This window comes from Vibrio litoralis DSM 17657, from assembly GCF_000426765.1.
GTDB classification, from domain to species: Bacteria; Pseudomonadota; Gammaproteobacteria; order Enterobacterales; family Vibrionaceae; genus Vibrio; species Vibrio litoralis.
The window spans coordinates 115,344-346,029 of record NZ_AUFZ01000017.1 but is presented as its reverse complement, the minus strand read 5'-3'; the positions used below and the strand labels follow the sequence as shown (position 1 = coordinate 346,029).

201 protein-coding genes, 4 tRNA genes and 1 pseudogene (1 of these 206 running past the window's edge) are annotated in these 230,686 nt (G+C 41.8%); 116 read left to right on the top strand and 90 right to left on the bottom strand.

What is annotated here, in order from left to right; all coding sequences use genetic code 11:
• Positions 1-309 precede the first annotated feature (309 nt).
• The 3 genes from K358_RS0107060 to K358_RS0107050 all read left to right on the top strand — a co-directional run bounded on the left by K358_RS0107060 (position 310) and on the right by K358_RS0107050 (position 3,506).
• A complete protein-coding gene (locus K358_RS0107060; protein WP_027696165.1) occupies positions 310-1,197 on the top strand; it encodes a phosphotransferase in 888 nt (295 codons plus the stop codon).
• Between the two features lie 130 nt (positions 1,198-1,327).
• Entirely contained in the window at positions 1,328-1,867 is a 540-nt protein-coding gene (gene ycfP, locus K358_RS0107055; RefSeq protein ID WP_027696164.1) for an alpha/beta hydrolase YcfP, read from the top strand.
• Between the two features lie 349 nt (positions 1,868-2,216).
• Positions 2,217-3,506: an NAD(P)/FAD-dependent oxidoreductase gene (locus tag K358_RS0107050; RefSeq protein ID WP_027696163.1), complete on the top strand. Its 1,290-nt coding sequence runs from the start codon at positions 2,217-2,219 to the stop codon at positions 3,504-3,506.
• 90 nt (positions 3,507-3,596) lie between these two features.
• On the opposite strand, the gene K358_RS0107045 is transcribed toward K358_RS0107050, so the two are convergent.
• The 3 genes from K358_RS0107045 to mfd all read right to left on the bottom strand — a co-directional run bounded on the left by K358_RS0107045 (position 3,597) and on the right by mfd (position 8,576).
• Positions 3,597-4,136, bottom strand: a complete 540-nt coding sequence (locus tag K358_RS0107045; protein ID WP_027696162.1) for a GNAT family N-acetyltransferase — start codon at positions 4,134-4,136, stop codon at positions 3,597-3,599.
• Between the two features lie 114 nt (positions 4,137-4,250).
• Positions 4,251-4,994, bottom strand: coding sequence for a peptidoglycan binding protein CsiV (locus tag K358_RS0107040; RefSeq protein ID WP_027696161.1), 744 nt, complete (start codon positions 4,992-4,994; stop codon positions 4,251-4,253).
• A gap of 102 nt (positions 4,995-5,096) precedes the next feature.
• Positions 5,097-8,576, bottom strand: coding sequence for a transcription-repair coupling factor (gene mfd, locus K358_RS0107035; protein WP_027696160.1), 3,480 nt, complete (start codon positions 8,574-8,576; stop codon positions 5,097-5,099).
• Between the two features lie 247 nt (positions 8,577-8,823).
• On the opposite strand from mfd, the gene lolC reads away from it, so the two are divergent.
• Genes lolC through lolE form a run of 3 tightly spaced genes read left to right on the top strand, consistent with a single transcriptional unit; the run spans position 8,824 to position 12,074 of the window.
• Positions 8,824-10,047: a lipoprotein-releasing ABC transporter permease subunit LolC gene (gene lolC / locus K358_RS0107030; RefSeq protein WP_027696159.1), complete on the top strand. Its 1,224-nt coding sequence runs from the start codon at positions 8,824-8,826 to the stop codon at positions 10,045-10,047.
• 57 nt (positions 10,048-10,104) lie between these two features.
• Positions 10,105-10,827, top strand: a complete 723-nt coding sequence (gene lolD / locus K358_RS0107025; RefSeq protein WP_027696158.1) for a lipoprotein-releasing ABC transporter ATP-binding protein LolD — start codon at positions 10,105-10,107, stop codon at positions 10,825-10,827.
• 2 nt (positions 10,828-10,829) lie between these two features.
• Positions 10,830-12,074, top strand: coding sequence for a lipoprotein-releasing ABC transporter permease subunit LolE (gene lolE, locus K358_RS0107020; RefSeq protein ID WP_027696157.1), 1,245 nt, complete (start codon positions 10,830-10,832; stop codon positions 12,072-12,074).
• Positions 12,075-12,314: 240 nt separating this feature from the next.
• On the opposite strand, the gene K358_RS0107015 is transcribed toward lolE, so the two are convergent.
• Positions 12,315-12,824, bottom strand: coding sequence for a DUF2062 domain-containing protein (locus K358_RS0107015; RefSeq protein ID WP_027696156.1), 510 nt, complete (start codon positions 12,822-12,824; stop codon positions 12,315-12,317).
• A gap of 5 nt (positions 12,825-12,829) precedes the next feature.
• Between K358_RS0107015 and K358_RS0107010 the strand changes: the two genes are divergently transcribed.
• From K358_RS0107010 to K358_RS0106965, 9 genes are all read left to right on the top strand, one after another.
• Positions 12,830-15,256 (top strand): DNA internalization-related competence protein ComEC/Rec2, encoded by a 2,427-nt coding sequence (locus tag K358_RS0107010; RefSeq protein WP_169716288.1) that lies wholly within the window; start codon positions 12,830-12,832, stop codon positions 15,254-15,256.
• A gap of 67 nt (positions 15,257-15,323) precedes the next feature.
• Positions 15,324-17,072, top strand: coding sequence for a lipid A ABC transporter ATP-binding protein/permease MsbA (msbA, locus tag K358_RS0107005; RefSeq protein ID WP_027696154.1), 1,749 nt, complete (start codon positions 15,324-15,326; stop codon positions 17,070-17,072).
• A gap of 48 nt (positions 17,073-17,120) precedes the next feature.
• A complete protein-coding gene (lpxK, locus tag K358_RS0107000) occupies positions 17,121-18,128 on the top strand; it encodes a tetraacyldisaccharide 4'-kinase (protein ID WP_027696153.1) in 1,008 nt (335 codons plus the stop codon).
• Positions 18,109-18,288, top strand: coding sequence for a Trm112 family protein (locus K358_RS0106995; protein WP_027696152.1), 180 nt, complete (start codon positions 18,109-18,111; stop codon positions 18,286-18,288). The genes lpxK and K358_RS0106995 overlap by 20 nt, the downstream gene beginning before the upstream one ends.
• Positions 18,288-19,037: a 3-deoxy-manno-octulosonate cytidylyltransferase gene (kdsB, locus tag K358_RS0106990; protein ID WP_027696151.1), complete on the top strand. Its 750-nt coding sequence runs from the start codon at positions 18,288-18,290 to the stop codon at positions 19,035-19,037. The genes K358_RS0106995 and kdsB overlap by 1 nt, the downstream gene beginning before the upstream one ends.
• Before the next feature lie 948 nt (positions 19,038-19,985).
• On the top strand, positions 19,986-20,318 hold the full coding sequence (locus K358_RS0106980; protein WP_027696150.1) for a YnfA family protein: 333 nt from the start codon (positions 19,986-19,988) through the stop codon (positions 20,316-20,318).
• Positions 20,319-20,473: 155 nt separating this feature from the next.
• Positions 20,474-20,878 (top strand): GFA family protein, encoded by a 405-nt coding sequence (locus K358_RS0106975; protein WP_027696149.1) that lies wholly within the window; start codon positions 20,474-20,476, stop codon positions 20,876-20,878.
• A 27-nt stretch (positions 20,879-20,905) separates the two neighbouring features.
• Entirely contained in the window at positions 20,906-21,322 is a 417-nt protein-coding gene (locus tag K358_RS0106970; RefSeq protein WP_027696148.1) for a GFA family protein, read from the top strand.
• A 110-nt stretch (positions 21,323-21,432) separates the two neighbouring features.
• Positions 21,433-22,242 carry a PhzF family phenazine biosynthesis protein gene (locus K358_RS0106965; RefSeq protein ID WP_027696147.1) on the top strand — a complete coding sequence of 270 codons (810 nt, stop codon included), beginning with the start codon at positions 21,433-21,435 and terminating at the stop codon, positions 22,240-22,242.
• 72 nt (positions 22,243-22,314) lie between these two features.
• Here the strand turns inward: K358_RS0106965 and cueO are convergent, their stop codons facing one another.
• The 7 genes from cueO to pflB all read right to left on the bottom strand — a co-directional run bounded on the left by cueO (position 22,315) and on the right by pflB (position 33,196).
• Positions 22,315-23,946, bottom strand: coding sequence for a multicopper oxidase CueO (gene cueO / locus K358_RS0106960; protein WP_027696146.1), 1,632 nt, complete (start codon positions 23,944-23,946; stop codon positions 22,315-22,317).
• Between the two features lie 91 nt (positions 23,947-24,037).
• Positions 24,038-25,603 carry a SpoVR family protein gene (locus tag K358_RS0106955; RefSeq protein WP_027696145.1) on the bottom strand — a complete coding sequence of 522 codons (1,566 nt, stop codon included), beginning with the start codon at positions 25,601-25,603 and terminating at the stop codon, positions 24,038-24,040.
• Between the two features lie 11 nt (positions 25,604-25,614).
• Positions 25,615-26,886 carry a YeaH/YhbH family protein gene (locus K358_RS0106950; protein WP_027696144.1) on the bottom strand — a complete coding sequence of 424 codons (1,272 nt, stop codon included), beginning with the start codon at positions 26,884-26,886 and terminating at the stop codon, positions 25,615-25,617.
• Between the two features lie 100 nt (positions 26,887-26,986).
• Positions 26,987-28,921 (bottom strand): PrkA family serine protein kinase, encoded by a 1,935-nt coding sequence (locus K358_RS0106945; protein ID WP_027696143.1) that lies wholly within the window; start codon positions 28,919-28,921, stop codon positions 26,987-26,989.
• 505 nt (positions 28,922-29,426) lie between these two features.
• Positions 29,427-29,927, bottom strand: a complete 501-nt coding sequence (locus K358_RS0106940; RefSeq protein WP_027696142.1) for a YfbU family protein — start codon at positions 29,925-29,927, stop codon at positions 29,427-29,429.
• Positions 29,928-30,008: 81 nt separating this feature from the next.
• Complete coding sequence (gene pflA, locus K358_RS0106935) at positions 30,009-30,749, bottom strand: pyruvate formate lyase 1-activating protein (RefSeq protein WP_027696141.1); 741 nt, start codon at positions 30,747-30,749, stop codon at positions 30,009-30,011.
• 170 nt (positions 30,750-30,919) lie between these two features.
• Positions 30,920-33,196, bottom strand: a complete 2,277-nt coding sequence (gene pflB, locus K358_RS0106930; protein ID WP_027696140.1) for a formate C-acetyltransferase — start codon at positions 33,194-33,196, stop codon at positions 30,920-30,922.
• A 684-nt stretch (positions 33,197-33,880) separates the two neighbouring features.
• On the opposite strand from pflB, the gene K358_RS0106925 reads away from it, so the two are divergent.
• The 4 genes from K358_RS0106925 (at position 33,881) to K358_RS0106910 (ending at position 37,116) form a co-directional block, all read left to right on the top strand.
• Positions 33,881-34,651 (top strand): ABC transporter ATP-binding protein, encoded by a 771-nt coding sequence (locus K358_RS0106925; RefSeq protein ID WP_027696139.1) that lies wholly within the window; start codon positions 33,881-33,883, stop codon positions 34,649-34,651.
• A 199-nt stretch (positions 34,652-34,850) separates the two neighbouring features.
• Positions 34,851-35,621, top strand: coding sequence for an ABC transporter substrate-binding protein (locus tag K358_RS0106920; protein WP_027696138.1), 771 nt, complete (start codon positions 34,851-34,853; stop codon positions 35,619-35,621).
• 71 nt (positions 35,622-35,692) lie between these two features.
• Complete coding sequence (locus K358_RS0106915; protein ID WP_027696137.1) at positions 35,693-36,436, top strand: ABC transporter permease; 744 nt, start codon at positions 35,693-35,695, stop codon at positions 36,434-36,436.
• 2 nt (positions 36,437-36,438) lie between these two features.
• Positions 36,439-37,116, top strand: coding sequence for an ABC transporter permease (locus K358_RS0106910; RefSeq protein WP_027696136.1), 678 nt, complete (start codon positions 36,439-36,441; stop codon positions 37,114-37,116).
• Positions 37,117-37,185: 69 nt separating this feature from the next.
• Here the strand turns inward: K358_RS0106910 and xthA are convergent, their stop codons facing one another.
• The 6 genes from xthA to K358_RS0106880 all read right to left on the bottom strand — a co-directional run bounded on the left by xthA (position 37,186) and on the right by K358_RS0106880 (position 43,690).
• Positions 37,186-37,992 (bottom strand): exodeoxyribonuclease III, encoded by an 807-nt coding sequence (gene xthA / locus K358_RS0106905; protein ID WP_027696135.1) that lies wholly within the window; start codon positions 37,990-37,992, stop codon positions 37,186-37,188.
• Between the two features lie 155 nt (positions 37,993-38,147).
• Positions 38,148-39,308 (bottom strand): ribosomal protein uL16 3-hydroxylase, encoded by a 1,161-nt coding sequence (locus K358_RS0106900; protein WP_027696134.1) that lies wholly within the window; start codon positions 39,306-39,308, stop codon positions 38,148-38,150.
• A gap of 273 nt (positions 39,309-39,581) precedes the next feature.
• The gene (purB, locus tag K358_RS0106895) at positions 39,582-40,955 is read right to left on the bottom strand and encodes an adenylosuccinate lyase (RefSeq protein ID WP_027696133.1); all 1,374 of its coding nucleotides are present in this window, start codon (positions 40,953-40,955) and stop codon (positions 39,582-39,584) included.
• 81 nt (positions 40,956-41,036) lie between these two features.
• A complete protein-coding gene (gene hflD / locus K358_RS0106890; protein WP_027696132.1) occupies positions 41,037-41,654 on the bottom strand; it encodes a high frequency lysogenization protein HflD in 618 nt (205 codons plus the stop codon).
• Between the two features lie 92 nt (positions 41,655-41,746).
• Positions 41,747-42,889: a tRNA 2-thiouridine(34) synthase MnmA gene (gene mnmA, locus K358_RS0106885; protein WP_027696131.1), complete on the bottom strand. Its 1,143-nt coding sequence runs from the start codon at positions 42,887-42,889 to the stop codon at positions 41,747-41,749.
• A gap of 102 nt (positions 42,890-42,991) precedes the next feature.
• Positions 42,992-43,690 carry an rRNA large subunit pseudouridine synthase E gene (locus tag K358_RS0106880; protein ID WP_027696130.1) on the bottom strand — a complete coding sequence of 233 codons (699 nt, stop codon included), beginning with the start codon at positions 43,688-43,690 and terminating at the stop codon, positions 42,992-42,994.
• A 397-nt stretch (positions 43,691-44,087) separates the two neighbouring features.
• On the opposite strand from K358_RS0106880, the gene K358_RS0106875 reads away from it, so the two are divergent.
• On the top strand, positions 44,088-46,319 hold the full coding sequence (locus K358_RS0106875) for an NADP-dependent isocitrate dehydrogenase (RefSeq protein WP_027696129.1): 2,232 nt from the start codon (positions 44,088-44,090) through the stop codon (positions 46,317-46,319).
• A gap of 229 nt (positions 46,320-46,548) precedes the next feature.
• Here K358_RS0106875 and cspD read toward each other — a convergent pair whose 3' ends face one another.
• Positions 46,549-46,770, bottom strand: coding sequence for a cold shock domain-containing protein CspD (gene cspD / locus K358_RS0106870; RefSeq protein WP_027696128.1), 222 nt, complete (start codon positions 46,768-46,770; stop codon positions 46,549-46,551).
• Positions 46,771-47,122: 352 nt separating this feature from the next.
• Here cspD and clpS point away from each other — a divergent pair, with 352 nt between their 5' ends.
• Both clpS and clpA read left to right on the top strand, forming a co-directional pair.
• On the top strand, positions 47,123-47,443 hold the full coding sequence (gene clpS, locus K358_RS0106865) for an ATP-dependent Clp protease adapter ClpS (RefSeq protein ID WP_027696127.1): 321 nt from the start codon (positions 47,123-47,125) through the stop codon (positions 47,441-47,443).
• 85 nt (positions 47,444-47,528) lie between these two features.
• On the top strand, positions 47,529-49,796 hold the full coding sequence (clpA, locus tag K358_RS0106860) for an ATP-dependent Clp protease ATP-binding subunit ClpA (protein WP_027696126.1): 2,268 nt from the start codon (positions 47,529-47,531) through the stop codon (positions 49,794-49,796).
• Positions 49,797-49,979: 183 nt separating this feature from the next.
• Here clpA and infA read toward each other — a convergent pair whose 3' ends face one another.
• From infA to aat, 3 genes are all read right to left on the bottom strand, one after another.
• Positions 49,980-50,198: a translation initiation factor IF-1 gene (gene infA, locus K358_RS0106855; RefSeq protein ID WP_001040192.1), complete on the bottom strand. Its 219-nt coding sequence runs from the start codon at positions 50,196-50,198 to the stop codon at positions 49,980-49,982.
• A 118-nt stretch (positions 50,199-50,316) separates the two neighbouring features.
• The gene (locus K358_RS0106850; protein WP_027696125.1) at positions 50,317-51,009 is read right to left on the bottom strand and encodes an arginyltransferase; all 693 of its coding nucleotides are present in this window, start codon (positions 51,007-51,009) and stop codon (positions 50,317-50,319) included.
• A 4-nt stretch (positions 51,010-51,013) separates the two neighbouring features.
• Positions 51,014-51,724 carry a leucyl/phenylalanyl-tRNA--protein transferase gene (gene aat, locus K358_RS0106845; protein WP_027696124.1) on the bottom strand — a complete coding sequence of 237 codons (711 nt, stop codon included), beginning with the start codon at positions 51,722-51,724 and terminating at the stop codon, positions 51,014-51,016.
• Positions 51,725-51,845: 121 nt separating this feature from the next.
• On the opposite strand from aat, the gene aroA reads away from it, so the two are divergent.
• The 7 genes from aroA (at position 51,846) to pyrF (ending at position 58,642) form a co-directional block, all read left to right on the top strand.
• Entirely contained in the window at positions 51,846-53,147 is a 1,302-nt protein-coding gene (gene aroA / locus K358_RS0106840) for a 3-phosphoshikimate 1-carboxyvinyltransferase (RefSeq protein WP_027696123.1), read from the top strand.
• Between the two features lie 193 nt (positions 53,148-53,340).
• Positions 53,341-54,021 carry a (d)CMP kinase gene (cmk, locus tag K358_RS0106835; RefSeq protein ID WP_027696122.1) on the top strand — a complete coding sequence of 227 codons (681 nt, stop codon included), beginning with the start codon at positions 53,341-53,343 and terminating at the stop codon, positions 54,019-54,021.
• Positions 54,022-54,167: 146 nt separating this feature from the next.
• Positions 54,168-55,838: a 30S ribosomal protein S1 gene (gene rpsA, locus K358_RS0106830; RefSeq protein WP_027696121.1), complete on the top strand. Its 1,671-nt coding sequence runs from the start codon at positions 54,168-54,170 to the stop codon at positions 55,836-55,838.
• Positions 55,839-55,896: 58 nt separating this feature from the next.
• Positions 55,897-56,199, top strand: coding sequence for an integration host factor subunit beta (gene ihfB / locus K358_RS0106825; protein WP_280456399.1), 303 nt, complete (start codon positions 55,897-55,899; stop codon positions 56,197-56,199).
• A gap of 198 nt (positions 56,200-56,397) precedes the next feature.
• The gene (locus K358_RS0106820) at positions 56,398-56,688 is read left to right on the top strand and encodes a LapA family protein (protein ID WP_027696119.1); all 291 of its coding nucleotides are present in this window, start codon (positions 56,398-56,400) and stop codon (positions 56,686-56,688) included.
• Between the two features lie 12 nt (positions 56,689-56,700).
• Positions 56,701-57,870, top strand: a complete 1,170-nt coding sequence (gene lapB / locus K358_RS0106815; protein WP_027696118.1) for a lipopolysaccharide assembly protein LapB — start codon at positions 56,701-56,703, stop codon at positions 57,868-57,870.
• Positions 57,871-57,943: 73 nt separating this feature from the next.
• Positions 57,944-58,642 carry an orotidine-5'-phosphate decarboxylase gene (gene pyrF / locus K358_RS0106810; protein WP_027696117.1) on the top strand — a complete coding sequence of 233 codons (699 nt, stop codon included), beginning with the start codon at positions 57,944-57,946 and terminating at the stop codon, positions 58,640-58,642.
• Between the two features lie 120 nt (positions 58,643-58,762).
• On the opposite strand, the gene K358_RS0106805 is transcribed toward pyrF, so the two are convergent.
• Positions 58,763-59,179, bottom strand: a complete 417-nt coding sequence (locus K358_RS0106805; RefSeq protein WP_027696116.1) for a VOC family protein — start codon at positions 59,177-59,179, stop codon at positions 58,763-58,765.
• 188 nt (positions 59,180-59,367) lie between these two features.
• On the opposite strand from K358_RS0106805, the gene K358_RS0106800 reads away from it, so the two are divergent.
• Complete coding sequence (locus K358_RS0106800) at positions 59,368-60,168, top strand: alpha/beta fold hydrolase (protein WP_027696115.1); 801 nt, start codon at positions 59,368-59,370, stop codon at positions 60,166-60,168.
• 27 nt (positions 60,169-60,195) lie between these two features.
• On the opposite strand, the gene K358_RS0106795 is transcribed toward K358_RS0106800, so the two are convergent.
• The 7 genes from K358_RS0106795 to elyC form a co-directional block, all read right to left on the bottom strand.
• Positions 60,196-60,519, bottom strand: coding sequence for a putative signal transducing protein (locus K358_RS0106795; RefSeq protein WP_027696114.1), 324 nt, complete (start codon positions 60,517-60,519; stop codon positions 60,196-60,198).
• Positions 60,516-61,157, bottom strand: a complete 642-nt coding sequence (locus K358_RS0106790; protein ID WP_027696113.1) for a CDP-alcohol phosphatidyltransferase family protein — start codon at positions 61,155-61,157, stop codon at positions 60,516-60,518. Before K358_RS0106790 ends, K358_RS0106795 begins: the two co-directional genes overlap by 4 nt.
• Positions 61,150-61,827: an ATP-binding cassette domain-containing protein gene (locus K358_RS0106785; RefSeq protein ID WP_027696112.1), complete on the bottom strand. Its 678-nt coding sequence runs from the start codon at positions 61,825-61,827 to the stop codon at positions 61,150-61,152. The genes K358_RS0106790 and K358_RS0106785 overlap by 8 nt, the downstream gene beginning before the upstream one ends.
• The gene (locus K358_RS0106780) at positions 61,824-63,509 is read right to left on the bottom strand and encodes an ABC transporter permease (protein WP_027696111.1); all 1,686 of its coding nucleotides are present in this window, start codon (positions 63,507-63,509) and stop codon (positions 61,824-61,826) included. The genes K358_RS0106785 and K358_RS0106780 overlap by 4 nt, the downstream gene beginning before the upstream one ends.
• Before the next feature lie 40 nt (positions 63,510-63,549).
• Complete coding sequence (locus K358_RS0106775; RefSeq protein ID WP_027696110.1) at positions 63,550-64,710, bottom strand: ABC transporter substrate-binding protein; 1,161 nt, start codon at positions 64,708-64,710, stop codon at positions 63,550-63,552.
• Between the two features lie 146 nt (positions 64,711-64,856).
• Positions 64,857-65,861, bottom strand: coding sequence for a substrate-binding domain-containing protein (locus K358_RS0106770; RefSeq protein ID WP_027696109.1), 1,005 nt, complete (start codon positions 65,859-65,861; stop codon positions 64,857-64,859).
• 237 nt (positions 65,862-66,098) lie between these two features.
• Positions 66,099-66,896 carry an envelope biogenesis factor ElyC gene (gene elyC / locus K358_RS0106765; RefSeq protein WP_027696108.1) on the bottom strand — a complete coding sequence of 266 codons (798 nt, stop codon included), beginning with the start codon at positions 66,894-66,896 and terminating at the stop codon, positions 66,099-66,101.
• A 112-nt stretch (positions 66,897-67,008) separates the two neighbouring features.
• On the opposite strand from elyC, the gene cmoM reads away from it, so the two are divergent.
• The 6 genes from cmoM to K358_RS0106735 all read left to right on the top strand — a co-directional run bounded on the left by cmoM (position 67,009) and on the right by K358_RS0106735 (position 76,195).
• Positions 67,009-67,800: a tRNA uridine 5-oxyacetic acid(34) methyltransferase CmoM gene (gene cmoM, locus K358_RS0106760; protein ID WP_027696107.1), complete on the top strand. Its 792-nt coding sequence runs from the start codon at positions 67,009-67,011 to the stop codon at positions 67,798-67,800.
• 32 nt (positions 67,801-67,832) lie between these two features.
• Positions 67,833-69,215, top strand: a complete 1,383-nt coding sequence (mukF, locus tag K358_RS0106755) for a chromosome partition protein MukF (RefSeq protein ID WP_051241223.1) — start codon at positions 67,833-67,835, stop codon at positions 69,213-69,215.
• 76 nt (positions 69,216-69,291) lie between these two features.
• The gene (gene mukE, locus K358_RS0106750) at positions 69,292-70,020 is read left to right on the top strand and encodes a chromosome partition protein MukE (protein ID WP_027696105.1); all 729 of its coding nucleotides are present in this window, start codon (positions 69,292-69,294) and stop codon (positions 70,018-70,020) included.
• 14 nt (positions 70,021-70,034) lie between these two features.
• Positions 70,035-74,495: a chromosome partition protein MukB gene (gene mukB / locus K358_RS0106745; RefSeq protein WP_027696104.1), complete on the top strand. Its 4,461-nt coding sequence runs from the start codon at positions 70,035-70,037 to the stop codon at positions 74,493-74,495.
• Between the two features lie 402 nt (positions 74,496-74,897).
• Entirely contained in the window at positions 74,898-75,179 is a 282-nt protein-coding gene (locus tag K358_RS0106740) for a type II toxin-antitoxin system Phd/YefM family antitoxin (protein WP_027696103.1), read from the top strand.
• A gap of 332 nt (positions 75,180-75,511) precedes the next feature.
• Positions 75,512-76,195, top strand: a complete 684-nt coding sequence (locus K358_RS0106735; protein ID WP_211232235.1) for a hypothetical protein — start codon at positions 75,512-75,514, stop codon at positions 76,193-76,195.
• A 590-nt stretch (positions 76,196-76,785) separates the two neighbouring features.
• Here K358_RS0106735 and K358_RS0106730 read toward each other — a convergent pair.
• Positions 76,786-77,025, bottom strand: coding sequence for a TIGR02647 family protein (locus K358_RS0106730; protein WP_027696101.1), 240 nt, complete (start codon positions 77,023-77,025; stop codon positions 76,786-76,788).
• A 286-nt stretch (positions 77,026-77,311) separates the two neighbouring features.
• Here K358_RS0106730 and K358_RS0106725 point away from each other — a divergent pair, with 286 nt between their 5' ends.
• The 4 genes from K358_RS0106725 to K358_RS0106710 all read left to right on the top strand — a co-directional run bounded on the left by K358_RS0106725 (position 77,312) and on the right by K358_RS0106710 (position 80,762).
• A complete protein-coding gene (locus K358_RS0106725; RefSeq protein ID WP_027696100.1) occupies positions 77,312-78,220 on the top strand; it encodes a manganese-dependent inorganic pyrophosphatase in 909 nt (302 codons plus the stop codon).
• A 78-nt stretch (positions 78,221-78,298) separates the two neighbouring features.
• Positions 78,299-78,688, top strand: coding sequence for a DUF2750 domain-containing protein (locus K358_RS0106720; RefSeq protein WP_027696099.1), 390 nt, complete (start codon positions 78,299-78,301; stop codon positions 78,686-78,688).
• 168 nt (positions 78,689-78,856) lie between these two features.
• A complete protein-coding gene (locus K358_RS0106715; protein ID WP_027696098.1) occupies positions 78,857-80,266 on the top strand; it encodes an SLC13 family permease in 1,410 nt (469 codons plus the stop codon).
• A gap of 10 nt (positions 80,267-80,276) precedes the next feature.
• Complete coding sequence (locus K358_RS0106710) at positions 80,277-80,762, top strand: response regulator (protein WP_027696097.1); 486 nt, start codon at positions 80,277-80,279, stop codon at positions 80,760-80,762.
• Between the two features lie 69 nt (positions 80,763-80,831).
• Here the strand turns inward: K358_RS0106710 and K358_RS0106705 are convergent, their stop codons facing one another.
• From K358_RS0106705 to pspF, 6 genes are read right to left on the bottom strand one after another with little or no spacing between them, the layout of a single operon-like run.
• Complete coding sequence (locus K358_RS0106705) at positions 80,832-81,620, bottom strand: peptide ABC transporter ATP-binding protein (RefSeq protein WP_027696096.1); 789 nt, start codon at positions 81,618-81,620, stop codon at positions 80,832-80,834.
• Entirely contained in the window at positions 81,617-82,648 is a 1,032-nt protein-coding gene (locus K358_RS0106700) for a peptide ABC transporter ATP-binding protein (protein WP_027696095.1), read from the bottom strand. Before K358_RS0106700 ends, K358_RS0106705 begins: the two co-directional genes overlap by 4 nt.
• Complete coding sequence (locus K358_RS0106695) at positions 82,648-83,535, bottom strand: ABC transporter permease subunit (protein ID WP_027696094.1); 888 nt, start codon at positions 83,533-83,535, stop codon at positions 82,648-82,650. Before K358_RS0106695 ends, K358_RS0106700 begins: the two co-directional genes overlap by 1 nt.
• Positions 83,522-84,484 (bottom strand): ABC transporter permease, encoded by a 963-nt coding sequence (locus K358_RS0106690; RefSeq protein ID WP_027696093.1) that lies wholly within the window; start codon positions 84,482-84,484, stop codon positions 83,522-83,524. The genes K358_RS0106695 and K358_RS0106690 overlap by 14 nt, the downstream gene beginning before the upstream one ends.
• A complete protein-coding gene (locus K358_RS0106685; RefSeq protein WP_038149913.1) occupies positions 84,484-86,106 on the bottom strand; it encodes an ABC transporter substrate-binding protein in 1,623 nt (540 codons plus the stop codon). Before K358_RS0106685 ends, K358_RS0106690 begins: the two co-directional genes overlap by 1 nt.
• Positions 86,107-86,131: 25 nt before the next feature.
• Positions 86,132-87,208, bottom strand: coding sequence for a phage shock protein operon transcriptional activator (pspF, locus tag K358_RS0106680; protein WP_027696091.1), 1,077 nt, complete (start codon positions 87,206-87,208; stop codon positions 86,132-86,134).
• Between the two features lie 187 nt (positions 87,209-87,395).
• On the opposite strand from pspF, the gene pspA reads away from it, so the two are divergent.
• The 8 genes from pspA to K358_RS0106640 all read left to right on the top strand — a co-directional run bounded on the left by pspA (position 87,396) and on the right by K358_RS0106640 (position 93,934).
• Positions 87,396-88,061 carry a phage shock protein PspA gene (pspA, locus tag K358_RS0106675; RefSeq protein ID WP_027696090.1) on the top strand — a complete coding sequence of 222 codons (666 nt, stop codon included), beginning with the start codon at positions 87,396-87,398 and terminating at the stop codon, positions 88,059-88,061.
• A gap of 37 nt (positions 88,062-88,098) precedes the next feature.
• A complete protein-coding gene (pspB, locus tag K358_RS0106670; RefSeq protein WP_027696089.1) occupies positions 88,099-88,329 on the top strand; it encodes an envelope stress response membrane protein PspB in 231 nt (76 codons plus the stop codon).
• A 4-nt stretch (positions 88,330-88,333) separates the two neighbouring features.
• A complete protein-coding gene (gene pspC, locus K358_RS0106665) occupies positions 88,334-88,723 on the top strand; it encodes an envelope stress response membrane protein PspC (protein WP_027696088.1) in 390 nt (129 codons plus the stop codon).
• Between the two features lie 237 nt (positions 88,724-88,960).
• Positions 88,961-89,548, top strand: a complete 588-nt coding sequence (locus K358_RS0106660; protein WP_027696087.1) for a DNA-3-methyladenine glycosylase I — start codon at positions 88,961-88,963, stop codon at positions 89,546-89,548.
• A 277-nt stretch (positions 89,549-89,825) separates the two neighbouring features.
• Complete coding sequence (locus tag K358_RS0106655) at positions 89,826-91,886, top strand: BCCT family transporter (protein ID WP_027696086.1); 2,061 nt, start codon at positions 89,826-89,828, stop codon at positions 91,884-91,886.
• Positions 91,887-92,077: 191 nt separating this feature from the next.
• On the top strand, positions 92,078-92,680 hold the full coding sequence (locus tag K358_RS18185; RefSeq protein WP_051241222.1) for a recombinase family protein: 603 nt from the start codon (positions 92,078-92,080) through the stop codon (positions 92,678-92,680).
• Between the two features lie 25 nt (positions 92,681-92,705).
• Positions 92,706-93,506, top strand: coding sequence for a siderophore-interacting protein (locus K358_RS0106645; protein ID WP_027696085.1), 801 nt, complete (start codon positions 92,706-92,708; stop codon positions 93,504-93,506).
• 17 nt (positions 93,507-93,523) lie between these two features.
• Complete coding sequence (locus tag K358_RS0106640; RefSeq protein ID WP_027696084.1) at positions 93,524-93,934, top strand: cytidine deaminase; 411 nt, start codon at positions 93,524-93,526, stop codon at positions 93,932-93,934.
• A gap of 97 nt (positions 93,935-94,031) precedes the next feature.
• Here K358_RS0106640 and K358_RS0106635 read toward each other — a convergent pair whose 3' ends face one another.
• Complete coding sequence (locus K358_RS0106635; RefSeq protein WP_027696083.1) at positions 94,032-95,222, bottom strand: cystathionine beta-lyase; 1,191 nt, start codon at positions 95,220-95,222, stop codon at positions 94,032-94,034.
• 52 nt (positions 95,223-95,274) lie between these two features.
• Positions 95,275-96,729 (bottom strand): cardiolipin synthase, encoded by a 1,455-nt coding sequence (cls, locus tag K358_RS0106630; protein WP_027696082.1) that lies wholly within the window; start codon positions 96,727-96,729, stop codon positions 95,275-95,277.
• Positions 96,730-97,217: 488 nt separating this feature from the next.
• On the opposite strand from cls, the gene K358_RS0106625 reads away from it, so the two are divergent.
• The 4 genes from K358_RS0106625 (at position 97,218) to K358_RS0106610 (ending at position 100,676) form a co-directional block, all read left to right on the top strand.
• On the top strand, positions 97,218-98,558 hold the full coding sequence (locus K358_RS0106625; protein WP_027696081.1) for a sodium-dependent transporter: 1,341 nt from the start codon (positions 97,218-97,220) through the stop codon (positions 98,556-98,558).
• A 145-nt stretch (positions 98,559-98,703) separates the two neighbouring features.
• The gene (locus tag K358_RS0106620) at positions 98,704-99,411 is read left to right on the top strand and encodes a TIGR01621 family pseudouridine synthase (RefSeq protein ID WP_027696080.1); all 708 of its coding nucleotides are present in this window, start codon (positions 98,704-98,706) and stop codon (positions 99,409-99,411) included.
• 18 nt (positions 99,412-99,429) lie between these two features.
• A complete protein-coding gene (locus K358_RS0106615; protein WP_027696079.1) occupies positions 99,430-100,377 on the top strand; it encodes a class I SAM-dependent methyltransferase in 948 nt (315 codons plus the stop codon).
• 89 nt (positions 100,378-100,466) lie between these two features.
• Positions 100,467-100,676 (top strand): zinc ribbon domain-containing protein, encoded by a 210-nt coding sequence (locus K358_RS0106610; protein ID WP_027696078.1) that lies wholly within the window; start codon positions 100,467-100,469, stop codon positions 100,674-100,676.
• Positions 100,677-100,743: 67 nt separating this feature from the next.
• Here K358_RS0106610 and gspS2 read toward each other — a convergent pair whose 3' ends face one another.
• The 10 genes from gspS2 to K358_RS0106560 form a co-directional block, all read right to left on the bottom strand.
• A complete protein-coding gene (gene gspS2 / locus K358_RS0106605) occupies positions 100,744-101,142 on the bottom strand; it encodes a type II secretion system pilot lipoprotein GspS-beta (RefSeq protein ID WP_051241221.1) in 399 nt (132 codons plus the stop codon).
• Positions 101,142-101,441, bottom strand: a complete 300-nt coding sequence (locus tag K358_RS0106600) for a YciI family protein (protein WP_027696076.1) — start codon at positions 101,439-101,441, stop codon at positions 101,142-101,144. Before K358_RS0106600 ends, gspS2 begins: the two co-directional genes overlap by 1 nt.
• Positions 101,442-101,589: 148 nt before the next feature.
• Positions 101,590-101,988 (bottom strand): acyl-CoA thioester hydrolase YciA, encoded by a 399-nt coding sequence (yciA, locus tag K358_RS0106595; RefSeq protein WP_027696075.1) that lies wholly within the window; start codon positions 101,986-101,988, stop codon positions 101,590-101,592.
• A 96-nt stretch (positions 101,989-102,084) separates the two neighbouring features.
• A complete protein-coding gene (locus tag K358_RS0106590; RefSeq protein ID WP_027696074.1) occupies positions 102,085-102,627 on the bottom strand; it encodes a septation protein A in 543 nt (180 codons plus the stop codon).
• A gap of 192 nt (positions 102,628-102,819) precedes the next feature.
• Positions 102,820-103,626, bottom strand: a complete 807-nt coding sequence (gene trpA, locus K358_RS0106585) for a tryptophan synthase subunit alpha (RefSeq protein ID WP_027696073.1) — start codon at positions 103,624-103,626, stop codon at positions 102,820-102,822.
• Positions 103,626-104,816 carry a tryptophan synthase subunit beta gene (gene trpB, locus K358_RS0106580; protein ID WP_027696072.1) on the bottom strand — a complete coding sequence of 397 codons (1,191 nt, stop codon included), beginning with the start codon at positions 104,814-104,816 and terminating at the stop codon, positions 103,626-103,628. The genes trpA and trpB overlap by 1 nt, the downstream gene beginning before the upstream one ends.
• A 57-nt stretch (positions 104,817-104,873) precedes the next feature.
• Complete coding sequence (gene trpCF / locus K358_RS0106575) at positions 104,874-106,259, bottom strand: bifunctional indole-3-glycerol-phosphate synthase TrpC/phosphoribosylanthranilate isomerase TrpF (protein WP_027696071.1); 1,386 nt, start codon at positions 106,257-106,259, stop codon at positions 104,874-104,876.
• Positions 106,260-106,274: 15 nt separating this feature from the next.
• Positions 106,275-107,273, bottom strand: a complete 999-nt coding sequence (gene trpD, locus K358_RS0106570) for an anthranilate phosphoribosyltransferase (protein ID WP_027696070.1) — start codon at positions 107,271-107,273, stop codon at positions 106,275-106,277.
• A gap of 80 nt (positions 107,274-107,353) precedes the next feature.
• Entirely contained in the window at positions 107,354-107,935 is a 582-nt protein-coding gene (locus tag K358_RS0106565; RefSeq protein WP_038149910.1) for an aminodeoxychorismate/anthranilate synthase component II, read from the bottom strand.
• Between the two features lie 10 nt (positions 107,936-107,945).
• Complete coding sequence (locus K358_RS0106560) at positions 107,946-109,586, bottom strand: anthranilate synthase component 1 (RefSeq protein ID WP_027696068.1); 1,641 nt, start codon at positions 109,584-109,586, stop codon at positions 107,946-107,948.
• Between the two features lie 524 nt (positions 109,587-110,110).
• Between K358_RS0106560 and rnm the strand changes: the two genes are divergently transcribed.
• From rnm to rluB, 3 genes are all read left to right on the top strand, one after another.
• The gene (gene rnm / locus K358_RS0106550) at positions 110,111-110,977 is read left to right on the top strand and encodes an RNase RNM (protein ID WP_027696066.1); all 867 of its coding nucleotides are present in this window, start codon (positions 110,111-110,113) and stop codon (positions 110,975-110,977) included.
• 86 nt (positions 110,978-111,063) lie between these two features.
• Entirely contained in the window at positions 111,064-111,684 is a 621-nt protein-coding gene (locus K358_RS0106545) for an L-threonylcarbamoyladenylate synthase (RefSeq protein WP_027696065.1), read from the top strand.
• Positions 111,685-111,910: 226 nt separating this feature from the next.
• Positions 111,911-112,921 carry a 23S rRNA pseudouridine(2605) synthase RluB gene (gene rluB / locus K358_RS0106540; protein WP_027696064.1) on the top strand — a complete coding sequence of 337 codons (1,011 nt, stop codon included), beginning with the start codon at positions 111,911-111,913 and terminating at the stop codon, positions 112,919-112,921.
• A gap of 251 nt (positions 112,922-113,172) precedes the next feature.
• Here the strand turns inward: rluB and K358_RS0106535 are convergent, their stop codons facing one another.
• From K358_RS0106535 to K358_RS0106525, 3 genes are all read right to left on the bottom strand, one after another.
• A complete protein-coding gene (locus K358_RS0106535) occupies positions 113,173-113,493 on the bottom strand; it encodes an HI1450 family dsDNA-mimic protein (RefSeq protein ID WP_027696063.1) in 321 nt (106 codons plus the stop codon).
• 80 nt (positions 113,494-113,573) lie between these two features.
• Positions 113,574-114,143: an elongation factor P-like protein EfpL gene (gene efpL / locus K358_RS0106530; protein WP_027696062.1), complete on the bottom strand. Its 570-nt coding sequence runs from the start codon at positions 114,141-114,143 to the stop codon at positions 113,574-113,576.
• A gap of 244 nt (positions 114,144-114,387) precedes the next feature.
• A complete protein-coding gene (locus K358_RS0106525; protein ID WP_226981023.1) occupies positions 114,388-116,793 on the bottom strand; it encodes a DNA polymerase II in 2,406 nt (801 codons plus the stop codon).
• 374 nt (positions 116,794-117,167) lie between these two features.
• Here K358_RS0106525 and uvrY point away from each other — a divergent pair, with 374 nt between their 5' ends.
• From uvrY to K358_RS0106460, 12 genes are all read left to right on the top strand, one after another.
• Positions 117,168-117,812 (top strand): UvrY/SirA/GacA family response regulator transcription factor, encoded by a 645-nt coding sequence (uvrY, locus tag K358_RS0106520; protein ID WP_027696060.1) that lies wholly within the window; start codon positions 117,168-117,170, stop codon positions 117,810-117,812.
• Positions 117,812-119,659, top strand: coding sequence for an excinuclease ABC subunit UvrC (gene uvrC / locus K358_RS0106515; RefSeq protein ID WP_027696059.1), 1,848 nt, complete (start codon positions 117,812-117,814; stop codon positions 119,657-119,659). Before uvrY ends, uvrC begins: the two co-directional genes overlap by 1 nt.
• Positions 119,660-119,704: 45 nt before the next feature.
• Complete coding sequence (gene pgsA / locus K358_RS0106510) at positions 119,705-120,262, top strand: CDP-diacylglycerol--glycerol-3-phosphate 3-phosphatidyltransferase (RefSeq protein WP_027696058.1); 558 nt, start codon at positions 119,705-119,707, stop codon at positions 120,260-120,262.
• A 301-nt stretch (positions 120,263-120,563) separates the two neighbouring features.
• Positions 120,564-120,637 (top strand) — tRNA-Cys (locus K358_RS0106505).
• Positions 120,638-120,661: 24 nt separating this feature from the next.
• Positions 120,662-120,737: transfer RNA gene (locus K358_RS0106500), tRNA-Gly, on the top strand.
• An 81-nt stretch (positions 120,738-120,818) separates the two neighbouring features.
• Positions 120,819-120,905, top strand: a tRNA-Leu gene (locus K358_RS0106495).
• A gap of 30 nt (positions 120,906-120,935) precedes the next feature.
• Positions 120,936-121,011: transfer RNA gene (locus K358_RS0106490), tRNA-Gly, on the top strand.
• 544 nt (positions 121,012-121,555) lie between these two features.
• Positions 121,556-123,367 carry an AMP-dependent synthetase/ligase gene (locus K358_RS0106480; RefSeq protein WP_027696057.1) on the top strand — a complete coding sequence of 604 codons (1,812 nt, stop codon included), beginning with the start codon at positions 121,556-121,558 and terminating at the stop codon, positions 123,365-123,367.
• 709 nt (positions 123,368-124,076) lie between these two features.
• Positions 124,077-126,995, top strand: a complete 2,919-nt coding sequence (locus K358_RS0106475; protein WP_027696056.1) for a pyridoxal phosphate-dependent class III aminotransferase — start codon at positions 124,077-124,079, stop codon at positions 126,993-126,995.
• 218 nt (positions 126,996-127,213) lie between these two features.
• Positions 127,214-128,458, top strand: coding sequence for a carboxynorspermidine synthase (locus K358_RS0106470; protein WP_027696055.1), 1,245 nt, complete (start codon positions 127,214-127,216; stop codon positions 128,456-128,458).
• Positions 128,459-128,623: 165 nt separating this feature from the next.
• A complete protein-coding gene (nspC, locus tag K358_RS0106465; protein ID WP_027696054.1) occupies positions 128,624-129,769 on the top strand; it encodes a carboxynorspermidine decarboxylase in 1,146 nt (381 codons plus the stop codon).
• Positions 129,770-129,908: 139 nt separating this feature from the next.
• Positions 129,909-130,244, top strand: coding sequence for a hypothetical protein (locus K358_RS0106460; protein WP_027696053.1), 336 nt, complete (start codon positions 129,909-129,911; stop codon positions 130,242-130,244).
• A 74-nt stretch (positions 130,245-130,318) separates the two neighbouring features.
• Here K358_RS0106460 and K358_RS0106455 read toward each other — a convergent pair whose 3' ends face one another.
• Positions 130,319-131,272, bottom strand: a complete 954-nt coding sequence (locus K358_RS0106455) for a bile acid:sodium symporter family protein (RefSeq protein ID WP_027696052.1) — start codon at positions 131,270-131,272, stop codon at positions 130,319-130,321.
• Positions 131,273-131,334: 62 nt separating this feature from the next.
• Positions 131,335-131,874 carry a glycine cleavage system transcriptional repressor gene (locus K358_RS0106450; protein ID WP_027696051.1) on the bottom strand — a complete coding sequence of 180 codons (540 nt, stop codon included), beginning with the start codon at positions 131,872-131,874 and terminating at the stop codon, positions 131,335-131,337.
• 136 nt (positions 131,875-132,010) lie between these two features.
• Here K358_RS0106450 and K358_RS0106445 point away from each other — a divergent pair, with 136 nt between their 5' ends.
• Both K358_RS0106445 and K358_RS0106440 read left to right on the top strand, forming a co-directional pair.
• Positions 132,011-133,213 carry a CinA family nicotinamide mononucleotide deamidase-related protein gene (locus tag K358_RS0106445; RefSeq protein ID WP_027696050.1) on the top strand — a complete coding sequence of 401 codons (1,203 nt, stop codon included), beginning with the start codon at positions 132,011-132,013 and terminating at the stop codon, positions 133,211-133,213.
• Between the two features lie 115 nt (positions 133,214-133,328).
• Positions 133,329-134,081 carry a DUF481 domain-containing protein gene (locus tag K358_RS0106440; RefSeq protein WP_027696049.1) on the top strand — a complete coding sequence of 251 codons (753 nt, stop codon included), beginning with the start codon at positions 133,329-133,331 and terminating at the stop codon, positions 134,079-134,081.
• 101 nt (positions 134,082-134,182) lie between these two features.
• On the opposite strand, the gene K358_RS0106435 is transcribed toward K358_RS0106440, so the two are convergent.
• The 4 genes from K358_RS0106435 to ubiG form a co-directional block, all read right to left on the bottom strand.
• A complete protein-coding gene (locus tag K358_RS0106435) occupies positions 134,183-134,461 on the bottom strand; it encodes a 2Fe-2S iron-sulfur cluster-binding protein (protein ID WP_027696048.1) in 279 nt (92 codons plus the stop codon).
• Positions 134,461-135,594, bottom strand: coding sequence for a class Ia ribonucleoside-diphosphate reductase subunit beta (gene nrdB / locus K358_RS0106430; protein WP_027696047.1), 1,134 nt, complete (start codon positions 135,592-135,594; stop codon positions 134,461-134,463). Before nrdB ends, K358_RS0106435 begins: the two co-directional genes overlap by 1 nt.
• A gap of 138 nt (positions 135,595-135,732) precedes the next feature.
• Complete coding sequence (gene nrdA / locus K358_RS0106425; RefSeq protein WP_027696046.1) at positions 135,733-138,018, bottom strand: class 1a ribonucleoside-diphosphate reductase subunit alpha; 2,286 nt, start codon at positions 138,016-138,018, stop codon at positions 135,733-135,735.
• Between the two features lie 453 nt (positions 138,019-138,471).
• A complete protein-coding gene (gene ubiG / locus K358_RS0106420) occupies positions 138,472-139,182 on the bottom strand; it encodes a bifunctional 2-polyprenyl-6-hydroxyphenol methylase/3-demethylubiquinol 3-O-methyltransferase UbiG (RefSeq protein WP_027696045.1) in 711 nt (236 codons plus the stop codon).
• 286 nt (positions 139,183-139,468) lie between these two features.
• Between ubiG and gyrA the strand changes: the two genes are divergently transcribed.
• From gyrA to K358_RS0106380, 8 genes are all read left to right on the top strand, one after another.
• A complete protein-coding gene (gene gyrA, locus K358_RS0106415; protein WP_027696044.1) occupies positions 139,469-142,102 on the top strand; it encodes a DNA topoisomerase (ATP-hydrolyzing) subunit A in 2,634 nt (877 codons plus the stop codon).
• 213 nt (positions 142,103-142,315) lie between these two features.
• On the top strand, positions 142,316-142,915 hold the full coding sequence (locus K358_RS0106410; protein WP_027696043.1) for a GTP cyclohydrolase II: 600 nt from the start codon (positions 142,316-142,318) through the stop codon (positions 142,913-142,915).
• 149 nt (positions 142,916-143,064) lie between these two features.
• On the top strand, positions 143,065-144,321 hold the full coding sequence (locus K358_RS0106405) for an imelysin family protein (RefSeq protein ID WP_038149905.1): 1,257 nt from the start codon (positions 143,065-143,067) through the stop codon (positions 144,319-144,321).
• A 51-nt stretch (positions 144,322-144,372) separates the two neighbouring features.
• Complete coding sequence (locus tag K358_RS0106400) at positions 144,373-145,773, top strand: di-heme oxidoreductase family protein (RefSeq protein ID WP_027696041.1); 1,401 nt, start codon at positions 144,373-144,375, stop codon at positions 145,771-145,773.
• A 15-nt stretch (positions 145,774-145,788) separates the two neighbouring features.
• Positions 145,789-146,835, top strand: a complete 1,047-nt coding sequence (locus tag K358_RS0106395) for an imelysin family protein (protein ID WP_027696040.1) — start codon at positions 145,789-145,791, stop codon at positions 146,833-146,835.
• A gap of 6 nt (positions 146,836-146,841) precedes the next feature.
• On the top strand, positions 146,842-147,966 hold the full coding sequence (locus tag K358_RS0106390; protein ID WP_027696039.1) for a DUF1513 domain-containing protein: 1,125 nt from the start codon (positions 146,842-146,844) through the stop codon (positions 147,964-147,966).
• 13 nt (positions 147,967-147,979) lie between these two features.
• Positions 147,980-148,402, top strand: a complete 423-nt coding sequence (locus K358_RS0106385) for a hypothetical protein (RefSeq protein ID WP_027696038.1) — start codon at positions 147,980-147,982, stop codon at positions 148,400-148,402.
• Positions 148,403-148,505: 103 nt separating this feature from the next.
• A complete protein-coding gene (locus tag K358_RS0106380; protein ID WP_027696037.1) occupies positions 148,506-149,159 on the top strand; it encodes an MBL fold metallo-hydrolase in 654 nt (217 codons plus the stop codon).
• Between the two features lie 29 nt (positions 149,160-149,188).
• On the opposite strand, the gene K358_RS0106375 is transcribed toward K358_RS0106380, so the two are convergent.
• Positions 149,189-149,860, bottom strand: coding sequence for a DUF2982 domain-containing protein (locus K358_RS0106375; protein ID WP_027696036.1), 672 nt, complete (start codon positions 149,858-149,860; stop codon positions 149,189-149,191).
• Positions 149,861-150,133: 273 nt separating this feature from the next.
• Between K358_RS0106375 and K358_RS0106370 the strand changes: the two genes are divergently transcribed.
• The 7 genes from K358_RS0106370 to K358_RS0106340 all read left to right on the top strand — a co-directional run bounded on the left by K358_RS0106370 (position 150,134) and on the right by K358_RS0106340 (position 158,266).
• Positions 150,134-150,541: a MarR family transcriptional regulator gene (locus tag K358_RS0106370; protein ID WP_027696035.1), complete on the top strand. Its 408-nt coding sequence runs from the start codon at positions 150,134-150,136 to the stop codon at positions 150,539-150,541.
• A 637-nt stretch (positions 150,542-151,178) separates the two neighbouring features.
• A complete protein-coding gene (locus tag K358_RS0106365) occupies positions 151,179-152,255 on the top strand; it encodes a TRAP transporter substrate-binding protein (protein WP_425315034.1) in 1,077 nt (358 codons plus the stop codon).
• A 69-nt stretch (positions 152,256-152,324) separates the two neighbouring features.
• Positions 152,325-152,888, top strand: a complete 564-nt coding sequence (locus K358_RS0106360) for a TRAP transporter small permease subunit (RefSeq protein WP_027696033.1) — start codon at positions 152,325-152,327, stop codon at positions 152,886-152,888.
• Positions 152,885-154,186 carry a TRAP transporter large permease gene (locus K358_RS0106355; RefSeq protein ID WP_027696032.1) on the top strand — a complete coding sequence of 434 codons (1,302 nt, stop codon included), beginning with the start codon at positions 152,885-152,887 and terminating at the stop codon, positions 154,184-154,186. The genes K358_RS0106360 and K358_RS0106355 overlap by 4 nt, the downstream gene beginning before the upstream one ends.
• A 195-nt stretch (positions 154,187-154,381) precedes the next feature.
• Positions 154,382-155,740 (top strand): cache domain-containing protein, encoded by a 1,359-nt coding sequence (locus K358_RS0106350; RefSeq protein ID WP_027696031.1) that lies wholly within the window; start codon positions 154,382-154,384, stop codon positions 155,738-155,740.
• 44 nt (positions 155,741-155,784) lie between these two features.
• Positions 155,785-156,417: a response regulator transcription factor gene (locus K358_RS0106345; protein WP_038149902.1), complete on the top strand. Its 633-nt coding sequence runs from the start codon at positions 155,785-155,787 to the stop codon at positions 156,415-156,417.
• Between the two features lie 265 nt (positions 156,418-156,682).
• Positions 156,683-158,266, top strand: coding sequence for a BCCT family transporter (locus tag K358_RS0106340; RefSeq protein WP_027696029.1), 1,584 nt, complete (start codon positions 156,683-156,685; stop codon positions 158,264-158,266).
• A gap of 83 nt (positions 158,267-158,349) precedes the next feature.
• Here the strand turns inward: K358_RS0106340 and K358_RS0106335 are convergent, their stop codons facing one another.
• The 4 genes from K358_RS0106335 to K358_RS0106320 all read right to left on the bottom strand — a co-directional run bounded on the left by K358_RS0106335 (position 158,350) and on the right by K358_RS0106320 (position 164,753).
• Positions 158,350-159,084 carry a 3'-5' exonuclease gene (locus K358_RS0106335; RefSeq protein ID WP_038149899.1) on the bottom strand — a complete coding sequence of 245 codons (735 nt, stop codon included), beginning with the start codon at positions 159,082-159,084 and terminating at the stop codon, positions 158,350-158,352.
• Between the two features lie 12 nt (positions 159,085-159,096).
• On the bottom strand, positions 159,097-161,028 hold the full coding sequence (locus K358_RS0106330) for a DUF294 nucleotidyltransferase-like domain-containing protein (RefSeq protein WP_027696027.1): 1,932 nt from the start codon (positions 161,026-161,028) through the stop codon (positions 159,097-159,099).
• A 163-nt stretch (positions 161,029-161,191) separates the two neighbouring features.
• The gene (locus K358_RS0106325) at positions 161,192-163,345 is read right to left on the bottom strand and encodes an FAD-dependent oxidoreductase (protein ID WP_027696026.1); all 2,154 of its coding nucleotides are present in this window, start codon (positions 163,343-163,345) and stop codon (positions 161,192-161,194) included.
• A gap of 217 nt (positions 163,346-163,562) precedes the next feature.
• A complete protein-coding gene (locus tag K358_RS0106320) occupies positions 163,563-164,753 on the bottom strand; it encodes an amino acid aminotransferase (RefSeq protein WP_027696025.1) in 1,191 nt (396 codons plus the stop codon).
• Positions 164,754-164,911: 158 nt separating this feature from the next.
• On the opposite strand from K358_RS0106320, the gene K358_RS0106315 reads away from it, so the two are divergent.
• The 3 genes from K358_RS0106315 (at position 164,912) to K358_RS0106305 (ending at position 167,591) form a co-directional block, all read left to right on the top strand.
• On the top strand, positions 164,912-165,571 hold the full coding sequence (locus K358_RS0106315; protein ID WP_027696024.1) for a YoaK family protein: 660 nt from the start codon (positions 164,912-164,914) through the stop codon (positions 165,569-165,571).
• Between the two features lie 115 nt (positions 165,572-165,686).
• On the top strand, positions 165,687-166,172 hold the full coding sequence (locus tag K358_RS0106310) for an ASCH domain-containing protein (RefSeq protein ID WP_027696023.1): 486 nt from the start codon (positions 165,687-165,689) through the stop codon (positions 166,170-166,172).
• A gap of 216 nt (positions 166,173-166,388) precedes the next feature.
• Positions 166,389-167,591: an MFS transporter gene (locus K358_RS0106305; protein WP_051241220.1), complete on the top strand. Its 1,203-nt coding sequence runs from the start codon at positions 166,389-166,391 to the stop codon at positions 167,589-167,591.
• Positions 167,592-167,647: 56 nt separating this feature from the next.
• Here K358_RS0106305 and K358_RS0106300 read toward each other — a convergent pair whose 3' ends face one another.
• On the bottom strand, positions 167,648-168,415 hold the full coding sequence (locus K358_RS0106300; protein ID WP_027696021.1) for a TerC family protein: 768 nt from the start codon (positions 168,413-168,415) through the stop codon (positions 167,648-167,650).
• Between the two features lie 343 nt (positions 168,416-168,758).
• Positions 168,759-170,159 carry an asparagine--tRNA ligase gene (asnS, locus tag K358_RS0106295; RefSeq protein WP_027696020.1) on the bottom strand — a complete coding sequence of 467 codons (1,401 nt, stop codon included), beginning with the start codon at positions 170,157-170,159 and terminating at the stop codon, positions 168,759-168,761.
• Positions 170,160-170,461: 302 nt separating this feature from the next.
• Between asnS and K358_RS0106290 the strand changes: the two genes are divergently transcribed.
• Positions 170,462-171,025 (top strand): hypothetical protein, encoded by a 564-nt coding sequence (locus K358_RS0106290; protein WP_027696019.1) that lies wholly within the window; start codon positions 170,462-170,464, stop codon positions 171,023-171,025.
• A 163-nt stretch (positions 171,026-171,188) separates the two neighbouring features.
• Here the strand turns inward: K358_RS0106290 and K358_RS0106285 are convergent, their stop codons facing one another.
• The 4 genes and pseudogenes from K358_RS0106285 to pabB form a co-directional block, all read right to left on the bottom strand.
• Entirely contained in the window at positions 171,189-172,550 is a 1,362-nt protein-coding gene (locus K358_RS0106285; protein ID WP_027696018.1) for an L-serine ammonia-lyase, read from the bottom strand.
• 161 nt (positions 172,551-172,711) lie between these two features.
• The gene (locus K358_RS0106280) at positions 172,712-173,971 is read right to left on the bottom strand and encodes an aromatic amino acid transport family protein (RefSeq protein WP_027696017.1); all 1,260 of its coding nucleotides are present in this window, start codon (positions 173,969-173,971) and stop codon (positions 172,712-172,714) included.
• Between the two features lie 399 nt (positions 173,972-174,370).
• Positions 174,371-174,955 (bottom strand): annotated as a pseudogene (locus K358_RS18180) (CoA pyrophosphatase); the annotation flags it as partial.
• 31 nt (positions 174,956-174,986) lie between these two features.
• Positions 174,987-176,408 carry an aminodeoxychorismate synthase component 1 gene (gene pabB, locus K358_RS0106270; RefSeq protein WP_038149897.1) on the bottom strand — a complete coding sequence of 474 codons (1,422 nt, stop codon included), beginning with the start codon at positions 176,406-176,408 and terminating at the stop codon, positions 174,987-174,989.
• Positions 176,409-176,635: 227 nt separating this feature from the next.
• On the opposite strand from pabB, the gene K358_RS0106265 reads away from it, so the two are divergent.
• The 11 genes from K358_RS0106265 to K358_RS0106215 all read left to right on the top strand — a co-directional run bounded on the left by K358_RS0106265 (position 176,636) and on the right by K358_RS0106215 (position 189,431).
• Positions 176,636-178,153: a fumarate hydratase gene (locus K358_RS0106265; protein ID WP_027696015.1), complete on the top strand. Its 1,518-nt coding sequence runs from the start codon at positions 176,636-176,638 to the stop codon at positions 178,151-178,153.
• A gap of 152 nt (positions 178,154-178,305) precedes the next feature.
• Positions 178,306-178,500 (top strand): hypothetical protein, encoded by a 195-nt coding sequence (locus tag K358_RS0106260; protein WP_027696014.1) that lies wholly within the window; start codon positions 178,306-178,308, stop codon positions 178,498-178,500.
• Positions 178,501-178,703: 203 nt separating this feature from the next.
• Entirely contained in the window at positions 178,704-180,113 is a 1,410-nt protein-coding gene (locus K358_RS0106255) for a YcjX family GTP-binding protein (RefSeq protein WP_027696013.1), read from the top strand.
• A 104-nt stretch (positions 180,114-180,217) separates the two neighbouring features.
• Complete coding sequence (locus K358_RS0106250) at positions 180,218-181,258, top strand: YcjF family protein (protein WP_027696012.1); 1,041 nt, start codon at positions 180,218-180,220, stop codon at positions 181,256-181,258.
• A gap of 180 nt (positions 181,259-181,438) precedes the next feature.
• On the top strand, positions 181,439-183,061 hold the full coding sequence (gene tyrR, locus K358_RS0106245) for a transcriptional regulator TyrR (protein ID WP_027696011.1): 1,623 nt from the start codon (positions 181,439-181,441) through the stop codon (positions 183,059-183,061).
• A gap of 9 nt (positions 183,062-183,070) precedes the next feature.
• Positions 183,071-183,661: an HD domain-containing protein gene (locus K358_RS0106240; RefSeq protein WP_027696010.1), complete on the top strand. Its 591-nt coding sequence runs from the start codon at positions 183,071-183,073 to the stop codon at positions 183,659-183,661.
• Between the two features lie 23 nt (positions 183,662-183,684).
• A complete protein-coding gene (locus K358_RS0106235; protein ID WP_027696009.1) occupies positions 183,685-184,161 on the top strand; it encodes a DUF2947 domain-containing protein in 477 nt (158 codons plus the stop codon).
• Positions 184,162-184,365: 204 nt separating this feature from the next.
• Entirely contained in the window at positions 184,366-184,491 is a 126-nt protein-coding gene (locus tag K358_RS19215) for an FMN-binding negative transcriptional regulator (protein WP_156888693.1), read from the top strand.
• A gap of 345 nt (positions 184,492-184,836) precedes the next feature.
• Positions 184,837-187,911, top strand: a complete 3,075-nt coding sequence (locus K358_RS18775; RefSeq protein ID WP_083962769.1) for a glycoside hydrolase family 2 TIM barrel-domain containing protein — start codon at positions 184,837-184,839, stop codon at positions 187,909-187,911.
• A 190-nt stretch (positions 187,912-188,101) separates the two neighbouring features.
• Positions 188,102-188,866, top strand: a complete 765-nt coding sequence (locus K358_RS0106220; protein ID WP_038149894.1) for an FCD domain-containing protein — start codon at positions 188,102-188,104, stop codon at positions 188,864-188,866.
• A 355-nt stretch (positions 188,867-189,221) separates the two neighbouring features.
• Positions 189,222-189,431 carry a DUF3955 domain-containing protein gene (locus K358_RS0106215; RefSeq protein WP_027696007.1) on the top strand — a complete coding sequence of 70 codons (210 nt, stop codon included), beginning with the start codon at positions 189,222-189,224 and terminating at the stop codon, positions 189,429-189,431.
• A gap of 83 nt (positions 189,432-189,514) precedes the next feature.
• Here K358_RS0106215 and K358_RS0106210 read toward each other — a convergent pair whose 3' ends face one another.
• Both K358_RS0106210 and K358_RS0106205 read right to left on the bottom strand, forming a co-directional pair.
• On the bottom strand, positions 189,515-190,084 hold the full coding sequence (locus tag K358_RS0106210; protein WP_027696006.1) for a PhnA domain-containing protein: 570 nt from the start codon (positions 190,082-190,084) through the stop codon (positions 189,515-189,517).
• Between the two features lie 111 nt (positions 190,085-190,195).
• On the bottom strand, positions 190,196-190,408 hold the full coding sequence (locus K358_RS0106205; protein ID WP_027696005.1) for a hypothetical protein: 213 nt from the start codon (positions 190,406-190,408) through the stop codon (positions 190,196-190,198).
• 141 nt (positions 190,409-190,549) lie between these two features.
• Between K358_RS0106205 and K358_RS18170 the strand changes: the two genes are divergently transcribed.
• A complete protein-coding gene (locus tag K358_RS18170) occupies positions 190,550-190,744 on the top strand; it encodes a hypothetical protein (RefSeq protein ID WP_038149890.1) in 195 nt (64 codons plus the stop codon).
• An 83-nt stretch (positions 190,745-190,827) separates the two neighbouring features.
• Here K358_RS18170 and K358_RS0106195 read toward each other — a convergent pair whose 3' ends face one another.
• The gene (locus tag K358_RS0106195; protein WP_027696004.1) at positions 190,828-191,643 is read right to left on the bottom strand and encodes a phosphate ABC transporter substrate-binding protein; all 816 of its coding nucleotides are present in this window, start codon (positions 191,641-191,643) and stop codon (positions 190,828-190,830) included.
• A 168-nt stretch (positions 191,644-191,811) separates the two neighbouring features.
• Here K358_RS0106195 and K358_RS0106190 point away from each other — a divergent pair, with 168 nt between their 5' ends.
• The gene (locus tag K358_RS0106190; protein WP_027696003.1) at positions 191,812-192,177 is read left to right on the top strand and encodes a DUF3024 domain-containing protein; all 366 of its coding nucleotides are present in this window, start codon (positions 191,812-191,814) and stop codon (positions 192,175-192,177) included.
• Between the two features lie 80 nt (positions 192,178-192,257).
• Here the strand turns inward: K358_RS0106190 and rnb are convergent, their stop codons facing one another.
• A complete protein-coding gene (rnb, locus tag K358_RS0106185; protein ID WP_027696002.1) occupies positions 192,258-194,288 on the bottom strand; it encodes an exoribonuclease II in 2,031 nt (676 codons plus the stop codon).
• Positions 194,289-194,706: 418 nt separating this feature from the next.
• Here rnb and K358_RS0106180 point away from each other — a divergent pair, with 418 nt between their 5' ends.
• Both K358_RS0106180 and K358_RS0106175 read left to right on the top strand, forming a co-directional pair.
• On the top strand, positions 194,707-196,581 hold the full coding sequence (locus tag K358_RS0106180) for a DEAD/DEAH box helicase (RefSeq protein ID WP_027696001.1): 1,875 nt from the start codon (positions 194,707-194,709) through the stop codon (positions 196,579-196,581).
• Positions 196,582-196,910: 329 nt separating this feature from the next.
• A complete protein-coding gene (locus K358_RS0106175) occupies positions 196,911-198,101 on the top strand; it encodes an acetate/propionate family kinase (protein WP_027696000.1) in 1,191 nt (396 codons plus the stop codon).
• 114 nt (positions 198,102-198,215) lie between these two features.
• On the opposite strand, the gene K358_RS0106170 is transcribed toward K358_RS0106175, so the two are convergent.
• The 4 genes from K358_RS0106170 to K358_RS0106155 all read right to left on the bottom strand — a co-directional run bounded on the left by K358_RS0106170 (position 198,216) and on the right by K358_RS0106155 (position 204,965).
• Positions 198,216-199,808: an ABC-F family ATPase gene (locus K358_RS0106170; protein ID WP_027695999.1), complete on the bottom strand. Its 1,593-nt coding sequence runs from the start codon at positions 199,806-199,808 to the stop codon at positions 198,216-198,218.
• Between the two features lie 248 nt (positions 199,809-200,056).
• Positions 200,057-201,574 carry a hypothetical protein gene (locus K358_RS0106165; RefSeq protein WP_027695998.1) on the bottom strand — a complete coding sequence of 506 codons (1,518 nt, stop codon included), beginning with the start codon at positions 201,572-201,574 and terminating at the stop codon, positions 200,057-200,059.
• Between the two features lie 170 nt (positions 201,575-201,744).
• Positions 201,745-202,932: a mannose-6-phosphate isomerase, class I gene (gene manA / locus K358_RS0106160; protein ID WP_027695997.1), complete on the bottom strand. Its 1,188-nt coding sequence runs from the start codon at positions 202,930-202,932 to the stop codon at positions 201,745-201,747.
• Between the two features lie 140 nt (positions 202,933-203,072).
• On the bottom strand, positions 203,073-204,965 hold the full coding sequence (locus K358_RS0106155; RefSeq protein WP_027695996.1) for a PTS fructose transporter subunit IIABC: 1,893 nt from the start codon (positions 204,963-204,965) through the stop codon (positions 203,073-203,075).
• Positions 204,966-205,161: 196 nt separating this feature from the next.
• Here K358_RS0106155 and K358_RS0106150 point away from each other — a divergent pair, with 196 nt between their 5' ends.
• Together K358_RS0106150 and rnk are read left to right on the top strand one after the other, a co-directional pair.
• A complete protein-coding gene (locus K358_RS0106150; RefSeq protein WP_027695995.1) occupies positions 205,162-206,013 on the top strand; it encodes a helix-turn-helix transcriptional regulator in 852 nt (283 codons plus the stop codon).
• A gap of 275 nt (positions 206,014-206,288) precedes the next feature.
• Positions 206,289-206,702 (top strand): nucleoside diphosphate kinase regulator, encoded by a 414-nt coding sequence (rnk, locus tag K358_RS0106145; RefSeq protein WP_027695994.1) that lies wholly within the window; start codon positions 206,289-206,291, stop codon positions 206,700-206,702.
• A gap of 122 nt (positions 206,703-206,824) precedes the next feature.
• Here rnk and K358_RS0106140 read toward each other — a convergent pair whose 3' ends face one another.
• The 5 genes from K358_RS0106140 to K358_RS0106120 all read right to left on the bottom strand — a co-directional run bounded on the left by K358_RS0106140 (position 206,825) and on the right by K358_RS0106120 (position 213,212).
• Positions 206,825-207,646 (bottom strand): PTS sugar transporter subunit IIA, encoded by an 822-nt coding sequence (locus K358_RS0106140; protein ID WP_027695993.1) that lies wholly within the window; start codon positions 207,644-207,646, stop codon positions 206,825-206,827.
• On the bottom strand, positions 207,636-207,944 hold the full coding sequence (locus K358_RS0106135) for a PTS fructose transporter subunit IIB (protein WP_027695992.1): 309 nt from the start codon (positions 207,942-207,944) through the stop codon (positions 207,636-207,638). Before K358_RS0106135 ends, K358_RS0106140 begins: the two co-directional genes overlap by 11 nt.
• 84 nt (positions 207,945-208,028) lie before the next feature.
• Positions 208,029-210,485 (bottom strand): zinc/cadmium/mercury/lead-transporting ATPase, encoded by a 2,457-nt coding sequence (locus K358_RS18165; protein ID WP_244875230.1) that lies wholly within the window; start codon positions 210,483-210,485, stop codon positions 208,029-208,031.
• Positions 210,486-210,658: 173 nt separating this feature from the next.
• Complete coding sequence (gene yidA / locus K358_RS0106125) at positions 210,659-211,465, bottom strand: sugar-phosphatase (RefSeq protein ID WP_027695991.1); 807 nt, start codon at positions 211,463-211,465, stop codon at positions 210,659-210,661.
• A gap of 82 nt (positions 211,466-211,547) precedes the next feature.
• On the bottom strand, positions 211,548-213,212 hold the full coding sequence (locus K358_RS0106120; RefSeq protein WP_027695990.1) for a DUF2813 domain-containing protein: 1,665 nt from the start codon (positions 213,210-213,212) through the stop codon (positions 211,548-211,550).
• 266 nt (positions 213,213-213,478) lie between these two features.
• Between K358_RS0106120 and K358_RS0106115 the strand changes: the two genes are divergently transcribed.
• Positions 213,479-215,212: a bifunctional metallophosphatase/5'-nucleotidase gene (locus K358_RS0106115; RefSeq protein WP_027695989.1), complete on the top strand. Its 1,734-nt coding sequence runs from the start codon at positions 213,479-213,481 to the stop codon at positions 215,210-215,212.
• Between the two features lie 279 nt (positions 215,213-215,491).
• Entirely contained in the window at positions 215,492-216,445 is a 954-nt protein-coding gene (locus tag K358_RS0106110) for a TerC/Alx family metal homeostasis membrane protein (protein ID WP_027695988.1), read from the top strand.
• A gap of 127 nt (positions 216,446-216,572) precedes the next feature.
• Here K358_RS0106110 and moeA read toward each other — a convergent pair whose 3' ends face one another.
• Entirely contained in the window at positions 216,573-217,832 is a 1,260-nt protein-coding gene (moeA, locus tag K358_RS0106105; RefSeq protein WP_027695987.1) for a molybdopterin molybdotransferase MoeA, read from the bottom strand.
• A gap of 217 nt (positions 217,833-218,049) precedes the next feature.
• Between moeA and folE the strand changes: the two genes are divergently transcribed.
• A complete protein-coding gene (gene folE, locus K358_RS0106100; RefSeq protein ID WP_038149884.1) occupies positions 218,050-218,733 on the top strand; it encodes a GTP cyclohydrolase I FolE in 684 nt (227 codons plus the stop codon).
• 103 nt (positions 218,734-218,836) lie between these two features.
• Here the strand turns inward: folE and arfB are convergent, their stop codons facing one another.
• A complete protein-coding gene (gene arfB / locus K358_RS0106095) occupies positions 218,837-219,250 on the bottom strand; it encodes an alternative ribosome rescue aminoacyl-tRNA hydrolase ArfB (protein WP_027695985.1) in 414 nt (137 codons plus the stop codon).
• Positions 219,251-219,386: 136 nt separating this feature from the next.
• Between arfB and K358_RS0106090 the strand changes: the two genes are divergently transcribed.
• Positions 219,387-219,974 carry a beta-phosphoglucomutase family hydrolase gene (locus K358_RS0106090; protein WP_027695984.1) on the top strand — a complete coding sequence of 196 codons (588 nt, stop codon included), beginning with the start codon at positions 219,387-219,389 and terminating at the stop codon, positions 219,972-219,974.
• 64 nt (positions 219,975-220,038) lie between these two features.
• Positions 220,039-220,287 (top strand): DUF3297 family protein, encoded by a 249-nt coding sequence (locus K358_RS0106085; protein ID WP_027695983.1) that lies wholly within the window; start codon positions 220,039-220,041, stop codon positions 220,285-220,287.
• Between the two features lie 67 nt (positions 220,288-220,354).
• On the opposite strand, the gene bamJ is transcribed toward K358_RS0106085, so the two are convergent.
• Together bamJ and K358_RS0106075 are read right to left on the bottom strand one after the other, a co-directional pair.
• On the bottom strand, positions 220,355-220,828 hold the full coding sequence (gene bamJ / locus K358_RS0106080; RefSeq protein WP_027695982.1) for a BamJ family beta-barrel-assembly machinery protein: 474 nt from the start codon (positions 220,826-220,828) through the stop codon (positions 220,355-220,357).
• A gap of 9 nt (positions 220,829-220,837) precedes the next feature.
• Positions 220,838-221,464 carry a thiol:disulfide interchange protein DsbA/DsbL gene (locus tag K358_RS0106075; protein WP_027695981.1) on the bottom strand — a complete coding sequence of 209 codons (627 nt, stop codon included), beginning with the start codon at positions 221,462-221,464 and terminating at the stop codon, positions 220,838-220,840.
• A gap of 194 nt (positions 221,465-221,658) precedes the next feature.
• On the opposite strand from K358_RS0106075, the gene K358_RS0106070 reads away from it, so the two are divergent.
• Positions 221,659-222,684: a S1 family peptidase gene (locus K358_RS0106070; protein ID WP_027695980.1), complete on the top strand. Its 1,026-nt coding sequence runs from the start codon at positions 221,659-221,661 to the stop codon at positions 222,682-222,684.
• Between the two features lie 67 nt (positions 222,685-222,751).
• On the opposite strand, the gene K358_RS18160 is transcribed toward K358_RS0106070, so the two are convergent.
• Complete coding sequence (locus K358_RS18160) at positions 222,752-223,249, bottom strand: CreA family protein (protein ID WP_038149881.1); 498 nt, start codon at positions 223,247-223,249, stop codon at positions 222,752-222,754.
• Positions 223,250-223,464: 215 nt separating this feature from the next.
• Here K358_RS18160 and K358_RS18155 point away from each other — a divergent pair, with 215 nt between their 5' ends.
• The gene (locus tag K358_RS18155) at positions 223,465-224,010 is read left to right on the top strand and encodes a hypothetical protein (protein WP_051241218.1); all 546 of its coding nucleotides are present in this window, start codon (positions 223,465-223,467) and stop codon (positions 224,008-224,010) included.
• A gap of 125 nt (positions 224,011-224,135) precedes the next feature.
• Positions 224,136-224,786: a 6-phosphogluconate phosphatase gene (gene yieH, locus K358_RS0106055; RefSeq protein ID WP_027695979.1), complete on the top strand. Its 651-nt coding sequence runs from the start codon at positions 224,136-224,138 to the stop codon at positions 224,784-224,786.
• A gap of 93 nt (positions 224,787-224,879) precedes the next feature.
• Here the strand turns inward: yieH and K358_RS18150 are convergent, their stop codons facing one another.
• The gene (locus tag K358_RS18150) at positions 224,880-225,095 is read right to left on the bottom strand and encodes a hypothetical protein (protein ID WP_156888692.1); all 216 of its coding nucleotides are present in this window, start codon (positions 225,093-225,095) and stop codon (positions 224,880-224,882) included.
• 254 nt (positions 225,096-225,349) lie between these two features.
• Here K358_RS18150 and K358_RS0106045 point away from each other — a divergent pair, with 254 nt between their 5' ends.
• Positions 225,350-225,943 carry an acyl carrier protein phosphodiesterase gene (locus K358_RS0106045; protein WP_027695978.1) on the top strand — a complete coding sequence of 198 codons (594 nt, stop codon included), beginning with the start codon at positions 225,350-225,352 and terminating at the stop codon, positions 225,941-225,943.
• Positions 225,944-226,009: 66 nt separating this feature from the next.
• On the top strand, positions 226,010-227,290 hold the full coding sequence (locus tag K358_RS0106040; protein WP_027695977.1) for a DEAD/DEAH box helicase: 1,281 nt from the start codon (positions 226,010-226,012) through the stop codon (positions 227,288-227,290).
• A 33-nt stretch (positions 227,291-227,323) separates the two neighbouring features.
• Here the strand turns inward: K358_RS0106040 and K358_RS0106035 are convergent, their stop codons facing one another.
• The 3 genes from K358_RS0106035 to K358_RS0106025 all read right to left on the bottom strand — a co-directional run bounded on the left by K358_RS0106035 (position 227,324) and on the right by K358_RS0106025 (position 229,763).
• Entirely contained in the window at positions 227,324-228,040 is a 717-nt protein-coding gene (locus K358_RS0106035; protein ID WP_027695976.1) for a TetR/AcrR family transcriptional regulator, read from the bottom strand.
• A 164-nt stretch (positions 228,041-228,204) separates the two neighbouring features.
• The gene (gene ltaE, locus K358_RS0106030; protein ID WP_027695975.1) at positions 228,205-229,218 is read right to left on the bottom strand and encodes a low-specificity L-threonine aldolase; all 1,014 of its coding nucleotides are present in this window, start codon (positions 229,216-229,218) and stop codon (positions 228,205-228,207) included.
• Between the two features lie 23 nt (positions 229,219-229,241).
• Positions 229,242-229,763 carry an NUDIX hydrolase gene (locus K358_RS0106025; protein WP_038149951.1) on the bottom strand — a complete coding sequence of 174 codons (522 nt, stop codon included), beginning with the start codon at positions 229,761-229,763 and terminating at the stop codon, positions 229,242-229,244.
• 177 nt (positions 229,764-229,940) lie between these two features.
• Between K358_RS0106025 and K358_RS0106020 the strand changes: the two genes are divergently transcribed.
• On the top strand, positions 229,941-230,686 hold the 5' portion of the coding sequence (locus tag K358_RS0106020) for an ATPase RavA domain-containing protein (protein WP_027695973.1). The gene runs 928 nt beyond the window's last position; 746 of the gene's 1,674 nt are visible here — the first part of the coding sequence; the start codon lies at positions 229,941-229,943; its stop codon lies off the right edge, out of view.

Genomic DNA, 230,686 nt, shown 5'->3' with positions numbered 1-230,686 from the left:
TTATATACCCAAGTAACTTCAAGATGCGAGTTTCAGCAAGAATAAAACAAGCTTTAGGCAAGACAAATTGGACATGATCATAGTTATTCTATCTCTGTTCAATTTAACGCAGCATAAAGCTTGTTTTAACTTGCCCTTCGGGAGCTTCATCCAAACCTCTTCTTTTTTATAAGAGATAGGCAGCGTCAGATTAGTTTGAAAGGTGCTTACATTCCTTCACCAATCTTTCTTGTCTAAAGGGTTGGATGGTAGCTCTGAATTCTGCATCTTGAAGTCACTTGGGTATACAATAACTTCAAGGTCACGAGTTTGAAAGAACACTACATTAAGCAAGATCCCAGCTTAATCGATCTGCAAGCTCAGTGGCCTGAAAGTATTTCTGATATTCAGCCATTGCAAGGTGGGTTAACCAACCAGTGTTGGAAAATCACTACCTTATGTGGTCGCCATTATGTGTGGCGGCCACATTCTATTTCTACCCAGTCCTTTTCTATTAACCGCTCCAATGAATTTGAAGTCCTCAATGTGCTTGAAGGCTTTGCTTTATCACCGAACGCTCAAGCATTATTACCCCAAGGCTTATTGGTTGAGTGGGTGGACGGTGTGACCTTGATGGGGCAGCATAATCAAACGCTATCGTTACTAGTGATGAAGTGCCTAGTCGCTCTTCACCAATATCCGCTTCCTCAAAGCCATTCGTTGCCTATTTTCGATTATCAATTTTGTATTGAAAACTATTGGCAAGCATTATCGAGCCAGCAGCAAACACCGCGTTATCAGCAGTGGTTTGAGCATTTTTATCAGCAATATAATGAGTTAAAAAATCGCACTGAATCAATTTTACCGCCTTGTCTCTGCCACTTTGATTTAGGCAGCTATAATATTATTCAAAAGCCTGATTTAGCGTTGGTGGTCATTGATTGGGAATATGCTGCAATGGCTAGTCCTGTAGTGGATTTGGCGACAACGATATTAGCCGAGCAGTTTAGCGTTGAAGAAAGTGTTGAGTGTTACCTAGAGCTTAGCCGCTTAGATATCGATAAGTCACAATTCATTGCTATTGTAGATGAGTGGCTACCATACTTACGTTTTATGGCGTTGCTGTGGCATCAAGTTAACTTTTCTTTGCATCAGCGCGCATCAGATAAGCATGCGATTGAAGTGTTAACGCAGCAGTTAGAGTTGTCTGAATCGTGATGATTCTAGTCTGAAGAGGGAACATAGGTCACTTTTCTTAATTTCTTCATTAATAATCGTAGAAACAACGCTTTAAAACCATAGTATTCATGGTAGATTAAATTATCGAACGAGAACTGAGGATGGTTCAATGATCATTTATTTACACGGCTTTGATAGCACAAGCCCAGGGAATCACGAAAAAGTATTACAACTTCAATTCATCGATGAAGATGTTCGCTTTATTAACTACAGCACACTTCACCCGAAACATGATATGCAGCACTTGCTGAAAGAAGTGACTAAAGTGATTGAACAAAGTGGTGATCCATCGCCGCTAATCTGTGGTGTTGGTCTAGGTGGTTACTGGTCTGAGCGTATTGGTTTTTTATGTGGCATTAAACAAGCTATTTTCAACCCGAACCTGAACCCTGAAGACAATATGCAAGGCCGTATTGATCGCCCTGAAGAGTACGCTGACATTGCGACCAAGTGTATTAAAGATTATCGCGAGCAAAATAAAGACAACTGCCTAGTGTTCTTATCTCGTAATGATGAAATCAGAGATAATCAAGGTAGCTACGAAGCATTATCGCCATACTATAAGGTGGTATGGGATGAATCTGAAACGCATAAATTTAAGAAAATCTCTCAACACCTGCAAACGATTAAAGCCTTCAAGCAGCCTTAATTTATTTATCCACTGACTGGGAACATAGGTCAAATCACAAATTGTTACTATAAAAAAGAGCCAATCATCGGCTCTTTTTTATTAATCGTCACTTTCTATTGATCCTACTTTAGGTCTGGATATAATGAGCTAGATCAAATTTTTCCAATAAATAGAATGAAAAATAACCGTTACGTCACAATTTGATCTCACCGATACACACAACTTTTTTCATCTCTCAAAGGTGACCCTTTTAGGTTTAGTCCACACGCTAAACCTCATCGTATCGAAAAACATGAAGAATATATCAGTTGGGTTTGATATAGGCCGGGCTGAATCAATTTTATCTTTATCTATTTAGGAGTGTCAGATGACGCGAATCGTTGTAGTAGGCGGTGGTGCCGGTGGCTTAGAGCTTGCCACAAAATTAGGCCGAACATTAGGTCGTAAGAGACGCGCGAGTGTTACCTTAGTAGACCGTAACGGAAGTCACTTATGGAAGCCATTGCTACATGAAGTGGCAACGGGTTCTCTAGATGAAGGTGTGGATGCATTAAGCTACCGCGCTCATGCCAAAAACCATCATTTTGATTTTCAAATGGGTAGTCTAGATGGCATTGACCGTGAACGTAAGGTTATCTCACTAAGTGAAATTAAAGATGAGAGTAATGATCTGCTGATCCCAAGCCGTGAAATTGAATACGATATTTTGGTATTGGCAATTGGCTCTAAATCGAATGACTTTAATACTCCTGGCGTAAAAGAAAACTGCATCTTTTTAGATAGCCCAGAGCAAGCACACCGTTTCCGTAAAGAAATGAATAACTTGTTCTTAAAGCTTCATGCGAAACACGGTGAAGGTAAAGTGGATATCGCGATTGTTGGTGGTGGTGCAACTGGCGTAGAGCTGTCTGCCGAGCTGCATAATGCAATTAAAGAGCTGCATACTTACGGCTTTGAAGATTTAGATTCAAGCAAACTGAACGTGAACTTAGTTGAAGCGGGTGAGCGTATTTTACCTGCGTTGCCGCCACGAATTTCATCAGCAGCACACAGTGAGTTAACAAAATTGGGCGTAAATGTTCGCACTGCGACTATGGTCACTCAAGCGGATGAACAAGGCTTAATCACTAAAGATGGTGAGCGTATTCCGGCTCAGCTAATGGTGTGGGCAGCTGGCATTAAAGCGCCTGACTTCATGAAAGATATTGCAGGTTTAGAAACCAACCGCATCAATCAGTTGGTAGTGAAAGATACCCTACAATCAACTCGTGATGATGAGATTTATGTGATTGGTGATTTAGCGTCTTGTCAGCAAAAGGATGGATCTTTTGTTCCACCTCGTGCTCAGGCGGCGCACCAAATGGCAAGTCTGGCTTATCGTAATATTGTGGCGCAAATCAATGGCCACACATTAAAGCCATATACTTATAAAGATCATGGTTCACTTGTGTCATTAAGTCGCTTTTCTACCGTGGGTAGCCTGATGGGTAACTTGACCAAGGGTTCAATGATGATCGAAGGGCGCATTGCACGAATAGTGTATATTTCACTTTACCGTATGCACCTAGTGGCATTACACGGTTGCTTTAAAACTGGCTTGATGATGCTAGTAGGGCGAATTAACCGAGTGCTACGTCCAAACCTAAAGCTACACTAAGCTATCCCAATCGCATTAATAATCTAAAAATGAAAGCCCATCGTCGTGATGGGCTTTTTTGTGTCTGTTCAGTTGCTTTTACTGTGAACATTAATCTGGAATAAAAGAAAATACGATGCCATCTTTGGGCTTACCATCGAATAAATAGCGATTACGAGCCAGTCCTTCCTTTTCCGCGCCGCAACTGAGTGCAATATGGTGGCTAGGTGCATTGTCAGGGTCACAGATGCATTCAAGCCGAGTAAGACGTAATTCGGTGAAGCAAAAGTTAATTAGGGCTAACAGGGCTTCTTTGGCATAGCCGTTTGATTGGTGCTGGTCGCATATCCAATAACCAATCGTTCCCATATTGAAGCTAGGTGATAGGTCGGTTAACGCCACCATACCAATAAAATCATCGGTTTGTTGATGGTAGATACCAAATCCGTAGGCATTATTTTTCAGCCAATTTAAGCGGGTGTGCATGAGAAAGTCTATTGCTTCTTCAACGGTAAATGCTGAATGACACCAGTCAAGCCATGGGTAGAGAGAAGGGGAGGATTGAATCGCATCAACAAAGCGTTCACTTTCATCGGCATGGATCATGTGCAATCTTAGCCTAGAGGTCAGTAAAGTATGATCTGGGGTCATCGTCTACCTGCAATTAAAAAGAGGCCATGGAGGCCTCTTGATTCGAAGTTACTTCATTACCCTTCGTACTTGTCGCCTCACTGCAGCTCCAATTATTTTGGGTGTAACGTAGTATTACATTTTACGGATATTGATAATCACACCAAGGAATGGATTATCTAAGTAGTGTGTCTCACCACTTCTAATTTTTCGTTTTTGCTGCATACGGTAACTATTTAAAAAGTCTTGAACTTCAACTTTGGGCTTAACCGGTTCTAGGTTACCGACTTGAACATCTTCATCACTATCTTTAGTCGATGGGTCAATAACTGAGTCTTGTAATACGACTTCATTTTGCCCTGGTATGCGTAAGTCTAGGTTAGTTTTCAAGTATAGGTAGTGTTGTACATAAACTTGAACTGTACCATCTAGTTCATATAGTGGCTCTTTTTCAATGGATGTTGGAGTACCATCTTTGGCGATTTCTTTAAGAGAGCGTCCATCAGGAGCGAATTTATCCGAAAAATCCTCACCCGCTTGGATGTGTAAAACAGGTGATGTACTTTCACCCCGATCATTTTGGTACCAAGCCACGTGAACTAATGGCTTAAATCCTGCGTGACGCTCTAATGCTTGGTATTGTCTGTTCAGGTTGTAATAACCACTTGGAAGTAGACCAGCTTTATGCTGCGACATTAGGTTGCTATCACGGTATGAAAATGCGCGTTCAAAATTAATCGGCTCAAGGTCTTGTGGCCAAGATTCGTTAACTTGTGATGGCTCCACATTACGCTTAAAGATGATCATTTCGATAGAAAAAGATCGTGCAAATGTTGGTAATGAAACAAAAACCAATAGGAATATAATCAGTTTTTTCATTGTTACTCCGTAATCAAAGGTACTTCTATTTTAGACTTCTAATGTAGATAGTACCTTAGCTAATATAATAAATTGTGTGGTTATTGCTAAGTTGTATAATGCTTAGCCAACTTTTGGTAAACGATTTTTCTGAAAGTCGGCCAGCAAATCGTTAATGAAACTGACTCGTTCCCGTCTATCTGTTAATGGTACAGTAAACTTGAACTTAGTGGGGCCTTCCATTGCAAATTTTTTCGGTGATGATTGAAGTAATTGTACCAAGAATGCCGGGTTAATGTCTGCATTTGGTGAGAACTCAATAAAACCACCTTTGTCATGTGCTTCAATTTTTTTCGCTTGTATTCTAGCAGCTTGAAGTTTCATTTCACTGATTACCAATAAGTTTTTTGCAGCATCCGGTAAGCTGCCAAAGCGATCAATCAGTTCCACTTTCATCTCTGCTAGTTCCGACTCACTATTCACACTTGCAATACGCTTATACATGGATAAACGGGTATTGATGTCGGGAATGTAGTCATCTGGCAATAATGCTGGTAAGCGTAATTCTACTTCAGTTTGCTCGCGTAAAAGTTCGTCTAATGACAATTCTTTGCCTTCTTTTAACGCATTGACCGCTTGTTCTAGCATTTCCATATATAACGAGAAGCCGACAGACTGAATTTGTCCGCTTTGATCATCACCGAGTAACTCACCCGCGCCACGTATTTCTAAATCGTGAGTGGCCAGCGTAAAGCCTGCACCTAGGTCTTCTAGTGAGGCAATTGCATCTAAACGTTTCACCGCATCTTTGCTTAACGATTTTGGATGTGGCGTCAATAAATAAGCATAGGCTTGATGGTGCGAACGACCAACACGACCACGTAACTGGTGAAGCTGCGCCAAACCGAGTTTATCCGCACGATCCATAATGATGGTATTGGCAGTTGGTACATCGATACCTGTTTCGATAATGGTGGTACAAACCAGTAAGTTAAAACGCTGGTGGTAGAAGTCATTCATGATGCCTTCAAGTTCACGTTCGCGCATTTGTCCGTGGGCGGTGGTCACGCGAGCCTCTGGAACTAATTTCGCTAAATCTTCGGCAACTTTTTCGATGGTTTCGACATTGTTATGTAAGAAATAGACTTGGCCACCGCGCATGATTTCACGCAGTATCGCTTCGCGAATCACACTGTCTTCACTTTGACGGACAAAGGTTTTGATAGCCAAGCGTCGTGCTGGTGGTGTGGCGATAATCGATAGATCACGCATGCCACTCATTGCCATGTTTAAAGTACGAGGGATCGGTGTCGCGGTCAGGGTAAGAATATCCACATCCGCACGCATCGCTTTGACTTTTTCTTTCTGGCGCACACCAAAGCGGTGTTCTTCATCGACAATCAATAAACCGAGGTCGCGGAATTTAATATCATCTTGCAGCAGTTTATGGGTACCGATAATGATATCGACTTTACCTTCGGTGATATCACTTAAAATCTGCTTTTGTTCTTTAGCGGATTTAAATCGTGATAACACTTCAACTCGTACCGGTAGGTTGGCGAAGCGATCACGGAAGTTTTCAAAATGCTGTTGAGCAAGTAGGGTAGTTGGCACTAGAACGGCAACTTGCTTGCTGTTATCAACCGCAAGGAATGTCGCGCGCATAGCCACTTCGGTTTTACCAAAACCAACATCACCACAGACGAGTCTATCCATGGCTTTTTCTTGGCACATATCAGAGAGAACCGCATTAATAGCCATAGACTGATCATCGGTTTCTTCAAACGGGAAAGTCGCTTTAAAGTGCGCATATTGCTCTTTATCGTGAATGAACTTAAAGCCTTTTTTGATTTCACGTTTGGCGTAAACATCCAGTAACTCGGCAGCCACATCTCGGACTTTTTCAGCCGCGCGTTGACGGGCTTTATTCCATGCATCGCTACCCAATTTATGTAATGGCGCGGTTTCTTCTGCACCACCAGAGTAGCGACTGATTAAATTGAGCGAGGATACCGGAACATACAGTTTGGCATTATTTAAGTATTCAAGGGTGACGTATTCTGTGACAAGTCCACCAGCTTCCAAGGTTTGTAAACCAATATAGCGCCCAATACCGTGATCGAGATGCACTACAGGTTGACCGGGTTTTAATTCCGCAAGATGGCGAATCACCGTATCGCTATTGACCGCTTTTCGATCTTTTTTGCGACGCTGGATCACCCGGTCGCCAAGCACATCACTTTCACAAATAAAGGCAAAATCAGGCGAGTGATGAACAAAGCCGTGTTCGGTTGAGCCGAGTACTAGAGAGTACTTTTGTTTAGAGGCTAACGCTTGAGCGAGATTATCGCACTCTTTCGGTTTTACTTTTATTGGGCTTAATAGCTCATTTAATGCTTCACGGCGACCTTCTGATTCTACCGAGAAGATAACCTTACCTTGCGGGTTGTCTGTTAAGTATTGCTCGAGGTATTGACGCAGTGCGGCAAGTGGCTCTTTAAGCTGATGTTGGGCATGTAAATTAGGCAAAAGGCTCACAGAGGCGTTTTTACGTCCAGCTTTCTCTTCGACAGCTTCAATCGATAAGGCCGCTTGAGGCATGTCTTTGAAGTAGCCAAATAGCTCATCTTTCTTTAACCACAACTCATGGGGCTCAAGTAATGGGCGAAGAGGATCGACTTTGCGTTGCTCAAAACGATGTTCAGCATCGGCCAAGAAGGTATCAATACTTTTTTCTAGCTCACCAAGCGTCAGTAGCAAGGTGTTTTCTGGTAGGTAGTCGAATAAGGTATCAGTATGTTCAAAGAACAAGGGTTGCCAATATTCAATACCCGCAGGCCAAGTACCTTTTGATACTTGCATATACACTGACTCAGGCTCACGTCGCGCTTCAAAACGTTGACGCCAGCGAATGCGGAAATCTTCTATCGCCGCTTCAGTGGTTGGGAATTCATGAGCAGGCAGTAGGCGAATTTCTTTTATATCTTCGATCGTACGTTGAGTCTCGGCATCAAAGGTGCGGATGCTATCAATTTCATCATCAAAAAAGTCGATACGATATGGGTTATCACAGCCCATTGGGAAAAGGTCGATAATCGAACCACGGCTGGCGTATTCACCTGGGCCAAATACTTGATCAACGTGGCGATAACCAGAACTTTCCAATTGCATACGCAGTTTATCGAGTGAATAAAGGTCACCACTTTTGACCATCAATGTGGTTTTGAGTAGGTAGTCTTTCGGCGATTGACGCTGTAATAGCGTGCTGATTGGAATAATGATTAATCCGTTTTGCTGCGTTGGCAATTGATACAGCTGCGCGATACGGTCTGAAATAATATCTTGATGTGGCGAAAAGTTATCATACGGCAGCGTTTCCCAATCAGGGAATAAAGACACTGAGTGGCTGGTGAACTGGCTTACTTCGTGTTGCAGTTTTATCGCTATTTGCGGATCAGGTACGGCAAGTAATGTGACCCCTGAATGTTGCTCGCTAAGCTCTGCAATGGATAGTGCTAGTGAGCCACCGACTAATTGGCCTATGTGCTTTTTGTCACCGGCTTTAGTTGGCAGTGGCAGTTGCAAGAGAGAAGACGCTGACATGGATGAAATTTCAGACATAATTCGATTAGGCTTTTATAAATTGAATGTTGCGCTAGTTGTAGCACTTTGAGTGGTTTGATTATCGTCATGTAGGCAAACTAATCAAGGGAATGTGCACAATTGTTGTTTTTTAATCAATTTCTCACCGTCAATCGCCAGAAGTATGTGAATTATTGTGTTTGCTATTGGTAAAATGGTCAGAGATCGTTATGCTCTGTTTTCATTATTTTATTCAGGGATTATTGGAATGTTTCACCCAGTTTCGGCCTATATTGGTTTGCGGTATTTGAAAGGTCGATCAGGCGATAAGTTCAGTCGATTTGTCTCGTATATGTCGACCGCCGGTATTTCTATCGGTGTTCTTTCTCTCGTTACTGTATTGTCCGTGATGAATGGTTTTGAAGGGCAATTAAAGCAAAAAATTCTTGGCGTGCTTCCTCAAGCTGTGATCTCTCAAGCTGACGACAAAACCCTAATCTCAGATACGCCACCTGCTTTCTTAAATACTATCCCTCATGTTGAAGATATTTCTCCCATCGTGCGTAGCGAAGCGATTATCCAAAGTCCAACTAAGTTAAGCGCAGGTTTAATGGTCGGCATTGAGCCAAGAGAGCAAGATCCTATCGCGAAACGTATGATGATGGGGCAAGTCTCCCAATTAACACCCGGAAGTTATCACGTCTTTTTAGGTCACACCTTAGCCAGAACATTAAATGTGAATGTCGGCTCTAAAGTGCGATTAATGGTGACTAATGCTAGTCAGTTTACTCCGTTAGGGCGCATTCCTAGCCAACGTAATTTTACTGTGGCGGGGATTTTTAATACTGGCTCTGATGTTGATGGCATGTTGATGGTCACCAATATTGAAGATGCTGGGCGTTTATTGCGTTACTCAAACAAACATATTTCAGGTTGGCGATTATTTTTCGATGACCCATTTGTGGTGGCTGATTTAGCACAACAAGTGAAAAACAATGATTTATTACCTGAAAAATGGTTTTGGTCGGATTGGCGTGAGCAACGTGGTGAGCTATTCCAAGCCGTACGAATGGAAAAGAATATGATGGGCTTGATGCTAGGGTTGATTATTGCAGTAGCGGCGTTCAACATTATTTCAGCGTTAATTATGGTGGTGATGGAGAAACAATCTGAAGTCGCCATTTTGAAAACCCAGGGTATGTCGAATCATCAAATATTAGCGATATTTATGGTGCAGGGTGCGAGTAGTGGGGTGATTGGTGCACTAGTCGGTGGACTCCTTGGCACATTACTGGCAGCGAATCTAAACAATGTGATGAGCGCTTTAGGCTTGTCATTGTTTGCTCCGGGCACGGAACTGCCCGTGGTGATTGAACCGCTTCAGGTTGTGGTCGTGATCATTCTTGCTATTGGCTTGAGCTTATTGGCGACCTTATTTCCCTCTTATCGCGCCGCTTCGGTTAAACCGGCCGAAGCGCTTCGTTATGAATAACACTTTCTCAAAGGCGGCGACTATTTACGCGGCTTTTGGGCTACAAGGCAATAGATTATGAACCCTTTATTAAGCTGTCAAAATATAAGTAAGACTTACCAAGAAGGAAACCTTGAAACTGAGGTACTAAAAGGGGTGAGTTTATCCATCAATAAAGGTGACTTCTTAGCCATTGTTGGTTCTTCTGGCTCAGGTAAAAGTACCTTGCTGCATATTCTTGGCGCATTAGATGACGCCAGTGATGGTGATGTGACGGTACTCGGCCAATCTTTATTGCGTTTATCTGGCAACAAGCAAGCCAAGTTACGTAATCAACATATCGGTTTTGTGTATCAATTCCACCACCTACTTGCTGATTTTACCGCATTAGAAAACGTTGCTATGCCATTATTGATTGGTAAGCAGAAAGCCGATGTCGCAAAACAAAAAGCACAATCGGTATTAGAGAAAGTGGGATTAGGTCATCGTTTAGATCACCGTCCATCTGAGCTGTCGGGTGGTGAAAGGCAGCGTGTGGCGATTGCTCGCGCATTAGTCAATGATCCGGATCTTGTGTTAGCCGATGAGCCAACCGGTAATCTTGATCAAAAAACTGCCTTAGAGATCTACGATTTGATGCGTCAACTTAATCGTGATTTTGGTACCGCGTTTTTAGTGGTCACTCATGATAATCAACTGGCCTTAAAAATGGATAAACAATACACCATGCAAGACGGCGTATTGGATTGGAATGAAAATACCGTAATCACTGATCATGCAGTACAAGAGTCGGGCGAGTAATTATGTTTTTATCGTTATTCATTGGTTCTAAATTTAGTCGCGCCAAAGAACGTAATAAGCTGGTTTCGTTTATCTCGCTCTCTTCTACCATAGGTATTGCCGTGGGTGTGGCGGTGATCATTATTGGTCTATCGGCAATGAATGGTTTTGAACGTGAGTTAGAAAATCGCGTGCTGTCGGTGATCCCTCAAGCTGAAATTGAAGGGGTGAGAGAACCGATTCAAGATTGGCAACAAATCGCGTCGATTGCCAACAAAAATGAACAAGTGAAAGCGGTCGCACCTTATGTTCGTTTTACTGCGCTGTTAGAACGTGGCAGTAAACTTAAAGCCGTTGAAGTACGCGCAGTAGACCCAGATTATGAACGTGCGGTATCTAGCCTTTCTACATTTGTTGATAAACAAGCATGGCAAAACTTTAGAGCCGGCCAAAATCAAATCGTGTTAGGTAAAGGGGTGGCCGACAAACTGAATGTGAAAGTCGGCGATTCAATTACCATTTTAATCCCACCAGCTTCTTCAAATGGTCAGATACAACTGAGCGCGCCGAAACGTGTACGTGTTCATGTGGCGGGCTTTTTAACACTAGGTGGGCAAATCGATCATGGTTTGGTGATGATCCCACTAGAAGATGGGCAGAACTACATGAAGATGGGCAAAGGCGTCAGTGGCGTATCTTTAAAAGTGGAACCTGTCTTTGAAGCCGACCGGATTATTCGTGAAGTTGGCGCAAGCATTCCTGTTTATGCCTACCTCAAAAGCTGGAAAGAGAAGTACGGCTTTTTATACCACGATATTCAAATGGTGCGAACCATTATGTACTTAGTGATGGTGCTGGTGATCGGTGTGGCGAGTTTCAATATTGTGTCGACCTTAATGATGGCGGTGAAAGACCGAGCTCCTGATATTGCGATTCTACGTACAATGGGCGCAAGTGATGGGCTGATCAAACGTATTTTTATTTGGTATGGCGTGATGTCTGGTGTACTAGGTAGTGTACTAGGTAGCGTGATTGGTGTGCTGGTGTCGTATAACCTTACTCCGATGATTAAGGGGTTAGAAGCCATCATGGGCCATCAATTCTTATCAGGCGATATTTACTTTATCGACTTTTTACCATCTTTGGTTTCATGGCCGGATGTGTTGTTAGTTTCAGGTACAGCAATTACCTTGAGTTTATTAGCCACCTGGTATCCAGCGTCAAGAGCGAGTGGGTTGAATCCAGCAACCGTTTTGAGTGCGAAATAAATATCGTAGCTCGAACGCTGCGCTTTTCGTTTCTCGTTGCTCGATGTTGTCGCTTTAATAGGGGTGGAACAGTTAGGCCTCGAGACACGAGAAGTGAAACGCCCGAGAACCGAGCGTCGTAAGTTGTCTCAAAAAAAAGAGTGCTATCAAGTTTGTTCATTTAGAACGCTAACTTGATAGCACTTTTTTATTTGTCTGGAATTTGAGTGACGATAATAGCTGAATTATCTATTTGATAAGTTATCGTAAACGGCGTTTCTGCCAGCTACGAACCACAGAGTAGCGCCATAAACCCTGGATGCCGAAATAGCCGAGTATGGAAAGCACCACACCGCAGACTAAACAACCTAGTAATAACGGTGGCCCAATAGTGTTGATTTGTTCAACAAAGAAGCTCCAGGTTAACTCAAAATGAAATGATTGTTCAGGGGTATGCATCAGCCATGCGCCGATACGATAAGCAAAATAGAACAAAAATGGCATGGTAATCGGGTTACTGACCCAAACCAAAGCAACCGAAAGTGGCAAGTTGACGCCACATACAATAGCGGCACCGGAGGCAAGAATCATTTGGCTTGGTAGTGGAATAAAAGCAATAAATAAACCAACGGCAAATGCACCAGCGGCTGAACGACGATTCAAACACCATAAATTGGGATTATATAAAACGCTACCAAAAATTTTTAAAGCTTTTTGGTTTTTGATTTTGTCATGGTCTGGCATGAAGCGTTTAATCAATTTCTTTGGCATAAATGGTGGCTCATATTAATCGCAATAATATTCTGGTCGGTTTGATACTTGGGGCTGCAAGTGGTGCATCGTGGCCATCCATGCCGACACTCAATTGGTTGATGCCGATTGTAGTACTATTTCTTGCTCTTTTCTTCATAAAAAATGCTTTCTTCACAAAAGATAGACATTGTACAGAAGATATTTCCGTTACGAAAAATAGCTATTTTATAAAAGAACGCTACTTCAAAACATTTAGTTATTTAGCACAAGGCTTACTGCTGGGTTGCTTTGTAGTGATTATTCATGGAAATCATTATCGCCATGTGACAGAAATACTCTTTTCTCAAGGTGCCTCTGTAACAATCCAAGCTAAAGTGATCAGTTTTGTCCAGCCAGCGGTGCATGGTCAACAAATGCTCTTGTCAATACAACGCATTAATAATGTTGATTTACCGATCTACGCACGTCCAACTGTGAAAACATTTTTTGATCTACCAAAAGAGAATCAACCGCAACTTGGGGAGGTTTGGCAGTTTCAAATTCAAGTTAAACCCATTGTCGGTCAATTAAACGATGCAGGTTTTGATAGCGAACAATATTATGTCTCTACTCAGTGGCACGGTAAAGCGGTTATTGAGTCGGAGAGTGGTTTTAATTTTCGAATAAAAACAAGCTATTCTTGGCGCTTATGGATGCACGAGAAAGCAACTTCCTACCTGAATGAATTTGACTCAAAAGCCTTTATTGTCGCGTTGGCTTTTGGTGATAGAGGTTTAATATCCGATCAACAATGGCAGCAGTTACGAGATTCTGGTTTGTCACATTTAATGGCGATTTCAGGATTACATATTGGGCTCGCCATGGCTATAGGGTGGAGTGCCGGTCGTATTATTAAATCATTGGTATGTAGCGTAATGGGTTCTTCCTCATCATCTGTATTTCGATTTATTCCCTTGATCATCAGTTTTTCTGTTGCCTTGTTTTATGCGTATTTAGCGGGTTTTGCACTACCAACCCAACGAGCTTTGATTATGGGAGGGTTAGTATTATTTATGCTGGCAAGCGGTATTCATTGGTCAGTGTGGCAAATCCTGTTGTATAGCTTGTGTTTAATACTTGTCAGTCAGCCTATGTCGATTTTGCAAGCAAGTTTTTGGTTATCTTTTGGTGCTATCGTCATCATATACCTGTCACTTTGGTTTTATTTATCTCAGCATAAACGCGCTAAGTTTAATTGGCGGCAAATCGTGATAGTCCAGCTCGGGCTATTTGTAGGCTTAGCCTTTCTAAGTATTGCCTTTTTTGGAGGCGTTAGTTGGGTTTCACCGCTTGTCAATTTAATTGCGATTCCTTGGGTAAGCCTCGTGGTAGTGCCAGTGATTTTCTTTTGCTTGGTGATGACCGCTATTTTTCATGGCAGTTGGTTCTTTAGTGATAGTTGGTTGTTTAATGACGGCTGGCTTGCGCAAATATGGCGATTAGCAGATTTTACACTGCAGCCGATTTTATGGTTACTACAATTCGTCGAAGGCGCATGGCTAACGTTGTCGAGTTATTGGGGAGTAGTCAGTGTACTGGTTGCTTTGGCGCTGATTGCTTGGCGGTTTCGTTTTTATTCAACCTTATATATTGCCGTGTTGATTGTTTTACTGTGGCAACTATTTCCAGCTGGGCCTAGACCAGAATGGCAAGTGCAGGTGTTGGATGTCGGGCAAGGCTTGGCAGTACTTATCCGCAAAGATCAACAAAGCGTTTTATATGATACCGGAATGAGTTGGCAGGGCGGCAGTATTGCCAATTCGATGATTGTTCCATTACTGCATAAAAGTGGTGAGCAGCAGTTATCCGGCTTAGTGATAAGTCATACCGATTTAGATCATGCAGGTGGTCGAACTGATATTGAATCAGCGTTATCACCTCAATGGAAACGTAGTAGTGAATATATAGATGGTTATCAAGCTTGTATTAAAGGGCAAACGTGGCAATGGCAACAACTCAATTTCGAAGTCGTTTGGCCGCCAAAGCAGGTCAAGCGAGCCTATAACCCTCATTCGTGTGTGATTCGAGTTTCTGATGGTCAATTTAACCTCCTTCTTACTGGTGACATAGATGCGATATCTGAAATTATATTAATTCGAGATAACCCGTTATCGGATATTGATGTCATGACGGTGCCGCATCATGGTAGTGCAACCTCTTCCTTTCCTTCTTTTGTTGAATCTGTAAAACCGAAAGTGGCGATTGCTTCACTCGCTCTAAATAACCAGTGGGGATTACCCAACCAAGATGTCAAAAAGCGTTATCAGGACAATGCTATTCAGTGGATGGATACGGCGCATGGTGGACAAATAACTATTTCAATTTATACCAATGGTTGGTTAATTGAACAAAAGAGGCTAAACCAATATCAGCCATGGTATAGGCAGATTGTGCGTAAAGGGTTAGAATGAATGGAATTGTCTAAATCAAAATGAAGTGTATATGACTCAACCAAAAGACATCGTGTCAGAAAATCAGATGGCGTCCGAAAAAGACGAAACCACATTTCAGACTTTTAAAAAATTATGGCCAATGATCAGCGTTTATAAAGCGGGTTTATTTGTGGCCACTATTGCGTTAATCATTAATGCTGCCAGTGATACTTATATGGTGTCGCTATTAAAACCATTGTTGGATGAAGGTTTTGGCAGTAGCGATTCAAATTTTTTAAAAGTCCTACCTTTTATTGTTTTAGGCATGATGGTGGTGCGAGGTTTAAGTGGTTTTGTTTCCACTTATTGCTTGAGTTGGGTATCGGGCAATGTGGTGATGGAAATGCGCCGCAAGCTCTTTAATCATTTTATGCAAATGCCAGTAAGCTACTTTGATAAAGAATCGACCGGTTCACTGTTATCGCGTATTACCTATGATTCAGAACAAGTTGCCGCCGCCACCAGTAAAGCATTGGTCAGCATTGTGCGTGAAGGTGCTAGCATCATCGGTTTATTATTCTTAATGTTTTATAACAGCTGGCAGCTTTCTTTGGTGCTTATTGCCGTTGCACCTGTGGTGGCGATTGCGATTCGAGTTGTATCAAAGCGTTTCCGTCGTATTAGTAAAAACATGCAAGACATGATGGGGAATGTAACGTCATCCGCAGAACAAATGCTAAAAGGGCATAAAGTCGTATTGAGTTATGGTGGTCAGCACGTTGAGAAAAAACGTTTTGATTCAGTAAGCAACAAAATGCGTCAACAATCGATGAAGATGGTGTCTGCTCAAGCTGCTGCCAACCCAATCGTTCAGTTGATCGCTTCGAGTGCTTTAGTGGTGGTGTTGTATTTAGCGAGCATTGATTCAATTAAAGAACAACTGACTCCAGGTACATTCACGGTGATCTTCTCAGCGATGTTCGCCATGATGAAACCGTTGAAATCACTGACGAACGTAACCTCTGATTTCCAAAAAGGTATGGCAGCTTGTCAGACACTATTTGGTATTATTGAGCTGCCATCAGAAATTGATACTGGCGATAAAGAAGTTGAAAAAGTGAAAGGCAACCTTGCGGTTAAAAATGTCACCTTTACCTACCCAACGAAAGATACACCAGCGTTACGCAATGTGTCTTTTGATGTGCCTGCGGGTAAAACCGTAGCTCTAGTCGGGCGTTCAGGGTCAGGTAAAAGTACCATTGCTAACTTATTCACGCGTTTTTACGACATCGACTCAGGTGAGATCCACCTAGATAACAATGATATTCGTGAATATACCTTATCGAACCTGCGTACTCACTTTGCCATCGTGTCGCAAAACGTTCATCTGTTTAACGATACTATTGCCAACAATATTGCCTATGCCGCGCAAGAGCGTTATAGCTTCGAGCAAATTAAACGTGCTGCTGATCTAGCCTACGCGACCGATTTCATTGAAAACATGGATAACGGTTTTGACACTATGATCGGTGAGAATGGTGTCAACCTATCTGGTGGTCAACGTCAGCGTTTAGCGATTGCTCGTGCCTTGTTACGTGATGCACCAGTGTTGATTTTGGATGAGGCAACCTCTGCATTAGATACTGAATCAGAACGTGCCATTCAAGCTGCGTTAGATGAGCTACAAAAGAACAAAACCGTGATCGTGATTGCGCACCGTTTATCGACCATTGAAAATGCCGATGAAATTTTGGTTATCGATGAAGGTGAAATTGTCGAGCGCGGCAACCATGCATCGTTAATTGAAAAAGATGGTGCTTATGCTCAGCTTCACCGCATTCAATTTGGTGAATAATGCATTCTTGTATTGATAGTCAAAACGTTAATTCAGTAGGGTAGAGTGATGGTTGAAAAGATTTGGTTTCACCGTCACCCACTCGGTTGGCTATTGGCTCCGGTTTTATGGCCGCTAAGCCAACTGTTTAAGCTGATTAGCGGTAAACGTCGCAAGGCTTATGCTTTAGGTAACAAGCCAAGTTATCGCGCGCCAGTACCAATTATTGTGGTAGGTAATATTACCGCTGGTGGTAATGGTAAAACGCCAGTGGTGATTTGGTTGGTGGAAACATTGCAATCTCTTGGTATGAAACCGGGAGTCGTCTCCCGTGGCTACGGCGGCAAAGCTGAAAACTACCCACTACTGGTAGAATTGGATACTCCGAGCGAACAATCAGGTGATGAGCCAGCTTTAATTAAACGTCGTACAGGCGCACCAGTTGCCGTCGACCCAGTAAGAAGCCAAGCGGTAAAAGTATTACTAGAACAAGATGTCGATATTATTATCACAGATGATGGTTTGCAGCATTATGCGCTTGAGCGAGATATCGAGTTTGTGGTGATTGACGGTCAACGTCGTTTTGGGAATCAGCACTACATTCCATTTGGCCCATTGCGTGAAGGGCTAGAGCGTTTAAATGAAGTGGATTTCTTGATCACGAACGGTGGCGCGGCGCAAAGCAATGAAATCGCCATGACGTTAGAGCCTAGTGAAGCGGTGAATTTAAAAACCGGTGAGAAAATATCGGTGCAGCAACTCCCTCAATTGGTGGCATTTGCTGGCATCGGTCATCCACCTCGTTTTTTCAATACGCTAGAATCATTAGGTGCAGAAGTTGTAAAAACTCAGGCATTCGCTGATCACCAAGCATTTGAACAAGCAGAATTACAACAACTTGCGACTCAAGGTCAGCATTTAATCATGACAGAAAAAGATGCGGTTAAATGCTACCAATTTGCAGAAGAGAACTGGTGGTACTTACCGGTTTCCGCGCAAATCTCATCGCAAGATAAACAGAATATTATTAAAAAAATCACAGAGGTTAAGAGTCAATATGGATCATCGTCTACTTGAAATCGTGGCTTGCCCAGTCTGCAAAGGTAAAGTGGTACTGGATAACGACAAGCAAGAACTTATTTGTAAGTTTGACCGTTTAGCCTACCCAATTAAAGAAGGCATTCCGGTTATGCTTGCGGTAGAAGCTCGTCAAATGTCGATGGATGAGGGGCGATAATGTCTTTTACCGTTGTTATTCCATCTCGTTACCAGTCATCACGTTTGCCGGGTAAACCGCTAGCGGATATCGCCGGTAAGCCTATGGTGCAATGGGTTCATCAACAAGCCTTGCAAGCCGGTGCTGAGCGAGTGATTGTGGCCACCGATGATCCGCGTATTGAAGCGGCAGTTAAAGGCTTTGGTGGCGAAGTTTGCATGACATCCCCCGATCACCAATCTGGTACGGAACGCTTGGCCGAAGTCGTCGAGAAGATGGGTATTGCCGATGATCACATCATTGTGAACGTGCAAGGTGATGAGCCGTTAATCCCACCATCAATCATCAAACAAGTCGCAGAAAACCTAGCCAATAGCACCGCACCAATGGCAACGCTTGGTGTGAGTATTGATGAGCCAGAAGAAGTGTTTAACCCCAATGCAGTAAAAGTGGTAACCGATGAACAAGGTTATGCCCTTTACTTTAGCCGCGCCTCGATTCCATGGGATCGTGACGCTTGGGCCAAAGAAGACAAAACCATTCGCCAGCCACTTATGCGCCACATCGGCATTTATGCTTATCGTGCAGGCTTTATCAATACGTATATCAATTGGCAGCCAAGCGCCCTAGAGCAAATCGAATCTTTAGAGCAACTGCGCGTGCTTTGGTATGGCGAAAAAATTCACGTTGCCCTAGCCAAAGAAGCGCCAGCAGCAGGTGTTGATACACCAGAAGATTTGGAAGTAGTGCGTAAGATTTTAGCCAAGTAAGCGCTCTTTAATCAGCATGAAAATGAAGCTCAATTCACGATGGATTGGGCTTTTTTGTTTTTATGCAGTTTACGTTAGTGTCATTTTTAACAAGTGAGATACGAACGCGATTCAGAATCCCCTAGTACGCATTAATACCTAGTTAAATCTCAACGAGCTTTTAGGAGATTCCGTATCTTCACTCGCTTCGCTCGTTGTACGGAATGACGCCCTAGAGAACTCAATATTTCCCGTCATTCTGAAAAGTGAGGAACGAGCGTAGTTCAGAATCTCCTACCACCAGTTACTAGCTACGGAATACTTAGAACTTGGGGAACAGTCCGATGATATAAGTTTAATTTTATGAATTAATTTAGATGTTTAGCTTGCTAGGTAGAAAAATGGATGGAATGATAGACGGAAGAGCTATACGGATTTTTTCTGTCTATTAAATTGTTATACGCAGTTCAAGTAATGGAGAGGAAATGGAAAAGTTTTATATTTTAATGAGATCTCAAGCATGGGCTGAAATTCTTGTACTCGTAAAAAATGAGCAACCTCAGCTGAGGAATAATGATCTAGAATGGAAGAGAATATCTGCTTTACTTTAGGCGAGTTTAACCCTGATAAAATTAAAAACTAATATTATCCAATTGGTTAATTATAAATTTGGTTTCTTTCTTGGATTAGCCCTCCATTTTATAGTGGTCGCCATTATCCTTATATTTTTGCCTTTCGGCTAACTCGTTCGACTGATTCCAACTCATGACATTTCATGCAGGAATAAGTATGGTGTTCTGCCGCTCAGCGGCTTCGTTCAACAAGGCCATCAAGTCGGATTCCCACCGCTTGGCATTTTCGGTTTGATTCAACTTTGGTGTTTACGGCACAATGGTTTAGGTAAAGGTGGTATCGTTGCTCACCACTTAATGCGGTGTTATGTGGTTGCAGCATAAATAGGAGTTTAAGTTGCTAGAAATCAAAACGATAGGTCTTTTCTTTGTAACAGCTGTTGCAGAAATTTTAGGCTGTTATTTGCCGTATCTTTGGCTGAAAGAGGATAAATCTGTTTGGCTATTGGTACCAGCAGCTTTCTGTCTTGCTCTATTTGCATGGTTATTGTCTTTACACCCTACAGCAGCAGGCAGGGTTTATGCAGCATATGGTGGTGTTTACATTTTCGTAGCTATCTTATGGTTGTGGGTCGTAGACGGTATTCGTCCTGGCCTATGGGACGTAGTCGGTGTTTGTGTAGCGATGCTAGGAATGGCAATCATCATGTTCGCGCCAAGAACCACATAACAAAAGTTCAGCAGATAGCTAACAGTTGGCGATTTTGGTTTGAGTTGGGTTTTGTGATTACGGTTGTTATTTTGGATTAACTAGCTTTCGTTAACCAGCGTTGTACGGCATCGAAGTTATGTAGTTACCTTAAAAATTTAATATAGGAGTATGTCATGGTTGAGGGAAGTTGCCTTTGTGGAAAGGTTAAGTATCAAGTCGAAATTGAACCAGAAAAAGTGCTTAACTGTCATTGTCAGTTCTGTCGAAAAGCTCATGGTGCGGACTATGCGACGATGGCAATAGTGGATGCATCAACATTAAAACTTAGTGATGAAAATGGATATCTAAAAGAGCATCAGAGTGGCGCAGGTGGTTATAGGGCATTTTGTTCAGAGTGTGGAACAAGGTTAATGAATTACTCCCCAGATAGAGTGAGCTTTTTTTGCGTGTCATTGTCGACCGTGGATACGCCGTTGGATTTGAAGCCTGCAGCTCACATTAATGTGGGATCAAAAGCTAATTGGTGTGAGCCCTATGAAGGGATTCCTCAGTTCAGTGCTTTTCCAGAAAACTTGTGAAATTGAACAAATTGAGGTGACTCCAATATGAGTGACTATTCTGGTTCTTGCTTATGTGGCGATGTTACTTTTAGAATTGATGGTAAATTTGATTCGTTTTACCTATGCCACTGTGAGTATTGTCAAAAAGATTCTGGGTCATCTAATTCAGCGAACTTATTTTCCCATGATGCATTGCTCATTTGGATGTCTGGTGAAAAGCAAGTGACCTCATTTAAACTTACCAATACCCGTCATACCAAATGTTTTTGTAGCAAATGCTGCTCGGCCTTGCCATACATAGAGGAAAGCACTTCGCTAATTGTTGTGCCTGCGGGCAGTCTAGATGTAGATAGCCAGATATCGCCAAATGCACATATATTTATGGCAAGTAGAGCTACTTGGGACAACCTTCTGGGTGACCTAAAAAAATTCGATGGTTTACCAAAGGATAAAATTAAATAACAAGGCGCTTAGCAGTGGGCCTCAACGTCTGGCATTATTTTTTGTTATGCGTTCAGAAAGAGATTTAAGAAAGTTTTTGCTGAGTAAACCCTAACGATTAAGGACTCCCCGTGGATTTAGAAATTTACCAAGTCGATTCATTCAGCCATCAAGCATTCAAAGGCAATCCGGCTGGTGTTTGTATCAGTGAAACAGGGTTAAGTGAGCGATTAATGTTATCCATCGCTGAAGAAATGGCGGTATCGGAAACGGCTTTTTTATCGCTTAATGATATGAGATTAAGATGGTTTACGCCAAAAGCTGAAGTGAAGTTGTGTGGACATGGCACACTGGCGGTGGCTCACGTTTTAAAACAAAAAGGGCAAGTTAAAGTTGGAGATAGCGTTAATTTTGCAACCTTATCTGGCACTTTAACCGCCCAAATTAATCAAGAGACCATAGAGCTTGATTTTCCATCACCAACCATTGAATTCGATATTTACCAATCTGCAGAGTTATTAGAACATTTGGGTATCCCAAAAGATGAAGTGATAGCGTTTGGTGAGTTTGATTCAAAAGTCTTTATGGAAATTTGCAGCGAAGAAACGCTATTAAGTCTTACGCCAAATTTTGATGCTCTAAAGCAAATCAATGGACGTGGCGTGTTGGTGACTACTCGTTCAACCAATGACGAGTTAGATTTCATTTCGCGCTATTTTGCGCCTTGGGTTGGAGTAAATGAAGATCCGGTTACTGGCTCTGCGCATTGTGCGTTAACGGTCTACTGGGTGGATAAGTTAGGCAAAACAAAGTTCAAAGCCTTTCAAGCATCCGCGCGAGGAGGGTATGTGGATACTGAATTACTGCCAAATGGCCGAACAAAACTAGTTGGTTCCGCTGTGACGGTGATTCAAGGAACTATGAACGTACCAGCGTTATAAAAAACTATCATAGATATAATCATACTCAAAAGCCTAGCTCATCGTTGAACTAGGCTTTTGATTTTTTGGGGATTAAGAAACCGTAAATTGCATCATCATACCGGTATCTTCATGTTCTAAAATATGACAGTGCGCCATGTATGGTGTTTCTTTTGAAGCTAAATGATTAAATTGAACCAATAGCTCGGTCGTGCCCATCGGGAATACACTGATGGTATCTTTCCAGCCGCTTAAATGTTTTGGTGGCTGATTACCATTAATGGATAGCACTCTAAAGCGGCAGCCATGAATATGGAAAGGGTGCAACATGTGATCTTTGCCTTGACTGATCGTCCAATGTTCTAACTCACCTTGCTTGGCGTTAAAGTCAATACGTTGCATATCAAATGGACGGCCGTTGATAGTGTTGATGTGCAGCAGTTGTTCTTTAGTGAAGGTGGTTTCTGTCGCCGCCATACCTTTCATCTCATGCTTCATTTCGTGATCCATGTGCATGCCGTGTGAACCATTCGAGCCAGATGTATCGTGCGTACTCATCATATCCATACGTTTAGCCATGCCAGACATTTTCGGCTGCCTTGCCATCATAACTTGCATTGCTTGTCTATCTAGCTCTTCTGGCATACCAAGTACAACATTACGTTTTACCGTCGCTTTAGATGGCGTAAGGGCGGGAAGTACCGCCATACTGGTTGGTAGTTCGCCTTTACCTTTTTGACCACTAGTTTGTACGCTCAACAGCGGGTAGGGCTGATTAAAGGGTGCGTGCATCATTCCCATTTGTTTGACAGGCAGAGTGACCCAATCAAACGGTTGGTTATCGTGCGTAGAGACTAATATGTCGTAACGTTCACCTGCCGCCATATCAAGTTGTGCCATTTTGGCTGGTTTATCAAGTAAGCCCGTATCAGAAGCCACCACATAGAATTCACGTTCATCAGAAGCAGTTAAGCGATAAGTACGAGCATTTGAACCATTGAGTAGGTGGAATCTCACCCAACCTGAATTTACTTTAGCTTGAGGGTAGATAGCGCCATTGACTAATACTTGATTGCCCGCATAACCCATTGCCACATTAACAATGTCCAACAGTTCATAATCAAACTCACCATTGTCTTTAAAGCGACGGTCTTGAATGATGAGAGGGATTTGATCTGCCCCCCATTCTGAAGGTAGATTGAGTGACTCACTTAATTCATCTTCAATTAAAATCATACCGGCAATGCCTTTCATTACATATTCGGCTGTTGTGGGGTGTTGATGAGGATGAAACCAACAAGTTGCTGCTGGTTGACGAATGGGTAACGTCACTTGCCATGATTGGTTTGGTTGGATGAGTTGATGCGGTCCACCATCTAGATTTCCGGGGATTTCTAAACCATGCCAATGAATGGTCATCGCAGTATCGAGTTGATTGGTGACTTTAATGTCGGCCTCTTTTCCTGAACGCATTTTTAATACTGGGCCAAGAAAAGCGCCGTTAATTCCGCAGGTTGGCGTTGTCTTATCTTTTAAGAATTGGCTAGTACCTGATTGAATGGTGAGCTGCGTTTGACCTTCCGCGGTATCAATCAGATCAGGTATAGGTAGAGATGACTGTTGAGAGCCAGTATTAGATTTAGCCAGTACGATTGGAATACTAGGTAGTGTTAAGCCAGCTACCCCAGCGGCAGAGCTTAATTTTAAAAATCGACGACGGTCCATGACTTTCTCCTTATAGAACGGTTGCCAATAAACATAAAGGTTCCAGTAAGGGGAGAGTCAACGTGTTTGATGACAATAATATTCGTTGTGTCTAAGAGATCCCGTGATGAGTCGAGTTATCGGTTTTGGGTGGACACGTTGCCAGTACTTCTCTGCGGCCTGAGTCTTTCACTTCTTCCAAAATAACATCGAAGCCCCATAAGCGGTGTAGGTGTTTGAGAACTTCAGGGTAGCCATCATTGAGTGGAATTCTGTCTTGTGGAACATGTTGCAAGGTGAGGGAACGGTCGCCACGCACATTAACATTCCACACCTGAATGTTAGGCTCTAGGTTACTGAGATTGTATTGTGATGCGAGTTTTTCACGGATTGCTTGATAACCTAATTCATCATGAATGGCGCTGACTTGGATATAGTTTTTTCTGTCGTCATCTAGCACAGAAAATAGCTTAAAATCACGTATTACTTTTGGCGATAAGTATTGGCTGATGAAACTTTCATCTTTGAAGTTATGCATGGCAAAGTGAAGGGTATCTAGCCAGTCACTGCCTGCAATCTCAGAAAACCATTCTTTATCTTCATCTGTCGGATTTTCACAGATTCGACGAATATCTTGGAACATCGCAAAGCCAAGTGCATATGGGTTAATGCCGCTGTAAAACTTACTGTTGTATTCTGGTTGTGCCACAACGCTGGTATGGCTGTGTAAGAATTCAAGGATGAATGAATCGGTGACAACGCCTTCATCGTACAAGTGATTCAAAATAGTGTAGTGCCAAAATGTTGCCCAACCTTCGTTCATGACTTGGGTTTGCTTTTGTGGGTAAAAATATTGGCTTACTTTCCGGACAATACGTACGATTTCTCGTTGCCAAGGCTCTAATAATGGCGCGTGTTTTTCAATGAAATACAGTAAGTTTTCTTGAGGCTCACTTGGGAAACGGGTGGTTTCATGTTGCTCATCGTGAGCGGATTTCGGCACGGTACGCCATAGTTCATTGACTTGTGACTGTAGGTAGGCCTCACGTGATTCTTGGCGAGCTTTCTCTTCTAGAATTGAAATTTTTTCAGGGCGTTTGTAGCGGTCGACACCGTAGTTCATTAAGGCGTGACAAGAATCGAGCACCTTCTCAACTTCACCGATGCCGTATTTTTCTTCACACTCGGTAATGTAGGTACGAGCAAACAGTAGGTAGTCAATGATCGAGCTCGCATCGGTCCAAGATTGAAATAGGTAGTTGCCTTTAAAGAATGAATTATGACCATAACTAGCGTGCGCCATCACTAACGCTTGCATGGTAATAGTGTTTTCTTCCATTAGATAAGCAATACATGGATCAGAGTTAATGACGATTTCGTAGGCAAGCCCCATGTGGCCATGCTTATAGTTTTGCTCAGTTTGAATAAAACGTTTACCAAAAGACCAATGGTTATAATTGATTGGCATTCCCACGCTAGAGTAAGCATCCATCATTTGTTCTGCGGTGATCACTTCAATTTGGTTTGGGTAGGTATCAAGGCGATAGTGCTCCGCCACACGTTTGATTTCCGTATGGTAGAGATCTAATAAATCGAACGTCCAATCTGGGCCGGTTGGTAATGGGTACCCCGGATGTGCATTTTGTTTTTCTAATGTTTGCTGTGTTTTGCTCACCATAATGCATCCCCTTAAGATTGAGTTTGCTTTTGAAATAACTCGCGGAAAATTGGGAAAATATCGTCAACTGATTGAATGTTTTTCATGGCGAAATTATCAAAAGCTTCGCCAATTTTTTCGTATTCATTCCATAGCGTTTGATGTGCCCGTTTGGTGATTTCAATATAAGAATAGTATTGGCAGTAGGGCAGCAATTGTTTAACCAGTAACTCTTTACAACGCGGTGAATCATCAGCCCAGTTATCGCCATCGGAAGCCTGCGCTGCGTAGATGTTCCACTCATTCGTTGGGTAGCGATCTTTAACGATGTCACTCATTAATTTTAGTGCACTGGAGACAATGGTGCCGCCGGTTTCTTGAGAATAGAAGAACTCATGCTCGTCGACTTCTTTGGCTTGAGTGTGGTGGCGAATAAACACGACTTCTACGTTTTCATAGGTACGAGTTAAGAAGAGATAGAGCAAAACATAAAAGCGTTTCGCAATATCTTTGGTGGCTTGATCCATTGAACCTGAAACGTCCATTAAGCAAAACATTACCGCTTGGCTCGATGGAATCGGTCTACGCTCATAATTTTTATAGCGCAAATCGAAGGTATCAATAAAAGGGACGCTGGCGATTTTTTCTCGCAGTTCGGTGATTTCACTTTTTATTCGCGTTTCTTCTAATGGTTGAGCTGGCTCACTCATCATAACGTCATCTAGCATGCTTTCTAATTCGCGGATTTGACGACGTTTAGACGCGGTCATTGCAGTACGTCTTGCTAGAGATTGTTGCAATGAACGGACAATCGCAATATTGGAAGGGATCCCCGCGGTTTGATAACCAGAGCGGTGGGTTTTCCATTCGGTAATTTTATTGACTTGGTTTTTTCTTAAATTGGGTAGCTCAAGATCTTCGAATAAGATATCGAGATATTCATCTTTGGATATTTGAAAAATGAAGTCGTCTTGGCCTTCACCATCATTACTGGCGTCACCTTGTCCTGAACCACCGGAACCGCCTGCTGGTGGACGGTCAATTCGGTCGCCGGTAATAAATTGGTCGTTACCTGGGTGAACACGCTCTTTGGTGCCACCTTTGCCTTGATGGAAGGAAGGTTCACTGATGTCGTGATTCGGAATAGACACATCCTCACCCGTTTCAGTATTGGTGATAGAACGTTTCTTGACCGCCTCAGCAACGGACTTTTTGATTTGCTCTTTGTTACGGCGAATAAAGCGCTGCCGATTGACAGTACTTTTATTTTTACCGTTTAAACGTCGATCAATAAACTGTGACATAGTGCCTCCCCAAGCAGCGTCCTCAACAAGTTGAACAGCGTAGTAAGGCTAACTTGACCTTGTGATAGTACAAGCTAGCCAATGCTAAATGCTGGTTCAGTTATGAGGACTTACGCACGCGTAAATACCACTCAGCTAGTAAACGAACTTGTTTCTTGGTGTAGCCTTTCTCCATCATACGGGCAACAAAGTTATCGTGTTTTTTCTGATCATCGGTGGAGGTTTTCGCGTTAAATGAAATAACAGGAAGCAGCTCTTCGGTGTTCGAGAACATTTTCTTCTCAATCACAGTGCGAAGTTTTTCATAGCTGGTCCAAACTGGGTTATCGCCGTTATTGTTGGCGCGAGCACGTAAGACAAAATTAACGATTTCATTACGGAAATCTTTTGGATTACTAATACCAGCGGTTTTTTCTATTTTTTCCAACTCATCGTTTAGCGCAGAACGGTCAAATAGCTGCCCAGTTTCAGGATCTCGATATTCTTGGTCTTGAATCCAAAAGTCGGCATAGGTGACATAACGGTCAAAGATGTTTTGTCCGTATTCCGAGTAGGACTCTAAATAAGCCGTTTGAATTTCTTTACCAATGAACTCGACATATTTAGGGACTAGGTAGCCTTTTAAGAACTCAAGGTAGCGATCGGCGGTTTCTTGCGGGAACTGCTCACGTTCAACTTGCTGCTCGATGACATAGAATAAGTGAACGGGGTTGGCGGCTACTTCAGTTTGGTCGAAGTTAAACACGCGCGATAAAATCTTAAATGCAAAACGGGTCGATAGCCCAGACATGCCTTCGTCTACGCCCGCATAGTCACGGTATTCTTGGTAGCTTTTAGCTTTTGGATCGGTGTCTTTGAGGGTTTCACCATCATAGACGCGCATTTTGGAGAATACCGATGAGTTTTCTGGCTCTTTCAGGCGAGATAGAATACTGAATTGCGACAATATCTCTAAGGTACTCGGTGAGCATGGTGCTTGTGATAGTTCACTGTTGAGTAGTAGTTTTTTATAGATTTTAATCTCTTCAGACACACGTAAACAGTACGGCACTTTGACAATATAAACACGGTCGAGGAAAGCCTCATTGTTCTTATTATTGCGGAAGGTTTTCCACTCAGATTCATTGGAGTGCGCGAGGATCATACCGTCAAAGGGTAGTGCTGATAGCCCCTCTGTACCGTTATAGTTACCTTCCTGTGTCGCAGTCAGTAGGGGATGCAAGACCTTAATCGGCGCTTTAAACATCTCAACAAATTCCATTACCCCTTGGTTAGCTTTACAGAGTGCGCCTGAGTAGCTGTAGGCATCAGGATCATCTTGTGAATAATGCTCTAATTTACGAATATCAACCTTACCTACCAGTGAAGAGATATCTTGGTTGTTTTCATCACCTGGCTCGGTTTTAGCAATAGCGACTTGATTCAAAATAGAAGGGCGAACTTTAACGACTTTAAACTTAGTAATGTCGCCTCCGAACTCCTGTAAGCGTTTTGCTGCCCAAGGTGACATGATTGAACGTAAGTAGCGTTGATCGATGCCGTATTCGCTTTTTAGTAGCTCTCCGTCCTCATCGACATTAAATAAGCAGAATGGGTGATCGTTAACTGGGCTACGAACGCCATTGGCAGAAAGTACATAAATTGGCATTTGTTGCATTAATGCTTTCAGTTTCTCGGCTAACGAAGATTTACCGCCGCCCACTGGGCCGAGTAAGTAGAGAATTTGTTTACGTTCTTCCAAGCCTTGTGCGGCATGTTTGAGGTAAGAAACGATTTGCTCAATCGCTTCTTCCATGCCGTAGAAGTGCTCGAACGTTTTATAACGAGCAATGACTCGGTTGGAGAAAATTCGGCTTAATCTTGGCTCTTTCGACGTGTCTATAATCTCTGGTTCACCTATCGCGAGTAGCAGCCGTTCTGCTGCATTCGCATAAGCACTTTTGTCCTTTTGGCACAACGAAAGGAAGTCTTGGAGAGAAAGTTCTTCATCTTTAGAAGCTTCATAGCGTGATTGGTAGTGGTCAAAAATACTCATAGCGAATCCCCTTGAATATATTGAATGGTGAAATGTGCACACCCTATTATTAAGACTAGACTCGATTTTTTATTCTGCTTAATAATTATACCCAAGTGACGTCAAGATGCAGAATTCAGAGCTATCATCCAAACCTTTAGGCAAGGAAGATTGGCGAAGGAATGTAGGTACCTTTCAAACCAATCTGACGCTGTATAAAGGTTTGAATGAAGCTCCCAAAGGGCAAGTTAAAACAAGCTTTATGCGGCGTTAAATGGAACAGAAATAGAGTAACTATGATCATGTTCAATTTGCCTTGCCTAAAGCTTGTTTTATTCTTGCTGAAACTCGCATCTTGACGTTACTTGGGTATATAACCTTATTTGTGTAAGCATTTGCGGCTTATCACGCATAGGGAAGGTAGGAATAGGTGAGGGGGAATTGACAAAAAGAAAAGGCGATATCTTAAAATATCGCCTTTAGTCCATTCTTATGATGTTCGAGAAATATAAAAATGTATAAGAAATTATGCGTTAAAGATTTGGGTAAGCTCTGTCGCCGATAGGTGGTATTGACGAGGGCAGTTACGCCATGTGCTAATCATGCGGCGATATTTGTCTAACATCGGCATTTGAGCATTGAAGTGGTGATCGCCTTTATCAAACTGAGGATACAAACCTTCAGAATCGGTTAGGAAGCGAACATAGTTTACTGCTTGATGCTCAGTGGCAATATCGAAGCCTAGGAATTGTAAACGACGTTGGTCAACGTTGGCTTTATCTTCATCAGAAAGCATGTTATTTGACTCTTGCATTGCATGATACATTTCCATGATATCGATAATTTCGCGGCAAGTTTCTTCTTCCATGCGGCCAAAGTTTTTATCCAACTCACGCATTTGTAAGCCGTAGCCACGCTCTACGATAGTTTGTAGGCGCTTATATTTCTCTGCGTTATTTGGCTCTAGTTGAGCCATTAAATTGTATTGGTTTGATAAGATCAAACGCTGCGCGTTAGTCATTTCCATGGTGAGCCTCTATAAATTTAATTGAATTCGTTTAGCTTACTTTTCGTTTAGCTTACTTATAGCGTGATAGGTGGATGAAAATTAATACATCACGTTATCGTTATATTTGCTGAGTATTGCGACTACTTTTTCCATCGTTTCTTTTGATGGAGGCTCAACACCTTCAAGTGGGTAGTCATGCCCTAATGCTTCCCATTTGTGTGCACCAAGCTTGTGGTATGGAAGCAGTTCAATTTTCTCAATGTTGTCCATATCTTTGATGAATTCGCCTAGCATTTCAGCGGCTTCGAGATCGTCGGTGTAACCTGGAACGATCACGTAACGCAGCCAAGTTTTCTGGCCAATTTTATGCAGATAACGAGCAAAGTCTAAAGTGCGTCGATTTGATACTCCAATGAAATCATGGTGAATCTCATCTTTCATGTGCTTGATATCGAGCATAACAAGGTCTGTCGCATCAAGAACTTCATCAATAATGTCAGTATGTTTGCGAATATAGCCATTAGTATCTAGGCAAGTATGAATGCCTTCGGCTTGTGCTGCGCGAAATAAGTCTCGCACAAATTCAGGTTGTAGCATCGCTTCGCCGCCGGAACAAGTGATACCGCCGCCTGATGCATTCATAAAATGACGATAAGATTTCGCTTCAGTAATAATCTCTTCTACTGTCACCTCTTTGCCGCCATGGGTATCCCATGTATCACGGTTATGGCAATACATACAACGCATTAAACAGCCTTGCATGAATACGATGAAACGAATACCTGGGCCATCAACTGTGCCACAAGATTCATAAGAGTGAATACGACCGAGAGTAGACATAGGAAAATCCCTTAGCTTTATAATGCTTTTATTTTATTACAAAAGATAAGGTTAACCTAGTAGAAGCACGAGTTTTTTGTAGAGAGTTTGTGAGTAAATTAGAGGCTAGACAAACAAAAGCCCCACTCAAGAGAGCGGGGCTTAGTCATTATTCTGAAAGCTCTAAAAGATTATAGAGATTCAGTAAATGTACGTGCGATTACGTCTTGTTGCTGTTCAGTAGTCAGAGAGTTGAATCGTACAGCGTATCCAGAAACACGGATAGTTAGCTGAGGATATTTCTCTGGGTGCTTAACGGCGTCTTCTAGGGTTTCGCGGTTAAGAACGTTGACATTTAGATGTTGACCACCTTCAAGGCCTGCTTCATGGTGGAAGTAACCATCCATTAGGCCAGCAAGGTTTGCTTTCTTAGCATCGTCAGTCTTACCTAGTGCGTTAGGTACGATAGAGAATGTGTAAGAGATACCATCTTGTGCATCAGCAAACGGTAGTTTCGCTACTGAAGTTAGAGATGCTACAGCACCTTTCTCATCGCGACCGTGCATTGGGTTAGCACCTGGAGCGAATGGAGTACCAGCACGACGACCATCTGGAGTATTACCAGTCTTCTTACCGTATACCACGTTTGACGTGATAGTAAGAATTGACTGAGTAGGGATAGCGTCACGGTAAGTCTTAAGCTTACGGATTTTGCCCATGAATACAGAAACAAGTTCACATGCGATGTCATCTACGCGTGAGTCGTTGTTACCAAATTTAGGGTAATCGCCTTCGATTTCAAAATCGATCGCTAGACCGTCTTCGTCACGGATTGGCTTAACTTTCGCATACTTGATTGCAGATAGTGAGTCAGCTGCAACAGATAGCCCCGCAATACCACAAGCCATTGTACGACGGACATCACGGTCATGAAGAGCCATTAGAGACGCTTCGTAGCTGTATTTATCGTGCATGTAGTGGATAGCGTTCAATGCTGTTACGTATTGTTTGGCTAACCAATCCATGAAGTGGTCCATTTTGTCCCACAACTCGTTGTAATCTAGGTATTCACCTTCGATTTTGTCCATTTTTGGACCAACTTGGATTTTCAATTTCTCATCCACACCACCGTTGATGGTGTAAAGCATCGTTTTTGCTAAGTTAGCACGAGCACCGAAGAACTGCATTTGCTTACCAACAACCATCGGAGATACACAACAAGCAATTGCGTAGTCATCAGATTGTAGGTCAGGACGCATTAGGTCATCATTTTCGTACTGGATAGAAGAAGTATCGATAGACACTTTGGCACAGAAGTGCTTAAAGCCAACAGGTAGTTGCTCAGACCAAAGAACAGTGATGTTTGGCTCTGGGCTTGGACCCATAGTGTATAGGCTGTTTAGGAAACGGAAGTTAGTACGTGTAACGAGTGTACGTCCGTCAAGACCCATACCACCCATTGATTCTGTTGCCCAGATCGGGTCACCAGAGAACAACTCATCGTATTCAGGAGTACGTAGGAAACGAACCATACGTAGCTTCATTACGAAGTGGTCAATCATTTCTTGCGCTTGTTCTTCAGTGATGCGACCTGCCGCGATATCACGTTCGATGAAGATATCTAGGAAGGTTGAAGTACGACCAAGAGACATTGCCGCGCCGTTTTGAGATTTAACAGCCGCTAGGTAACCGAAGTAAGTCCATTGAATAGCTTCTTGTGCTGTTTCAGCAGGGCGAGAGATGTCACAACCGTATTTAGCAGCCATTTCTTTGATTTGACCTAGTGCTCGATGTTGTTCTGCAATTTCTTCACGAAGTTGCATCGTTGCTGTTAGGTCTTCGCCATTTTCAAAACGTTCTTGTAGAGACGTGAATTGAGCGAATTTGTCTTTCATCAAGTAGTCGATACCGTATAGCGCTACGCGACGGTAGTCACCAATGATACGACCACGGCCGTAAGCATCAGGAAGACCAGTCAATACGCCAGACTTACGACATTTCATGATATCTGGTGTGTAGATATCGAAAACACCTTGGTTGTGTGTTTTACGTAGCTCTGAGTAGATTTTAGATACTTGAGGATCTAACGTGCGACCGTAAGCTTTACAAGAACCTTCAACCATGCGAATACCACCGTTAGGGATGATAGCACGCTTAAGTGGCGCTTCAGTTTGAAGACCAACAATCGTTTCAAGATCTTTGTTGATGTAACCTGCATCGTGAGCCGTGATGGTAGAAATAACAGAAGTATCAAAATCTAGAGGAGCAAGAGTTTTGTTCTCAATTTTGATACCTTCCATTACTTGAGCCCAAAGCTTGTTAGTGGCTTCAGTACCCTCAGAAACTAGGAAAGATTCATCACCTTCATATGGTGTGTAGTTCTTTTGAATGAAATCACGAACGTTTACTTCATTTTGCCAATCACCCTCAGCAAAACCTTCCCAAGCTTTAGCAAATTGCTCTGCCATGACATACCTACCTTTTTAGTAGAAAAAATACATACTGTTGCAAGTGGCTACTTTCATAACTGCTTGCGGCCCGAAGGTTACAGTACACTCTGATTAATAATACTGATGGGCTAGATCTAACCCATTAGTATTAGTATTTAAAGCTGCTGTATCGTAACGCTGAGCACCCTAAAATACAAAGAAAATAACCATAATTAATCTAGTGTAATTCTAGAACATTTCAGCCAGATAAAGCCTAGTTTGTTCTAATAAAATCGCAAGGGTTTGTTATTGCGTTTTTAGCTTCAACATTGGCGATTGATTTGTTATTTACTGTTCACAAACGTTAACAATACATAAGTCACTCAGTGTTGATCTCGATCACTTTATGGCAACAATTTGGCCTAAATTAAAAAAAATTTTATAAATTATACAGAATTTGTTGAATTGTTTATCAGATTGGAATATTGACCGACGGGGTTATGCGACCGATTACTTTTTTGTTGATATTTTAATCAATTAGCAGGATGGCGAGCATATTTAGTTGATGTAAGTGGAAATGCCTATATTATGCATAACAATTCAAAATAAACGTCTACAGTAAGACTTTTAAGCAATTTGCTTTGTTTGCAAGCCTTAATCAGTGGTGTTAGGTTATCCTGACCATCAGGAAGATGTGTATCAATAATAAGGGAGTAGTAGCGCATGACGGATGTACCCGCGCTAAACATCAAAGACTTACACAAGACCTTTGGCCACAATGAAGTACTAAAAGGCATTTCATTATCGGCAAATAAAGGGGATGTGATCTCTATCATCGGATCGTCCGGATCGGGTAAGAGTACTTTTCTTCGTTGTATCAATTTGTTAGAGACGCCGACTTCGGGAGAAGTTTGGGTGGATGGCGAATTGATTCAAATGAAAACTAATCGCAAAAACGAAGTTTCACCTGCCAACGATAAACAAGTTCAAAGAATTCGATCTCGCCTTGCCATGGTATTTCAAGGTTTTAACCTGTGGTCACATTTAACTGTGCTAGAAAATGTGATCGAAGCTCCAGTTCACGTATTAGGTGTACCTAAAGCTCAAGCGATTGAAAATGCAGAATTGCTGCTTAAAAAAGTGGGCTTGTATGATCGCAAAGATTACTACCCAGGCCACCTTTCTGGTGGTCAGCAACAACGTGCCGCGATAGCCAGAGCGTTAGCGGTTGATCCTGAAGTCATGCTATTTGATGAACCAACGTCGGCACTTGACCCAGAACTAGTCGGCGAAGTGTTAGGGGTAATGCGAGATTTGGCAGAAGAGGGGCGCACTATGTTGGTAGTGACTCACGAAATGGCCTTTGCCCGTGATGTATCAAGCCATGTGATGTTTCTTCACCAAGGAAAGGTGGAGGAACAAGGCGCTCCCGAAAAACTGTTTAATAATCCTGAATCGGAACGCTTTAAGCAGTTTATATCTTCGGTGTATTAAGCTCATCATTATCAGAAATCAATTAAAAGAATTCAGCAACAGATATGGTTTTTACAGATTCAGTTTTGTAACAGATTCATAGCTAAGTCCGCTGATATAAACTTTGTACCCTCACATTGTACTTAAAAACGTTTAAGGGTATGAAGCAAACAACAAGAAAACACAACATAACAAAAGTCATAATCACAGGAGTATGGATATGAAAAAGTGGTTTTTAGCAGCAACAATTGCGGCTACAGCTTTATCTGGGGTGGCTCAAGCCAAGGATTGGAAAACAGTACGCTTTGCAACTGAAGGTGCTTACCCTCCGTTTAACTACACGCAAGCCGATGGCACTCTAGCCGGCTTCGACATTGATCTGGCTAATGCTCTATGTAAAGAGATGGAAGCAAAATGTCAGATCATCGCTCAAGATTGGGATGGCATTATTCCTGCTCTACTTGCTCGTAAATACGATGCGATCATTGCTGGTATGTCGATTACCGAAGAGCGTAAAAAGAAAGTTGCCTTTACTCATAAGTACGCTTTGATCCCGAATAAATTTATTGCCAAAGAAGGTGCGGATATTCAGTTCACCAAGGAAGGCTTAAAAGGCGTGAAAATCGGTGTTCAACGTTCAACTACTCATGACCAATACATTGAAGACAACTACAAAGATATTGTTGATGTTTCACGTTACGGTACGTTTGATGAAGCCTACCTTGATTTAGAAGGTGGTCGTATTGATGCCGTATTTGGTGATGCGTCAGCACTGAAAAGTGGCATGCTAGATAAAAAAGAGGGCTATGAATTTACCGGTCCATCTTTAACTGATGAACAGTGGTTTGGCGATGGTTTCGGTATTGCGGTTCGCAAGCAAGATAAAGACTTAGCGAAGAAGTTGGATAAAGCAATAGACTCACTACGTGAAAAAGGTATTTATCAGGAAATTGCTGCTAAGTACTTTGAGTATGATGTTTATGGCGAATAAGCCATTTTAAAATTAGAGGCAGTACCAGCTTGAATGAAACGGGCTGCCTCCTACTAAATTAGACCTTTATGATGTTAGATTTTTTACAAGGTTACGAACAAACCATCTTACAAGGCGCTTTGGTTACGATTGAAGTGGCGTTGTTATCTTTGGTTGTTGCTGTGTTACTCGGCATTTTAGGCGCATTAGCGAAACTTTCTCCTTATCGCTGGGCTCGTGTGATCGCGACGACCTATACCACCATTATTCGCGGCATACCTGATCTCGTGTTGATGATGCTTATTTTCTTCGGTGGTCAGATTTTATTAAACAACTCTCTCTACTCATTGAATGAGCAAATTAATAGCTGGATGACCAGTTATAATGCAAGCCATGAGTGGACAGCTTATCTTCCCGATTATATTGATGTCAGCCCATTTACGGCAGGCGTACTGACCATTGGTTTTATCTTTGGCGCTTATATGGCGGAAACTTTCCGCGGTGCAATTATGGCGGTGGATAAAGGGGAGTTAGAAGCGGCCAAAGCCTATGGTATGAGTAGTGTAATGTCTTTTCGCCGTATTCTATTACCACAGATGGTTCGTCATGCCATTCCGGGGTTTGGTAATAATTGGCTGGTTCTACTTAAGACCACAGCGTTGGTGTCTATTATTGGACTAGATGACATGGTACGCGTTGGGGCACTGGCTGCCGGCTCGACTAAGATGCCATTTACCTTTTATATGACGGTATCGGTTATCTTCTTATTTTTTACTAGCGTTTCTATTGGCCTGCTTAGGTTGCTAGAGCGTAAATACACATTACATACGAGGTAAGCATGGATTTTTCAGTCATTATTGACAGCTTGCCTTTATATTTTGAAGGCTTATGGACCACGTTTTGGTTGGTCGGTTTAGCATTAATTATTGGGTTAGTGATTGCGATCCCTGCCGGTATTGCTCGAACAAGCAAAAATTATTTTATTAACTTTCCGGTATGGTGTTATAGCTACTTTTTCCGAGGCACGCCGTTACTGGTTCAGCTGTATTTGATCTACTACGGTAGCAACCAGTTTATGCAAGTGCGAGATACGCTGTGGGAGCATGCTTGGTTTTGTGCTTTGGTTGCCTTTGTACTGAATACTGGAGCATACACCGCAGAAATTTTTGCTGGCGCAATTAAAGGGCTTGATAAAGGTGAGATTGAAGCGGGGAAAGCGTACGGTATGTCTACATGGAAAATATATCGTCGAATTATCTTACCAAGTGCATTGCGTCGAGCACTACCTGCTTATAGTAATGAAGTGATCTTTATGCTACATGGTTCCGCTGTGGCCGGTATCGTTACGGTAATGGATATTACGGGTGTGGCACGTTTGGTGAACTCACGTACTTACGCACCATTTGAAGCTTTCTTTACCGCGGGTATTTTCTACATGATTTTGAGTATGTCGATTATCTACGCTTTCAAGGTAATGGAAAAACGACTATTGGCTTATGCAAGACCATTAAGTTAACGAGTTACAGTATTGCGATAAAATAAACGCCGTTAGTGGAGTACTAACGGCGTTTTATTTTGTGTGAGATTACTTGAATTCAGACCAAATAGGCGCGTGATCGGATGGTTTTTCAATACCACGTAATTCATAATCAATGCCCGCATCAATACATTTAGCGGCAAGAGATGGTGTGGCTAAAATCACATCAATACGTAGACCACGGTTATCATCAAAGCCACGAGAGCGATAATCGAACCATGAGTACTGATTATCAACAGTAGGGTGAAGATTACGGAAGGTATCTTCAAATCCCCAATCAAGCAGGGTTTTTAACCATTGACGTTCTTCTGGTTGGAAAGAACATTTGCCGGTTTTTAGCCAACGTTTTGCGTTTGGTTCACCGATACCAATATCCAGATCAATCGGACTAATATTAATATCACCCATTACAATCACTTGTTCATCGCTGTTGTGATGAGTATTTAAGTGCGTCATCAGGTCTTTATAAAATTGGCGCTTGTATGGAAACTTAGTCTCATGGTTAATGTTGTCACCTTGTGGGAAGTAACCATTCATTACGGTAGTCTTCTGGCCACTTTCATCTTCAAACGTTGCCATAATCATACGCTTTTGATGTTCTTCAGTATCAGTTGAAAAGCCTTTTTGTACCGAGATAGGCTCTTGCTTACACAACATGGCAACGCCGTAATGGGCTTTTTGACCGTGGAAGTAAACGTGGTATCCCATGGCTTCTACATCGGCAAGTGGGAAAGCTTCATCATGTACTTTGATTTCTTGTAGGCCAATCACATCTGGCTGATGCTTATCGATAATGGCTTGTAGTTGATGAAGACGCGCGCGTAGGCCGTTTATATTAAATGAGATGACTTTCATTGGAATTCACTTTCCTTATTTGAGTTTGTGCCATCTTAATGGCTTAGCTCTAAAAGTAAAAGTGGCGACACTGAGAATAATCAGAGTCGCCACTTAGATGATGATTTGTTAGGCACTAGTGATTAGTTTTAGTGAGACTAGTGCTAACAAAGATGTTACTCGTAGAACCAGTAACCTTTATTAATCAACTCAGTTAATAGCGTAATTGCCGCAGGGATGCTAGTCAGTGATGACAGCGTTTGTGCTTCGATATCATCGTAGTCACATAATATGTAGGCTAAAGGCTCTAAGCCCGCTTCAAGCTCAAACACTTCACCATTGATGAATAAAGTATTTGGGTTGGTTTCATGATAGTTCGCACGTAAGCCAGCAACTTTATATAACGGTTGTTCAGTTTGGATGTGCTGCATCACATCATCCATAGTGAGAGGCTCTTCCGGTACGATGATGTTTAGCTGATGACGCGATTGGCTCAACATGCAACCTAAGAAATCTTCAATTCTCGCGGGATCTTCAAAGGCTTTTTTCAACATGCCTGTGAGTAACTGCGTATCGGTCGTTTGGATCATACCAGAACCCGATTGCGTTTTTTGCTCTGGGTTGTGTAAGTGAGCATCCCCAATATCGTGCGCTAAAATGTAATCAGCAAAGTTGCTTAATAGCTCTTGTTCTTTTGGTGAGCGGAAGCCGACAGAGTAGCTCATTGATGGTTCTAGTGCGTAACCATCATGTGGAAAGCCTGGTGGAATATATAAGATATCGCCCGGTTCAAGTACTTCATCAATGATCGCATCGAAACTTTTGATTTGACGTAGAGCTTGTGCTTGGATCACTTCTTCATATTGACCTTCATCTTTCGCTCCGACACGCCAATGACGCTTACCTAGACCCTGGCAGATGAATACATCATATTGATCGATATGTGGACCTACGCCGCCATTTTCGACCGCAAAGCTGATCATCAGGTCATCAAATAACCAACCCGGCATCGCTTTGAATGGTTCAACTAATTGCGCCGCTTCTGGGTGCCAATGGTTTGCCGCTTGCACGATCAAAGACCAATGGCTTTCTGGCAGTTGAGCGAATTTATCTTCACCAAACGGACCATGTTCAGCGGCCCATTGTTTGTCTTTGTTCGACACAAAACGTGAATCAATGACTTCTTCCATAGAAAGTCCGGCTAGCTCGTCAGGAGTCAGCGGATCGACGAAGCCATTTTCTGGAGAACCGGTAAATAGGCCACCTTTAATGATGGTTGGTTTTTTTTGCCAATACTCGGCTAAGAATTCTTCTAGAGAAAAAGAAAGTTGATACATGCGGTGCCTACCGTTGGGTTGAAACGAAACAGGGCGCAGAGTGTAACAGAAAGCACAGATTAAAGGGAAATGCAGTGGATAGGGGAGAATTGATAGCAAAAGAAAAGGGCCAGCCGAAGCTAACCCTTGAGGCGTCATCCTGAATAACGACGAAGGAGTGTAGTTCAGGATCTCCTAAAGCTATCGACTTCACAGCTTAACGTAGGAGATTCCAAACAGTTCGTTCCTCACTTTTGGAATGACGAATGTTGTTTTTCGTGTAACGAGAGTCGACTATTTCAACAAATCCGTCAATTTAACCGCATCACCGATGTAGTTAGCTGGTGTCATTTGTTTTAGGCGCTCTTTTTCATCCGCAGGGATTTCAAGACCATCAATAAATGCACGCATGCCTTCGCCGTCTACACGCTTACCACGAGTCAATTCCTTTAGTTTCTCGTATGGTTTTTCGATGCCGTAACGACGCATAACTGTTTGTACTGGTTCAGCCAATACTTCCCAGTTTTTGTCTAGTTCAGCTTCTAGTGCTGCTTGGTTAACTTCAAGCTTGCTGATACCACGCATTACTGAAGAATAAGCAATCATTGCATAACCACAACCCACACCAAGGTTACGAAGAACCGTTGAGTCAGTTAGGTCACGCTGCCAGCGAGAGATAGGCAATTTTTGTGCAAGATGACCAAAGATAGCATTGGCTAAGCCTAAGTTACCTTCCGAGTTTTCAAAGTCGATAGGGTTCACTTTATGCGGCATGGTTGAAGAACCAATTTCGCCAGCAATGGTTTTTTGCTTAAAGTGGCCTAGTGCAATGTAGCCCCAAATGTCACGATCGAAGTCGATTAAAATGGTGTTGAAACGCGCAATCGCATCGAATAATTCTGCAATGTAGTCATGCGGTTCGATTTGCGTTGTGTACGGGTTCCAATCTACGTCAAGTGACTTAGTGATGAACTCTTCACTGAATGCATGCCAATCTAGCTCAGGGTAAGCAGAAAGGTGAGCGTTGTAGTTACCGACGGCACCGTTGATTTTCGCAAGAATTTCAACATTAGCGATTTGCTTATATTGACGTTCCATACGGTACGCCACATTTGCCATTTCTTTACCCATTGTTGAAGGTGAAGCTGGTTGGCCGTGGGTACGAGAAAGAAGAGGAATATCACGATATTCAACCGCTAAGCCTTTAATCGCATCAATGATTTCACGAATGGCAGGAAGAACCACTTCATCACGTGCTTCTTTAAGCATTAGAGCGTGAGATGTGTTGTTGATATCTTCAGAAGTACAAGCAAAGTGGATGAATTCGCTTACTGCGTGCAATTCAGGTAGTGCTTCTACTTTTTCTTTTAGGAAATACTCAACCGCTTTTACATCGTGGTTAGTAGTACGTTCAATCGTTTTGATGCGGTTGGCATCATCTTCGCTGAAGTTCGCCGCAATCTCGTTAAGATATTGGTTTGCTTCATCACTGAATGCAGGTACTTCTGCGATTGCAGCAGTCTCTGCAAGCTTTTGTAACCAACGAATTTCAACGATAGTGCGGTACTTTAGTAGGCCGTACTCGCTGAAGATGCTGCGTAACGCAATCGTTTTACTTCCGTAGCGGCCGTCTACCGGTGAAACAGCAGTCAATGCTGACAGTTCCATGTGTATCTCCTGAATTAAATTGAGTTAGATTGAAATGGGGTAAATAGGTTTAGCATGTCGCTTATTATTAGGTACGTGTTATTAGACGCGTGCAAGTAAGATTTTAGCTTGTTCAAGCATCTTCTTGCGACCAAACAATAAGTGACGACGTTTACCACCAACCTGGCGCCATAGCACCGCACAACGTACGCCAGCTAATAATAGGGCACGAACTTTGTGCTGGTTAGTGGTTTGTTGTAATACGGCTGGTGTGCCAGAAACTTGGATGCGCGGGCCAACAGGGCTAATCACATCGAGATAAACACTGGCAAGGTTGCTGATCATTTGGTCTTCTAATAAGTCATAATGTTCTGTTTGGCGCTCGATGGTAGTCAGGCGATCACCGAGCTGAGACATAGAGTCTGAACGAGCGTTGAGTTTGCGCTCTAGTGACATAATGCTAATGATATAGCGGGTTGCTTCGCTGCCAGTTGGAGAACCATCAATTCCGTTAATTAAAGTTTCAAGACCCAGCTTAAGGTTTGATTCATCACCAAAGACATCCAGCGTATTACTCGGATTCATATTGACGATGGTTTTTAATGTTGTTTCAAGAGCCGCAGAATCACAATGCCCGTTTCGTGCGACCTGTTGAACAAGTGCAACCGCTTGGCAGATGCCAGCAAAAGCGATGGTACGGTCATAAAGAGTGTTTGCCACGTTAACTTCTCCTAAAAACAAACTTAATTGAATTGATGCTGTTTACTATAAACGAAAGGGCCACGAAGAGCCCTTTAAATGTTAATAATCGATTAGATTCTCGCTTCAATAATACCGCCGCCTAGGCAGACATCTTGCGAGTAGAATACTGCCGATTGCCCCGGAGTCACGGCGACTTGAGGTTCATCGAAAATCACTTTGATATTGTTTTCGTCGATAGGCTCAATAGTACATGGAATATCTTGCTGGCGATAACGCGTTTTGACCGTGCAGCGTAGAGGTTCAGTCATCGTTTGACGATCAACCCAGTGTAGCTGAGAAGCAATTAACCCCGTAGATTTCAGCAGCGGATGATCGGCGCCTTGTACTGCGATAAGCACATTTCGCTTGAGATCTTTTTCAGCGACATACCATGGGTCTTCATTACCACCGCCGCCTTTTTGGCCACCAATGTGTAAGCCTTTACGTTGACCTAGGGTGTGATACATCAAGCCTTGGTGTTCGCCGATCACGTTGCCTTCTGGCGTTTCGATGTTACCTGGTTGAGCAGGTAAATAGCGCGATAAGAAATCAGTAAATTTACGCTCACCGATAAAGCAAATACCGGTTGAATCTTTTTTCTTCGCGGTGATTAAATCTTGCTCTTCCGCAATGCGGCGAACTTCTGGTTTTTCTAAATCACCGACAGGGAATAAACTTCTCGCCACTTGTTGATGGCTAAGCGTATATAAGAAATAGCTTTGATCTTTATTGCTATCTAAACCGCGAAGCATTTGCGGTAATTCACCCGCTTCGATTTGCTCAGCAGTAGGGAAAGTACGGCGAACGTAGTGACCCATTGCGATATAATCGGCATCAAGCACTTCATCAGCAAATTCTAAGAAAGCTTTAAACTTGATTTCTTTGTTACACAGAATATCAGGGTTTGGCGTACGGCCGGCTTTGTATTCTGTTAAGAAATATTCAAAAACATTGTCCCAGTATTCGGATGCAAAGTTAATGGTATGCAGTTCAATGCCTAGCTTGTCACACACAGCCTGCGCATCAGCAAGATCTTCTGCTGCTGTACAATATTCTTCGTTGTCATCTTCTTCCCAGTTTTTCATGAAAAGACCTTCAACTTGATAGCCTTGCTGTTGGAGCAAGTAAGCTGAAACGGAAGAATCGACACCGCCAGACATTCCGACGATTACTTTTTTATTAGTGTTTTCTAGCGTTTGGTTGTTATCTGACATGCAATGAATACCACAAAATTAATCTGGCTCGAATTCTAACAGAAAGTTATCACTGGTGACAGATCCGAGAGGGGGAGAAATAACGCATTGAGTGCAGTTTGCTTAAACTTTAATATGTTTGTATTCGCCTGGCTGTAAATCACCTAAAGACCAGTCACCAATTGAGTAACGAATTAGTCTTAATGTTGGAAAACCAATATGAGCCGTCATGCGTCTGACTTGGCGGTTACGACCTTCAATAATGGTAATTGCCAACCAAGTGGTCGGAATGTTAGCGCGAAAGCGAACTGGCGGATTGCGAGGCCATATTTCAGGCTCGGACATAATTGTCACTTTGGCAGGGAGTGTCATACCATCTTTGAGCTCAACACCACGGCGCAGTTGTTCTAAATCGTCTTCAGAAGGCGCTCCATCCACTTGTACCCAATACGTTTTTGGCGCTTTGGAAGTCGGCTGAGTGATTTTAGCTTGTAGAATACCATCGTTCGTTAGCACCATCAGGCCTTCACTGTCTCGATCTAGTCTGCCGGCGGCATACACATCTTTAACATCAATATAGTCAGCGAGAGTTTTTCGCTTCTCACCGTCAGTGAATTGGCTAAGTGTATCGTATGGTTTGTTAAACAAAAGGACGATGCGGTTTTCTGCGGTTACACGTGGTGAACTGTGAGTGTTTTTTTGTTTAAGGCGCTTGGTAAAACGATGAGCTGAGCTGCTTTTTCTTCCTCTTGATTTGGTCGGATCTGTTTGAAACTTATGACTCGATTGGGGCTTTTTAGAGGGAGTGTTTGAACTCGACATGTTAACTACCTTGCAAAAATGTAAACAAATTAAGAGGCTAAGTTTTAATAACTTTAGAATTGATCTAGTATGGTGCCGCTAAAAGAAGAAGATGATAGACCATTAGCTCGAATTTGTTTAATTCATTCTCGAATTTCTTACCCAAGAGAGTTCGGACGGAATGTTAAACAATATCCCTATCATTAAGTTATTGTTGAATGATTTTAACATGACATAGAAAGGGTATAAGTGAACCAAGGCAGCTGTGCTAAAAATTATCTGGTATAGCTAACATCTATTATCTACCAACATAGAGAAAGGTCGAATGCTCTGACCGTTTTCTTGAGCCACACAGCCAATCTCATCTATTAAGGCTGTTCGAAATATATAGGGAAATTCAATGCCTACCACAGATCAAATGAAAAATAAGCAGCCAACTATTATTTACACTATTACTGATGAAGCACCAGCGCTGGCAACTTACTCACTATTGCCAATCATTCGTGCTTATACCGCTTCTTCAGGTATTAATGTAGACACTCGTGACATTTCATTAGCGGGTCGTATTATTGCGAACTTTCCTGAGTACCTAACAGAAGAGCAACGAATTGGTGATGCGCTTTCTGAGTTAGGTGACCTGGCGAATACTCCAGATGCAAACATCATTAAATTACCAAATATTTCTGCTTCTATTCCTCAATTACGCGCAGCGATTAAAGAGCTTCAAGCCAAGGGATATGCATTACCTAACTATCCTGATGAGCCAAAAACAGACGAAGAGCGCGCAATTAAAGAAACTTACGACAAGATTAAGGGTAGTGCAGTAAACCCAGTTTTACGTGAAGGTAACTCGGATCGTCGTGCACCACTGTCTGTTAAGAACTATGCGAAGAAAAACCCACATTCAATGGGCGCGTGGGATGCAAATTCAGCATCGCATGTTGCAAGCATGTCTGAGCAAGATTTCTACGGTAGCGAAAAATCCATCACTATTGATGGTGCACGCAATGTACGCATTGAGCATGTAGATGCTGGTGGTTCAGTTGAAGTACTAAAAGCGCCATTTGCTCTGCAAGATAAAGAAATTATCGATGCAGCTGTGCTTAATAAAGCATCTTTAGTTGAGTTCTTTGAAAAGCAAATTGATGAGGCTAAAGAGCAAGGGATCCTGTTATCTCTACACTTGAAAGCAACCATGATGAAGGTTTCGGATCCGGTTATCTTTGGCTATGCAGTTAAAGTCTTCTATAAAGATGTATTCGCTAAATACGGTAACTTGTTTGAAGAGTTAGGCGTCGATGTGAATAACGGCATTGGCGATGTATATAGCAAGATTGAAAACCTACCCGCTGATCAAAAACAAGAAATTGAGCAAGCATTAGACGCGGTTTATGCCACTCGTCCTTCATTGGCGATGGTGGATTCTGACCGTGGTATCACCAACTTGCACGTACCAAGTGATGTGATTGTCGATGCATCAATGCCAGCAATGTTGCGTTCTTCAGGTAAAATGTGGAATAGCGATGGTCAGCTACAAGATACCAAAGCGATGATCCCCGATCGTTCATACGCAGGTGTTTATCAGGCAGTTATCGATTTCTGTAAAAAGAATGGTGCGTTTGATCCGACCACTATGGGTAGTGTTCCAAACGTAGGTTTGATGGCACAAAAAGCAGAAGAATACGGTTCACATGATAAAACCTTCGTAGCGAAAAAAGCGGGCGTTGTACGTGTAATTGACGAAAATGATACGGTTCTACTTGAGCAAGATGTTCAGGAAGGCGACTTATTCCGTATGTGTCAGGTTAAAGATGCTCCAATTCAAGATTGGGTAAAACTGGCCGTCACTCGCGCACGTGATGCAGGTGTACCGGCAGTATTCTGGTTAGATGAAAACCGTGCTCATGATGCAGAGCTGATTAAAAAGGTCAATGCTTACTTGCCACAACATGATACTGATGGTCTTGACATTAAGATTTTAGATCCAGTATCGGCAACCAACTACTCGCTTGAGCGTATCAAAGATGGTCTAGATACTATTTCGGTAACCGGTAACGTACTACGTGATTACCTAACGGATTTATTCCCAATTCTTGAGCTAGGTACATCAGCGAAAATGCTATCAATTGTTCCTCTGATGAATGGTGGTGGTTTATTTGAAACGGGCGCGGGCGGCTCTGCTCCTAAGCACGTTCAACAAGTTGAAAAAGAAAACCACTTACGCTGGGATTCTTTAGGTGAGTTCCTTGCTTTAGCGGCTTCTCTTGAGCATCTAAGTACCGTTGCCAATAATCCTAAAGCAAAAGTACTGGCTGAGACGTTAGATAAAGCGACAGGTCAATTTTTAGATGAGAATAAGTCACCGTCGCGTAAAGTCGGAGAACTTGATAACCGCGGCAGCCATTTTTACCTCGCTTTATATTGGGCGAAAGCATTGGCTGAACAGTCGAAAGATGCTGAACTTGCTCAACAGTTTGCACCTATCGCAGCCGAGCTTGCTGAAAAAGAGCAGCAGATCGTGACTGAATTAAATCAGGCGCAAGGCGTTGCGGGCGACCTCGGTGGTTATTACTTATTTGACGAAGATAAAGTAGCGGCATTGATGCGCCCTAGTGAGACACTAAACCAAGTGCTAAATGCTTTACGCTAAGTTGAAGTAGTAGAAATACATAAACGATAAAGCGCTCTAACATGGGCGCTTTTTTATGCCTGTTAAGCACGTACAATTGAATTATACTTACTTTGAGCTTGGTATTTTAGATTTAGAGGGGAGTGAGTGACACACAAAAGCCATACAAATTTATAAGATCATTTGTATGGCTTTATAGATAACCAAAAAGTCTTTGAAAAGGTATGTTACCTAGTTATCTTTGATTGGATTATTTACTTTGATCGCCTTCTAGTGGCATGACAAGGCTAGCATGAGAGCCTTTAGGACCTTTTTCAACTTCGTAGGATACTTGTTGTCCTGCTTTTAACGTTCTATACCCATCCATTTGAATTGTCGAGTAGTGAGCGAAAATATCTCCTTCTTCTCCTTCTGGACAAATGAAACCAAATCCTTTGGCATTGTTAAACCATTTAACGGTACCTGTAGCCATGCTTTACATCCCTCATGCTTTTTAACGATATAACGGTTAGTTTTTTAACCACTCTCAGAACACAATTTAGACAATCATGGCTAACAGTCAATAGTTGTTAGTGATAATTATCGGTCAAATAACAAAAATAGCGATGTGAGTTTAACTTTTGCTTAACCTTGAGTTTTCTCATTTACATCGTTTAATGGTAGTTTGAGACTAGATTGCTTCCTTTTTAAGCTGTTAGTCTGCGAGTGTAACGGAATAGCAATCTTTTATTTGCAGGGATACAATTGGTGGATTAGTCTCTAAATAAGAAGGCAGGTTGATAGGTTTGTTTTCTATCAATGTTGGTCATAAAGTAGAATTAAACATGAATAAGCAATACCAATGGACTTCACCAGATATCGATCTTCTGGAAGATGAGAAGACCAAATTGAAGCCACCGGCGATGTATCATGTGATACTTAATAATGATGATTACACCCCGATGGATTTTGTAATTGAAATACTAAGTCGTTTTTTCTCTATGGATTTGGAGAGTGCGACCCAAGTAATGTTAAAAGTGCATTTTGAGGGAAAAGCAAGTTGCGGCACATTCACGGCTGAAGTTGCTGAAACAAAAGTGATGCAAGTCACTATGTATGCTCGTGAAAATGAACATCCTTTGTTGTGTACTATGGAACAGGTGTAGTGCCTTTTATTTTGATTGGTATCACCTAGATGACTTAGGCTTTAGCTGGATATGAACATAGTAATTGTTCTTTGGGGAGGTAGCTATGCTAAATAAAGAACTGGAAATGAGCTTGAATAGCGCATTTATGCGTGCCAGAGAGAAGCGTCATGAGTTTATGACTGTTGAGCACCTTTTATTAGCGCTGCTTGATAATGATTCTGCTCATGAGGCTCTATCGGCTTGCCAAGCAGACATTGATACATTACGTCAAGAACTCGATGCTTTTATTGAGCAAACGACCCCTTTGATCCCAACCGTTGATGAAGAGCGTGAAACTCAGCCAACATTAAGCTTTCAACGAGTACTGCAACGCGCGGTATTCCATGTTCAATCTTCTGGCCGCAGTGAAGTCGCTGGGGCTAACGTACTTGTCGCGATCTTTAGTGAGCAAGAATCACACGCCGCCTACCTTCTAAAGAAAAATGATGTCAGCCGACTTGATATCGTTAATTTTATTTCGCATGGCATCCGTAAATCAGGTGATGATGCTGATGGTAGTCAAAGTGATATTACCGGTGACCAGCCGCAAGAAAATGGTTCGGAAGAGCGTCTAGATAGCTTTGCTACAAACCTAAATGAAGTTGCCAAAAAAGGACACATCGACCCTTTGATTGGTCGTGATGTTGAACTTGAGCGCACAATCCAAGTGTTATGTCGCCGTCGTAAGAATAACCCATTACTCGTCGGTGAAGCGGGTGTCGGTAAAACGGCAATAGCGGAAGGGTTAGCGTGGCGTATTGTTGAAGGTAACGTACCCGATGTTATTAAAGACAGTGTCATTTACTCATTGGATATCGGTTCGTTATTAGCGGGTACTAAATATCGCGGTGACTTTGAAAAACGTTTTAAGACTATTTTGAAGCAACTGGAAAAAGAGAAAGATACCATTCTCTTTATTGATGAAATTCATACCATTATCGGCGCAGGAGCTGCTTCTGGTGGGCAGGTCGATGCAGCTAACCTTATTAAACCATTACTAAGTAACGGTAAATTACGCTGCATTGGTTCAACAACTTATCAGGAATACAGCAGTATTTTTGAGAAAGAGCGAGCGCTGGCTCGACGTTTCCAAAAAATTGATATCTTAGAGCCTTCCATTGACGATACGACGAAAATTCTTATCGGCCTTAAGAGCAAATATGAAGAGCATCATCAGGTTCGTTTTAGCAATAAAGCGTTACGTGCTGCTGTGGAGCTTTCTGCTAAATATATTAATGAACGTCATCTGCCGGATAAAGCAATTGATGTTATTGATGAAGCGGGTGCACATTGTCGACTAGCGCCTGTGAGTAAACGTAAGAAAACCGTTAATGTTGCAGATATTGAAGCTATTGTAGCCAAGATTGCTCGGATCCCCGAAAAATCAGTCTCTTCTTCAGACAAAGAAGTACTGTCGCGCCTAGATAGCCGACTGAAGCTATTGGTATTTGGACAAGATCCAGCGATTGAAGTGTTATGTGAGGCGATTAAGTTAACTCGCGCTGGTTTAGGCCAGGATAATAAACCGGTTGGATCTTTCTTATTTGCAGGCCCAACAGGGGTCGGTAAAACGGAAGTAACGGTGCAATTATCTAAGCTACTTGGGGTTGAACTACTACGCTTTGATATGTCGGAGTACGGTGAACGTCATTCTGTTAGCCGTTTGATCGGTGCGCCTCCGGGTTATGTTGGTTATGACCAAGGTGGCCTGTTGACGGATGCGGTGATTAAACATCCTCATTCAGTTGTCTTACTTGATGAAATTGAAAAAGCGCATGGCGATATCTTCAACTTGTTATTGCAAGTGATGGATAACGGTACACTGACCGATAACAATGGTCGTAAGGCTGATTTCAGAAATGTTATCTTGGTAATGACAACCAATGCGGGTGTTCAAGAGACAGAGAAACAATCTATGGGCTTGATTCAGCAAGATAATAGCCATGATGCGATGGCTGAAATCAAGAAAGTCTTTACGCCAGAGTTCAGAAACCGTTTGGATAATATCATTTGGTTTAATAGCTTAAGTGAAGAGATGATTCATCAGGTGGTGGATAAGTTTATTGTTGAATTACAAGCGCAACTTGATGGCCGTGGAGTTTCAATGGAAGTGTCGGAAGAAGCTCGTCATTGGTTAGCCAAAAAAGGCTACGATAAAACCATGGGAGCAAGACCTATGGGACGTGTCATTCAGGACAAATTGAAAAAACCACTGGCAAATGAATTGTTGTTTGGCTCTTTAGTTGATGGCGGGACAGTAAAAGTTACGCTAAATCGCAATGGTGAAGAACTGGAATTCACTTACTTAAATCAAGAAGAAGCTGTTCATTAATCTCGTATGAGATGACTGCTTGAACATATGAGTGACGTTGAAAGCTCTTACCTGAAAAGGTAGGGGCTTTTTTGTGGCTCCTGTTCTGAAAGGGAAACTGAAGGTATAAAAAAACCGAAGCCTAAGCCTCGGTTTTGAAATTAGATTCAAATGGACGTTGCAGCCATTTAAATATTTAATTGATTAACGTGCGCGGAAGACGATACGGCCTTTAGATAAATCGTATGGAGTCATTTCTACAGTCACTTTATCACCCGTTAGGATACGGATGTAGTTTTTACGCATTTTGCCAGAAATGTGTGCCGTTACTACGTGACCATTTTCTAATTCTACGCGGAACATAGTGTTTGGTAATGTGTCAAGGACAGTGCCTTGCATCTCGATTACGTCTTCTTTTGCCATTTAATCCTCTTACCGAAATTTGGCTTATTCTTAACCGCTAGATTGAGCAGTCAATTTAGGGGTAATAATGCTCCAACAATGAATAAATATATGCAGGAGTTTAAAGTTGTTGCGTATTCTACCCTTGCCAACGCTGATTTACTAGCTTTTGATGACGTTGAAAGCGAACTTTGTAATTCATCGCCGGGCAATCATCAATTTGATAACCCAAATAAAGCCATTGTTTATGCATTTTTTCACATTGCTTCAACTGCAATAGCACACAAAGAGTGCCTAGCGATAATGGGTGTTCAGGTTCATAAAAGGTATAAAATGCACTTAGGGAACTAGGTAGGCAATCTGTCACCGCTACTGCGATGAGCTTATCGTTCTCATAAACATGTAAGAATTGAGGCTGCATCCAATCTGCGAGAATAAAGCTTTCAAAAACGTCTTTATTGGCAGGGTACATGCTGCCATTTTGGTGTCTCGCTTCAATATACCGCTCATATAAATCAAACCAATTATCATCTAGTTGTGGCTTTAATTGCCATGAAAGTTGATCAGCTTTATTCAGTAATCGTCGCTGGCTCTTTGAATATTTAATATCAGGGATTGAGACTCGAATAGGCTGGCAAGCCTGACAAGCATCGCAATGAGGTCGATAGATCATATTACCACTGCGACGAAAGCCATTAGCAAGAAAGACTTCATATTGACTAGGTGTATGTAACTCTTCATCTAAAATAATTGCGACACGCTCTTGCTGATTTTCTAAATAGCTACATTGGCTAGAAGGAGTTAGGCCGATTTTGATTTGGTTTGATTCCATCCGTTTATCCTTCGGTGTGCTTAAGTGTACATGGCGTAAAGTCGCTATTGATTGGCTTACTTTGTAATTGCTTCATTAGCGATATGAAGTCAGAGCGTGGGACTTCGTTGACGCCCAGTTTTTCTAAGTGAGGATTCATGATCTGACAGTCGATCAGTTGACCTCCAACATGAGCAAAGTGATTACATAGATACCAGAAGGCAACTTTAGATGCATTGCTTTCAAGTGAAAACATCGATTCACCACAAAATAGTTGGCCTAATTTAATGCCATATAAGCCGCCAATCAGAGAGCCATCACGCCAAACCTCAACAGAATGACAATGACCTAGTTTGGCTAATGCAATATAAGCATTAATCATCTCTTGAGTGATCCAGGTTTCTTCGATAGGGCGAGTGCTGGCACACAGTGTAATTACTTGTTCGGTTGCTTGGTTTAAAGTGACGGTTAAATGATTACGACGAAGATGCTTTCTTAGGCTTTTAGATGGAGAAAATTGGTCAGGCTTGATCACTGCTCTAGTAGCAGGGCTCCACCACAGAATGGGGTCTTGATCTGAAAACCAAGGAAATATGCCATGTTTGTATGCGTTGATAATTCTCTCTGGACTGAGATCGCCGCCGAAAGCTAACAATCCATCTGGCTCCGTGAGTGCAGATTCTACATCAGGAAATGTTTCTTTATAGTCATCTAAGCAAGGTAAGTAGATAGTCACGGCAAGTATTCTGTTTATTAATCAACTCTTGAGATGATAGCAAGATTTACACTAGCACTAAATCTTGTTTTTCGTTAATCTCAAATGCATTAATAGCTTATAGCAAGGAATATGAAAACCAATGGAAAGCCTTACTCTTCAACCTATCTCGAAAATCTCCGGCGAAATTAACCTTCCGGGGTCAAAAAGTGTTTCAAACCGGGCTTTATTATTGGCCGCTTTGGCGACTGGCACGACGCGCTTAACCAATCTTTTAGATAGTGATGATATTCGACACATGTTGAACGCTCTGACCAAGCTAGGCGTAGCATTCCAATTATCTGAAGATAAAACTGTATGTGAAGTGCAAGGTATCGGTGGCGCTTTTGATATAGACGCTTTGGGCATAGATACGTCACTTGAATTATTTCTCGGTAATGCAGGTACAGCAATGCGACCTCTCGCAGCAGCATTGTGCCTTGGAAAAGGGGAGTTTGTATTAACCGGTGAACCACGGATGAAAGAGCGCCCAATTGGTCATTTAGTTGATGCCCTGCAGCAAGCTGGAGCGTCGATTGAGTATTTAGAAAATGAAAATTATCCACCAATCAAAATAACCGGTACAGGATTGAAGTCTGGTTCAGTGACAATTGATGGTTCTATCTCAAGCCAATTTCTAACCGCTTTCCTCATGTCTGCGCCGCTTGCTGAGGGTGATATTACCATTCACATTGAAGGCGAATTGGTTTCTAAGCCATATATTGATATTACCTTAGACATCATGGCTAAGTTTGGCGTTAATGTTATCAATGATAATTACCAAACATTTACCATTCTTGCCGGCCAAACTTATCAAAGCCCAGGTCAATTCTTGGTTGAAGGTGATGCGTCTTCAGCTTCTTACTTTCTCGCTGCAGCTGCAATTAAAGGTGGAGAAATGAAAGTAACCGGTATTGGTAAAAACAGTATTCAAGGTGATATCCAATTTGCAGACGCACTGGAAAAAATGGGCGCAGAAATTGAATGGGGCGAGGATTATGTTCTTTGCCGAAAAGGGCAATTGAATGCGATCGATATGGATTTTAACCATATTCCAGATGCGGCGATGACTATTGCAACGGCGGCGCTATTCGCCAAAGGCACTACCTCGATTCGTAACGTATATAATTGGCGAGTAAAAGAAACTGACCGTTTATCTGCGATGGCAACGGAATTAAGAAAAGTTGGCGCAGAAGTAGAGGAAGGTCATGACTATATTACCATCACACCTCCGACACAGCTAAAGCATGCTGCTATAGATACTTATGATGATCATCGCATGGCAATGTGCTTTTCACTGGTGGCACTAAGTGATACTGCAGTGACGATTAACGATCCAAACTGTACCTCAAAGACTTTCCCTGATTACTTTACAAAGTTTAGCGAATTAAGTCAGTTGGTCTAAAATTAAACATAATTCAGCCTCACTTAGCGTGGGGCTTTTTTGTGTTGGGATAAAATATCAGCTCCTTTCACTATTATTGGATATATTGACTAATAATCCATGCATAGACGGCCTATTTTCGCTATAATTTTGCGCTTAAAATACGTCATGTTTCTTGAGCAGTGCTTGCTCACATAGATCCCGGAGAAAATGTATGTCATCTCAAAGCCCGGTTATCACCGTAGATGGACCAAGCGGCGCAGGTAAAGGTACCTTGTGTATGATGCTTGCGGATAAGTTGAATTATCATCTACTTGATTCAGGCGCAATCTATCGTGTATTGGCTTTAGCCGCTCTTCATCATGGTGTGGATACAGAATCAGAAGATGCACTAGTACCATTAGCTAATCACCTTGATGTGCAATTTATTGCGGAAGGTGACTTGGTGAGAGTCATTTTAGAGGGCGAAGACGTATCGAAAGAATTACGTAAAGAAGAAGCGGGCACTGCTGCCTCAAAAGTCGCTTCTTTACCTAGAGTACGTGAAGCATTACTACGCCGCCAACGCGCATTTAGTGCGGAACCTGGCTTAGTTGCGGATGGTCGAGATATGGGAACAGTTGTTTTCCCGAATGCAGAAGCGAAAATTTTCTTAGATGCAAGTGCCGAAGAAAGAACACAACGCCGTTTGAACCAGTTGCAACTAAAGGGCTTAAGTGGTAAATTCGACCAACTTTTATGCGATATTCAGGAACGTGACGATCGTGACCGCAACCGTGCTGTTGCTCCTTTACGTCCAGCTGATGACGCATTAGTGATTGATTCTACATTACTTTCTATTGAAGAAGTGGTAGATGTCGCGCTAAAATTTATAGAATCTAAACTCACTAAGTAAGTGTTTGTTTTTAGGGCTTCTGGTTTTTAAAAACATCGCTATTTAGTGATAAGGACTGTCGGTCGCAAGGATGATGACTGGCTAATTTATCAACCCCATGCGGTAGGATACCCATGGACGTTTAATTAAATGAAGATCATATTATAATGACTGAATCTTTTGCTCAACTCTTTGAAGAGTCGCTAAACGAACTAGAATTCCGCCCAGGTACTATTGTTAAAGGTACTGTTGTTGCTATCGAGAACGGTTTCGTTCTTGTTGACGCAGGCCTAAAATCTGAATCTGCTATTCCAGCTGAACAATTCAAGAACGCTGCTGGCGAACTTGAAGTTGAAGTTGGTGCTGAAGTAGATGTAGCACTTGACGCGGTAGAAGATGGCTTCGGTGAAACTCAACTTTCTCGTGAGAAAGCTAAGCGCCACGAAGCTTGGATCGTACTTGAGAAAGCATGTGAAGAAGCTGAAACTGTTGTTGGTATCATCAACGGTAAAGTTAAAGGCGGTTTCACTGTTGAACTAAACGGTATCCGTGCATTCTTACCTGGTTCTCTAGTAGACGTACGTCCAATTCGTGACACTGCTCACCTAGAAAACAAAGAGCTAGAGTTCAAAGTAATCAAGCTTGATCAGAAACGTAACAACGTTGTTGTTTCTCGTCGTGCTGTTATCGAATCAGAAAACAGTGTTGAGCGTGACGAACTTCTTGAAACTCTACAAGAAGGTACTGAAGTTAAAGGTATCGTTAAGAACCTTACTGACTACGGTGCATTCGTTGACCTTGGCGGTGTAGACGGCCTACTTCACATCACAGATATGGCTTGGAAGCGTGTTAAGCACCCATCTGAAATCGTAAACGTTGGTGACGAAATCCTAGTTAAAGTTCTTAAGTTTGACCGTGAGCGCACTCGTGTTTCTCTAGGTCTTAAGCAACTTGGCGAAGATCCATGGGTAGCAATCGCTAAGCGTTACCCAGAAGGTCACAAACTAACTGGTCGTGTAACTAACCTAACTGATTACGGCTGCTTCGTAGAAATCGAAGAAGGCGTTGAAGGTCTAGTACACGTTTCAGAAATGGATTGGACTAACAAAAACATCCACCCATCTAAAGTTGTTAACGTTGGTGATGAAGTTGAAGTTATGGTTCTTGATATCGACGAAGAACGTCGTCGTATCTCTCTAGGCCTAAAACAATGTAAAGCTAACCCTTGGCAGACTTTCGCTGAAGCGCAAGCTAAAGGCGACAAAGTTACTGGTAAGATCAAGTCTATCACTGACTTTGGTATCTTCATCGGTCTTGACGGTGGTATCGACGGTCTAGTTCACCTATCTGACATTTCTTGGAATGCTCAAGGTGAAGAAGCGGTTCGTGACTACAAGAAAGGCGACGAAATCTCTGCAGTTGTTCTAGCAGTAGACGCTGATCGTGAGCGTATTTCTCTTGGCGTTAAGCAAATGGAAAACGACCCGTTCAACAGCTACGTTGCTGACAACAAGAAAGGTACTCTTGTAAACGGTACTGTAACTGCAGTTGACGCGAAAGGTGCTACAATTGAATTACAAGAAGGTGTTGAAGGTTACATCCGTGCTTCTGAAGCAGCACGTGACCGTATCGAAGACGCATCTCTAGTATTCAGTGTTGGTGACAGCGTTGAAGCGAAATTTACTGGTGTAGACCGTAAGAATCGCGTAATCAACCTATCTATCAAAGCTAAAGATGAAGCTGAAGAGCAAGAAGCAATGGCTACTCTAAACAAAGCTGATGAAGCTGCGTTTGGTAATGCTATGGCTGACGCATTCAAGGCTGCTAAAGGCGAATAATTTTTGCCTATAGAAGGGGGCCTGAAAGGGCTCCCTTTTTTCGATAAGAAAGAGAAAAGTGAGGGAATCACCTATGACTAAGTCAGAATTAATTGAAAGACTTTGTGCTCAGCAAACCCATTTATCAGCAAAAGAAGTAGAGGATGCGGTAAAAGATATCCTTGAACATATGGCTTCTAAATTGGAAGACGGCGATCGTATTGAAATTCGTGGTTTCGGCAGTTTTTCTCTACATTATCGTGAACCGCGTATTGGTCGTAATCCTAAATCAGGTGAAAAAGTGGAATTGGAAGGTAAATACGTTCCTCACTTTAAACCAGGAAAAGAGCTACGTGAGCGTGTAAATAGCAGCATCGCGTAAGTGTGATGTCATGAAGTTACATGATTAGAATTCAAAAAAAGCGGCATTCGTTAGATTGCCGCTTTTTTTATGGGTAAAATTCAAACGACTGGCTATTTAATTAAGAATATTTCCATCTTTCAATTAATTGGCATGGAGTGTCAGGCAAATTTACTGCATAATCAAAGAATCGTTTCGCTGTATGGAAAGGTGGTAATTATGAAAATTATAAAAATCATACTGGTTATCGCACTTTTTCTGATTGCTTTAGCGTTAGGCGCACAGAATCAAGAAACAGTGACATTTAATTATCTCATTGCTCAAAACGAACTGCCGCTCTCTTTGTTACTCGGCATTGTTTTTGTGGTTGCTTTTGCCATTGCTTGGTTGATTTTTGGTAGCTTATACTTGAAATCAAAACTCACTGTGCTTCGTTTACGCAAACAACTGAATAAAGCACAGGCATCTTCTGCAAAGCCATCAGAGCAACTTCCTGAAATTAAAGGCTAGGTTTATTCGTTAATGCTAGAGCTACTCTTTCTGCTATTACCCATCGCCGCTGCTTATGGCTGGTATATGGGTAATCGTAGTGCTCGACATGATAAGCAAGAACAATCACATCAGATCTCTCGGCAGTATGTCAGAGGTCTAAACCTCCTATTGTCTGAACAATCAGATAAAGCCGTTGATCACTTTATCGAATTACTGCAAGTAGATGATGAAACGATTGATACTCACTTAGCCTTGGGTAATCTGTTTCGCTCTCGTGGTGAAGTGGATAGGGCAATTCGTATACACCAAAATTTAATTTCTCGTGAAGGTCTTACGGTTGACCAAAAAAATCTTGCTCTGCAGCAGCTAGCGAAAGATTACATGGTGTCGGGCTTTTTTGACCGTGCAGAGAAAATCTTTGAGCAATTGATTGAAGAGCCTGAACATAGAGAACAAGCCCTTCAGCAACTTGTCACGATCTACCAGCAAACTCGTGAATGGAATAAAGCGATTAAATATGGCGATGATTTAGTTTCAATGGGGCGTAAGAAAATGCGTCGTGACATTGCTCATTATTGGTGTGAAATCGCGATGCATGAATTGAGTTTAACCAATACATCAAAAGCGATTCTCTACTTTAAGCGTGCACTAACTGAAGATCCTAAATGTGTTCGCGCCAATATCGCTTTAGGGAATATTTATCTTGAGTCGGATAACTATAAGCAAACGATTCAATGCCTAGAGCAAGTTATTGAGCAAGACATTGATTACATCTCTGAAATTCTCCCAACCTTGGCGGATTGTTATTACCAAATCGGTCAAGAGTCAGGAATGTTAGAGTTCTTGAAAAAGTGCATCGCTAAGAAAGCTGGGGTATCTGCCGAGTTAATGCTTGCTCAAATGGTCGCTCAGCATGAGGGTATTGCCGCTGCTCAAACCTTGTTAACCCAGCAATTGATAAAGAACCCAACGATGAAAGGGTTCTATCGACTGATTGATTACCACATTGCCGAAGCTGAAGAGGGCCGCGGCAAGGACAGCTTGACGACTTTACAAGAGATGGTAGGGGTGCAAATGAAAGCTAAGCCTCATTATAAATGTCGCCAGTGTGGCTTTTCTACGCATTCTATCTATTGGCATTGCCCATCCTGTAAAGGGTGGGGAACCATTAAACCAATCCGCGGTTTAGATGGTGAATAATGATGGAAATCTAGACATTTTCATTCATGATTTTCCCACGAGCCACTAATATTTTATTTATAGAGGAAGACCAATGTTAGATCCAAAAGTGATTGTTGCCTTAGATTATGAAAATCAAAATGATGCATTAGCTTTCGTGGATAATATTGATCCTACCCAATGCCGCTTAAAAGTCGGTAAAGAAATGTTTACTCTATTTGGCCCTGACTTTGTTCGTGAATTACACAAACGTGGCTTCTCGGTTTTTCTAGACCTTAAATTTCATGATATTCCGAATACTTGTTCGAAAGCGGTTAAAGCAGCGGCAGAAATGGGCATTTGGATGGTCAATGTTCACGCCAGTGGTGGTGAGCGTATGATGTCGGCATCACGCGAAATCCTTGAACCTTATGGTAAAGATCGCCCGTTATTGATTGGGGTAACAGTACTAACCAGTATGGAACAATCGGATCTCGCTGGTATTGGGCTGGATGTGGCTCCGCAAGAGCAAGTGAAACGTCTTGCTAAGCTAACTCAGCAAAGTGGTTTAGATGGCGTTGTATGCTCTGCTCATGAATCTTCGATGTTAAAGGCTGAACTAGGTCAAGAGTTTAAATTGGTGACACCAGGCATCCGCCCAGTAGGCAGTGCTGCAGGCGATCAGCGCCGCATCATGACGCCAGCTGAAGCAATGACTGCAGGTTCCGATTACTTAGTTATTGGCCGTCCAATTACTCAAGCAGAAGAGCCAAACCAAGTGTTAATAGATATCAACGCTTCTTTGAACGCGTAAACGGACTTATTCACGCAAATAGCTCATTTTCGTATATATCCCAGTTTCGTATATACCTAAGTGATTAGGGTATAAAACACAAAAGCCAGTGCTCATTTTGACACTGGCTTTTTTGTTGGTTTATAAATCGTTATTTCGCTCACTTGGAATATCGGTTAGGTATTCAACAAACTCAACTTCAAACCCTGCAGGGTCGACGAAGTAGACGTTTTTCCTAAATGGATTCTCTGCTCCAGGTTTCGCTATTTGGTATCCGTTACTGACTAACCTTTCTACTATGCTATCTATGTTATCTACCGAATAAGCAAAGTGTGCTAATCCTACCTGGTAACCATCGAGATCTCGGTTTTGCCCTTCACCATGATTACTGATGGCGAGATATTGATAATCATCGCCTAGATGTAACCAGTGTCTTGGCTTTCCATGCCATTCATCATCACCTTCGCTACGGATTGTCCAATGAGGAAACGCAGTTTGATAAAAGTGAATCATGGCGGGAACATCACTAACGACTAAATTGACATGTTCTAAGTACATACACATTCCTTTGATTGATGGCTTGCTGAATTAATTTAAGACCAAGATAAAACCTCAAGCTAACATGAGGTAAAGTGCTTTTTGTAATATAAATTCACATAATAGACTTTAGTAAAAAAACGTAGAGAGAGGCTTTGATGTGGTATAATCAACCAATAAATTTTAACCATAAGACGTAGTATTTTATTATGACAAAAGAGCTTTTGTTTCATAAAACATATTTGCATCCAACGAGCCAAGAATGGGTTGTATTCGTTCATGGTGCTGGCGGCAGCTCGTCTCTATGGTTCAAACAAATTAAAGACTACCGTCAGCATTACAATTTACTCTTGATTGATTTAAGAGGGCATGGGCGTTCAAATCAATTACTCAAGAATATCATTTCAAAGCACTACTCATTCCAAGATGTGACAACGGATATTCTTCATGTGTTAGAGCACCTCAATATTGAAAAAGCGCATTTTATTGGAATGTCTCTAGGGACTATCTTAGTGCGAAATCTAGCTGAAATGGCGCCAGAGAAAGTCCAAAGTATGGTGCTTGGTGGAGCGGTTACACGACTTGATGTCCGTTCACAACTTTTGGTTAAGGTGGGGTATTGGAGCAAAAATATTATTCCTTATATGTGGCTATATAAGTTATTTGCTTACATTATTATGCCGCAGCGCGGACAAAAAGAATCCCGTCATCTATTTATCCGAGAAGCCAAAAAGCTTTGTCAGAAAGAGTTCAAACGCTGGTTTAAGTTATCGGTTGATGTTAATCCTATGATGCGTTATTTCAGAGACCGTGAGCTACCGATCCCAACTCTGTATCTAATGGGAGAGATGGACTACATGTTTATCCGCCCAGTGAAAGAGATGGTTAAGCAGCATCAATTTAGCCGTTTACTTGAGATCCCAGGTTGTGGGCATGTTTGTAATGTTGAAAAACCGGTAGAGTTTAATCAACACTCTTTAGCTTTCATTCAGCAAAACAGCCAATATTAAACTGGCAAGTTTAACTAATTTCAGTGGTTATGCTGTTTGATCTTGTGATGGATTCGCTTGACCACAATTCCAACACACTGCAAATTGAGCTTCAATACTTTCTCCGCATTGCTGGCAATCCCAATTAGGTCTCAACTCTTCTTTTTCGTAATCCGCTATTAATTGCTTGGCTCTTTCTTCATCCCGTTCGTCAAGTAACCACACATAGGGATCAGTATCATTGGTTAAAGGAACTTCTCCCTTTAAACTGAAAATCTCACCAGAATGCACTTTGGCCTCTATTCGATGGCTCTTGAGTAACTCGCAAACAATATGAGCTTCAACAGGGTTACCCGCACTGAATATTTTCATAAATTATCCTCTTGATGCTGCTGAGTTTCTGATGATTGAATGGTGCGATAACCCGCCCAAATTCTATTGATTGTGGTGATAAAGCATAGCGCTGCAAAGATGGCAGCAAGTTGTGGGAAAAGAGCAGGCCAGAGACAAAAGGCGATAAAGAAACCTATGGTCTCAGTCCCTTCCGCAATGCCTGACATGTAATATAAAGATTTGTTTTGATAAACCGGATTGGTGATATTTCTCTTGCCTGCAATAGAAGCAAACGCTAAGAAGCTACTACCAGTGCCCACGAAGCTGACAATTAATAGTGCAGCCCAAAGTGCGTTTTGTTCTGGATTAGAGAGGAGAAAACCAAATGGGATCAGAGCGTAAAAAATAAAATCCAAGCAAATATCAAGAAAACCACCGGCGTCAGAGGTTTGTGTCTGCCTCGCAATCGCACCATCAAGACCATCACCAATGCGATTCAATACGATGAATAATAAAGCCAAAAGGTAATGCTCACCCCATAATGCGGGGATGGCGAATAGACCAATCAGAAAGCTTGCCAGAGTGATGTGGTCAGCTTTGATATGGCGTTGAACACATTGCTTTGCTAAGGCGTCTAATGGGCGTTTTATTAGTGGGATAACATACCTATCAAGCATTGGCATTCTCCGTGCTAAATTGCTCCCAATGTATAATTTTGCCGTCGAGAGGAGCATCTGCTTTATCATGCGTAACCATTAACGTTGGAACTTGAGCCGCCGCTAATTGTTTAAACACCCAATCTCTAAAGTTAACCCGTAGCTCGGGATCCAATTTACTAAATGGTTCGTCTAGTAAAACTGCCTTAGGCTGTGCGCTGAGCATCCTAATCAGGCTGACTCGGGCTCTTTGCCCACCTGAAATTTGATGTGGCATAGAGTAGGCGATATCAGTCAACCCGACGTTATCTAAGGCCGCTAAAGCCTCTAATTTTCTTTCTTTCGCTTTGATATTATTTGGCAAAGCAAATGCAATATTTTCCCAAATGTTCAAATGTGGAAATAGTAAGTCATCTTGAAATAAGATGCCGATAGAACGTTTGTGAGGATCGTTAGTCTGAATCTCTTGTTTATTTAATATTACTTTGCCGTCATAGCAAAATTCTTGGCTAAAGTGCCCAGCAATCACATTAAGTAATGTTGATTTACCACAACCACTTGGGCCCATTAAGGTGACTATTTCTCCGGGAGCAATGCTTAAATTGAGGTTGTTAACCAGTGGCGTTTTTCCCGAATTAGTTGCTTTGAGTGCTCGATAGTAAATGGATAGCTGCTCTAATGACAAACTCATAATGAAGGTGACTCCTGCTTATAAGTAACTTTACTTCGGTGCTGAAAAATGCGGTTACCGATAAGCGCTAAGCTGAAAAAAACAAAGGGCAATATTGCCTGCCATAATGCATAAAGTGCAACCACTCTTCGATCATGGCCACTGGATAACGCAACGGCTTCGGTCGTCAATGTGACGACTCTTCCTGAGCCTAGCATTAACGTTGGTAAATATTGCGCTAAACTTACGCTCATTCCCATCGCCCAAGCAAATAATATTCCACTGGCTAGTGTACGTAACTTTATTGTGAAGAAGACCTTTAGTGGTGAAACGCCGAGACTTACCGCAGTTTGAGATAGTCGGCTAGGGTAGCTTTTCCATGGCCCATCTAAGGATAGGTAGACATAAGGAAAAACAAAAAAAGTATGCGCCCATATTACCCACAACCAATAATATTGCTGATTAATCCAAAGGCTAGTGATTTGCAGACCAAAAAGTAAAGAGAGTTGAGGGATCAACATAGGTAAGGCAATCACATACATCGGAATATGGTAGCGAAAGTGATGGCGATACTCATGAGCAATCAGTGCAAGAATCAAAGCCGCCCCTGCGCTGAATAAGGCCAGCCAGACGCTGGTTAAAATGGTGTCTTGAATATAGGGCCATTCATTTAACCAAAATCGAATACTCCAAAAGGTAGGTAGTAGATTTGGGTATGACCAGCGGAGTGCAAACGTCCAAATGATCATCACCGGAATGGTCAATAAACTAATGCAGGCGATCAGGTGGAAGAAATAAGGTTTTACTGCCAAGGAAGAATTTCGGCCAGAGGTTAACCAAGATCGAAATCTCCCTAGTACTAAACGCTCTGTTAGCCAAATTAAGCCAATTAAAACAGAACACAAAACAAACATTAAAAATGCGCCAGCTGCCGCTCTTGGGAGTTGAGATAAATCTGGATCGTTAAACCATTGCCATACTAATACCGCAAATGTCGGAGGGTGAGTGGGGCCTAAAATCAAACTAACATCAACTACCGAGCAGGAATAAGCCATGATGGCGAATAGAGGAAAGCGCATGTGGTGCAACCATTGGGGGAAAATAGCTTTCCACCATGCTTGAGCTACGGAGTATCCTAAGCCTTGCGTGACTTGCAGTGTTTGTTCGACTTTTAAGTTGTTCAGTATCGCAACACTCATTAATAACAAAAAAGGTGTTTCTTTAATTGCCAGAGCAAGGGCTAAGCTAATACCAATATTATCTTGTAGAGAGTAAATCCAAGTAAACCATACATGAGGGAAACTTAAGGTATCGCTAACCATAAAGCTGAGAAGACGGGCGAGCCAACCAGTATCAGAGAATAAGAATAGAAAACCCACCGCAAAAGCGACATGTGGTAGCGCGAGGAGAGGAGATAACAATTTCTCAATTCTCTGCCATGAACGACTTCCCCAATAGGCTTGTAAAATGGCAAAGGTCATGATGACAGCAATGACGGTACTAACGACCGCTGTCATCGTAGTTTGCAGAAGCGAACGCTCAACCCCCGGCCAACTGATGGCTGACATGAATCCATCCAAAGTGAATATATTCAGATCAAGCGGTGGAATAATGCCAAAAGCTGGGATCACCATGCCTAAAACCCCCGGAAGGAGAGGGAAAAAGCAGATCAAAATCACCAGTAAATAACCGATGCTTAGCATACGTCTTTGCTTGCTTTGCATGAGTTCCCTTAATTCGCTGTTATCGGCTATATCGCTCAATCCAAGCCTGCTCTAGGGCGGTTTGCCAGCTAGGGTGTGGCTCTTCAATTGAGGGGAATAGCCTGGTTTTCTGAGCGCTACCGGCTAAGTATTTGGCTCGTAATACCGATGGATCGCCCCAGACATTAATATCGCCTTTACGTGATTGCGCCTGTGGGCTGAGTAGGAAGTTAATTACAACCAGTGCGCCTTCTTTTGCATTGGCATTCCATGGGATGGCGAGGAAATGAATGTTAGACAGTGCGCCATTTTGCCATGCGTAGCTTTGAGTGCTTGGTGCTAATTTGCCGCTTGCTTGGGCAGAAAAAACTTCATTTGGATTAAAGGTAATCGCAATATCTATTTGATCATCATCGAGCAGTTGTAGCATTTCAGGCTGAGTGGTTGGAAATTGACGGCCTTGTTGCCATAAGTAAGGTTGAATCGCATCTAAGTAATCCCACAAAGGTTTAGTTACTTGAGTAAATGACTTTTCATCAACTGGCTTAGATAGCGCGATCTTTTCATCGGAGAGTTCGATAAGTAAGGCTTTTAAAAAACTGGTGCCATGAAACTGAGGTGGCTTAGGGTAGGTGATACGTCCTGGATGAGCTTTAGCATAATCGAATAATTGTTTTGCTGATTGTGGTGGCGTTGGCAATTTTTTCTGATCATGAATATAGACTAATTGACCAACTCCCCAAGGGGCTTCCAACCCTTCCGTTGGTTCAGAGAAATCATTAGTGACAGGGAGACTAGAATCGACTTTTTGCCAATTTGGTAGGCTTGAAGCAAAAGGGCCGTAGAGTAATTGGCTATTCTTCATTGATTTGAAATTTTCACCATTAATCCAAACCATATCGACACTACCTCCAGAATGTTTTCCGGCAGTTTTTTCAGCGAGTAGGCGAGTAGTCGTTTCGGATATGTCGGTGACTTTAACGTGGTGAAGTTCAACGCCATATTTTTGTTTTACTTGCTTTGCCACCCAACGGAGGTAGTCATTAATCTCTTGGCTGCCGCCCCAAGAATTAAAATAGACATCTTGTCCTTTTGCTTGCTGCTCAACTTGTTGCCAATCCAACTGGCTAATAGAGCCATCTTTAGCAGAAGAAAGCAGTGGAAGAGTGAGTAAAATGAAGCTAAGTAACAGACGTTTCATGCATATCCTTATACAAAAATCAGGAGGTATATATCCAATCTACTTGGGTATATCAATATAGACAGATGATCAGCTTAAAAAATTTCAATAAAAAAACCAACGACATCAGCGTTGGTTTTTTATCCGTCATTCGATTAAGAGTACTACTATTTCAGTGTTTTTACCGAAGAACGTTCTAGAATCTCCGGGAACATCTCAAATGTTTGCTTAGCGTGATTTTTATCTTTAATACGCTCTAGTAAAATCTCTACCGCATTCTTACCTAAACGACGTTTTGGCTGGTGAACCGTCGTCAAAGGTGGTGAGAAGTAAGGTGAAATATCAATGTTATCGTAACCAATCACTGAGATATCTTCCGGTACTTTCATGCCTTTTTCTTGTAAGCGACTCATTAAGCCAAGAGCCATAATATCGTTAAAGCAGAAAATTGCGGTTGGTTTTTTATCCATCGCAAGAATCTTATCTGCAGCAATCACCGCAGTATCACACTCAAAGTTACCTTCAAGTAACCATTCTTCTGGAAGCGTTAAACCGTCTTCCGCTAATGCGCGTTTACAGCCTGCGATGCGTTCTTTACAGGCGACTTTCTCGAAATGACCACTTAGACAAGCAATATCCGTGTGCCCCTTATCAATCAAGAAGCGAGTAGCTAAGTAACCACCTTCTTCAGAGTTATCGATGATCTTATCGGCTTGAGAGCTTTCTGGGCCCCAATCCATGACCACTTTAGGAATGTCTGGGTGACCGTCTAACATCTCTTGTAGATCAGCATCTAAGTCTGAACACATCACTAAAAGGCCATCAACACGTTTGCCAGCTAGCATGCGGATATAATCGCGTTGTTTGTCAGCACGACCGCCAGTATTACAAAGGATTAGCGTGTAACCTTTTCGGTAACAGTAACTTTCTACGCCATCGACTACTTCGGCAAAGAATGGGTTAGTAGACTGTGTTACCAACATACCAATGGTGCTAGTGGTATTACATTTAAGACTACGGGCAACGGCACTTGGGGCATAATTCAGTTCTTTCACTGCGGCCATGACTTTTTCTTGAGTTGCTTCAGCGACAAAGCGAGTCTTATTGATGACATGTGACACAGTAGTGGTGGAAACACCTGCAATACGTGCGACATCTTTGATTGTAGCCATAGTGAATTTCCTTTATGCCGACGCCTTCGCCGGATTTATTCTAATTAGGTAAGTAACCAAAAAGATAAAAGCCGCCATTAATCAGCGACTTAATTTTATTCTGTATTCTATACTTGGATATATGAGTTACGATTTTAGTCCTAAATGTTATGTCTGACAATCAGATATGGCATTTTTATGACTAAACAAACATCGCACGTTAGTGGTAACGTTATCGATTGCTCGCGTATCATCTCGTTACTCTAACGTTGTAGCGGTACCAGCGTTTTTCTGGTTGGTCAGGGTATCGCGTAAAGATGACCACCAACGACCCAGTTGCTCATACCAATAACGCTCACTTTGCTCTAGATATTTCGCTTGTGGAGAATACTTCTCCCATGGCTGCTTAATATCATCAAAGGCTAAGTAGTTGGTTGGCGCAGGGATCGGTTCAAGTCCTGCTTTTTTAAACTCGCCGATTGCGCGTTTCATATGACTGGCAGAAGTGACTAGTACCATTCGCTTTTCAGCAACAAAACCTGCCGCTTGATGCGCTTCATCCCAAGTATCTTGAGCACTTTCTAAAAGAATAATATCGGATTTAGCTACCCCTAATGAAACGGCAACATTGGCCATCATTCGTGCGTTGCTGACGGATGTGCCGCCATCATAACCAGACAAAATCAACTTTGCGCCAGGGTAGAGGTGTAAAATACGAATACCTTCAGCAAGACGCATCAAGCCATTGCGAGACAGTTCCGACGTCGCTGGAATATCATTATCAACAATATGGCCACTTCCCAATACCATGACATAATCAATGGTGCCGTCTACGGGTACAAAAGCTTTGTAAGCACGTTCGGTCGGTTTCAATAATGAAGTCGAAATGGGTTGGAATGAAAATAGAAAGATCCCCATTAAAGAAACAAAAGTGAATAAACACCCTAAGCCGCGTTTGTAGGTGAACATAATCAGAAATAAGCCAATAAAACCTATAATCAGCAAGGCCGGCAAAGGCATGATCAGAGCCCCAATTAATTTTTTTAGTTCAAACATTTTAAATAGCCCAAAAATTCATCATTCAGCAGGTAAAACGGAGTAATTGCTTTATTCCTGTAATTGCTGTGACAGAATACACGCAAAATTCAGTTATCTTAAACGAAAAAAAATGGACAATGATCGAAATTTCGATGATATCGCGCATAAATTCGCCAAAAACATCTATGGTTCAGACAAAGGTGATATTCGCCAAGTGATCCTTTGGCAAGATATTGAGCAAGCTTTAGGCCGTTTACAACAGCAAAAAAAAGCCCTGTCTGTGCTCGATGCCGGAGGTGGATTAGCTCAAATGTCGCAAAAAATTGCTCAGCTTGGACACCAAGTGACACTGTGTGATATTTCCAACGAAATGTTAGCATTAGCTCAGCAAGGCATTGAAAATAATGGTTTATCTTCGCAGTTTCGTTTTGTTCATTCCGCTATTCAACACCTCGATGAGCACTTAAGTGAGCAATCGGATTTGGTGTTATTTCATGCCGTTATGGAATGGTTGGAAAATCCGCAACAAGTATTAGCAAGCCTACTTGAAAAGGTAAAACCGGGCGGCATCATTTCAGTGATGTTTTATAATCACCACGGTTTAGTTTTGAAAAATGTAACTTGTGGTAATATTCCCCACATTTTGCAGGGAATGCCACATCGCAAGCGCTTTAAATTGCAACCTCAAGGTGGCTTATTGCCGGAAGAGGTCTATCAATGGATAGAATCTGCAGGCTTCGATATTTGTGGTAAATCAGGTATCCGATGCTTTAACGACTATATCGGAAACCAACAATACATGGGCGAGTATGGACCAGAAGATGTGTTGGCACTAGAGCAACAGTTATGCCGCACGGAGCCTTATCTTTCTCTTGGGCGCTATATTCATGTGTGGGCACAAAAGCCTCATACTGCCGAATAGCCCGAGAGTCATTAGAAAATACAGGAATGATAATGAGTGAAATAACTCAATCTTCACTTCAACCGTCGACAGGCGGACAGCCGCTTGAGGACAAAACGATAGGTGAACAGCCCATCGATGAACTAGTCAGCTGGGTGAAGCAACATGACTTTTCATTGAACCTTTCTTCTGAGCGATTAGCGTTTTTGATTGCGATTGCGGTATTAAGCAATGAGAAGTTCGATGAAGAGCTCGGCGAAGGTGAATTGCACGATGCATTCAAAATCGTCACCAATATGTTTGATGAAACTGGTGAAGCTTCGGCATTTCGCGCCAACAACGCGATCAATGAATTAGTCTCCCAAAGGTTGATGAGTCGCTTTGTCAGTGAATTGAATGAAGGCGCAAGCATTTATCGTATGTCGCCACTAGGCGTTTCGATTACCGATTACTACGTTCGTCATCGTGAATTTTCAAAGCTTAAGTTATCCATTCAGTTGTCTATGGTTGCCGATGAAATGTCGAAAGCCGTTGAGGCAGCTAATCAAGCTTCAGATATCGCGCAATGGCAAAAGCATGTTTATGGCGTACTAAAATATTCGGTGAGTGAAATTTTCGACCGTATCGATTTAAACCAGCGCGTTATGGATGATCAGCAAGTGGAAATTAAAAACCAAATTGCTGAGCTGTTAAACCAAGATTGGCGAGATGCGATCAGCAGTTGTGAAAGTCTACTGACTGAAACTTCGACTACCCTGAATGAATTGCAAGATACACTACAAGCGGCAGGCGATGAGCTACAAACCCAGCTACTTGATATTCAGCAGCTTATCTATGGCCAAGAAGGCTTAGATTTCATTGACGCTATTTTGTTTTCACTGCAAACCAAACTCGACCGTATTGTTAGCTGGGGTCAGCAAGCGATAGATTTGTGGATTGGTTACGACCGCCACGTACATAAGTTTATCCGTACTGCTATCGATATGGATCAAAACCGAGCCTTTAGTCAGCGTTTGCGTCAGTCCGTGACCGATTACTTTGATATGCCATGGTATTTGACCTACGCCGATGCCGAGCGTCTACGTGACATGCGCGATGAAGCCATGTTACTACGTGATGATGAAGTGACTGGTGCGATTCCAGATGAAGTGGAATATGAAGAATTAACCACCGTTGATGATGAACTGAGCGAGCGAGTCGCCACCATGCTTCAACAACACAAAGAAACCGGCCAGCCGATTGATTTAGGTTCGGTATTACGAGATTACCTTGCGCAGCACTCTCATGCGCAACATTTTGATTTAGCCAGAATGGTGATCGACCAAGCGGTAAGAATGGGGTATTCCGAATCGGATTACCAAGCCATCCAGCCGGATTGGAAAGCGATTAACGATTTTGGAGCAAAGGTACAAGCGAATGTCATCGATCAATACTAATTACGAGGCGCACAGCGCCGATCTGTCTCAAAATACCAGCTATTCACAAGAGACCGACAACTCTCAAGATGCTTACATGCCAGAACAATTGGTGAAAGCTCTATCTAACCCATTATTCCCCGCGCTTGACAGCCAATTGCGTGCGGGCCGCCATATCTCAAGTGATGATATGGATAACTACGCTTTTTTAAGTGATTTTGACGGTGATCTTGGCGCTTTCTATCAGCGTTATAATGCAGAATTGGTTCGTGCGCCAGAAGGCTTCTTCTACCTACGTCCACGTTCAACCTCATTCATTGGCCGCAGCGTGTTATCGGAACTTGATATGCTGGTGGGTAAAATCTTGTGCTTTTTGTATTTAAGCCCAGAGCGTCTCGCCCATGAAGGAATCTTCACTAATCAAGAACTATACGAAGAGCTAATCAACCTTGCTGATGAAAAGAAACTGATGCGTTTGGTGACGAACCGCGCAACCGGTTCGGATTTGGATAAAGAAAAGCTGTTTGAAAAAGTGCGTACTTCGCTGCGTCGGCTACGTCGTATCGGTATGGTATTGCCAGTCGGTGATGATGAGAAGTTTAGAATCAGTGAAGCCGTCTTCCGTTTTGGTGCTGATGTACGTGTCGGTGACGATGTTCGCGAAGCGCAACTACGCTTGATTCGTGATGGTGAAGCGGTGCTTGATCCTGAAGCCGTTGACCCAAATAAAGCGAATGATACTCAAGATAAGCAAGATGCTTCAGACGAACAATCAGAAGATTTGGCTGAACAAGAAGAACAAGAACAGAAAGCAGGTGACCTATGATCACGCAAAATAACATGATCGAAAGAGGTAAATATCAATCGCTAACCATGATCAACTGGAACGGCTTCTTTGCTCGTACTTTTGATATTGATGGGTTAGTGACCACACTTTCTGGCGGTAACGGTGCGGGTAAGTCGACGACCATGGCGGCTTTCATCACGGCATTGATTCCAGACCAAAGCTTACTGCATTTCCGTAACACTACCGAGGCGGGGAGTTCACAAGCCTCTCGTGATAAAGGCCTATTCGGTAAACTACAGCCGGGTACTTGTTACTCGGTGCTTGATGTTGTCAATTCACGTCATCAACGCTTGTTGTTTACGGTAAAACTGCAACAAGTGACAGGTCGTGATAAGAAAGTGGATATCAAACCGATTCTTATTCAAGGTCTACCAAGCAACGTCAAACCGACCGATGTCTTAATTGAAAGCCTAGAAAACGGCCAAGCTCGCGTTCGTACTTACAACGAGCTAAAAGACAAAGTCGCGGAATATGAAGGCGTGCAAATTAAAGCCTTTTCGTCTGTTGCCGATTACCATGGCGTGATGTTTGAAATGGGCGTCTTGCCGAAGAAACTACGCAACACCGGTGACCGTTCTAAGTTCTATCGTTTAATCGAAGCCTCTTTGTATGGCGGTATCTCAAGTGCAATCACTCGTTCATTACGTGACTACTTATTGCCACAAAATGGTGGAGTGAAGAAAGCCTTCCAAGATATGGAATCGGCGTTGCGTGAAAACCGCATGACGCTAGAAGCCATCAAAACCACGCAAGCCGACCGTGACTTGTTTAAGCATTTAATTACTGAATCGACCAACTATGTGGCAGCAGACTACATGCGCCATGCCAATGACCGTCGTATTAAGCTAGATCAAGCGTTAGCACTGCGCAGTGAATTAAATCAATCGAGCAGTACTTTAACTTCGCAAATGCAATTGATTACTCAAGTTCAGAGTGAGCTTGAGCAATTAATTGATCAAGAGTCTGGCCTAGAGCAAGATCATCAAGCCGCTGCCGACCATCTGCAATTGGTGCAAACGGCGATTCGCCAGCAAGAAAAAATTGAGCGCTACCAAGAAGATTTGGAAGAGCTAAGTGAACGCTTAGAAGAACAAATCATGGTAGTGGAAGAAGCGGCAGAGCAAGTTGCGATTGCCGAAGAACAAGCTGAAGTTTCTGAACAAGAAGTCGATAGCTTAAAATCGCAACTGGCCGATTACCAACAAGCATTAGATGTACAGCAAACTCGCGCGTTGCAATATCAACAAGCCGTGCAAGCGTTAGAAAAAGCGCAACAGTTGACAGATAACGACAACCTAACCGCGGAGAATGCTCAAGGGCAATTGTCTGAATTGAAGCAACAAGAGTCAGAGAATACTTCTGCGCTATTGTCGCTAAAACACAAGCTAGACATGTCATCTGCCGCAGCAGAGCAGTTTGAGCAAGCGTTAGCATTAGTGAACAGTATTGTTGGTGATGTGGCTCGTACTGAAGCATTATCACATGCAAAAGAGGCGGTGCAGAAATCTCAACAAGCTCAGCAATGGTTACAAAATGAATCACAATGGCGCGCCCAGCAGCGTGACCTAGAGCGTAGCTTAAACGAGCAGCGTCAAGCCTCTGAACTAGTTGAACAATACCAATCTCAACACCAAGTTCGCCTTGATGATGAAATGGTATTAGAGCAAGAACGTGAGCGTCACCTAGAGCAGCTTGATGTGCTCGCCGGAGAACAAGAAGAACTGCGCGATTTACGTGGTGATTTACGTCGTTCTCAACAAGATTCTGAAGCGCAAATTCAAGCTCTGCAAAAGCAAGCACCAGCCTGGATTGCAGCCAGTGAGGCACTAGAAAAACTGCAATCGCAAACCGACGCTGAGCTAACTGATGGCCACGCGGTGATGGCACAAATGCAACAAGTGCTTGAGCAAGATAAACAGCAATCCATGGCCAAAGAGCGCTTGTCCGCTCGTCGTGATGAGTTAGATAGTGATATTGAGCGTCTAGCGTCACCATCAGGCTCAAATGACCCGCGTTTAAAAGGTTTAGCGGATAGTTTAGGCGGCGTGTTGTTATCCGAAATTTACGATGACATCACCATTGAAGATGCACCATTTTTCAGTGCGATGTACGGTCCATCTCGTCATGCAATTGTCGTATCTGACCTTGATGGCATTAAAGAAAAGCTGGTGGATTTAGATGATTGCCCAGAAGATCTTTACATCATTGAAGGCGATGTGGATGCGTTTGACGACAGTACTTTCAACGCCGACGAACTAGATGGCGCGGTATGCGTTCAACTAAACGACCGTCAGCTACGTTATTCTCGTTTACCTTCGATTCCACTATTTGGCCGTGCCGCCCGTGAGCAACGTTTAGAGTTGTTACGTGCTGAGCGTGAACAAGTGGCGGAAGAGTATGCCAAAGCGGCGTTTGATTCACAGAAGCTACAACGTCTATACCAAAGCTATAACGAGTTCGTATCTAAACACATTCATATTGCGTTTAACGACGACCCAGAACAGCAACTGGCGGAAGTGCGTGATGGTTTAAATCAAGTGGTTCGTCAATTGGCGTCACTGGATGAAAAAGACCAACAGCAACGCAGCCAAATGCAAACGGCCAAGCAGGCGCTAGCTCAGTTAGATAAACTGGCTAACGTGATGCATCTCATTGAAGATGAAAGCCTAGCCGAGCGTTTAGAAGAAATTAACGACAAGCTTGAGCAGCTGACTCAATACAAATCGTTTGCTCAACAGCATGGTAAAGCTGCCGAGAAGCTATCGAACATGTTGTCTGCTCTAGAAGCGGATCCAGAGCAATTTGATGCGCTGCAAGCACAATATCAGCAAGCGGATCAAAACTTACAAACATTGAAAACTCAACTGTTTGCCTTAGCTGATTTGCATGAGCGTCGTCATTACTTTGCTTACTCAGATTCAGTCTCTCTACTGGATCAAAGCAGCGAATTAAGCGAGCAGCTAAAACGTAAACTTGAGCAAGCAGAACAAGCGAAAGTACGTAGCCGTGAAGGCTTGAGACAAGCGCAAGGCCAAATGAACCAATATAATCAATTATTGGCTTCTTTGAAATCGTCGCATCAAGCTAAATTGGAAACCGTACAAGAGTTTAAACAAGAGCTGCAAGACTATGGCGTAACGCCAGACATCGGCGCAGTAGAGCGTGCAGAAACACGTAAAAACGAACTGTATGAGCGTCTACATTTATCTCGCCAACGTAAGAGTGAATTTGAACGTACCCTTACTGCAACCGATATGGAAATGAAGACGCTAACCAAGCGCGTTAAGAAAATTGAAAAAGACTACAAAGACCTACGTAAGTTTGTGGTTAACGCTAAAGCAGGTTGGTGCTCAGTACTACGTTTAGCGCGTTTAAATGATGTTGAGCGTCGTTTGCATCGCCGTGAATTAGCGTACCTTTCTGATAACGAACTGCGTTCAATGTCGGATAAATCGCTAGGTGCCTTGCGCCTAGCGGTTGCCAACAATGAAACGCTACGTGATGCGCTACGCGGCTCAGAAGATAATGCTCGCCCAGAAGGCAAAGTATTGTTCTACATCGCAGTTTACCAGCATCTACGTGAGCGTATTCGCCAGGATATTATTCACACCAGCGATCCAGTTGAAGCGATTGAAGAGATGGAAGTGGAGCTGGCTCGTCTAACCGAAGAGCTAACGCAACGTGAAAACCGTCTGGCCATTAGTTCAGGTTCAGTGGCGAATATCATCAAGAAGACGATTCAACGTGAGCAAAACCGTATTCGTATGCTAAACCAAGGCTTGTCGAACATTGCTTTTGGTCAGGTACGTGGCGTGCGTTTAAATGTTGGTATTCGTGAAAGCCATGAAACGCTATTAGCAGGCTTAGCTGAGCAGCAAGACCAACATCAAGACTTGTTCGATAACCCACGTTTAACCTTCTCAGAAGCAATGGCGAAACTGTTCCAACGCGTGAACCCACATATCGATATGGGTCAACGTTCACCGCAAATCTTAGGTGAGGAGTTACTGGACTACCGTAACTACTTAGAGCTGAGCATTGAAGTGAACCGTGGTTCAGAAGGTTGGTTACAAGCTGAATCTGGCGCGCTATCAACCGGTGAAGCGATTGGTACTGGTCAGTCAATCTTGTTGATGGTTATCCAAAGCTGGGAAGAAGAATCACGCCGTCTGCGCAGTAAAGATATTGTGCCGTGTCGTCTACTCTTCTTAGATGAAGCCGCACGTTTGGATACCAAATCCATCAATACCTTATTCGAGCTATGTGACCGTCTAGATATGCAATTACTGATTGCCGCACCGGAAAACATCAGCCCAGAAAAAGGCACCACCTACAAACTTGTACGTAAAGTGTTTAAAGATCACGAACACGTACACGTGGTTGGCTTGCGTGGTTTTGGCAATGGCCCAAAAGATAAAACCGACCAAGCACAAGAGCTTGAAACAGTAGAGTAGGGAAAGCCTTACTTTGAAATTAAAGCGCCTCACTTCTTTGGAGTGAGGCGTTTTTTTGTTTGTTTTAAAATTTCCGAGTGTAAGTTATTCAGCCAGTTGAATCTCAACACACTTTAGGACGTTCTTTATCATTACATACTTCACGCGTTGCACGGAATGAAAGGTTTCGTCATCCTTGAGGAGCCTAAGCGACATCGAGGATCTACTTATCACGCGCTGTAAACCATTTGCAGAAAAGATTCAGAGCGCTTTAAGTAGATCCTGAACTACGTTCGTGCCTCACTATTCAGGATGACGGATTATCTCGCCTATTAAGTTGCTATCACACAATATCAACCTCTTGCTAATAACGTTTAGGTGGACTATTGTTTGTACGTTATTTTGTACTAATTGGAGTTCAGTATGAGCCGTATTCATTTCGATCAAGATATTCAACCGTTATCTGAGTTTCGTGCCGGTGTTGCATCTTACATAAAACAAATAAATGAGACTCGTCGTCCACTGGTCATCACACAGCGTGGTAAAGGTGTAGCTGTTGTTCTCGACGTTGCGGAGTATGAAGCAATGCAAGAGAAGATCGAACTGCTTGAAGAAATGCGTACCGCAGAAGCTCAATTGGCTTCAGGACTAGGTGTTTCAAATGAAGATGCGCGCTCACAAGTGTTAGGGCGCATTAAAAAATGAAAGTAGTTTGGTCACCATTAGCACTTTAAAATTATCCGTCATTCTGAACCGCGAGGCACGAGCGTGATTCAGAATCTCCTACCATATGTTACTCATTTAAAGTTCACACGCCTGCAATTATGGATGAGTTCTCAATCGCTAACTAAGCGGATTATGTCCGTATATCATATCGGTTAATTATGAGATAAGTTTGATTTTACGAATCAATTTAGATGTTTAGCTTGTTGGATGAAAAAATGAGTGGAATGATAGATGAAAAGGTTATAGGGATTTTTTCCATCTATTAATTTGTTATGCGACTAACTATTAAATAAGGGTTTTGAATGAGATTCGTGAAAATTTTATCAGTGATGCTTTTTACTTCGATAATGTTCGGGTGTTCGACGGTAAATTATAATTATGAAGCAAAGGTTAATTACTTTTCTAAGCCTGCACTAAACGAAGTTGTAGAAGTCTATGTTGGTGATTACATGATAGATCAAGGTAAATCTGTGACACTGGACTTCCTTATCTTAAATAGAACAATTGATGGGACACTCTACGATATACATAAAGGCTCATATTCACGTGTTGGTGAGTATAAAGGTTCATCATATTTTTCTCCAACAACAAGTAAAGGGCAACCAATATCCTATGCTGTTGGGTTGGTCGATACACCTGTGGCTCTTCATATTAATAATAAAAACGAACTATGTGTTACTTCTGTTTCTTATCAAGCTGCCGCATGTTATGAAGGGAGTTTTGAAATAAAAGAAAAAACGGTCGTCGATAGCCAAGCATTTCAGCAAACGCTTATATATAACGGTTCTGTAGATAAAAAAATAAATATATCTTATCGTGAATTTTCTAATGATTCAGCAAGAAGTGCATTCACTAATAATGTTGAATATGACATGAAAAAATCTAAAATCATAAATTACAAAGGTGCCCGCATTGAAGTTGTTAGCTATGACAATACTTCAATAAAATTTAGAGTAATAAAGCACTTTCGTGATGACCGAACAATGGAATTATAAATTAAAAGTCGCATAACAAATAAGGTTAAGTATCGCGCAGTCGACACCTTCTATGGGGGGTGAATAAGCTCGAAGCTACTTATTATTGTAAATTGGTCGATGTTAGTTTTCGGTAGATATTGTATTATTTTTTTCTTTATATAAGATTAAAATGCAATATTATCAAGTGGTTGGTTGCTATTTTTTTTGTTTTTTTGATTGGTTCTTCTTTATTGAGTAGTAGCCATTATCCCTATATTTTAGTCTTTCGGCTAACTTGTTCGACTGATCCCAACGGACGACATAACACTCACGCAGCACCCCTTCCCAACCTTCCCTTGGCTGTGATTTCAACTACCAAGTTTACCATTGCTGGCAATGGGAAGGAGTTGTTTCACTGATGTGGTTAAGTAAGCGCTCAACTCACGATATTCGCTACAGCGCGTTGTAATTCAAATTGCGGTAGGAGATCCTGAACTGCGTTCGTGCCTCACTTTTCAGGATGACAGGTTGATATTGTTTCGTTGAAACACAAAAAAAGCAGAGCCCCTTAAATGAGATACTCTGCCATTGTAAAAGTTTTGATTAAAGCGTTTAGGAAAACCGAATCTTTACGCCTTAGAAGACAACACATTCAGCACTTTCAATGCGTGCTCGGCAAGTTCAATCCCTTCGCTTGTTAGGTAGCCACCGTCCGGTAGGGTACATAGATTCTTATCAAACAAACTTTTAACGGCTTGTTGTAGCTCTGGTGCTGCATCGTTATGTACTTTGATGCCAGTTTGTAGGCTAGTTGGATCGAATTGAAGTAGTAGGTTGAGTTCAGCAATATGGTCTGCAGTAAATTTCATCGTGATTCCTTACCTTTAAAATAATCTTATAAACACAATAGGTTGCATTTATCAGATTTGGCAAGCAATAAACCATGGTTTTGATGTCTTGTTCACCTTTAGTTGGATTAACTGCTGATAAATGCCGCAAAAACAATAGGGTCAATACTTTGGTGAAAGGTTGACGCTGAATAAATTACTACTTGAGCAATGACAAATTTTGAAAATCAGGTAAAGTAGCGGGCAAAATATTTCTGCTGAATAGCTGGAAGAATCCTGAGTATAAATAGTCGTAATAGGAAAACACATGATCCAAGTAGTCGGTCACAAAAACCCAGATAGTGATAGCATTTGTAGTGCATTGGTTGCCACTGAGCTTTTAAAAGCCCGTGGTCTTGAAGCGAAACCAGTTCGTCAAGGCGAATTAAACCGTGAAACTCAATACATTCTTGAGCAAGCGGGTCTTGAGCAACCTGAAATGTGTACCGGTGTTGCAGGCGAAAAAGTTTGGTTAGTGGATTACACTGATGTTTCTCAAGCACCAGATGACATTGCTGAAGCAGAAATCGTTGGTATCGTCGATCACCACCGTCTAGGCGATGTGATGACAGTAAACCCACTGGAAGCTTGGATCTGGCCTGTTGGCTGTACTTGTACGATTTTGTTCAACCTATTCAAAATGGAAGAAACAAAAATCGAGAAGCCTTATGCGATTCTTATGATGTCTGCGATTTTATCTGACACAGTAGGCTTTGCTTCTCCAACTTGTACGCCAAAAGATGAAGCAGCAGTGAAAGAGCTAGCGGAAATCGCGGGTATCGACAACCTAGACGAATTCATCAAGAACTTGCTGATTGCTAAAACCGACATCGAAGGTCTAAGCGCAGCAGAGCTTGTTGAGAAAGATTTAAAAGCATACCCATTCAATGGTCGTGATGTAGTAGTAGGCCAAGTAGAGCTTGCGACAATGGAACAAGTTGACGGTATGATTGATGACTTGAACGCCGACCTTGAGCGTCGTTGTCAAGAAGACGGTCTAGCATTTGCCGCGCTTATGCTAACGGATATCACTACGAGCACCACTGAGCTACTATTCAAAGGTGAGTGGTCTGCTAAGCTTGAGAAACACGTTAAAGACGGTTCTTTAACCATGGAAAACACCTTAAGCCGTAAGAAGCAAGGTTGGCCGTGGCTGCAAACTGAGCTGGCTAAGTAATCTACTTACTAGTGATGTTCGATAAAGATTAATTAAGAGGCGGGTTTGAACTCGCCTTTTTTACATTAGGAGAAAATTATGTCTCAAGTATTAGATGCCGCAGCGATCGAAACGATTAATGCCTACGATAGCGAAAAGCGTTTTAGCTACTGCATTAAAGAAGTGGTTGCCAACCGTCAGATCTGGATCTTGGTTGATGAAGACGGCTGCGTGATGCTCAACACCGAAGATGAAGATTGTGTACCAGTCTGGCCAAATCAAGAATTTGCTCAAGCATGGGCGAATGGTGATTGGGAAAACTGTAAGCCAGAAGCGATTTCACTTAATAAGTGGCACAGCCGTTGGACTACTGGTTTAGAAGATGATGAATTATCGGTAGTAGTATTTCCCAATGCAGAGCAAGAGGGCGTGATTGTCTTCCCTGATGAGTTTGATTTTGAGTTAAAGAAACAAGCTCAAAAGCGCTAACATAACTCGTTATATAGAAATGAAAGGTAGCCGAGAAGCTGCCTTTTTTGCATCTAGTCACAGATTGAATAACGCAAAGCGAATAACGTACAAATCATTGATCTAGTTCTATATTAAGAACACATAGCCGATAGATGATGGATAGACCTTACCAATAGAGTAAAGACTATGCGTTTGAATCTTCGCTATTTATTACCAATTATGATCCCTTTGATCATCTTATTCCTACCTCTGTCTGCTTTCCCATTTGAAGGCATGACCATTATTCAGCAACGCGTCGCAGCGATATTTCTATTTGCGGCACTGAGTTGGATACTAGAACCAATTCCAATCTACGCCACTTCGGTTGCGATTATCTGTTTTGAATTATTGCTGATTTCCGATAAAGCTATTGTGTGGTTTACCGGTCAGCAAGCAGCGGAACATTACGGCGTTATATTGAATCACACCGATATTATGGCGACCTTTGCCAATCCCATTATTATGCTGTTTCTCGGTGGATTCTTTCTGGCGATTGCAGCAACCAAATACCGTTTAGACATTAACCTTGCCCGAGTGCTTTTGAAGCCTTTTGGCGACCAGCCTCGCTTTATGATTCTAGGCTTAATGTTGATTACTGCAATGTTCTCGATGTTTATGTCCAATACTGCAACTACCGCAATGATGTTGTCGATTCTGGCTCCAGTAATGGTGTTATTGAAACCGGATGATCCGAGCCGTACTGCGTTTGCGTTGTGTATTCCGCTTGCGGCAAATATTGGTGGGATAGGGACGCCAATCGGCACGCCACCCAATGCGATTGCATTGAAGTATTTGCAATCGACGACCACAATTTCTTTTGGTGAATGGATGGCGTTTGCGGTGCCGTTTGTGGTTGTGTTAATGGCGATTGCATGGACGCTGATTTTGGTGTTATTTCCAGCCAAGCAACGCAGCATTACGCTGGATATCAAAGGTAAGTTCCTCAAAACACCTCAAGCAATTATCGTGTATGTCACCTTTATTTTAACGATTGGGCTATGGCTGATGGGTAGTAGTCATGGCATGAATTCATACACAGTAGCTATGATCCCAGTCACGGTATTTTTAGTGACCGGAATTATCACCAAAGAAGACTTAAAGAAGATTTCATGGGATGTACTGTGGCTAGTTTCAGGTGGTATAGCACTTGGTCTTGCCCTAGATAAAAGTGGCTTAGCCGCATTGGTGGTGTACAGCATTCCGTTTGGGGAATTCTCACCTTATGTCGTGCTAGGTGGCGCAGCATTGTTGAGTTTATTGATGGCGAATTTTATGTCGAATACCGCCACCGCCAACTTACTTATGCCAATTATGGCGGCGTTAGGTGCCACGATGGCAAGTTTAGATGTGCTCGGTGGTCAAGCCATGCTGATCTTAGTTGTCACTTTTGCCGCTTCGCTTGGTATGGCTTTGCCCATTAGTACGCCACCCAATGCGCTGGCTCATGCCACGGGACACATTAAAACTCAGCATATGGCTAAAGTTGGGGTGATTATCGGCTTGGTCGGTGTGACTCTAAGTTTTGTATTGGTAGCGGTTTTAAATTTAATTTATTAGTGAGATGAAAATGGACAGATTTACAATTATTTGTGTCGATGATCAACCGGAGATGCTATTTCAATTAGCGCATGATTTAGCTGAGTTTTCTGATTGGGTGAAAATCAAAATTTGCTCAGATGCTCAAAGTGCGCAAGAGAGTTTAGAGAAGCTTGATCAAGATGGTCGCTATGCTTGCGTGGTGTTATCGGATCAAAATATGCCAGGGCAGAATGGTGTTGATTGGCTGCAAAGTCTCGCCAAAGACCGACGCTTTCGTCATACCAAGAAAGTGATGTTATCTCAGCGTCCTACACATCAAGTGTTTATTGATGCGATTAATCTCGCACATGTGGATAGGTTCTTTATCAAACCTTGGGATCAAGAAGAGCTAGTCCATGAAGTACGAGTTCTATTAACCGAATATGTTTTTGATAAAGGTATTGATTACGCACCTTTGCAACAACACCTAGATCAAGATACGGTGCGGAAATTTTTACGTGGGGTCACTTTTTAGGGTTCTTGCTTTATTATTAAGTGCTTTCCTTCTTGCCTAAGCAGTCGCTCAAGGCAAGAGGGAAGTCTCTTATTTCAAATGACTAGGTGTTTTATGGAAGTGGTTTTCAATTAACTTCTGGCTAATAATGTGTTGTGGCTTGGCAATCACTTGTTGAGTGTCTCCCGACTCCACCACTTTTCCTTCGTGCATCACCATTAATTTGTCGGTGATGTGCTTTACCACACCAATATGTTGAGAAACATACACAAACGACAAGCCCATTTCTTCTTGCAGTTCTAAGAACAAGTTAATGATCTGTGAGCGCATCGCCATATCAAGCCCGTTAAGCGCCTCATCCGCGACAATTACCGAAGGTTGAAGTACCAGAGCTCTTGCAAGACAAACACGTTGTTTTTGGCCTGTGGCGAGCATTTGCGGGTAGAAGTAGGCATGCTCTGGCAATAAACCCACGCGGATCAGCGTTTCTTTTACACGATGAGTCCGCGCTTCTGGTGACATTTGCGTATTACGCTTAAGCGGTTCTTCCAATATTCGACCAATTTGAATGCGAGGATTCAACGAGGTGTTTGGATCTTGGAATATCATTCGAATCAGTTTACAGCGGGTAGAATAGTCTTTATCAAACATCTGCTCGCCATTGACGAAAATTTTGCCGTGGCTTGGTTCGGTAACCCCAGCGAGCATTTTCGCCAGTGTCGATTTACCTGAGCCATTTTGCCCGATAATGCCTAAAGTTTGCCCCGGCTCTAGGGTAAATGAAATTGGTTTAACCGCTTGGTGAACACGCTTACGAAAAAAACCGGAGCGCGTGACAAAGTTTTTCGATAAATCGATGACTTCTAATAACGCACTCATACATGTTTCTCCGTTTTCGCTTTCTTCTCTAGCGTTGAGCGTTTTTCCATATTAAGCGGGAAATGACAGCTGAACTTGTGGTTCTTGATTTTCTTTCTTACCGGTACGTGAACACACTTAGTTTGCGCGTACGGACAACGAGGACCAAGACGGCAACCAATCGGTAAATGCTGTAACGGTGGGATTGAACCCGGTAGAGAAGGCAAGCGACTCTTATGAGGGATCCATTCATTAAAATCTGGCATCGCATGCAATAGCGCTACGGTGTAAGGATGTTTCGGCTCAGTCAAAATATGTTTGGTATTGGCCGATTCAACCGATTGACCACAATACATCACCGTAATGCGAGTTGCCCATTGAGTGATGGTTGTAAGATCGTGTCCTATCAACATGATAGTGGTGTTATTGACCTGATTTAAACGACTTAACAATCTCAATATTTGTGACTGAGTAATCGGGTCAAGATCATTGGTTGGTTCATCGGCGATAAGTAGCTTAGGCTTGGAAGCAATCGCCATTGCAATCATGATTTTCTGACATTGACCATCGGTTAACTCGTATGGGTAACAGCCCATGATTTGGCGGTGATCTTTAATCCCTACCTTATGAAGTAGTGCTTTTGCCAGTTTGTGACGCCAGTGCCAGCGTTGCCACCATTTGCCTTCAAATGATGATGAAGGAATCGACTCACGTAGCTGGTGGCCAATTTGTTCTGATGGATCGAGACAACTACTCGGCTCTTGGAAAATCACCGCAATATCACGAGCAATCACACGGCGACGCTCTTTCGGTGTGAGCTGTAGAAGGTCGATACTACCAAGGCGCATCCGGTCGGCTGAGACTTTCCAGGTATCTTTGGTTAACCCTACAATGGCTTTGGCGACTAGGCTTTTACCTGAGCCAGATTCACCTACTAAACCGCGAATTTCACCTTCATTTAAAGTCAGGCTCATACGTTCAACTGCTTTTACGGTGCCGTGTGGCGTTTCGATTTCAATGGTTAAATTGCGAATATCGAGTAATGGCATTATTCGGTCCCCGCGCTGAGTGAATGACGTACGCCCTCACCGACTAAATTGATAATGATGACCGAGAACATAATAAATAAACCTGGTAGTGTCACTGTCCATGGCGCGAGATAAATCAAATCCACTGAATCACCAAGCATGGTTCCCCATTCAGGAGTAGGGGCTTGAGCGCCCAGTTCTAAAAAGCCTAGTGCACTAATATCTAGAATCGCCATTGAGGCTGCGAGCGTCATTTCTGCGGCAATTACGGTAGATAAGTTCGGTAAGATAGAGCTCCACAATAAGTGAAAGTTATTCGCGCCATCTAAACGTGCGGCAATGTTGTAGTCTTTTTCCATCTCTGCATTGACCGCAATATAGACCGAGCGAATAAAGCGGGGGATAAGTGCTAAGCAAATCGCCAAGAGAATATTAAATTCGCCAGTACCAAGAAATGCTACAAAGATAATCGCCAGCAAGATCGATGGAATTGACATTACGGTATCAAGTAGGTGGTTCAAGGTACTTGATAACAAACCTTTGGTCATGCCAGCAAAAATACCGATAGTACAACCGATAAGAGTGGCGATTAGCATAATTAATAGGCCAGAACCAAAGGTCAATTGCGTACCAATAATCAAGCGAGAAAGAATATCGCGGCCAATATCATCGGTACCGAGAAAGTATTCAACACTGCCTTCTGGGTTCCATGAAGGTGGCTGTAAACGGTGTACGCTTTGCATCAAAGGATCATGCGGCGCCAACCACTGAGCGCCAATGGTGACCAGCAATAAAATAACGAAGCACCATAAGCCAAACATCGCAAGGCTGTTTGCTCGGTAGCTGCGCCAAAAGCGTTCAAATTGACCGGGAATACGGTCTTCTTGATAGATGTTATTTGACAGCATACCACTGCTTCCTTACCAAAGGGTTAACCATTGCGCCAATCAGATCAGACAGAATGTTGACGAGTAAAACGAAGGTCGCGACGGTAATAACGCCTGCTTGAATTGAAACATAATCTTTATCAGCCAAAGCATCGAGTAACCAACGACCAATTCCCGGCCAGTTAAAGATGGACTCGGTAATAATCGCATAGGTCAGCATAGTAGAAAGTTGCACGCCGACTTTAGGGATAATCGGCGGAATGGCATTACGTAATACATGCTGGAAGATAATTTCATAAGTTGATAGACCACGGATACGCGCCGCGCGAATGTAGTTTTGCTTACGTACTTCAGCCACTGATGAACGCATTAAGCGAATCACTTCGGTGGTCGGTGCCAGCGCTAATACCATACATGGTAGAAGTAGGTGCATTATCACGCTATGAATTAACTCTAGACGATTTGCTTCATCGGTTATAAAAGCATCAATCGTGGCAAACCCGGTGATATAAGGTACTTCGAGTAATAAATCATGTCGTCCTGAAACGGGCGTGTAACCTAGGTTCAAAGAAAAGAACATGATCATCATTAGCGCAATCCAGAAAATCGGAATGGAATAACCGACCATCGAAGTAAATGAGATAAAGGTATCTACCCATTTACCCTGACGCATTCCGGCAATTGTGCCAATCGGAATACCAATGATCAGCGAGATGATCATGGCAAAAAAGCACAATTCTAAAGTAGCAGGAAACACCAACTTGATTTCGTCAATAATCGGGTCGCCGTGCAAATTAACGCCAAGGTTGAATTGGCTCAATTGGCCTAAGTAAGTGAACCAACCTTGAAAGAAATCTTGAATGGCCCATGGCGAAAGAGGGTCTAGACGTAAAATGCTATAGCCAATGAGCGTTAAAATTAACAAGGTAATGATGAATAAGTTTATGCGGCGCAGGGTGTAAAACAGCATTATTTTTCCCTTACAACGTGTTCAAAGCTACCCGAATTAAAAGGGTTTAATACAAAGCCACTTAATGAGCTGTGATGTACTTGATATTGTACGCCATGAGCGATTGGAATTATCGGTAATTCTTGAGTGAGCATAGTTTGCGCTTGATGATATAAGTTTAACCGGTGACGAGTTTGCTCGCTTTCACGTGCTAACGTCAATAAAAAATCAAAATCAGCGTCACACCACATTGAAATATTTAAGCTGGCTCGTTGTGCCTCACAAGATAATTGAGGTCTCAATAAGCTATCTGGTTCGCCAGTATTGGCGGCCCAACCAGTAAGAACTAAATCAGTATTCGGTTGCTGAGTGAGTTTATCTCGTCGACCAAACTTTTCGGTTAAGATCGAAAGTGTCACTCCAATATCAGCAAAATTGGCCCGAAGTAATTCCGCGGTTTTGTGCGGATTGGGGTTATAAGATTGTGCCGCCAGTGGGACCCACATGGTGAGCGTCAATCCATCCTCAAAACCAGCTTGTTTCAATAAGGCTTTTGCGTATTGGCGATCATAACGAATTTGAACGCTGTTGTCTTGATATGCCCATGAATCTGAGGGTAATAATGAGGTGGCGATGTAACCTTGACCAAAATAGACTGCATCAATAATGTTTTTTCGGTTTATCGCAAAACTTAATGCCTGACGAACGCGAACATCATTAAGTGCAAAATGTTGTGTGTTTAATGCCACAAAAGCGACATTCATGGCTTGGCTAACGTTAGAGCGAATGTCAGTGTTCTTGCTGATCAGAGCCAGTTGGCTGGTGATAGGGTCAGTCATAACATCGCATTCTTGAGTCAATAATTTTGCGAGTGAGCCGGTTCCTCGGTGACCAAAATCAAACACTACTTGCTGCATTTTAGCGGGGTGATGCCAGTAGTTCGCGTGTTTGGTTAAGCGAATTAATTGATTATATTGAGATGTTTCTAATTGAAATGGTCCAGTTCCAATCGGAAGTTCATCAAATTGTGACTTCTCATCTATGGCGGCAAGTTGATGAGCATATTCCTGAGAGTGAATCGCAGCAAAAACGGTTGAGATGTTATCGAGAAATGTATTGTCAGGGTGAGAAAGGGTAAATTGAACGTGTTGTTCATCAATTGCCTTAACATCTTTCACTAGGCGAGAAAAACCGATGCTCTGAAACCAAGGGTAGTGGCCACCGTTGATATAATGATAAGGATTCGATGAATCAATAATACGCTTAAAGCTAAACACAACATCGTCGGCATTCATTGGGCGAGAAGGCTGAAACCAAGAGGTTTGATGAAATTGAACATCAGGTCGCAAGGTAAATATGTATTGAGTTTTGTCCTCATTGACTTGCCATTGGGTCGCTAAGTTGGGCTTAGGTTTAAAACTTATTGGATCGAGTGTGAGTAGGGAGTCGAACAGTTGAGGACCAATCGATTTAATATTATCGCCACCATCGGAAAGCTGCGGGTTCAAAAATTGCGGGTGAGTAGTGCCGCAATAGACAAAACCATTCATTCGAGCTTGTTGGCTTTTTTCGGCATCATTACACCCAGCGAGCATTAAAGCCGCAAATAGTGACGGTAACAAATAGCGTAATGACTTCGGCATTGAATTTTTCCCTAAATTCTAATAGCTAATCTTGTTGATCTTTTCCTATCATGTCGTATTTCCTGAGCATTCCCCTAAATTGATGGTAGCTCAAGCCTAAAAGTTTAGCCGCATTTCTTTGGTGGTACTTCGCTTGCTTTAAACTCTGCTTCAATAGCTGAATATCTTGCTCTTGTTGCCATTGTTTATAGTCTAGCGGTAACGCTAAAGTGTTTTCTGAATGAGTGACTGGTGCGGTGTTTGTGTTAACACTGGTGACGGTGTCACTTTTTATTTCGCTCGATGAGGTAAGTGACGAAGCAGTTGGTGAAATTTCTGGATTTGAATTAATGATGGGAGATTGAAAAGGATTAAACTCAATCTCATCGATTTTACCTACTTGGGTTCCATGGCGATAGACCGCACGCTCAACGACATTCTTCAGTTCTCGAACATTACCTGGCCAAGCATAAGCACATAGTTTATTTAAGACTCTGGTACTAAATCCGGTAAATAATGGCAAACTGAGCTCTTGGCACATTTGAATTGCGTAGTGCTCAGCTAGTAGCGGAATGTCTTCTAGGCGTTGCCTTAGTGGCGGAAGGTGAATAACATCAAAGGCTAAGCGATCTAATAAATCGGCGCGGAATAAACCTTGTTGTGCCATTTGCGGTAAATCTGCGTTGGTTGCACATACTAGACGAACATTGGCTTGCAAGGTTTTATGACCGCCGACGCGTTCATATTCGCCATATTCAATCACTCTTAATAATTTTTCTTGTACCGAGAATGGCGCAGTCGCCAGCTCATCTAAAAACAAAGTACCACTTTCTGCCCGTTCAAATCGTCCTTTGTGTTGGCCTTTAGAGCCGGTAAAAGAGCCTGACTCATGACCAAATAATTCTGAATCAATTAAGCCTTCGCTGAGTGCCGAGCAGTTTAAGCTGATTAAAGGATACTGCCAGCGCTTGGACAAGTAATGCAGTCGCTGAGCAATGAGTTCTTTGCCAGTTCCTCTCTCACCAACAATAAGAATAGGGCGCTCAATCGCGGCAAGTTGCGATGTTTTATCTAGAGCTGCAAGAAAAGCGGCAGATTGTCCGATGATATTTTGTGCTTTCATGAACACCCTCAACGATGTTGGTTTAATTTACCAATAATTAGCTAAAATAGTCACTTTATGCAAGCGATTTTAAAGGTTGTGAATTATTTTTATTTAATATCAGCAGGTTAAAAGTTGGCACGTTTCATGTATTAGTGTTGGGTAAGTATAGAATCTATTACACCGACACATTAAGAAGGAATCGAACATGGGTATTTTTTCTCGTTTTGCCGACATCGTTAATTCAAATATCAGTTCTCTATTAGATAAAGCGGAAGATCCTGAAAAAATGATCCGCCTTATCATTCAAGAAATGGAAGACACACTGGTTGAAGTAAGAACTCATTCTGCGAAAGCGTTAGCCGATAACAAAGAGCTGACTCGTCGCATTGAGTTTCTTGAAGAGCAAGTTGAAGATTGGAAAAACAAAGCGTCTTTAGCGATTCAAAAGCAGCGTGAAGATCTTGCACGTGGCGCGTTAATTGAAAAACAGAAAGCCGAAGAACAGCTTAAAAACTTACGCAATGAAAAAACACTACTTGCTGAGTCTATTGAAAAGTTAGCCGGAGAAATCAGCAAGCTCGAAACTAAGATTGTTGAAACTCGCGCTAAGCAGAAATCCATAGTGATGCGTCGCCAAGCCGCAGGTCATCGTCGTGATATCAAAAAGCAATTGCACACCGGTAAAACGGAAGAAGCAATGTCTAAGTTTGAGCAATACGAACGTAAAATTGATGAACTAGAAGCTGAAGCGGATAGTTATGATTTAGGTGAAAAAGGCAAAGACCTGAATCAAGAGTTTGCTGAGTTGCAGGCAGATGATGAAATTGAACAAGAGCTAGAAAAGCTTAAGAAAAGTCTGCAAGATAAGTAATGTTGACTATTTTAATAACAATAATTAGGAGCCGTTCATGAGCAGCTTTTTCGTGGCACCGCTGATTGTATTTTTAATTTTTGTTGCGCCGTTGTGGTTGCTACTTCATTACCGTAGTAAGCGTAAAGTGGCACACGGTTTGTCGAGCGATGAGCTTGAACAGCTAAAGTCGCTAGCTGAGCGAGCGGAAAGCGTGCAGCAACGTGTCAAAACGTTAGAAAAAATCTTAGACGCTGAGGCGCCAAATTGGAGGCGTGACCATGGCTAAAGGAATGGATAGAGAAGCGTTATACCGCGAGCCTAAGAATGGTAAATTAGCTGGTGTGTGTGCCGGGTTAGGTCGTTACTTTGGTATGGAAGCCTGGTGGGTACGGATTATTGCAGTGTCAGCTTTCTTACTCGGTGGTGGGATTTTAGTGCTGTTCGCTTACTTCGGCCTATGGTTGATGCTAGAAAAGCGCCCAGATAATTTAACCGCCGCAGATGAGTTCGATTTTGACCATACCATCAAGAGTAAGCCTTGGCAGACCGGGCAACTACCAGCGGAACTATTGGCCGACCTCGATAAAGAGTATGCGCTATTAGAAAATAAAATTCGTGATATGGAAGCCTATGTTACTTCTGATGCTTACAAGGTTAATAAAGAATTCAGTAAGTTATAGTTTTTAATACACGTGTTATATCTATACCCAAAGTAATTGGAGTTGCAGTGAGGCGACAAGTGAATGAGACCCATGAGCATAGCTCGCCTATGTGATTGGGCGAAAGAACGCTGTCAACAAAGCTGCAGCTTCAAGTACAAAGGGTATACTTTAAATTGATCAATATTAAAATTCCCACCTCTGATTCAGCTATGCTGTGTCAGAGGTTTTTTTTCGACTAACTAATTGGAAAGTTATATGACACAGCAAGTGGATACAACATGTGGTTGGGCAATCAAGCATGACAACGAGCGCGAATATCACGATCAAGAGTGGGGCGTACCAGTGTTCGATGACACTAAGCTATTTGAATTTATTTGTTTAGAAGGTGCACAGGCGGGGTTGAGCTGGCGAACCATTTTAAATAAACGAGCAGGTTATAAAGCCGCGTTTGAAGATTTTGATATTGAAAAGCTGAGCCAGTATGACGAAACACGCGTGTCATACATTATTGATAACTTTGATGTCGTTAAACATAAAGGAAAAATCGCCTCTGTGTATTCCAATGCTCGAGCGGCCAAAGCACTGCAAAAAGAATATGGCTCATTAAGTAACGCGCTGTGGCAGTTTGTCGATGGTGAGCCAGTTCAAAATGGTTGGACAGATATGTCTCAAGTTCCAGCGGTGACCGAACAATCAAAAGCGATGAGTAAATTTTTAAAGAAAAACGGCTTTAAATTTATGGGTGAGACAATTTGCTATGCTTTCATGCAGGCGGTTGGAATGGTTAATGATCATGTTGTCGATTGTCCATGTTATAGCAAGTGCCAAAAGTGGAAAAAATAAAACAACTGCCCCGCTTATGGTTTGCTCGTAACTATTTGCTTGGTAAATGAAAAGCTCGTTTTTTTAGTTTATTATTTAAACGGAAATCTGCAGTTTTGTGCGTTTTGACTGAATTTATACAATTCCTTCTTAAATTTGTGGATATTTGGTTTTTCTGTTTGTATTCTGCAGTAAATGTTAGAGGGTTGTATTTGGCATGTTGCGATGGCTGTAGGAGCAGGTGAACGCCCATTTACCAAACAGATAAATAAAATTGAAAATTAAATAGGAGAAACACATGGATGTTTCAGCAACTAAACGGAAATCAACAGTGCTGATCCCCGTTTTTATACCCGCGGTTATCGTTATTGCTTTATTAGTAATAGGAACGATATCAAACCCAGAGAGGGCTGGTGCCTTTTTCTCTGAATTACTATCCGATGTAACCACCAATTTTGGTTGGTTTTACATGTTGGCAGTAGCAATATTTTTAGTATTTATTGTGACGGTTGCCGTCAGTAAGTGGGGTGAGATAAAACTTGGCCCGGATCATGCCGAACCTGAGTATAGCTTTGTTGAATGGTTTGCGATGCTTTTCTCTGCTGGTTACGGTATTGCCTTATTATTCTTTGGCGTAGCGGAACCAGTTCTGCACTATGCGGCTCCACCAACCGCTGCACCAGAGACGATTGATGCAGCTCGTGAAGCGATGCAAATTGCCTTCTTCCACTGGGGCTTCCACATTTGGGCTATTTATGGCTTAGTGGGTTTAGCACTAGCGTATTTTGCTTTCCGTCATGGGCTTCCTCTTTCGATGCGCTCTACGCTTTACCCATTGATCGGCGATAAAATTCACGGCCCAATTGGTCACACGGTAGATGTATTTGCGATCTTAGGTACCTTGTTTGGTATTGCGACGACGCTTGGTTTATCGGTTACGCAAATCAATACGGGTCTACATTACCTATGGCCAGAGATTCCAATTAATAGCACCGTACAAATTATCGCCATTTCACTGATTACCTTGTGTGCTTTGGTATCGGTATTAGCCGGTATGGATAAAGGGGTGAAAAACTTATCCCTATTGAATATCGCATTGGCTTTATTATTGATGTTATTCGTATTCGTAGCGGGCCCAACACTGTTTATCTTAAATACCTTTATGCAAAATACAGGTAGTTACTTAAGCAATATCGTTGAGCGTACTTTCAACTTACAAGCTTACGTAACCAGCGATTGGATTGGTAACTGGACATTGTTCATCTTTGGTTGGACGATTGCATGGGCACCGTTTGTTGGCTTGTTTATCGCGAAAATCAGCCGCGGTCGTACCATTCGTCAGTTCGTTGTGGGTGTAATGGTTGTACCGACTATTTTTACTTTCTTATGGTTCTCTGTGTTTGGCGATACTGCATTGCACATGATCATGACAGATGGTTACCAACACATCATTCAAGAAGTTCAAGATAATAACGCCATTGCTCTGTTCAAGTTGTTTGAACGCCTGCCAATGACGTCGATTATCTCCTTTATTACGGTTATCTTGATCATTACCTTCTTTGTTACTTCATCGGATTCAGGCTCATTAGTTATTGACTCATTAGCCTCTGGTGGCGTGCAAGAAACACCAGCATGGCAGCGTACATTCTGGGTAGTCACTGAAGGCCTAGTCGCTTCAGTACTATTACTTGCAGGTGGTCTTGGTGCGTTACAAACGGCGAGTGTGGTCAGTGCGTTACCATTTGCGATTATCATGTTAATTGCGATGGTAGGTATGATCAAAGCCTTGCGTATCGAAGGGCACCATGAAGATAGTCAGCAGCAATACATGCAGACTCAGCAAGCGACTTCAGCCCCAAGTGGTAAAGGGCTATGGAAAAAACGTCTAGCTAACTTAGTCGATTTCCCTGTTCGTTCTGACGTTGAAAAGTTCATTAGCGTGACTGCTCTAAATAGCATGAAGCGTGTTGAACAAGAGTTAGAAGCACAAGAGTGGGAAGCGGAAGTTACCTTCGACGAAGAACTATGTCGCGCGCACTTTGAAGTATTCAAAGAAGGCCAAGTTGAGTTTATCTATGAAATCCGTCTACGCGGTTACGATTTACCAGAGTTTGCGTATGATGAAGGTGAAGAGCCGGAAGATAAGTATTACTACCGTGCAGAGGTATTCTTACGCCGTGGTGGTCAAGCTTATGATGTGTATAACTATGAGCAACAAGATATTATTAACGACATCTTGAACCAGTTCGAACGTTACCTACACTTTATTCATATTTCACCAGGGATCTTACCTTGGAATATGGAAGAGCATGATGATGATGTGCCGCCAGAAGATCCCGCGAACCTTGAATTGAAATAATCTCTAGTCAAAGCCTTATCAATCTGATGAGGCTTTTTTTATCCCTCTAATTCAGCTCTTTTTATTTGACTTCTTATTGGTTCATTTGGTGTTGCATTGACAAGTGAGCTAAATTGGCTCATTATTAACGCTAATCAACACCAAGTGAGCTTGTTGGTGTCGTATCAATTTAATTTATATTGAGGGAACATATGTCTCAATTCAAAACTATTGGCTACTTGCGTGTATCGCCCAAAGTTGAAGATATTGATAATCGTATTGATGTGATGACGAACGAAACACAAGCCGCCTTGTATATAGAGCGAGGTATTCGCGGTAATGTCGCTTTAGAAGAAAGACCGGAATTTCAAAAAGCTTATGCACAATTAAAAACTGGAGATACGCTACTTATCTGGTGGATGACCGATTTCGGTCTTGGCTTCAAATTAGCCTATGACGTGATCACAGAGCTTCTCAACAAAGGCATCATTGTAAGAACCTACCACCAGAATCTAATTTTTAAGCCAAACGATGAGCAGACCGATACGATGCTTCGACTGATTAAAGGTTATGAAGAAATTGAAACTTATCAGCGTTTAATGGCGGCTGAATTAGGTCGGAGAAAACTCAAAGGTAACCCGAGCGAGTGGCAAGCCAAATTCAAAGGCCGCCGAGCGAACCATGAACTACATCAGAAGATTGCTCAGTTGCTTACCAGTGATAAAACCTTACAAGCGATTGCTGATGAAACCGGGGCCAGTATTTCGACAGTAAAACGCGTTAAGGCCAAACTCCAAAATAAAACCGCTCATTAATTGCTGATAGAAAAAGGAAATAGTTATGAAACCAAACAGAAAACCGAAACTTGCTACTGTTGTGAACACCTTTGAACTTTCAGCCAATATGCAGCGCGTGATTTTACAAGGCGAAGACTTTAAACCATTACAAGCAACGGACCTAGGCGGCTACATCAAATTAATGTTTCATCCTGAAGGCCATACGGATATTTCAAATCTTCGAGAAGGGGAACGTCCGGTTATGCGTACTTACACCATTAGTGAATTAGACCTTGATAGCGGCCAGATCGCAGTCGATTTTGTGATACATGAAGTGGATGAAAAACATAAAATCATCAGCAAAGAACAAGGTGGTTATGCGATTCATTGGGCGATGAATGCAAAAGTAGGTGATACAATTTCGATTGGTGGTCCGGGTAATAGCCAGTTAATTGATCTGAATGCTGAGCAAGTATTTATGGTGGCAGATATGACTGCGATTCCTGCAATAACGGAAAAACTGAACAAGCTTGAGCAAAACGCAGTTGGTCATGTGGTTGTCCAATTAAGCTCGCCTCAAGATAGCCCAAATTGGAATCTACCGGTAGGCATGCAGTTACACACGGTTATTGGTCATCAGCCAACCGAATTAAGTGATGCGGTTACTCAGTTATCCATTGATAGCCAAGATGTCGCCATTTGGTGTGCTTGTGAATTTACTGCGATGAAAGCAATTCGCACTCACTTTAATAACCAAGACGCGATACAGCGTGAAAAGAGTTACTTTAGTAGTTACTGGAAACAAGGCGTGACGGAAGATGGTCACAAAGTGATTAAGCGTGAAGATGCAGAAAGTCTAAGTTGATAAGCGACAGAATACGTATGAATAGTATTGAACAAGAACTTTATCAAACAGCTGTAGAGTTAATTAAGAAACGTTATCCATTTGGATGGGGTGGCGCAGCAGCGATTCGAACTCAATCAGGTAGAATACTGACAAGCGTAGCTCCTAGTGTAAACAATGATGCACTTGCGTTATGCATGGAAGTAGGGAGTTATTTAGACGCTGAAAAATATGATGATGCCGTCACTCATTCTCTGTGTGTCTGTAGAGAAGATGAATTTAGTGAATTTCTAGTATTAACCCCGTGCGGTATTTGCCAAGAGCGCTTGGTATCGTGGGGTGGTGATGTTCAAGTGGCTATATCAAATGCCGAAAATAAACTTGAATTTAAACCATTAAGAGAATTGATGCCTCACCATTGGTCGATAGTAAATGGCATTCAGCTTTGAGTCTTGACTTAAATATTTCAGCCCCTTAGTGCTAGCAGAAAGAAGTATCGCTAGTACTGAGGGGCTGAGTAGTTTAAATGAATCGTTAGTCTAAAGCTTAATTATCAAGCGCAGAATTATAAGCCTCAAAACCACGCTCTAAATCTTCTATCAGATCTTCTACGTTTTCTAAGCCGATGTGTAATCGTACTAACGTACCTTTAAAGTGTGGATTCGATACTGTTCGCATGTTATCGAAGCTGCTTGGCTCATTGGCGAGAATTAAGCTTTCATAGCCGCCCCAAGAGTAGCCCATGCTGAAATGCTCTACGGTATCAAGTAGCGCAGTAGTCGCTTTCTTATTGCTGGTCTTTAATACAAATGAGAATAGGCCATTAGAGCCAGTAAAATCACGTAGGAAGAATTCGTGGCCCGGGCAAGATGGTAGTGCAGGGTGGCGCACATGATCGACTTCAGGGCGAGTTTCTAACCATTTAGCAATCGCGATACTGTTTTGTTCATGTTGCTTCAAACGCACGCTTAAAGTACGCAAACCACGCAACCCGGTGTAGGCATCATCTGGTGATACACACTGACCAAGTAGGTAGCTTTGCTCACGTAGCTGTGGCCAGTATTTTTCGTTGGCAACCGCAGTGCCAAGCATCACATCAGAGTGACCGACAATGTATTTAGTTGCGGCTTGAATCGACACATCAACACCATGGTCAAACGGTGAAAAGTTAACACCAGCGCCCCAAGTATTATCGAGCATCACGATAATGTCGTGTTCATGAGCAATGCGAGAAAGGGTTGGAACATCTTGCACTTCCATGGTGTAAGAGCCCGGAGATTCGGTAAATAGAATTTTGGTATTTGGGCGGATTAAATCACGAATACCTTCGCCGATACTTGGTTCATAGTAAGTGGTTTCAATGCCCATTTTTTTGAGAATGATATTGCAGAAATCACGGGTTGGTTCATAGCAGCTATCAACCATTAAAACGTGGTCGCCATGCTCAACGAAAGACAAGATTGAATTGGTGATCGCAGCAGCGCCGCAAGGGTAGAGCGCACAACCGGCACCACCTTCGATTTGGGTCATGGCTTCTTGAAAGGCGAAATGAGTTTCGGTACCGCGACGACCATAAAATAAGGTATGTCCTTGGCGCTTCATGGTGGCTTCGTTTTTCTCAGCAACCGTATTAAATACCACCGTTGAGGCGCGTTGAACCGGTGGGTTGACCACGCCGTGAGTCCACTTTTTATTGCGCCCTGCATTGATCAGTTTGGTTTCGTACTTGTCTGACATCTTATATCCTTATATTCGTTAGAACTTATCGCTTTCTACTAATCATATTGCCTTATAGCAAAGGGTTAAATAGGTAGAAGAGCCTTTCTAGCATTCGGTGGCCAAAATTACGCTGTTCCCATCTTTCTTTAGAAACTAACGTGGATTGATTTAGGTAATTTTCTTGAACCCAATATAACTCTTTGGTGAATTCATAATCATCGACCACTAGGGTTAATTCAAAGTTAAGCCACAAGCTTCTCATATCTAGGTTAACGCTACCCACTAGGCAGTATTGTTGATCAATGACGACGGATTTGGTGTGTAATAAGCCAGCATCAAATTGATAAATATGTACGCCCGCTTCCAGTAATTCACTAAAGAAAGATTTGGAAGCCCAGTTAACTAATAGAGAGTCATTTTTCTTGGGAAGTAATAATTCAACGGTAACGCCTCGCTGTGCGGTCATCTTGATTACCTGCATTAAGTTATCACTAGGGACAAAATAAGGCGTGGTAATACGTACGGATGTTTTGGCTTGATGAATTGCAAGCGTAAGCACTTGTTGAATGAGGTTTTCTGGCATACCTGGGCCAGATGGCACCACTTGAATGGGATGTAATGCGCCTGTGTTTTCTATGGTACAAATAGGGAAGGTAGGTAGATGACGCTCACCGGTTTCAACTTCCCAATCCCAAGCATGTATTGCTGCCAGAACATTAACGGTAGGGCCAGTGACGCGAACCATCACGTCAATCCATTCGCCTACGCCAGCATCTTGCTTGAAGAACTCAGGGTCGACCATATTCATCGAACCGGTATAAGCTACTTCGTCATCAATGGTGATAATTTTACGGTGTAGTCGTAGATCTAATCGACGGAAAAATACACGGAAAGCATTCACTTCTAACGCCTGACGAATATCAATGCCAGCTTCCTTCATTAATTTGTGCCAATGGCTGCGGAAGAATTTAGGACTACCTGCCGAGTCAATTAATATCTGAATATTAACGCCTCGTTTAGCCGCTTGAATCAGCGCAGCATTGACCGAGTCGATGAGTCCGCCACTTTGCCAGATATAAAATTCCATTCGAATATTGGTGTGGGCTTGCTCTATATCTTCAATGATTGAGCGAAGAATTTTGTCTGGAGTGTCTTGTAGCGACAATGTGTTACCGCACAACGCAGGAATCGCGGTGCGGTTGGTGCAAAGATCATGAATTTGCGCCAGTTGTAAATTGAGTAAAGTCGGCTGGTGAGCTTGGCATTCATGCAATTGAGTAAACCATTCGCCATAAGGGGCGAACATACTTTGAGCTCGTTCGGCTCGTTTTCGTCCTAAATTTAATTCGCCAAAAAGGAAGTAAAGTATTACGCCGACGAAAGGGATGATGTAAATGATCATTAGCCAAGCAAGCGAGACACTCACGGCACGGCGCTTAATCACCACACGAATGGTAACCCCTGCTACGAGCAGCCAATAACTAATCACACCTGCTAGCGCAACAATTTGATAGAACTTTTCCATTTATTCCTTTTATATCACCGACTTCATGAATCTTGATACTACCATTCTTTAGCCTGAACTTTGAATCATATTCTTATTGTATAAAATTGGGACTAATCGAGGATGAGCAATTAAGTATCGAGGTGAATAGCTAGGTACATAAGATGAAAAAACCTAGCTTGAATGGAAAGCTAGCTTCAATGGAAAAATAACCAGACGGGTTGCTTTGAATATTGGAAGTAAATTAAAAAATCGGACTACCAATCGGGAAAAATGTTAATTAATTGTTGGCTTTAGTTCTGTGATATTACGCATTGTTGATTGTTTTATGCTCAGGTATCGGTTTATTTGTGTTTTTTCTACTGCTTTAACTTTAAATCCACCACATAAACTGCTTTACTTGCAACCCTCTTGATAAAATTCATTTTGGTCGTGTGTATAGAAATTTTTACGCGACTGTAAATTATAATAATTATTGGCTTTAAGCCTAAAACACAACGGAAAGTATTATGGCGTCAGGTTCACGTGCTCAGTTTAGTTCTAAATTGGGCTTCATTATGGCCGCAGCAGGATCAGCGGTTGGATTAGGAAATGTTTGGGGTTTCCCAACACAAGCAGCAAGCAACGGTGGGGCAGTCTTTTTGATTGTGTATTTGGTGATGGTAGCGGTTCTTGCCTTGCCTATGCTGATTGCAGAATTAACCATTGGTCGTTATGGACAAGCGAGTCCATTACGTTCGATTGCGAGTATTTGGCCTAAGCGCAGTAAAGTGCCTGTTGGCTTTGGCTTGCTTGGTTTGTTAACGGCTTTAATGATCTTGAGTTTTTATTCGATCATTGCAGGTTGGCTTGCCGGCTACTTAGTGAGTCCGATACTTGATTTGGTTGGCCTACACACTGCGGCTAATTGGTTAGAATCATTTAGCCTTGAAAGAAACCTAGTGCTTGCCTTGGTGTTTATTGGTTTAACTATGAAGGTCGTGATGAGTGGCGTAACCGATGGGATCGAGCGTTGGTCATCTCGTTTAATGCCGGTTTTGGTTGGTTTGTTCGTTATCATGATCATTTACATTCTGACTCAAGATGGCGCAATGGACGGGTTAAAAATGTACCTTGTTCCTGATATTTCTCACTTCAGTGCTGATCTAGTGGTAGGCGCAATGGGGCAAGCTTTCTTCTCGTTATCTCTTGGTGTGACGGTGATGATGGTTTATGGATCATATTTACCAAAAGACATTAATATTCCGAAAACCGCGGCACAAGTGGCAGCGATTGATACGGGGATTGCGTTTGGTGCAGGTTTGCTGATTCTACCGGCGATGTTTGTCGCGCAAAAACACGGCGTACAGATTTATGATCAAGCTGGGCAATTACTAAATTCAGATACTTTAGTATTCACCGTACTTCCTGCTATGTTCGATACCATGGGAAGTGTCGGTATTATTGTGGGTATTCTATTCTTCGCATTAATGCTGATTGCAGCACTAACCTCATCGATTTCAATGCTAGAGGTACCTGTTTCGTGTGCGATTGAAGAGCTTGGCCATTCTCGCAAAAAAGCCGTTTGGTGGATTGGCGGTGTTGCTTTAGCGCTTGCGGCGGCAATTGTATTTAACTTTGGGACTTTATTTGGTCTCGTTATTACTATCTCAACGGTTTATCTACAGCCTTTACTGGGGCTTGTGTGGGCAATCTGTGCGGGTTGGGTATGGCACCGTGCAGGTTTGCTTGAAGAGATTCGTCAAGGTAACCCAGATGTGGCAGATAGCTTCTTCTGGAAAGTGTGGCCAAACTACTTACGCTATGTCTGCCCAATTCTAATGGGATTGGTGTTCTGGGTAACCATCTAATTTATTCTCATTATTATTGAACTAAGTGCCTCGTTTTTACGGGGCATTTTTTATGGGAAATTTTTTGTCTGCCGGATAGGGCTGTCATTTAGTATTGAGGCAAGGCAAGGTATACTTCAACCTCTCTTTATCCGGTAGGGTTTTTATGTTCGATATTCTGTATCAAAATGCCGATTTTTTAGTCATTAATAAGCATCCAAATGTCAGTGTGCATAAAGATGATGGTGAGACTTCTTTATTAATTGAAGTGGCCAAATCCGAAATGGTTGAGTTAACGGCAGAGCAAAAACTCTATCTGATTCATCGCTTAGATAAAATGACGTCGGGAATTCTCCTACTGGGCAAGCATCAGCAAGCCGCTAGTGAGTTATCACAACTTTTTGCCAATCGCATGGTGAGCAAATTCTATCTTGCGATTGGGGTGAAAAAGCCAAAGAAAAAACAAGGGTTGGTTTCTGGCGATATGGAGCGTTCTAGGCGCTCTAGTTGGAAGCTATTAAAGAGCCAAGATAACCCGGCTAAAACGCAGTTTTTTTCGTTGGCTGGAGAGAATGGACAGCGTCTGTTTTTATGTAAGCCGCATACCGGTAAAACTCATCAAATTCGAGTAGCGCTCAATTCCATTGGCTCATCTATCGTCGGTGATGATATCTACACTCCAAGCAGCAAAGCTGATCGTGGTTATTTGCATGCCTATTGCTTGTCGTTTGAGTATCAAGGGCAAATGCATGAATTTATTTGTGATCCAAGCCAATATGAACATTTAGGTCAAGAGTGGCAAACCGAAGCCGCCAAGCAGGCAATTGAGCAATGGAGCAAACCATCTAGCCTCAATTGGCCAACAATTAAATAATTTATAAGTGAATCGATAATGGAAATCACACAGTTAGACACTTTCTTTGAACGTATTAAACAGCAACTACCACTTTGTGAAAGTGAAATGCGTCGTTTATTTCACGGCCGTGGACAAACATTTCAAGGCTTAGAGCAGATCACCGCAGATTGGATTGGCCAACAGTTGATCGTGACGTTATTTAAGCCCGTTGAAGACGACTTTAATCAAGCGTTGAAACGAGGTTTAACTGAACTCTTTGCCAGTGACATTTGGCAATCTGCTGGTGGTACGGGTATTGGTTTGCAGCATAGATACCAACATGGTGCGCCATTTGAAACGATTGCTGGTGAGATTCAAGAGAACACGGTTGGTGTTGAAAACGGTCTTAAATATCAGCTTGTACTGGGTAAGAACCAGAATATGGGAATTTTCCTAGATATGCGTTTAGGCCGCCAATGGGTTCAAGAGCGCTCGCAAGGTAAACGCGTATTGAATCTGTTTGCTTATACTTGTGGTTTTTCCGTTGCAGCGAAAGCTGGCGGTGCTGATCAAGTGGTTAATGTGGATATGGCAAAAGGCGCGTTATCTCGTGGACGCGATAATCACAGATTAAATGAGCATGATATGTCGGATGTGACTTTCATGGGCTACGATATCTTCCGCTCTTGGGGGAAAATCACCAAATATGGTCCTTATGATTTAGTGATTATCGATCCGCCATCTTTCCAGAAGGGCAGTTTTGCTTTAACCAAAGATTATAAACGCATCTTACGTAAACTCCCTACGTTATTGAATGAAGGTGGTGAAGTGTTTGCGTGTGTGAACTCTCCAGTGGTGAGTGAAGACTTCTTGATTGATTCAATGGCAGAAGAAGCGCCTGAATTGACGTTCGTTGAGAGATTAGCCAATCCGGAAGAATTTGCGGATGTTGATGAGCAAGCCAGTTTGAAGGTAATGATATTTTCATCAAAAGACGAAAGTTAACCGGCTGAATTTTAGGTAAATTCCTACTGGCAATATTTGTAAAATAATGCATGATTACATGAAACTATTCGACTCAAGGAAGATAACCTATGCCATTAGTTCAATGCCCTATATGCGATAAATCGATATCAAAGCGAGCGCATACTTGCCCAAATTGTGGTGAGCCTGATCCATTTAACAGCCGAGTTAAATCTAAGGTATTGACGACAATACTCTGGATTGCGGCAATTGTTGGTGGGGTGTACCTGTTTTGGGTTTATGGCCTACCTATGTTGATTGATTTAGCCCATAAGTTATAAAAAATTAACCCCCTAATGAGAAGATCATCAGGGGGTTAATTGTATCTACTATTTAATCGCGTTTAGATTAATTTTCATCTTCTACTTGCTGACAAGTTTGTTCGCTAATACTTTTCTCAACGAGCATTTTTCCACGTTCGCTACGAATGGTGACTTTATAAATCACACCTTTTTTCAAAACCGAACGGACTTCATTACTTTTGCAGTAAGTTTTTACACTTGCGTCAACTAAAGCCGTTGGTGATACGGTGCCTGAGCTGTTGTAAATCATCAGTAGCTCAACAACATTTTTATCTGACTTTGCACTCATTACATTCAGCGGGCCGATTTTGTAAGGTAGGCCGGCTTCAATCACGCTAGCGCGGTGATCGGCCATCATTTCTACTTCACTTGGCGTTGATGAACAACCGAGTAATAAGATTGCGCTTAGTAGAGCCAGTAGGGGAGTTTTAAAAGACATCTTCATTATGGTAATACTTTCTTAAATGGTTTGACGGTAACTTTCTCATAAACGCCAGCTTCGATATAAGGGTCAGCGTCTGCCCATGCTTTGGCGTCATCAAGAGAGTTAAATTCTGCAATTACAGTTGATCCGGTAAAGCCTGCTTCGCCTGGGTTCTCTGAGTCAATCGCAGGCATTGGGCCAGCCACTAATAAGCGACCTTCTTCTTGTAATTGGACTAGGCGAGCTAAGTGACGATCACGAACGCTCATGCGTTTTTCTAATGAGTTCTCAACATCCTGAGAAAAAATAACATACCACATGGGAAGAGTCCTTTATGTTGAAATTCAAGATAAGAAGTTAATATACGCGGCTCAAAAAAATAAGGCTACCATTTGCCAGTAAAACTGCGCTTGATAGCCTTATTTTGTGTTGTATATCCAAGTAGCGTCGGGGATAAATAGGTTAATGTTAGTCAGGTTTTACTGCGCGAGGCTTACCATCTGCATCAATAGCAACATAGTTAAAGGTGGCTTCACAAACTTTATTCTTTTCACCTACACCATCTAGGCCAACAGATTTAACCCATACTTCTAGTGCGATAGACATTGAAGTACGACCAACCTTGATGCACTCACCATAACAACAAACCACATCACCTACCTTTACCGGTTGCTTGAAGGTGATACTAGAAACAGAAACTGTCACGACGCGACTGTTGGAAAGTTCTTTGGCTAAAATAGCGCCTGCCAAATCGAGTTGAGACATGATCCAACCACCAAAAATATCACCATTGGCATTGGTATCGGCAGGCATTGCAAGAGTACGAAGCACCATTGAGCCGCGAGGGGCTTGAGTTTGAGAGCTCATAACGTGTCCTAAATAAAAAATCCCATTACTGTTATAAATTATGACAGTAATGGGATGACAATCAACTACTCATCAGGCTATATGCTGATAGTTTGCTCAGTTTTCTTCTTTATTTTCTTTAGGCATATGCTTGTAAACATAAACACCAGTAAGAATCGTGAAAGCGAAGGTGGCGATTAATAAGCCAAAGACTTTAAAGTTTACCCATACATCAAGTGGTAATTCGTAGGCCACATAGATGTTTAACGCTGCGCACACTGCAAAGAAACCAACCCAAGCAAGGTTCACTCGTTTCCAGACGCTATCTGGAACGGTAATTTCTTTGCTTAACATGCCTTTAATAACAGGCTTTCCTAAGAAATCAGAAATTAATAGGCCGATAGCAAATAAAGCGTAGATGATGGTGACTTTCCATTTGATGAAGTTGTCGTTATGGAAAAACAGTGTCATACCACCAAATACAGCCACGATGGCGAAGGTAATTAGCTGCATTTTTTCTACTTTCTTATATAGGAAGTAGGTGACTGCGACTTGAACTGCAGTGGCAACAATTAAGGCGCCGGTTGCTACATAAATATCGTAGCTTTTATATAAAAAGAAAAAGATAACCAGAGGAATAAAATCAATAAGTTGCTTCATGCTTAACCATTTATTTATGTTATTACGATTAAAATCACTGCGGCCATTAGTTTTAAAAAGTGGCAGTGAATATAAGATGTGCCTCAGTCTACCCAATCGCAGCAGAATGAAAACCGTTTAGAGATGTTTTGCTACAAAAAAAGAGCCATCAGGCCCCTTTAAAGTTATATACACTCAAATCATTAGTAATAATTACTTTTGAGTAGCTGCTTTCATTGCTTTTACAAAGTCACCTAGCTCGCTGAGCATAGTCTCTGGCAGATCTAGGTTACGCTCAATAATTTTCACTACCGCTGAGCCTGAAATTGCACCTGCTGCTCCTGCTTGGATTGCTTCTGAAACTTGAGCGGGTTCTGATATGCCAAAACCAAGAATTGCTGGTGGCGCATCAAATTGATTTAAACGCTCAAGCAATTCATGAACCGGCATGCCTGCTTTCGTTTCGGTACCCGTTACACCTGCGCGAGAGAGTAGGTAGGTGTAACCTCCACCAAGGTTAGCGACTTGCTCTAGTGTTTCAGGGCTACCATTTGGCGGCGCAATAAATATTGGATGAATACCGTGTGCTTTAGCCGCGTTTACAAATGGCTCACTTTCACCGGTTGGGACATCGGCAACCAATACTGAATCAACGCCAGCTTGTTGGCAGCGAGCATAGAAATCATCTAAGCCGCGTACGTACACTAGGTTGGCATAAACCAGTAAGCCGATTGGTGTGTCTGGATGTTGCGCACGAATTTTACTGATCAAATCAAAACAAATACTTGGTGTGGTATTTGATTCTAATGCGCGAATATTGGCACCTTGAATCGTCGGGCCATCAGCAGAAGGATCTGAAAAAGGAAAGCCTAGTTCTAACGCATCGGCACCGGCATCGACTAAGGTTTGAATAATCGCCAGTGATTGCTCAGGGTTAGGGTCACCAATAGTAACGAAAGGAACAAATGCACCTTGGCTCTTTTCATTGAGCTGAGTAAATAATTGCTGATAACGGTCCATTATTGCGCTCCTTTCTCATCTAAAATCGCTTGTACAGTGAAAATATCTTTATCGCCACGGCCTGATAAATTAACCACTAACAATTGTTCTTTTTCAGGTTCGGCTTGTGCCATTTTAACCGCGTAAGCAAGTGCATGAGCAGATTCTAGGGCAGGGATAATACCTTCATTACGAGCCAAACTTTGGAAGCAATCTAGCGCTTCATCATCGGTGATTGATTCATATTGAGCACGGCCAATTGAATTTAAATGGGCATGTTGCGGACCAACTGATGGGAAATCTAATCCAGCCGATACAGAGTAAGACTCTTCAATTTGACCATTCTCATCTTGCATCAGTGGTGATTTCATACCGAAGAAAATGCCAGTAGTACCATGTTTCAGTGGTGCGCCGTGTTGGTCGGTATCGATACCTTTACCCGCAGGCTCTACACCAATTAGGCGAACATCGGTTTCTTCAATGAAATCGGCAAACATACCAATCGCATTGGAACCGCCACCAACACAGGCAATCACGGCATCAGGAAGACGTCCTTCACGAGCGAGAATTTGCATTTTGGTTTCTTCACCAATCATGCGTTGGAATTCACGAACAATCGTTGGGAAAGGGTGAGGACCCGCGGCAGTACCTAGTAGGTAGTGTGCTTTATCATAGCTGGCAGACCAATCACGTAGCGCTTCATTACAGGCATCTTTTAAGGTTGCTGAACCAGAATGTACTGGGATCACTTCAGCGCCCATCATGCGCATGCGGAATACGTTTGGGCTTTGACGCTCAACATCTTTCGCGCCCATGTAGACTTTGCATTTTAAATCAAGCAAAGCACACGCTAGCGCCGTTGCAACACCATGTTGACCAGCACCGGTTTCCGCGATGATTTCTTTTTTACCCATGCGTTTAGCCAGTAATGCTTGACCAAGTACTTGGTTGGTTTTATGGGCGCCGCCGTGCAGTAGGTCTTCACGCTTTAGGTATAGCTTGGTTTTAGTGCCTTTAGTCATGTTACGACATAAGGTTAACGCGGTAGGGCGGCCTGCGTATTCTTGCAGTAATCCCATAAACTCAGCTTGGAACTCAGGATCTTGTTGAGCATCGATAAACGCTTGTTCAAGTTGATCCAGTGCTGGAACTAAAATTTGTGGTACATATTGACCACCGTACTCACCAAAATAGGCATCTAACTTAGCCATAAAAATATAATCCTTGTTAATTATCAACGACGGGGTATTAAGCTACAGGTCATTGATTTAATAATTTCTTAATGCCTTAAACGCGGCTTCCAGTTTCTGTGGATCTTTTTTACCGGGTTCGCTTTCAACTCCGGAGTTAAGATCTAAACCGATACAACCAAGTTGTGCGGCTTCTTCGATATTGTCAGGTGATAAGCCGCCTGCAATCATAATGCTTTGACGATGACTCGTTGATGTATTGCCTTTGTTTAAAAGGTCCCAATCAAAACTCATTCCAGTTCCTCCTGATTGATTACCTACTTGAGAATCTAATAAATGTTTATCAACGTGTTGCTCTAATAGTGTTGGCAGCTGATCGGACACCCCATAAGCTTTCCAAATTTTAACGCTTTTCGGTAGTAGTCGGCGTAATTCGGCAACTTGTGCTTGCGTTTCAGCGCCATGAAGCTGGACCGCAGCCAGACCAAGCTGATTGGCGGTTTGAGCCACTTCATCCATCGATTGATTTTGGAAAACACCCACATAATGTAATGGCGCGCCACTCATAATCAAGCGTGCATCTTCTATGCTGACACGACGTTTGGATTTAGCGGCAAAAATAAGCCCACCATAAACACTACCAGAGCGGTAGGCTAGGTTTGCATCGTCTGGGTGAGTTAATCCGCAGACTTTATTTTCACCTAGGATGACACGACGAACCGCCACTTCTAAGTTGTCTTCCGACATCAAAGAACTACCAATTAAGAAACCATTCGCAAACTGTGATAGCTCTTTTACTTGCTGATGGTTGTGAATGCCTGATTCAGAAATTACCACGGTATCTTTTGATAAACGAGGTGCGAGTTCTTTAGTGCGCTCAAGGGTAATGGACAGGTCGCGTAAATTGCGGTTATTGATGCCGACAACCGGCGCTTTCAATGCAATTGCACGCTCTAATTCATCTTCATTACTGACTTCGGTTAAAATGCCTAGGTTTAATGATCGAGCCACTTCTGCTAGCAGTTGATATTCTTGATCGTTAAGTACGGAAAGCATCAACAAAATCGCATCGGCTTGATAATGACGAGCAAGGTACACTTGGTATTCGTCGATCATAAAGTCTTTACACAAGACAGGTTGCGTAACTTGCTTGCGTACTTGAGGCAAAAAGTTGAAATCGCCCTGGAAGTATTTCTCGTCGGTTAATACCGAAATAGCGCTAGCATGATTGGCGTAGACCGAGGCGATGTAGTCTAAATTGAAATCTTCACGGATCAGACCTTTTGATGGCGACGCTTTTTTACACTCTAAAATGAATTCGGTTTTGCCAGTATGCAATGCCTGATAAAAGTCGCGATCACTTGGCTGTAAATCTTGTTTGAATGATTCTAAAGGTTGTTGAGCTTTACGTTCTTCAACCCAAATGCGTTTATCCGCGACGATTTTTGCTAATACGGTTTCCAATTCCTTTCTCCTCGATTATCCGTGCGCGGCAAGTTGAGTAACAAGCTGATACGCTTTGCCTGAATTCATAACCTCAATAGCTTGTTGAGTGTTGGCTTTTAAGTCTTCTTGACCAAATAGACGCAACAGTAGCGCAACATTCACGGCTACGGCAGATACCTGTGCTTCCGTTCCTTCGCCATTTAAGATTTTAGTGATAATGGCACGGTTCTCTTCTGGTTCGCCACCTTTAATTGCTTCGAGTGGGTGACTATTCACGCCAAAATCTTCTGGCGTTAAGGTGTACTCAATAATTTCGCCGTTTACGATTTCATTAACCAGTGTTGGACCGTGAATCGCGACTTCATCTAGCCCACTACCATGTACCACTGCTGCTCGTTTCATCCCCATACTTGCCATGGTTTTGGCGATAGGGCGAACTAGGCTTTCATCATAAACGCCCATTAATTCAATATTTGGGCGAGCCGGATTAATTAAAGGGCCAAGTAAGTTAAAAATCGTGCGAGTCTTCATCGCTTGGCGTACTGGCATTGCGTGGCGCACACCACCGTGGTATTGCGGTGCGAATAAGAATGCTACGCCAATGTTCTCCACCGCAGATTTAGTATCTTCTGGGCTCATGGCGAGGTTAATACCAAAAGAGTCGAGTAGGTCAGATGAGCCTGATTTACTTGATACACCGCGGTTACCATGTTTGGCGATCTTCACCCCACAAGCGGCAGCCACAAAAGCGGCGGTGGTTGAAATGTTGATGGTATTGGAACCATCACCACCGGTGCCTACGATATCGGCAAAATCGCCTTCAATGGTTGGAAATGGAGAGGCATTTGCTAGCAATGCTTGCGCGGCACCTGCGATTTCTTCCGGCGTTTCGCCTTTAATTTTTAATGCCGTTAGCACCGCGCCCAAAAGAATAGGATCCATTTCGCCTTTGATAATGGTGTCGAATAGGGTATGGCTTTCTTGTTCGCTTAAATCGCTCTGGGCATAAAGTTTGTTGATGATCTCTTGCATAATTAAATCCTTGTAATAATCTTTCTCGGCTCTCGGCTCTCGGCTCTCGGCTCTCGGCTCTCGGCTCTCGGCTCTCGGCTCTATTTCTCTAATGCCCAACGAATTGTGTTTTCTAATAATGTCGCGCCATAGGTAGTCATAATGGATTCCGGGTGAAATTGAAAGCCACAGACTTTGTGATTTTCTTCAACCACAGACATGACTAATCCATCAACTTGCGCGGTTACCGTCAGCGTATGACTCACATGAGTGGCAACCAAAGAGTGATAACGAGCAATCGCAAAAGGTGATGGTAAGTTCTGATAGGTTGGATGATTGTCATGCACCATCATTGATACCTTGCCATGAATGATTTCACCTGCGCCAGCCACTATGCCGCCGTAGGCTTCAACAATTGCTTGGTGGCCTAGGCAAATACCAATCATCGGCACCTTACCCTTTAGGCGTTGAATTAGCTCAGGCATACAACCCGCTTCAGAAGGTGCGCCGGGTCCTGGTGAAAGCACGACGACCGGGTTTTCTAGTTGCTGTACGGCTTGTTCAATGGTTTCCGCTGATAGGCTATTACGGTAAATCGTAACGTCGTGGCCTAGTGTGCGAAATTGGTCAACAAGGTTGTAGGTGAATGAATCAAAGTTATCAATAAAAAGAATGTTCGCCATGATGATCACCTTAACCTTGTGGATTACGAGTTGAGTTAGCTTGATGTGCGAGTTGAATAGCGCTAATACAGGCTTGTGCTTTGCCGCGAGTTTCATCAGCTTCCGATTGTGGGTCTGAATCAAATACCACTCCAGCACCGGCTTGTACATGTGCTACGCCGTTTTCAACATAAGCGGAGCGAATCACGATACAAGTATCAAGGTCACCTTCACCGGTTAAGTAGCCAACCGCGCCGCCATAAGTGCCGCGTCGTTGTTGCTCTACATCTCGAATTAATTGCATGGCGCGAATTTTCGGTGCGCCAGTTAATGTGCCCATATTCATACAAGCTTGATAGGCGTGCAGAGCATCAAGGTCGCAACGCAATTCACCCACTACGCGTGATACTAAGTGCATGACATGGCTATAACGGTCGACTTTCAGTAAATCGGCTACGTGACGAGAGCCTGCGGTGGCGATCCTTGCGACATCATTTCGAGCGAGATCGACCAACATCATGTGTTCAGCATTTTCTTTTTTATCGTTACGCAGTTCTAATTCGATACGACTATCAAGATCAAAGTTGATTGAACCATCGGCATTTTTCCCACGACGACGGGTACCTGCAATTGGGTAGATTTCGATTTGCTCATTATCTGCATCGTATTTCAATGCGCTTTCTGGTGATGCACCAAATAAAGTAAATAGCTCATCTTTCATGTAGAACATGTATGGACTTGGGTTACTTTGTTTTAAAGCTTTATAGGCGGCAAGCGGAGAAGGGCAAGGTAGTGAAAAACGGCGTGATGGCACGACTTGGAAAATATCCCCTTTAACCACAAATTCTTTTAAGTCACGAACGATTTGGCAAAAGTCTTCATCAGAAATATTGGTTTCCACTGACATGTCCGCCACTTCCGTTGCTTGTGGGAGCGGGGCAACATCAGTGCAATGTTCTGCGATGGTGTCTAAACGCTGTTGAAGCTCAGCTTTAATACTGTTGGTACTATTAAAGGCGGTCGCTTGCACACTGCAGTGTTGGGTTTGGTGATCGAAAATCATCAAAGTTTCTGCTACGTAGAAAACATAATCAGGGCAGTTATCAATGGATTTAGCATCACCTAGATCTTCAAAATTAGCGACGAGATCATAAGCAAATGAACCACCAATAAAGATAGCCAGTTTTTTATTAGCACCGAGTGAATCAGGCAGTTGCAGTAAATCAAAGCTGTGTTGAACGACACGTAGAGCATCAAAGCTAGAAGATTGACGCAAGCGAGAGTCTTCATCAATCGCGTCGTTAGGTGCATCGAAAGAAAGAGTTAAGGCTTTGTCGGTTGCTTGAGTGAGCACGCCACTGGTTAAGTTCGCTTTAACCGCTTGCAGTAAGTTTTGACCATTTAAGCTTTTTGCAGCCATGATTACTTGATGACCGCGACATTCAATACGTACTGCTGCATCAATAAGAAGTAGGCTTTTTAGATTTGCTTTTGAGCTGATTTCGGCACTTTCTAGCAATAAACTGTTTTGGGTTTCAAGGGCGTTATCGTTAACACATAAAGCATGAAAAACTTGCGTTGGGTCTTCGAGATAAGGGGTGTCCACTTGAAACACGTCAATTGGGTGTTTGTGGTTGATCTTATCTTGATGAATCTTTGCGGCCTTATTCATAAGACTTCCTTTAATCTTTTATTAAAATTCCGTTTGCTTTCACAAGTTTATTTCGACTTATCGCGCGTTCACTGTATAAACTTTTTTTACCATATTTTGTTATTTATCCACGAGTTATTTGCAAGATTTGTGGACTGGGTTAAGAGAAAGCAATGTGATTGTTTATAAAGCATTCAATTGAAAATAGACAATAAAAAACCCGCATCTGGGCGGGCGAAGTAGCTTAATCAATTGATAAGTTATGATTAGTCTTTTTCCTTCGCCATGATGACATGTGCCAAATTCGCCAACCATTGAAATGAAGGTTTGAAGCAATCGAAGAAGCGCCCTCAGATAAATCACGAGAATGAGCTACAGTAGGATTTAGAATAATGTTATTATCTTGTAACACATTGCTTGTCATAGTCGCCTCCGCTTTATCTTGTTGGGTTATCCCTTAAGTTCTTGTGTACTAGTAAACTAGTTCATTGGTTTTGAGTCAAGCTTTTTTATTTAATAATCTCAATGTAAGGCCATTTATTTTCATGAGAATCGATCTACACAGCCACACGACATGCTCTGATGGACGGTTAAGTCCACAGCAACTACTCGATCGTGCGGTTGAAATGAACTTAGATGTTTTAGCTATCACTGATCACGATAGTGTCGATGCGATTGCGATGGCACAAGATTATATTGCTGAGCAGTCTCTACCTTTGCATTTGATCACGGGTATTGAGCTTTCTACGGTATGGCAGAATAAAGATATTCATATTGTTGGTTTGGATATTGATATTCAACATCCTGCATTACAGCAATTAATTGAATCGCAAAAGCAACGACGCATTGAACGAGCCGAATTAATGGCTGCTCGCTTGGCAAAACACACTAGGGAAGGGGTGTTAGAAGAAGTTCAGGCGATTGCCAATGGCGCATCAATTACCCGTTCTCATTTTGCCAAATGGTTAGTTGAAAATGGTTATGCGAAAACCATGCAGCAAGTGTTTAAGAAATATTTAACGCGGAATAATCCGGGCTATGTTCCACCGGTATGGTGCAGCATTGAAGAGGCGGTTTCAGCAATACATGCCGCTGGAGGTGTTGCGGTTTTAGCGCATCCAGGCCGTTATCAATTGACAGCTAAATGGTTGAAGCGTTTAATTGCAGCATTCGTGGCTGCTGGTGGTGATGCGATGGAAGTCGCCCAACCTCAGCAAGCTCAACAAGAAAGAAGAACATTAGCCGACTACGCGATTGAAAATGGCTTACTTGCCTCGCAAGGATCTGATTTTCATTATCCATCACCATGGACAGAGCTTGGTCGTAATTTATGGTTACCGTCTGGTGTTGAACCAGTCTGGAAAGATTGGCAGCAGATTGCACACTTAGAGTTTGGGGCTGACTCAGCCTAACAACTGTGAGTGAATCTGACGCAGCCAATATGATTAAGTCAACAGTATCAGTGTAGGCCTAATCTTTATCTCAATTAGGAGTATCAATGAGCCAGTTTTTTTATCTACACCCAGAAAACCCACAAGCTCGTTTGATTAATCAAGCGGTTGCGATCATTCGCAATGGTGGGGTAATTGTTTATCCTACGGATTCTGGTTATGCATTAGGTTGTCAGCTTGAAAATAAAACCGCTTTAGAGCGTATTTGCCGTATTCGTAAAATCGATGACAAGCATAACTTTACTTTGTTATGTCGCGACCTTTCTGAGTTATCACTTTATGCACGTATCGATAATACCGCCTTCCGCCTTTTGAAAAATAACACTCCGGGCGCGTATACCTTTATCTTTAAAGGAACCAAAGAAGTACCACGTCGTTTAATGAACGCGAAGCGTAAAACGATTGGTATTCGTGTTCCAGATAATAAAATTGCGCTGGATTTACTAGAGGCATTAGGTGAGCCATTAATGTCGACTACCCTGATTTTACCGGGTAATGACTACGCCGAGTCTGATCCAGAAGATATCCGCGACAAATTAGAGCATTCGGTTGATTTGATCATGAACGGTGGTTTCTTAGGTGAACAGCCAACGACCGTGGTTGATTTTAGCGATGATGAGATGGTCATTGTGCGCCGTGGTGCAGGCGATCCAACGCCATTTGAATAAAGTCCATTTGCTCTATTTTATTTATAAAGAAAGCCCTACATTTAATTGTGGGGCTTTGTTGTTTAAACATTCAGGTATTAAGCAAACTAGTGTATACTTTGTTGCCTTTTCTTAATCTTATGATAGTTAAAGAAAAGAAACTAATTTTAATTTGTTGTTTTATAAAGTTTATTTTTAAATTAAGCAATGAAGACGGCTGTGAAGTCGACGAATAATAGGTATATAAATGAGCGAAAAGTTACAGAAGATTTTAGCCCGTGCAGGCAACGGCTCTCGTCGTGAATTAGAAGCGATGATTCAAGCTGGCCGTGTGAGCATTAATGGACAAGTGGCCAAACTAGGCGACCGATTGGAAGATGACAACGCCATCGTTCGTATTGACGGCCATAAAGTGTCAGTAAAAGATTCTGAAGAAGTGATTTGCCGAGTTCTTGCTTACAACAAGCCCGAAGGGGAGCTATGTACTCGCCATGATCCAGAAGGTCGTCGTACGGTATTTGATCGCTTACCAAAAATTAAAGGTTCTCGTTGGGTTTCGGTTGGCCGTCTTGATGCCAACACCGGTGGCTTATTGCTATTTACAACCGATGGTGAACTAGCCAACCGACTAATGCACCCAAGCCGTCAGGTGGAACGTGAGTACTTAGTACGTGTGTTTGGTGAAGTAAACGAAGAGATGGTTCGTAACGTTACTAGTGGTGTTGAACTTGAAGACGGCATGGCTCGTTTTGAAGATGTTGTCTACGCTGGTGGTGAAGGCATGAACCATACTTTCTACGTGATGATCACTGAAGGTCGTAATCGTGAGGTTCGTCGCTTGTGGGAATCTCAAGGCGTAACCGTTAGCCGTCTGAAACGTGTTCGCTATGGTGATATTTTCTTAGAGAAAGCATTACCACGTGGTGGCTGGGTAGAGCTTGAGCTTAAAGACGTGAACTACTTGCGTGAAATGGTTGATCTTAAACCTGAAAAAGAAACACTGATTGACCCTGATAAGCATTCTCGTAAACGTGAGCGTTCTCGTGGTCAGAAGATCCGCCGCGCAGTGAAGCGTCACGAAGAGCGTTCAACAGCGCCAAAAGGTCGTGGCCGCAATGCTTCTCGCGGTAATGTCGCGACCAAAGGCACAACAACCAATAAAGTGAACAATGGTGAAGCAGTAGGCGGTCGTCAAGGTAAGCAGACGAATCGTCGCAAGCCATCATCTACCGCTGGTAAGCCAAGAACTCGTCAATAATACCAATCGCACTAATTATCTGCTCATTATTGCTTGTGAAAAGCCTCGATAACTGCGTTATAAATTTTGATTGTAGAACAACTACTTATCGAAAATTTATGCCTTGTTCTCAAGGCTTTTTCCTTCGCAATTTCTGATCACCTAATTAATTTGATTGGTATAATTGAAATACTGATTACGGATACTAAAAGGGCCCATCAAATTACTTGATGGGCCCTTTTTTTGGTTATGCGCTTATGGAAATGGGAGTATTAATCCCTTTTCCACAAAATATGGCAAAACTTATTGTCAGGGTCGCGGCTAATTAGCATGCGAGCAAACACATCATCCAAAGCATCATCGGCCTCATTGACCAATCCTACTTTTACTTCCGCGTAAGTCTCTTTATCAACCTCAAAGCCAACGTGTTGAGCCCAGTCATCACCTGTTTCGACTACTTCAGCTGCGCCACGCTCTTCAAATTGCATCGTGAATAAGATGACATCTGCCGCTTCTAGGTTGTCTGGTGCCATTTCTAAAAAAATGTCATAGCCGACTTCGATTACGTCATCGTAAGAGATTAAATCTGTCATTATTGCCTTAAATATACTTGATTGGTGTGTTTATAAAAGCGAGTAATCTATCGTAAGTGATCGCTTTTATTTTTTAGTGCTTAGTCAGCACGGCCCATGAACTTACGTTCAGCGGTGTTAACCTTAATTTTGTCGCCACTTGAAATGTATTCAGGTACTTGAACAACAAGGCCAGTCGATAGTGTTGCAGGTTTAGTACGAGCACTTGCTGATGCGCCTTTAATCGAAGGTGATGTCTCGACGATTTCTAGTTCAACACTTGAAGGAAGCTCAACCGCTACAGGCTTATCGTTTACGATCACAACGCTTAAACCTTGAGTATCTTCGTTAAAGAATAAGGCTTCGTCTTCAATTGTTTCTTTATTGAAGTGATAAGGCGTGTAGTCTTCATTATCCATGAACACATACTCATCACCATCAATGTACGAGAACATTACGCTGTGACGGCTAAAGTCAGCCAGAGTTAGAATCTCATCAGCTTTGAAGCTTTCATCTGATTTAGCACCAGTTGCTACATCGTACATACGCATACGGTACAGACTTGCACCTGCACGGCCACTTGGCGTTAATTTACTGATCTCACGTACAGAGAATACACGACCGTTTAGTTCTACAACGGCATTTTTTTTAATATCACTAGCTTTAGGCATGATTTTTCCTGAGTTAAATCTAAGAAGCACAGAGGCTCTTGTGTTTGAAAGTATGTTTGAGCGAGAAAATATCACGATCTTAATCTAATACCAAAAATAATTATTAGTTTAGCTTATACCCAAAGTAATTGGGGTTGCAGTGAGGCGACAAGTGAATGAAGCTCCATGAGTTTAGCTTGTCTAAATGATTGGGGTGAATGAGCGTCGTCAACAAAGCTGGAGCTTCAAGTACGAAGGGTGCATATTAAAATAGACCAATTTGTGGTGCTATAATTGATTCAAAGTCTAAGCCGATAAAAGGCAAAATCGCATCGGCAACCGGTTTAATCTGTTTATCAATATAGTGTTGATAGTCGATAGGGCTTTCTAAATAATCTTTAGGCTCTGGGCCATTGAGCGTAAACAGATATTCTATTCTCCCTTTATTTTGATACTGCAAAGGACGTCCTCGGCGTGCATTCTTTTCGTCGGCTAAACGCGCCGCTCTGACTTGTGGTGGAATATTTTTCTGATATTCACTGAGTTTTCGACGTAGGCGCTTTTGGTAGACAAGATCACAGTCATAAACTCCATTTTGCGTATCTTCAACATATTGGCGAATAAAGGCTTGCGGGTCTTCGTCATGGAAGATCATCGAATACAGTTTGTGTTGGAAGTGATGTGACAGTGGTGTCCAGTCAGTGCGAGCACTTTCTAATCCTTTGAACACCATCTTTTCTTTTCCATCGGTATTGATAAGACCGCAATAGCGTTTTTTCGAACCGGTTTCAGATCCGCGAATGGTAGGCATTAAAAATCGTTGATAATGGGTTTCGTACTCAAGCTCTAGTGCCGATTGCAGGTTAAATTCTTCGTTAATATGTTGCTGCCACCACAAGTTAATTTCTTTAATCAGTTTTTGGCCAATTTGATCGGCTTGTTGCTGGTTGTGGGGCTCAATTAAAGAGACAAACAAAGAGTCAGTATCGCCATAAATTACTTGGTAACCTTTTTCTTCGATTAATACTCGGGTTTGCTTCATGATCTCATGGCCACGCATGGTAATAGAAGAGGCCAGCCGAGTATCAAAGAAACGACAACCAGAAGAGCCGAGTACGCCGTAAAATGAATTCATGATGATCTTAATGGCTTGCGAAAAGGCCGCTTCATTATTTTTCTTGGCGACATCTCGCGCCGCCCACAATGCTTCAATCATGTTAGGTAAAAAGTGTTTGCTACGGTGAAATTGCCCACCGCGAAATCCGGCGACGGCTTGATTATCTTCTTGGCCTATTTCAAGTTTTAATCCTTCAACTAGCCCCATAGGATCAATCAGAAAGGTACGAATAATTGAAGGGTAGAGTGACTTGAAATCGAGTACTAGTACAGAATGGTAGAGTCCGGGATCGGAATCCATCACGTAACCACCAGGACTTGCGAACCAGTTTTCAGAGTGAAGATTTGGCGCGATATAACCGGCGCGATGCAATTGTGGTAAATACAAATTGGTAAAGGCGGCAACTGAACCACCAATACGATCGAGCTCTACACCGGTTAATCGTGAGCGTTCAATAGCAAATTGCAGTAAATGAGTTTGCTCAAAAATGCGCGTGACTAGACGGCAATCTTGCAGGTTATAAGTGGCAAGAGAAATTTTATCTTCGCGGAATTGGCGATTGATTTCATCCATACGATTAAACGGATCATGGATGATTTTTCCTTCCCCGAGTAGGCTTTGAGCCACAGATTCTAACGCCCACGAATTAAAGTGATAGGTCGCGGTTTTTAAGGTGTCGATGCCATCTAAAACCACCCGGCCCGGAATAGAAACAAAACCTTGCTGAGTATTATTGGATTGTCTGAAATACAACTTTTGTTGCGCTCGGCCTAGTTTCAGCGGCAGTTTATGCCATTCTGCTCGCTTGGCTAATAATCGACAGTCAAAATCAATCACATTCCACCCAATGATGATATCGGGATCAAATTGTTCAAACCAATCGACTAAGGCGGTTAAGAGGGTATATTCGTTTTCTACCCACTGAATGTTAATTTCTGCGTCATACTTTTGTGGCGAACCAATCATGATGACTCGACTATCCATTTTTGAATCGAGACCAACCGAATACAAGATGCCTTTTTCTGAACATTCGAGATCTAAAGAAACCACTGTGAGATTAGGCTGGTAGAATACCGATTTACAGCGAGCTTGTGTGACTTTCTTATAATGCTTCTGCTGTGAAAACTGACCGGTAAATTGAATGCCTCCGCGGATAAATCGTTCCATTAAGTAGCGGTCAGTCAGGCGGATATCATCTTCAAAGCAGTCGATATTCGATTGAGCTAAAATGTTTTTAGCTTGGTTGGCTAATTGAATATTGTCAAAGTAACAAGCACAAACCGGTTGCTGGCTAAAAGTTTTGAGTGCAACTGGTTGAATTTCAAAGGGGATATGTTGCTGTTTTAATACATTACTAACGGTCTGTTGGTGTTCTTGTAAAACGAAAAACACACTACGCTCGGCGGCAATTAATAATTGGGTTGGTCCGTTATCGGTCGCGACCCAAAGTTCAATTTGCGTCTGGGAGCCAGAATGGTGTAAATCACGAGCTTGTCGTGTCAGCACAAAGCCTTGGTCGATATTGGAGGTATTGATGTCTGATGAACCATTCAAGTGAAAATATATCCAGAGTTGTTTAAGGGGAATATGATAACAAACTGATTGATAATGATGCGAGTTTTCAACCAATCTCGATTGAAAGTTTAGGTATATACTCAAAGTGGTAAAATAAAATTTCTATTCCGACCTTGCATTCTTAATCAAACCATTAATAATGCATCTGTAATTACTTGATTTTATAAAGCTTACTAGATGTAGGTTTATACAACCTACTCACATAGATGATTATATTTATTGTGGGTTGGTCACAAAACAGTACGGATTCTGATATTAGCACTCATTTTGTGGCGGCAAATAAGTTAGAATGTAGTGACTAACGATTAATAATCTCGTTAGTTTAGCGATAATCCAAGTGTGGAGATACAAGAGTGATAAATGTTTTCCTTGTAGATGATCACGAACTGGTTCGCACAGGGATTCGACGTATAATTGAAGACGTCCGTGGAATGAAAGTAGTAGGGGAAGCTGACAGTGGTGAGAATTCTGTAAAATGGTGCCGTGCTAATCACGCGGACGTTATTTTGATGGATATGAATATGCCAGGTATTGGCGGCCTTGAAGCCACCAAGAAAATTTTACGTTTTAATCCTGATATTAAAATCATTGTTCTAACAATACATACTGAAAATCCATTTCCAACCAAAGTCATGCAAGCAGGTGCTGCTGGTTATCTAACTAAAGGTGCTGCGCCAGATGAAATGGTCAATGCGATTAGAATGGTCAACAGCGGTCAGCGTTATATTTCACCTGAAATCGCGCAACAGATGGCATTGAGTCAATTTTCAGCACCTTCAGATAATCCATTTAAAGAGCTATCTGAACGTGAGCTACAGATCATGATGATGATCACCAAAGGACAAAAAGTAACGGATATATCCGAGCAGCTTAATCTTAGCCCTAAGACAGTAAATAGCTATCGCTACCGCCTGTTTAGCAAGCTTGATATTAGTGGTGACGTAGAGTTAACCCATCTCGCAATCCGTTATGGCATGATAAATACAGAGACTCTGTAGTGCCAAATTCGTTTGATCCTGCTTCTTTTCTATCGACAGTTTCTGAACAGTCTGGCGTTTATCGTATGTATAACGCCGAGGCTGACGTTATTTATGTTGGTAAGGCAAAAAATCTATTCAAACGTCTTTCCAGTTACTTTCGTAAGAATCTAGATAACGAAAAAACCAAGGCTCTAGTTAGTCATATTGCCAAAATTGATGTCACGGTGACGCACACCGAAACCGAAGCCTTAATTTTAGAGCACAACTACATCAAGCAATATCTTCCTAAATACAATGTGCTATTAAGGGATGATAAATCTTACCCCTATATTTTAATTACCAAACACAAGCATCCTCGTCTTGCCTATCATCGTGGCGCAAAGAAAAGGAAAGGGGAGTATTTCGGCCCTTATCCTGATGCAGGGGCAGTACGAGAAACGCTTCATCTATTACAAAAAATCATCCCGGTTCGCCAATGTGAAGACAGCATTTATGCCAATCGCACTAGGCCATGTTTGATGTATCAAATTGAACGCTGTTCAGGCCCGTGTGTTAAAGGTCTGATTAGTGATGAAGAATATGCGGAAAGTGTCAACTATGTTCGGTTATTCTTACAAGGCAAAGATGACCTGGTGTTGAATGCTTTAATTCAAAGAATGGACGAGGCAAGCCAAGCGTTAGCGTTTGAAAAAGCGGCTAAGTATCGCGATCAAATTCAAGCGATACGTCGTGTGCAAGAGCAACAATCAGTATCCAATGACAGCGCAGAAGATATGGATGTGATTGGCTTTGCCAAAGAAAATGGCCTAGCTTGCGTTCATATTTTAATGATCAGGCAAGGTAAAGTGCTGGGTAGCCGCAGTCACTTTCCTAAAATTCCTAATAATACCGATGACCACGAAGTATTTTCGAGCTTCTTGAATCAGTATTATTTAAGTCATAATGAAGCGTCGACTATTCCAAATCGCATTACTTATAACGTTGATCTATTCGATGATGAAAGCCCATTACAAGCCGCATTAACCGAAATTGCTGGCCGTAAAGTTACATTCCATGTCAGCCCTAGAGGGATCCGAGGTCGTTACCTTAATTTGGCCAACACCAATGCTCGCAGTGCGTTAACGTCGAAGATTAGTCATAAAATGACTGTGAATCAGCGAGTTAAAGAGTTAGAAGCTGAGTTTGGTATGGAACGTATTGAGCGCATGGAATGTTTCGATATCAGTCATACCATGGGTGAAAGCACTATCGCTTCTTGTGTGGTTTTTAACCGTGAAGGTCCGGTTAAACAAGAGTACCGTCGCTACAATATTGACGGTATCACGGGCGGTGATGATTATGCCGCGATGGGGCAGGTATTAGAGCGTCGTTATTCTAAACAACAATATACTGATGAAATATATGCCGAAAAGATACCGGATGTGATTTTTATTGACGGTGGTAAGGGACAACTTAACCGTGCTTATGAGATAATCCAAAAACATTGGCAAGACTGGCCGAAAAAACCAGAACTAATTGGTATCGCCAAAGGTGTCACCAGAAAGCCCGGTTTAGAAACGTTAATTAAAGTTACCGGTGAAGAGTTCAATTTGCCGAGTGACGCACCAGCATTGCATTTGATTCAGCATATTCGTGATGAAAGCCATAATCATGCGATCAGTGGTCACCGTGCGAAAAGAGCCAAGACCCGAAGAACCAGTACTTTAGAAGGTATTGAAGGCGTAGGCCCGAAACGCCGCCAAGCTTTACTGAAATATATGGGTGGTATACAAGAATTAAAACGAGCAACTGTAGAAGAAATAGCCAAAGTTCCTGGGATCAGCAAATCTTTGGCAGAAATCATCCATGAAGCATTGAAACCCTAGACGTTTTAACGCAACATTAAGCCGCACTCTCCAAGAGACGTAATTATGCGATTTACAATACCAAATATTTTAACTTTACTTCGACTTGCGTTAATCCCTGTTTTCGTTGCCGTTTTCTATCTGCCTTATTCATGGTCGCCTTTTGCAGCTGCCATAATATTTTGGATTGCAGGGGTTACCGATTGGCTTGATGGGGTGCTAGCAAGAAAATTAGGTCAAACGTCTCGTTTTGGTGCTTTTTTAGATCCTGTTGCCGATAAAGTAATGGTTGCCGCAGCACTCATTTTAATTACAGAACATTATCACTCTATTTGGATTACCATTCCGGCAGCGACTATGATAGCTCGTGAAATTATTATTTCAGCCTTACGTGAGTGGATGGCCGAAATTGGCAAGCGTGCGAGCGTTGCGGTTTCTTGGATTGGCAAATGGAAGACACTGTCACAAATGTTTGCCTTGTGGGTACTGATCTGGCGTTATGATGATTGGATGGTATGGCTAGGTTATATTACTTTATACATAGCAACCGCTCTGACATATTGGTCGATGTATCAATACTTGAAAGCCGCCAAAGGAGATCTACTGGCTAGTGAAAGTGATTAATTAAGTCAATTGAAAGCTGAATTACCAGAGCCCTGCATATTCTTCATTATAAAAAAGATTATGTAGGGCTTTTTGCTTCTAGCTTCTAATAGCTAAGAGATTTTTTCTCAGTTTTCTGTCAGAAATATCGACAAAATTAGACGTTAAAATGTGCGATATAACGGTTTTTGACTGCAAAATAGACAAACGATTTAAAAATCGAAAAATAGTGTTGACGTGCTTGGCTTAATCCGTAAAATGCCATCCCGTACTCAAGAGGAACGCAACGTAATTCGAAAGAGTTAAGTTCTTCGCAAGGTAAGGCGCCTTGGCAGAGTGGCTATGCAGCGGATTGCAAATCCGTGGACCTCGGTTCGACTCCGGGAGGCGCCTCCATAATCTTGCTTAAATTGAGACAAAGCGACACTAGCTCAGCTGGTAGAGCGCAACCTTGCCAAGGTTGAGGTCACGAGTTCGAACCTCGTGTGTCGCTCCAAATTTTGCGATATTGAATGAACGTTCAGTGTCAGATGGTGTTCTAACTTTTCAGTTAAGGCATCGCAATAAAGAATTGCGTGCCCTGGTGGTGGAATTGGTAGACACAAGGGATTTAAAATCCCTCGGCGTTCGCGCTGTGCCGGTTCAAGTCCGGCCCGGGGCACCATCTATTAAAGTCTACATTTATGTAGCAAATGCGACACTAGCTCAGCTGGTAGAGCGCAACCTTGCCAAGGTTGAGGTCACGAGTTCGAACCTCGTGTGTCGCTCCAAATAAGAAAGCCCCGCTCAGAAATGCTCGGGGCTTTTTTACATCTATAAGTTTACTAATTTCGAGGTTCGGGACCTTTGAATGACGCCAGTTCAATTGGTAAGGCGTAACCTTGCCAAGGTTGAGGTCACGCCTAGTCCATAAAAGCAGGGAACCTCGTGTGTCGCTCCAAATAAGAAAGCCCTGATCAGAAATGATTGGGGCTTTTTTACATCTATAAGTTTACTAATTTCGAGATCTTTGAATGACGCCAGTTCAATTGGTAGGGCGTAACCTTGCCAAGGCTGAGGTCACGCCTAGTCCATAAAAGCAGGGAACCTCGTGTGTCGCACCCAATTAAGAAAGCCCTGATCAGAAATGATTGGGGCTTTTTTGGGTTGGCGGTATTTAAAGTTGTCACTCATAAAGCCTATCCTTTGTATTAGTTTATTATGAATATTTTTCTTATTTGTACCCTTTGAGCTTACAACTGTTTCGTTTTTTTCCTGTTATAGGGTAATATTGCGCCAAATCGAAACGCCTGTACGCTCAACTGGAATCTATTTATGTCTCTTGATGCTTATCATCTTATCCGTTTGTTTAAACACCAAGCTCAGCAACGCGCAGATCAAATTGCGTTGGAAGGCTTTGAAATTGAGGCTCCATGGAACCTTGTTACTTGGCAGAAGCTTGAAGAACAAACCGATAAACTGGCAAAAGTGTTAATTAAGCTTGGTGTTTCAATCCAAGATAAATGTGCCATTCTTTCGCAAAACTGCCCGCAGTGGACGTGTGCCGATTTAGCTAGTTTAAAGGCTAGGGCGGTGATTGTTCCTATCTACCCAACCAGTACACTCGAACAAGCGCAATTTATTTTAAATGATGCTGAAGCTAAAGTGTTGTTCGTTAATGATGCTCAGCAGTATCAAATGGCGTGTGAATTGCAAGATGCCTTACCTAATATTGAATCAGTGATTGTGTTTGATAGTTCGGTAAAGTTGAAAGTACGCCCAAATCATTGGCATCTTGATGAGTTATTGGCGGAAACGTATCAAGTAGAGCAATCACAACATCAAGAGCTAGCGATTCGAGTTGAACAAGCTCTGCTCGATGATTTAGTCACGCTTATTTATACCTCGGGTACTACTGGCGATCCGAAAGGAGTGATGCTGGACTACCGTAATTTTGCTTCTACGATCTCTCAACATGATGAAGTACTAGGCTTTACGGAAGGTGACACTTCTCTTGCGTTTTTACCCTTGAGCCATGTATTTGAGCGCAGCTGGTCATTTTATGTTTTAGCTCGTGGTGGTAAGAACGTTTACTTGCAAGATACCAACCGTGTTAAGCAAGCGATCAGCGCGACCAAGCCTAATACTCTGTGCGTAGTCCCAAGATTTCTAGAAAAAGTGTATAGCGCAATTCAAGAACAAGTAACTAAAGGCAGCAAGGCTAAACAGCTGATCTTTGCCTGGGCGATGAAGGTAGGTAAGAAGCAATTTGAAGCTAGCCAAGGCCGTCGTGCATCAAGTGTTTTTCTTGAGTGGCAAAATACACTAGCGACCAAATTAGTCTTTAGTAAGTTGCAAAATGCGCTTGGTGGACGTTTGAAATTTATGCCTTGTGGCGGCGCAGCATTAGATGCAGACGTGGCCGGCTTTTTTCATGCGATTAATGTTCCAGTGTTATGTGGCTATGGTATGACGGAAACCACCGCAACGGTGACCTGTAATACTATTGCGAACCGCGTGACGGGATCGAATGGACAGCCGTTAAGCCAAACAGAAGTGAAGCTCGGAAAAGATAACGAAATCTTGATCCGTGGTGACATTGTCATGAAAGGTTATTACAACCGCCCTGAAGATACCGCAGAAACCTTTGAAGATGGTTGGCTAAAAACCGGTGATGCTGGGCAGTTTGATGAAGATGGTAACTTGTATATTACTGATCGCATCAAAGAGTTAATGAAAACCTCGAATGGCAAATATATCGCGCCTCAGCGAGTAGAAGGAAAAGTGGGCAGCTGTTCTTTCATTGAGCAAGTGGCGATTGTGGCCGATGCGAAAAACTACGTTACTGCCTTGATTGTTCCGGCGTTTGAATCATTGGATGCTTGGGCAAAAGAAAAGGGCATTCATTATGAATCACCGATAGAGCTATTAAAGCATAGTCATGTGGTTGAACATTTTGAACAACGTTTAAAGCATCTTCAAAAAGAATTGGCAGGCTTTGAAAAAATCAAAAAATTCACCTTGTTGCCAAAAGAGTTCTCGATTGAAGACGGCTTGATAACGCCAACCTTGAAGTTACGTCGTAAAAAGATTTACGAAAAATACAAAAAAGAAATTCAAGCTATGTATAAGGTTAAAAAGTCGTAAATAGTGGCTAATCAAGTACTTTTAAGATAGAACGGAAATATGAAACGAGGGGAGAATAATTAAATTTATTCTCCCCTTTATTATGTGTGATAAAAATCGTTTGCGTTGAAAATAATTTCTATGTTATTTTCCGCCACAATCTCAAGGTTATCGTTAATTCTAACGATAGATTTACCTTAGGGGGATACGCGTAAGGACATTCAAGCTGATTGTGCCATTACGTATGAGTAGGTACTGTTAACATCGAGTTAATCAGTAGACGGGAACCGATGCGAAAGACATCCGCATTGTTATAGGAAGCCCAACTTTGAATACATTAATCCAGATTTTAAAAATCAGCTTCACTCATCTTAATCGTTCAATTGTGGCCTTTTTGCGCACGATGAAGCGATCTCATATTACAAGTTTAAACTCTTACACTTGTACTCCGCTAAGCCGACGAAGTTCAAATATAACGGAACCTTGAGTTCTATTCGCTAACCTCTGATTTGCTTTTTGCATTTCTCGCCTATTGTTTGCAAATTTATTTGTAGGCAAGGGCTGTGTTTGGTGTCTTCAATTTGAATTAATGACTTATTTTCATTGAAGTCGGTTTGGCTGGTAATTCAGTCAGTATTTAATATCAATACTCTTCATATTTGAAATTGCAGCGTTGATGATCACGTCTGTAGCTCAAACTTCTGAGTAAATACCGTTTAAGGGTTTATCAATGACCACTGCTTTTGATTTTGAGCTTAACCAAGCCCAAATGCCATTCACCACCAATATTCCTTATGTTGATGGTGTGTACGATCTTGCCCTTGATCAAGTGTTACTGGATCAAGAACAGCATGAATCAGCGGTTCGTTCTTATCCACGTCGTTTACCTATCGCAATTAAACGTGCTTATGGCGCTTTAGTTGAAGATACCCGTGGCCAGTTGTTTTTAGATTGCCTAGCAGGCGCGGGAACCTTGGTGCTGGGTTATAACCACCCAGAAATCAACCAAGCATTAAAAGAGCAGCTTGATACGGGACTGCCTTACCAAACTTTAGATATTACGACGCCCGCAAAAGATCGTTTTATTAAGCAGGTGAAATCATTCCTACCTGAGAATTTTGCCGAAAACTCAGTGATTCAGTTTTGTGGTCCATCAGGAGCCGATGCAGTAGAAGCGGCAATTAAACTGGCTAAGCAGACGACTGGTCGTAACACCATGATTGCCTTCCGTGGTGCTTATCATGGTATGACCAATGGCACCATGGGAATGATGGGGAATCTAGGTACTAAAGCGCGTCGTACTGGCTTAATGTCTGACGTGCACTTTATGCCGTTTCCATATAGCCTACGCTGCCCGTTTGGTATGGGTGGCGATGAAGGTGCTAAGCAAAATATTCGTTATATCGAACGTATGCTAAATGATGATGAAAGCGGTATTCAAAAGCCTGCTGCAATTATTGTTGAGCCAGTTCAAGGCGAGGGCGGAGTGATTCCTGCACCTGCGTTTTGGTTACGCGAATTACGTCGTATTACTCAAGAGCATGGCATCTTATTGATCTTTGATGAAATCCAATGCGGCGTGGGTAAAACTGGTCATAACTTTGCTTTTGAAGAGTCAGGCATTTCACCAGATATTCTTTGTTTATCAAAAGCGATTGGTGGCGGTTTACCAATGTCTATTTTGGTATTCAATAAAGAAATTGATACTTGGAATCCAGGTGAACACACTGGTACTTTCCGTGGCAACCAATTAGCAATGGTCTCTGGCGCGAAAGCATTGGAAATCATTCAACGTGATAACTTAGTTGAGCATGCCAAAGTGGCGGGGCAGTACTTACGTGCTGGACTAGAAAAAATTCAACAAGAAGTCGGCTGTATTGCGGAAGTTCGTGGTAAAGGTTTGATGCTTGGCGCAGAAGTAGTGCAACCAAGTGGCGAGTTGAATAAGTTTGGTGAGCCTGTATCAGCGCCAGAATTAACGCTTAAGATCCAACGCGCAGCATTAGAGCGTGGTTTGATGATTGAAAAAGGTGGTCGTGATGGTTCGGTATTACGTTTCTTACCGCCAGTAATCATCAGCTTTGAGCAAATTGATTTCGCTTTGAAAACGCTTAAAGAAGCCATCATTGCCGCTGGTGGTGGTATTGATCCAACTAAAGAAAAAGCGAATCATCAAGATTGGCAGCAACACTTTATTCAGACAGGTGCGCATGGTGCGGATAGTTTTGAAAAAGCCATGAATCAAACCACTCAAGCAATGAAAGCAGTATTTGAAGCGGTAGATAAGCCATATTCAGGCATTGAACCTCAGCTGTTAAAAGCGCAAATCGAAGCGGTTAATCTTGATTCTAGTAACAGTGATTTGCAGCAGGTAATTAACAGCACAACAAACTTGGTGGCGAAGAACTCGATTTTTGTTCAACATCCAAGTTGTATTGCTCACCTGCATACTCCGCCATTAGTACCAGCGATTGCAGCGGAAGCCATGATTGCTTCTTTAAATCAGTCTATGGATTCATGGGATCAAGCATCAGCAGCCACTTATGTGGAGCAACGAGTAGTGGATTGGTTATGTGACCGTTACAACATGGGGGATAACGCGGATGGCGTATTTACCAGTGGTGGCACGCAAAGTAATCAAATGGGCTTATTGTTAGCTCGTGATTGGATTGCCGATAAGTTAAGTCAGCATTCGATTCAAAAGTTAGGTTTACCAGACTATGCCGATAAATTACGTATCATATGTTCGAAGAAATCTCACTTCACAGTACAAAAAACAGCGTCATTAATGGGCTTAGGTGAAGCCGCGGTTGTTTGTGTGGATACTCATAACGACGGCACGATTAACACCGATGCGATGGCCGACACCTTAAACCAATTAAAAGCAGAAGGCTTAATTCCATTTGCGATGGTCGGCACTGCCGGTACGACCGATCACGGCGCGATTGATGATTTAAACACCTTAGCCGACTTAGCATTAGCTCATGATATGTGGCTGCATGTTGATGGTGCTTATGGTGGCGCGTTAATTCTAAGTAGTCATAAAAACCGTTTAGCGGGTATTGAGCGAGCTCAATCAATCAGTGTTGATTTCCATAAGTTGTTCTATCAACCAATTAGCTGTGGCGCAGTGTTGGTGAAAGATAAGGCCAACTTTAAGTACTTGCTGCATCACGCGGACTACCTAAACCGTGAAACCGATGAACTGCCAAACCTAGTCGATAAATCAATGGCAACCACACGTCGCTTTGATGCTTTGAAAGTATTCATGACAATGCAAAGTGTCGGTACTAAAGCGCTAGGTGAAATGTACGATCACTTGATCGATCAAACCCATGAAGTGGCGCAATTGGTTGCAAATAATGCCGCATTTGAACTTCTGGCTCCGCCAGCACTTTCAACGGTATTAATGCGTTACAGCAATGCTAACTTGAACGAGCAAGCGTTAAATGACTTAAATCGTCAAATTCGCATCGAAGCTTTGGTTCGTGGTGTGGCTGTATTAGGTGAAACCACTGTCGATGGTAAAGCAGCGCTGAAATTCACGATTTTAAATCCATGCTTAACTCTGAATGATTTCGAAGCATTACTAAATGATGTGACAGAGTTGGCTCAAGTACTTACAGCGGAAAATGCATTAACTCATTAATTTATGTTCTGGGCAGTATTCAGACCAATCTGCCCATTCTTATACTTATTTTTAATAGTTCTACTAGAACGAAAGTAATTGATTAACCCTTAATAAGGAAGTTGATTGAAAGATATCTATTTTATGGTTTGACGCTGGTGGTGCTCAAGGTATGAGGTAGGTGGATTTCGTTAACTTCAAATAGTTTTATAACTCCTAAGAAGGAAGGTGACTTAAAGATGTCTATTTTACAAATTGGCGCAGGTGGTGTTGGTTGGGTAGTGGCGCATAAAGCGGCTCAAAACAATGATGTACTAGGTGATATTACGTTAGCGTCTCGTACGATTGCGAAATGTGAAAAAATCATCGAGTCGATCAAAGGTAAAAACAACCTTAAAGACCCATCGAAGAAATTAGAAGCACGATTTGTAGACGCCGATGATGTGGCATCTTTAGTAGCGCTCATCAATGAAGTTAAACCTGATTTGGTTATTAACGCCGGTCCTCCGTGGGTGAACGTGACTATTATGGAAGCGTGTTACCAGGCGAAAGTGTCTTATCTAGATACTTCAGTAGCGGTGGATTTATGTAGTGAAGGTCAGCAAGTACCAGAAGCTTACGATCCACAGTGGGCGTTCCGTGAAAAATTCGCTGAAGCGGGTATCACAGGTATTCTAGGAGCAGGTTTTGATCCGGGCGTAGTGAGTGTGTTTGCCGCTTACGCGGTTAAGCACCTATTTGATGAAATCGATACCATTGATGTCATGGATGTTAACGCCGGCGATCATGGTAAAAAGTTTGCCACTAACTTTGACCCTGAAACCAACATGCTTGAAATTCAAGGTGATTCTTTCTATTGGGAAGAGGGCAGCTGGAAACAAGTACCATGTCATACACGTATGCTTGAGTTTGATTTCCCAAATTGTGGTGAGTTTAAAGTGTACTCAATGGCGCATGATGAAGTTCGTTCAATGCAGGAATTCATTCCCGCAAAACGTATCGAATTCTGGATGGGCTTTGGCGATACTTACTTAAACTACTTCAACTGCATGAAAGACATTGGCCTATTAAGCCCAGATCCAATTACCCTGCAAGATGGCACGGTAGTTGAACCGCTGAAAGTGCTGAAAGCATTATTGCCAGATCCAACATCACTCGCACCGGGCTACACAGGTAAAACGTGTATTGGTACTTGGGTGCAAGGCACAAAAGATGGTAAAGCGCGCAGCGTATTTATTTATAATAACGCTGATCATGAAGTGGCTTACCAAGATGTTGAACATCAAGCGATTGCCTACACCACTGGTGTTCCAGCAATTACCGCTGCTCTGCAATACTTTAAAGGTAGCTGGAATGAAGCAGGCGTGTTCAATATGGAACAACTTGACCCAGATGGCTTCCTAGAAACAATGCCAAGCATCGGTCTTGATTGGCATGTTCAAGAGTTAGAACCGGGTCAGCCGAAGATTAATATTCTAAAGTAAAGCCGTATCTCGTTGCTCGTGTTTCGTTACTCGAGTAAAGCTGGCAGACTCAATTAATAACAACAGCCATAGCATTCGTTATGGCTGTTTTATATCTTTTTCGAGAAGCATCGCGCTCTAGATACGAGAAACGCAGTGCTCGAAAATCGTTATATGGAATTACCTATGCCTAACAACCTCCCAACCCCTTACTTCATGATCAATGAAGACAAACTTATCCATAATCTTGAAATTGCGAAGCGCTTAAAAGAGCTAAGTGGTGTAAAGCTAGTATTGGCGCTGAAGTGTTTTTCAACTTGGGGCGTGTTTGACATCATCAAACCGTATCTTGATGGCACAACCAGTAGTGGGCCTTACGAAGTGATGCTTGGCCACGAAACTTTTGGTGGTGAGAACTCTGGAAAAGAAAATCATGCGTATAGCGTGGGTTACAGTGAAGAAGACGTAAAACAAGTGGTTGGCATTTGTGACAAGATGATCTTCAATTCCTTAAGCCAACTTGATGCGCATCGTCATTTGGTTGAAGGAAAGGCATCGATTGGTGTGCGTTTAAATCCGGGTGTGAGCCGCGCTGGACAAGACTTAGCCGATCCTGCTCGTCAGTTCTCACGTTTAGGAGTACAAGAAGCCCAATTAACCAGTGAGTTGTTTGATGAACTCGATGGCGTCATGTTTCACATGAACTGTGAAAACAAATCAGCCGATGACTTCGTCGAATTACTAAATAGCATTTCAGAACGTTTTGGTGCCTACCTTGATAAGCTTGACTGGGTGAGCCTAGGAGGTGGGGTATTCTTTACTTGGCCAGGTTATGAAGTTGAAAAACTCGCACAAGCGTTGAAATTATTTAGCGAAAAACATGGTGTACAACTTTACCTTGAACCAGGTGAAGCGATTATTACCAAAACAGCTGATTTGGTCGTTACCGTTGTCGATATTGTTGAAAACGGCATGAAAACAGCGATTGTTGATTCAGCCACCGAAGCACATCGTTTAGATACGTTGATCTACAATGAGCCAGCGTCAATTGGCGAAGCCTCTGAAAATGGAGAGCATGAATATGTGATAGGTTCATGTTCATGTTTGGCGGGTGATCAATTCTGCGTTGCTAAATTTGATGAGCCATTAAAAATAGGCCAGCGATTGCATATTCTCGATAGCGCAGGTTATACCATGGTGAAACTCAATTGGTTTAATGGTCTGAAAATGCCAAGTATTTACTGCCAGCGTAGTAATGGTGATATCCAAAAGTTGAACGAATTCGATTATCAAGATTTCAAACGCTCTCTATCTCAGTGGTCGGTTAAATAATCACACAATTAGAAATACTATTTTCAAGCCGTGTTGTTCGCTTAGGTAAGTTTAAACTTAAATGGTCACGCGGCTTTTTGCATTCTACATGGTGGGGCGTTAGAGTGCTGCTACCTGTATTGAAAAGGGATATCGTTTCATGAAAATTATCTATTCCGGTGTTATTGATTCTCACGGTGAAGCTGTTGCTAATCTCTTAAAAGATTTTCTGATAAAGAACCAAGATAAAATTGAACGCCAGCTAATTCCAAATTTAGATTATATCGACCCTAGAGCCCTTAATGATAATGGTATTCAAATTATAGATGTGACTTACTTGGATAAGGCACGTTATTCGCTTGCCTATCAATATGATTGGTTCGTATTTAGCCCTTGTACCAATATCGATTTAACCGGTACTGATAAAAATAAAGTGACGTTTATCGTATTAGATTCTGGTGAGTTAGAGTTTGATCTTTCAGCACTAGGGCATTAATAAAAAAGGACTTCGTTGAAAGTGGCGAAGTCCTTGTTGCCATTGTTAATCAGAATAATCTAAATGGCACTAGATTATGATTTCTCAACTTGAGGCTGTGCGTTGACAGATGAGTCATCTTGAACTGTTTTTCGTGACCAGTACCCAGCCAAGATTGAGCCTGAAATATTGTGCCAAAGCGAGAATAGCGTTCCCGGCATAGCCGCAGCAGGTGTAAAGAACTTCATTGCAAGAGCAGTAGCAAGACCTGAGTTTTGTAAGCCTACTTCAAATGCGATAGTACGCGAAATCGTTTCATTAAAGCCTAATAAACGACACCCCCAATATCCCGCCAATAAGCCAAACCCATTATGTAGAACAACTGCAAGTGCAATGATTGGGCCTATCGCCGCAAATTGAGAAGCATTGAGCGCAATAACGATACCAATAATCATCACAATGGCAGCCATTGAAATTAGGGGAAGTATTGAATCGAGTTTCTTCGTTACATCATGGAAGAATTGGTTAATGAAAATTCCGATTGCCACTGGTAGTAATACAATCTTCACTAGGCTCATCAACATTGCTGCTGCCGGAACATCAACAGCTTGTCCTGCTAAAAGTTCAGATAGGAATGGAGTAAGAAGCACGCCTAGTAATGTTGAAATTGCGGTCATAGATATAGAAAGTGCCACATCCCCTTTGGCTAAATAACACATTACATTGGATGATGTACCACCGGCTACGCTGCCGACTAACACCATACCAACCGTTAGTTCAGGACTAAATCCTAGAACATAACTGATCAGCAAGGCGACAAGAGGCATAACCGTAAATTGTAAAATGATGCCAATCGTAACAGCCAATTTTTGTTTTACGACATTCGCAAAATCACTGGCTTTCAGTGTTAGCCCCATCGACATCATAATCACAACCAATAAAGGCACGATATAAGATTTTAATGGTTGAAAAATAGTTGGCTGCATATAAGCCAAGGTGGATATTAAAATTGCCCATACTGGGAATAATTGAGTAATCGTCCGTAACATTTGGTTCTCCTTTTTATAGAAGTCCAGAATGCCATATTTAACATTTTTGTCACGTTTGAATTTTACTCTTCTTTCGACAACATAGATGTCACATCAATGACTCGAGTACCTTGGGTGATCGCTTCTAGCTCTGCAATTACATCTTTAATATTCGTTTCTTCTGGAATAGTAATACTGAATTGCGATGTAAAGAGATTGGCGCTGATGCCATTTTCGCCTGCGAGAAATAGGCGCTGAGTATCAATGCTTAAAATATTAGCGCGTTCTCTCTCTAAGATGTGAGTCAGTTCTTTAATGATCCCTGCTTGTTCTTGGCTATCGAATCGTAATTCATACACGTCATCCTCTGCGTGTTTATTTTCTTGTGATTGCACAAAGTGAGCTTGTAAACCTGAGGCTTCGTCAAATGCCGTTTGAATCATTTCTAGGCTTGATTCGGGGCACTGAATTTTGATTAATCCTGCAATTTGATCATCAAGGTAATTAATTTTACTAGTAATCCAACTACCGCCATGTTCATGAGTTACGTGAGCAAGGTGCTGTAGTGTTTGCGGGGTGGCGTGGCCAGAAATATTGGCAATAAAGAGTACTTTGTTTGTCATGGAAGCCTCATCATCAGTGAAGTACTTAAGATAATTTTAGTATAGATAAGAGTGATTGATGTAAGAATAAAGTTCTAAAAGCTCAGAAGTTATGTTTCAATCATTTGATTAAAGAAGAGACAAGTAAGGACGAAAAATGGTGAAAGTATCAATGCTCAGCACGGGCGAAGAGGTTTTGCATGGTGATATTGTTGATACCAATGCGTCTTGGTTATCGGAGTTATTTTTTGAGCAAGGGTTTGCGATTCACTACCGCAGTACGGTCGGTGATCAGTTAGAAGAATTAGAAAGCGAAATTACCGCGTTAAGCTTGAAAAGTGATGTAGTAATTGTGAATGGGGGGTTAGGCCCGACAACTGACGATCTTAGCGCATTAGCGGCGGCAAAGGCACTTGGCGTGGAGTTAGAGCTTAATCAAGAGTGGTTAGAGATTATGACTCAGTATTTTGCTCGCCTAGGTCGGCCAATGGCGGCAAGTAACGATAAGCAAGCGATGCTGCCTGTTGGTGCTGAGATGATCAACAACCCGGTTGGTACGGCTTGTGGTTTTAGTATCGAGCTTAATAATGCGGTGGTATTTTTTACTCCTGGTGTGCCGTCTGAATTCAAACGTATGACAACCGATGAAATTTTGCCGCGTTTGAAGCAACGCTTTCCCAATGTTGAAAGGCTGGAATGTAATAAGCTTTATACTTTTGGTCTCGGTGAGTCGGGGATTGCTGACCGTTTGAAATCGGTGAAATTACCTGATGGTTTCAGCCTAGGTTATCGCTCTTATATGCCATTTATTGAAGTGAAAATATTCAGCCCTTATCAAGACCCGAATATCGAACAAGTGATTGAGATAATTAGCGGTGAGTTAGCCGAATTTACGCTGTCAATCAACCAGCCTTTAATTGCTTCGGTTGGCAATTTACTAGAGCAATGCCAAACTCAGATCTCGGCACTAGAGCAAGTGACCGGTGGGGAAGTCGCTCGTAGTTTATCACTTGATGTAAAAGCTCAAGAGAAGTTCGTACAAAGTGTGGTTGATAATAAAGCGCAACCATTATCAGAATTACAAGATGCACTACTGATTGCTGATGAATACCGTCAAGATACCCAATCGGATATTGTGGTTGGTAGTTTCAAAATGGAAGACGAAAGTATCGCTCTGGTTCTAATTTCTGCTGAATATCATTTTGCTCAGCAAGTTTCATTTACGCGAACGTACCCATTGAAGTCGCAACAGATATTATTGTCTACTCTGATGCTAGATATGGTGAGAAGGTACTTGCAACAAACCAGCATGTTATCAACGTTAAGCCATTTTGAACGTTTGGCTTTTATTGAAGAGTAACCTTTGGTGATAAAGCCATCAAATGAGATTGGTTTTCAATTGCATGACATTCACATGACAAATGTGAGATCAATATTAAATATTGTGCGCGCATATTTAACAAAAGGTGCTTTGCATGAAATCAACTCTTTATTTATCTTCTTTTGCTCTGCTATTTTCTTCTGCTTCAGCTCTTGCTTCGGATGATGCAACATCAACGGAACAAGGGCAATTTAGCGGTGGAGCAAAGCTTGGTTTTCTGTATTCTAATGCTTCCACAACATCTACCTCTCTCAATACGGGGGGGTGGTTGAAGTATGAGAAAGTGAAATGGACTCATGATTTTTCGGGCAGTAGTTACTATACGAAAACGTCAGATTCAGATGAAGATGGCACGAATAAATATGAGCTAGGTTATAAACTTTCTTATCAAGTTGCTGACAAGTATAAAGCGTTTGTTGATAACCGATATGAACATGATCAGTTTGAAACTTACCGTGATGTTTATTCGGTAACTGCTGGTATTGAAAGGGCGTTAGTCAATACAGATACGACAAAAGTGAATATCGGTGGTGGCCCTGGTTACCGTTATAGTAAGCGTCAGCCTAGTGATGTAGATCATCCAAGCCAAGTGAATGAAGACATTATTGCCAATGGTTTTTTAAATGCCAAAACCAAGGTAACCGATACTTTATCTATTGGTGGGGATGCTGAAGTCGATTACGGTGAATCCAATACCACCTATACTTTAGGGGCGAATTTAAAGAACATTTTAGTGGGAGATGTTGCTTTAGTGTTTGATGCTGAATATGTTTATAACACCGACGTTGCTTCAGATAAGAGCAATGATGAAATCTATACTACAGTGAGCATCAGCTACGACTTTTAATCACACTAGTTTAAATTAGATAAGAAACGGGCTTGTGAATTAATCACAAGCCCGTTTTTTATTAGTAGTAAAAGTTGACATGAACAAAGTGAAGAGTGAGGTTAGGCTCTTTTCTTCACGGTTTGATAACGAACTTTGTTCAGTACAAGATTTGATTTTGCTTTACAGATGCAAGGCAAAATCTCTGTTGGCTGAGTGAAAGCTAATGCAAAACCAACGTACTCAATTTCACCCACTTCTAACTCACACTTACAAGCGCCACAATGGCCGTCACGACACATGAACTCAGGCTCAAGGCCAGCACTTTCCATGGCTTCAAGTACAGTCTGTTCAGGTTTAATATTAACGTGAGTAAGCCCGTTGATTTGCAAAATCTTCATTACAGTTCGAAATCTCCGAAATCATCAGAACCAACTTCGTTATCAATTTGACCTACGAGGTATGAACTGATTTCCGCTTCTTGTGGAGCGACTTGTACGTTATCTGATGATAACCAAGCATTGATCCAAGGGATTGGGTTGCTAGTGGCTTCAGGGTAAGCAATATCAAGGCCAACTGCTTGCATGCGGATGTTCGTAATATATTCAACGTATTGGCATAAAATATCTTTGTTCAAGCCGATCATAGAGCCGTCTTTGAATAGGTATTCTGCCCATTCTTTTTCTTGCTCAGCGGCTTGTTTAAATAGATCAAAACAATCTTGCTTACACTCTTCAGCAATTTGCATAAAGCTAAAGTCATCTTGACCATTACGTAAGATATTTAGCATGTGTTGAGTACCGGTTAAGTGTAGGGCTTCATCACGAGCAATCAGTTTGATGATTTTCGCGTTGCCTTCCATTAACTCACGTTCTGCAAAAGCAAATGAACATGCAAAGCTCACGTAGAAACGGATCGCTTCTAGTGCGTTTACTGACATTAAGCAAAGGTAAAGTTGCTTTTTAAGATCATAAAGTTTGATTTCAACCGTTTCGCCATTGAGCACGTGAGTACCTTCACCGTGACGGTGGTAATCATTAGTTAAACGAATCAGTTCATCATAGTAATGGGCAATATCACGAGCACGCTTTACGATAAATTCGTTTTCAACGATATCGTCAAATACTGCGCCTGGATCGTTTACGATATTACGAATAATGTGCGTGTAAGAACGAGAGTGAATGGTTTCAGAGAATGACCATGTTTCAATCCACGTTTCTAATTCTGGTAGAGAAACTAAAGGTAGTAGGGCAACATTTGGGCTACGGCCTTGAATAGAATCAAGCAATGTTTGATACTTTAAATTACTGATAAAAATGTGTTTTTCATGATCAGGTAGTTTGTTGTAATCAATGCGGTCGCTTGATACGTCAACTTCTTCAGGACGCCAAAAGAATGATAATTGCTTTTCGATTAGTTTTTCGAAAATCTCAAACTTTTGTTGGTCATAACGTGCAACGTTAACCGATTGGCCAAAGAACATCGGCTCTTTGAGTTGGTCATTTTTCTTCTGATTAAAAATTGTATAAGCCATGTTAACCTCTTAAATGAACGGTCTGGGAACCATCCATGCGCTAGTGATATGTTGAAGAGTGGTCACTGAGCGATTTCTTGGGTAGTGATTATGAAAGCAGCCTGCAACAGGGCAGGCTACGTTATTTCAAGTGTTTAATTAGATCTTACAACCGCCGCCGGCGCAATCATCATCTTCAACAACTGCCGCTGTATCATTTTGATCGTCGCTCGCACCATCACGAGTGTTATGGTAGTAAAGCGTTTTAAGGCCGTATTTATACGCAGTTAATAGATCTTTCAACAATAACTTCATTGGTACTTTGCCGTTGGCTTGTACGCTAGGGTCGTAGTTAGTGTTGGCAGAAATAGATTGGTCTACAAATTTCTGCATAATGCCGACTAGGTGTAAGTAGCCATCATTTGATGGGATACGCCATAGTAGTTCGTATTGATCTTTAAGTGCTTGGTATTCTGGCACGACTTGCTTCAAGATCCCATCTTTTGATGCTTTCACTGAAACAAATCCACGTGGTGGCTCAATACCATTGGTTGCGTTTGAAATCTGAGAAGAAGTTTCAGATGGCATTAACGCGGTTAAGGTAGAGTTACGTAAACCGTGAGTGGTGATTTCGCTGCGTAGCGCTTCCCAATCAAGGTGTAAAGGTTCATCACAAATGGTATCCAAATCTTTCTTATAAGAGTCGATTGGAAGAATGCCTTTTGCGTAAGTGGTTTCGTTGAACGATGGGCATGCACCTTTCTCTTTAGCTAATTCAACCGATGCTTTCAGCAAGTGGTATTGAATGGCTTCAAAAGTACGGTGTGTTAAGCCGTTGGCACTACCATCTGAATATTTAACACCATTTTTCGCAAGGTAATAAGCATAGTTAATGACACCAACGCCTAGAGTACGACGGTTCATGGTTGCTTTGCGTGCTGCAGGAAGCGGGTAGTCTTGGTAGTCTAGTAGAGCATCTAACGCACGAACGACAAGATCCGATAGCTCAGCAAAGTCATCAAGTGACTTAATTTCACCTAGGTTAAATGCTGATAGAGTACATAGGGCGATTTCGCCTTCTTCATCATCAACATTACTTAGAGGTTTGGTCGGAAGCGCGATTTCTAAACATAAGTTAGATTGACGAACCGGTGCAACACTTGGGTCGAATGGGCTGTGGGTATTACAGTGATCGACGTTTTGAATGTAAATACGGCCTGTTGAAGCACGCTCTTGCATTAACAGTGAGAATAGCTCAACTGCTTTAATCGTTTCACGTTTGATAGATTGATCGGCTTCATACTTAACGTAAAGCTCTTCAAATTTAGCTTGGTCTTCAAAGAATGCATCGTATAGCCCAGGTACATCCGATGGAGAGAATAGGCTGATATTCGCGCCTTTAATTAAGCGAGCGTACATCAGTTTGTTTAGTTGCACACCGTAATCCATGTGACGAACACGGTTTTCTTCAACACCACGGTTGTTTTTCAGAACTAATAGAGACTGAACTTCGCGGTGCCAAATAGGATAGAATACCGTTGCTGCACCACCACGTACGCCGCCTTGAGAGCAACATTTCACTGCCGTTTGGAAGTATTTATAAAATGGAATGCAACCTGTGTGGAAAGCTTCACCGTTGCGGATCTCTGAGCCTAGCGCACGAATACGACCAGCATTAATGCCAATACCCGCACGTTGAGAAACGTAACGAACAATAGAGCTTGCTGTCGCATTGATTGAGTCTAGGCTGTCACCACATTCGATCAGTACACATGAGCTAAATTGACGGGTTGGAGTACGAACGCCCGCCATAATTGGCGTTGGTAATGATATCTTAAACATCGATACCGCATCATAAAAACGCTTAATGTAGTTTAAACGGGTTTCTTGAGGGTATTTAGCAAATAAGCAAGCGGCAACGAGGATGTATAAAAACTGGGCGCTTTCGTAAATTTCCTTGGTTACACGGTTTTGAACAAAGTATTTACCTTCAAGTTGTTTTACTGCCGCGTATGAAAAGTTCATGTCACGGTTGTGATCAATGAAGCCATCTAATACTGCAAACTCTTCAGCAGTATAATCTTCTAGTAGATGCTTATCGTATTTACCCATATCAATCAGTTTTGAGACATGATCGAATAATTTTGGTGGCTCAAATTCACCATAGGCTTTCTTACGAAGGTGGAATACCGCTAGACGTGCAGCTAGATATTGATAGTCAGGACTTTGCTCTGAAATAAGGTCGGCTGCCGATTTAATGATGGTTTCATGGATATCAGAAGTAGTAATGCCATCGTAAAACTGGATATGGGCCTTTAGCTCTACTTGAGAAACAGAAACATTCTGTAGGCCTTCTGCTGCCCATGTGATTACTCTATGGATCTTTTCAAGATCGATCGACTCTTTCTGTCCAGTACGTTTTGTGACTGTCAATTGTTCGTTCATTTGAAATGCGTTCCCTAAACTAGATGAATTCTAAGCTGCAACGTTGAATTATTATGGTATTGGCAAGCTTTTTATGCGGATTCCGCTCTACCTTACTTTGAAGGTTAAACACTATATGTTGGGTTGTCCCTATAGCTGGATTACAAGATAGTGCGAAATGGAGTGAGTTTCAAGATTTGGATTCTTCTCAAGTTGTGGATAACGTTTGGATAGAAAAATTTCTGTAAGTAGACACTAACCTATGCGCTAACGTATTCCTTGAATAGGGAGTTTTCGAGGATCCAATATGATGATTTTATACTCAAGAGAAAAAATATTTAGCTTGATCTTTAAAAGAAAATGATCCCGAAACTAACAGTTGAATTTGTGGATGATTAGCACATTTTATAAAGAAATAAATGTAATAAAACGCTGATTTATGGTCAGCGTTTTTTCTTGATAAGGCGCTTGAAATTAAGCTTTATTCTGCGTGTGAATAATATAGTTCACATCGACATTTTTTCCTAATGAATAGCTATCTGTAAGTGGGTTATAATGCAGGCCAGTGATTGATTGCTCTTGAAGTGCTGTAGAGTCGACCATTCTTAGTAATTCAGAAGGACGGATGAACTTACTATGATCGTGAGTGCCTTTCGGTACTATTTTCATTACTTGCTCGGCACCGACAATGGCAAACAAATAAGATTTTAGATTACGATTTAATGTCGAGAAGAACACATGTCCACCTGGTTTCACTAATCGGGCGCATGCTTGGATAACCGATAGAGGATCAGGAACGTGTTCTAGCATTTCCATACAAGTGACTACATCGTAAGTTTGTGGGCATTGATCGGCATGATCTTCGATAGTGCTTTGTATATAGTTAAGCGTCACGCCAGACTCTAGCGCATGCAACCTTGCCACTTCTAAAGGTTCTTTACCCATATCAAGACCGGTGACATCCGCGCCTTCTTTAGCCATGCTTTCTGCGAGGATTCCACCACCACAACCGACATCGAGCACTTTCTTACCGAATAGTCCTTGTGCGCTATCGAGTACAAAATTTAAGCGAAGAGGATTGATTTGGTGTAATGGCTTAAATTCACCATTCAAGTCCCACCAACGAGAAGCCATATCTTCAAATTTTTTAATTTCGGCAGGATCAACATTTTGTTTAGTCGTCATATTGGTCATTCTTCAGGTCATCAAGATGTGATTAATATATCAGGAAAGAGAAGGGCAATAAAATCCTGACTGTAAAATTGAGAAAGTTAAAGTGATTGATAAAAAGCATAAATTTGAATCTAGCTCAATTTTTCTACAGTTAAAGCGTGAAGTGGTCACCAAGTGATTAAAACTGCCATGAAATAGATGCCTGATTTATGATTTTTGTGTTATATTTTTAGACCTTGTGCGTATCGCTATTTGTAATAAAGTACGCGATCAAAAAGAATAGAGGGATAATGGCTCTATGAGCGATTTAGCTAAACAAATTACGCCAGTAAATATTGAAGATGAACTGAAAGGTTCATATCTTGATTATGCGATGTCTGTCATCGTTGGTCGTGCACTTCCAGATGTACGTGATGGTTTGAAGCCGGTTCACCGCCGTGTTTTATTTGCAATGAACGTTCTGGGTAACGATTGGAATAAGCCTTATAAAAAATCAGCCCGTGTAGTCGGTGACGTAATCGGTAAATATCACCCACATGGTGATAGCGCGGTTTACGATACGATCGTACGTATGGCTCAACCATTCTCACTTCGTTACATGCTTGTTGATGGCCAAGGTAACTTTGGTTCTATCGATGGTGACTCTGCGGCGGCGATGCGTTATACCGAAGTTCGCATGTCTAAAATGGCTCATGAGTTATTAGCCGACCTAGACAAAGAAACGGTTGATTACGTCGATAACTACGACGGCACAGAAAAAATTCCTGCTGTGTTACCAACGAAAATTCCAAATTTACTTGTGAACGGTTCTTCTGGTATCGCAGTAGGTATGGCAACTAACATTCCACCACACAATCTAGGTGAAGTGTTAGATGGCTGCTTGGCTTATATTGATAATGAAGATGTGACTATCGATGAATTGATGGAGCATATTCCTGGGCCAGACTTCCCAACTGCTGCTTTAATCAGCGGTCGTAAAGGCATTATCGATGCATATAAAACAGGACGTGGTAAAGTTTACATGCGTTCTAAAGCGCATATTGATGTTGAAAAAAATGGTCGCGAAACCATCGTTGTCACTGAAATTCCATATCAGGTTAACAAAGCTCGTGTTATTGAAAAAATTGCCGAGTTAGTAAAAGATAAAAAAGTGGAAGGCATCAGTGCATTACGCGATGAGTCAGATAAAGACGGCATGCGTATTGTTATTGAATGTAAGCGTGACGCAGTAGGTGAAGTGGTTCTTAATAACCTATATGCGCAAACTCAGCTGCAAACGACTTTCGGTATTAACATGGTTGCGCTCGATAATGGCCAGCCGAAGCTATTCAACCTAAAAGAAATGTTGAAGTGCTTTGTTGATCACCGTCGTGAAGTAGTAACACGCCGTACTATTTTTGAACTGCGTAAAGCTCGTGACCGTGCACACATCTTAGAAGCACTTGCACTTGCACTTGCCAACATTGATAAAATCATTGAATTGATTCGTAATGCACCGACACCAGCAGAAGCTAAAGCGGGCTTAGTGGCTCGTGGTTGGGATCTCGGTAATGTGGCCGCAATGCTTGAACGTGCAGGTACTGATGCTGCACGCCCTGATTGGTTAGAAGACAACTATGGCATCCGCGATGGTCAATACTTCCTAACAGAGCAACAAGCACAAGCGATTCTTGAATTACGTCTACACCGTTTAACGGGTTTAGAGCACGAGAAGATCCTTGACGAATACAAAGCACTTCTAGATGAAATAGCTGAATTGCTTCATATCTTATCGAGCACAGAACGCTTGATGGAAGTGATTCGTGAAGAGCTAGAAGCGGTTCGTGAAGGTTTCGGTGATGCTCGTCGTACAGAAATCACAGCAGCAAGCCATGATATCGATATGGAAGAGCTGATTGCTCAAGAAGATGTTGTTGTGACACTTTCTCACGAAGGTTACGTTAAGTACCAAGTATTAAGTGACTATGAAGCTCAGCGTCGTGGTGGTAAAGGTAAGAGCGCGACTAAGATGAAAGATGAAGATTTCATCGAACGTCTGCTGGTTGCTAATACTCACGATAATATTCTTTGTTTCTCAACTCGTGGTAAAACTTACCGCTTGAAGACATACCAACTACCGCTTGCCAGCCGTAATGCTCGTGGTAAACCAATCGTCAATATCTTGCCGTTAGAAGAAGGTGAGCGTATCACTGCTATCTTACGTGTTGATGAGTTTGCTGAAGATAAGTTCATTTTCATGGCAACTGGTGACGGTACGGTTAAGAAAACGTCTCTAGCAAGTTTTGCTAATGTTCGTTCAAATGGTTTGATTGCCGTTAACCTACGTGATGAAGATTCGTTAATTGGCGTTGATATCACATCAGGTGAAGATGAAATCATGTTGTTCTCGAAAGAGGGCAAAGTGGTTCGCTTTAGTGAAGAACATGTTCGTGCAATGGGCCGCACCGCAGCAGGTGTTCGTGGTATTCGTCTTGCAGATAACGATCAAGTTGTGTCGTTGATTGTACCGTCAAATGATGGTGGCGATGTTCTGACAGTAACTGAAAATGGTTACGGTAAACGTACCGTTATCACGGAATACCCAACTAAGGGCCGTGGTACTAAAGGCGTTGTATCAATTAAAGTCTCTGAGCGTAACGGGCAAGTGGTTGGTGCAATCCAAGCGCTTGAAGCTGATGAGTTTATGATGATCACCAATGCGGGCACACTTGTTCGTACACGTGTGTCGGAAGTAAGCCAAGTTGGCCGTAATACTCAAGGTGTTACTCTGATCCGTACTTCAGAAGATGAAAAAGTTGTAGGTCTACAACGCATCGAAGAAATGGAAGAAGAAGAATTATTAGAAGCAGGTTTGGAAGTCGTTGATACTGACGAAACTCAACCAACATCTTCTGATGATACTGCCCAAGTTGATACTAACGACGAAGAGTAATCTTTTTTAGTTATATCAAGGATAGAAGCCGGAGGTGATACTTCCGGCTTTTTTATATTTAAACTAAGTCAGTTTTACTTGATTAGTTAATCGAATGTAATAATATAACAATATTGATTGGCCGATGTGATATAGCCCTCATTTTTATCTGTGTTTAGAGTGTGTTTAAGATAAAATATCGAGGGAGCATTATAAGAATAAGTGAGAAAGATTATGGCGGAAGTTCGTGCCAGAGTGGATTTAAAAGTAGGTAAAAAAAGCGAAATTGACGCTGAAATCCTGTCCTTTTCAGGCTTGAAAACGGATAAAGAACATATCGCAATTATTTTTAAATCAGCAGATAAGAACCCTCAATCGCCTTTAGTTCGTATGCATTCAGAATGTTTAACGGGTGATGTTTTTCATTCATCGCGCTGTGATTGTGGTGAGCAGTTAGATGAAACCATTGAAAAGATGGGTCAGCATGGTGGGATTTTATTATATTTACGTCAAGAAGGGCGTGGTATTGGTTTATATAATAAAATTGATGCTTATCGCTTACAAAGCCAAGGCATGAATACCTACGAAGCGAATAATCATTTAGGTTTTGGTGATGATCTGCGTGACTTTTCCGAAGCGGCACAAATGCTTAAAGCACTTGGTATCAATAAAATTAAGTTAATAACGAACAATCCTAAAAAGATGAAAGAGCTTCAAGAATTTGGAATTGAGCTTGAAGAAGTGATTCCAACCCATGTGCATATTAAGCATGGTAACGAAAGCTATCTAAAAGCAAAAGCATCACACGGTAAGCATCGATTAAAATTTGATTGATTCATCCTAGATTAGATTTAGAGGCCTCTCACAGTAGAGGCCTTTTTTTGTGTTTAATAGTTGTAAATAAAATGTAAGTAAGTATCATTTACTAATCTAAATGAAAGTGATAATTATTTTCACTCGTTAAATTTACGCAGGGATGATATATGCTTAATCTTCGAACTTCTTCACTAATTATTTCAAGCCTTTTAGTGACAGGTAATACCGCTTTTGCTGCATCTACACCGAAAGATGTAGTTTCGAATTACGCCAATATCGCTTACGCGGTATTTGATGATGCTTATATAACGGCCCAGCAATTACAAACGGCTATCGATGCTTTAATTGAAAAACCTTCCGCTGCCACTTTATCTCAAGCTCGTAAAGCTTGGCTTGCCTCTCGTGTACCTTATCAGCAATCAGAAACTTTTCGTTTTGGTAATGCCATCGTAGATGATTGGGAAGGGCAGTTAAACGCATGGCCACTTGATGAAGGTCTAATTGATTACGTAGCAGATGATTACCATTATGAATTAGGTAATGACGGTGCTCAAGCCAATATTATTGCAAATAAAGCTATTCAAGTGGGTGCGGATAAAATTGATGCTTCTAAAATCACACCTGAATTGTTAGCAAGTTTAAATGAACTAGCAGGTTCAGAAGCGAATGTTGCGACGGGTTATCACGCCATTGAATTTTTATTATGGGGTCAAGATCTACACGGTACGGAAGCCGGTGCTGGTGAGCGTTCTTATACGGATTATATTCAAGGTGAAGGCTGTACTAATGGTAATTGTGAGCGCCGAGCTCAATACTTATCTGCAGCTTCACAACTTCTAGTTCAAGATCTTGATTGGATGAAAGGTCAGTGGGCGGCAGAAGGTAAAGATAATTACCGCAGTGCTTTATTGCAACAACCTGCTGAAGAAGGTTTGCGTAAAATGTTATTTGGAATGGGTTCGTTATCATTGGGTGAGCTTGCTGGTGAACGTATGAAAGTGGCACTAGAAGCCAACTCTACTGAAGATGAGCACGACTGTTTCTCAGACAATACGCATAACTCGCACTTTTATAATGAACAAGGGATTTATAACGTATTTAACGGCTCTTATACACGAGTTGATGGTAGTGAAGTGAAAGGTGTTAGCATTAAAGATCTCGTTGCTGATAAGGATAAAGATGCGGCAGATATGATAGCAAAACAGTTTGATGAGACGCGCGCTAGTGTTCATAAATTGGTTGAGTCTGCTGAAAACAATAATCAACATTTTGATCAGCTAATTGCGGCGAATAATAAATCTGGACATGAATTAGTCAATGACGCGATTAATTCACTGGTAAAACAAACAGAAGCGATTGAAAAAGCAGCTGGTTTAGTAGGAGTGACAAGCTTGACCCCAGATAACGCGGATCACGAGTTTTAATCAATAGAAAATGGACAAGGGCTCTGAAAATGAGCCCTTACAGGATGTACCATGAAACCTTTTTTTATCCTCACATTTACATGTTTACTATTTCCACTTACTACTGCGGCTTATGGTGTCAAATCTGGTGGTGATACCAGCACAAATAAGCAAGGTAACAATGCCTATTCAATGCCTGCCAATAATTTACCTATCTCAAAGCGTCTAGATTTTAGTGTCGGTAATAGTTTTTTTCGTAATCCTTGGGTACAAGCACCGGCAACGACGGATGCACGTGATGGTTTAGGGCCGTTATTTAATACCAATGGTTGCCAGAATTGCCATCTCAAAGACGGGAGAGGCCATCCGCCAGAAGAAGGCGAAGATCAAGTCGTTTCTATGTTGGTAAGAATGAGCATTCCAGCATTAACCGTAAATCAAAAACAACAATTGATCGTTTCGGGAGTCATTCCTGAACCGACTTATGGTGATCAACTTGAAGATTTTGCCATTCCTAACGCTAAGCCTGAAGGCAAAGTGAAGATTGAATATGAAACGATTAAATTGAGCTTTAAAGATGGTGAAGAAATTGAATTAAGAAAGCCTCAGTTAACTTTGCATGATTTGAATTATGGTGAATTACACCCAGAGACTATGTTATCGGCACGCGTTGCTCCTCCAATGATTGGTTTAGGGCTATTGGAATCGATTCCAGTTGAAACACTGCAACATATCGCAGAACAGCAGTTAAAAGATGGCCAAGGAATTTCAGGTAAATTAAATCAAGTATGGAATGTTCAAACGAAATCCACAACGGTAGGTCGGTTTGGTTGGAAGGCTGGACAACCTACGTTAAATCAACAAAATGCAGCAGCCTTTAATGGTGATCTTGGCTTAACCAGCACATTGTTTCCTAATGAAAACTGCTCACCAAAACAAACCATTTGTTCTGAATTACCAAATGGTAATAGTGCGGATAGTGAAAATGCAGAAGTGAGCAATAAGATCATGAAATTTGTCGAATTTTATTCACAACATCTCGCGGTACCAATTCGTCGTAATACTAATGATCCTGCTGTTCAACGTGGACAAGTATTATTTGCGGAGCTTGATTGTGCTTCTTGCCACATCCCAGAACTAAAAACCAATAAGCGTGATGAGCTTCCTTCTTTGTCAGAACAAACTATTCATCCTTATAGTGACTTACTCTTACATGATATGGGAGAAGGGTTGGCAGATAATCGCCCTGAGTTTCTTGCGAATGGCCAAGAATGGCGAACGCCACCACTTTGGGGGATTGGTTATACAGAAGAGGTCAGTGGTCACCAATACTTTTTGCATGATGGACGCGCCAGAAACTTGATGGAAGCGATTGTGTGGCATGGTGGAGAAGCTGAATCAAGCAAACAAAAAGTGATGCAATTAAACAAATCAGATCGAGATGCATTAATTGCATTTTTAAACTCTCTTTAAGATAACGGACTAAACATGAATAAGATCATTTTAGTTGTGGCTAGTTGTGTACTGGTCGGAAGCGTTACCTATTATGGAATGTCCTTTGATAAAGATCAGAGTAGCGAAAGTTCAAAAAATAATCCTCAACTGTCTGTTTTGCGGTATGAACAGCAGAAGACTCAAGAGTTTTTAAATCACACAAACGTACTGCATCAAACATTGAGTCAATATTGTCAGGCGGATTCAGTTGAAAAGCTTGCGACGGTACAAAAGAGCTGGTTGGAGACAATGCATAGTTGGATGCCATTGCAAGGGCAAGGTAAAGGGTCCAAGAAAGCGCTCGATCTCAGTTGGAGGATTCAATTTTGGCCAGATAAAAAAGATATCACTGGTAGAAAAATGAATCAGATTTTACAAAACCCAGATTTATGGCGTGTCGAGTCGATAAAAGAGCAAAGCGTGACCGTACAGGGCTTAGGGGCAATGGAGTGGTTATTATTTGATGAACATTCTGAGTTTTCTCGTCAAGATAAATCCTATTGCCAACTTGCCTTATCAATTAGCGATAACTTGACCAATCATGCAGAAGAAATCAATGCCGCATGGCAAGATAATCCGTGGAAAGCTTTATCTGAGTCTCAGTGGCCAGCTGAATATCTGGGGCTTATTATGAATCAACTCGATTTCTTATTACAAAAAATACAGCGACCTTTAGCAAAAATTGGACATCCAAGAGCTTACTTTTCAGAGAGTTGGCGTTCGAAACAATCATTAGCATTAATGAAATCGAATATTGACGCTTTATATCAACTGTATTTAGCCGAAAGCGCTGGGTTTGATCGTTTATTGAGAGAAAAAGGTTTAAGTGATTTAGCCGATCGCCTCGACTTGCAATTTAAGCAAACACTAGAGACTTGGCCTGCTCAAGCAAGCTTATTTGATATGTTGCAAACCAAAGATGGTTACCGAGAAGTATTAGCTCAACAAAATAAACTACAGCGGCTTAAATATTTATTTCATGATGAAGCTGCCGTTGAGTTAGGGATTGTGGTTGGGTTTAACTCCACAGATGGAGATTAAGCGCCTATGAGTAATCGTGATCCAATTGATCTCAAACGAAGACAGTTATTGATATTAGCAGCTCTTACAGGAGTAGGCTCTGCTGTAGGTTTCAGCTTGAAAGCTTTTTCTGAAGCTAGTCATTCAGAGCGTCATTCACAACCCGCACTCATTGGAAATGCATTAGGTAATAATAAACAGTACTACACGGTAGTGGCTGATTGGCAAGGCAAAGCCGTTTTTAAAGTATCGCTTCCTGATCGAGCACATGGTGTGGCGATTAGCCAAGAAAGTACAATGGGATTCACTGATGCCGTGGCTTTTGCTCGTCGTCCAGGACATTTTTTCCAGGTGTTTGACTATTTGATTGGTGAAAAGAAAACCTTGATTCATGCGTCTCATGATCGTCACTTTTATGGTCACGGTGTGTTTAGCCAAGATGGGCGCTGGTTGCTCGCAACAGAAGGCGTACGTGGTACAAGCCAAGGATTAGTCGGTGTTTATGATGTTGCCGCAGGGTATTTAAAAGTAGATGAGTGGCATGATATTGGTATTGGGCCACATGAAATTATTCGGTTAGATGATGGCAGTTATGCTGTTGGAGTAGGTGGCGTGCATACCCAAGGCAGAGAACCACTCAATTTAGAAACAATGCAGCCAACGTTGACACGATTGAATCGTAATGGAGTGATAACCAGCCAAGTAGGACTTAGCGATAAAAAGCTGAGTATTCGTCACTTGGGGTATAACCATGATGGTGTTGTACTGTGTGGCCAACAGTATCGAGGTGAACCTGATGATTATCCGGCACTGATTGCCATGCAGGAAGTCGGGGGAGAATTAATCAACTTAAATGCTGAACCGGAAGAATGGGCAAGGTTTAATCATTATATTGCCAGCATTGCCGTGGTTGATGATTATGTTTTAGCAACGTCTCCGCCGGGCAATTGTTACGGTATATGGTCAATATCACAAAATCGATTGCTAGAGCTAAACAGCTTAACTGACGCGTCTGGTGCGATTTCACACAATGGTTATTTTTATATTAGTTCCGGTTCGGGAGAAACAATTAAACGGTTACCATTAGAAAATACACTTGCTAACCAATCACATATTTTATGGGACAACCATTGGACAGCTATACCTAAATAATTAAGGAAAATATATGAACGTAAAATTTAGATGTTACTGGCTTTTATTGTCGATGTTGTTTTCGGTCAAAGCTTTAGCGGATACCAGTCAGGAGGTTTATCAAGTTTTACAAGATAATATTGTCGCTGCTAAAAATGAAAAAATAACAGATTATATGAATACTGTGCATTCTCAGTCCCTGTTGTATTTACAAACTCAACAAGCGATGCCATCGATTTTTGATAATTATGAATTAGACTATCAACTACAAGATGTTCGATTTGTTGGTGAAGATAATGAATATGCTTATGTAAAAGCATGGTTAGAAACAACAAAAGTTTCAGGAGCAGTGTTCGCGAATAACCGAATGCAAATTTTAGTCGTTTTTAAAAAAGAAAATGGACAATGGAAGATATGGTCGCAAGCTAATATGGTGATTCAATACCTACCTCAGTAGCAGAATAGAACGGTTGGGGATTTGCTAAGATTGCTAATTTTATACTTAACTGGCATAGTTTCAGGTATAGTTTCGCAAATTTGAATCGTTAGAGAAATCCCCAATGAGCCTTCAATATCAATCAGTCCCTGTCACTCCTTTTCAACAAAACTGTTCAATAGTATGGTGCGATCAAACCATGAAAGGGGTGATCGTTGATCCCGGTGGCGAAGTAAACCATCTAGTGACGATTATTAATACCCTTGGTGTGACGTTAGAAAAAATCGTACTGACACATGGGCATTTAGATCATGTTGGTGGAACGCCAGAGTTGAAAGCAGAAATGAATGTACCTGTCATCGGGCCGCATATTGATGATGCATTTTGGTTACAAGGTCTTATGAATCAAAGTCAAATGTTTGGTTTCCCACCAATCGACCCATTTGAGCCAACACAATGGCTACAAGAAGGTGACGTAATTGAGTTTGGCGAAGAGTCATTGGACGTGATTCATACACCGGGACATACTCCTGGACATGTTGTTTTGTTTAGCAAGCCTGCCAATATTGCTTTTGTTGGCGATGTTTTATTCAATGGCGCGATTGGGCGTACTGATTTTCCTAAAGGGGATTATGCGACCTTGATTAACAGCATTAAAACCAAATTATGGCCACTAGGTAATGATGTGCGTTTTATTCCGGGTCATGGGCCTGAATCAACATTTGGTCAAGAAAGAAAATCCAATCCATTTGTTGCGGACGAAATGCCGCTTTACTAAATTTGGAATATACTCAAGTACGAAGGGTATTAAATATTTGCACCACTATGGCTTGCCGCAAGATAGCGGCGAGCCAAACCTACAAACTCTTCTTTTGATGTAATGACATCACTTTCACTAATAAATAAATCATAACCCCACAACTGCTTTTGAATCTTCATTCTATTGGCAAGCATTGCCTTTAAGCCTTTCACGTCACTACCATCTGAATATAGAAAAGGTTTGTCATTAATAATGTGATCTTCCAGTTCATGTTGTCGACTATGCTGTTTCAGACCTAGGAAAAGTAGACTACGTTGATGCAGCAGTATTTGTGTGATGACTTTAGGGCTAATCGTATTGATAAATGCTTGATAATCTTTGATCTCAATACCTATCCAAGGAATCGATGTCGTCCAACCTTGAATACTATAATCTAGTGTGTCGATTCTTTTTATATTATGCCAGCGCAATACCCAACCACCTTTATATAAGTGCTGCTGAAAGTGCGTCTCTGTTAGAGTAAATCCTAATTTTTGGCCATAGACATAATGCTTAATGGCTAAGCCGATAATTAAGCAAGTAAGAAAAAACAACCCGGCAACTTTGCTATTTAGTTGGCTATCAATGGCGAATGAAACTATAAGAAGACAAGCCCATAATAAATATTGGCTCCAAATAGGTAAGCGAGGTTGTGGGTAGAATAGATGTTTGGTTGGCATACCACTCCTGTCAAGGAACCGAAAAATATAAAGCACTTATTAGAGAGTATAGAGGCTTATTAGAAGCCTAAAAAAGCAAATTCAGAATAATGAATCTAAGCTGGTTCGATTGTGTTGAAAATGACAAAAATAGCAGATCTTCACTTCAATTAGACTAATTCCGATTAAATTAGAGTGTTTTTTAGGCAATGACTGTAAATTTGATTTATATTTTGTTATAACACCGTCCAACATTTTTACCACACTAAAATTAGTGACTTGTGGAGAACTTCAATGAGACTTGCACATAAGCGCAACGTACAACTTAAACTTAAAAAGAAAATCAAAGCAACAAAAGCGGCTGCTGAAAAAACAGTAAAAGCAGTTAAGCCAAAAGCAGAGAAAGCCGTTGCTAAAACTAAAACAGCAGCAGCGAAAGTTGAAAAAGTTGCCAGTGCTGCGGTTGAAGCAGCAGTAGAAGCATCTCAAGATGTAAAACTGACTCCTAAACAGCAACAAGTATTAGACATCGTAGCCGCTAATGCTGACGGTATCAGCCCTAAAGCCATCGGTCTAGAAGCTGGTCAAGAAGATGCAAAAGCAGCGGCTTGGGCAACGGGCGGTTTGAAAAAGTTAGTTGAAGAAAACCTAGTAGTGAAAGAACAAGCTGCTGGTAATAAGGTAATGTACAAACTAGCTTAAGATTACTCACACTTTCTAATATTAATAGCCTTTCTACTTTCTGAGTGAAGGCTTTTTTATACGCACTCACAAACCGATAAACCCTGCGTTTGTTCTCAATTTTAGCGTTTAATGTTAAATAGACTTTTAAATACTACCTAGTGGAAACTACGTAGTGTTGGTTGGTTGTATTTTACCATTTATGCCTCTATAGATAAGGTCTGCATATTTCCCGCTCAGTATTTCTACGTATATAGGTCGGTAAGTTTGGTTCTTGCCTGCGTTTTTCTCTGATCATTTTCCGTAAATCTTCGCATTGGCATATCCAGTCATTCTCCTAGTCTTATACCCAAGTAACTTCAAGATGCAAGTTTCAGCAAGAATAAAACAAGCTTTAGGCAAGACAAATTGAACATGATCATAGTTATTCTATCTCTGTTCAATTTAACGCAGCATAAAGCTTGTTTTAACTTGCCCTTCGGGAGCTTCATTCAAACCTTTATGCCGCGTCAGGCTGGTTTGAAAGGTGCCTACATTCCTTCGCCAACCTTCCTTGCCTAAAGGTTTGGATGATAGCTCTGAATTCTGCATCTTGAAGTCACTTGGGTATAATTATTGAATAATAACAAAAGGATGAGATATGAATATCATGACAAGGATGGCACAAAATGCCGTTAAAAAGACGCTGGTTGCTGTGGTTGCTACCACCGCTTTACTTGCCTCTAGTGCTTTTGCTGCAGACAAAGTATACCGATTAAAACTGGCTGAAACATGGGGGCCAAATTTTCCTGTGTTTGGTGATGCAACGAAAAATATGGCGAAAATGGCCGAAGAAATGTCTAACGGTCGTTTGCAGATCCGCATTGATTCAGCCAATAAACATAAAGCGCCACTTGGCGTATTCGATATGGTGAAATCAGGTCAATACGATATGGGCCATTCAGGTTCGTACTACTGGAAAGGTAAAGTGCCGAATACGCTGTACTTCACTTCAATGCCATTTGGCATGCTGCCTGCCGAGCAATATGCATGGTTTTATTATGGCGGTGGTATGGAGCTAATGGAGAAAGTATATAGCCCGCATAATCTATTATCGTTTCCTGGTGGTAACACTGAATTTCAAATGGGCGGATGGTTCCAAAAAGAAATTAATTCGGTTGATGACCTAAAAGGCTTAAAAATGCGTATTCCTGGTTTTGCTGGGGAGATCATGGCTGAATTGGGTGCCAAACCAACCAATATTGCCCCTGGTGAACTTTATACCGCATTAGAGCGTCGTACTATTGATGCCTTAGAGTGGGTAGGCCCTTCATTAGACCTACGCATGGGTTTCCATAAAATTGCCCCTTATTACTACACAGGTTGGCATGAGCCGGGCTCAGAGCTTCAGTTTTTAGTGAATAAGCAAGTATGGGAAAAGCTGCCCGCTGATTTACAAGAGATTCTACGTATCTCCATGAAAACCGCGGCTTACGACATGTATATCCAGGCGGTCCATGAAAGTGGCAAGAACTGGGCTTCGATCAAAACAGAATACCCAAATGTTAAAGTGAAAAACTTCCCACCAGAAGTGATGGACGCACTACGTTCAGCAAATGACAAGTTATTAGCTGAACATGCATCTCAAGATGCATTAGCAAAAGAAATCCAACAATCTCAAGCTGATTATAAGAAAAAGGTTCGAGCTTGGACGGATATTTCTACCAAAGCTTACTTAGATAACGAAGCGGAGTAACCCGATAGCATTCGGCTTATCGTCGAGATGATGATAAGCCGAATGATTTTCTGACAAGGATAAGTCGTAATGAAGTTATTAGTTTCTGCAGAAAAGGGCATCAACCGAATAGGGGACGCTTTAGGCTGGTTTACTAGCATATTGTTTATATTGCTGATGTTGAATGTAGTGTATGACGTTGCCATGCGGTATGCGTTTAATGATGTTTCTATCGGTATGCAGGAAATGGAATGGCACCTATTCTCAGTGGTGTTTTTATTGGGCGTACCTTATGCGATTCGAACGAATGGCCATGTCCGAGTCGATATTATTTATGAAAGACTGACAGTTAGAGCACAAGCCGTCATTGATGTGCTCGGTGGTGTGTTCTTTTTATTACCTTTCTGTTTATTAGTAGCATGGTTTGGTATTGATTATGCTAAAGAATCTTATGCGTTAGGGGAAACCTCTGGTGATCCGGGGGGGCTGCCTTATCGCTGGATCATTAAATCAGTTATTTCTCTTTCATTCTTCTTCATGGCAATTACCGGTCTCGGTATGATTTTAAATGCCATCAACCGAATGATGAATCCAATGCATCCCCAATTAGGCAAGGATACTGAAAGCTTGGATGCACAAGGAGGTTTATCATGATCGGTATTGTGATGTTCATTGTGGCGCTCTTCGCGCTATTGATTGGCTTTCCAGTCGCTTTCACCTTTGGTGGCATTGCGCTTATCTTTGGCTTATGGGCTGAAGGGCCAGAAATGTTTGCCTTTATGCCTTACCGAATCCAGTCAATCATGCAAAACACGGTTTTAATGGCCGTTCCTTTGTTCGTTTTTATGGGGTTAGTGCTGCAGAAAACCAAATTAGCAGAGCAGCTTTTAGAATCGATGGCAAAGCTATTCGGTGGTGTCCGAGGTGGTATCGCTATTTCAACCGTGTTAGTTGGGGTTTTATTGGCGGCATCAACAGGTGTAGTCGGGGCCTCTGTAGTGGCGATGGGGTTGATTTCATTACCTGTGATGATGAAGTACAACTACAACAAAGGACTCGCTTGCGGCACCATTTGTGCTTCAGGAACGCTTGGCCAGATTATCCCACCGTCGATTGTTTTAATTCTGTTAGGCGATGTACTGGGTGTACCGGTTGGTGATCTTTTCCATGCCGCAATTTGGCCGGGGCTAGTTTTAGTGGCAGCGTATGTTATTTATATTTTGATCTACGCCAAACTTAATCCTGAACAAGCTCAGTGTATGGTGCGCGAAGATGATGTATCGCGTAAGCAAGAAATTAAAAAAGCCTTGATTGCGGTCATTCCACCATTGGCGTTGATTATCGTGGTGTTAGGTTCTATTTTCGCCGGTATTGCCACACCAACGGAATCGGCTGCTTTAGGGGGCGCAGGTTCACTAGTCTTAGCTTTGTTATATCGTCAGTTTAGCTGGAAGATAGTGTATGAAAGCGCTAAAGAAACCGTCAAAGTCACCGCAATGGTGTTTGCTATTTTATTGGGTGCGACAGCATTTTCCATGGCATTTGTCTACACTGGCGGCGATTACTTGGTCGAAGAATGGATGACATCTTTACCGGGCGAGAAATGGGGCTTTTTAATCGTCACTATGTTAGTGATATTAATCTTAGGTTTCTTTATCGACTTTATTGAAATTTGCTTCATTATCGTGCCAATTCTGGCTCCTGTCGCTGAATTGATGGGTATTAATATGATGTGGTTTGGTATTTTGATCGCGATGAATTTGCAAACTTCGTTTTTAACACCGCCATTTGGTTTTAGTTTATTTTATCTTAAAGGGGTTGCTCCTAACGGTATTACCACCGGAGATATATACCGAGGTGTGATGCCATTTATCTTAATCCAAATAGTGGTACTGATATTCTTATTATTAGTGCCAGAGTTATACGGAATGAGTGCTTTTTATGAGTATTAATAATCTCTGTGAGCTTAAAGATATTGCGAAAGTTAATCACTTTAGCGCTTAATATTGAGGCTAAATAGCACCATTAAAAATTAACCCCGTGTATTGTTTTGTGAGCAATCGCGGGGTTTCTTTTTATCAAAATTTTAGTTGCTGATTTTCTTGCTAGTATCAAAGTAGTTTGAATTATTTTGAATAGGCAAAGGAATGCCGTTAAAAGCCAAGCTATTTCTACTTACCTTAATCCCTCTATTATGTGTCACTGCCAGTGTTAGCTGGATTTTTGTGCATCAAACGAAAGCGCTAGGGCAGAAGGAAATCGATACCTTTCGTGCGGAGTTATTAGAGTCACGTGAAAATGCTTTAGAGGATAATTTACAGCTTGCGATGGCGGCGATTAGTCATGTGTATAGCAAGGCTGATGCAGAAGATCAGCAAGCCAAGCAACAAGTCAAAAAGATATTAACCAACTTACGTTATGGCGATGATGGTTACTTCTTTGTTTACGATAAAGATGGTGTCAATTTAGTTCACCCAACTCAACCCGAGTTAATAGGGAAGAACTTGATTAACTTGCAGGATAATAACGGTAATTACTTGATCCAAGCGTTGTTATTTGAAGCGAAAACCGGTGGTGGATTTCACCAGTATTTATGGCAGCAGCCTAGTTCCGGCAAAATGGAGGAGAAGTTGAGTTATGCCGCTTGGTTGGATAAGTGGCAATGGATGGTCGGTACGGGGTTGTATATCGATGACATTGAAAAACAAATGGCGCAGATCACTGAAAGTATTAATCAGAATATTGAAACAACCTTTTTCTCGGTCGTGGCGCTGCTGTCTGTCACCATTCTAGTCATCATTGTTTTAACCCTCGCCATCAATTTCCATGAGCATAAGTTAGCCGATAAAAGCTTGCGTGAGTTGGTTAATAAAACGGTGCTATTTCAAGAGGATGAAAAAAAACATCTTGCTCGAGAATTACATGATGGCATCAATCAGTTATTGGTTTCGAGTAAATGTCATTTAGAAGTGTTGTCGCACAAAGTGTTGCAAAGCTCAGGGGTAAGTAGCGATGTATTAACACTTATTTCTAAATCTGATGTTTCATTACAAACCGCAATTTTAGAAGTTCGCAGGATATCTCATAACTTGCGGCCTAGTGCGTTAGATGACCTCGGCTTAGAAGCAGCATTAAATACTCTGCTCGATGATTTTTCTGATCACTCTCAATTGTCCGTGCATCGAGACATTCAGTTAAATGATGCTCAAATCAATAGTGAAATTAGCACGACGATTTATCGTATTGTTCAAGAATCTCTCACCAATATTGAGAAGCATGCTTTTGCCAGTCATGTAGAGATTCGAATACAACAATTTAAAAACTTAATCCAATGTATTGTTCGAGATGATGGTGTGGGATTTCAATTAACTGAAGTGAGCAAGAAAAAAGGAATAGGGCTCAGAAATATGCGCGAGAGAGTTGAGTTTCTAGGTGGAGATTTTGAGCTTAGTAGCGAAAGAGGGGGTGGAACAGAAATCACCGCATTAATTGAAATAAAAAAGTGAATCATCACCAAAGGTCAGCAGAGCTTAATTGAATGGGGATAAATATGGGCAGCATTAAAGTCATGATTGTTGATGATCACCAAGTCGTGTTGGATGGTTTTGTTGCTCGTTTAGAGCTTGAGCGTGACATCGATGTAGTAGCGACTGCAAGTAACGGGATTGAAGCAATGCAAAACCTGAATCAACATCAGCCCGAAGTTGTGCTAATGGATGTCAGTATGCCGATTATGAATGGGATGGAAGCGGCGGAGCAAATTAAGCAGCTCTTTCCGAATGTGAAAGTGTTGATGCTAACGATGCATGATAATAGAGAGTACATTATGAAAGTGATGCAATCGGGAGCAATGGGGTATGTATTAAAAGATATTTCTTCCGATAAGCTCATCCAAGCCATTAAAACCGTTTATCAAGGGTCCACTTATTTCTGCGAATCGGTGACACAGACGTTATTTACGCCAAAACCATCAATCACAGAACATCAGGTGAATCCATTAAGTCGACGCGAAGAAACTATTTTGGCACTGGTCGCTCAAGGAGAAAGTAGCAAGAAAATTGCTAAGGCATTGAATATTAGTGATCGAACCGTTGAGACACATAGACAAAACATCAAGCACAAACTAGATTTAAATTCGATAGCAGAACTGACTAAATACGCTGTTGAGCATGGTTTATTATAAGCTTATTAATACATTGTTTAGTGGGCGAAACAAAAATAAAATATCACTGCGATGTTAATATATCTGGTGGAACTGTTATAAAATTAGCTTTAAAGTACAATAAGTAACCAATTAAGCTAGGTTTTATTGAGTTTTAGTAGATATTTTTTCGATCAAGGTTAGGATCTAGCCTTATCAATTTTGTGTGCTTAGTGTTTTATTGTTTAGTGAGCAAACTATTTAATGTATCACTAAGCACAATATTGTCACAGATGGACGAGGTTTTATGACTAAGGGTATAGATAAATACAGTATAGACAGCACCGACTATACGATTGGACAAGATAATGTTCAAAAGTGGGGCTTTGATGTCCATAATGCCGTATTTACCGCCAGCGCTGGGCTGACCATTCTTTTTATTATTGCGGTGTTAGTCACCGATCCAGCAACGGCTAAATCGGCATTGGATAGTGTTAAGAACTCAATCATTAATAATTTTGATTCACTATTTATTTTAGCGGGCAACTTTTTTGTGTTGTTCTGTTTAGGCATGATCGTCTCACCATTCGGTAAAATTCGTTTAGGTGGCGATGATGCAAAAGCGGAGTACTCATACTTATCGTGGTTAGCAATGCTATTTGCTGCGGGTATGGGTATCGGTTTAATGTTCTGGAGTGTTGCAGAGCCTGCCGCTTACTTTACCGATTGGTTCGGTACTCCATTAAATGTTGCAGCGAATACGCCTGAAGCACAGCGTTTGGCATTAGGTGCAACAATGTATCACTGGGGTTTACACCCTTGGGCGATTTATGCCGTAGTGGCGTTGTCACTGGCATTCTTTACTTATAACAAAGGCTTGCCACTTTCCATTCGTTCGGTTTTTTATCCTATCTTAGGAGACCGCGCTTGGGGTTGGGCTGGCCATATCATTGATACTATCGCAGTACTAGCGACCTTATTTGGTCTAGCAACCTCGCTAGGTTTTGGTGCCCAGCAAGCAGCTAGTGGTATCGGGCATATTTTTGGTATTGATTCAGGCGTTGGCTTGCAGATGGCTGTTATCGCAGGTGTAACTGTACTGGCCGGTATTTCTGTTTATCGTGGTATTGACGGCGGTGTAAAGCTTGTCAGTAACATCAACATGGTTGCAGCCTTTATTCTACTTGTGTTTGTTGGGGGGGTGAGCTTCTCAATCGTATCTCATACTATTCCAGAAACCTTTATGAGCTATGTAGAAAATATCATTCCACTATCAAACCCATTCAACCGTCCTGATGAAGATTGGATGCATGGTTGGACAGTATTTTACTGGGCGTGGTGGATGTCTTGGTCACCATTCGTAGGTATGTTTATCGCTCGTGTTTCTCGTGGTCGTACAGTCCGTGAATTCTTAACGGCGGTTCTACTTATTCCAACACTTATTACTGTCGTGTGGATGGGTACCTTCGGTGGTATTGGTATTGATCAGCTGATTAATAAAGTCGGTTTGCTAGGTGAGCAAGGTTTCAACGACGCAACAATGGCGATGTTTGAAATGTTTGATGCACTACCATTTAGTCAGATCATTTCAATGCTTGCGGTATGTTTAGTCTTAGTCTTCTTTATCAGTTCTTCAGATTCAGGCTCTTTGGTCATTGATAGCATTACCGCAGGTGGTAAAGTCGATGCGCCAGTGCCACAACGTATGTTCTGGGCCTTCATTGAAGGTGCGGTTGCGATGGCATTATTGTGGGTGGGTGGCTCAAATGCCATTGGTGCACTGCAAGCGGCGTCAATCTCAACGGCATTACCATTTGTATTCGTTCTCATCGTTATGTGTATTAGCCTAGTGCTAGGCATGCGAACAGAACCGAAGCCAGTGAAGAAATAAACGTTAGTTTTACGAGCGATAAAAAAGGTTGGTGATATGCCAACCTTTTTTTATTAGTTATTTGGGTAACAAGAGTGTGTTGTTTATACCCACAGGGCCTTAATTGGCGTCTCTGGGCTGTAATGGTGGTAAATCTGTGCCTGTAGCAGTTCAGCCGTTGCAATGGCATCAACAAGCGCATGGTGAGGCTGATAGGCTGGTAAGTTATAACGACTACGACTGGTACCTAAACGTACCGACGCAGGTTTCTTACCACGCAGTTTATTCCACCAACCACTTACCGCTCGCTTCTGCACTTCAGATTCAATCGCTAAAGTATCCACCATAGGGAATAGAATCCCTTCGTTGATCCGTTCCATTAGTGCTCGATGAAAGAATTGACGCTCAATGTATTGATAATGAACGACTACGATCTTTCCCGACAGAGACTCCAAAACCGCGTCTAATATTCGTCTTAGATCGGGTGCGCCAGATAAATCACTATGAGTAATACCGTGTATAATCACTGAATCTTCATTAAGTGGTTTACGTGGTTTGACTAGCCAGTGTTTACTATGTTTGCAGTAGATTCTTTGCAGGGTAAACGGAATTAACCCGATGCTAATAATACCGTCTTTATCGATATCTAAACCGGTTGTTTCAAAATCTAATGCTACAAATTCTACTTCTGATAGCGGCGTTTCAGGATCGATGACACCGCTTTGATAAAAGTGCTTTAAGCGTGAATCTTTTACTGAGTTAACTTGATGCTCAAAGTGCTGCTGCCAGGTTAACTTAGGATCCAAATAGGCCAGTTTGTTGTCAGTCTTCTTTTTCATATTCACTCCAAATTAGCGCTTACGACGAATTGGTTCCGTCTTTTTCGCTGGTGGAGGGGGGCTCTTAAATGAATTACCGTGATAGCGATATTTTAAGAAGTTCTGAGCATTACTTAATATTTGGAAAGCATCTTTCAGGTTACGTCTTTCAAAATCAGACATATTGTCCGGTTCAATGTTGTTGTCCGGCTCGATTTCATTTTCAACATCTAATGCTTGGTGACGTATACGCACCATAGAGATGTATTCCATCGCATCTCGAATATCTTCAGCACGACCTTTAGGTAGAATAGCGGCTTCCATGATGTCATCTAAGCGTTCAAATGAATTTTGTGCTCGTGATCCTACGGCTAGAGCATGAACTCGAATAAGATCAGCAAGCGGAGCAGTACCACGGCGCTTCAGATTAATCGAGTTGTTGTGACGACCATCTTTTTCCATTACAAAGCCTTTGAAAAAGCCCAATGGCGGCGTTCGATTAATTGCATTACGAGCAAGACACGCTAAGAATTTATTATTTCTACGCGCCCTGCGAACAATAAAGCCATTTAAACTTTCTGCCCATTTTACTCGGCCATAAACGCCATCTAAATCAAAGAAGATTGAGCTATTTAGCAAGGCTTTAGGGTTTGGATTATCAATCCAGTCGGCAAAACATTCTTCCCACTCGGTACGTGTCATGCGCCACATTGGGTTGGTTGCCATAATATCGCCGGTACATAAGAGATAGCCACAGCGAGCAAGCCCTTGGCAAACAAAGTCTGCTAACTTGGCAAAGTATTCACCGTGTAGCGCTTCATCATAGTTATTATCTAGGATAATTGCGTTATCTTGGTCGGTTACAATTAACTGCTCATCTCTGGCCATCGAACCTAAGGCAAGGAAGCAGTAGGGAATCGGTGGCTCGCCGTATTTTTCTTCTGCTAGTTCAAGAATACGTTGTTTAAAGCTGCGTCCAATTACCGCCATCGCACTACCTACCATGTGAGAGTTGGCATCTTCATGAACCAAGCGAACAAAACAATCTTTCACCTGTTCAGAAAGGGTAACTAGATCATCAATGCTTTGTTGATGATAAATTTGATTAACCAATAGCAGGCTGTTTTGTGATTCGTAGCGGATAATATCGGCCACTTCAACGATACCGATAGGCTGCTTATTTTTAAGAATTGGTAGGTGATGAACGTTACATCGTAACATTGACAGCATGGCTTCATAGATATAGGCGTTGTGATCAAGCGAAATTAGTTCATGTGACATCACTTTGCTAACTTCTGTATTCGGATCTAACCCTTCAGCCAGTACGCGAGTACATAAATCGCGGTCAGTAATAATACCAATCACTTGGTTGTCATTTTCTTCATCAATATTAATGGCGTCATCAATGATGAGCAAGGCGGAGATACTTTCATCGGCCATTAACTTTGCTGCCGTTTGAATCGTCTGATGTCTATCTAAACTAAAGGCTTCTCTGGTTAATAAGGTTTTCACTTTAGACGTAGTTAAGTCGTTGGCATTCTTGTTATCTGAAAGTGCCTGACGTAGTCGAGCATGGTTTTCAATTTCAACGAAGTCGGCGAATGTGTCTTCGGTTTCATATAATTCATTGAAAACATCTACAGGGATGCAATAGATAAGAGAATCGGTGGTGGCCGTAGCAGGCAGACGAACTTTACCGTTCATCAGTAGCCCCATTTGGCCGAAGATGTCACCTTCGTCTAAACGGTTATAAAGTTCACCCTTACGGCGATATATTTCAACCACGCCAGAGCGGACCATATATAAATCTTTAATATGGTCGCCAAATTTGATGATCGGGGTATTTTCTCGGTAATAAGCAATTTCGGTATTGTTTGCTACGTAAGCGAGCTTTTCTTCCGGCAGGGAATCAAAAGGGGGAAATTGAGCGAGAAAGTTTTGAATTTCTTGTAATTCGGCTTCCATAAGAACCACGACTGCATTATGAATTTGTAGTAACTATAGGCAATTACGCTTATGAACTAAAGCATTAATCATATTATCTTTTTTAGTTAACTAGAATTAATCAATTGCAGCTGAATTTGTATCAATAGGCGAATAAATTCCGACTATCTTTTAGTCGACTAGGCTAGCCTCTGCGCCATGTGTGATATTTTTCTAACCAATTCAAAATGGTTTCTGGGGCATGGGCTTTTTTCCATTCGCCTGCTGCGTATTTGTTGCCTTCAGCCCAAGTGGGGTAGGCATGAATAGTACCGAGTATTTTATTCAACCCAAGCCCATGTTTCATCGCTAACACAAATTCAGCAATTAAGTCGCCCGCTTGTTGAGCAACGATAGTAACGCCTAAAATAGTATCTTTGCCTTTAGGGGTGATGACTTTGATAAAACCTTTGGTACTGCTTTCGGCTATAGCTCGGTCTAATTCTTCAAATTCAAAGCGAGTAACTTCGTAATCAATGCCTTGTTGTTGAGCTTCGGTTTCATTAAGTCCCACACGAGCAACTTCTGGATCAATGAACGTTGTCCAAGGGATCACACGGTAGTCGACTTTAAATTTTTTGATATTGCCAAATAGGGCGTTAACCGCGGCATACCATGCCTGGTGTGCTGCAACGTGAGTAAATTGGTAAGGACCAACAATATCACCAGCAGCAAAAATATTAGGGTACAAGGTCTCCAAATAATCGTTGGTTTGCACGGTACGATTCGTTTCAATGCCTAGTTCTTCCAAACCATAGCCTTCAAGGCGAGCAGAGCGTCCGACCGCGCAAAGTAGCTGATCAAATTCGATTTCAATTTCAGCGCCTTGATGCTCGACTACGATGATTTTTTGATTATCGCGTTTTTCACATCTTAAAGCCTTGTGACCGGTAAGAATCTGCACGCCACTTTGGGTTAGCTCTTGATGTGCCAGTTCGGAAACTTCTAAATCTTCTCGCAGCATAATTCTATCGGCCATTTCAATTTGAATAACCTTTGAGCCTAGACGTGCAAAGCTTTGTGATAGTTCACAACCAATAGGCCCGCCACCTAATACGACTAGTCGCTTTGGTGGAGTATCGAGTTCGACAAAGGCTTCCCATATGGTATCGCTAGTGACATAACCAACTTCTTCTAAGCCTGGTAATGGCGGTACAAATGGTCGGGCACCAGTGGCAATCACAATGTTTCGAGTGGTGAGTTTTTCTATCGAACCATCTTGTAGAGTAATTTCTACCGTCCATGGGTTGATGATTTTGGCGTAACCTTGTTTAACCTCAACCCCTAAACCTGTATAGCGTTCAATGCTGTCATGTGGCTCAACTTGGGCAATGACGTGATGGACACGTTGCATTACCTTCTTAAATGAAAAAGTGGGAGCGTGATTATCTAAACCGTAATTTTCCGCGTGTCTGAATTGCTCGGCAACCTTTGCACTTTTGATTATCGCTTTGCTTGGAACACAGCCGTAATTTAAGCAATCACCGCCCATTTTATGGGTTTCTATTAAAGTGACTTTAGCTCGTACTGTAGCGGCAATATAGCTACTAACGAGTCCCGCAGCGCCGCCACCAATTACAATCATGTTGCGATCAAACTTGTTTGGCTTATCCCATTTCGCATAAACACGTCTTTTCTGAATGGCGGCAATAATCGATTTAGCAATGAATGGAAAGATACCGAGTAGGGCAAATGAAACAATAAGATCAAACGACAAAATGCCTTTTAAACTGTCTATTTGAGCTAATTGGGTACCCGCATTCACATAAACGACCGTACCTGCGAGCATGCCTATTTGGCTGACAAGGTAAAAAGTAAGAGTTTTTATTTTGGTTAGACCCATCAATAAATTGATTAAGAAAAATGGGAAAATAGGCACAAGGCGTAGAGTGAAAAGATAAAAAGCACCGTCACGTTCAATGCCTTGATTAATTGGTTTTAAGCGAGATGAAAATTTCTTTTCAATGGTGTCGCGTAGTAAATAGCGGGACACAAGAAATGCCAATGTTGCGCCAATCGTTGAAGCAAATGAGACAATAAATAATCCAGAGGTTAAGCCAAACAAGCCACCTGCGGCGAGAGTCAGAATGGCGGCTCCAGGAAGTGATAATGCAGTAATCAGGATATAAATGACAAAAAAGCTCGCAGCAACCAAAACAGGGGAACGCTGTTGCCAGTTGCTAAAATCATCCATGCGAGCTTTTAACCCATCTAAGGTCAAAATATGCTGTAAATCGAAAGTGAAAAACAAGCCAATGAGAATGATTGCACTGGTCAGTAATAATAGTTTTTTTAGCATATTTATTTCCATATGGTGCTGATGTGTTTCGATGCTAGTACATCGATAGGAATAAACTAAGAGACAGGCTAAAGATTTAAAAAATTTCACATTTAATAATTCTATTAATGTGGACTTGTGTTTAAAAGCGATGGATAGGTTCGTGTTTAATCTTTAAATATAGGTGTAAAAAAGGCCAGCAGACGCTGACCTTTGAAAGTTAGTATTGATAAGGGGGTTATAAAACCGCCGCAATACCTTTACATAGTGGACCCATGTTTGATTTTGTCATGCCCGCTACACTGATGCGGCCAGAGCCGACAATGTAAATAGCAAATTCGTCTTTCAGGCGAGCAACTTGTTCTTTGCTTAAACCAGAGAAAGAGAACATGCCATTTTGAGCTTCAATAAAGCTGAAGTCTTGTGTTACGCCTTCATCTTTCAACGTTTGAACAAAAAGGGTGCGCATTTCTTGAATACGGTCACGCATTTCTGCTACTTCTTTTTCCCATTCAGTACGTAACGCTTCATCGTTTAAGATGTGCGTAACAACTGCCGCGCCGTGAGCGGGTGGGTTTGAGTAGATTGAACGAATGATCTTCTTAACTTGTGAAAATGCAGTGGTTGCAGTCTCTGTGGTTGCCGCTACTAACGTGAAAGCACCAACACGTTCATTGTATAAACCGAAGTTTTTAGAGAATGAACTTGCCACTAAAATTTCATCACAGTATTGCGCGAAAGTACGTAAACCTGCAGCATCCTCTTCAACACCTTTGGCAAAACCTTGGTAGGCAAAGTCAAATAGTGGAAGTAGACCTTTATCGGCACAGAGTTTCGCTAATTGTTCCCACTCAGCAACCGTAGGATCAATACCGGTTGGGTTATGACAGCAACCGTGTAGCAACACTACATCACCAGCTTGAGCATCGGCTAGGCTAGCAAGCATCGCATCAAAATCTTTATCGTGTGTTTCTGCGTTGTAGTAGTTGTATTGCGCGGTTTCTACACCAGCTGCAGTAAATACGCCGACATGGTTGGCCCACGTTGGGTTACTGATCCAAATTTTGCCTGCATCTAATTCACGTTTGATAAATTCGCCCGCTACACGAAGTGCACCTGTACCGCCGGGAGCTTGAGCTGTTTTTGCTAGCTTATCCGTCACCACTTTTGAATCAGCACCAAAAAGAAGTTTTTGTACTGCAACGCCATATTCGGCAGTCCCTTCAATGGTTAGGTAAGACTTAGTCTTCTCTGATTCCAGCAATGCAGCTTCCGCTTTTTTTACCGTGGCTAATACCGGCGTTTGACCGTCTTCATTCTTGTAGATACCTACACCTAAGTTGATTTTGGTTGCGCGAGAATCATTCTTAAATTCTTCAGTTAAACCAAGAATCGGGTCGGCAGGTGCAGCAGGTACTTTTTCAAACATAATTCCGTCCATGTAAATGAGTAAATAATTCGATTATTTATACCGTTATACGCTATAGGTTACAACCGTAAATCATACTTGGTGACATGTTTGATTCATATCATTTAATCAGGCATAAACAGGCGTACACTTGTCAGGCATTTATTGAGGGGATGATTATGTTTACCAAATTACCGAAGTGGGCCGAATATGGTGCGTTTACATTAGCCTTAATCGCGGGCTTTGTTAACGCCATTGGCTTGCTTGGTTTTGAACATCAAGCCATTTCTCACCTATCAGGCAGTGTTACTCAAATTGGTGTGAGCGCTCTGGAACGCCCGATAGTTTCAGTATTTTTAATCGCTTTAGTGGGTAGTTTTGTTGTTGGCTCAACCATTACGGGAGTGTTAATTTCTGGGGAGTCCTTAAAATTAGGGCGGCATTATGACCTGGTTTTACTGTTGGAAGGGGTATTACTGCTTATTTCAACCAGTTTACTCTACGAACATATCAGTTGGGGATTATGCCTAGCCTCAATGGCTTGTGGCTTACAAAATGCACTGGTAACCACTTACAGCGGCGCGGTCATTCGTACTACACATTTAACCGGTATTTTTACCGACCTTGGATTGATGTTGGGCAGCAAAATAAAAGGTCAGGAAGTTAATAAACGAAAATTTGTTATTTTCAGTGTGATTATCTGTGGGTTCTTAAGTGGTGGCGTTTTAGGTTATTTGGCCTTCCAGCGTATTAATGTATCAGCATTAGCCATTCCCGCTATTGGTTGTTTACTACTATCTTTCATCTATAGAATTTATCGCCAAAAGAATAAAAATTAGCAGTTTTTCAGTGGTCGGTAACACTTTTAAAGCCCATTCATCATAACGTCATGACAACTAGAACCTTTCTAGTTTAAGCTTCCAATATTCAAGGATGAATATGGAACAATGGAAAATGACACCACGCGCAAAATCTTATCTTAATCATTACCTTTTCTCATTAAACGAAAGCTTACGTCGACGCTACACCTCTTTTAGTGCTGATTTCTTTTGTGCAACAGAGCAAGATGCCAACACTTGTGCCGACCTCGTTGTGCAAGGTGAAAAAACGGCTACCTGTAGCTTGAAATATTGGTATGAAAAAGCCAATGAGCCGATGCCAGAAGTTGGGCACTTACAAGTGGTTTTGAATTGGGATGGAGAGCCACAATGCATCATCGAAACATTAGAGGTGTTTGAAGTTCCGTTTAATCAAATGACAGAACAATTTGCTTTTGATGAAGGTGAAGGCGATAAATCACTTGAGCATTGGCGTAAAGCTCACCAAGCGTTTTTTGAACAGGAGTGTCAGCAAGAAGGCATCACATTTGATGACAATATGATGCTGGTTTGTGAGCGTTTTAAATGTGTTTATCCTCGATTGCACAGAGATTCTTTGTGACGCTGAGGCGCTTTCAATGTTTTATACCCAAAATCTAATTGGAATTGAGGCGACAAGTGTATAAGGCATCATGAGTTTAGATCGCCTATGTGATTGGGGCGAATAAACACCGTCAACAAAGATGCGACTTCAAGTACTAAGGGTATATAGATAAGTACAATTGACGAGGTTATGTAAACATCTATGAATCAACCTGAGCGGCATAAAGAGGATTGAATGACAACAGAATCAGCTAAAACAAGTACAATCATGACTTATAAAAATCGAATGATGCTGCTAGTGGTAGGGGTGCTGTTAATTGCGGCAAATTTACGCGCTCCAGTCACCGGAATTGCTCCAATGATTGAGTTGATATCAGGCTCTTTTCAATTATCGGCTACTCAAGCAGGGTTACTGACAACATTACCTCTTATCGCATTTGCATTATTTGCACCGCTTTCTGCCTATCTAGCAAAACGTTTTGGTGTCGAATATACGATCTTTTTCGCACTGGTTTTTATTTCCATAGGTTTGATTTTACGTTCACTTGGTAGTGTCAGCAGTTTATTTATCGGAACTGGGCTAATTGGTATAGGAGTGAGTATTGGTAATGTCTTGCTCCCTATAGTGGTGAAACGAGATTTCCCAATGAAAGTGGCTTTGATGACGTCGAGTTATGTTTTAGCGATGGGAATTGCCTCAGCATTAGCATCGGCATTTTCTATACCATTGGCCAATTTTCATCAACTAGGGTGGCAATGGTCATTGGCGGCGTTGAGTCTACTTACATTTATTGCAATGGTTGTTTGGTTACCGCAATTAGCCAATAACCAAAAGCCGAATGCGGTGAATGATAGTGCTTCTACATCGATTAATTTATGGTCTAAGTCTCTGGCGTGGCAAGTGTCGTTCTACTTAGGATGTGGTTCATATTTTACCTATACCATGGTGGCTTGGCTGCCGAGCTTATTAGTCCAAGCGGGATATAGTTCAGCAGAAGCCGGGGTGATACATGGGGTGTTTCAAATAGGAACAGCACTTCCAGGTATTTTCGTTATTCCACTGGTAGCAAAGCTTGCAGATCAGCGTATGCCCGCCTTTGGAATTTGTTTTATTGCTGGTGCGGCGTCAGTGGGGTTATTGATATTGCCGCAGTATGCTTATATGTGGTCATTCTTACTTGGGTTAGCGTCTGGGGCTTGGTTTATCTTGGGGCTGTCTTTTATTAGCTTCAGAACGAGTAATCCGTTACAAGCAACCTCTCTATCGGGAATGGCTCAATTCTTAGGTTATTCATTAGCGGCGATTGGGCCGATGCTGGCTGGTTACCTATATGGATTAAATAATGGTTGGAACGAAGTGATTTGGATGATCGTTATTCTATGTACTATCGCCGGCACAATAGGGCTGCTCGCAGGTAGAAATACGGTGATCAAATAAAACTTGGTTAGGGCATCACTTGGTATTTGTGATGCCCATTAGCTTAGTGACTAATATTATTGAGAGGTAGAAAGCGTTTTTATTTTCGAGCTATGTGCTTTCGTTTGAACTTCTTGCTGCTGCTTTTTCTTAAGTTGTATATGGCACAATTCAAGAATTAAACCAAACAACATCGCAAAGTAAACATAACCCTTGTTGATATGAATAGCGAATCCTTCTGCCATTAAAAGCCCGCCAAGCAATATCAAGAATAATAACGCTAAGGTTTTAAATCCAGGGTACTGGATAACCAGATTATTAATCTTTTCTGCAATAAGTATCATCACAAGCGCTGAAGCCAAAATAGCCGCAACCATGATTGGGACTTCACTTGTTAGGCCGATAGCGGTAATCACTGAATCCATTGAGAATACAGCATCAACAGCAACGATCTGCAATAAAACGACCGCCATACCTGTTCGCATATGAGTAGAGTGGGGTTGCTCTGAATGCATTAACCATGACCAAAGCTCTTTCGCACTCTTAGCTAATAAAAAGCCACCACCGGCAATCATAATAAGATCGCGGCCAGTTAAGCTAAAGTCTTGTACTTCCAATAATGGTTGCGTTAAAGACATTACCCATGAAATTGAAAAGACTAAAATAATACGAGCTAATACCGCCAAGCTTATACCTAGGTTTCTAGCTAGTTTGCGCTGTTGTACTGGCAATCGTTCGCATAACACCGAAATAAAGACGATGTTATCCACGCCCAAGATAATCTCAAGTGCAAATAATGTGGCGAAAATAGCCCAAGTTTCTGGTTGTAAGAATAATTCTAGCATGTTGCAGCCCCCAAGGTTGTGGAAGCTTGGTGTGTGTACAGTCGACTAAAGGGGTCGTCCATATGTTTTTTTATTTACCTCTTATGGCTTAAGGATGCTTAGTACATCACAGCTTCCTAATACTGGCAATATAATCATTTGTAAGAAATGTTAATCAGATAAAAAAGCAGGTTAATTTACATCGTTTTCAGTATTTCGAGGCTTATATGGGGATTGATTAGCTAAAGTAAAGTCCTTGATGAGAAAGTTGAATTGATAATAATTGAATAGAGAGGTAGGGAATAAAAAAGCCTGCTCATTTTAACTGAGCAGGCTCTCGTTTATTAGGCTGAAATTCTAATGATTAGAAGTTAGCGCTACGTGGTGTACGTGGGAATGGAATCACGTCACGAACGTTACCCATACCCGTTACGTAAGAAACAAGACGCTCAAAACCAAGACCGAAACCAGCGTGTGGTACAGTACCGTAACGACGTAGATCGCGATACCAAGACATATGCTCAGGATCGATGTTCATTGCAATCATACGTTGATCAAGTACATCTAAACGCTCTTCACGTTGTGCACCACCAATGATTTCACCAATACCTGGTGCAAGCACGTCCATTGCCGCAACAGTTTTACCGTCATCGTTTAAACGCATGTAGAAAGCTTTAATATCTTTCGGGTAGTTCTTAACGATGACTGGTGCGTTGAAGTGTTCTTCAGCAAGGAAACGTTCATGCTCAGAAGACATATCGATGCCCCATTCAACAGGGAATTCGAACTCACGACCAGAGTCTAGCAAGATTTGAATAGCATCAGTATAATCCACTTGTGCAAAGTCAGACTCAACAAATTTTTCAAGGCGAGTGACCGCTTCTTTATCGATACGTGAAGCAAAGAACTCAAGGTCATCACGACGCTCAGCAAGTACTGCTTTGAATACGTACTTCAGCATATCTTCAGCAAGTTTTGCTACATCATCTAAGTCCGCGAAAGCAACTTCAGGCTCAACCATCCAGAATTCCGCTAAGTGGCGGCTAGTGTTTGAGTTTTCAGCACGGAAAGTCGGGCCGAATGTATAAACCTTGCTTAAAGCACACGCGTAAGCTTCGGCGTTCAATTGGCCAGAAACCGTTAGGAATGTTTCTTTACCGAAGAAATCTTCGTTGTAATCAACATTGCCTTTATCGGTGCGAGGTAGGTTTTCCATATCTAGCGTAGAGACGCGGAACATTTCACCCGCCCCTTCAGCATCAGAAGCTGTAATAAGTGGCGCTGAAGTCCAAAAGAAACCTTGCTCGTGGTAAAAACGGTGAATAGCTTGAGATAAACAGTTACGTACACGAGCCACTGCGCCAATCACGTTGGTGCGTGGACGAAGGTGTGCCACTTCACGTAAGTACTCAATTGAGTGGCGTGTTTTCGCCATTGGGTAAGTGTCAGCATCTTCAACCCAACCAACCACTTTTACTGCAGTTGCTGCGAGCTCAAAATCTTGACCTTTAGCTGGAGATTCAACGATTTTACCTGTTACTTCAACAGAGCAACCTGTTGTTAGCTTTAAGACTTCATCATTGTAATTATTTAACTCATTAGGGACCACGGCCTGAATCGGGTCGAAACAAGAGCCGTCATAAATGGCAAGGAAAGAGATTCCGGCTTTGGAATCACGACGTGTACGGATCCAACCACGAACAGTGATTTCACTGTCTACGGCTAATTTACCGCTTAGTACGTCTGTTACAGGCGCGTAAGTCATTTTTTTCTCCATTAAAACACTGCAAAAAAAGGGCAGTGTAAACTAATAATTTAGGTGTAATAGACTATCAATTAAGCGCGATAGAAAATTATTACAAGTATTCGACATATTACTCAACACAGGTTTGGCATCAACCTTTATTGTGCAATTATTTCTATTTTTAACGCTTTAGTTCTAAATTGAACTGATAGTAGCCAAAAATATGCGTAAAAAAACAAGCTAAATTGGTTTTAGTCGCGCTACAATGAAGGCAATTATGCCTAAGTGATTTGGCTATAAATGAGAGTAATTAAGGGGGAGTGGTGAATTTTCGACTGTTATGTACCAGCATTTTAACAACAAGTTTTTTAGCGGGTTGTTCCACTATTGGCGGAGATCGCACTTCAGTGAAATCGGCACAAGATGTCAATGACCATATGACGCTTAAGCAAGACTCTATGACTCGTAGTTTGGACTTACAGACCGATTCTTATTGGGCTAAATGTGAATCGGAATGGGATGGTTTAGGATATCGATATCGTACTTCAGTTTATCCAAGTGGTAATCAACAAACTCAGCTTTATGTTCGATTGAAATCCTCTCAAGGTGCTTACGGCATTGAGAAAGCATTTGATGATAATGGGGAGAATTATCCACTAGAGGTTTATAAGCCTGAAAATAAATCCGATTCGGTCGTATATGAAAACTTTGCTTTGAATATTTCTCCTGAACAATTAAAAGCCGCCAGTAAAGCCCCTGTGGTGATGCACTTAAAAGGTAAACAGCACGATTGTACCTTCACGATTGAACAGCCTGTCAGCTATGCGTTTTCTTTAAACCTAGATGAATTAATGAAACAAGTGGATGAGGCGAAAGAGAAAGAATAGCCGAAGCTCGATTTTCGGCCGCTTTGCTACTCGTTACTCGATAAGGATGAAAGCGAAGTACTAAAAGACAAAGCATAAAAAAAGGTGAACCAATAATTGGCTCACCTTTTTATTTGCTTTCGAGTTTTCTAAAAGCGAAGCGTTCAAGCAACGAGAAACGTTATCAACAAATCACTTTAACCGCTAAACCGCCTTGTGAGGTTTCACGGTACTTAGCATTCATATCTTTACCAGTTTCTAACATGGTTTCGATAACTTTATCTAAAGATACACGAGGCTCAGAAGAACGACGTAGTGCCATACGAGTGGAGTTAATCGCTTTAACCGCAGCAATACCATTACGCTCGATACAAGGTACTTGTACTTGACCCGCGACAGGGTCACAAGTTAAACCTAAGTTGTGTTCCATGCCAATTTCCGCTGCCATACACACTTGCTCTGGGCTACCACCTAGTAACTCAGCAAGGCCAGCCGCCGCCATTGAACAAGCAACACCCACTTCACCTTGGCAACCGACTTCTGCGCCAGAAATAGAAGCATTTTGTTTATACAAACCACCAATTGCACCAGAAGCGGCGAAGTAGCGGATATAGTCTTTTTCGGTGACTGGCTGAATGAATTTATCGTAGTAGGCGAGTACCGCTGGAATAATGCCACATGCACCATTGGTTGGCGCAGTAACCACTCGGCCACCTGCCGCATTTTCTTCATTAACCGCAAAGGCATACATATTTACCCAATCGATCACAGCCATAGGATCGGTAGAAGTATTAGATGATGTCATTAACTGCTGGCGCAATGCTGCCGCGCGGCGAGGGACACGTAATGGTCCAGGCAAAATACCTTCAGTGCTCATGCCTTTTTCCATACATTCACGCATGGTTGACCAAATGTTGGCGAAATAGGTACACACTTCTTCTTTAGAGTATTGAGCACTTTCGTTTTTCATTACTAAAGTACTGATCGACAGGCCATGCTCTTTACATAAAGCAACAAGTTCAGTTGCAGTATTAAACTCGTAAGGCACTTGATAGGTCGATTCTACTTTCTTACCAAAGTTTTCTTCATCAACAATGAAACCACCACCGATAGAGTAGTAAGTCTTAGTGTAAACCACCTCATCGCCAATCCAGGCGTGTAAAGTCATGCCATTTTCATGTAATGAAAGGTTGGTCTTTTGGAAGTTCATGCCACCGTCTTTTGGAAAATCAACAGTGTGGCTGTCCATATCAACCGGTAAGCGTTCTGTTTGTTCAACACGAGCCATGAAGCTCGGGATGGCGTCAATATCTACGTGTTCTGGCGTGTTACCTGCCAGACCCATAATGATGGCGATATCAGTATGGTGACCTTTCCCTGTCAGTGATAATGAACCGTAAACATCGACAGTAATTTTTGTAATATCACGTAGTTTACCTTGCTCTTTAAGAGCATCGATAAACAGTTTACCGGCTTTCATAGGACCAACCGTGTGAGAACTGGATGGACCAACACCAATTTTATAGATATCAAAAACACTGATCATGTTATTACCTCTGATAAGCCCCTCTATATTAAAGGGCTTTAATTTTTATTACTAAGCTAACTGTGTAAGCCGCTTATGATTTTTCAACAGTGTATATTCTGTATTTCTTGTATTGACTAGTTAAATTATAGTCGACTTCTTTATAACGATAGCATCATAGTTCAGAAGGAGCCGTAGATTACAGAAGTAATCGCTGCAACACCACAAATAGCTGTAAAGATTTGTGCAAAAGATGATGTCTTAAACTTCGCCATTGCAGGCACTTTACGCATCGCATAAACCGGCATAATAAACAGGATTGCCGCAATCATTGGTGCACCCATAGATTCAATCATACCGAGGATGCTTGGATTGATGATTGAAATGACCCATGTAGTTAATACAATGAAGAGTAATGAAATTTTGTTAGCCTTTGTTTCAGACGCTTTTGAGCGAGATTTCACTAGACCAACTAAACCTTCATGAGCACCAAGGAAGTGACCAAAGTAGCTTGAAGTGATTGCGGCAAATGCCACGATAGGGCCTAGGTAAGAAATCATTGGAGAAGAGTGAATGTTGGCTAAGTAAGACAATACACTGATGTTTTGTGCTTGAGCTTGACCTAGTTGTTCTGGTGTTAAAGAAAGCACAACAGAGAATACAAAAAACATTACGAATGCCATCAACATTGTTGCTGCACCGCCAGTGATCATGTCGGTTTTCTTGACTGCATCATTACCGTAGACACGACGTTGCTCTTTAGCAAACTGGCTAATGATAGGGCTATGGTTGAATGAGAATACGATAATTGGGATAGCTAACCAAATGATTTTTGGCATTTCAGCCCAGTTTGGCGTGACTTCAGCCATTGAAGTATTCCACTCAGGGATAAGAAAAACAGATAGTGCTAATAAGATGAACACAAGAGGATAAACCATCAGTGAGGTCACTTTTAGCATTAGCTCTTTGCCAAAGATAACTCCACAAGTCATCAAGCTAATTAAAGCGCCAGAAAGCAACCAACGAGGAATCGACTCAAAACCAAGTTGGTTGACTAAGAAAGAGTCGACCGTATTAGTAATGCCTACGCCATAAATAAGCACGATTGGATAGATAGCAAAGAAGTAAGCAAAGGTAATGATGGTTGCGCCCGTTTTGCCGAAATGCTCTTCAACCGTATCGGTAATATCTGCATTTGGGTTTTTGGCAGACAGTACGAAACGCGCTAAACCCTTGTGAGCAAGCCAAATCATTGGCATAGCAATTAAAGCTAAAATGACTAATGGCCAGAAGCCACCAGCACCGGCTTTAATAGGTAGAAATAACACACCAGCACCTACGGCGGTGCCAAATAAAGATAGTACCCAAGAAAAATCTTGGTAAGTCCATTTACTCGAGGTTTGAATATCCTCAGCTACAGCATTAATGGTTTTAGTATTCATAATTAATTCTCTAAAATTTGGGGAACAGGAAGAATTGGCGGGGATTATGCCGTTTTTTAGAGATAAAAATAGGATCAATATCAATTTATTTCAGTAACAAGAGGTTCGTGTTTCATAACATGCGCTGTGTCACGAAAAAACTGCGACTAAGATTAAATAAACTTATCCGAAGTTGTGAATATTCTTATGCGAATCTGGGCGTTGTTTAAATGGTGAGCAGCAGTTAAAGCAAACTACTTATCTCTGAAGAAGGAAATGTGAAAATTAATTCACAGGTAAAAATAAGAAAATGGTTAACTAAACAGCGGAATGTAGTGATTGTTGTTGAAGGTTTGATTGAGAAACTATTCGGCTATTGGTCGATGATGGGGAATAGCTTGCTAGATCTTTAATAGACAGCTGGGATTGCAAAGCTTGAATGATTTGCGCAGTGACGCCCCATATAAAATGTCTTTGATAATTGATGGCAAAGATACGATGCGTTGAGCCTTTAATTTGCATCTTTTTACTGTAAAGGTTATCGGGATTAAATAAGTAACTCGCAGGTACTTCAAAAATATAATCGACTTCATTTTTATCAATTTTACTTTGATAGCCATCATCAACAAAGGCAATGAAAGGGGTAACATTAAAGCGGCTAATGGTAGTAAGTTCTGGTAGTTGGCCAAAAATGTTCACTTGACTAGGGTGTAAACCAATTTCTTCATGCGCTTCTCTTATCGCAGTATCGGCAAGTGAGTGATCAAAAAATTCGAATTTACCACCGGGGAAACTAATCTGCCCCGGATGGTTTTTTAAATGGGAAGCACGTTTAGTCAGTATGACCGATAAACCTGCAGGACGATCGACACAAGGAATCAAAACCGCCGCTTTTCTTAACTTTTCAGGGTCTAAGTGAGCCACTCGTAATAAGCTCTCAGGCTGGTATTTAGCAGGAATGTTTAATGAAAACTGACGGAGTAAATCTTCTTTTTTCATAAACATTCCTTGTTGTCGGTTTTTCTGTGTTTACAGATTACAGGCTGGATAATGTTGGCAAAATCCGACTGACTTTATCAAGCGTTTCTTGGTATTCCGATTCAGCCTCGCTATCGGCAACAATACCACCGCCAGCCCAAGCATAAAGGTGCTGCTGGTATGCCACTAAAGTTCTGATCGTGATATTGGTATCCATGCGGCCGCAACGGCTGATGTAACCAATACTTCCACAATAAGCATTACGGCGGTGAGGCTCTAATTCTTCGATGATCTCCATCGCACGAATTTTTGGCGCGCCAGTAATCGAGCCACCAGGAAAACAGGCGCGGAGTAAATCGCTACCACATTGATCTTTATCGAGTATAGCACGGATAGTACTGACTAAATGGTGTACCGCCGGGAAGCTTTCAATTGCAAATAGCCCAGGCACGGTGACCGAGCCGGGTTTGGCCACACGACCAATATCATTACGTAGTAGATCGACAATCATCAAATTTTCTGCTTGATCTTTCTCTGCGTTCTTAAGTTGTTCGGCTAATTGCTTGTCTTGTTTTGCATCTTTTGAACGTGGGCGAGTGCCTTTGATTGGCTTAGTTTCAATCACGTTTTGATTAAGTTCTAAAAAGCGTTCAGGCGAAATACTGATTAATATGGTTTCATCAGTTCGGATAAACGCAGAAAAAGGCGCGTGATTGGATTGTTCCAGCGCTTGGTAGGCTAACCACTCTGAACCTTGATACTCAGCACTAAATCTCTGTGCAAGGTTGATTTGATAGCAATCTCCCGAGCGTAGGTATTCTTGAATAGCGTTGAATTTTTCAATATACGACGCTTTGGTCATATTAGATTGCCACTCAGAGGTTAATGCAAAAGCTTTAGTCGGTAGGCTTTGTTGTGACTCTAACCAAGCATGATGCTGTTCGATATTCTGCCCAACGAAATAAGCTTGTTTTAATTGATGATCAACGATAAATGCCCATTCATATAAACCAATGGCCATGTCCGCGGTGGGAATGTCGTGTTCTGCCAAAGAGGGCATCTGTTCGACACGACGACCTAGATCATAAGCAAAGTAACCTAAAGCGCCGCCAATGAAAGGGACATCATCGATGCTTGGTTGTGCCGGCAGTAATTGTTGCTGGTAGTGAGCAAGTAGTGTGAATGGATCATCTTCAGATTTTTGAATTTGCCACTCGCTGGTATCCGTCTTTTGATAAATACTCGTGACATTGCCATGGGTAAGTAACTTGGCAATAGGGTTAGTCACTAAAATATCGTAGCGATTATTGGGGTGGCCGTCTGCGGCTGAGCGTAACAGCATTGCCCAAGGTAGATGCTTGATAGTAGCAAAATAATGCTTAGCTAAGCCTTCCGCATAAGGAATGTGTTTAATCTTTATACGGTCTTGGAGTGTGCTTGAGTTGTTTTGAGTCATATTGGGATTATTTTGCTTTTTCATTCTATAAAGTGTGACAAAGGTTCAATCGTTACGTGGCATCGAATGCTGAGCAAGAGTATCATAATTCCAGATTAAGCAATGTATGTGAATCGGTAATTGATTGGTTTAGTTAAAATCCCGCCCAAACAAGGATTTGTTGGTTATCAGGGTGACACTGTCACTGTTATGACTATCCACTATCGCCAGTCTTTATTCCAATTATAATAATGTAATGTGTAGAGGCATGTATGACCGTCATTCGTAAGCAAGATGTGATCAGCAGTGTGGCTGACGCTCTCCAATATATTTCGTACTACCATCCAATGGATTTTATTCAGGCGCTTGAAAAGGCCTATCACAAGGAAGAGAGCCAAGCCGCGAAAGATGCGATTGCTCAAATCTTAATTAACTCTCGTATGGCCGCTGAAGGGCACCGTCCGATTTGCCAAGATACCGGTATTGTGACGTGTTTTGTCAATATTGGTATGGATGTTCGTTGGGATGAAACGGATATGACGGTTCAGCAAATGGTCGATGAAGGCATTCGCCAAGCTTATACCAACCCGGACAATCCACTGCGCGCCTCCGTGCTTTCTGATCCTGCGGGCAAGCGTATCAACACCAAAGATAACACGCCGGGTGTCGTACACATCAACATGGTGCCGGGTAATAAAGTAGAGATCCAAATCGCGGCAAAAGGCGGCGGCTCTGAAAATAAAACCAAAATGGTGATGCTAAATCCATCCGATGATATTGCAGAATGGGTAGAGAAAACGCTACCGGCGATGGGCGCGGGTTGGTGTCCACCGGGTATGCTAGGCATAGGAATTGGTGGTACGGCTGAAAAAGCGGCGGTATTGGCAAAAGAATCTTTGATGGAACACATTGATATCCATGAATTGATTGAACGCGGCCCACAAAATGCGGAAGAAGAACTACGTTTAGATATCTTTAACCGAGTGAATAAACTGGGTATTGGCGCGCAAGGTCTTGGCGGTTTAACCACCGTTGTGGATGTAAAAATCAAAACCGCGCCAACGCACGCCGCTTCTAAACCAGTTTGCTTAATTCCAAACTGTGCGGCAACTCGTCACGTACATTTCACGCTTGATGGTTCTGGCCCTGCAGAATTAACCCCACCAAAATTAGAAGATTGGCCTCAAATCACTTGGGAAGCGGGCGAAAATACTCGTCGAGTTAACCTAGATACGATCACTAAAGAAGATGTTCTCCAGTGGCGTACTGGTGAAACGGTATTGCTATCTGGCAAAATCTTAACTGGTCGTGATGCGGCGCATAAACGTATCCAAGGTATGCTACAAAGCGGCGAAGGTTTACCAGACGGTGTCGACCTTAAAAATAAATTCATCTACTACGTTGGCCCAGTTGATGCGGTAGGTGATGAAGTCGTTGGCCCAGCAGGCCCGACAACCTCAACGCGTATGGATAAATTCACCGATATGATGCTAGAAGAAACCGGCATCATGGGGATGATTGGTAAAGCCGAACGTGGCGCGGATACCGTAGAATCTATCAAAAAACACAAGTCTGTTTATCTAATGGCCGTTGGTGGTGCCGCTTATTTGGTGGCGAAAGCGATTAAGAAAGCCCGCGTGGTCGCGTTTGAAGAACTTGGTATGGAAGCGATTTATGAGTTTGAAGTCGAAGATATGCCAGTTACCGTCGCGGTCGATTCAACTGGTGCGAATGCTCACCAAATCGGTCCTGATACTTGGAAAGTAAAAATTGCTGAAATGGAAAAATAACGTCTAGGTAACGAGTTGCGTGGTGCGAATGCGCTACGCTTCGTGTTATTTTTTGAACAAGGTTATTTCAACCTATTAGCAAAATTTTCCTGACTAATGGCGCTAAATTGATTATAGTTTCAATATAACAGGCTGAATATTTAGGAGATTTTATGCCACGTTTTGTACAGATTTTGCAGATCTTAATTGCTGTAGTGGTGGGTGGTTATGTTGGTATCCAGATGATCCTGCATGGGATTGCGATTTTTGATACAACCAATAACTGGTTTGCAGTGATGACAGTGGTACTTGGCTTATTACTAGAGCTATCTTTGTTTATCATCTATAAGTTGATAGAAGAAGACTAGTTCACTTCAGCTAAAATTTGATTTAATAACGCAAAGGCTCGTATTGATAAAATACGGGCCTTTGTTTTTCGTACATTTGCTTTTGGTACTTTATTTAGTACATTTGGTTTTTGGTTAAGATGAAGTCAATGTAAGCGGCTGAAGATATTGATTTTAACGAAATATGATATGATTTAATCATACTTTGGTATGTGGAGTGGTGAATGAAAATCAAACAAGAAGTAAATGATTTAGTTAAACGTAGCTTAGACCGACACTTGCGCCTCGCGGTGACAGGTCTTTCTCGCGCAGGTAAAACCGCCTTTATCACTTCATTGGTTAACCAACTTTTAAATAGCTCAACTCAAGATAATCTGCCGTTGTTTGAACCGAGTCGTAATAAACAATTGCTCGGTGCTAAACGTATTCCTCAAACTAATTTAATGGTGCCAAGATTTGACTACGATCTTGCTATTGAACAACTGCATTCAACACCACCTAAATGGCCGGTTCCTACTCGTGATGTGAGTGAAATTCGTCTAGCGATTCGCTTTAAACCAAAAAAGGGCGCGCGACGTTTACTTAAAAGTACTTCAACGTTGTATCTTGATATTGTCGATTATCCTGGCGAATGGCTACTCGATCTTCCGTTATTGGATATGAGCTTTGAGCAATGGTCACAAAGTCAGCTTGAGCTTTTAAGAGGCGAGAAAGCGGGGAGTGAATTACGTTCGAAACTGGCGAAAGAATGGCTATTGAAGTTAAATCATTTCGATAGTCTTGCAACCGCCAATGAAAACCGTGTTGCTGAACTAGCCAGATCTTATACTGACTATTTGCATGCTTGTAAGGATGCAGGACTTCATTGGGTTCAACCGGGTCGTTTTGTTCTTCCCGGAGAACTGGTTGGCGCACCAGTACTGCAATTTTTCCCAGTTGAACTGGAAATGGATGAACATGGCAAACCACTAAAAGAAATTAAACGAAATTCAGCTTATGCCATGCTGCGATCTCGTTTTAACGAATACAAAAAGAAAATCGTGAAGAGCTTCTATCAAGAGCACTTTGCTTCGTTTGATCGACAAATCGTGCTGGTGGATTGCTTGCAGCCTCTAAACTCTGGATATGATTCTTTCATGGACATGAGTGGAGCCATCAGCCAATTGATGCAAAGTTTTAAATATGGTCGCAACTCGATATTAAAGCGTTTGTTCTCCGCCAACATAGATAAAGTAATGTTTGCAGCCACCAAAGCCGATCATGTGACGCCAGATCAACATGTCAATATGGTGTCTTTGTTGCAACAACTGGTACATGAAGCATGGCAGCATGTGTCTTATGAAGGCATCGACATGGAATGTGTCAGCCTTGCTTCAATTCAAGCCACTATGCCTGGCTATGCTTCGTCTGGTGATAAGACCTTCCAAGCGGTTAAAGGCACTACATTGGAAGAAGAAACGCTGACCTTATTTCCCGGTGAAGTACCGCCAAAACTACCACAAAAAGACTACTGGCAGGGCAATGGCTTCGAGTTCTATGAATTTAGGCCATTAAAAATACCTCATGACCAAGCATTACCGCATATTCGTATGGATAAGGTGTTGCAGTTCTTGTTAGGGGATAAATTACGATGAGCGATTATAAACACAAAATTATCTTCAATAGCGATAAAGAGAGTGAAGCACAGCAAGGTAAAGCTAAGTCTTCCGATTCAAAACTAGACGACCAACAAGAAACATTGGATGCGTTAAATTCAGATCCTGCTTACCAGCAATCGGCTGACCAACAGCGGGCCTACCAGAAAATGGGCGCAAAAGTGAAGTTTGATGACGCCACTGAATTTGTGCCTATGTCTCAAGCTCAGTTAGATGTGGGTGAAGAGACGAGAATAGAAGATGAAATGGTCAATATCATTCGTCCTCGCTCGAAAAAACGCTGGTTAGTGACAGGTGGTGTGCTTGCTTTTACCGGCTTAGTCGGCTGGCAAAGCGTGCATAATGTTCTGCAAGCCTACCAACAATCGGATTGGCTAACGCTTGGCTGGACAGGCTTTATCGCGGCCTTAGCTTCACTTGGTATAGGGGCTACGGTTAAAGAGTTATGGAAACTACGTAGGCTACGTAAACAACTGAGTAGCCAAGAATTGGCCATGGATTTAATTCATTCTCATAAAACCGGTAGCGCCAAGCCATTTTGTGATGATCTTGCTTCGCAAGCAGGCGTGACGCTTGAACATGCTGGTTATGACCGTTGGACTAAAACGGTGAACGATAACCATAACGATGCCGATGTGATTGAGCTCTATGATGACATGGTGGTTGCGCTGCAAGACAAGCAGGCAAAAAAAGTCGTTGCTAGTTATTCAACCGAATCTGCGGTGTTGGTGGCGTTGAGTCCACTTGCGATAGCCGACATGCTACTGGTCGCTTGGCGTAACTTTAAAATGATTGATGAGCTAGGCAAAATCTACGGGGTTGAACTTGGTTACTGGTCTCGTATTCGCTTGCTTAAACTCGTTTTCATTAACATGGCTGCCGCAGGTGCAAGTGAATTGGCGGTGGATGTTGGTACTAACATGATGTCGTTAAGCGTTGCCGGCAAGATCTCAACCCGTGCCGCGCAAGGCATTGGCGTTGGCCTTCTCACTGGGCGCCTAGGGATAAAAGCGATGGCGTTACTTCGCCCATTGCCGTGGAGAAAAGATAAAGCAGTTCGCTTGAGTGAGATTCGTAAGCTTGTGGTTGGGCGAGTGATAGGGAAATCAGAAGAGAAAAAATAAAGATCGTTTACGTATAAGCCTCTAAGATCCGTTGATACATCGAGTTTGTGTTCATAGATTGACTGAAGTCTGTGAGCACAAACCCGTAATAAGTAATTGTTAACTAAGTTCCTTGACGAAACTCCTCTCATACAACAAACTACTGTCAACTTTTCGTGACACCTCTTCAGGAATAGAACCGTGCGTTTAGAAGTCCTTTGCCAAGACCGTCTTGGTCTTACTCGTGAACTGCTAGATATCCTAGTTTCTAAAAATATCGACCTACGTGGCATTGAGTTAAGTACTCGAGGCATTCACGTCGGCGATCCCGGGATCATCTACTTAAATTGTCCCGATGTTGAGTTTGGAACTTTTAGTGGTTTGATGGCGCAAATTCGTCAAATCGAAGGCGTAACTGATGTTCGAAAAATTCCATTTATGCCAAGTGAACGCGAGAGCACAGAGCTAAACGCGATTCTAGATACACTGCCTGATCCGGTCATTTCGATAAACCTGAAAGGGGATATTGAAATGGCGAACTTCTGCGCGCTGGCGTTGTTTAAAGTGACCGTCCAAGAAATCCAGACATACAGTATTTTTCACTACATCCCGAAACTAAAATCTGCGCCTTGGTTTAAAGCATTAGCCAGCGGAGAAGTAAAACCTAAGCAAGATAAGTTTGATGAAGGTTTACTGCGCTATCGCGATAAGATCACCATTGAAGGCTTAAACTATCTAATGGATGTGATGCCAGTAATGATCCACAGTGATTCGGGTGAAGCGATTCTTGCCAGTGCTGTGATCATGCTAAAACCTATTGTGCATTCAGAAACGAAACTAACGGCTGTACCAGATTACAACCCATTAGGCTTTGAGCATTTTGTTGGTGTATCGAATCACCATCAACGCTTGGTGTCTCAAGCGAAAAAACTAGCCATGTTAGATCAACCGTTATTGATTGAAGGTGAGACTGGTACTGGTAAAGAAATGCTGGCTCGTGCTTGTCATAACCGCTCTCATCGCTCCAATGAACCATTCTTAGTGCTTAGCTGTGCTTCTATGCCTGATGATGCGGCAGAAACCGAATTGTTTGGTAATGCACCGGGCGCGTTTAATAACGACATTGGTCATAAAGGTATTTTTGAACAAGCCGATAAAGGCACGGTTTTTCTTGATGAAATAGGCGAGATGAGCCCACATCTACAGATCAAACTCCTGCGCTTCTTGCAAGATGGTTCATTCCGTCGAGTAGGTGAAGAAAATGAAATGCACGTCGATGTTCGTGTAATTGCTTCAACCAAACAAACATTATCACAACTCACCCAATCCGGCTCATTTCGTGAAGATTTGTACTACCGTTTAAACGTATTGAATTTAAGCATTCCATCTTTACGTGAGCGTAGTAGTGATGTATTGCCGCTGGTAGATATGTTTGTCGCCAAATATGCTCAGCAACTTGGTTTAAAAGTGCCTAGTTATGATGAGCAACTCATCGAGCAGCTAACGCTATATCCTTGGCCGGGCAATATTCGTCAGCTAGAAAACTCAGTGCTGCGCGCAATGACCCAACTTGATGATGATGTATTGAAGTTTGAGCACTTTCAACTGCCAACACTGCAAGCAAGCCGTTCCGCATTTGAAACACAATCGGAGAGCTTTACGCTAGATGGTTCACTTGATGAAATGATGCGTAAACATGAATCGCAAATATTAGAGCGTTTATACCAATCATTCCCATCCAGTCGCAAGTTAGCAAAACGCTTGGAAGTGTCGCATACCTCAATTGCAAATAAATTACGTGATTATGGCATTCGAAAATCATAGGGGTAAATAGTGGAACGACTTAATAAACAACTCGCATTATTAATGGAGCTCGACAAGCTGAAAACTGTGCTACGCCGTACTCGGATAAAAGCGGCAGAAGGGCGGTTAGAAAATACTGCAGAACATAGTTGGCATGTTGCAATGATGGCATTGTTGATGGAAGAACATGCCAATGAGCCAGTAGATATTACCAAAGTCGTTAAAATGCTGTTGCTGCACGATATTGTGGAAATTGATGCTGGTGATACGTTTGTGTACGACACTGCAGCATCACAAGTACAAGAAGAAAATGAATTAAAGGCTGCTCAGCGATTGTTTGGTATGTTGCCTGACGAACAGGGCGCAGAGTTGATGGCTATCTGGCAAGAGTTTGAACAAGCACAAAGCCCAGAAGCGAAGTTTGCTAAAGCGCTCGATCGTTTAATCCCAATGCTACTGAACTACTATAATAATGGTCAAAGCTGGATGGAACATGGCGTAACCAAAACCCAAGCGCTAACCGTTAATGCAAAAATTGAATATGGTTCAGAAGCATTGTGGCAAAAAGCACAGCAGATCGTCGCTGAAGCAGTAAAGAATGGCTGGTTGAAAGACCAATAAAAAATTAAACAAAGCGAGTTACTATGTCGTATACCCCTTTGGAACAATACCAAAGAAAATGGATTTTCACTCATCAATCTCTTCCTGTGCCAGAAGGCGATTTGGTGCATATCACACCAATTTCTCAGCAACGTGCTGCGCAGTTATGGATTGAAAATATCAGCAAACAAAGCCCAGATGCCGACCGTTTAAGCTCTGGTGACTGGCCAAGCAAAGCAAGTAATTGGTCTGATGAAATTGATTGGTCCGCCGCTTGGGATGCCGAAGAACCTGAGCTGCCTCAAGCAATTCTCGATCATATCGATTGGCAAGATGACGTAACGGTCTACTTCTGCTACGAAAAATACAACATCATCGAAACCAAATGGGTGATATTTAAAAAGCATTGGAAAAACTTCTTATTTTTCGATGATGGCCCGATCTTAATAGGCCGACGACGCTCTGAAGCCTTATGGTTCAACACCAATGGCAAAGTAAAGTTAGGTCAGCGTACCGAGTAAAAGGTGAAACGTTCATTGATTAAAGCTGCCAATATGGCGGCTTTTTTTGTGCTTTAAGAAATTAACTATCAATGCCTTAGTAAAAGATGACGAAGTAATATTAAGTGTAAGTTCTGAAAATAAAAGATGAAAGTTTGTCAGCTATTTGGACTTTCAGGTATTGTTAACTAAATCTAAACCGAACCACATTACACATGGAATAGCATGCGTAAGCTAAAGGTTTTCCAACAAAGCAATATTGAACATTTACATCAGATTATTAATGACTACCCATTCGCAACATTAATTGTCAGCACTGAATCGGGCATAGAAGTGGATCATTTTTTCTAACTTAAATTCTGCGCTAAATAGCCGTCTTATACGTCTTATACGTCTTATACGTCTTGTCATAGTGTCACCTGTTAACTGATGAGATGATTTACCTCTAACTAGGTGGCCAAATCCCTGTACCACTGTAATTTCGTCGAGGGTTCCCAGAGGGCGCTATTGTGCATAGTGAGCGTGGTAGCTAGTATTTTAGTTATGATTAAACTCACATATTGGTAAAAATATTTCTTATATTGGTTGATCAATATCCCATCAGGTTGCTTATTGGCTAACCAATTTTATGTTTGTATCTTATTGTTGGTGTGAATTATAACCATTCCACTATGTAAATAATGAATATTTGGAAGGATGCCAATGATGAAATACCTACCTTTTGTCCTTGCGAGTTCAGTAGTTTTGCTCACTGCTTGTGATGATAATAATAATGATGATAAGAATACTAGTTACGACTTTTCCTCTTCTTCCCGCTCTGAAACAAGTATCGTTGATAATTGGCGTTTTCAGATGAACTATGCTGATGACGTATCAATCGATGATGAATTTGATGACAGTGGTTGGGAAACGGTCAATTTACCACACGTATGGGACTTGGATGATGGTCAAAATGGCGGAGACTATTTCTATGGTGAATCGACGTACCGAAAAACACTAAATATCGAGAAGCTTGAAGCGGATAAACGCTACTACTTAGAATTTGAAGGTGCTTCTCAGATCGCGGAAGTGTATGTCAATGAGGTTAAAGTAGGTAAGCATATCGGTGGTTTCTCTACTTTTCGAATGGATGTAACTCAGCAACTCAAAGAAGGCGGTAACCAGATCGTCGTGCAAGTTGATAACCGTTTAAGTGCAGATAATACTCAAGATAACTTTGGTCGTGACGTTTTCTTGCCATTAGATAATGGTGCTGACTTTACCTGGTGGGGTGGACTTTACCGAGATGTCAATTTACTTGAATTAAGCGATGTATCAATAGATGCCGAAGATTTTGGTGGTCCAGGTCTTTATATTAGTCAAGATAATGTCAGTGCGGAGAGGGCTGATTTGCATTTAGCGATACATCTAGCGAATAAATCGGAACAGTCGTTTAGCGGCCAGGTATTGGTTACCATACAGGATGCTGACGAAAATACCGTCCAGACTAAATCACTCGAGGTTTCAGTTGCTGATGGAGGCAAGTTAATCGTTGAAGATGATTTAGTAATGGAAAACCCAGTACTTTGGCAGGGACGTAAAAACCCGTATTTATACAGTGTATATGCTCAGGTTATCAAAGATGGAAAAGTGCTCGACCAGGTTAAGCAACCACTGGGTCTTCGTACTATGTCTTTCGACCCGGACCGTGGTTTTTTCTTGAACGGTGAGTCTTACCCATTGAGAGGTGTTGCGATGCACCAAGACTATTTGGATAGCGGTTGGGCAACAACTCAGGAGCAGCGCTATAGAAGTCTGGACTTAGCTTATGAAATGGGCGCTAACACGATCCGTTTATCTCACTATCCTCATAGCCAAGATACAATGGAGTACTCGAATAAACTTGGACTCATCAACTGGGTGGAAATTCCGTTGATTAACGGGGTTTCGCTTGATCCAACTTATTTGAGTAGCGCTAAGGCCCAGACAGCAGAGATGATTAAGCAAAACTATAACCATCCTTCAGTCGGTGTCTGGGGAGTTGCCAATGAAGTAAGTGCGGGTAATACCGTTCCTGGTGAAACAGATGCAGGCGGTGAAAAAACTGCAGCAGTGCTGAAGCAGATCAGTGATTATGTCCATGAGCTAGATGTAGATCCTTACCGCTTAACAACACTGTCGTTGATGCAGTCGGACAATAATCAGAGCTCATTGCGATCTTCGGTTGATATTACTTCCTGGAACCGATACGAAGGTTGGTATTCTGGCTTAATGAGTGATTTTGGCGAATTTATGGATTCATTCCATGAAGATAATCCAGACATTGTAACGGGAACCAGCGAATATGGTGTTGGTGCTAGCCCTTTTATTCATACAGATGAACCGATAGCACAAGATCATAGTGAGGAGTTCGCGGCCATATATCATGAGAGTTATTTGGCTCAGATAGAAGAACGTCCTTACCTGTGGGCAACTCACGTTTGGAATATGTTCGACTTTGCAGTAACGTGGCGTAACGAAGGAGATACCAAAGGACGCAACGACAAAGGAATGGTGACCTACGATCGTGATATCAAAAAAGACTCCTTCTTCTTGTATCAGGCCGCGTGGTCTAAAAAGCCAATGGTGCATATTTCATCCAAACGAAAGGAAGAATCTACACGTTCTTATATTAAGGCATATTCTAATCTTGATGAGCTAAGATTGGTCATTGATGGGCAGGAGAAGGGAACTCTCTACGCGGATGATAACAGTAACCGTGTGGTCTTTGAGTGGGATAACCTAAATTTATCTCCTGGAACTTACCAAGTAGAAGTCATTGGCGAGTCACAGGGTGAGATTGTTCGTGATAGTTTCGAATTCACTCGGATATCAAGTGAGTCAAATACGTTGAGCTCTGCTCTGATTTCTATTGCTGTTATGGATGATGAGGAAAACCAAATCTACACAGGTATAATCAGCAATATTCCTCATGGTGCGACAGTCGAAGAACTTAAGGGAGTGATGCAGATCCCATCTGGTTCCATTGTACAATTGGTGGACAAAAACACTGAAGTCGGCACAGTAGAAGTTGGTGATGACGTTACCGTGATCTCAGAATCAGGAGTAAAGCGTGACTACACAGTGGTAGCTGATAGCAGCATATCGCTTCTTCGCCCAGTCACCGACACGGGATTCAACCTTCCGATAAGCGGTGGTAATAGACTAACTGACAATAACCCCGATACCATGTGGGCTGCTATGTACTTTGCTCCACTGGATATCGACATTAACCTGCAGCAGGTTTACTACATTGATAAAGTAGTAATGAAACGTGGTGATTCATCCACTGACCACCCGGGTACAACGACCTTTGATATCGGTACTCACACGGTAGTCGTCGACTATGAGAAGGTGCTTAGTGTTACTGATTGGGAGCCGACTGAGGCACCGTTTGAGGAAGCCTTTACGATTGGTGCGGTTGATAAAAACGTGATGTTAAAAGTGGCGAATGTGCATAATATACCTGTGTCGTTCACGACGAATAAGATGAACATCATGCTTGCGGATCTCAGCGTTTACGGTGGGATGATTTACAGCAGTGGTGTGGCGTTCGATTACGAAAATCATACTATCACTCTGGGGGGAATTAGCTCGGAGGTTGGTTTACTTGCTGAGTTGCAGAAAGCATCAACAAACGTCAATATCAGTGTAGAAGCGGTTGATAATGACGCCTTACAAGCCGGTGATAAGGTAATTGCTACTCGTATTGTTCAGGGGCTGACTTTCCGCGAAGAGTATACTTTACAATAATAATTACTGTTTAATTCAACAGTAATTATAGGCAGCCATGATATTATGGCTGCCTTTTTGTTTGAAAACACTCTCAAAATCTGGTTTGCCAAACTTCTAACTCATCGTATTTGGTACTCATGTGTAATAGTATGATTTAATAATAGCATTAGAACGTAATTTAAGTTTGAGATTGTAAGTGGTGAACCAAATGATAGCAGTGAGTCGTCAATACCAAGAAGTCGGTCAGAGGTTGATTGAGAAATTGGCTGATGGTGAATTTTCTGTCGGAGAGCGTCTTCCCTCGGAAAGGGTGATCGCTGATGAAATGGGCGTGAGTCGGGCTGTCATTCGAGAAGCGATGATTATGCTGGAGCTTTTCGGATTAGTTGAAGTAAAAAAAGGTTCAGGTATTTATTTAGTGTCGTTACCTGAGGTATCACAAAAATACATACTGGAGAAGGATGGTCGTTATCATGGAGAACATGTAGGACCTTTTGAAATGCTACAGGCCCGGCAGGTTATAGAGAGTCGGGTTGCTGAATTAGCTGCGATGCTAGTTACAAAAAATGACATTTTGAAATTGCGACATGCTCTGGCCCAAGAAAAAATGGAAGTAGAAACAGGCAAAGATGATGTTGAAGGTGACCGTTTATTTCATCGATATATTGCGGAAGCGACACAGAACTCAGTACTAATTGAAATTATTGAAGGAATGTGGGCGTCTCGTCAGAGTAGTCCTATGTGGCAGAAGCTTCATCAAAGGATTGGAGACAAAGGTTATCAAGGTGAATGGTATGATGACCACGCAAAGATTTTGATGAAGTTGCAACAAAAAGATTCCAAAGGCGCTGGCCATGCGATGTGGGTTCATCTAGAGAATGTAAAAAATAGATTGATGGAGCTTTCAGATGTCGAAGACCCTAATTTTGATGGCTTTATATTTAATGTAGCACCATCTGTAGATGCAGATTAAATGTATTAGTTCCCGACTAGATCTGACACTTCAATTTGAAAAGAAGACAGTTATCTACTTTGATTAAAGGTGCTTAAACCGTAGCAGATAAAGCAAAGCCAATGAATATTGGAGATATCATCATGATTGTTCAAAACAAACAAATCGAAATGAAAACATTTCGCTAATATTTCAAACCTATTAGCTAGCACTCACAAAAAAGGGCTAAGTTCAATTAACATCCTCGATTAGACCAGGGCTGCTAGACTGAATAAGTTAGGTAATATCATAAAAAATGAAAATGGGAGGATTCCGGGTGGACCATATATTCTTACTAAACATCTAATATGTTAGATCTTCTAATATTGAGGCTCCGATGAAATTTCTCCGTCAGTATAAAATAAGCCTCCTTTTCTGTATCAGCGGTATGTTGTGTTTAATTGCTTATAACATCATCGGTTCATATGTAGATGAGAAGGGGATCTTAATTGAGCCATTTGCACTTATTCCTTTATTTTGGCTTTTTCAGCTGCTGGCGCTGGTGGCTTTGGTTGTTACCTTCCTTAGACATAGAAAGTCACTTTAAATCTAGCTTTCATCACTTAAACAAAAAATGCCGCTTCACATAATGAAGCGGCATTTTTATTGATGCAGTAATATTGGTGGTAATTACTTCTTACGGCAGTACTCAGCAATGATGTACATAGATTGGCCGTTGGCTTTACCAGATACCAGTTTAGGGTCATCTGATAAGCTGATACCGCGCACGACAGTACCTTGCTTGATTACTTGAGAAGAACCTTTGATTGGTAAGTCTTTAATGATGGTCACGTCGTCGCCTTTTTTAAGCTCAACACCGTTTACATCACGTGGTTTTTCTTCATCTTCATCCATGCCAGTTTCGGCCCAGTTCTTGACCTCATCTTCCATGTACATCATATCAAGCAATTCATTTGCCCAAGTTTCACCTTTACGAGAAAGGTGAGTCAGTTGACGCCATGCTAGCACTTGTACTTGTGGTACTTGGCTCCACATGCTGTCGTTAAGACAACGCCAGTGGTTTACATCCATGTCTTCTGGTGACTCAATTTGTGCACGACAAGTATCACAAAGCATTGCTGCGTAATCGACTGTGATTTGAGTTTGCGGCGCAACAGCTAAGGGCGCTAATGAAGAAGTTGAAGAGCAAAGCTCACATTTTGATTCGCAACGTTCTAGTAGCGTAGCTTCTGTAGACATAGTGTTACCTAATTTGGTCAGGGTTTAATTTTGAGCCGCTATTATCCATGTTATCCATAGAATTTAAAGGGGAATGTCTATTTTAGGCCATTTTATGACGTTGAGGTTGGTTTATACCTGAAATATTTTCGCTAAGGTCATCTTTTCTTGTTCGGTTAATACAGGAGAGGAAAAGTCGTGAACGGCTGCCATTTCATCTAGAAATTGTTGAACTTTCGCGAGTTGTTTCGGGTTCATGTCTACTATGCGTTCGATAATTTTATCCAGTTGATCGGATGCGGAGTCTTGCGAGATTTCTATTTGATGTGAAGGTGACGTTTGCATAGGGTCCATCCTTTATTTGAGAAAACTGGGAGGTTAAGTGAAAAGCACCAGTTAGTAAGTGTTATATCAACAATTATGGACGGATTGTTTAATTTGTGTAAAATTGGTGCCAAATATCCCATTGGAATGAGCAAGGGTAATATGAGTAAGTTAGTTTTTTGGGTTGTATTGATTGGCGTTGGTGTTGCTATCGGCATCAATTACCAAGATGAAATTTTAGATATGTTGAATCTGCGCGATATGGAAAGTTTTTATGACCATATTGAAGATGCTGCAGATAGTGTTCAAAACGGTAGTGATTCATTATCAGATACCGTAAGCCAATTGGCTGAATAGTGCCAAGTGATGCTATATCCGTTTGAATGAAAATAGCCCGTAATCAAATGTGGGCTATTTTTTTTGTCTGGATTATTAGGTTATCAATTTATCGTCGCGTAACCATAGCTTTCGATAAGTTGCTGTCCTTCTTTTGATAGAACATAGTTTAAAAACTTCTCTGCACGTTCTTCTAGGTGATCCTTTTTATAAATGATCAAGAAAGGGCGAGCTAACTTGTACTTACCGTTGGCAATGTTTTCTTGCGTCGGTTTAATGCCTTCTAATTCTACGGCTTTAATCGAACGATCAATTGAACCCATTGAAACAAATCCGATGGCTTGTGGGTTGTTGTTAATCAATGTTTTCATCATACCGTTGCTGTTTACGACTAAACTCTTTGGGTTAATATTCGAGACGCTTTGTCCATTAACGATTTTAGTTAAGCCTAGTTGAGTCTCAAAGCTATAACGAGAGCCCGATGATGCTTCGCGAGTGACTACTGCAATCGCTTGATCGGCTCCACCAACTTCTTTCCAGTTTTTAATTTCACCAAGGTAAATTTTAGCTAGCTGTTCACGAGTTAAGCTTTGTACTGAGTTTTGGATATTAGTTGCCACAGCAAGTCCATCATTAGCAATGGGAACAATCGCAACTTTATCGTTGGCTTCTGCTTCCGTTAGGTAGCGAGAGCTCATGCCAAAGTCTGCCACGCCTTTTTCAGCAAGAATAATACCAGCGGTCGAATCTACACCTTGCACGGCAATGTAATCTTCTGGGTGTTTTTTATTATACTTCTCTGCGAGCACATCCATAACTCGGGTAACAGACGTGGAACCTGAAACTACGATTTGTTTAGCTTGGACGGCAGAAACAAATAGCACTGAAGATAAAAGGGTAGCCAATAAAGCTCGAAACATGTAGTTCTCCAATATGATTAATAGTAATAAAACTTGTCATTATTCTATGTCGTTTGTGTGACATTTTTGTGACTAAAGTGTCGGATAAATCGTTGCTAGTTATTTGATAATGTATAAAAACAACGTGAAATTCTGATGAGTGATTTATACTCATAATGGAGGTCTATTATGATCAATGAATTAGATTGGCGTCGATTACTTAAGCGTTGCGAACAACTTTGTCATTATCGAAATGGCAGTGTGCCTGTTGGCCAGGGGAAAGCTTGTTTTGACAGTGATGAAGCCACTAAAATTTTGATTTTTTCTAACGCGGTCTTTTCGGTTGATTCACTGCACTGTAGCCACACCATTGAAGTCGCCAAGTTAGATTACGATGCAAACCATGAAATGTGGGAGCTGTATATTAACAGCGCTGAAGATGCTTCTTTGGTTGAGCCTGAATGGTTGCCACATCCGGTTCATTTTGCTCACGCTAATCCGATGCTTTTATTATCGGTTATCGAAAAAGATGCGGAAGAGTGTATATGGCAGTAGGGTGTTCTAATAAAATATATCGAGCAAGAAAAAGGCTACCGCATTACAAATGGGTAGCCTTTAGTTTTTATCGGATAAAATTATTCAGAAGCGGTTCCGTCTTGAGCCGGTTCAGCGGACTCTAGCAGTGGTGCAAATTTCTGAGTGGGTACCGCTAAGATGTTACGGTTATCGATGCTGACACTTAGCAGGCTAACTTCAATCACATCCCCAAGTTTAAACTCAAGGTTGCCGTCAATTTCGATAGTACCTAAATCACGCGATGCTGAAATACGTTCTTTATTATCGATAATTTTAGAACAAGGGATAAATACCGCCGCGCCATTTTCTAGTAAACGCGCACGAGCTCCAGCGCGGTTAATATCAAAGATTTCAGCTTGGTATTTTGTACCTTTTTCTGGTTCATTGATCAAAGTACGTGCGTATAACCAATCAGAAACGTTACGCTCTGCCATACCATGATAGCGACGGCAAAGGGATAATTCTGCACCTACGCTTTCATCTGGCGTTTGCACTGGCGCTTTATCTACAATTAGTGCTTTCAACATGCGGTGGTTGATCATGTCGCCGTATTTACGAATAGGTGAAGTCCACGTAGCGTAAATATCTAAGCCCATTGCAAAGTGTTGCTCGGGTTTATGATTAATTTCACTGTAGGCTTGGAATTTACGAATGCGGTTGTCTAGGTACTTTTCATTTTGCGTAGTTAACCAACGGCGTAGGGCGCTGAAACCTTCTAATGTCACAATACTTTCTTCAGTAAATGGTAATTCACCTTCAGGGTTAATCAGTGAGATCACTTCTTTTACTTTATCTTCTTTAAAACCAGCGTGAGTGTTGAAAATGCCTGATTTGAATTTTTCTTTCAAAACTGTACCAGCACAGATGTTCGCGGTGATCATTGATTCTTCAACTAACTTGTTAGCGGTACGACGCATGTCCGCATGAATCGCAATCACATCATTATCTTCACTCAGTTCAAAACGATAGTCTGGACGATCTGGGAACACCACCGCGTTATTTTGACGCCATTCACTACGAGATTGTGCAAACTTATGCAGGGTAGAGACAACGTTGGCGATAGTGTCGTTGGGTTGCCATTCAGCGCAAGCGCCGGTTTCTAACCAATCAGAAACGTGGTCATAAACAAGACGAGCATGCGACTGAATGTTGGCAGCAAAAAACTGGATATCATCACCAATCACGCCATCTTTGCTTACGGTTACGCTACAACATAAAGCCGCACGCAGTTCACCTTGCTTGAGTGAACATAAATCGTCGGCTAGATCACGAGGCAGCATCGGAATATTGCGACCTGGAAGATAGATAGTGAAGCCGCGTTTTCTGGCTACTGCATCCATATCTGAATCCGGTGTGATGTAGGCGGTAGGATCAGCAATCGCAATAGTCAGTTTGAAATCACCGTTATCTAATTGCTCTGCATAAAGAGCATCATCCATATCTTTGGTTGATGCGCCATCGATCGTTACGAATGGAGTGCTTGTCAGATCAAAGCGTTCTAGAGTTTCATCGTCTTTTAATTGCCACTCTTGGCCTTCTTCTAAACCTTGTGGTTCACAATTAGGTAAATCGTTTTGTGCCAGCGTGACCCACCAAGGCGCAATTTTGTCATCGGCATCAGTGATTTTTTCTGAGATCTCAACGAAGAAGTTATCTTTGTCAGAATTTTTATCAAGAGGGTGGTCTACAAGATGTGCGACAACCCAGTCACCGTCTTTTAATGCTTCAGGGTTAACCCCTTTGCGTGCTTTTGCCTTTAAAGAGATCTTTTTAAGTTGTGGATGATCAGGCACGACATTTAAGCGGCCTTTGAACAATTTAATGCGAGCAATAAAACGGGTAAGAGAAGCTTCAACCAATTCATCTGGTTCTGCGCTTTCTTTATCGTTTTCAGTACGAATAATCGCGATAACTTTGTCACCATGAATACATTTCTTCATAGAAGCGGGTGGGATGAAATAGCTCGTCTTGCTATCCACTTCTAAAAAACCGAATGCTTTATCGGTCGCTTTTACCGTCCCTTCTTTTTTAGGCAGGTTTTCTTTCATTTGTTGTTTAAGTTGAGCGAGTAACGGATTATCTGAAAACATAGAAAATTCTTTATGTGTTTTTTAGGGGATATATTCTGGTGACACTATAATGATTGCACCAATGGATTACCACTGTATTGCTTTAAACAAAGACAAAATGCGGCTTTAAAGTTGTTGCGGTTTGTATTAGGTAATAAAAATGTAACCTAAGCAACGGCTAGACGGCTAAAATTAAAGGGGATAGGACAGTTTTTGTAGAATTCGGCCTAATTTGAACAAAAGTGTGATGAAATTCAATTTTCTCTGGCTTTTTTTATGTATATCAGGCAGAATGCGCCTCCCTTAATGATGTCCCGAAACAGCTTAAGGCGTTTTCTACCTAATCCATGATGTGTATGGATACTAGATGTTAGGGTAGGTATTAGAGGTAGTTGAGCTGAAGGGGACCGATATTTTCCTTAAAATTAGTAGGAACCCCATGTCAGAAAATCAAATTAAATTCGTCGATCTTGATCTAAACGAAAACCTTCTATCTGCACTTAACTCTATGGGCTTTGAAACCCCAACTCCAATTCAAGCAGCATCGATTCCTTTCCTTTTAGAAGGTAAAGATGCACTAGGTAAAGCACAAACCGGTACTGGTAAAACAGCCGCGTTCTCTTTACCGGTTCTAAATAAAATCGACCTAGGTCAACACAAGCCACAAGCCATCGTGATGGCACCAACCCGTGAGCTTGCCATTCAAGTAGCAGCAGAAATCAAAACGCTTGGCCAAAAAATTAAAGGCTTAAAAGTCATCGAAATCTACGGTGGTGCTTCTATCGTTGATCAAATGCGTGCGCTTAAAAATGGCTCACACATTGTTGTTGGTACGCCTGGTCGTGTTAAAGATTTAATCAATCGCCGTACTCTACATCTTGATGAAGTAAAAACTTTCGTTCTTGATGAAGCCGATGAAATGCTAAAAATGGGCTTTGTTGATGATGTAACTTGGATCATGGAACAAGCGCCAGAAACAGCACAACGTGTACTATTTTCTGCAACTATGCCTCCGATGGTGAAAACTATTGTTGACCGTTTCTTACGTAATCCAGCTCGCGTTGACGTTGCTGGTGAAAACCGTACTGTTGCTAAAGTTGAGCAGCAATACTGGGTAGTGAAGGGCGTAGAAAAAGACGAAGCAATGACTCGTCTACTTGAAACTGAAGATACTGATGCTTCAATCGTGTTCGTTCGTACTCGTCAAGATACTGAGCGTCTATCGGATTGGTTATCTGCGCGCGGCTTTAAGTCTGCAGCATTGCACGGTGATATTCCTCAAGCACAACGTGAGCGTACTGTTGATAACATTAAACGTGGCGTAATTGACATTCTAGTTGCAACAGACGTTGTCGCTCGTGGTCTTGATGTTCCACGTATTACTCACGTATTCAACTACGATATCCCGTTCGATACTGAATCTTACATCCACCGTATTGGCCGTACTGGCCGTGCTGGACGTACTGGTAAAGCAGTATTGTTGGTTCGTACTAACCAAATTCGTATGCTTCGCACTATTGAGCGTGTGACTAAATCAAGCATGGAAGAAATCCAACTTCCTAACCGCGATAAAGTGGCTGAAGCTCGTCTCGTTCAACTGAGTGCTGAACTAGAAGCTGAAAAAACAAATAACTCAATTGCAAACTTTGCAGAGTTAATTGAAAAACTTCAAGCGTCTTTAGAAGTGGATGCCGCAACACTTGCCGCTATCCTCCTTCAACGCCAGCAAGGTAAGCGTCCATTATTCTACACTGGCCCAGATCCAATGATCGAAGCGATTGAGCGTGATAACAAACGTCGTAAAGAGCGTCGTGAAAACCCTCGTGATGCGGGTGGTCGTGACGGAGGTCGTTCATTCGGCGGTACTAAGCAAGATTGGGATACTTACCAATTACAAGTTGGCCGTGATAGCGGTGTTCAAGTGAAAGATATCGTAGGCGCACTTGCTAACGAACTTGGCTTAACTAAGCATTCAATCGGTGCAATCAAATTGGCTCAAGGCCATACGTTTGTTCAGCTTCCTAAAGCAATGACTTCAGAAGTAGCGGGTAAACTTAAAAAATTACGTATTCGTCAGAAAGAAGTTGGCGCAGTAGTGTGTGACTTTGATGACTTCCGTGAATCACGTGGCCCGCGTTCTGGTGGTCCTCGTCGTGACGGCGGTCGTGATGGTGGCGGTTTCCGTGGTCGTGGTGGTGAAGGACATCGCGGTCGTCGTGAAGGTGGCTCTGGTAATGGTGAGCGTCGTTTCGACCGTAACCGTGGCCCTAAACCAGCTGGTAAGCCAGCACCACGCGGTAACCGTGAAGGTTAAGCTCTAGAGCATTAAAATATAAACAAAAGCCGAGATAGAGATATCTCGGCTTTTTTACGTTTATACCCAAGTAACTTCAAGATGCGAGTTACAGCAGGAATAAAACCAACTTTAGGCAAGGAAAATTGAACGTGACCATAGTCACTTGGGTATATTATTTAATGACTAAAAGAAATCATCCTTTGTTTTATATCAAACAAATTCTTTTAGATATCTGAAGTTACCAAAATAAAGTTGAAAGATTAAAAAAATATTGAATAATGTAATGAAACCTACACGCAAACTATAATATAGTGTAGACCTCTACAGACCGTACAAAAGAGAAACTCATGTCAAATCAATACGTATTAGTTATCAACTCGGGCAGCTCTTCATTAAAATTCGCTGTTATTGACTCTCAAACAGGCAAAGCCGCTTTAACAGGGTTAGGTGAGTGCTTTGGACTCGAAGACTCAAGAATGAGTTGGAAGTATCAAGGAAACAAACAAGAATTTTCCATTGTTGGTGAAGAAAATCACCACCAATTAGCCATAAAAAAATTGGTCGATATTGTCAATGAATACAACCTAACCAATGATGTTATTGCGATTGGCCACCGAATTGTTCATGGTGGTGAGAAGTTCACTAAAACGGTTCAGATTGACCAACAAGTATTAAAAGATATTGAATCAGTAAAAGAGCTTGCTCCACTTCATGCTCCAGCTAATGTCATTGGTATTAAAGCCGCTCTAGAAGCTTTCCCATCTCTTCCTCAATTTGCTGTATTCGACACAGCTTTCCACCAAACCATGCCAGCTAAAGCCTACACAGGTGCGATTGATAAGAAGCTATACGATGAGTATGCGATCCGTCGTTATGGTTTCCACGGTACCAGTCATTATTTTGTAAGTCGTGAAGCCGCTAAGATGATCAACAAACCGGTTGATGAGTGTAGCTTTATCTCTGTTCACTTAGGTAATGGTGCTTCGGTTTGTGCAATTAAAGACGGTAAGAGTGTTGATACCAGCATGGGCTTCACGCCACTTTCTGGCCTGATGATGGGTACACGTTGTGGTGATTTAGATCCAGGTATCATTGAGTTCTTGATCAACAAAGGTTGGTCTGCAGAAAAAGTATTCGACACGTTAAACAAAAAATCAGGCTTCCTAGGTGTATCTGGCTTAACTTCGGATGCGCGCGGCGTTTTAGAAGCGATGGAACAAGGCCATGAAGGGGCTAAACTGGCATTCCAAGTGTTTACTTACCGTGTTGCAAAATACATCGGTTCATACATGGTAGCATTAGATAACCTAGACGGTATTATCTTTACTGGTGGTATCGGTGAAAACTCGCTACCAATTCGTAGTGAAATTCTTAGCTACCTTAAGATCTTCGGTTACAAGGAAAATGCTCAAGCTGATGCCGATGCTCGATTTGGTGAAAAGGGTATTATCACCACTGAAGACTCACCAATTGCGATGGTTATCCCAACTAATGAAGAGTTTGTAATTGCTCAAGAATCTGTTGCTTTAATGAAGTAATGATTTGAGGTTGTTGATCTTGAAAGATCAGCAGCCTTAATATTCCAAGGTTGAGCCAATAAAAAAGCGAGCTGTTGAGGCTCGCTTTTGTGTATTTAGTCTTTAATTTATTGCTTAAGCTGTCGCAGCACGCGCTTTTAATAGCTCATCGTAAGTACCGCGGAAATCATGGATTTGACCATCACGGATCTCAAGAATACGAGTGGCTAGCGATGATACGAACTGGCGATCGTGCGATACGAAGAATAGGGTGCCTTTGTAGTTCTCAAGCGCCAAGTTCAATGATTCAATTGATTCCATATCCATGTGGTTGGTTGGTTCATCCATTAGCAACATGTTTGGTTTGTGCATCATTAATTTACCAAGCAGCATACGGCCTTGCTCACCACCTGATAATACTTGCACATCTTTTTTGATGTCATCTTGACCAAATAGCATACGACCAAGGAAGCTACGTACTACTTGCTCGTCGTCACCTTCTTGACGCCATTGTGCCATCCAATCAAAAACTTTTAGGTTTTCAGCAAACTCATGTGCATGATCTTGAGCGTAGTAGCCAATGTTTGAATTTTCAGACCATTTGTAGCTACCTGTTTTAGGCTCTAGATTACCTGCTAGTGTATTCAGTAGGGTTGTTTTACCCACGCCGTTTTCACCGATAATCGCAACACGTTCACCTACTTCGAAAATTGCGTTGAAATCAGAGTACAGTGTGGTTTCGAAACCTTGGCTTAAGTCTTCAACGATAAGTGCATTACGGAACAGTTCTTTGCTTTGCTCAAAACGAATGAATGGGTTTTGGCGACTTGATGCTTTTACTTCATCTAATTGAATTTTATCAATTTGTTTAGCACGAGAAGTTGCTTGTTTCGCTTTTGATGCGTTTGCCGAAAAACGAGAAACGAATGTTTGTAGTTCAGCAATTTGCGCTTTCTTCTTAGCATTATCAGCGAGTAGACGCTCGCGAGCTTGAGTGGCCGCAAACATGTAATCATCATAGTTACCAGGGTAAAGACGCAGTTCACCGTAGTCGATGTCTGCCATATGAGTGCACACTGAGTTTAAGAAGTGACGGTCATGCGAGATGATGATCATGGTGCAGTTACGTTGATTTAATGTGTCTTCTAACCAGTGAATAGTATCCATATCCAAGTTGTTGGTTGGTTCATCAAGTAACATAATGTTTGGATCAGCAAATAATACTTGAGCCAAAAGAACACGTAGTTTCCAACCTGGAGCAATTTCGCTCATTGGACCCCAGTGTTGTTCCGTTGGAATACCTACTGATAATAGTAAATCGCCCGCACGAGATTCTGCGGTATAACCGTCCATTTCAGCAAATTGGGTTTCAAGATCGGCTACTTTCATGCCATCTTCTTCGCTCATTTCAGCTAAAGAGTAGATGCGGTCACGTTCAACTTTGATTTCCCAAAGCTCTTTATGGCCCATAACGACCGTATCAATTACCGTAAACTCTTCGTAAGCAAACTGATCCTGATTCAACTTTGCAACGCGTTCGTTAGGATCAACACTCACGTTACCAGAGCTAGGCTCAAGTTCACCACTTAATATTTTCATGAAGGTTGATTTGCCACAGCCGTTCGCACCAATCAGGCCGTAACGGTTACCGTCACCAAATTTAACAGAGATGTTTTCGAATAGGGGTTTAGCACCAAATTGCATGGTGATGTTCGCTGTGCTTAAGATAACGGCATTCCTCAGGTTTAATCTTTACATTTTAATCACTGACGCATGAAATAATCCGTCGGTCAGTGATGATGAATTAGCGCGCATTATAGACGATTAAAAGCTTATGTGATACCCGTCAAATTTTGAATTTTCTTTCTTTTCATTAAAGATGATCCGTTATTTGTTCGAATTGATATTACACAAAAAAGCGCTTACCTTGGGAAAGATAAGCGCCTAGTGTGATCTTTATATTATGGAGCGAAAAGCTACTTAATTAATGCTTTTAGGGCGTGTAGTTTTTCGCCATTTGAGATGTCGTTACTCATTGTATCGGTAGTAATATCGTAGATGTAAGCTGCAGGTGTGTTTGATGAGTCCGTCGCCGTAATGTACAGATTGTTATCATACGTTAGGTTAATGGTATCAATCTCAGTACCAGCAAGAACAGGGTCTAATAGTTTATTGTTATCGGCTCTATCTATGATTGATATTTGAGTTGCCTCTTTAATCACAATGTAGCTATCGTTTACCCATAGGTAGTTTTGTTGACCGCCTTCGATTTGGCCTTCATAGTTGCTTGTATTAAAACCATTGGAGCTAATTTCTGCAGCTTCTAGCTGGTCAGAGCCATTAATTGAAATCGAGTATATACATTGTAGTGGGCTGCTTGCCCCACAATTTTGATTATTGATAGAAGTGCTCAGTAACAATGATGAGTCATTGTGTACTGTAGATTCACCACTCCAACCACCTGAATAGGTTTGATCTAAGTTCCCATCATTACTTAATAGACCTGTATCAAGTAGAGTAAATTTAGAGTTAGGCGTTGGTAACATTTGAGTGACGCCGCCTAAGTCTTTAACTTTTGTATCTAAGGTTATTTTTGAGAGGCCACCATTAATTGTTTTGATTACTGTTTTGCAAATGGTTTTTTGGGGAATAGAAAAACTAGAGCATAGTGAATCTTCATCGAGAGATACATTTTTATTCGTAGTGCTTTCTATCAACACATTTCCTACAGTAGGACTGATAGCAATAAAACTGTCATCATTCATTAAGTTAATATCAGTGGTTTTCTCAATTTTATTCTGTGTCACTAAATTAGTTATGACTTTTTTAATTGATTCTGAGTCATCTTGATCGGGATTTTTGATAGTAGATATCGCATCAATAATGGATTGAGCATCAAGTTCAATATCGTTAAACCTTTGACCCGTACGTTTGGTTATGGTGTTAAATGTTTCACCATTAGAAAAGATGAGAAGGCCTTCGGAGTTTTCTCCCATGAATGATGGTAGGTCACGTTTGTGACTAATAAGGTAGTAATCGCCTTGAGAGTTTACGTAGTACCAAACTGGGCGGCGAAAATTTTGCGTGATATCAACAATAGGTTTGTCATTACTGACGGATTCAATCAGTTTTTTTATTGCAGTGGTTGATTCATCAGTTTCTTCAACGGGAGCGAATCCCTGAGTGTATTTATAGATGGCCTTATGATTCTCACTAACCTCAACAACAAAACCACCATCTGAAGTTGGAGTGAACTCTTCCACACCCATATTGGAAATATCCCCAATTGGTGCGCCATTCGTATCAAAGCCAATTAAGTGACTACCATCTTCACTTGATGTTTCAACACGTGCAATACTCGATACACTAGAGATGTTCTCGAAAGTTAATGTTTCCAATGGGTCAGATGGCTCAGTGTTCGAGCTACTTGAAGAATCGTTACAAGCTGAAAGGGCGATACAAACGGTTGTAGCCAGTAATAATTTTTTTAGCATGGGGAATCCTATTTTTTGGAAGCCAAATCTTACCATCTTTGTTTTATTATCCAAGTGGGCAATAAGAGGTCGGATAAGAACAAAAAACCGTGCCACAGATTAAGTTTGGCACGGTTTATGTTTTCAACCAAATCTTCTAAGAAATGGAATTGAGCCCTTTATTACAAGAATCAGTTATAGGCTCTGGCAAAATGACCTGAACTTAATACTTTATATTCACCTACAGAACACGGAATAAAGGCCGATTGCCCTTTGGTCAGCATAAGTACATAACCATTTGAATGTGTGAGTGTCACATCGCCATCAATCGCAAAAATGATTTCAGCGCTGTCGCACGTTAAATTAGCCTCGCATTCATAAATACTAAACTTGAAGTCATCGACTGGAATTGGGTAGTGCTTAGTGTTTTTTTCTTCAATAGGTGCAAGAAGAATTTCATCACTAGGCTTCGGCTTACAGATTGTATTGGCAATTAGCTCAGGCACATCCATATACTTTGGTGTTAAACCTGCGCGTAGTACGTTGTCTGAGTTCGCCATGATTTCTAAGCCAGTGCCTTTGATGTAAGCATGTGGAGTACACGCATCAAGGAACATTGCTTCACCCGGTTTTAGCGTGATCACATGCAGCATCAATGGGGCAAATAAACCAACATCACCTGGGTACTGTTTTTCTAGTTCAATTAGTAGGTCAGCGAGTTCGTTGCCTTTGTACTCTTGAGCGTGAGCCATTAAAGCCTGAATCGAAGAGTCTTTCGCTTCACCGGTTAGGGACAAAATAGCTTCGAAAAACTGGCTTAGCCCTGATTCGGTTTGATTGGCTTTTAGTGCCGCAACCTGTGCTTGTAGAGTAGGGGCGTTCACCGTTTCAAACATACGAATGATATCTTTAAAATCACGGAAACCATTCATTGCTTGATAGGGCGTTAATGCGTAGACCAATTCAGGTTTATGGTTTGGATCTTTGTAGTTACGATTCGCCGCTTTTAAATCAATTCCTGCTTGGTTTTCTTTTTCAAAGCCAATTTCTGCTGCTTGTTTACTTGGATGAACTTGAATCGATAGGGCTTTTTCTGCGGCCAAAACCTTAAACAGGTAAGGGAGTTCATTAAAACGTGTTTCAGTGCGTTCGCCTAATATTGTGGTTTTGTCTTGGTCAATGACACTATCTAAACGAACGAACTCACCGTTTATCTCGACTTGAGAGCAGCCGTTCGAGTGTGCACCCATCCAGATTTCAGCCTGTGGCTTGTTCTCAGGGTTTGGAATATCGAATAATTGTTGAATAGATGAAGTACTACCCCATGCATAATCTTGAATAACGTTTTGCATGAGTAAAAATGGAGGAAGAGCTTTCATAATAATCCCTTACGACTATACCTATGGTCAAAGTGTTACTCGACTTTCCTAGGATATAAAAAGTTAAATTTTTGGAAAAAGCAATGCAGGCATTATAGCCTGCATTAAATTAAAAGTGTTCAGAAGTTACTAAGATCTGATTAAGCTGTTGCCATTTTTGCTTGGCGCATTTTTTTCAACGCTACACACACAACGGCGGTTACCACTGCACCTGTTGCCATACAGAAAAGCGCTAACAATGGTTTATTCATTGCACCTAGTAGGGCAACCACTGGGCCACCGTGAGCTACGCTGTTAGTGATGCCGAATGAGAATGCCATTACTGCGCCAACCATAGAGCCAAGTACGTTTGCTGGGATTACTGACAGTGGATCTTGCGCGGCAAATGGAATTGCACCTTCAGAGATACCAACTAAGCCCATGGCGCCGGCAGCTTTACCTGTTTCGATTTCGCTGTCTTCAAAGATACCAAACTTTCGACCGATTATTGTTGCTAGAGCCATACCTAAAGGCGCGATTGGAATAGCCACCGCCATTGCACCCATGAATTGAGTTTGGCCGTTGGCAATCATGCCGACAGAGAACAGGAAGGCTACCTTATTGAATGGACCACCCATATCGAAACCAGCCATACCACCAAGAACAATACCGAGTAGAACGACGTTACCCGTGCTCATTTCAGTTAGTACTGCGTTTAGCCACTGCATTAGATCAGCGATTGGTGCGCCAATGACAAAGATAAACAATGAAGCAATAAATACCGTACCCAAGATTGGAGCAATCATGATAGGTACAAGCGGCGCGATCATTTTGTGGTATTCACGTTGCGCGATAAAGCGAACAAAGTAGCCCACTAGCAGACCTGCAATAATGGCACCGATAAAGCCTGTACCTGCATCTGCGTCATAAAAAGAGCCGTTATTAGCAATCCAACCACCAATGAAACCCGGAGCAAGTGCGGCACGATCACCGATGGCATAGGCAATATAGCCTGCAAGAATCGGAATCATCAAGGTGAATGCTACCACACCGACATTTAATACTTGGTTCCATAGGCTACCATCGGGGATTTGCATGCCGTTTGGAGTAGGTTCACCACCAATAGCTAATGAAAGGGCGATCATCAAACCACCAGTTACCACAAATGGGATCATATGTGATACGCCATTCATTAGGTAACGGTAAAGGTTTGATCGACCAGAATTCGCACCAGATTTTTCTTCTTTGGTATTACTACTCGCATCGGCTTGATAAGGCGCAGCATCGAGAGCTTGTTGAATGACGCCTTTACCATTACTGATCGGCGCTTTTACGCTAGTTTGAATTAGCTTTTTACCGTTAAAACGAGTCATATCAACTTGCTTATCACAGCTCACTACGATGGCGACTGCGCGGTCTATTTCTTCTTGAGTAGGCGCATTCTTAACACCAATCGAGCCATTGGTTTCGACTTTAATTTCGTAACCCATTTCAGCAGCGGCTTTTTCCAAACCTTCAGCGGCTAAGTAGGTGTGTGCAATACCCGCAGGGCAACCTGTTACACCAATGATTAAGCCTTTATCCGCCGCAACCGTGTTTTCAACTTCTTTCTTTTCAAGTAGTAAAGCTAAAGCTGCTTCCGATGATTCAGCTTTGAAAAATGCTTCAATAAAACCATCTTCGATTAATTTTGATGATAGCTCTGCTAATACTTCGATATGATGATCAGCACCACCATCGGGAGAGGCGATCATAAAGAATAGTTTTGAATCTTCACCATCTTCAGCGCCATATTCAATACCAGAACGGCTGATACCAATCGCTACCGCTGGCTCTGCTACCGCTGCACTTTTTGCGTGCGGAATCGCCACACCTTCCTCAAAACCCGTGTTACCAATTTCTTCACGAGCATAAATATCTTTCAAAAATTGTGCTTTATCGCTGAGCTTTCCTTGGGCATCTAAAATCGCCACCATTTCATTGAACACTTCGTCCTTGGTGGTCGCTTTTAGATCTAAGCAGATTAGTTTTGCATTAATCAACTGGGTAATCATGGCAGTACCTATTATTAGTATTTATGTATTGTTGATATGAATTGTTGTTGAATTATTCGTTAAAGAATAGTGCACATAAGTGGCATTTACTGGATTATTGTAACAACTAAAATTGTTTGTGATCCCGATCACTGGTAAATTAAGTGGTGTTATATAGCGTATACACTCACTAAATAATCCAAGGCTGTTGTACCGAATGAATCAAACTTTTATTAATGTACTAGAAGGTGTGCTATCCGATCGTGAGCATTTTAATCGCGTGTGGTTTGCCCATGATCACACCACACCACCGCCTTTTAGTTATCAAGTGAACTTTCCCCGTATGGAATTTGTGATCACCGGTGAGTACATCAATGAAATTGAAGATCCTGATTTTGGTGTGACTAAGGTGAAAATTTTGCCGGGGGATATTTTGTATATTCCACCTAATAGTTGGAATAAGCCTGAATGGGAAACCGATTGTTGTGTGTTGAGCTTATTGCTTGGTAAGCGCCAACTCGGTTTTAGTTTGGTTGAAAAAAGAAAAGGGGAAGCCAAGTTTTTTGATGTACAAAAGCACAGTATTCAAACTCGTACTGGCCATGCGATAGACCATATTCTCAGCGCGTTAAATACGTTATCCAAAGAAAAGAACGTTCACCCTACGGGGGGGCATTTATTAATGGCTTTGATGACTTATTGCCATGGTATGTTGCTGTCTCCTGACTTATCATCGCAAAGCCGGAGTGAAGATCTTTATCAAGGGATATGTATTTATATACAAGAAAATTTCCACCGCAATATCACTCGAGACAGTATCGCACACCGATTTAATATTAGCCCAAATCACCTTTCACGATTGTTTCGTCAACAGGGACACATGCGCTTGGCCGATTACATTACCTGGGTTCGATTAGAGCGGGCGAAATTCATGCTGACTCGTTATTCATTTCGTTTAAGTGAAGTGGCTTTGCGCTGTGGTTATAACGATGTGAACTACTTCTTTCGAGTGTTTAAGAATAAAACAGGTAGAACGCCGAGTGAGTTTCGCGTCATGTATGTGGAGTAGTTTGTGTATTCTGTTAGGTTCGTTTCGAAAGGAAACATTCTCGTCTTTTGCTGAATCATGGCAATGGAATAGAGGATGTGATACTGATAATATGATTCACATCGCAATATGAAGACAAAATCATATATTGTAAAAATTACAATGAACTAATGCGTGCAATTAATACCTAACAAAAGCATCAAAGCCGACCGTTGTGGCATTAGTCTGTTAGAGAATTGCTAACTTTCACGATTACATAATAACCAAGAGTTCCATGTCTAATTAATGAGGTAGAAATGAAAAGCAGGCCAGAAATAATACTATCATCGCTTGATTCAGAAAGATTGTACTCTCTCATCGATTCTTTACCAAAAAATAGCGTGCCCGGTATCGAAGAGTTGGAAGAGGAGCTTAGTCGTGCGAAGCTCGTAGAGCTTAACGAAATACCTGAAAGCATCGTTACAATGAATTCTACAGTACGTTTTTTTGTTGAATCTAGTCAGAAAGAATTTGAGTTAACTTTGGTATATCCGAAAAATGTAGCTTCAAATGGAAAAACAATATCCATTTTGGCTCCTGTAGGGAGCGCATTATTGGGGCTTTCAATCGGCGATCAAATTGAGTGGCCAAAGCCAGGAGGTGGTTTTCTAAAAGTGAAGATCACAGAAATCACTTATCAACCAGAAAGAGCTGGCGATTACCAAATGTAAACCTAACAATTCAAAGCACATTCGGGCGCAGCAAGGCTGCGCCGGTTTTTGAGGCGTTGGTATGATAGCCACTGTCAAGTAGAGCGCAAAGGTGCTACCCATTTATTTTGAGCACTTTGCATTCAAAATTTATCCAATTTCAAAAAACAAGTGATGATGGCTTGTAGTTCCGAATGGTGCTTATGCTGACAAATAAATTGATTAATATCGGAATTAACTAAAGCCGTTGCCAAATGCCTTACCGCCAATAAGGTCGGCTTACTCGCATCAATCGGTAGCATTACAGCAATGATATGTGTGACCGGTGGAAAATTACTTCCCCAATCTAAAGGCGTGTTGGTGGTTAATATAATTAGCTGTGGTTTATCAATTGCAGCATTAAGTAGATGAGGAAGGGCAATGCCATTGGCCATCGCTGTCGACGACAAGGCTTCACGTTTTTTCAACGCTTCTTCTATCGCTTGGCTATCTTGATTTTGGGTTAGCTGAGACAATCTTTTTAAGCAATATTGTTTTTGAATCAATTGGTCTTTTGGTTCGGTATCTTTTTGCTTAAAAAATAAGGCAGTATAAAGCTTGGTAAAGTTGTTTAATTCTTTTTCAATATCAAAGCATTGGATTTGAAATAGGCTGTTATTGGACGTGGTAGAAGCGTTGGTAGCTGGTGTTTCAATCACAAAGCAATCTGTTTGCAAGAAGTTGATTAATTGCGATTGATATTGCTCGGCATTTTCTCCAGTTAATACCAGCTGGCAAAGTTCGAAAGGGTGAAACGCTAATGTCATCGCACTGAGGTAGTCTTTGACATCGACCTGTTGCAGGGATTGCACTTTAATTAAATTGACACTACCCACAAAAGGTTTTACTTGTTGATGAATACCTTTAATCAACCAGGTTGGTAGCCCAGTTGAACCTAGGTAGAAGGTAATACGCTTATTTTGCATAAGCTATGCAGCGCTGAATGACCGTGTCTGGGTTGATAAGAACATCTTCGATAGAAACTTGAATGGTGTGTGCTTGTTCAAATCGATCAGCTTGCTCAATTTCAATATCTGACGCGATTAAAACCAGTTGAGCTAAGCTGATATCTTTATAAGTGAGCTTATTGTCGATTCCCATTGCACCTTGCGTTTCAACATGAATGTTAATTTGCGCCTGTGCAGCAGATTTAATCAAGGCCTCAGCAGCCATATAAGTATGCGCGATTCCGGTTGGACAAGCAGTAACAGCAACGATTTTCATCGGCATTTCCTATTTGGTAACTTTAATCGCAACATCATACTTCTGAGGCCATAAGTTTCAACTTGTTTTGTATCAACTTTTTATCTAATCGGTACTTTTCGGCTTAAATCGAAGCAACCTCAGTGCATTTAAGGTCACTAATGCCGTTGCCCCTGTATCAGCTAATACCGCGACCCATAGGCCAGTCATGCCCAACAAACTCGTGACTAAGAATACCGCTTTAAGCCCTAATGCTAAGCTTACGTTTTGACGAATGTTAGCTATAGTTGCCTGAGAAAGTTCAATCATAGCGGGCAACTCAGTCAATCGATTGTGAGTAATAGCTGAATCTGCCGTTTCTAGTGCTACATCGGTTCCTCCGCCCATGGCAACACTTACGCTAGCCGCCTTCATTGCGGGAGCATCATTGATACCATCGCCGACCATCGCAACCTGCGACTGCTTAGCTAATTGTTCAACAAAATTCACTTTATCTTGGGGCAATAAGCTCGCTTTATACTCCATTGATAGCTGGCGACTAATGGCCTCAGCACTTCTTGGATTATCACCAGTTAACATAATGGAACGGATGCCTAATCGATGTAGCGCTTGAATGGCCTGTTTAGCATCGCTTCTTAATGTATCTTGCCAAGCAATAATACCAATGGCGGTGTGATGATTGTAAGTTACAATAACCACCGTTTTACCTTGTTCTTCAAGCCGATGAACGGTTTGTCTCGTTGCTTGATCTAATGTCATCGTTAATTTAGATGGCGACATTAATTGAATAAGTTGCTCATCAACTTCTCCTTGAACACCGACACCAGCCAAAGCTTGTTTGTTTTTAGCTTCAGGAATGGTGATTCCATCGGCTTCTATTTTACGAATTAACGATGTGGCGAGTGGGTGGCTTGAACCTATTTCAACCGCACCTGCGTAGCGCATGAGATCTTCTTTGTCGGTTTCATTTAAGGCAATAATGTCGGTGACATCAGGTTTCCCTTGGGTCAGGGTGCCCGTTTTATCAAAGGCCATGACGGAAACTTTACCTAATTGTTCTAATGCTGCACCGCCTTTAATTAATGCACCTCGGCGGGCTGCCGTAGCTAAACCAGAGGTTATGGCCGCGGGGATAGAAATGACTAGCGCACAAGGGCAAGCAATTAACAGTAACGCCAAACCACGGTAGATCCAAGTATCCCAAGTTTGAGCAAACAATAATGGTGGCGTGATAATGACCAACAACGCAACCAACATCATTAATGGCGTGTACCAGCGGCTGAATTTATCTAGAAAACGCTCGAGAGGCGCTTTGCGAGATTCGGCATCTTCAATTAAATGTAAAATGCGGTCGATGGCATTTTCACCTTGTTTTGAAGTGATCATAAAGCGCACTACACGGTCAGTTGCAATGGAACCAGCCATTACGTTGTCACCTTTTTGATGTTCAACCGGAATCGACTCACCGGTCAGTGCACTTTCATCAAAACTGGCATTATCATCCTGTAATTGCCCATCTGCCGGTAAGCGAGAACCAGGAGAAACCTCGACGATATCACCGGGTTGTAATGATGCAGCAGAAACCTGTACGCGTTCACCATCAATGATTTTAGTGGCGTTTTCTGGTACCAATGCCATTAAGCTCTGCACACCACTTCGCGCTCTTGATGCTGCGAACGCTTCTAATCGTTCACCAATCAGAAAAAGAAGTAATACCATTGCAGCTTCAATCGTTTCACCTAAATAAAGCGCCCCTAAAGCAGCAACGGTCATTAAGGTTTCGATAGCAAAAGGTGTACCAGATCTTGCCAGTTGAATGGCTTTTTTACCAATAGGTAATAACCCCAACAAGCACGTTAGGATAAATATCCACTCACTCATTTCTGGCGACAAAATTTTCGTTATGACGCCAACTAGCATCGCCACAGAAATACTGATTATTTGTAAGTTATCCCGAATGAGGTTAGATGGTTTTGCACTTGAATTTTCAACACTCGCTTCATTCAAGTTCTTGATAGAAAAGCCAGCATTTTGACAAGCTTGTTCAATTTGTTCAGCGTTGGCTGGTTGGTTGAAATTGACTAAGAGTTTTTCAGTGGCAAAGAGCACTTGAACTGTTTGAATGCCTTCGATTTTAGACACCGCTTTCTCAATTTTTTGCGCGCACGATGGACAATCCATACCCGCTATTTTCCAGCTTTGTTGCTGTGATGATAGTGAGGTAGAAGAAAAACCAGCTTTCTCGATAGCTTTTTCTACCTCTGACTTTAGTGATGCATCACGTAAACTAACTACTAACTTTTCAGTAGTAAACTTTACATTAGCAGATAGCACGCCATCTAATTTATTCACAGCATTTTCGATCTTTTTCGCGCAAGAAGGGCAATCCATTCCAGATACTTTCCACTCTTCAACCCATTCTTTACTTGCGTGTTCGGTGATGTTAGGCATAACCTCTTCGCTATTATCATGAGACGCAGATGAACTACACTTCGAATCTGGCTTTGATAAAGTTTGTATGGATGAAATATTGTGAAGTCTTTTAATATTATTCGTTGTCATAATGAAGCTCCCTTAGGCTGATAAGGTAACTTTACACCTTGGAGTATACTCTAAGGTCAACACTGAATTTGAAAATTGGCAAATAAAATGAGTGAATTGGTGTTGAAACATAAAAAACGCACTCGATCAAATGAATCTAGTGCGTAATATAAGTTTATGATTAGTAGATTAGATTACTTGAGGACAAACTTCTCAATGGCCAGAGCAACGCCGCTGTTTTCGTTAGTTTCAGTGACATAGTCTGCAATTTGCTTGGTTGCTTCCGTCGCATTACCCATTGCAATCCCTAAACCCGCGTATTCCAACATGTGGTGATCATTACCGGCATCACCTAATGTCATCACTTCCGATGCCAGAATACCTAGGTGATTAGCTAAAGCTTGTACGCCAGAGCCTTTGTCACTGGTAGGGTTCATAAATTCTAAAAAGAAAGGGGCGCTACGAACAATGGTAAATTTCTGATGTAGCTCATTTGTAATTTGTTCAATCGCTTGAGTGAGCTTTCCTTCTTCTTCAACCATCATCACTTTTAAAATTGGATCCGCGTCATCAAGCGTTTCAAAAGGGCGCTCAGTTAATGTGATGCCGTTGATTTCCGATTCATGGGTAGTGTACGGGTTAGATTGTGGGCTAATTAAACCTTGCTCAAGAGAAAAAGCATGAATGAAAACATTTAAGCGTTGCGCCCAGTCATTTAATAACTTTGCATCTTTACCAGTAAGAATTTCTTGGCGAATCATGGTATTGCTTGCCACAGTTTGAACTAATGAACCGTTATAGCTGATGACATAATCACTATCTTGAGTCATACCTAATTCATTAAGTGCTGCACGCATACCATCCAGTGGGCGACCTGATGCCAGTACAACATGAACACCTTGTTGTCTTGCTTGGGCAATAGCTTGTTTATTGTGTTCAGAAATTTTGCCAGAACCATTTAATAGCGTTCCGTCCATATCGACAGCGATAAGTTTGTACATTGAATCGAATCCTTACAACGAGAGAGGCAATAGTAGTATTCATTTTATCTCTGCAATACTACCATTTTATTATCGCCGCTAGCTAATTATTGCCGCTAGCCATAGTCATCACACGTTTTAAAATCCAGCGTAGTAACAGCGGAATTTTCTCTGGCCCATGTTCTTCGCAATATTCAACAATCCCCAGTGCGAGATCGGGCTTGGCATGTTTTTTTACTGCTCGTTGAACAATCTTTTTCGCAGGAATAGGGTGATCTGCGGTGATGTGTACCATGCCACGGAAAAAATCTTCAAACCCATTGTGATAGAGGAAGTGTTCGATATCTCGGTCGGGTAGTTCAGTGAGTCGGTGTTTCTCCATATCTTGGGCGAGTTGGGTTCTCACCGTAGTGGCGTACTTTTTACCCGCAGGATCGCCATCAACCACAACATGCCAATCTATGTGTAATGCTTTTGCCATTTTGATTAATGACTTCAAGCCAGACTGAGCAAATTCAATAATCTGTACGCCTTCTGCTGCAAGGTTATAACCATATATTTTCGCTAATTCATTAAACAGCCATACTTCGGTTTCGCCTTCGACCAATAACCAACACCTAGCAAATAGAGCATTAGGGCGATGAAAGCGAATATGAAAACTGATCCGCCTGAGATCATCGCGGTTAAGTTGATGCTCTTGAATGCTATAAGCTTGTGTCATATCCGATTGACGGACTAGGCGACGTATCGATGAAAGAGGAACGGCGCTAAGTAAAATCCCACTATTGGTGGTGAGAATTTTTTGCATTGGTATGAGTTGCAGTATTTCCCACGATTTCAATAAATTGGTTGGGTGTAGTCGGCCTTCGGGATCTTCTAAAATTAAAATAGGCCGCGCCATGGTGCTTATGGTTGCATTGCCTTTGGCTTGTAAGAAGGCATTCAGTAGTCCCATCAGTAATAATTTACTTTGTTGATTTTTACTTTTACGCAGAATTTTTATTAAGCTGGTTTGGTCTTCTGATGAAGGATGTTCTCCACTGAACAGGTTTTCCCTAGGTTCTATTTTTTGTTGTGTCACATGCCGTTCAAATGAGAAGTAGTGTTCGATTAAATCTTGCATCGCATTAATGGTGCTTTTCAATTCACCTTTGTTTACATGGCCGGGCATCGCCAGTAATCGACGGTAGGTGTTATTAATGCGCTTTTCTGTTTTGTCATTGATTGGGTTTTCAAGGTGCTGTTTTCGGCGGTGCGGCATCGGTATTCGTCTCGCATCACGTAGGCGAATGACCGGATGTACCCGAGATAACTCCATCGCTAATTTATGGGCATCATTTAATTTTAGAGGGTTGCCTTGTTGATCTAAAAACTGGTATTCAGTATCAATTTTAAGCTCACTGCGTGAAGCACTCAGCTGATAGATACAGGTTTTACAGGGTTGATTGTTAGCACCTTTATCATCTTGCCAAACCGGTTTTAGCTTGCGATAACGAATGTTTCTATGTTCATTGGGCTGTGAGGTTCGCCAGCGAGTTATGATTTGGATTTGCTGAGTTTGTGGCTGAGATTGGGCGTAATCGACGTGGAAATCTTCAAGTTCAAATTGATATAGTTGGTTTGTGGTTGGTAAGGCGATGCACAATGCATCTAATAATGATGATTTACCCCAAGTGTTTTCACCGAGTAGTGTGGTCATTTCATTTAAGCTTAGGGAAAGACGTTTAATGCCTCGAAAGCCAAGGATTTCAATCCGGTCTAGTATCATTGGCACTCCTTAGAAAAGCTCGACAAAATAGGTGAGTAAGGCTAGTGAGAAAAAGTCGATCTTAGATATAAGAGTATAGGATTGAATGGCTCTAAACGTTTGTATTTATCACATTTTTCACTAATACGCTTTGTTGAGTAAGTGAAATCAAGGCTGAATATTAAATATTCATAGTTTTGTCATCATTCAAGCAGTAAGATGGAGACAACTTAACTATTTAGTCAGGTTTAAGACCATATAGTTGAACGATTTAATACAGAGGTATAATGACCCAAAAGAATAACCAAGCCGTTAGTTTAATTTTAGCTCACATCAATGACACGCATTCCTACTTTGAGCCTAGCTCGTTACAGCTTGAGCTGAATATTGAACAGCAGCAACTAAAGCCTTACGTCAGCGCAGGTGGTTTTGCTCGCATCGCAACTCGTACTCATCAACTAAGAGAACAAGCTCAACAACGTGATTTAGGATTTCTATTCCTGCACGCAGGTGACTGTTTCCAAGGCACTCTCTATTTCTCGCTGTTTAAAGGGCGAGCCAATGCCGAGTTACTCAACGCGTTAAACATTGATGCAATGGCACTCGGTAATCACGAGTTGGATATGGGCAATGAGCCGGTCGCGCGATTTTTAACACGTATCGAATTTCCATTGTTAGCCGGAAATTGGGATGTGTCGAATGAGTCAAATAATAAGACCATTCGTGTCAGTGACTCACCAAAGCTCGTTCCTTATCAGCCAAAATCCCAACATGCAGGATGGATTACCAAGCAAGTGCAGGGTGGTGAAGTGGCTATTTTTAGCTTGGCACTCGATAAAATGGCGGATATTTCTAACCCTGACCAAGATACGCCATTTATTAATTCCATTGATGTTGCTAAAGCGACAGTAAAAGCGATTCATGCACAAGGCATCAAAAATATCATTCTGCTTAGCCACTTAGGCTATGAAGCGGATTTAGAACTAGCCAAACAAGTCGAAGGCATTGGCATTATTGTTGGAGGACACTCTCACAGGTTACAGGGTGACTTTTCTGGTGTTGGTTTAGATAAAGATGATGATTACGGCCAGTGTATCAAGGGTACTTATGTCGTGCAGGCCGGCTACCATGCGCTTTCAATGGGACACAGCGAAATCACTTTCGATGCTAATGGCCAGGTGATTGCTTTTAATGGTAAGAATGAATTATTGCTCGGCAGACGCTTATGTTTAGATGCCACGCTTTCTGATGCCTATCAAGATGACTTTCATGCAAAAGCCAGTGATTATTTACGCCAACATGAGCACATTGTGATTTGTAAAAAAGATCCGCAAGTGCATGATATTTTGTTGAATAAATACATTCCACGAGTCCGTAAGTTGCAAGAAACGATCGTGGCACAAAGTGATTCGCCATTAAGACACGTGCGTATTCCAGATCAAGATGGGCCAAGTGTGTTAGCACCATTGGTGGCAGAATCGTTCGCCTTTATGATGAAACAGCAAGGTTATGCAGTAGATTTCGCGATTCATAATGCCGGCGGTGTAAGAGCCTCACTGAACCCTGGCAACATTACCATTGCGGATATTGCCGGTAAATTATTGCCATTTGCGGTACCGATTGGCGTCTATGAAATTCAAGGTTGTCATTTAGCCGCCATATTGGAAGGTGCCATCAACAACGCCTTGAATAATGGGGTAGAAGGCACAGGTTCTGGCAGTTACCCTTATGTGCATAATCTTGATTTTACTTATGTTGCAGATAATCCGATGGGAAGAAGAGTTGTCAATTTACGTATTTTTTCTATCGATGATCAATGGCAACCAGTAGAACAAGATCGATGGTATAAAGGTACCTCCTCGGCTTATACCATGAAAGGCAAAGAGGGCTACGACGCCATTTTAAATATGCATAAATATGGCAAGGTGACACACTTCTCGATGGCAGATTGTTTCTCAGAGTTCTTACAAAATAATCCAGAGAGAATTCAGTGTGTTAATAATAATTTTCTCCAAAATTAATATCGCTATAAAATAGTGCTTGTAGGCCAATCTACTTCGGAGTAAATTGGCAGCGTTTGGGGAGTAGTCAGTGAGAATTTGCTTGTCGTCATCTCGAAGTAGGCCACGTTAGCGTGATAGATCTATTTCCGGTAAGCAAAGGTGGTTTCCCACTCTGACAAGACCAACGCACATAGTTTGAATATCAGGCCAAATACTAAGTATACGCTTGATGTTTTTGTATTGTGCGGATGGTCTGAGTGCTCTCATTCATTTCTATCCGCCATTTGAGGATCAGAAATGCACGTCACAACCTACGCTTATTTTGGTTTACTTACCGTACTGATGTTAGCCCTAGATGTTTGGCAAACACGTAATGGCAATGTCACTATTAAAAAAGCCGCTATATGGAGCCTGTTCTGGGTTTTATTCGCTTTAGTATTCTTTGTCTCTTTATATGAGTTTTGGCCTGTATTCGAACCGGATAGTGCCTATTCTGCGCATGATGCTGCGACAGCATTTTTAACCGGCTATTTACTCGAAAAATCCCTCAGTGTTGATAATCTGTTTGTCTTTGCTTTAATTTTTGGTCGTTTTGCCGTACCTCAAGAATTAAGACCAAGAGTATTACTGTGGGGCGTGATTGGCGCTTTAGTGTTACGTGCCGTGATGATTGCCATTGGCGCTGAATTACTCGAAGCTTTCCATTGGGTATTGTACCTATTTGCTTTCTTCTTAATTTGGACGGGCTACCAACTAAGTAAGCCAGAAAGTGATGATGAAGAAGAGGTGAATTCTTTCCCTGAGCGAATGGTGCGCAAGCTCTTTAGAGTGACGGAAGACTACCAAGGCACTAAGTTATTCACCCGTGATAATTTAGGATTTATGGTGACACCTTTGCTAGTCGTCGTGGCAGTCATCGCAATGACAGACGTACTGTTTGCTTTAGACTCGATACCTGCAATTTTCGCGGTAACCCAAGAACCATTTTTGGTGCTAACAGCAAATGTATTTGCATTACTTGGATTGCGCTCTTTGTACTTTGTTCTAGAAGGCATGCTTGATAAGTTTGTTTATCTACGTCCAGCATTAGCATTTATCATGATATTTATTGGTATTAAGATGCTATTAATTGGCACGCCGTGGGCCATTCCAACAATGGTATCCTTGCTCGTACTACTCACAACCATGACCGTCGCAGTAATTGCCTCAATTATGAAAGAGAAAAAGCTCAAAAAGTTAGATGTAAACTAATACCAATCGCACTAATTATATGATCATTCTTGCTTGTGAAAAACAAAAGGCCGAAGCAATCAGACATTGCTTCGGCCTTGTTATCTATATTTCAGATCGATTTATACTTCAAGTAAGAAGGGTATATTTAGTAAAAACTTGGGCTGAACAGTTGGATATGAACCGTTTCACCTGCTTCAACATGACCACGCTCTTGCTCTAATACAACAAAGCAATTGGCAAGGCTCATCGAACGAAATGCGCCAGAGCTTTGGTTGCCAGTCGTTGATACTTCAAGTGTACCTTGCTCAGTGATTGAGAAGATGCCACGTTGAAAATCGGTACGTCCCGGAACTTTTTTGAAGCGCGTTTGGCTAACCGCAGGAATACTTGGTTGTGGTTGCCATTGGCTATGACCTGCCAGTTTAGCTAATAACGGCTGAACTAGAATATAAAGCGTTAGTACAGCAGAAACAGGATTACCAGGTAAGCCACAGAATAGGGCGCTATGACGTTCTTCTGTTTCTAACAGCTTACCAAAAGCAAAAGGTTTTCCGGGTTTCATGGCTATTTTCCAAAAACCAATCTCACCTAATTCATCTAAAATTTCTTTGGTGTAATCTGCTTCACCGACACTCACACCGCCTGATGTGATCACCACATCCGCTTGAGATTGAGCTTGTTGAAAGGCTTGCTTAAGTTGTTCTTTATCGTCAGGAATCACGCCTAGATCAATCGCTTCACAACCAAACTTTTCAAGCATTACTTTAATACCGTAACGGTTACTATCGTAAATTTCGCCGGCTTTAAGTTCTGTACCTAGTGGTTTTAATTCGTCACCGGTTGAGAAAAAGGCTACTTTCGGCTGCTGGAACACCGAAACACTTGGAATACCTAGTGTGGCAATCATCGGGATATCACGAGAGGTTAGTTTATGACCCTTTGGTAAAACTAATGCGCCTTGCTCGATGTCATCGCCAGTTGGTCGAATATTCTGTTGCGGTTTAACCGGCAGCGCTGGTGTGAAGTCAACAAGATCGCCATTCACTTCAGCTTGTTCTTGCATGATCACGAGATCACAACCTTGCGGGATTTGCGCACCAGTCATAATTCGAATACAAGTACCTTGTGGCCAGTAGCCTTCAAACGGGATTCCAGCAAAGGATTTTCCAGCTAATGGTAATTGCGTAGTCGCCTCTAAATCGCTAGAACGTAAGGCGTATCCATCCATTGCCGAGTTATCAAATGGTGGGACATTGATTGGTGAGTGGATGTTTTCACTTAAAACATGCCCAACAGCTTTATCAAGAGGTAAGTCTATCACCAACGAAATTGGTGTGATTGATTCAAGCATGTTTGAAATGGCAGTATCAATTGGCATTAAGCCCGGAGTGTCGCAGCAACCCATATACAATATTCCTAATCATTTTCATCGTTTAATAGTAGCCATTATCCCTAAATTTGAAGCGAGATGAAACGACAAGCGACAAGAAACTTATTTTTGGCTGAAATTGTCGAAAGGGCACATTCAATTTAGGGATGTATTTTTTATTAAGAACGAGTATCCTTGCAAGCCTTATATGCAGTCTGTATAGGAATCAAGTCCTTGAAACCGGAGAAATCGAATGGCAAATTTGGAGACGCACGCAGTAGCTAGTTCTGAGCTTAGTGAAGCGGCATTATTAGTTCAAAACGCATTGGCTAAACGTGGCATTGAAACTCCTATGTGTCCGAATGATGTATCAAGAAAAGAGAAAAAAGAACGCATCGAATACCACATGCGTGAAATTTTGTCTTTACTTGAGCTTGATCTTTCCGATGACAGTTTAGAAGAAACGCCTCACCGTATTGCAAAAATGTACGTAGACGAAGTGTTCTCGGGTCTTGATTATAAAAATTTCCCCAAGATCACCGTGATTGAAAATAAAATGTCTTGCAGTGAAATGGTGCGCGTAAAAGACATTACCGTTACCAGTACTTGTGAGCATCATTTAGTAACGATAGATGGCCAAGCGGCAGTTGCTTACATCCCAAGAAGTAAAATCATTGGCCTATCTAAAATTAACCGAATCGTGCGTTTTTTTGCACAGCGCCCACAAGTTCAAGAGCGCATGACTCAGCAAATTTTAGTCGCACTACAAGCTTTGCTAGAAACTGACGATGTTGCGATCACTATGGATGCTACTCACTACTGCGTGAAATCGCGTGGGGTGATGGATGCCACTAGCTCAACGACAACCACTGCCTTAGGTGGGATATTCAAATCAAACCCAGCTACACGTGCTGAGTTTTTACATGGTTTAAGATAATCGATTCACGTTATACCAATAAAAATCACAGCCTCAAATAAAAACAAAGCCGCTATTTTTTAGCGGCTTTGTTGTTCTTAGCATATGGTCATTGGTATGCAGCCTAAACATTCACTTTACCTCGTAATTTTTTTGTCTGTCCACGCATGACTTTTTTATCAGTACGCTTGCGTTGCGAAGATTTAGATGGGGCAGTCGCTCGACGCACTTTATCCACTTTTACAGCATCTAAAATCATCTGTTTTAAACGTTCGAGTGCATCTTCACGGTTTTTTTCTTGAGTTCGAAATTGCTGCGCTTTAATCACAATCACGCCATCGGTAGTGATTCGTTTGTCTTTTAATTCGAGCAACCTTTGTTTGTAGAATTCTGGAAGCGATGATTTATTAATATCAAAGCGTAAATGAATCGCAGAGGAGACTTTGTTGACGTTCTGACCGCCAGCCCCTTGAGCTCTAATAGCTGTTAATTCTATTTCCCAGCTTCCTAGCTCGACATTATTGGATATTTTTAACATAAATTGACCATTAGCTCACAGATTTTGTGGATTTAGTTATCGAATTGTTAATTGCATCGGTGGTATGCTTGCCGAATATACTCCCAAGTGATTTCAAGATGCGAGTTTCAGCAAAAATAAAACAAGAGAGGCACGTATGGCAGTAGATGTTTCTAGTTATAAAGGTTTAATTTTTGATATGGATGGTACCTTAATTGATACCATGCCTTCTCATCTACTCGCATGGAAACAAACTGCGGAAGAATTCAATTTCCCGTTTGATGCTGAATGGATCCACAGCCTAGGCGGAATGCCAACTCAGAAAGTCGCGTTGTTATTGAATGAACGATATCACATTGATATCAATCCTCAAAAGGTTGCTGAAATGAAAACTGGCTTGTTTGCAGGTTTAATTGAAGATGCCAACATCATAAATTGCACTTATGACGTCCTAAAACAATTCTACGGTCAAAAAAAACTGGCGATTGGAACGGGCAGTAATCAACAAAATGCACTGCGATTATTAGAGCATAATAACTTATTACCATTACTGGATATCGTCGTTACGGCTGCAGATGTCGTAAATCACAAACCCAACCCAGATACCTTTTTATTAGCCGCGCAAAAGTTAGGTTTAGCACCGCAAGAGTGTGTTGTTTTTGAAGATACCGAAATAGGGCGACAAGCCGCTATTGCCGCAGGAATGGATTGCATAATGGTAGTTAATGGGCAATTAATCGCTTAGTGTTATTGAGCCGTAAGCATGCTTTGTCTACAATAGCGTACTTTTAAAAAACTAGGTCAAAATAATGAGCGATACTAATTCAGCCCCAGCTTTACCTGATCACCTTTCTGGTAACCCTCGCAGCCCACATTATGTTGCGGAATGCTTTGAACAACCGATCGGTATCCATCTTAATGGCAAAGAGCGTACTGATGTAGAAGAATACTGTGTTAGTGAAGGTTGGGTGAAAATTGCATCACCAAAAGCAAAAGATCGTTTTGGTCAGCCAATGTTGATTAAACTAAAAGGCGAAGTTGAAGCTTTTTATAAGTAACGCACGCTAGAATTAAAAAATGCAATACAGTCTCCGGTATTGCATTTTTTGTATCTGGAGTAGGGAGTTAGTCGAGGATTTCGATCAATTCAACATCAAAAATTAATGTTGCACCTGCTGGGATTGGACCTGAGCCACTTTTTCCATAAGCGATATCGTAAGGAATGAATAGACGAACCTTCTCACCTTCAACCATCAATTGTAAGCCTTCTTGCCAGCCTTTGATCACTTGATTAAGTTTAAAACTGATGGGCTCACCACGCTTATAAGAGCTATCAAACTCAGTGCCATCTAACAATGTGCCTTGGTAATGAACTTTAACTTGGCTTGTTGCAGTAGGGTGAACACTACCGTTTCCCTCTTTTAATACTAGATACTGCAAACCGCTATCGGTTTGAATAACACCTTCACGTTGGCTATTTTCCGTTAGAAATTGCTCACCTTGTTCAATATTCACGGCGGAAAGTTTTTGATTATTGATGTTGCGGTATATGAAGAATGCAACAAACAATAAAATGATAATAGGAAGTATGATCTTCACGTTAGTCCCTTAAGGTTGTTTGAGTAAAAAGTTAATGGTGTTTGCGATTTCATTGATGTCTTTATGACCACCAACCAGCACTTCATATTTTCCATTCACGATAAATGTAGGTACGGAATTGAAACCACCTTGCTTACTGATTTCCATAGCTTGATCTAAATAACGGAATAGCGCTTTTTGTTGTAGGTTATCAAAGCTATAAGGACTGCTCATATGACGAGAGGTGAAAGCTTGTTCGATCGCTTGTTTTTGTTGTGAAATCGTTGAACCTTCACCTAGTTGAATCGCTGCAAATAAGTCTTTCATCATTGCTTCATCAGGCGTGTGATTCAGTTGCATTACCGCGGCATAGTAAATTAAGGCTGCTATTTGTGCTTGATCGTTAAAAGTTACGTGTACTTTGCCAATATCTTGTCCTGTAAGCTTTTCTAGTTCAGGAATCGAAGCTTCCATATTTCGACAATGCCCACAAGTTAAAGAAAAAACTTCAGTAACAGGCTTAACATCCGTTTGAGTCAGAGGCGTAGACAAAGTTTGATACTGCTCACCTTGTTTCGGGTTGTCTGAATCTGAACAGCCTGCAATGAAAAGGGCGGTAATAGTAAGTAATGTAATGCTTTTTAGTAATTTAAACATGATGCTCTTCGGCGTTGGGTTAGGTGAATAGATAAAGATTAACTACATAAAATATAGAGCTTGTAAGATATGAAAAGTTCCAGCATAAGTAAAACTTCTTTTGTATCAGTATGTTCTTCATTAAGCTTTAAATATGTAAATAAGTTGAAACATAGCGTAAACTTATAAATATAGTTATCGAAATGGTCTTTTTTATGGATAAAAGTATTTTACAAGGAAAGCGTAAACTAACCGCTATCTCTTTATTTACGATGTCTCTGCTAGGTTATGGGGGATCAAGTGAGGTAATGGCAAATACCGCGATCACTCCCTACATAATCAATGGCAATACGACTTCAACCTCATCATTTCCCTATATGGGAGTATTAATCACCGATAGTGTGACTGATAACAAGCGTACCGTAACTCGATTTTGTGGTGGCACCTTACTCAACGAGCAATATGTGTTAACTGCTGCTCATTGCTTATATACCGATAATCCATCCAAGTTTAAAAATTTAGCCGTGGTGTTTAATGTTAACGATGTTGATCAGGATATTTTCAATGAAGACAATACCTATGCACCAAAGGAGGTGTACTATCACGATGGTTACAGCACCGCAACTTTTCAAGATGATATCGCCATTATTAAATTAGAATCTGCCGTTCCTGCAAATATTGTCTCTTCTAACGATTATGTAACTGGAGCACCAAATGAAAGCTACCGAGTAGATGGTCAATTATTTACTGCTATTGGTTATGGTAAAACGGGGCCTCAAGATGACAGCGCTAATTCCTTGCAAGAGGTTCGAGTTGAATATTCACAACCCGATCAATGTAAGCAAAACTTTGACGTTTCTGATAAACAAATTTGTGTAACCGGTGAAGAAAAAAACAGCTTACATTCTGGCGTCTGTGGCGGGGATTCTGGCGGGCCATTATTGTATGAAGATAATGGACAACCATATCAAGCAGGGATTGTAAGCTTTGGTCCTGAAGAATGCGGTGATCTTAATGTGGCAACTCAAAGCGTTTACACTGAAGTTTATGATTATGCTGATTGGATAGCTAACGTGCTAAGCGGTAGTGAAACCCCTAAATTTGATGTCACTAAATTAGAAGAAGACGATAATGATGAATCAGGTTCTTCTGGAAGCAGTGGTGGTGGGGCGTTAAGCTTAACTTGGTTGGCGGTGCTGCTATCGTTACTTATGTTTAGAAAGAAAACGAATATAAAGTAGTAATAAAAAAGCAGCGAATATCTTTATGTTATTCGCTGCTTTTAACAATTTTCTAAGTTTTACGTTTTTAACCGTTTTGCTCTGCTAATTTTTCAGCTTCAATTTGCTCAGGTGTTTTATAAGCTTTGGTATTCCAAAGAGGTACTGTTGATAGGCTATGCTTGTAGCTACCTTGAATTTCTTTGGTACTGTATGAAAGATATAGCAAGGTTTGTGAGCTTTGGTCATAAATACGACGGATCTTCAAAGTTTTAAATAGAACACTTTTCGACTTTTTAAATACCACTTCGCCTGATTTAGACTTATCAATTTCAGCAATCATGTCTGACGTTATTTCACCGGTTTGACGGCATGAAATACCCATATCAGAAGGATCAGCAAAGTCTAAATTCGCTTCTACATTGGAGATATGGCAAGTAACACCGGTGACGATAGGGTCAGATAACACTTCAATTTTAATGTCTTTGGTTGTGAATATCCCCAAAGAGACATCTCCCACTTCATTTTTATCACAAGCAGTAAGTGACAGTGTAATGGCAGATAAAAGCACAAGTTTCTTTATCATGTTCCTTCCTTTGGAATAAATCAGTAGTTGTTCATCGAAAAAAATATTTAATAATGTTTAAAGTTTATCATAGCCCATCCATAGTAATGAAAAATAAATTCAATAGCTTGCTATCACTAGCCCCTATAGTGATGAGCTGTTAGGATGACATCACTCGTACGGTTAAAATCGTACTCACGTGTTTAAAGCGGCCCTGAATGTCGCTGAGGTAAAGTATGCAATCTCAAATCGACAGTTATATTTCGGCTAAAAATCATTGGTTATCCCAGCAAGTTGACGTCGAGTACCCGACACCAGAAAGCCTAATGGGGCGCCAGTTATATTTAGAAGCTCAACAAAATGTGAAATATAGCGTATCTGAGGTTGAATCATTACTAAGTAACAAAGAAGGGCTAAGTAATAAAGTAGGGCTGGATGTTATTGAAGTCGATTTTCATCGATTAACTATTTTATTTTCAGTCCTTCAAGCATCACAACTTTCCGACACTCCAGAGAATCAAAGCCTTGTTATCGAGTTTCTTACACAAATTATTCTCGATGATGAATATCAACTCTTCCTCGGGTTTGATGAGGGGGAAGCCGTTTTTGCCCTGATTTGTAAAATTGACCAGGATAATCAACTCGCAGTTTTGACGGATATTGCCATTTCTCAAAACTATCATCACTCGTTTAAAACGCAAGATTTTGCATCGGATGTTTTACAGGGCTTAATATCTAAATCACTGATAATAAATAAGGTTATTCACCCTGATTGGGATTAAAAAGTGATCTTGTTATAAATTTTAAATTTTAATCCTGTTTGAGATAACACAAATTTTAATTGATTCTGTCCTTTTTTAGATAAACATCGACACTGAATATATCGGAATAACGAATAGGTGCGGTGATGGATACAGATCAGATAAAGTGTGTCATCTTTGACTGTGATGGTACGTTAGTCGATAGCGAGCGTTTATGCTGTCAAGCTCTGGTAAACGTGTTTGCAAGTTATGGTGCAGATATAAATTTTGATCAATGTATGGCTAATTTCCCAGGTGGAAAAATGTTCGATATATTGAAAGAAACGAGTGAGCGGTCTGGCCTAACAATTCCTATGGAAATATTAGAGCCACGATATCGTGAACAAATACGTCAGCTCTTTGATGAGCAACTTCAACCGATTCCACATGCAAAGCAGACTGTTGAACAGCTTATTGAAAAGGGGATTGCAGTGTGCGTCGCTTCTAACGGGCCACAAAGTAAAATGCAACATTCACTATCACTAACGGGGATGTTGCCACTGTTTGAGAATAAAATTTTCAGCGCTTTTGATATTAACAGTTGGAAGCCAGAACCGGACCTATTACTGTTTGCCGCTATGCAAATGGGATTCTTACTTGAAGAGTGTATGTTTATTGATGATACAGAGAATGGCGTTTACGCAGGTATTAATGCAGGGCTGAAAACGGTTTATTATTCTCCGGCAGGTAGCTATATAGATGATCCACAAGTAACAACGATTAAGAGCCTTGCTGAATTGAGTCGCTTATTTGGTTGAGACGAGGGTTTAGTTAATTCCCTTTTAACTAAACCGCGGGGTTGAAGTGGAAAATTAAAACTTATGAAATAGATTAGCTTACAAATGCAAAGACTAGTGCAGGATAGAAGCTGATTTCAAAAAAGGCACTTCAACGTTACTCGTCATTGTTAGGCTGTTTTTACTCTTGATTGGAACTGGTCCGCACTCAACACAGATTAATACATCCTGATCTTCAGACAGTAAAAATTCATCACTTGAACAAATTGGGCAGCAGCTAATTTCCAAATCCTCATAAAGAAAAGTATCGTTGTTGTTTTTCTTCATCATAAAACCCTCTCTTATCTTCATACAGTATGAGCCCTCCATAGATACGTGCATAGGTTTCCGGTTATTGAGCCACAATAAAGCGAGTCGTTTACAGCAAAACCTTAGCACTTTAGCAGTGAGTTGCATTGTATTAAGATTAGTGTCGCAAAAATGTTTATTACCAAGCACACAAGTATACTTAACTCTGGTGCGAAATGTTCATTTAATCAGCAGATCATACCAGTCATAAAAATCGCTGAATTTAAGGTTATGACATGAATTTTTTAGCGCACTTACATATTGCCGAATATTGTCAGAGTGATTTGGCCGGTAATCTACTTGGTGACTTTGCCAAAGGTAATCCAGACGGGAAGTATCCTAATCATGTTGTTGATGGGATCCGCCTTCATCGGTTTGTTGATAGGTATACAGATATGCACCCATTGATACTGCAACAAAAATCCTTATTTGATCCTCAAATTAAACGATTTTCACCGATTGCTTTGGATATGTTCTGGGATCATTGTTTGGCTTGCGAATGGAGAAAGTTTCATCCTCTGGAACTCGTTGATTTTGTTGAGCAGTGCCGTTCTTTCTGTCAATCACAGACCTATGCAGTGCCTGAAAATTACCGAACGACGATGAATGCTATGTGGCGTGGTGAATGGTTGCTGTCCTACCAAGATATTAATAGTACTTTATACGCCCTTGAAAGAATGTCACACCGTAGTCCTAGAATGGGCCCTTTAAATGATTGCGGTGATGTTTTAATGGCACATTATGAAGAGTTACGTGCGGTGTTCTTGCAGTTTTATCCAGATGTGCTTAGTAACAGCAAAAGATTCATCGATAAACATCAACAGCCGTGAGCTTAAGTTTGATAGAATGAACACCTCAGTTTAGTTTCATTTTTTATTTATCGTATTAGGCTCTCTATGTCGTTCGCAACCTTAGGTTTATCTCCCCAAATTTGCCAAACCTTATCGGATCTTGGTTTTAAAACGCCAACAGATATTCAGCAACAAGCCATTCCCCAAATATTAGAAGGCAAGGACGTGCTTGCTAGTGCACAAACCGGCACCGGCAAAACGGCTGCGTTTGGTCTACCTATCATTCAACAATTGTTAGATAGCCCTGATTTAGATGGAAACAATGATATTGCTGAGCCTGAAGATCTTCCGCAGAAAAAAACGCGTGGCGCAGCCGTTAAAGCACTGATTCTGACTCCGACACGAGAGCTCGCTCAACAAGTCTACGATAACCTTGAGTCTTATAACCAAGGTTTGAAAATTGTCGTGGTTTATGGCGGAACCAGCATGAGCGTGCAAACTAAAAACTTAAACGCTGGGGCTGATATTGTAGTGGCGACTCCTGGCCGTTTACTTGATCATCTTTTTGTTGGTAATTTGCACCTGCAGCAGACGCAAACATTGGTACTCGATGAAGCTGACCGAATGATGGACATGGGATTCATGCCGGATCTGCAACGAATCTTGCGTCGAATGAATCAAGAAAAACAGACTTTATTTTTCTCGGCAACCTTTACTAAGCGCATTCGAGAAGTTGCTCATAAACTGCTAAATGATCCGGTTGAGATTCAAATTGCTTCGGAAAATAGCACGGCAGAAACCGTTGAACAGATTGTCTATCCGGTGAATAAATCACGTAAACGTGAGCTTCTGTCTTATCTGATCGGCTCTAGAAACTGGCAACAAGTTCTGGTGTTCACTAAAACAAAACAAACTTCTGATGTACTAGCCAAAGAATTAAAACTCGATGGTATTGAGGCTGCATCCATTAATGGTGATAAAAGCCAAGGGGCAAGGCAAAAAGCATTAGACGATTTTAAATCGGGTAGAATTAGAGCGCTGATTGCTACTGATGTTGCGGCTCGCGGATTAGACATTCAGCAATTACCGCACGTGGTTAACTATGAATTACCTTTTCAAGCGGAAGACTATGTTCATCGAATTGGAAGAACGGGACGAGCAGGAGAAAAGGGCCAAGCAATTTCTTTAATGTGCGCACAAGAGCAATATTTATTAGATGCGATTGAAACCTTGCTTGATACACGCCTACCTCAACAATGGCTGCCGGGTTATGAGCCTACATTTGAAGAAGAGGAAACTCAAACTAAACGCCATAGTCGTTCTTCAGAAAAGAGAAAACTAAAAGCAAAATTGAAGATACACAGCTCTCGAGGTAAACGTCGATAATATCTATTGGTTATTAATATCTATTGGTTACCACTACCCATCGGATTCTTTGGGTGGTGGTACAATAATTTCATCTAAGCAGCTCGGTGATTCAATATATTCATTGGCAATATACAGCTGGTTTGCCAGTAGTTGGTTAAATTGTTGCCAATGAGAAAATAGCGCAGATTGACGATCATCACATTCAAAAGCATGTAGCATCAAAGGATCTAGCGTACTTGCTGAATGAGAGTACATTGAAGCTTGCCAACGCAATGTCCTTGAAGTTAGTGGGGAGTCTGGATGCTCTTGCTTAAACTCTTTGATTAATCCATCGATCAACTGGTTATTCTTACGACTTGGTTCTAAGAAATAATTCACCATGCTTTTTTCTTGGCGAACGGCATCGGCCAGAAAGGTAATGGCACGCGGATCATTTAAACTACAAGCTAAAACGCGGTTCATTAGCTTATACAACTGAACATTTGCTGGTAAGTTTTGTGGCAGAGAATCAATAATATATTGAAAATATTCTTGAAAGTATTGATAGATATGGTCACTGATATGCTGCCAAATTTTCTCTTTACTGCCAAAGTGATAGCGTAACAAGCTATGGGATACATTAGCTCGTTCACTAATTTGACGCAGCGATACTTTTTTATAGCCATACTGACAAAATAGCTGTGCAGCAATTTTCAAAATGGCTTTTTTGGTCTGCTCGGCTTCTTGAGCGGTGCGGCGACCTTGTTTTTTTTCAGTGACTGAGTTCAATGTACTACCAACATCGTTATTTAGTATTTAATTAACCAATTATTTCTTTGCCATTATATACCTAAGAAACTTCAAGATGCGAGTTTCAACAAGAATAAAACAAGCTTTAGGCAGGGCAAATTGAACATGCCTACTTCATTTATATTCGCACCTATCTATTCCACCTAGTTTGCAGTAATAAAACGACGAATACGTTCGACTAAGATATCAACATCACTGGCTTGAACATCATTGTGCAAAACAAAGCGAAGAGGGTTTCCTGAGCTAATAATAATACCTTCTTTCTTCAACTGAGATTGCATGGCAAGCGTGTCAATATGTGGGGCTAACTTAGCAAAGACAATATTAGTTTGTACGTGCTCAACATTAATATCAAAGCCGTCCAATTCAGATAAACTGGTCGCTAGTCTTTTGGCGTTATCATGATCGGTTTGGAGACGATTGACTTGTTCTGTTAAGGCAATTTTACCCGCAGCAGCCAAAATGCCAGCTTGACGCATACCACCACCAAGCATCTTGCGAATACGTCGAGCTCTGGTGATGAACTCTTTGGTACCTAAGAGAAGTGAACCCACCGGAGCGGATAACCCTTTTGAAAGACAAATAGTCATAGAGTCAAAATGACAAGCGATCTCTTTAATATCAACATTTAATGCCACTGCCGCGTTATAAACACGAGCGCCATCTAAATGTAGTTGTAGGTTATGGCGCTGAGTAAATTCACGGGCTTCACGTAAATAGTCAAGCGGCAGTACTTTACCATTAATGGTATTTTCCAAACTTAATAGCTTAGTTTGTGCAAAGTGAATATCATCCGGTTTAATCGCTTGTTCAAGCTTTTTAAAACAAAGTGTGCCATTAGGTTCGTTCTGGATTGGTTGAGGCTGAATCGAACCAAGCACCGCTGCACCACCTCCTTCGAATTTGTAGTTATGAGCTTGTTGACCACACAAGTATTCCTCACCACGACCACAATGAGACATTAAGCCGAGTAAGTTAGCTTGTGTACCTGAACTGGTAAAAATAGCCGCTTCGAACCCATGACGCTCTGCCGCCCAGATTTCTAAAGCATTAATCGTAGGGTCGTCCCCATAAACATCATCACCTACAATTGCATTTGCCATCGCGATACGCATCGCTTCCGTAGGTTGAGTAACCGTATCTGAACGAAAGTCCATATCATTTCCTTAAAATTAAATAGCTAAACTAAAAAACCACACAGTTTTGCTTTACTTAAACAAGCTATGGTTTTTCCATCGGTGATCTCATCGGTTTTGATCCAGTTTTCAATATCATTTAATGAAACCTTAATGACATTAATCACCTCATCATCATCTGGTGACAACGATTGGTTTGGAGATAAGCCTTTAGCAACAAATAGATGCTGAATCTCATCACAGAATCCTGCAAGAGGAGAGCATTGTCCTAAAGGTTCAAAATGTTGAGCGCTGTAGCCGGTTTCTTCAATTAGTTCTCGTTTCGCACATTCTATTGGGCTTTCATTAGCTTCAATGGTTCCGGCTGGAAGCTCTAAGATCCATTTATTTAATGATGGACGAAATTGGCGCAGTAATAAAATATCGCCATCATCAGTGATCGGCAAAATAACCGCCGCGCCAGGATGGATAATGGTTGTATGGCGAATAGATTTACCATTAGGTAGATCCACATCGATTTCAGCCAGTTGAATATTTCTCCAACAGTGTAAAATAGTATGGCTCATCATTATCACTCTTAACTGGTCTATTTTGTAAACTGCAGATTACCAAAAGGACTGTTCGATTACACTGTCTATAACTCATTAAAATGAAAAAGCTAATTGATACACAATAAAAAATGATTCACCTTTCGGTCAGAATAAGACAAAGTATTACAAAATATGTCTTTAAAAGAGGGATGCATGGAAAGTGCACAAAAAAGAAGCGCCACAGAACGTTCATTATTATCGGAAAGAATCAATAAATTAGTACAAGCGCTGTCTGATGGTGTTTACGAGCGAGAAGACACTATTAGATTATGTTTATTGGCCGCTTTATCTGGTGAAAGTGTTTTTTTACTTGGTCCTCCTGGCATTGCTAAAAGCCTCATTGCTAAGCGACTTATTCAAGCCTTTGATGACAGTACGTACTTTGAATACCTTATGACACGCTTCTCGACGCCAGAAGAAGTCTTTGGCCCTCTAAGTATTCAAGATTTAAAAGACCATGGACGCTATTTACGGCTAACGGAAGGGTACCTCCCTACGGCACAAGTGGTTTTTCTTGATGAGATCTGGAAAGCCGGCCCTGCAATTTTGAATACTTTATTGACTGTAGTAAATGAAAAGACTTTTAAAAATGGCAGTAATATTGAAAAGGTACCAATGAGAGTTTTGATTTCTGCGTCCAATGAATTGCCGAATGAAGAAAGTGGTCTTGATGCTTTATATGACCGAATGTTAGTGCGCGTTTTTGTTGATAGGATTCAAAATAAGCAAAACTTTCGCTCAATGCTGACTATCGGAACGCCATTGGAAGCACAAGTTGAGCCGGGTTTAGCCATCAAAGATGAAGAATATCATCAATGGCTAAAAGAGCTGGATCACCTTGAATTATCAGAAACGATTTTTGATAAACTATACGTTCTAAAAACGGCAATAGAATCACA

Bases quoted from the DNA above. Each gene is read 5' to 3' on its own strand.
- K358_RS0106450 (WP_027696051.1), bottom strand. From the start codon at position 131,874: ATGACAAACAAAGTACTCTTTATTGCCAATATTTCTGGCCACGCCACC.
- rpsA (WP_027696121.1), top strand. From the start codon at position 54,168: ATGACTGAATCTTTTGCTCAACTCTTTGAAGAGTCGCTAAACGAACTA.
- K358_RS0106395 (WP_027696040.1), top strand. From the start codon at position 145,789: ATGAATAAGATCATTTTAGTTGTGGCTAGTTGTGTACTGGTCGGAAGC.
- K358_RS0106950 (WP_027696144.1), bottom strand. From the start codon at position 26,886: ATGTCACAGTTTATTGATCGACGTTTAAACGGTAAAAATAAAAGTACT.
- K358_RS0106635 (WP_027696083.1), bottom strand. From the start codon at position 95,222: ATGTCAGACAAGTACGAAACCAAACTGATCAATGCAGGGCGCAATAAA.
- K358_RS0106645 (WP_027696085.1), top strand. From the start codon at position 92,706: ATGAAACCAAACAGAAAACCGAAACTTGCTACTGTTGTGAACACCTTT.
- lolC (WP_027696159.1), top strand. From the start codon at position 8,824: ATGTTTCACCCAGTTTCGGCCTATATTGGTTTGCGGTATTTGAAAGGT.
- K358_RS0106110 (WP_027695988.1), top strand. From the start codon at position 215,492: ATGCACGTCACAACCTACGCTTATTTTGGTTTACTTACCGTACTGATG.
- K358_RS0106375 (WP_027696036.1), bottom strand. From the start codon at position 149,860: ATGCCAACCAAACATCTATTCTACCCACAACCTCGCTTACCTATTTGG.
- yciA (WP_027696075.1), bottom strand. From the start codon at position 101,988: ATGAGCTCTCAAACTCAAGCCCCTCGCGGCTCAATGGTGCTTCGTACT.
- K358_RS18150 (WP_156888692.1), bottom strand. From the start codon at position 225,095: ATGATGAAGAAAAACAACAACGATACTTTTCTTTATGAGGATTTGGAA.
- lolD (WP_027696158.1), top strand. From the start codon at position 10,105: ATGAACCCTTTATTAAGCTGTCAAAATATAAGTAAGACTTACCAAGAA.
- cspD (WP_027696128.1), bottom strand. From the start codon at position 46,770: ATGGCTACAGGTACCGTTAAATGGTTTAACAATGCCAAAGGATTTGGT.
- pabB (WP_038149897.1), bottom strand. From the start codon at position 176,408: ATGAAAAAGCAAAATAATCCCAATATGACTCAAAACAACTCAAGCACA.
- K358_RS0106335 (WP_038149899.1), bottom strand. From the start codon at position 159,084: ATGAAAAAGAAGACTGACAACAAACTGGCCTATTTGGATCCTAAGTTA.
- K358_RS0106300 (WP_027696021.1), bottom strand. From the start codon at position 168,415: ATGCTAGAATTATTCTTACAACCAGAAACTTGGGCTATTTTCGCCACA.
- K358_RS0106710 (WP_027696097.1), top strand. From the start codon at position 80,277: ATGGACAGATTTACAATTATTTGTGTCGATGATCAACCGGAGATGCTA.
- K358_RS0106875 (WP_027696129.1), top strand. From the start codon at position 44,088: ATGAAAAATAAGCAGCCAACTATTATTTACACTATTACTGATGAAGCA.
- aroA (WP_027696123.1), top strand. From the start codon at position 51,846: ATGGAAAGCCTTACTCTTCAACCTATCTCGAAAATCTCCGGCGAAATT.
- K358_RS0106970 (WP_027696148.1), top strand. From the start codon at position 20,906: ATGAGTGACTATTCTGGTTCTTGCTTATGTGGCGATGTTACTTTTAGA.
- K358_RS0106175 (WP_027696000.1), top strand. From the start codon at position 196,911: ATGTCAAATCAATACGTATTAGTTATCAACTCGGGCAGCTCTTCATTA.
- K358_RS0106340 (WP_027696029.1), top strand. From the start codon at position 156,683: ATGACTAAGGGTATAGATAAATACAGTATAGACAGCACCGACTATACG.
- K358_RS0106720 (WP_027696099.1), top strand. From the start codon at position 78,299: ATGTCTCAAGTATTAGATGCCGCAGCGATCGAAACGATTAATGCCTAC.
- K358_RS0106730 (WP_027696101.1), bottom strand. From the start codon at position 77,025: ATGAAATTTACTGCAGACCATATTGCTGAACTCAACCTACTACTTCAA.
- K358_RS0106955 (WP_027696145.1), bottom strand. From the start codon at position 25,603: ATGGTGAGCAAAACACAGCAAACATTAGAAAAACAAAATGCACATCCG.
- K358_RS0106770 (WP_027696109.1), bottom strand. From the start codon at position 65,861: ATGGCTACAATCAAAGATGTCGCACGTATTGCAGGTGTTTCCACCACT.
- K358_RS0106330 (WP_027696027.1), bottom strand. From the start codon at position 161,028: ATGGAAGCCGAATTACAAGAAATTCAAAACTTTCTCGCTCAATTTCCC.
- ycfP (WP_027696164.1), top strand. From the start codon at position 1,328: ATGATCATTTATTTACACGGCTTTGATAGCACAAGCCCAGGGAATCAC.
- K358_RS0106915 (WP_027696137.1), top strand. From the start codon at position 35,693: ATGTTAGATTTTTTACAAGGTTACGAACAAACCATCTTACAAGGCGCT.
- mukF (WP_051241223.1), top strand. From the start codon at position 67,833: ATGAGTGAAATAACTCAATCTTCACTTCAACCGTCGACAGGCGGACAG.
- K358_RS0106640 (WP_027696084.1), top strand. From the start codon at position 93,524: ATGAATAGTATTGAACAAGAACTTTATCAAACAGCTGTAGAGTTAATT.
- K358_RS0106440 (WP_027696049.1), top strand. From the start codon at position 133,329: ATGAAATCAACTCTTTATTTATCTTCTTTTGCTCTGCTATTTTCTTCT.
- K358_RS0107015 (WP_027696156.1), bottom strand. From the start codon at position 12,824: ATGCCAAAGAAATTGATTAAACGCTTCATGCCAGACCATGACAAAATC.
- K358_RS0106775 (WP_027696110.1), bottom strand. From the start codon at position 64,710: ATGAAACGTCTGTTACTTAGCTTCATTTTACTCACTCTTCCACTGCTT.
- trpA (WP_027696073.1), bottom strand. From the start codon at position 103,626: ATGGACCGTTATCAGCAATTATTTACTCAGCTCAATGAAAAGAGCCAA.
- rluB (WP_027696064.1), top strand. From the start codon at position 111,911: ATGAGCGAAAAGTTACAGAAGATTTTAGCCCGTGCAGGCAACGGCTCT.
- mukE (WP_027696105.1), top strand. From the start codon at position 69,292: ATGCCAGAACAATTGGTGAAAGCTCTATCTAACCCATTATTCCCCGCG.
- K358_RS0106205 (WP_027696005.1), bottom strand. From the start codon at position 190,408: ATGCAAACGTCACCTTCACATCAAATAGAAATCTCGCAAGACTCCGCA.
- mnmA (WP_027696131.1), bottom strand. From the start codon at position 42,889: ATGTCAGATAACAACCAAACGCTAGAAAACACTAATAAAAAAGTAATC.
- K358_RS0106565 (WP_038149910.1), bottom strand. From the start codon at position 107,935: ATGGCGAACATTCTTTTTATTGATAACTTTGATTCATTCACCTACAAC.
- K358_RS0106940 (WP_027696142.1), bottom strand. From the start codon at position 29,927: ATGGAAATGACTAACGCGCAGCGTTTGATCTTATCAAACCAATACAAT.
- K358_RS0106535 (WP_027696063.1), bottom strand. From the start codon at position 113,493: ATGACAGATTTAATCTCTTACGATGACGTAATCGAAGTCGGCTATGAC.
- K358_RS0107045 (WP_027696162.1), bottom strand. From the start codon at position 4,136: ATGACCCCAGATCATACTTTACTGACCTCTAGGCTAAGATTGCACATG.
- nspC (WP_027696054.1), top strand. From the start codon at position 128,624: ATGCCTAACAACCTCCCAACCCCTTACTTCATGATCAATGAAGACAAA.
- K358_RS0106285 (WP_027696018.1), bottom strand. From the start codon at position 172,550: ATGATCAGTGTTTTTGATATCTATAAAATTGGTGTTGGTCCATCCAGT.
- K358_RS0106655 (WP_027696086.1), top strand. From the start codon at position 89,826: ATGGATGTTTCAGCAACTAAACGGAAATCAACAGTGCTGATCCCCGTT.
- K358_RS0106260 (WP_027696014.1), top strand. From the start codon at position 178,306: ATGCCACGTTTTGTACAGATTTTGCAGATCTTAATTGCTGTAGTGGTG.
- K358_RS0106280 (WP_027696017.1), bottom strand. From the start codon at position 173,971: ATGAATACTAAAACCATTAATGCTGTAGCTGAGGATATTCAAACCTCG.
- K358_RS0106805 (WP_027696116.1), bottom strand. From the start codon at position 59,179: ATGTACTTAGAACATGTCAATTTAGTCGTTAGTGATGTTCCCGCCATG.
- K358_RS0106620 (WP_027696080.1), top strand. From the start codon at position 98,704: ATGTTCGATATTCTGTATCAAAATGCCGATTTTTTAGTCATTAATAAG.
- K358_RS0106090 (WP_027695984.1), top strand. From the start codon at position 219,387: ATGGCAGTAGATGTTTCTAGTTATAAAGGTTTAATTTTTGATATGGAT.
- gyrA (WP_027696044.1), top strand. From the start codon at position 139,469: ATGAGCGATTTAGCTAAACAAATTACGCCAGTAAATATTGAAGATGAA.
- K358_RS0106385 (WP_027696038.1), top strand. From the start codon at position 147,980: ATGAACGTAAAATTTAGATGTTACTGGCTTTTATTGTCGATGTTGTTT.
- clpS (WP_027696127.1), top strand. From the start codon at position 47,123: ATGAATAAGCAATACCAATGGACTTCACCAGATATCGATCTTCTGGAA.
- K358_RS0106360 (WP_027696033.1), top strand. From the start codon at position 152,325: ATGAAGTTATTAGTTTCTGCAGAAAAGGGCATCAACCGAATAGGGGAC.
- K358_RS0106800 (WP_027696115.1), top strand. From the start codon at position 59,368: ATGACAAAAGAGCTTTTGTTTCATAAAACATATTTGCATCCAACGAGC.
- K358_RS0106350 (WP_027696031.1), top strand. From the start codon at position 154,382: ATGCCGTTAAAAGCCAAGCTATTTCTACTTACCTTAATCCCTCTATTA.
- K358_RS0106685 (WP_038149913.1), bottom strand. From the start codon at position 86,106: ATGCCGAAGTCATTACGCTATTTGTTACCGTCACTATTTGCGGCTTTA.
- K358_RS0106715 (WP_027696098.1), top strand. From the start codon at position 78,857: ATGCGTTTGAATCTTCGCTATTTATTACCAATTATGATCCCTTTGATC.
- pspA (WP_027696090.1), top strand. From the start codon at position 87,396: ATGGGTATTTTTTCTCGTTTTGCCGACATCGTTAATTCAAATATCAGT.
- K358_RS0106150 (WP_027695995.1), top strand. From the start codon at position 205,162: ATGAATCAAACTTTTATTAATGTACTAGAAGGTGTGCTATCCGATCGT.
- K358_RS0106195 (WP_027696004.1), bottom strand. From the start codon at position 191,643: ATGTTTCGAGCTTTATTGGCTACCCTTTTATCTTCAGTGCTATTTGTT.
- cmoM (WP_027696107.1), top strand. From the start codon at position 67,009: ATGGACAATGATCGAAATTTCGATGATATCGCGCATAAATTCGCCAAA.
- infA (WP_001040192.1), bottom strand. From the start codon at position 50,198: ATGGCAAAAGAAGACGTAATCGAGATGCAAGGCACTGTCCTTGACACA.
- K358_RS0106265 (WP_027696015.1), top strand. From the start codon at position 176,636: ATGACCGTCATTCGTAAGCAAGATGTGATCAGCAGTGTGGCTGACGCT.
- K358_RS18775 (WP_083962769.1), top strand. From the start codon at position 184,837: ATGCCAATGATGAAATACCTACCTTTTGTCCTTGCGAGTTCAGTAGTT.
- clpA (WP_027696126.1), top strand. From the start codon at position 47,529: ATGCTAAATAAAGAACTGGAAATGAGCTTGAATAGCGCATTTATGCGT.
- efpL (WP_027696062.1), bottom strand. From the start codon at position 114,143: ATGCCTAAAGCTAGTGATATTAAAAAAAATGCCGTTGTAGAACTAAAC.
- K358_RS0106995 (WP_027696152.1), top strand. From the start codon at position 18,109: ATGGATCATCGTCTACTTGAAATCGTGGCTTGCCCAGTCTGCAAAGGT.
- moeA (WP_027695987.1), bottom strand. From the start codon at position 217,832: ATGGGTTGCTGCGACACTCCGGGCTTAATGCCAATTGATACTGCCATT.
- K358_RS0106400 (WP_027696041.1), top strand. From the start codon at position 144,373: ATGAAACCTTTTTTTATCCTCACATTTACATGTTTACTATTTCCACTT.
- lolE (WP_027696157.1), top strand. From the start codon at position 10,830: ATGTTTTTATCGTTATTCATTGGTTCTAAATTTAGTCGCGCCAAAGAA.
- K358_RS0106135 (WP_027695992.1), bottom strand. From the start codon at position 207,944: ATGAAAATCGTTGCTGTTACTGCTTGTCCAACCGGAATCGCGCATACT.
- arfB (WP_027695985.1), bottom strand. From the start codon at position 219,250: ATGTTAAAAATATCCAATAATGTCGAGCTAGGAAGCTGGGAAATAGAA.
- K358_RS0106410 (WP_027696043.1), top strand. From the start codon at position 142,316: ATGGCGGAAGTTCGTGCCAGAGTGGATTTAAAAGTAGGTAAAAAAAGC.
- kdsB (WP_027696151.1), top strand. From the start codon at position 18,288: ATGTCTTTTACCGTTGTTATTCCATCTCGTTACCAGTCATCACGTTTG.
- K358_RS0106700 (WP_027696095.1), bottom strand. From the start codon at position 82,648: ATGCCATTACTCGATATTCGCAATTTAACCATTGAAATCGAAACGCCA.
- K358_RS0106085 (WP_027695983.1), top strand. From the start codon at position 220,039: ATGAGCGATACTAATTCAGCCCCAGCTTTACCTGATCACCTTTCTGGT.
- mfd (WP_027696160.1), bottom strand. From the start codon at position 8,576: ATGTCAGCGTCTTCTCTCTTGCAACTGCCACTGCCAACTAAAGCCGGT.
- K358_RS0106115 (WP_027695989.1), top strand. From the start codon at position 213,479: ATGACCCAAAAGAATAACCAAGCCGTTAGTTTAATTTTAGCTCACATC.
- asnS (WP_027696020.1), bottom strand. From the start codon at position 170,159: ATGACTTACGCGCCTGTAACAGACGTACTAAGCGGTAAATTAGCCGTA.
- cls (WP_027696082.1), bottom strand. From the start codon at position 96,729: ATGGAAAAGTTCTATCAAATTGTTGCGCTAGCAGGTGTGATTAGTTAT.
- K358_RS0106120 (WP_027695990.1), bottom strand. From the start codon at position 213,212: ATGATACTAGACCGGATTGAAATCCTTGGCTTTCGAGGCATTAAACGT.
- K358_RS0106610 (WP_027696078.1), top strand. From the start codon at position 100,467: ATGCCATTAGTTCAATGCCCTATATGCGATAAATCGATATCAAAGCGA.
- K358_RS0106180 (WP_027696001.1), top strand. From the start codon at position 194,707: ATGTCAGAAAATCAAATTAAATTCGTCGATCTTGATCTAAACGAAAAC.
- pspB (WP_027696089.1), top strand. From the start codon at position 88,099: ATGAGCAGCTTTTTCGTGGCACCGCTGATTGTATTTTTAATTTTTGTT.
- K358_RS0106820 (WP_027696119.1), top strand. From the start codon at position 56,398: ATGAAAATTATAAAAATCATACTGGTTATCGCACTTTTTCTGATTGCT.
- K358_RS0106345 (WP_038149902.1), top strand. From the start codon at position 155,785: ATGGGCAGCATTAAAGTCATGATTGTTGATGATCACCAAGTCGTGTTG.
- K358_RS0106305 (WP_051241220.1), top strand. From the start codon at position 166,389: ATGACAACAGAATCAGCTAAAACAAGTACAATCATGACTTATAAAAAT.
- K358_RS0106455 (WP_027696052.1), bottom strand. From the start codon at position 131,272: ATGTTACGGACGATTACTCAATTATTCCCAGTATGGGCAATTTTAATA.
- rnb (WP_027696002.1), bottom strand. From the start codon at position 194,288: ATGTTTTCAGATAATCCGTTACTCGCTCAACTTAAACAACAAATGAAA.
- K358_RS0106925 (WP_027696139.1), top strand. From the start codon at position 33,881: ATGACGGATGTACCCGCGCTAAACATCAAAGACTTACACAAGACCTTT.
- K358_RS0106850 (WP_027696125.1), bottom strand. From the start codon at position 51,009: ATGGAATCAAACCAAATCAAAATCGGCCTAACTCCTTCTAGCCAATGT.
- K358_RS18165 (WP_244875230.1), bottom strand. From the start codon at position 210,485: ATGACAACGAATAATATTAAAAGACTTCACAATATTTCATCCATACAA.
- K358_RS0106025 (WP_038149951.1), bottom strand. From the start codon at position 229,763: ATGAGCCATACTATTTTACACTGTTGGAGAAATATTCAACTGGCTGAA.
- K358_RS0106785 (WP_027696112.1), bottom strand. From the start codon at position 61,827: ATGAGTTTGTCATTAGAGCAGCTATCCATTTACTATCGAGCACTCAAA.
- K358_RS0106470 (WP_027696055.1), top strand. From the start codon at position 127,214: ATGTCTATTTTACAAATTGGCGCAGGTGGTGTTGGTTGGGTAGTGGCG.
- K358_RS0106040 (WP_027695977.1), top strand. From the start codon at position 226,010: ATGTCGTTCGCAACCTTAGGTTTATCTCCCCAAATTTGCCAAACCTTA.
- K358_RS18185 (WP_051241222.1), top strand. From the start codon at position 92,078: ATGTCTCAATTCAAAACTATTGGCTACTTGCGTGTATCGCCCAAAGTT.
- K358_RS0106365 (WP_425315034.1), top strand. From the start codon at position 151,179: ATGGCACAAAATGCCGTTAAAAAGACGCTGGTTGCTGTGGTTGCTACC.
- K358_RS0106220 (WP_038149894.1), top strand. From the start codon at position 188,102: ATGATAGCAGTGAGTCGTCAATACCAAGAAGTCGGTCAGAGGTTGATT.
- K358_RS0106370 (WP_027696035.1), top strand. From the start codon at position 150,134: ATGAGACTTGCACATAAGCGCAACGTACAACTTAAACTTAAAAAGAAA.
- K358_RS0106880 (WP_027696130.1), bottom strand. From the start codon at position 43,690: ATGTCGAGTTCAAACACTCCCTCTAAAAAGCCCCAATCGAGTCATAAG.
- manA (WP_027695997.1), bottom strand. From the start codon at position 202,932: ATGAAAGCTCTTCCTCCATTTTTACTCATGCAAAACGTTATTCAAGAT.
- yidA (WP_027695991.1), bottom strand. From the start codon at position 211,465: ATGTACAAACTTATCGCTGTCGATATGGACGGAACGCTATTAAATGGT.
- K358_RS0106215 (WP_027696007.1), top strand. From the start codon at position 189,222: ATGAAATTTCTCCGTCAGTATAAAATAAGCCTCCTTTTCTGTATCAGC.
- K358_RS0106390 (WP_027696039.1), top strand. From the start codon at position 146,842: ATGAGTAATCGTGATCCAATTGATCTCAAACGAAGACAGTTATTGATA.
- K358_RS0106210 (WP_027696006.1), bottom strand. From the start codon at position 190,084: ATGTCTACAGAAGCTACGCTACTAGAACGTTGCGAATCAAAATGTGAG.
- pflA (WP_027696141.1), bottom strand. From the start codon at position 30,749: ATGTCTACTCTCGGTCGTATTCACTCTTATGAATCTTGTGGCACAGTT.
- K358_RS0106435 (WP_027696048.1), bottom strand. From the start codon at position 134,461: ATGAAGATTTTGCAAATCAACGGGCTTACTCACGTTAATATTAAACCT.
- K358_RS18170 (WP_038149890.1), top strand. From the start codon at position 190,550: ATGAGTAAGTTAGTTTTTTGGGTTGTATTGATTGGCGTTGGTGTTGCT.
- K358_RS0106660 (WP_027696087.1), top strand. From the start codon at position 88,961: ATGACACAGCAAGTGGATACAACATGTGGTTGGGCAATCAAGCATGAC.
- K358_RS0106725 (WP_027696100.1), top strand. From the start codon at position 77,312: ATGATCCAAGTAGTCGGTCACAAAAACCCAGATAGTGATAGCATTTGT.
- K358_RS0106445 (WP_027696050.1), top strand. From the start codon at position 132,011: ATGGTGAAAGTATCAATGCTCAGCACGGGCGAAGAGGTTTTGCATGGT.
- pyrF (WP_027696117.1), top strand. From the start codon at position 57,944: ATGTTAGATCCAAAAGTGATTGTTGCCTTAGATTATGAAAATCAAAAT.
- K358_RS18155 (WP_051241218.1), top strand. From the start codon at position 223,465: ATGCAATCTCAAATCGACAGTTATATTTCGGCTAAAAATCATTGGTTA.
- K358_RS0106625 (WP_027696081.1), top strand. From the start codon at position 97,218: ATGGCGTCAGGTTCACGTGCTCAGTTTAGTTCTAAATTGGGCTTCATT.
- K358_RS0106560 (WP_027696068.1), bottom strand. From the start codon at position 109,586: ATGAATAAGGCCGCAAAGATTCATCAAGATAAGATCAACCACAAACAC.
- K358_RS0106380 (WP_027696037.1), top strand. From the start codon at position 148,506: ATGAGCCTTCAATATCAATCAGTCCCTGTCACTCCTTTTCAACAAAAC.
- trpD (WP_027696070.1), bottom strand. From the start codon at position 107,273: ATGCAAGAGATCATCAACAAACTTTATGCCCAGAGCGATTTAAGCGAA.
- K358_RS0106325 (WP_027696026.1), bottom strand. From the start codon at position 163,345: ATGCTAAAAAAACTATTATTACTGACCAGTGCAATCATTCTCATTGGC.
- K358_RS0106155 (WP_027695996.1), bottom strand. From the start codon at position 204,965: ATGATTACCCAGTTGATTAATGCAAAACTAATCTGCTTAGATCTAAAA.
- K358_RS0106795 (WP_027696114.1), bottom strand. From the start codon at position 60,519: ATGAAAATATTCAGTGCGGGTAACCCTGTTGAAGCTCATATTGTTTGC.
- K358_RS0106600 (WP_027696076.1), bottom strand. From the start codon at position 101,441: ATGTGGTATGTTATTTTTTCTCAGGATGTTGAGAACTCATTAGAAAAA.
- K358_RS0106075 (WP_027695981.1), bottom strand. From the start codon at position 221,464: ATGTTTAAATTACTAAAAAGCATTACATTACTTACTATTACCGCCCTT.
- trpB (WP_027696072.1), bottom strand. From the start codon at position 104,816: ATGGCTAAGTTAGATGCCTATTTTGGTGAGTACGGTGGTCAATATGTA.
- rnm (WP_027696066.1), top strand. From the start codon at position 110,111: ATGAGAATCGATCTACACAGCCACACGACATGCTCTGATGGACGGTTA.
- pspF (WP_027696091.1), bottom strand. From the start codon at position 87,208: ATGAAAGCACAAAATATCATCGGACAATCTGCCGCTTTTCTTGCAGCT.
- K358_RS0106975 (WP_027696149.1), top strand. From the start codon at position 20,474: ATGGTTGAGGGAAGTTGCCTTTGTGGAAAGGTTAAGTATCAAGTCGAA.
- folE (WP_038149884.1), top strand. From the start codon at position 218,050: ATGGCAAATTTGGAGACGCACGCAGTAGCTAGTTCTGAGCTTAGTGAA.
- xthA (WP_027696135.1), bottom strand. From the start codon at position 37,992: ATGAAAGTCATCTCATTTAATATAAACGGCCTACGCGCGCGTCTTCAT.
- pflB (WP_027696140.1), bottom strand. From the start codon at position 33,196: ATGGCAGAGCAATTTGCTAAAGCTTGGGAAGGTTTTGCTGAGGGTGAT.
- K358_RS0106165 (WP_027695998.1), bottom strand. From the start codon at position 201,574: ATGCTAAAAAAATTATTACTGGCTACAACCGTTTGTATCGCCCTTTCA.
- lapB (WP_027696118.1), top strand. From the start codon at position 56,701: ATGCTAGAGCTACTCTTTCTGCTATTACCCATCGCCGCTGCTTATGGC.
- K358_RS0106310 (WP_027696023.1), top strand. From the start codon at position 165,687: ATGACACCACGCGCAAAATCTTATCTTAATCATTACCTTTTCTCATTA.
- purB (WP_027696133.1), bottom strand. From the start codon at position 40,955: ATGGAACTGTCAGCATTGACTGCTGTTTCACCGGTAGACGGCCGCTAC.
- K358_RS0106405 (WP_038149905.1), top strand. From the start codon at position 143,065: ATGCTTAATCTTCGAACTTCTTCACTAATTATTTCAAGCCTTTTAGTG.
- K358_RS0106780 (WP_027696111.1), bottom strand. From the start codon at position 63,509: ATGCTAAGCATCGGTTATTTACTGGTGATTTTGATCTGCTTTTTCCCT.
- mukB (WP_027696104.1), top strand. From the start codon at position 70,035: ATGATCGAAAGAGGTAAATATCAATCGCTAACCATGATCAACTGGAAC.
- K358_RS0106910 (WP_027696136.1), top strand. From the start codon at position 36,439: ATGGATTTTTCAGTCATTATTGACAGCTTGCCTTTATATTTTGAAGGC.
- K358_RS0106695 (WP_027696094.1), bottom strand. From the start codon at position 83,535: ATGCTGTCAAATAACATCTATCAAGAAGACCGTATTCCCGGTCAATTT.
- K358_RS0106790 (WP_027696113.1), bottom strand. From the start codon at position 61,157: ATGCTTGATAGGTATGTTATCCCACTAATAAAACGCCCATTAGACGCC.
- ubiG (WP_027696045.1), bottom strand. From the start codon at position 139,182: ATGACGACTAAACAAAATGTTGATCCTGCCGAAATTAAAAAATTTGAA.
- K358_RS0106255 (WP_027696013.1), top strand. From the start codon at position 178,704: ATGAAAATCAAACAAGAAGTAAATGATTTAGTTAAACGTAGCTTAGAC.
- K358_RS0106920 (WP_027696138.1), top strand. From the start codon at position 34,851: ATGAAAAAGTGGTTTTTAGCAGCAACAATTGCGGCTACAGCTTTATCT.
- rnk (WP_027695994.1), top strand. From the start codon at position 206,289: ATGAAAAGCAGGCCAGAAATAATACTATCATCGCTTGATTCAGAAAGA.
- K358_RS0106070 (WP_027695980.1), top strand. From the start codon at position 221,659: ATGGATAAAAGTATTTTACAAGGAAAGCGTAAACTAACCGCTATCTCT.
- nrdB (WP_027696047.1), bottom strand. From the start codon at position 135,594: ATGGCTTATACAATTTTTAATCAGAAGAAAAATGACCAACTCAAAGAG.
- K358_RS0106545 (WP_027696065.1), top strand. From the start codon at position 111,064: ATGAGCCAGTTTTTTTATCTACACCCAGAAAACCCACAAGCTCGTTTG.
- K358_RS0106740 (WP_027696103.1), top strand. From the start codon at position 74,898: ATGAGCCGTATTCATTTCGATCAAGATATTCAACCGTTATCTGAGTTT.
- elyC (WP_027696108.1), bottom strand. From the start codon at position 66,896: ATGTTTGAACTAAAAAAATTAATTGGGGCTCTGATCATGCCTTTGCCG.
- K358_RS0106615 (WP_027696079.1), top strand. From the start codon at position 99,430: ATGGAAATCACACAGTTAGACACTTTCTTTGAACGTATTAAACAGCAA.
- K358_RS0106355 (WP_027696032.1), top strand. From the start codon at position 152,885: ATGATCGGTATTGTGATGTTCATTGTGGCGCTCTTCGCGCTATTGATT.
- K358_RS0106140 (WP_027695993.1), bottom strand. From the start codon at position 207,646: ATGCAAAATAAGCGTATTACCTTCTACCTAGGTTCAACTGGGCTACCA.
- gspS2 (WP_051241221.1), bottom strand. From the start codon at position 101,142: ATGAAGATGTCTTTTAAAACTCCCCTACTGGCTCTACTAAGCGCAATC.
- K358_RS0106235 (WP_027696009.1), top strand. From the start codon at position 183,685: ATGTCGTATACCCCTTTGGAACAATACCAAAGAAAATGGATTTTCACT.
- K358_RS0106705 (WP_027696096.1), bottom strand. From the start codon at position 81,620: ATGAGTGCGTTATTAGAAGTCATCGATTTATCGAAAAACTTTGTCACG.
- nrdA (WP_027696046.1), bottom strand. From the start codon at position 138,018: ATGAACGAACAATTGACAGTCACAAAACGTACTGGACAGAAAGAGTCG.
- cueO (WP_027696146.1), bottom strand. From the start codon at position 23,946: ATGGACCGTCGTCGATTTTTAAAATTAAGCTCTGCCGCTGGGGTAGCT.
- K358_RS0106475 (WP_027696056.1), top strand. From the start codon at position 124,077: ATGACCACTGCTTTTGATTTTGAGCTTAACCAAGCCCAAATGCCATTC.
- K358_RS0106945 (WP_027696143.1), bottom strand. From the start codon at position 28,921: ATGAGTATTTTTGACCACTACCAATCACGCTATGAAGCTTCTAAAGAT.
- K358_RS0107050 (WP_027696163.1), top strand. From the start codon at position 2,217: ATGACGCGAATCGTTGTAGTAGGCGGTGGTGCCGGTGGCTTAGAGCTT.
- pspC (WP_027696088.1), top strand. From the start codon at position 88,334: ATGGATAGAGAAGCGTTATACCGCGAGCCTAAGAATGGTAAATTAGCT.
- cmk (WP_027696122.1), top strand. From the start codon at position 53,341: ATGTCATCTCAAAGCCCGGTTATCACCGTAGATGGACCAAGCGGCGCA.
- K358_RS0106320 (WP_027696025.1), bottom strand. From the start codon at position 164,753: ATGTTTGAAAAAGTACCTGCTGCACCTGCCGACCCGATTCTTGGTTTA.
- lpxK (WP_027696153.1), top strand. From the start codon at position 17,121: ATGGTTGAAAAGATTTGGTTTCACCGTCACCCACTCGGTTGGCTATTG.
- K358_RS0106460 (WP_027696053.1), top strand. From the start codon at position 129,909: ATGAAAATTATCTATTCCGGTGTTATTGATTCTCACGGTGAAGCTGTT.
- K358_RS18160 (WP_038149881.1), bottom strand. From the start codon at position 223,249: ATGATAAAGAAACTTGTGCTTTTATCTGCCATTACACTGTCACTTACT.
- K358_RS0106045 (WP_027695978.1), top strand. From the start codon at position 225,350: ATGAATTTTTTAGCGCACTTACATATTGCCGAATATTGTCAGAGTGAT.
- pgsA (WP_027696058.1), top strand. From the start codon at position 119,705: ATGCGATTTACAATACCAAATATTTTAACTTTACTTCGACTTGCGTTA.
- K358_RS0106190 (WP_027696003.1), top strand. From the start codon at position 191,812: ATGATCAATGAATTAGATTGGCGTCGATTACTTAAGCGTTGCGAACAA.
- msbA (WP_027696154.1), top strand. From the start codon at position 15,324: ATGGCGTCCGAAAAAGACGAAACCACATTTCAGACTTTTAAAAAATTA.
- K358_RS19215 (WP_156888693.1), top strand. From the start codon at position 184,366: ATGCGTAAGCTAAAGGTTTTCCAACAAAGCAATATTGAACATTTACAT.
- K358_RS0106690 (WP_027696093.1), bottom strand. From the start codon at position 84,484: ATGCTGTTTTACACCCTGCGCCGCATAAACTTATTCATCATTACCTTG.
- K358_RS0106480 (WP_027696057.1), top strand. From the start codon at position 121,556: ATGTCTCTTGATGCTTATCATCTTATCCGTTTGTTTAAACACCAAGCT.
- yieH (WP_027695979.1), top strand. From the start codon at position 224,136: ATGGATACAGATCAGATAAAGTGTGTCATCTTTGACTGTGATGGTACG.
- ltaE (WP_027695975.1), bottom strand. From the start codon at position 229,218: ATGGACTTTCGTTCAGATACGGTTACTCAACCTACGGAAGCGATGCGT.
- K358_RS0107040 (WP_027696161.1), bottom strand. From the start codon at position 4,994: ATGAAAAAACTGATTATATTCCTATTGGTTTTTGTTTCATTACCAACA.
- K358_RS0106900 (WP_027696134.1), bottom strand. From the start codon at position 39,308: ATGTATCAACTTTCTTTTTCTCTAGAAGAATTCTTAGCCGAGTATTGG.
- K358_RS0106315 (WP_027696024.1), top strand. From the start codon at position 164,912: ATGTTTACCAAATTACCGAAGTGGGCCGAATATGGTGCGTTTACATTA.
- K358_RS0106590 (WP_027696074.1), bottom strand. From the start codon at position 102,627: ATGAAGCAACTTATTGATTTTATTCCTCTGGTTATCTTTTTCTTTTTA.